The sequence below is a fragment of the Gilliamella sp. B3892 genome, assembly GCF_026536305.1.
Classification (GTDB): domain Bacteria; phylum Pseudomonadota; class Gammaproteobacteria; order Enterobacterales; family Orbaceae; genus Gilliamella.
This window is the reverse complement of sequence record NZ_JAFNOK010000001.1, coordinates 230,687-461,372: the sequence shown is the minus strand read 5'-3', so window position 1 is coordinate 461,372 and position 230,686 is coordinate 230,687. Positions and strand designations below refer to the sequence as shown.

Sequence of the window (230,686 nt, the reverse complement as noted above, 5' to 3'; positions counted from 1 at the left end):
TATCAATTGAATAAACAAGAAAATGAGTGGATCTTAGCCAGCACGGGCAAAAAAGATGATAAAAACATAAATCAAAAACCGCAAATTAGCTCAAGTGCTGATGCGAGTGCAAATTTTCTTAATGCAAATTATTTAATGAGTTATGTAGAAAACCAAACCTTACTTAAACGTTTAGGGGATATGCGTAATAGTGGCGAATTTGGTGATGTGTGGTTAAGAGCTTTTTCAGGTAAATTAGACTCTTTCGCTGGTGGTAATTTAAGTAAATTTGATATGAATTATCATGGATTCCAATTTGGTATTGATAAACAATTATCTGAACAATCTCCTTTTGTAATTGGTGCTTTTGTTGGTCAGACTTACGGCGATCCAGATTATCGTAAAGGCGATGGCTCTTTAAGATCGTTTAACACCGGTTTGTATGCAACTTATTTAGATAATAACGGCTGGTATATTGATGGTATTGCAAAATATGCTCGTCAAAAGAATCATTTTAAAGTAAAAGATACTGCCAATGATGTGATACAAGGTTCAGGTCGTACCAATGGATTAAGTGCATCGATTGAGTTTGGTAAGAAATTTAGATTCAACAATTTTTATATTGAACCACAGTCACAACTATCATATAGTCATCAAAATGGTAAATTAATTCATGCATCAAATGGACTTAATGTTAAGTTGGGCAACTATAACTCTTTAATGGGCAGAGCATCGGCACTTTTTGGTTATGAAATTAATACTGATAATAGTAAAATCAATCTCTATGCCAAAACAGGCATAATCCGTGAATTCGATGGTGATACTTACTATAAACTTAACACAAGTAGACAGAGCCACTCTTTTAAAGGAAACTGGTGGAATAATAGTGTCGGTATGAGTGCGCAACTCAATCAACAACACACTATTTATTTTGATTTAGAAAGTTCAAAAGGAAATCGGTTCGATCTTTTACAAATTAACGGTGGATATCGTTACTCTTTCTAAATAAAACCACTGTTATAATCATCAATCACATTCCCATTTATCGGGAATGTGATTAAATAAATCAAAGCATTATCTATCATTAAAATAGACATAACTATCTCTCTTTTTTTAAAACATTAATTTATAATAAGTAACAGAAGTAATTTATTAAGCGCTTCACACATTTAGTCAAAATAAATTGACTTTTATATCTTAAATGATAATAATTCTCATTAGCATTTAAAGCAATTGCTTTAACTTTTTAAAATAGTTATGTTGGAGTAGTAATGAAAAGGATTTCACTTTACCTATTCCTTCAATTCAATTACTGTTTTTTTGTATCTTGATTAACCTCAAGAATATATTATACAAAAGGAGTCGCTAATGAAATTCAATTTTCTAAGAAGCCGTGCATCTTTATTAAAGATGCTACTTAGCTCTTTAATCATCCTTACAGGGTTCACTGGTTCAGCCACCGCAGAAGAAAGAAAGTTTAAAGTTGTTACCACATTTACCGTTATTCAAGATATTGCACAAAACGTGGCTGGCGATGCGGCGGATGTCGAATCAATTACCAAAGTCGGCGCTGAAATTCATGAATACGATCCAACACCTCAAGATATTACTAAGGTGCTTTCTGCTGACCTCGTTTTATGGAACGGGCTTAATTTAGAACTTTGGTTTAAACGATTTTATGTCGATATCAAAGATGTTCCTTCGGTTGTTGTAACTGAAGGTATCGAGCCAATGCCGATCCAAGAAGGTAGCTATAAAGGCAATCCCAACCCACATGCATGGATGTCGCCAACTTTAGCGCTAACTTATATCGAAAATATTCGTGCAGCTTTGGTTAAATATGATCCAAAAAATGCCGAAACTTACAATAAAAATGCCGCAGAATATATTGCAAAAATAAAAGCTCTTGATGCGCCACTGCGTGAACGTTTAGCCAAAATTCCGGAATCACAACGTTGGTTAGTCACCAGTGAAGGGGCATTTAGTTATTTGGCAAGGGATTATAATCTTAAAGAAGCCTATTTATGGCCAATCAATGCAGAACAACAAGGCACACCAAAACAAGTAAAAAAATTAATTGATCTCGTTAGAGCAAATCAGATTCCGGTTGTATTTAGTGAAAGCACTATCTCAGATAAACCTGCCAAACAAGTTAGTAAAGAAACCGGTGCCAAATATGGTGGCGTATTATATGTTGATTCGCTTTCAACTCAAGACGGTCCGGTACCCACATATATCGATTTACTGAAAGTTACAGTTGAAACTATTGCTAAGGGGTTTGAAAACTAATGACGCCAATCAGCCTAAACGTTCAAGACATAACTGTGACATATAACAATGGTCACACAGCGATTCATGATGCTAGTTTTAGCTTAACTGGCGGTACCATATGCGCTTTAGTGGGCGTCAATGGTAGCGGAAAATCAACACTGTTTAAAAGCATCATGGGAATGATACGACCAACTAAAGGAAAAGTAACATTTAATGATATCCCGGTCAAACAGGCTTTAAAACAAAATATTATTGCTTACGTGCCGCAAACAGAAGAAGTTGATTGGGATTTTCCGGTATTAGTTTCCGATGTGGTTATGATGGGACGCTATGGGCACATGTCTTTTTTACGCATCGCCAGTCAAGAAGACAAAAAACAGGTCGATCTTGCCCTTGATCGTGTCAATATGCTGGATTTTAAGCATCGCCAAATTGGCGAGCTTTCCGGCGGGCAAAAAAAGCGAGTATTTTTAGCCAGAGCATTAGCCCAACAAGGAAAAGTCTTATTATTAGATGAGCCGTTTACCGGTGTAGATGTGAAAACTGAAAACGCAATTATCGACCTACTAAAAGATCTTCGCAACGATGGGCATTTAATATTAGTTTCAACGCACAATTTAGGCAGTGTGCCGGAATTTTGTGATCAAGTGGTATTGATCAACCAAACTGTACTTGCATTTGGATCAACAGAATCAACTTTCACGCCACAAAATTTAATGACAACCTTTGGTGGTGCCTTACGTTATTTAAGTTTATCAGGGGATAAATTACATGATGATCAAGACCCGCGCAAGGTATCAATATTAACAGATGATGAACGAGCTGCAATCTTCTATGGTGAAGGAAAAAATGATTCACCTCATCAAGATTTACTTATCGAACATCACGGTCATGAACCTAAAGGACAACAATAAATGGAACTACTCCTTGAACCATTCACCTATGGTTTTATGTTGAAAGCCATTTGGGTTAGTAGTATTGTTGGTGGTGCTTGTGCATTTCTATCGGCCTTTTTAATGTTAAAAGGTTGGTCACTTATGGGGGATGCACTTTCACACTCGGTAGTGCCTGGGGTTGCCGGGGCTTATGCACTAGGTTTACCCTACTCTGTTGGTGCATTTTTTACCGGCTTACTGGCAGCATTATCCATAACCATTGTAAGAGCAATTACCCGATTAAAAGAAGATGCCATTATTGGTTTTATCTTTTCGACGTTTTTTGCAATCGGTTTATTAATTATTTCGTTAAATCCTACTTCAGTGAATGCTCAAACCATTATCTTTGGTAATATTTTAGGTATTGATGATAACGATATGTGGCAAGTTCAGATTATTATTCTTGTATCATTTACCTTGCTTCTATTTTGCTGGAAAGACTTATTAGTCGTTTTTTTTGATGAAACACATGCCAGATCTATCGGCCTCAAACCATTGCCACTTAAAATCCTTTTTTTCACTATTTTAAGTGCTTGTACTGTAGCGGCTTTACAAACTGTAGGAGCCATTTTAGTTATTGCAATGGTTGTCACTCCCGGCGCAACCGCATATCTACTAACTAATCGATTTTCACATTTATTGATAATTGCGGTTGTTATTGGAACATTAACCAGTGCAATTGGTGCTTATATCAGTTACTTTTTAGACGGTGAAACAGGTGGGGTAATTGTTACTCTACAAACATTAATCTTTATCACCGCATTTTTATTCGCACCGCAACAAGGATTAATTTCAAACCGTCGAAAAATCAGACAGAGTAAACTAAATAGTGGGGTGAAAATATGACAGATCTATTATGGCAATTTTTTTGTCACCCTTTAACTATTCCGCTTATTCAACGAGCAATCTTAGCTGCTATGGCTACCGGCATTGTTTGTGCACTACTGTCTTGCTTTTTAGTTTTGAAAGGTTGGTCATTAATGGGCGATGCAATTTCACATGCGGTTTTACCCGGTATTGTTCTTGCATTTTTGGCTGGTATTCCGATTATTATTGGAGCATTTTTGTCGGGTCTTTTTTGTTCAGTTGCAACCGGTTATATTAAACAAAACAGTCGAATCAAAGAAGATACTGTAATGGGAATAGTGTTTTCCGGTATGTTTGCATTTGGCTTAGTCCTATTTTCTAAAGTCGATACCTCACAACACTTAAACCACATTCTATTTGGTAGTGTACTAGGTACAAGTTATGATGAGCTTAAGCAAATTATTTTAATTTCTGCAATTGTTTCAATAATCATTATTGTCAAGCGCCGTGATCTTATGCTCTACTGCTTCGATCCGGTGCAAGCCAGAGTCGTTGGCTTACCGGTGAGGCTTTTACATTATGGGCTTTTGAGTATTTTAGCCTTAACCATTGTCGGATCGCTAAAAGCGGCTGGGGTTATCTTGGTTATTGCTATGCTGATTGCACCGGGTATTACGGCATTTTTGATAACTAAACGTTTTGAAAAAATGTTAATTATCGCATTGTTGGTTTCCGTTTTTTCAACGGTTGTCGGGACATTAATTAGTTATCATTTAGATGCTTCAACCAGTGCTTGTATCGTCATTTTACAAGCGGCAATTTTTGTCATTGCTCAGTGCTACTCGTTAATAGTTAACCGCAAATCCAAATCATAAAAAAATTGCGTAAAGGTAAAAGGTTATCTTATTTTTACCTTTACGCAGCACGTATTAAGTTAGTATTAAAAATTATTCATCATCCATATATTTACTGGAGTCAGCATAATTATCAAAACGTGAAAATTGCCCTTGGAATTTCAAGCGAACTTTACCTATCGGACCATTACGCTGTTTTCCTAAAATAATTTCGGCAATGCCTTTATGTTCGGAAGCTTCATTATAAACTTCATCACGATAGATAAACATAATAACATCGGCATCTTGCTCTATAGAGCCTGATTCACGTAAATCAGAGTTAACCGGCCTTTTATCTGCGCGCTGTTCAAGGCTACGATTAAGCTGAGAAAGTGCAACGACAGGAATTTGTAACTCTTTAGCTAATGCTTTTAATGAACGTGATATTTCAGCAATTTCTAACGTTCGATTTTCTGACATGTTCGGTACTCGCATTAACTGCAAATAATCGACCATAATCATACTCAAACCTTTATGCTCACGATAAATACGTCTTGCCCGGGAACGTAACTCCATTGGCGTTAATCCGGATGAATCATCGATATAGATATTTTTTTTCTCAAGCAGTAGTCCCATCGTACTTGAAATTCTAGCCCAATCATCATCTTGCAATTGACCGGTACGGATGCGGGTTTGATCAACGCGAGAAAGCGAAGCCAACATACGCATCATAATTTGTTCTGAAGGCATCTCTAAACTAAATATTAATACCGGCTTTTCTTGCATCATTGCAGCATTTTCGCATAAATTCATCGCAAAGGTTGTTTTCCCCATTGACGGTCTTGCGGCAATAATAATTAAGTCAGAACGTTGTAAACCAGCCGTTTTTTTATCCAAATCTAAGAAACCGGTTGAAACCCCTGTCACACCGTCATGAGGACGTTGAAACAGCTCTTCAATTTTGGCAACGGTGGCCTCTAGCACTTCTGTAATACTTTTAGGGCCTTCGCCTTGTTTAGTTCGACTTTCCGCTATTTGGAATATCTTACTTTCAGCCAAATCTAAAATTTCAGTACTATCACGCCCTTCAGTTGCATAACAGTTGTCAGCAATATCATTTGAGGCGCTTATTAATTCCCGTAAAATAGCTTGCTGACGAATAATGTCACTATAAGCAATGACATTAATTGCACTCGGTGTATTTTTCGAAAGTTCAGCTAAATAAGCAAAACCACCCACATCAGCCAGTAAATCTTTACTTTCCAAACTTTCAGAAAGGGTAATTAAATCAATCGGTGTACCTTTACCGACTAAAGTATGCATTTCGGAAAAAATTAACTGGTGATGACGAGAATAAAAATCCCGTTCAGTAATCATTTCAGCAACTAAATCCCAACGCTGGTTATCGAGCATTAAGCTACCAAGCACAGCTTGTTCTGCCTCAATAGAATGAGGCGGTAATTTTATATTATGTAGCTTAGATTTCTTTGCTTCTTGATTTTTCGAATCTTTACTGGAAATTGTTTCATCAGTATTCATTGCATTCATCTTTTTGTTTAAATTTAATTCGTATTAAGCCAGTAAGCTTACTGTAAAAATAACGGTCCTAAATCACATTTCGGTATTTGATATTCTAATGGATAGTCCACTTGTACTAAATACAACCCTTCGGGTTTAGCCGTAGCAGCAGCTTGCGTTCGATCTTTCGCTTTTAATAAATCATCAATCCATTGTGGAGGTTGATTACCCGCCCCTACTTCTAACAAACTACCAACAATATTTCGCACCATATGATGAACAAAAGCATTAGCTTTAATGTCGACAATTACATATTCGCCTTGTCGACTAACTTCGATATGATGAATATTACGCCAAGGTGTTAAAGATTGACACTGAGCAGCTCTAAACGATGAAAAATCATTTTCACCCAGTAAATATTGAGCCGCCTGATGCATTAAATTTTCATTCAACGGTAAATGGTAATGTGATATACCTTTAGCCAAAATCGCTGGTCGGTAACGATGATTATAAATCACGTACCGATAACGTCGGGCTGTCGCACTAAAACGCGCATGAAAACTTGCTTCAACCGGCAGTGCCCAACGTACTGCAATATTGGCGGGTAAATGAGAATTTACCCCCATTGTCCAAGCACTATCTGAACGCTGCGCTTGTGTTTCAAAGTGAATAACTTGCCCGGTAGCATGAACACCGGCATCAGTTCGTCCAGCACAAAAAACCGAGATAGGTTCATTAGCGACAACAGATAAAGCCGACTCCAATCTTGCTTGAACTGAATCTACAGACTGCTGGCGTTGCCAACCAAAATAGTGACTTCCGTCGTACTGTATACCAAGTGCAATTTTAGAGATAGTCATTAATCAGTATCTCAAGCGTCTCAATTAGCATTAATGCACCTAAATAACGTACATTATCGGCCACAGACCAAAATTGAATTTGTTCATAATGACCGTAGCTATGCCTTAAGTTTGCAATTTTAATCGCCAAATGATCTTCAGATTCCGGACTGACCTCAGTTACTGGCGTAGGTAAATTATCTTCTTGCACTTCTACGCCAAACTCATTAAAACGAGCGACATCTAACTCAATAGGTAAACTGCTTGAAACGTTAATCGCTTGTGCTAATCCATAAAACACTGGCACGATAACTGACTCAATCGAAACAGGTAAATCATAGTTACTCAGTACTTTACGAATTTGATCAACTTGTGTTTTCTCACCTAACATTAAATCCTGATGCTCATGCGATACAGGCAATAAATTGAAAGCGAGTTGCTTGTCAAATAACTCATTATCAACTGGCATACCATTTAACAAACGAGCACTTTGTCCGGCAAGTTCATCGACACCTGGTTTACCATAAAGCGAAGCAGGAATAAAACTGGTCGCATGCAGATTGGTCAATAATTCAATCTCAGTTAACGATGCTACGCAGCGTAAAAGTTGGCATACTGTTGCACTGGCAACAGCAACAATATTTTCATTACGGTATTCAGTTAACACACTATTATTAACTTTAGGTACCACTAATGGAATATGATCTTGCTGAGCAAAATAACCACTGGCATCAATAACTATACAGCCTGACTCTGCTGCAATTTGTGCATATTTTTCACTGGTTTTACTACCAGCCACAAAAAAGGCAAAATGGCATTGGCTAAAGTCCATTTGCGCACTATCAATAACCGTTAGATTTTTACCCGCAAAACGGATAATTTCGCCAGCGCTATTATCGCTACCGACGACATAAAGATTTTCAATTTCAAAACTATTGTTTTGGCTACTACGTTGTTGTAGTAACGCTATTAGCGCAGAACCAACTTGTCCTGTCGCCCCAACAATGGCAATGTTCCATGCAGACATAATCAAACCTAAATTAAAAAAAATTTGTGGTAATTATACCACTATATTACTAAAGATAATGGAAAAAAGATGTGCCAATATTTTGGAACAAAGATCGAAAAAATAATTTTCCAAACATTACAAAAAAACAAATCATTATTAAAGTAATAGGTATAAAAAACAATCTAAACAATCTATCATGTCCAAAGTCACTTTATCGGCTATTGCTAAAAAAGCAAGTCTATCGATTGCTTCTGTTTCTCGAGTTTTAAGAACGCCGAGCATCACATCAGCTCAGACACAATCACGAGTTTACCAAGCAATAGCAGAGTTAAATATTGATGCATCTAACCGCATTACCGCTCAAACAACTGAGATTAAAAGTAATAAAATACTCATACTTGATAACCAGCTTATCAGTAAAAGTTTAATAAATTTTGGCTTAGAAAGCCTATTACAAAAAGAAAATTACCAACTTGAGTATTTAAGATTTTCTTATTATGGTAAGGCAGATATTTATCACTTAGTACAATATATAACTCAACACGCGTTTGCCGGGATTATTATTATTAATGATGCACCCTATTTAGAAAATTTATATCCATTTAAAAAAGCGTTACCACCTATCATTTTCATTAACCACTTTGTCCGTGATTTTTCATGTGTTTACTTTGATCATTTAATGATAGGTTATCAGCTCACCCAATATTTGATTAATCATTATCATAAAAAAATCGCTATTTTGGTTAATGATAAAAACAAATTTAATACGAGTTTACTTTTGCAAGGCTATCAACAGGCTTTATATCGGGGTAATATCTCATTTGATCCTAATTATCTGATTCAAGACTGTTTTACTTATGAACACGGCCGATTAGCGATAAAATCGTTGCTTAACAGTACCAATCCGCCTACTGCTATTATTTGTGATGATATGCTCAGTCTGAACTATCTGGATAAAAAATATATTCATAACCAAAATTATCTATCAAATTATCGTGCCGTTTTTGGCGCATTACATCAAGCAAAGGAGAGCCAATCTCAATTGGCAAAACCTTTGGCTATAACTTATATAAGTCATTTTAAAGAGTTGCAATATAATGAATTAGATACATTAAGTAGAATCAATAAACCATTATTGAAAATGGGCGAAAAAGCTGCGTTGCTAATGTGTGAAACGATCAAAAAAAATATAGCATCACCGCAGCAATGCCATATTATTGATACCGAAAAAATATTTATACACTAAATAAATATGCAAATAGCAAGATAATAAACAGCTTAAGAAACTAAGATGTCGATATTAACCGTTTTGGAGACAATTTATTGAACTGCCAAATACCGGCACCAATAAAATGATTGTCTTGATAAATCCTCACCAATGTTTCAACTGACGTATTATTATCTATAATAATAGTTCGACCGAGTAATATATCACTCCCTTGCGCAGCGTTTAATGTAATCTTAGGGCGATCTTGCAATGGGCTATCAACTGGCAAGAGTAATTGATCTTTGTCGACTATATTTTCCAGTGCCTCGAGTGTCACCATTTTATCAAGAGGATAATTAGAAACTTGTAATCGTCTTAAATAAATCACATGTGCACCACAGCCGAGTAATTCACCTAAATCATCAATAATCGTTCGAATATAAGTCCCTTTAGAGCAATGTATTTCTAACGTTAACTGGTTAGTCGTTGCGTCAAATTCAATAAATTGATTTTCATAAACCGTAATAGGCCTTGCTTCACGTTCAATCACAATGCCTTGGCGAGCATATTCATAAAGCGGTTTACCTTGATACTTCAAGGCCGAAAACATCGTCGGAACTTGTAAAATATCACCACGAAAATGAGTCAGCGCCTGTTCGATTTGTGCTTGATCGATTAACACCGGTTTAGTACAAATAATCTGCCCGTCAGCATCAGATGTATCAGTTCGTTCACCTAATTTAGCAATGACTTTATAACGTTTATCTGAATCTAATAGATATTGAGAAAATTTAGTTGCTTCACCAAAACAGATCGGCAACATGCCAGTTGCTAAAGGATCGAGTGCACCAGTATGCCCGGCTTTTTTAGCATTCAACAGTCGTTTCACTTTTTGCAAAGCATCGTTCGATGTCATACCTTGCGATTTGTCTAACAATAAAACGCCGTGAAGATCACGGCGAGTGTTTTTTATATTTTTCATGTTATTTTTATACTGAAACGTATAGTAAATCTGAAATCTTTTGACAAAATTCAGATTCTATACTTTAACGGTTAATCTTTATGACGTTCATTGTCTTGTTTGATCACATCAGATACCAAATTCGACATCTGCATACCTTTAACAAGTGATTCATCATAAAAAAACTTAATCTCAGGAATAATTCGTAAACGCATTGCTTTGCCAATTAATGACCGAATGTATCCTTTAGCATCATTTAGAACCTTTAAACCTTGCTCAATAACCTGAGGATCGTCATCATTCAAAAAAGTCACAAAAATCTTAGCATAGGAGAGATCACGAGAGATATCTACGCCAGATACAGTTACCATACCTAAACGAGGATCTTTGATTTCTCGTTGAAGAATAATTGCAATCTCTTTTTGCAATTCATGTCCTACCCGAGATGAGCGATTAAAAGTTTTTGCCATATCTATATTCCTTAAAATATGAATAAGCAAGGCGTAAACCTTGCTTATAACATGATAGCGTAATGATTAAATCGTACGCTTGATTTCGATAGTTTCAAATACTTCGATAGTATCGCCAACACGAACATCGTTATAGTTACGTACCCCAATACCACATTCCATACCATTACGGACTTCATTGACATCATCTTTAAAGCGACGTAGTGACTCAAGTTCGCCTTCATAGATAACCACGTTGTCACGTAATACACGAATAGGGTTATGACGTTTAACGACACCTTCAGTTACCATACAACCAGCAATCGCACCAAATTTAGGTGATTTAAACACATCACGCACTTCAGCAAGACCAATAATTTCTTGTTTGTATTCTGGCGCAAGCATACCGCTCATTGCTTGTTTCACTTCGTCAATCAAATCATAAATAACAGAGTAATAACGAAGATCCAAGTTTTCAGATTCAACAACTTTACGTGCTGATGCATCGGCACGAACGTTAAATCCTAAAATAATGGCGTTTGATGCAGCAGCAAGTGATGCGTCGGTTTCGGTGATCCCACCTACGCCTGAACCAATAATTTTAACTTTAACTTCATCGGTTGAAAGTTTAAGTAATGAATCAGAAATCGCTTCAACTGAGCCTTGAACGTCGGCTTTAAGTACGATGTTAAGCTCAGAAACGTCACCTTCGGTCATGTTAGTAAACATGTTTTCCAGTTTCGCTTTTTGTTGGCGAGCTAATTTAACATCACGGAATTTACCTTGACGATAAAGGGCAACTTCACGCGCTTTTTTCTCATCACGAACAACAGTTGCTTCATCACCGGCAGACGGTACACCAGATAGACCTAGTATTTCAACAGGAATAGATGGTCCAGCTTCGGTAACTTCTTTACCTAGTTCATTACGCATTGCACGAATACGTCCATATTCAAATCCACAAAGAACAATATCACCTTTGCGTAACGTACCGGATTGAACAAGCACCGTTGCCACAGAACCACGACCTTTATCAAGGAAAGATTCGATTACAACACCACTTGCCATACCTGATTCATATGCAGTTAGCTCAAGAACTTCGGCTTGCAATAAGATTGCTTCAAGTAACTGGTCAATACCTGTTCCAGCTTTAGCCGAAACATGGACAAATTGCGTATCGCCGCCCCAATCTTCTGACATAACGCCATATTGAGCAAGTTCGCCTTTTACTCTTTCCGGATCAGCTTCAGGCTTATCAATTTTGTTTACGGCAACAACGATAGGTACATTGGCAGCTTTCGCATGTTGAATAGCCTCAATAGTTTGTGGCATCACACCATCGTCAGCAGCGACAACTAATACCACAATATCAGTTGCTTTTGCACCACGAGCACGCATTGAAGTAAATGCGGCATGGCCTGGTGTATCTAAAAAGGTAATTTCGCCATTGGCTGTTTTAACATGATAAGCACCAATGTGCTGGGTAATACCACCAGCTTCGCCAGATGCCACTTTAGCTTTTCGGATATAGTCAAGCAATGAGGTCTTACCATGGTCAACGTGACCCATAATTGTCACAACCGGCGCACGAGATACTTTTTCAGCACCTGTATCACGATCGCTCATCAATGATTCTTCAAGCTCATTTTCACGACGCAGAACCACTTTATGTCCCATTTCTTCCGCAACTAATTGTGCGGTTTCTTGATCAATAACTTGATTGATAGTTGCCATAGCACCCATTTTCATCATAGTTTTGATCACTTCGGAACCTTTTACGGCCATTTTGTTAGCAAGTTCAGCAACGGTAATGGTTTCACCAATAATGACATCACGATTGACAGCTTGAACGGGTTTATTAAAGCCTTGTTGTAAAGTGCTTTTCCCTTTCTTTTTATTATTACCACGAGTAACCGCACGAGCTTCTTCACGCTCAGCTTTGCCTTCAGATAATTTACTGCCTTTTTTCTGTTTAGTTTGCTTGGTATTGCGACCACGGCCACGAGCACTTTCAACTTCGCGATCGGTATCATCTTCTGCCGCACGTGCATATTTAGAAGTGGTGACATGATAATCTTCTTCATCACCATTATCACTTTCCTCAACATCACTATATTGCTCAGCTAATTTACGTGCTTCTTCAGCCATACGTTTAGCTTCTTCTTCGAGCTTACGACGATTTTCTTCCTCGGCTTTACGTTTGATTTCGTTCGCTTCGGCTTCTAAACGTGCTTTTTCTTCTTGTGCTTTTTTCACTTTCGGATCAATTGGCTGTTCTTGTGCTACTTTCGCTTTTTGTTCCTGACTGCGTTTTTTAGCTTCTGCTTCTTCACGCTTTTTCGCCTCTTGTGCGGCTAGCTTTTCTTTTTCTTCAGCTTCTTTGCGTGCTTTTAATTCCGCTTCTTGTTTTGCTTTTTGTTCAGCTTCAAGGCGAGCCTTTTCTTGCTCGGCAGCAAGTTCAGCAGGGTCACGTTTAACAAAAGTGCGTTTTTTACGTACTTCTACTTTAATTTCTTTACTCTTTCCACCGCCACTTGACACATTCAAAGTGGAATGCGTTTTACGTTGCAACGTTAATTTAGTTGGGCCTTGCTGAGGATTTAAGTGCGCAAGCAAAGCCTCTTTTTCCTTTTGAGTAACAGTATCAGATGCAGTTTTTTTCATCCCTGCATCGGCAAACTGTTGCAAAAGTGTTTGCACTGGAGTATTTATTTCTTGAGCCAGTGTTTCGATTGATACTTTGGTCATGTATTACTTTCCCTCAATTATTCATTTGCAAACCAACAAATATTACGTGCAGCCATAATAAAATCGCCAGCTTGTTTGCTTGTTAAACCTTCAATATCAGCAAGATCATCTGTACCTTGTTCAGCTAAATCTTCCAACGTAATAACATCATGTTGGGCTAATTGATAGGCTAATTCTTGTGTCATACCTGGTAGATCTAATAAATCTTGAGCAGGTCTTTTATCACCACTATGAGCAAGCGCAATAGTTGTTAGTGCATCTTTTGCTCGGTTTCTTAATGCTTCAACCAGCTCTTCATCAAGTTCTTCAATTTCAAGTAACTCATCAACTGGCACATAAGCAAGTTCTTCTAACGAGGTAAAGCCTTCTTCTACTAAAAGTTGGGCTAAACCTTCGTCAATATCTAAATGTTTCATTAAATTACTGATAGCGGCAAACGATTCTGCATGATGTTTTTCTTGCAAATCTTCAGTGCTCATCACATTTAATGTCCAACCGGTAAGTTGTGAAGCTAAACGAATGTTTTGACCATTACGACCAATGGCTTGTGGCAATGTATCAGCATTGACTGCAACATCCATGGTATGTTTATCTTCATCAACAACGATAGACACAACATCAGCAGGTGCCATAGCATTAATGACATACTGTGCCGGGTTATCATCCCATAAAACGATATCGATACGCTCACCACCAAACTCATTTGATACCGCTTGAACACGTGCACCACGCATCCCAACACAAGCACCAACCGGATCGATACGGCGATCATTGCTGCTAACAGCGATTTTAGCGCGCGAACCAGGATCACGTGCCACACCTTTAATATCGATCATCTCTTCGCCAATTTCTGGCACTTCGATGCGGAAAAGTTCTTCCATCATTTGAGGATTAGAACGGCTCACACAAAGTTGGGCTGGCTTATTATCTTGTTCAACAAGATATAAAATACCTCGAACACGGTCACCAATTCGGAAATTTTCACGTGGTAACATATCATGACGTGACATCATAGCATCAGCATTGTTACCTAAATCAAGAATAACGCTATCGCGATTTGTCTTTTTAACTATACCTGTAACAATATCACCAATTCGATTTCTGAACATGTCAATTACCATTGCACGTTCAGCTTCACGGACTTTTTGTACGATGACTTGTTTAGCCGTTTGCGTTGTTATACGGTCAAATGCTACAGACTCAATTTGTTCCTGCACATAGTCACCAACTTGCACTGTTGGGTCTTCATACTGCGCAGCTTCGAGTGTCATTTCTTTAGTCGGTTGTGTGACTTCATTAACCACTTGCCAACGGCGAAACGTGTCATAATCACCTGTTTTGTGATCAATTTTAACAACAACATCAATATCTACCGCATGTTTCTTTTTGGTTGCTGTCGCTAATGCTGTCTCTAGCGCTTCAAAAATTTTGTCTCGCGTTAGTGCTTTTTCATTTGATACCGCTTCAACAACAGCTAAAATTTCTTTATTCATCCTTTACACCCGTACTCTATTTAAGGTTAAAATTCGGTACAATATTTGCTTTTTGAATATTACTAAAAGCAAATACTTCATCACTACCATCCACGGTCAATGTAATCATTTCATTTTCGATAGACTTAATTCGTCCTTTCCACTTACGACGATTTGCAACTGCAATACGCAAACTAACCGTGATTTCTTCGCCGATAAAACGTTGATAATGTTCAATTGTAAACAGTGGTCTATCCATACCCGGCGATGACACTTCAAGATTGTAGGCATCTTTGATAGGATCTTCGACATCAAGTACTGCGCTAATTTGTCGACTAACATCAGCACAATCATCAACAGTAATACCATTTTCACTATCAATATAAACTCGTAACACTGGGTAACGGCCACGAATGTATTCAATACCGACCAGTTCAAAACCAAGTGCATTGACTGGTTCTTGAATGATATCGGTCAATTGCTGTTCTATATTAGCCAAACAAACCTCCACTGCAGAAAATAAAAAAGGGCATAAAGCCCAACATTCCTTTTAAACTTACGCTTAAATTATTACATACAAAAAAGCCTCGACAAGCGAGGCTACATTCAAAACAAACTATAATGAAGCCACTTGATATGAACTTTCAGACAATAATAGGATAGTTAATATATGAATGAAAATTTAAAGTGGTTGCGGGGGCTGGATTTGAACCAACGACCTTCGGGTTATGAGCCCGACGAGCTACCAAGCTGCTCCACCCCGCGATAGATGGCTGAAGATTATACTGTATTTTCCAAAAAATGCAACCCAAAATCACAGTGATTTTGGTAATTACGCTTAAACTAAGTGAAAAATATCACCCCAAATTTTGTTGCTATTTTAACCATAACTGAACAATATCTGAATCTCATTATGGGTGCTATTTTCCACTTTTCAAGTCAGCAGGCATAGCTGACCAATTCGCTAAAAAACTACTGAGCGGTTGCCATTTTCATACTTTTAACAAAGTGGGCTAACTCATCAAGCATTTTTTCAGGATTATCTAAGTTTTTCTCAATTAGTTTTACAGTAGCTGAGCCGGCAATGGCGCCTGCTGCACCGGATTGAATCGCTTCGCTTACTTGACTAGGATCGGAGATACCAAATCCTTGTATAGCCGGCGGTGCATTAAATTCAACCAATTTTTTTAATAAATGGGTGAGCGGTTTATTGGCTCTGTTTTCTGTTCCGGTCACACCAGCACGAGATACTAAATAAGTATAACCCTTACCTTGTTGGGCAATTTTTTTCATGACTTCATCATCAGCATTCGGTGGACAGATAAATATTGGGGCAATGCCATGTTTTTCTGCATACTGAGTGAATTCTGAAGCATATTCCACCGGTAAATCAGCAATTAAAACTGAGTCGACACCTGCTTGGGCGCATTTGGCATAGAAGTTATCAATGCCTTGTTTGAAAACTAAATTTGCATAAATCAATAGCCCGATAGGAATATCGGCATTATCTTTTCTGATTTGAGTTAATATAGCAAAACATTTATCCACAGTGATTCCACCATGAAAAGCCCGAATATTGGAATTTTGAATGGTTGGTCCATCGGCCATAGGATCAGAAAATGGTATTCCTAGCTCCAACGCATCCGCGCCGGCATCGATTAGAGTCTGTATAATTTTTAATGAAAGCTCAGGATTAGGATCGCCAACTGGCACAAAAGGAACAAATGCACCTCTTTTATCTTGTTTTAATTTATCAAATAGTTTTTGATAACGGTTCATTCGACTTCTCCTTTTGCTTTTAAAATATCATAAACAGTAAAGATATCTTTATCCCCTCGACCAGAGAGATTGACAATCAATAATTGCTCTTTATTTGGATTTTCTTTGATCATCTTAAGTGCATAAGCTAATGCATGAGACGATTCTAACGCCGGAATAATACCTTCACTACGTGATAATGCTTTGAACGCATCTAAAGCTTCATCATCAGTAATCGACACATAATCTGCTCGGCCAATACTATCTAAATAAGCATGCTGTGGCCCGACAGACGGAAAATCCAAACCGGCTGAAATCGAGTATGATTCTTCAATTTGCCCTTCATCTGTTTGCATCATTGGGGATTTCATTCCAAAGTAGATACCCAGTTTTCCATGTTTTAACGATGCACCATGTTCGCCACTTTCAATACCATGACCACCCGGCTCTACACCAATTAATCTAACCGATTTATCTTCGATAAAATTCGCAAACATGCCTATAGCATTCGAGCCACCGCCAACACAAGCAATAACCGCATCAGGTAACCGCCCTTCTTTTTCAAGGATTTGCTGTTTTGCTTCACGGCTAATCATTTGCTGAAATTCACGTACAATAGTTGGGAAAGGGTGTGGGCCTGCGGCAGTACCTAACATATAGTGTGCTTTTTCGTAGCTGCCAGACCAGTCACGCAAAGCCTCATTACAGGCATCTTTTAACGTCGCAGAGCCAGTTTCAACCGGAATCACTGTCGCCCCCATTAATCGCATTCTAAACACATTAGGCGCTTGACGTTTTACATCTTTTGCACCCATGTAAATTCGACACTTTAAGCCCAGTAAAGCACAAGCCAAAGCTGAAGCCACGCCATGTTGTCCTGCGCCCGTTTCGGCAATAATTTCCGTTTTTCCCATTCTTTTAGCCAGTAACGCCTGCCCTAAAACTTGATTTGTTTTATGCGCCCCACCATGCACCAGATCTTCTCGCTTTAAATAAAGTTTAGTTTTACTGCCGGCAGTTAAATTTTTACATAAGGTCAGTGCAGTAGGCCGACCGGCATAATTTACTAAAAGATCATTAAACTCTTTTTGGAAACCGGGATCATTAATTGCTGATATAAAGGCATCCTCAAGTTGCTCAAGCACTGGCATTAATATTTGGGGAACATATTGCCCACCAAATTCACCAAAGTAAGGATTTAATTTAGACATAACAATTCCTTTTTTAATTTAATTTAATTTGTTCAAATACGGCTGTAATTTTTTGTTTGTCTTTAATGCCGGGTGACGCTTCTACACCAGAGTTAAGATCAACACCAATGACATTTGTTGCTAAGGCAGATTTTATATTTTGAGGATTAATGCCACCTGCTAAAATCACATTATCTAAATTGTGACCATTTAACAAAGACCAATCAAAACACTCACCTGTTCCACCCGCACCATTATCAAAAATATAGCGACTCACCAAAGGATTATGATGCTGAGGAATCACGCTACTAATGCTTATTGCCTGCCAAATTTGGCACGATTGAGGCAGTTGTTGGCGTAAAGCTTGTAGATAGTTATCATCTTCACCACCATGCAACTGAACAGCATAAAGCGATAACTGCTGGGATATTTGGCTAACTTGACTAACGCTCTCGTTTTTAAAGACCCCAACCCAATTAAGTGGTGCTGCTGCGATGACAGAACGAGCTTTTATTGGTGAAATATAGCGTGGTGATGTAGGTGCAAAAATTAAACCACCATATACCGCACCCGACTGATAAGCAGCGACAGCATCTTCAGCTCGGGTTAAACCGCATACTTTATTTTCACCAAACATTACTTTTCTAATCGCTAATGTTAAATTTGATTCAGACATTAAGGCACTACCAATCAAAAAACCATGGGCATAGGCACTTAATTCCTTGACTTGATTATGCGTGTAAATACCCGATTCGCTGATAATAATACGATCATCAGGAATAGTTTTAGCGAGAGTTTTTACCCGATTTAGATCAACACTCAAATCACGCAAATTCCGATTATTGATTCCAATCACCTTAGCACCAAGCGCAATTGCCCGTTCGACCTCTTGTTCGCAACTTGCCTCAGTTAATATCCCCATATTGAGTTGATGCGCAATTTCACTTAAATAACGATACTCATCATCAGATAAAACAGACAACATTAATAAAATTGCATCGGCTTGATAATGACGGGCTAAATAGATTTGGTATTCATCGATAATAAAGTCTTTACAAAGAACGGGTTGAGTTACTTCATTGCGGACTATTGGCAAAAACTCAAAACTACCCTGAAAATATTTTTCATCTGTTAGCACCGAAATAGCCGAAGCATAATCTTTATAAACTTTAGCAATATTAGCGGGATCAAAATCATCACGAATCAATCCTTTAGACGGCGACGCTTTTTTGCACTCTAAAATAAACACAGTTTTAGGCTGACTTAATGCTTGATAAAAATCACGATCGCTCGGTTTTATAGCCGATTTAAATGTTTCTAACGGCTTTATTGCTTGTTGCTCGGTTAACCATACCTGTTTATCATCGATGATCTTTTTTAATACCGTCGCCATTTCAACATTTTTGGTCAATGCTGCAATTGCCATAACACTCTCCCTTCCTATCTCGCCGCTAATTGTTGTAAAAGCGAATAAGCTTTGCCACTACGCATCATATCAATGGCCTGTTTAGCGTTTTGTTTTAAATCTGTTTGACCAAACAAACTCATTAACATTGCGACATTAGCTGCAATAGCCGCTTCGTGAGCTGGTTTGCCGTGCCCTTGTAAAATTGCGATTAACATATCACGATTCATCTCTGGAGTGCCACCTTCAATATCTTTTAAGGCATACGTATTGAGTCCAAAATCTTGTGGCGTCAACGTAAAATAACGGATTTCACCATTTTTAACTTCGGCAACTTGAGTATCACCATGAATAGCAACCTCGTCCATACCTGCGCCATGAACCACATAAGCATGAGTATAACCTAGCATTTTTAACGTTTCGGCAATCGGTTTAATCAAATCCGGATGGTAAACACCTAATAAAATACGTTTTGGTCTGGACGGATTAATCAACGGTCCCAATACATTAAAGATTGTTCTTGTTTTTAACTGTTGGCGAACTGGGGCTGCATGGCGAAAACCGGTGTGATATTGTTGCGCAAATAAGAAACAGACACCAAGCTCATCTAACGCCTTGCGTGACGCTTCGGCTGGCATATTTAATTTAATCCCTAAAGCCGATAAGACATCTGATGAACCGGATTTACTCGATACCCCACGATTACCATGTTTTGCCACTTTATAGCCTAAGGCAGCGGCAACAAAAGCGCTGGCTGTTGAAATATTAATACTATTAGTTCCGTCACCGCCAGTTCCCACTATATCGGTAAAATCATAATCCGGAATATCGAAACTATCAGCATTTTCAAGTAATGCTTGAGCCGCTCCCGCTATCTCATCAGGTTTTTCACCACGAACTTTCATACTAATCACTGCGGTGGCAAGTACTGTAGGCTCAATTTTTCCTTGAATAATCAGATTAAACAGCATTTTACTCTCTTCTTGAGTTAATACTTGTCCTAAATACAATTTATTAAGGATTGGTTGAATATTGTATTCTTGTTTATCAACTATCGCTTCTTGTTTTGGTTGTACTTGAGGTTGTGGCGGATTAAGTGCCCATTCAATCGTCTGTTCTAATAGTTTTACACCTTGAATAGTTAAAATTGATTCGGGATGAAACTGAAAACCGCAAACTCGGTCTTGGTCGTTACGTACAGCCATAACAATATTATTGCAAAGGGCATTAATCGTTAATGTTTTAGGAATATTTTCCCCTTTTAATGAATGATAACGAGCAACCGGTAATGGATTAGGTAACCCTTTAAACATTGCTTGTTCATCGTGTTCTATCAGTGAAGCTTTACCATGCAAAATATCACCAGCAGGCACGATAGTACCACCGTAAGACTCAACAATGGCTTGATGACCTAGACAAATACCAATGATTGGTAACTGCCCTTTTAAACGTTTAAGCAGTTCTGGCATACAGCCTGCTTCGCTGGGCGCACCAGGTCCAGGGGATAACATTAAAATAGGGTTATGCATTTGAGATAATTTTTCGATAATGACATCGGCAGGTATCGTATTACGATAAATCGTCACACAATGTTTGCTATTACGTAATTGATCGACTAAGTTATAAGTGAATGAATCCACATTATCAATAAATAAAATATTAGCCATTAAAATACTCCTTCTACATTATGTGCTGCCATAATTGCTCGCACGACTGCACGTGCTTTGTTACGGGACTCATCGGACTCTAATTGAGGTTCAGAATCTAAAACCACACCAACCCCAGCTTGAACGGTTGCAATTCCGTTTTCAACATAGGCACTTCGAATAACAATACAAGTATCAAGATCGCCATTAGCGGTAAAATAACCTACAGCACCGGCATAACTCCCTCGTTTAACTTTCTCCAATTCAGCTATCAACTGCATTGCCCGAACTTTTGGAGCACCGGTCAAAGTTCCCATATTCATCGTAGCTCTATAAGCATGTAAGGCATCTAAATCATGACGCAGTTGACCCACAACTCTTGACACTAAGTGCATAACAAAAGAGTAACGGTCTACTTTTAATAGTTCCTTGGTGTAACGCGTGCCGGGCTGGCAAATTCTCGCTAAATCGTTCCGTGCTAAATCAACTAACATTAAATGTTCAGCCAGTTCTTTTTTATCTGTTCGCATCTCAAGCTCTAATCGACTATCAAGATCATGATCGACTTCGCCGTTCTGTTTTAAGCCTCGAGGGCGAGTACCGGCAGTTGGATAGATTTCAACTTGATTAGTCGCCTTAGTATATTTAAGTGCACTTTCAGGAGATGCACCAAATAACACAAAATCCTTATCTTGCATATAGAACATATAAGGACTTGGGTTACTGGCTTTTAAAACTTGATAAGCCGATAATGGTGCCGGACAAGGTAATGAAAAACGTCTGGATGGTACAGCCTGAAAGATTTCACCTTGCTCAATCGCATCCTGCATTTTTTTAACTGCTGTATTGAAATCGTCATCACTTTTATTACACATTACTTTAACATTTGCCAGTGATTGGGTCTTAATCGGTTTAACGGGTTGTTTCAACATTGACTGTAATTCAGAAAATCTACCAGTTAATCGTGAAATTTCTTTGTCGTCAGAAGTAAAAGCGGTAGCTTTGAAAATTGATACATGGGATTGGTGATTAATTTCTAATAGGGTTTCTGCTAAGTAAAAGCAGAAATCTTCACAATGTTGTTCCGTTGGTAAAATCGGTAAGTTTTCAAAACCTGCAACTAAGTCATAACTAAATAGGCCACCAACAAAAACGGCATCGGCATGGCTGTGTTGTGGAATGTTAACCAGATTTAGCAAAGCCCGTAATGCATCAAAAATGGATTGTGATTTTAAGCGAGAATCCTCATCTTGCAGATCATCTACAGCAGGAAAAACCAACGTTAATTTTTGGGGAGTAACAAGCTTTTGTTCGACACTATCTGAAAAAGTATTTTGCAATAAAGGCAACAGTTTTTCACCATTGGTTGTCAATGCCTCAAAAGTCACTTCGTTATTTAACGCCGATATGCGCATCGCACTATCGACAATCATCACACTTTTAATACCTTGCTTGTTATCAATTTCCGCTGATTCTAACAACAATGTTGCTGGTCGATTATCACATAATTGATTAAACACTTGAGTCGGATCTTTTAGATAATCAATAGTCTTGGTTATCTGGGTTAACGTTGGCTTATTCATTGTTGACTCTCCTATTATGCAAATTTTTATTTAGAATTTATTTTTTAACTTATCAGAAACTAAAAAACCCGCAGTTAGCGGGTTTAAGAAAAAACAATAATTCATCACATCACCCGCAAAAAAGTAATGCGCCACCAATCAAAGCTAGTGAACATACGGGTAGTTAAGCGTAAATATTGTGTTTTCATTTTAGTTATCAGTTTTAAATAAATTTTGTACTATTAAACTAGTTCATTAGTTTATTGTCAAGAGGATATTTTGTGTGCAGCATAAAAATTAACTTTAATCGATTTAACTAACCAAATGATATAATCAAAGACACTCGTTAAAAGTCGTGCTTTGCTAATAAAAATTATCTTGTTTCAACAAGGCTTAAGGAGGTCTAACGTTAGTTAGGCTCAATGGTATAACCTTTGACAGATATTTCAATCGATTACACGATAAAGCCGCTTTAACTTTATTGGTTTATTTTTATTAGTAGATGAATAATTTTATGCCAATCAAACGTTAATTTAACAGATTATTAAAAATATACTTACATTGTTAATTAAAACTAGTCAAATAGGGTAAGAACGATTAGAATGACTCACTTACTAAACCAACCATAAATTTTGAGAGATTTAGATATATGCCAATGTTTTATATTCTTATCGGTATCATTGTTTTACTTGCAGTTGTAACAGTACTAAAAGCCATTACTATCGTTCCACAAGGTTTTCAATATACTATTGAACGTTTTGGAAAATATACGCACACTCTAGAACCTGGTTTAAATATTATTATTCCATTTATGGATGGTGTGGGTCGTAAAATTAATATGATGGAACAAGTACTTGATATTCCGTCGCAAGAAGTTATCTCTAAAGATAATGCCAACGTACAAATTGATGCAGTGTGCTTTATACAAGTTCAAGAAGCAGCCAGAGCAGCTTATCAAGTTAACCAATTAGAGCGCGCAGTAATAAACTTAATGATGACTAACATTCGTACCGTTCTTGGTAGTATGGAGCTGGATGAAATGTTATCACAACGTGATCATATTAACTCAAAATTATTGAGTATTGTTGATGACGCAACAAGCCCTTGGGGAATTAAAATTACTCGTATTGAGATTCGAGATGTTCGCCCGCCAGCTGAGCTAATCGCTGCCATGAATGCGCAGATGAAAGCTGAACGTAATAAACGTGCGGAAATTCTTGAAGCAGAAGGTGTTCGTCAAGCAGCAATTTTACGTTCTGAAGGTGAAAAACAATCAGAAATATTAAAAGCTGAAGGTGAAAGACAAGCTGCATTTTTACAAGCTGAAGCCCGTGAACGTGCTGCTGAAGCTGAAGCGAAAGCAACTCAAATGGTTTCTGAAGCGATTGCCGCAGGTAATATCAATGCAATTAATTACTTTGTTGCACAAAAATATACCGAAGCGCTACAAAATATCGGCTCATCAGATAATAGTAAAGTTATCATGATGCCACTCGATGCAGCAAGCTTAATGGGTAGCATTGGCGGCATTGCTGAACTTATCAAAAATACTAAATAATTATCGTAAGATTTAGAAAATCTATCTCCTTGACATCATTGACTTGATGTAAGGAGATAATTATTAGTTTTTAATCAAATAAGTCTTGTAGGAAATCGATCATGACAGATTTTGCACTAATTATCTATAATTCACCTCATTGGGTATTTTTTATTTTAGGCGGTATTTTGTTGATCGCTGAATTACTTTGCTCTGGCGGATATTTACTTTGGAGCGGTATTGCAGCCATTATCGTTGGTTTAATCGCATGGTGTTTACCACTTTCTTGGCCTATCCTTTGGATTTTATTCTCTATTTTTACTTTAGTTTCAGCTTATATTTGGTGGGGTTGGCTCAAAAAGAAGGGGCAGGATAAATCGAGTAAAGGTGAGATTAATCAACCACAACAAGACTTAATTGGTACTAAAACCGTTGTTACAAAAGCCATTGTTAATGGTTCTGGTCGAGTTAAAATAAAAGACGGTACATGGTCAGCTACCTGTGATAAAGATTTACCAGTAGGACAAGTCGTGATTGTGACTTCTGTGGATGGAATAACATTAAATGTTGAACCTATCCTTTAAAAGGTTTCAATATTTAATCATGCAGGAAAATAAAGAATGATGAAAAAATTTACACCAATTTTAGCGCTGTTAATTTCCGTTAATATTCACGCGGATCCAAAAGATGATTATAAAGAGGCTTATGTCACACCTGTATTTAAAGATATAGCGGGTTTTCCGTTTCCTGATATTACGCTTAAAGAATGGAATATTGAAAACAATATCTTTCTTTTAAAATACAAAGAAGAAGATATTGATAAAGTAGTCGATATTTGTAAAAAAGAGGAGATCCCTGATTATAGTGAAAATGGTGATCAGACATTATTGGTGAAAACCAAAATATGCAACAAAGCAAAAATAATGAGTAAACTTTATCATATATCTCAAGATGAAACTTCTACTACACCTGATCCAGCCTATAGTGAAGCATGGATCACGCCAGTGTTTAAAGATATACCCGATTTTCCACTTCCCAATATCACAGCCGATGAATGGCAATATACGCCTCTATCTGTATTGAAAAACAAATATGAGAAAACCGACATTGAGAAAATGATTAAAATTTGTAAAGAAAATAAAATCCCTTTTTGGACTGATGATACTAAAAATGCACCAAAATTTATGCAATCGTTATTGTGTAACAAAGCAGAATCATTGATTAGATACTACTAACTTTTACATTAATTTATTTTATTAGCCAATATTAATTATTGGCTGATTTTTTAATGAATAAACTGCAAATATTTACCTATCAGTAAAAATAAATTATTCACATTCTTTTTACCTATCCATGCTACTTGCTATCAATCTATAAATGACAAATAGATAGTTAAAGCGGCATCGCTAAATTAGCTGATTTGACACTCGTTATTTTCAATAGTTGAAGCACTTTTTTAAAGCCAAAATAAAAAAGCCCAACAATGATCGATTGTTAGGCTTTAGCTAAAATAATTTGAGTTTACTGTTGAGATGCAATATCGCTACTACATCCTAATTAGCTCAAACTAATGTGACATTGATGTTTTTACACCACCTTTAGGAATTGGTATATACATTCTTTCTTTATCTGTTCTTTGTTTATTTTTGAAGGCTTTGATTGCCGTTTTAATACCAAAAAAGATAATACCATAAACAACAACTAAGAACAGGATACTTAATCCCGCATTGGTGTAGTTGTTTATTACAATGTGGTGCATATTATCGATTTGTTGTGGTGTTAAATCGCTACCTTCGGCAATACGACGATTATATTCATTCGCTAAATAGAAGAATCCTTCAAGTTGTGGATTGTTGCTAAATAGTTTCAATCCTAATGCCCATGTTGTACAAATTAATAACCATATAGCAGGAATAATCGTTACCCAAACATATTGAGCACGTTTCATCTTAATTAACACAACTGTTGCTAAAACTAAGGCTACTGCGGCTAACATTTGATTAGAAATACCAAACAATGGCCACAAACTCTTAACACCGCCTAATGGATCGACAACACCTTGATATAACAGATAACCCCATAAGCCAACACAACCTAGCGTACCAATGAAACCGGCAACTAACGAATCAGTTTTTTTCAAGAATGGCACAAAATTGCCTAACAAATCTTGAAGCATAAAGCGACCTGAGCGGGTACCTGCATCTAAGGCTGTTAAAATAAATAAAGCCTCAAATAAAATACCAAAGTGATACCAAAAGCCCATATCAGCACCAGGAATAATCTGATGAAATACATGTGCAATCCCCACAGCTAAAGTTGGCGCACCGCCTGCACGATTTAAGACTGAAGGCTCACCAATATCTTTTGCGGTCTGTAGTATCTCTTCAGGTGAGATCACAAATCCCCAAGAACTGACCGTTGCAGCGGCATGAACGGTTACCTCTTTCAATTGTTCAATAATCATCGGAGCTTGATCGGTACCTAATTTATGAAGATCGGGCATAGTAATACCTAAAGCTGCCGGAGGCGTATTCATGGCAAAATAAAGTCCCGGCTCAATGATCGATGCCGCAACTAAAGCCATCATAGCGACAAATGATTCCATTAGCATTGCACCGTAACCAATAAAACGGGCATCGTTTTCATTTGCCAGTAATTTTGGCGTAGTACCCGATGCAATTAATGCATGGAATCCGGAAACCGCACCACAAGCAATAGTAATAAATAAGAATGGAAATAATGCACCTTTCCACACCGGACCAGTTCCGTCGACATATTGTGTGATATCAGGCATTTTAAGATCAGGATTTAAAATAACAATACCAATGGCTAGCCCAACAATAACACCAATTTTTAAGAAAGTAGCAAGATAATCACGAGGCGCTAAAATTAACCATACAGGTAACATGGCAGAAACTAATGCATAACCAACTAGTGCATAAGTAATCGTGGTTGCTTTAAAAGTTAAAGCGGGTCCCCAATATGCATCATGAGCAATTACACCACCAAACCAAATTGAGAGAATTAATAAAACAATCCCTATAACCGAGACCTCGAGAACACGACCTGGTCTGATAAATCGCATATATATTCCCATAAATAAGGCAATAGGTACGGTTGAACAAACCGTAAATACACCCCACGGGCTTTCAGCTAAGGCTTTAACTACAATCAATGCTAATACCGCAAGGATAATAAGCATAATCAGGAAACAGCCAAATAATGCGATAGTGCCGGGAATAGATCCCATCTCTTCTTTAATCATTTCACCTAATGAAGAACCATTACGGCGAGAAGACAAAAATAACACCATAAAGTCTTGTACAGCACCCGCCAACACAACCCCAGCAAGTAGCCAAAGGGTACCAGGCAAATAACCAACTTGAGCAGCTAAAACAGGGCCAACAAGCGGTCCGGCTCCGGCAATAGCAGCAAAATGGTGACCAAATAAGACATATTTATTAGTTGGTACATAATTCAAACCGTCATTATTTATGACAGCAGGCGTTGCTCGAGTAGGATCTAATTGCATCACCTTCTTTGCAATATACATACTGTAATAACGGTATGCGACAAGATAGATTGAAACAGCAGCGGCAACTATCCATAGTGCACTGACATGTTCTCCACGTCGTAATGCAACTACCGCCAGACAGCATGCACCGACAAAAGCTAGGATCAACCATGGAATATGTTTGAAAACTTTATTATTCATAATGATTCTCTTTGTGGGTTTATATTAATTAGTAAGAAACTTAGCCACCCTTAACCAGTTAAAAATTGGTTAAAAATCAAAAGTACATCATAAAAGATAACTTTTAACAGTTAGCGACCTAAGCGCTTACTAAAGGTTCCTTTATATCCAAGCGTATAGTAATTTTTTATTGATTTGAAAGAAATTAGTATTTTAGTTATAGGCTAAATCAAGCTGATAAGTGGTTAAATTTAGCCAATGAACGGTCGAATTATTTCAATTGTTATAATCCAATAGTCTCTTTGAAAGGTTTAAGATACCGACGACTGACCGGTACTGAAATATCGTTTATTAGAATGATATCAACACCGCCAGCATCATTAAAACGAATCTCTTTTAATTTTTTAGGATTGATCAGATATTGTCTGTGGCAACGAATCAAAGGGGTTTTGTCCTCTAATGTTTTTAATGTTAATTCGGTGAAATACGCACTATTTTCATGATTAAAAACATAAATACCACTGACTTTTGAGGCGATATAAAACACATCATCCATATTTAATAAATAAATCCGATTGTGACCAACACAAGGAATATAATTAAATTCTTGCTCAATTGACGCTAATTGTTCAATATTTGACGGGCATTGCTGATGAAGCCGGGTTAATGTCTTATTTAATCGCCCTTGCTCAACAGGTTTTAACAGATAATCAAAAGCTTGTTCTTCAAATGCTTTAACAGCAAATTCACTATAAGCCGTTAAAAAAACAATATGCGGCATCGTATCAGGATCTAGCATTGAAAGCATTTCAATACCGTTTATTTTCGGCATTTGTATATCTAAAAACACCACGTCAGGTTGTAGACGATGAATTTCTCGAATCGCTTCCATGGCATTTTGACACTCAGCAACAATGGTAATTTCCGGATCGTTTTGCAGTAAACACCGTAAATTTTCACGTGCAGGTAGCTCATCATCAACAATAATTACATTTAGCATTGAACAGTCACATCCTCTTGCAACGGTATGGTCAGTCGAACTTTAGTACAACTGTCGGGTATACAATCAATTGTTATCCCATACTTCTCCCCATAGCGAATATTAATCCGTTTATCAACTAAATTCAAACCAAGACCATTAATATCTTTTCTATTTTCCCGATAATTACCCGCATTATCAATGACTTCTAATATTAGCGTTTGAGCTTGCTGGTAGGCTTTGATAATTACCTTTCCTTTGCCAATTAATTGAGAAGTCCCATGTTTTATCGCATTTTCAACTATAGGTTGCAATGAAAAAGCCGGAAGTTGAACATATTCTAATTCACTCGGAATATCGATTTCGACGGTTAACTGTTCCATAAATCGCATTTTTTCGATTTGTAAGTAAGCATTGACATGCTCTATCTCGTCTTTTAGCGATACCATTTCTTCGGTTCGTTTAAGATTTTTGCGGAAAAAAGTTGAGAGATTTTGAACTAATTGCGAAGCTTGAGTTTGATCCCGACGAATAACAGCAAGTAAAGTATTTAATGCATTAAATAAGAAGTGAGGATTAACTTGCGCATGTAAAAGTTTAATTTCGGTTTTCGATAATAGTTGCTTATAGCGCTCATTTTGACCGGCAAGAATTTGGGCTGATAATAAACTGGCTATCCCTTCGCCCAAAGTACAATTTATCGAACTAAATAAGGTATTTTTGGCTTCATAGAGTTTAATGGTACCCACTACAGTATTATTTTCACCGCGTAAGGGAATAACGAGCGTCGAGCCTAAACGGCAATTTTTATTAATTGAGCACTGATAAGGCTGATGTACGCCGTCAAGATATTTCACATCATTTTCTTCAATTGCTTTTAAGGTAATATCTGACGTAATCGGCGTGCCGGGCAAGTGATGATCATCACCAATACCAATAAAAGCTAATATTTTTTCTCTGTCTGTGATAGAAACAGCGCCAATATCGAGTTCTTGATAGATAATTTCGGCAACTTTTGTACTATTGATCTGATTAAACCCTTCACGCAATAAACCTTCAGTACTAACCGCAATTTTTAACGCTTTAGCCGAAAAAGCCGATGTATAACGTTCAAAAATAGCTCGTCTATCTAACAAGATTCGCATAAACATTGCCGCCCCAATGCTGTTAGCCACAATCATCGGTGCAGCTATGCTACCAACTGCATGTAAAACCACATCAAACGGTCGAGAGATTAATAACACCATAATCATTTCAATCGATTCAACAATTAAGCCTAATATCCCAACTAATAACGGGTTGTAGATAAGATCAACTCGCCCTTTTTTCATTAAAATATAGTGAAGTAATCCACTGATTAATCCGGTTAAAATGGTTGAGAGCATGCAACTTTCAGCGGTGATCCCCCCTAAAGTGTAACGATGCACACCACCGGTTATCCCCACTAACAGACCAACCATGGGTCCACCGAGTAACCCCCCTAAAATAGCGCCAATTGCTCGAGTATTAGCAATAGTGTCTTCAATGTGTAAGCCAAAATAGCTACCCATAATACAAAATAGTGAAAAAATTAAATAACAGATTAATTTGTGAGGTAAGTGAACGGTAACTTGCATCAGCGGAATGACAATGGGTGTTTTACTTAGCAAATAAGCAATGACTAAATAAATACACATTTGTTGTAAAAGCTGTAATACAAGATCAAATTCGAACATGATGCTGACCATAGATGCAAACCGTCGATGACTATCGACGGTTGATTGTTAACTTATTTATCAAGCAAAGTGAACGTTTGCTTATTTTTTGTAGTTGAGTCATCACCAACATACACATTAAACTTTCCGGGTTCGGCAACATATTGCATTTTATCGTTCCAAAATTTTAACATGTCATATTTGATAACAAACTTAACTTGACCTTTTTCATGTGGCTTTAAAGTAATATTTTCAAAGCCGATTAACTGTTTGACAGGTCTGCTTACTGACGCGGTTACATCTTGAAGATAAAACTGTACAGTTTGCATACCGGTTTTATCACCAATATTTTCCACATTGGCAGTCACCACAATTTCACCGCCGGGCAACATCTGATCACTTGATAAAGCAAAATCAATGGTAAAATCGGTGTAACTTAAACCAAAACCAAAGGGGAATAAAGGTTCATTTGGGCTATCAAAATATGAAGTGGTATATTTACCCATGTTCTGGGTACCACGTGGGCGTCCGGTATTTAAATGACTATAATAGACAGGTATTTGCCCTACATTCATAGGGAAAGACATTGGCAATTTACCTGAAGGGTTATAATCACCGAACAAGACATCTGCAATGGCATTTCCACCTTCTGTACCTAAAAACCACGTTTCGAGCATTGCATCGGCTTGGTCATACTCTTCTGGCAATGTCAGAGGGCGTCCATTCATTAATGTAATCACAACCGGTTTCCCCGTTGCCTTCAATGCTTTAATCAACCGTTTCTGACTGTCTTGCAACGCAAGATCTGTACGGCTTGAAGACTCATGCGCCATACCTTGTGCTTCACCCACAAAAACCACAACAACATCAGATTCTTTAGCGGCAGCAACCGCTTGTGCTAACATCTCATCCGCCGGTCTTTCATCAAATTTGCTACTCATTCCGTATAAATTTAAAAATTTAAATAAGTTCGGATCATCAGATAGATTTGCACCAAAAGCATAACTAATCTGTTTAGGATCTTTTACGGCATCTTTAATACCTTCTAGTGGTGTGACGGCTAAATTAGCTCGCCCTGCCCCAGACCAACTACCTAAAATATCTCGTTTAGAATCCGCTAAAGGCCCAATGACTGCAATTTTCATATCTTTTGTCAGTGGTAAAAGATGATCGTTATTTTTTAACAATACAATACTACGGCGAGCAACATCTCTAGCTTCTTGTCTATGTAAGCGATTATCAGCAAACATTGTGTCGATATCTAAATTCGGATCTAAATTACGATAAGGATTTTTAAATAATCCCATATCATATTTTAATTCTAAAACTCGACGACAAGCCCGATCTATTTCATTTTCAGAAATCACCCCTTGATCAACAAGTTCCGGTAAAAATTGTAAAAAATACTCATCGTTCATACTAATATCAATACCGGCTTTGATCGCAACACGCACCGCATCTTTAGGATCGCTGGCTACACCATGATTAATTAATTCCCGAATTGCACCATGATCACTGACAACAACACCGTCAAAATGCCATTTGTCACGTAATACTTCTGTTAATAACCAGTGATTAGCACTTGCCGGAATACCATTGACACTGACCAAAGATACCATTACCGCACGGCTGCCGGCATCAATGGCCGCTTTATAAGGAACCAGATACTCTTGAAACATCTTGCGTTCACTCATATCGGTACTATTATATTCACGCCCACCCTCAACGGCGCCATATAAAGCAAAATGCTTCACCGTGGTCACTAAAGATTTTTTATCTTGTAAAGACTGTTTTTGCATTTTTTCAACAAAAATACGACCGGCTTCTGATACCAGATAAGGATCTTCACCAAATCCTTCTGATACCCTACCCCAACGTGGATCTCGAGTAATATCAACCATTGGCGCCCAAGTCATGTTTAAACCGTCACTGGTTGCTTCATCAGCAGATACTTCGGCAACTTTACCTATTGCTGAACGATCCCATGTCGATGCTATAGCTAAATTGATTGGAAATATCGTGCGATGACCATGAATAATATCAAAACCAAAATAAAGTGGAATTTGGTTGCGAGATTTCAAAGCACGTTCTTGCATCTGAGATAAATCAGGTTCAACAACGGTGTTAAAAATACCACCAATTTCACCTGCTTCAATTTGATCGAGAACTTTACTTAAAGTTAATTCACCACCAACACTGATCAATCGTAATTGACCGACTTTTTCCTTAATCGTCATTTTCGATAAAAGGTTATCAATAAAAACTTTCTTTTCTTCATCAGGAGTTTGCGCAATCAACGATCCGGAAAATATAAATAAGACTAAAAAAAGAACGATTTTTTTCATCATAATAAGTCGTACAATCATTAAGCAGTTAGACAGATCAATAGCATAACGTATCCACTACAAAAAATCTTGTTTTTTACGAAGTTTATTAGAGGAAAGGAGGAAAGGCAGCATTTACTATCGAAAATTTTTATACTTAAACGTATAGTAAATCTGAAATCTTTTGACAAAAAAATACCCATATAAATGGGTAATAAGCAACTTTGCCGAATAATATCGGCAAAGATAAATAATTAATCTCTAAAGTTAGTAAATTGGAACGGTTGGCCTAATTCACCATTTTTCACTAATGCCATGGTCGCTTGTAAATCGTCCCGAGATTTACCCGTTACACGCACTTGTTCACCCTGAACTTGGGCTTGCACTTTAAGTTTGCTATCTTTTATCAACTTGACAATTTTTTTAGCTAATTCTTTATCAATCCCCTGTTTTAACTTAACGGTAATACTATAGAATTTACCACTATGTTCCAGCTCTTCGGGAATGTCTAAAGCACCGCCGTCAATGCCTCGTTTAGCTAGCTTATCACGCAAAATATCCAGTAATTGTTGTACTTGAAAGTCTGATTGACTTGTTGCTTTGATAGTTTGATTTTTTTCATTGAGCTCAAATGAAGCTTCAACATTTTTAAAATCCCAACGAGTAGTTAATTCACGCGTTGCGTTTTCAACGCCATTTTTAACTTCTGGCATTTGGATTTCTGACACAATATCAAAAGAAGGCATAAGTTTTCCTCTTCTAATGGTTATAAATGATATTAATATAAAAGATGAATGATGTAGTTAAAAGCCGCCAAACGACTTTGACGGCAAATTAAGAAGTGATTAGTAAAAATTAATCAATGGTACGAAGTAATTCGTTAATACCTACTTTACCTAACGTTTTAGCATCAACTTTTTTAACGATAACAGCACAATAAAGACTATATTTACCGTCTTTTGTTGGTAAATTACCTGAAACCACCACAGAACCAGCCGGTACACGACCATAGTGCACTTCACCGGTTGCACGATCATAAATTTTAGTACTTTGACCGATAAATACACCCATTGAAATAACACTGCCTTCTTCGACAATAACACCTTCAACAATCTCACTACGTGCACCGATAAAACAGTTATCTTCTATGATAGTCGGATTAGCTTGTAATGGTTCTAAAACGCCACCAATACCAACACCACCGGATAAATGCACATTTTTACCAATTTGCGCACACGATCCGACAGTTACCCAAGTATCAACCATGGTACCTTCATCGACATATGCGCCAATGTTGACATAAGACGGCATTAATACAGTATTACGAGCGATATAGGCTCCTTGACGAGCAATCGCAGAAGGAACAACACGGAAGCCTTCTTGTTGGAATCGAGCTTCATCATATTGGGCAAATTTTAATGGCACTTTGTCATAATAATTAGTCGCCCCACCATCGATAAGTTGGTTTTCATTAATACGGAAAGAGAGTAATACAGCTTTTTTTAACCATTGGTGAGTCACCCAGTCCCCATTGATTTTTTCTGCGACACGCATCTTACCGCTGTCGAGTAAATGAATACATTGATTAATGGCATCACGTGTTACCGTATCAACATTTGATGGGGTGATTTCCGCACGACGTTCAAATGCGGCTTCAATAATAGTTTGTAGTTGTTGCATCTCTCGTTTCCTTTAACTTTTAGTCCGTTAGCAAATTCAAATAGGCAAACAGTATAATATAATATGTCGTGATTTTTAAGTGGTTTGTCATATCATTAACTTTTTCAAGTAAAAATAAAAAATGATTTGTGGCATCTGTTCCAAAATAACAACAAATATCTGCCCTCATCTTCCTTTCAGTTAACATAGCGCCACCTTATGATAATCATATTCAGCTATGCAAAATTTAGGATTTTCTTTAATTGAATTACTCATTGTTGTTTGTATTAGTGCCATATTAGCTAGTGTGGGTATTAACCATTGGCAAGCCCAAAAGTTGCGTAATGAATTAGAGATAACCACCAAACAATTAGCTTCTTTTTTGAGCGAAGTTCAAGTAAAAGCTTACACGAATAATGATAATTACTATCTTTATCTTTTTGTTTCACCTTGGTGCTTAAGTATTACTCAAGGTGAAAAACCTCAATCTTGTCATCAAGGTTTATTGCAATTTATCAAGCCCGACAATTCAGTCGTTATTAGCGGATTGAATGATAACCAAAGCGCCACATTTTGGGGGCCCCGTAATATGGCCAAAAATATCTCTTTCGAATTAAGTAATCGTATCGGTACCAGCAAAATCTTTGTTTCATCGCAAGGGCGTATCCGGTTTTGTCGAAAAAGTAGCTACCTCACGGGGCTGCCGCCATGTTAAATCAGTCAGGATTTTCATTATTAGAAGCGCTAATCAGTATAACATTATCGACGATAATGGTGCTCGGCATAAGCTCTTTTTACACACAATTGCAAACCAATATTTATCATCATTATCAAAAAAAACATTTACAGACAATTGTTGAGCAAGGACTAGTAGGCTTATCAAAGGATATCAGACGAGCTGGATTTATTGCTAACGATCCAACAAAAATGACAGCAAAACCGATCGATATTACCTCAAATCCTTACTGTATAACGCTACGTTATGATAGCGAAATACGTAATGATTGGATCTATAACCCCAATTTCACCCGATATTCAGACATATTTAGCTATCGTTATAATCAAAAAAACATCGAGTACAAAACAGGCGAGCTTAACTGTCGAAGTTCGCAATGGGAAAAATTGTTCGATCCTGCTGAAGTGAAAATCACGCAATTTTCAATTAAACAGCAAAAAAATGGTTTGGAAATTACCCTTGCGGCAGAATTAAAACAAAACAAAAAAATTAATTATCAAATAACTAAATTTATAAAAAATGAAAACCCACTATCCCCCTAATTCGCTGTCAGGTTTCAGTACGATATCAATGGTCATTATATTAACCATTATTGGATTGCTATTATTAACAGGATTTCATTCGTTAATCATTTCCGAACAAAAAACAATTATTAGTCAGACGCAATATTATCAACGATTTAATCAAGCGAGCTCAGCTTTACAATGGGCTATAACGCAAAATTGGCCGACACCAACGGATCAATGGCAATGCTTAATTGAAGCAAGATTTCAACTAAAAGCTTGCATTAAAAAATCACTATTAAAAATTGATGACTATATTCTAGTTCGAGGTGAAGCGGAGCATTTTTATCTTTATCAATTGACCCATTATGACAATCATAAACTTATCAGCCAACCAGGTCACTGGCTTGATTATTGCCCGGAAAAAAGGAGTATCGATTGTGAATAAGCCGTACCAAACAGGCTTTAGCCTTATCGAAGTTATGATAGCTAGCTTATTAATGTCAATCATCATGATAAGTTTCGTTGGCTATCAGAAAGTGTTGTTTCACCAACAACACGACTTATCCAACTTTAAACAAGCACAACACATCGCCTTTCAATTACTTGATAGTTATCCCGAAGTTGCCAGTCATATTGTTCGGGATAATTGGCAATTTCACATTCATACTGAATCCTACCTTGCGTCCTGTAAAATGGTTAGCATCACAATAATGCCACCCAACCAAAAACAAGTTAAACAACAACGCCTTTTTTGCAACAATTAGCTTTTTATGACTATAACTATAATCAGTTAATTTATTAGCCAACTATGAAGAATTTGCAAAACTTGTGCTGTTTTTTCGGCGTGGACATTATGCCCGGCACCTTCAACAAGTTCAATTTTTGCATTGGGAAACTGTGCAAATATCGCCGAATAATCTTGATCGGTAATATAGGGTGAATCACCACCACGAATAAATAGAGTTGGTTTTGTCCACGCAGTAGCAAGAGGCTGCCAATCACAAAGTTGTTGATACTGTTCAATAATGACTTTGGCATTAAATAGCCACTGTCCATTTTTGAATGATTTCAATAAAAACTGAATTGTCATATCCGATAAGCCTTGTTGCTGCATCATCTCAATAATCTGTTTTTTATCATTTAGTTGCATCATAAGGCATTGTGCTAATGCCTTCAAAACTAAAGCATTAGAAGAAGTGGGATACTTAACAGGTGCGATATCAATTGCGACCAATTTTTCAATGTTATCAGACATAATTTGAGTTAGCTCAAAAGCCACCTTGCCACCCAAAGAGTGTCCGACAATAATTAATTTATCTAAATGCAACTGCTGAGAAAGTTCAGCCACATCCTCCGCCATATCCTTAAAATTCATTGAATCTGACCAAGGAGATAAGCCGTGATTTCTAAGGTCAATTTGAATTGTTGTATAGTCAGAACAAAAATCCCGAGCTAGCATATTTAAATTATCCAAACTGCCAAATACACCGTGTATGAACAATATCGGTTGTCCACTCCCTTGTAATTTATAATTTAATTTCATCGGTTAACTCTGTTCATTATGTTGATAAATCGCATTAGATGTTAATTTTAGCAAGTGACAGATGATTAATTCAATAACCCCAAAGCACATAAATGTGATAGAATTTACGCCTTATTTTTTTATAGCGTTAAGTACTATGTTCCAAAATAATCCCCTACTTGCAAAGTTAAAACAAGAACTGCATCAACAAACTCCCCGTGTGGAAGGAATCGTTAGAGCCAATGAAAAAGGATTTGGTTTCTTAGATGTTGATAATAAAACCAGCTATTTTATCACTGTAGCAAAAATGAAAACCGTTTGTAACGGTGATAAGGTATCCGGTACGATCATCAGTTATGACGATAAAGAATCTTTTGAACCTGAAACGTTAATCGAAAGTTCACTACAAAGATTTATTGGTAAAATTGGGTTTCAAGACAAGGTTATGGTCATTTATCCTGAAAATATGCCTGCCAATTTCGCCATACGCTGTAAAATTAATAAAAAAGTGAGTGAAAGTCTAACCGAAGGGGATTGGGTTGTTGCTACACTGACTTCACATCCATTAGAGGAAGATAAGCGCTACTTTTTTGCTGAGGTCACTCAATTTATTGCTAGCAGCACCTCTAAATATCTATTGTGGTTGAAAACGTTAGCCCGTTATGCTTTAGAAGCACAAGCACCACAAGAAGACAATTTATCGATCACCGATAGTGAGTTGGAAAATCGACAAGATTTAACTGACATCGACTTTTTCACCATTGATAGTGAAGATACCCAAGATATGGATGATGCCATTGCCGTTGAAACAGATGAAAATGGCAATTATCAACTCTATGTCGCTATCGCCGATCCGACTGCCTATATTTTACCTGACAGTCATATCGATAATATTGCCAAAGAGCGAAACTTTACCACTTATTTGCCCGATTTTAATATTCCGATGCTGCCTAAAGCGTTGGCCGATGATCTGTGCTCTTTAAAAGCAAATCAAAAACGCCCTGCAATGGTATGCAAAATAACTATCGATCAGCATGGTGATATTGCGCCAAATAAAGTGATGTTTATACCAGCATGGATTGAATCAAAAGCCAAACTTTCTTATCACAATGTTTCTGACTTTTTAGAAAACGCTAACCAACTGGCAACTGATAATCAAAATATTGTCGATCAACTTAAATTATTATCCAATCTGGCTTCAATCCGAATAAATTGGCGTCAGCAAAATGCACTGGTGTTTAAAGACAGCAACGATTATCGATTTGTGCTTGATGAGGAACGGCAAGTTAAAGCAATTATTAAAGAGCCTCGCCGTACAGCTAATCATCTTGTTGAAGAGATGATGATTTTGGCTAATCAAGCGTTAACGATGCAACTAAAAGACAAAGTCGGTTTTGGTATTTTTAATATCCACCTTGGGTTTGACAATAAATTTATTGAACAAATTTTAAAAGTATTGAACGACAATGGCATTACTGAATTTGACAAAGAGTCGTTACTCTCTTTTGAAGGTTATGTAAAACTGCGTCGCATGACTGAAGATAATAATTTCCTTGCCACACGGTTACGTAAGTTCCAAACCCCTGCTGATTTTTCAATTACCCCTCAACCGCATTATGGTTTAGGATTCGAAGCTTACGCAACATGGACTTCACCTATACGTAAATATGGCGATATGATTAACCACCGGTTGATTAAAGCTTATTTGCTTTCACAACCGCTTAACAAACCGGATAATGATCAATTAAAACTCATGAGTGATCGCCGTAAAATGCTTCGCTACGCTGAGCGTGATATCGCCGATAATCTTTATGCTCAATATCTATCGGACAAAATTGGACAGACTTTTGAAGCTGAAATAATTGACATTAATCGTGGCGGTATAAGAGTACGAATGAGTGATATTGGTGCTTTTGCCTTCGTGCCTATTTCGATGATTCACCCGGTGCGTGAAGAGATAGTTTCAATACCGGAAGATGGTATCATCAAAATTAACGATCAAGTTTGTTATAAACTTGCTGATTCGGTGCAAATTGTTATTCATCAAATAAAAGGCGAAAACCAATCAATTATTGCCAAATTAGTTAAATAAAAAAACATAAGATAGTTAATCGGAATTAATGGATTAATTATCTTTATTTTTTTCTAACATAAGTGAGTAAACTATAAATAAAAATTGATGATATTTTTAATCATTAACCCTTTTTTTTATTAATAATATCTGATATCTTTCATGCTTAATTTGACTAGCTACTGTGAGGAACAATATGATGTCAATTCACGGACATGAAGTTTTACAAATGATGAACGGTAATGATTATACCGAATCTTCTTTATTAAAAGCGATTGTTGAAAAATTTGGCGCTGATGCTAAATTTCATACCTGCTCAGAAACTGACATGAACGCACAGCAACTTATCGAATTTCTAAAACAGAAAGGCAAATTTAAACCTGCCAACATTCAACAAACTGCATTCACAGTCAATACTGATAAAATATGCCGACATTAATAATTTAAATACCCAATTATAATTAATCTGTTTTTTATATATAAATTTAATTTAATCATTTAGTGTATTTAAGAAGAATATGAGTATATAATTTTCCGCTGCTATGATACAAGTCAATGTGGCAAGGTGAAATACCTTGAAATTACAACTCAAGAATATGTTCATGGAATTTGATATATGAAAATAAGTAATATCCTTACATGCGCCATTGTTTCTATTCTTGTCGCAGGTTGTGCTAACAATAATCTCTCGCCAACCAATACCGTTAAAGGGAAAACCTCAGCAACAGAACAATTGCTTTTACTCAGGCATCAAACTGAATCTAATAATGACTACGTTGTAACTGCGAAAAACCAATTACATCAAATGTTGGGTAATAAATATTTTAATAATTATGTGATTAAGCATGGTTTATTAAACTGTGCCAGTGATACCAACCAATCGTCTTGTGTGTTGAGCTTTTATCTTAACCATTATTATAAATTAAAATATGACGCCCAACTCAAGAAAGTCATTGAAGAGAGTCAAGCTCAACAAAATATTGAACTAAGCAAAATTAAAGCCAGCCCGACCAATATTAACAATTATTGCCAAAGATCAGCTGATTTTACCTTAGCAATTTATGCCAAAGATAAATCAAAAATAGCAAATTATTATCAACCATTGTTCAAAATGACTGAACAAGACGTCTCAACATTGCAAAATAAAATTCTTAAAGATAACTATTCACAATTTTTAATCAGTGAAAATCCAACCATTCTTCAAGAAATAAAGGCTGACTATGTTGAAAAATGCTTAAGTGATCCTGAAAGTAACATTATTAACTATTTTAATATTTTTAGATAATACTAATGCGAGTCTTTTATGTACAATTTATTTTCAATTAGTCAATATAGTAAAAAATTAACTTGCAAACTCCTATTTGTGGCTTCTGTGACTTGCGTGAGTTTTTCTGCGTTAGCTTTTTCGTTCGATGACGTCGCTGAAAAAGCAGAGAATTTATCAAAAAAAGATTACGTCCAACCTTCAAAAAATATACCGAGTGAATTAGCCTCTTTACAATTTGCCGATTATCAGAAAATATTATTCAACCATGATAAAGCTTATTGGAACGACCATAAAAGCCGGTTTAAATTAGAGTTCTACCATGAAGGTATGTACTTTGACGTACCTGTTAAAATCAATGAAATAGTTAATAATGAAGTACATGAAATCCAGTATGATCCTAGCTACTTTGATTTAAGCCAACTCAAATTAGATAAGATTGAAAACAAACATCTTGGTTTTGCCGGATTTAAAGTTCACTACCCAATTAATTCACCAACTAAAACCGATGACGAAATTTTTACAGCGCTTGGCGGTTCGTATTTCCGTGCGGTCGGTAAAGATCAACGCTATGGACTTTCGGCGCGTGGTTTAGCCATTGACACGGGTGAAATGTCTGGCGAAGAGTTTCCTCGCTTTAAAGAGTATTGGATCGAAAGACCCGAAGCCAATCAAAAGCATCTGGTAATTTATGCCCTTCTTGATTCACCTCGAGTGACAGGCGCATATAAAATCGTACTCGTCCCGAGTATTGATACAACGGTGACGGTTGAAGCAAAAATATTTTTCCGTGATTCGGTAAAAAAATTGGGTATCGCACCACTTACCAGCATGTTCTTATTTGGACCAAACCAACCATCGCCACTCTTAAATTATCGTCCTGCAATGCATGATTCGAATGGTTTATCGATTTTGGCGAATAATAATGAATGGATTTGGCGACCATTAAATAACCCGAAACGATTATCTTTTTCATCATACAGTTTAGAAAATCCTAAAGCATTTGGTTTAATTCAACGTGATAAAGGTTTTGAAGACTATCAAGATCTTGATGATCACTACGAAAAACGCCCTAGTGTCTGGGTTGAAACGCTTAACAATTGGGAAAAAGGCCGGGTAGAATTGGTCGAAATTCCAACTGCTGATGAGACTAACGACAATATTGTCGCTTTTTGGGTACCTCAAAAAGAGTATAAATCGGGAGATAGCTTATCGTTTAAATATCGTTTACATTATACGTTAAATGAGCTCAAGCGTTATCCTGATAATGTCGCAAGAGCAACCAGCACACGCTTATCACTTGGGGATATTAAACAAGCTAATTTAATTCGTAAACTCGACGGATCTAATGCCTATGTTATTGATTTTGAGGGGCCTGAGTTATCCGATAAAGTGCCAGTTAAAGTGATTTCAAGCATTAACAACGGCTCAATTGTAAGCAGTGATGTCCAATATAATTCGGTTACCAAAGGATGGCGTGTAATTGTGCGGTTTAATGTTGATGACAGTAAAAAAGCAACCGATATTCGTATTCAATTAGCATCACAAGCAACAAATGAGGTCTTATCTGAAACTTGGAGCGGGCAATACCCTGCACAATAATTATAATAATTTAAAAAAATATGAAAAAAGATTACTTTAAGAATCTACCTGACGCCGACAATTGGCGTCAGACATCTGAAAACAATATTCCACCAACTGACGATGTTGAATTTATTAAGTACCGTCTGGATCAAGTTGGTGACACTTCAACTTTTATCGATGAAAGAAAGCAGCAGCCTAGTTACCCTAAAGTTGAGCGAGTTTCAGTCCAACCTCAAAAATGGAATGAGCGTTTTAAAGCCAAATCAAAACTTGGCATTAATATTATGGCGTTAATCCGTCGCTTTATCATGTTTGCCCTTATTGTGACACAAACTTACTATGGCACGGTTTACTTATCTTCATTACTACCTTATCAAAGCTGGCAAAAAATTAATTTTATGGCTAACTGGGATATCAACCCGGAGCTTGCCATTTACAGCATTATACCTTACATCATTCAAGGATTTATCATTGGCCTGTTTGCCATTTTATTTTGCTGGATATCTATCGGGTTTTGGACTAGCATAATGGGCTTAATCCTAGCTGTGATAAGAAAAGATCGTTATACCATTCCAATTCCCCAAAACCCAGCCGAGCACATTAATCCTAATCATCGTACCGCATTGGTGATGCCGATTTGTAATGAAGATGTTGCTCGAGTTTTTGCTGGTCTACAAGCTACTTATCAATCGCTAGCCGAAACCGGACATGCGAGCTGTTGTGACTTTTATATTTTAAGTGATACTAACGATCCGGATCTCTATGTCAACGAGTTAAAAGCATGGACGCAGTTCAATGCGCAAAAGCAAGATGACGGGTGTAACATCTACTATCGTCACCGTAAACGTCGTGTGAAACGCAAAAGTGGCAATATCGATGATTTTTGCCGTCGCTGGGGACATCTTTATGAATATATGATGATCCTCGATGCAGACAGCATAATGACCGGTGATTGTATTTTAAAAATGATCGCCATGATGGAGATAACACCAAAAGCCGGGATTTTACAATCACCACCAAAATCGGTCAGAATGACAACGCTTTATGGTCGTATTCAGCAATTTGCTAACCAGATCTACAGCGACATTTTCTGTTCTGGTACACACTTTTGGCAATTAAGTGAAGCGCAGTATTGGGGTCATAATGCGATGATCCGCTTAAAACCTTTTATTGAGCACTGCATTTTATCACCAATCCAAAAACGCAAAGGCCCAATACACATATTGTCACATGATCTGGTTGAAGCAACCTTAATGCGACGTGCCGGCTATGGTGTTTGGATCGCTTACAATATTAACGGTAGTTATGAAGAACTACCCGGCAATATGATAGAAGATCTCAAACGTGATAATCGCTGGTGTATGGGAAACTTAATTAACCTAAGATTAATTTTTAAAAGTGGTATCAAACTGACGCATCGAGTGATGTTTATAACCAGTGGCATGGCTTATATCTCGTCACTACTGTGGTTAGTGTTTTTAATATTTTCTACCCTTTTATTACTGGTATTTAATATTTCTGAACCCCAGTATTTTTTCCAATCGAATCAGTTTTATCCTACTTGGCCTCGGTGGAATGAACAATTAGCGATACAGCTTTTATCGACAACAATGGTATTACTGTTTGCACCTAAATTTTTTAGTTACGGCATTATTATCGCCAGAACAGGGGCAAAAGATGTCGGTGGCATTTTCAAATTAACCTTATCAATACTGATCGAAATGCTTTGGTCGATGATTCTTGCGCCTATTCGCATGATTTTCCATAGTAAATTTGTATTAAAAGCATGGCTTGGCAGCAAAATACAGTGGAAATCGCCTTCACGAAATGATGATGCGTTAACATGGGGTGAATCATTCTATTTCTGCTGGCCACTATCACTATTAGGCATCGTTTGGCTTGCAATTATTATTTGGTTAAATCCGCAATTTACTTATTGGTATATCGCCATACTTATACCACTAACTATTTCGCCGTTAGTCATTCGAGTATCGGGATTATCAAGTTTAGGAATGAAAGCCAAAAAGGCAGGACTATTTTTAACACCGGAAGAAACTCATCCGGCAAAAGCAGTGCGTTTAACTGGCGAATATTTAGTCCAAACCCGAGCTGCTTTTGTGGAGCATGGTTTTGTTATGGCGCTTGTCGATCCTGTTTATAATGCGCTTGCTTGCGCATTGTCGACATCAAGGCACTTACCTAATAGCAAAAATCAACAAAAACGCGCCGAACTTATCGAGCACTATCAACAAGTTGATTTAGAAAAAATAAGTCAAGAACAGCAATTAATGATTTTAGAAGATCCTATTATACTTTCTGCACTACATCGCCATATTTGGCTACAACAAGAAAAATACGACAATTTGTTCACATTGTGGCAAAATGAACGCCAACAATAAGAGATAGGGTGAGTAACACCCTATTTCTCTTCTTTTTTAGTAACTGATCAATTCCATGGATATTTTTTATGACTTGGCAACCTACTGCATCTATAAATAATTTACTTAAGCGAGCTAAAATTGTTTCTCAAATAAGACAATTTTTTACCGATCGCTGTATATTAGAAGTTGAAACACCGATTTTAAGTCAATATGCAGTAACAGATGTTCATTTAAGTTCTTTTCATACACAATATTTAAAACCCGGGGAAGATGAAGGGCAACAAGGGCGTAAGATGTCATTAATTACTAGCCCTGAGTACCATATGAAGCGCCTACTGGCTGCTGGTAGTGGACCGATTTATCAGCTGGTTAAATGTTTTCGTAACCATGAAGAAATTAGCCGAATTCATAATCCGGAATTCACTATGCTTGAATGGTATCGAATTCAGTTTGATATGATGCAAATGATCAATGAAGTTGATGATCTGCTACAAACAGTTTTAGATTGTGAACCGGCTGAACGAATTAGCTACCAAAAAGTTTTTCAACGTCATCTTAACATCGATCCGTTAGAAGCTGACCATGCAACTTTAGTTAATGCGCTGACTCAACTCAATGTTGAAATTGATGCTAATAATTTTGACAGAGATACACTACTACAATGCTTGTTCTCCTTCGGGATTGAACCTCACATTGGTCAAGATAAGCCTGTTGCAGTGTTTAATTTCCCTGCATCACAAGCGGCACTTGCCGCCATTAGTTCAGAAGATCATCGTGTAGCCAGCCGTTTTGAGTTTTACTACAAAGGAGTCGAACTTGCTAACGGCTTTAAAGAGCTGACAAATCCACAAGAACAAAGAATGCGTTTTGAGCAAAACAACATTGATCGTGCTAATCAAAACTTACCACCTCAAAATATTGATATTGAATTACTGGCAGCCATGGAATCAGGTCTACCTGATTGTGCCGGGGTTGCGGTCGGTTTAGATCGATTAATCATGTTAGCACTCAACGCTGATAGTTTAGATGATGTCATGTCATTTACTTTTGAAAGGGCTTAATTATGCTAGAAACGTTAAGCTCAATTGACTGGATTTTAATAACAATCAGTGCAGTAGCACTGATTTTATTGATTCTGGTTATTAAACTTAAATTATCTTTAAATAATTTAGATCAAATATTTGAGCTGCAATTCACGCAAAAGAATCAAGAAAATCAAACATTACTTTTACAAGTTAAACAGCTTGATGCGCAATTGAATCAGTATCGTGAACAACATATTGCCCAAAATATCAAAATAAGTGAGCTAAAAACCCGGTTAGAAGAGACGTTAAGTTCTGCCCATGAAAAGCAAATCCTGCTTGAACAAAGTGAACAGCGTTTAACCACCCAATTTGAAAATCTGGCTAATCGTATTTTTGAAAGCAGTGGTAAAAAAATTGAGCAACAAAATAAGCAAAGTTTGGATTTTCTGCTTTCACCACTAAAAGAGCAATTAGAAGGGTTTAAAAAGCAAGTTCAAGATAGTTTTGGACAAGAAGCCAAAGAGCGCCATACCTTAACCCACGAAATTCGTAACTTGCAACAACTTAATGAGCAGATGACCAAAGAGGCAACTAATCTTACCAATGCTCTAAAAGGTAATAATAAAACGCAAGGTAATTGGGGTGAGTTTATTCTAAGCCAAATTTTGGATAATTCCGGATTGCGAATGGGGTATGAATATGAAACTCAAGTCAATTTAACCAATGAAAATAAGCAACGTCTACAACCGGATGTGATTGTTCACCTTCCTCAAGGAGGTGATGTGGTTATCGACTCTAAAGTAACGCTGGTTGCTTATGAGCGCTTTTTTAACAGTGACGATGAGGTAGCTCGCGCTAAAGCCATGAGCGAACATTTAACCGCAGTTCGAAATCATTTAAAACAGTTAAGTCAAAAAGATTATCATAAATTAATTGGTATCAATTCGCTTGATTACATTTTAATGTTTATTCCGGTTGAGCCTGCGTTTTTATCCGCAATTGATAACGATCCGGCATTAATCAACGATGCACTAAAAAATAACATAATGATAGTTAGCCCAACAACGCTGTTAGTCGCACTACGGACTATCCATAATTTATGGCGATACGAATATCAAAATCGAAATGCCGAACTGATTGCCGATAAAGCAAGTAAATTATATGACAAAATGCGAGGCTTTATTGAGGATATGGAAGGATTAGGCAATTGCTTAGATAAAGCACAACAGACCTATCAAAGCTCAATGAACAAATTAGCAAAAGGTCGTGGCAATGTTATTGGTCAAATCGAACGCTTTCGAGAGTTAGGCATCGAAGTAAAAAAACCAATAAACCCAGATATAGCACTATTATCGATAGATGAACTGGAGCAAGAAAACGAAAATTAACTATTTTTGTCAAGAAGTTTCAGAAAATACCTACGTTTCAGTATAAAATATCGTAATTCACCATGATTAAAAATACGTGTATACTCATTTAGCAAAGCAAAAAGAAGGAGTACATTATGGCAAAAAAACAGGATAAAGAACCGAGTTTTGAAGAAACAATCAAACAACTCGAAACTATCGTGACGCAACTGGAAAATGGTGATTTACCATTAGATGAGGCGTTAAACGAATTCGAGAAAGGCATAAAACTGGCTAGAGCCGGGCAAAAACAGCTCAGCCAAGCTGAACAACGTATTCAAATTTTACTGTCTGAAAATAGTGAAGCACAATTATCAGAATTTGAACTTGATGATAATGAATAATCTTAAGCCTTTGCAGCAACGAATCAATTCCTTCTTAACCGATTATATATCGCAGTGTGAACACTCAAACCTACAACAAGCAATGAGTTACAGCCTGCTAGCCGGCGGTAAGCGCATTCGACCTGTTTTAGTCTATTTAACCGGTCAGATGTTTAACTGCCCGCTGACTAAACTTGATTCAGCTGCGGCGGCAATTGAAGCAATTCACACTTACTCATTAATACATGATGATTTACCGGCAATGGATAATGATGATCTGCGGCGAGGAAAGCCAACTTGCCATATCCAGTTTGGTCAAGCCCAAGCTATACTTGCCGGCGATGCATTACAATCGTTGGCCTTTAGTTTAATATCAGAGTGTGAAAATATTAATGATCAAATCAAAGTCAATATGATAGCAGAGCTTGCTCGTGCAAGCGATTTATCGGGGATGTGCTTAGGTCAGTCACTGGATCTGCAAGCAGAGCACCAAACTATTTCACTTGAACATTTACAGCAAATTCATCGATTTAAAACCGGTGCCCTTATCAAAGCTGCTGTACGCTTAGGTGCTTTTGCCAGTGGTGATATTGCCCTACCGTATTATTCGATGCTGGATAACTATGCTCAAGCGATTGGATTAGCTTTTCAAATTCAAGATGATATTTTAGATGTCATCGGCGATCAATCAATTATGGGAAAACCTCAAGGATCGGATATTGCACTTAAAAAGAGTACTTACCCGGCACTTGTTGGTTTACAAACTGCGACTAACATGACTAAAGCGCTACATACTCAAGCTATCGATAGTCTGAAGAAAATACCTTATAATAGTCAACCACTGCAAGATCTTGCTGATTATATTATTAATCGAAATAGTTAACCAATAACTTAATGGCAAAAATGAATTTAGACAATTACCCGTTATTAAAACACATTAACTCGCCTGAGGATCTCAGACGATATCCGCTATCGCAACTAGCGGCTATCTGCCATGAGTTAAGACAATACTTGCTTGCCAGTGTCAGCCAGTCTAGTGGTCATTTAGCATCGGGACTTGGAGTCGTTGAGCTAACTACCGCTTTACATTATGTCTATCACACACCATTTGATAAAATTATATGGGATGTAGGGCACCAAGCTTATCCACATAAGATCTTAACCGGACGCCGTGATCAGATGTTAACCATACGTCAAAAAGACGGTTTACGTCCCTTTCCACATCGTGATGAAAGTGAGTATGATGTCCTTACAACCGGCCACTCCTCCACCTCAATTAGTGCGGCTTTAGGCATTGCCATTAGTGAACAAAAAAAACAGTCTGGACAAAAAGTTGCTGCCATTATAGGTGACGGCGCATTAACTGCCGGTATGGCTTTTGAAGCGATGAATCACGCAGGACATATTAAGCCCGATATGCTGGTTATTGTTAATGACAATGATATGTCGATATCTGAAAACACTGGCGCACTGAATCAACATTTAACTCAAATTTTAGCCAGCAGAACCTACGCATCTTTTCGTGAGAGCGGAAAACGCGTGCTTGAAAATATTCCGCCATTAAAAGAACTTTTTAAAAAGACCGAGGAGCATTTAAAAGGTTTAGTCACACCGGCAATACTTTTTGAAGAGCTAGGATTTAACTATATTGGACCAATTGATGGCCACGATATTGAAAATTTAGTCAGCACGTTACAAAAAGTTAAGCAGTTAAAAGGCCCACAGCTACTTCATGTGATCACTCAAAAAGGCAAAGGCTATGCGCCGGCTGAAAAAAATCCCACTTTGTGGCACGGTGTACCTAAATTTAATCCTATTGACGGTGTATTACCAGCCACCGATAAAATTACTCCAACCTATAGTCAAATCTTTGGCGATTGGTTGTGCGAAGTGGCAAAAACGGATAAACGCTTAATGGCAATCACACCGGCTATGAGTGAAGGTTCAGGCATGACTGAATTTGCCCGCCTTTATCCCGAACAATTTTTCGATGTTGCCATTGCTGAGCAACATGCCGTCACACTCGCAGCAGGCTTTGCTATTAGTGATTTAAAGCCTGTTGTGGCAATTTATTCAACCTTCTTACAGCGGGCTTATGATCAGCTTATACATGATGTTGCCATTCAAAACTTACCGGTACTATTTGCGATCGATCGAGCCGGTATTGTTGGTGCCGACGGTGAAACACATCAAGGTGCTTTTGACTTAAGTTATTTGCGCTGTATCCCAAATATGGTCATAATGACACCGAGTGATGAAAACGAATGTCGGCAAATGCTAAATACCGGTTATTTGCATAATGGACCTTCTGCTGTGCGTTATCCTCGAGGAGAAGGAACAGGCGCTAGTTTGACACCACTTACAACAATTCCAATAGGTGAGTCGAGATTATGCCGAACAGGTGAAAACATTGCTTTACTCAACTTTGGCACATTATTGCCTGAAATTTTACAAGCCGCTGAGCAAATTAATGCTACAGTCATTGATATGCGTTTTGTCAAACCATTGGATGAAAAAGTCCTTTTGCACATTAGCCAAAGCCATAATATACTTGTTACTGTTGAAGAAAACAGTATTAAAGGTGGCGCCGGAAGTGGCGTCAATGAATTTTTATTATCGAAAAAAATAAAATGTGATATTTTAAACATCGGTTTACCTGATGAGTTTATCCCACAAGGCTCACAAAATGAGATCCGTTCAGAAATGGGATTGAACTGTGAACATATAATCGAAAAAATTAATGAATTTAAAAAACGATAGGTTAAATATGGAAACTCAAGCTGTCACGATTCAAATTTTTGGACGAACTTTAAAGTTTAACTGTCCGGTAGATGAAGTTGACGCATTAAAAAGTGCCGCTCAAAATCTTGAAATCCGATTAACAAATTTACGAGAAAAATCGCCCCAGATTGGTAGCGATCAACTTATCATGACTGCAGCACTCAATATTTCTTATGAATTGACTAAAGAAAAAGAAAAAAGCAATGAATTTAGTAATCGTTTAAAAATGTTACAACAATTGCTTGATTCAGCTCTTAATACCAACATCTAACCAAATAATTTGTAAATTTAACACAAATACTATTGTATGATTTTCTAAATTTTGTATTATGTTAGCCATCTCTGAGATGTTCGCGAGAAGGGTTAGTCCCCTGAGCCGATATTCTTTATTTTAGAACGGTGTGATTTTTAATTGGTGTGTATGCCTTATTTATAAGGAAACCTAAAAATTAAAACATATTGTTCACCTTGAACCTTGGGTTCAAGGGTTACAACCTTAACGACATCTTGGAGTGTTTTACCCCTTACGTTGCTGAAGATTAATCATGAATATTCGTCAGTTCATCCGTCAAAAAAGACGCCAATTGTCTAACCATGAACGCCAACTTGCTCAGCAAGCGATTTATCAGAAAATTGCTAATCATGATGTAATTAAAACAGCTCGAAATATCGGTATCTTTCTGTCGTTTGATGGCGAAGTTGACACCAAACCGATTATTGAATATTTATGGCAACAAAATAAATCGGTCTACTTGCCAGTAATTCACCCTTTTGTGCCTTACCATTTATTATTTTTGAAGTTTACGCCCGATACGCCACTTAGCCAAAATCAATATGGCATTTTACAACCTGCCTTAAATGTATCAAACGTTTTACCCTCCCCACAGCTTGATGTTATTTTTACACCACTGGTAGCATTTGACGACCGAGGATTTCGTATCGGTATGGGGGGTGGCTATTATGATCGTTTGCTGGAAAACTACCAACAACAGCAAATTTATCCTATCGGGTTGGCATTTGCCTGCCAAAAAATTGATCATGTTGATAATCAGCATTGGGATGTTCAATTACCGGAAATCATTTATGCTTAATCTAGTTAATGAGTCATTCTCATATTCATTACCGCTCATAGCGAGATTAAAAATTATTAATTTGTTTTTTCTACAATTAAAAGCCAATTTAGTTATATAATAAATCGAGCAATATCTTTTTTTACACGCATCACCGTCTTTATCTTATTCCTTAATAAATTAATTTTTCAATAAAATCAGTCACAACTCTTTAACTATAAAGGTACGATCTAATAACCAGAAGGAGTGTTGCAATGTCAGAAAAAAAAGAACTCACCACCAATAATGGTGCCCCTATTGCCGACAATCAAAACTCTCGCACTGCAGGCCCTCGTGGACCAGTATTGATTGACGACTATCAATTGATCGAAAAACTCGCTCAGTTTAACCGTGAAAATATTCCGGAAAGACGAGTGCATGCCAAAGGCTCTGGTGCACACGGAACATTCACCGTTACTAATGACATTACTCAATATACCTACGCCAGTATTTTTGCCAAAGTAGGCAAACAAACTCCCGTTTTTGCTCGATTTTCAACTGTTGGCGGTGAACGTGGTTCATCTGACACGGCACGTGATCCACGTGGATTTTCAGTAAAATTTTACACAGATCAAGGTAACTGGGATATCGTCGGTAATAACACGCCAGTATTTTTTATTCGTGATGCACTCAAATTCCCGGACTTTATTCATACGCAAAAACGCGATCCTAAGACCAACTTAAAAGATCCGCAAATGATGTGGGACTTTTTTTCTTTATCGCCAGAATCACTTCATCAAGTAACGATTCTATTTTCTGACCGAGGCATTCCGGACGGGTTTCGACATATGCATGGTTTTGGTAGCCATACTTATAGTTTAATCAACAAAGACAATGTACGAACTTGGGTAAAATGGCATTTTAGAACAGAACAAGGCATTAAAAATATTCATCCTAAAAAAGCCGCAGAACTCGACGGTAGCAATCCTGATTCAGCGCAGGAAGATCTCTTTAATGCCATTGAACAAGGTGACTATCCTAAATGGCGACTTTATATACAAGTGATGAGTGAAGAGCAAGCGAATAACCACCCGGAAAACCCATTTGATGTCACTAAAGTTTGGTCGCAAAAACAGTTTCCACTTATTGAAGTCGGTGTTATGGAGCTTAATCGTAATCCGGAAAACTATTTTGCTGAAGTAGAACAAGCCGCATTTGAACCAAGTAATCTCGTACCCGGTACCGGCTTATCACCGGATAAAATGTTACAAGGACGGGTTTTTGCTTATGCCGATGCGCACCGTTATCGTATTGGTACAAACTACCAACAATTACCAATCAATGCACCTAAATGTCCGGTACACAATTATCAACGTGACGGTGCTATGCGCTTTTATACGCCGGATAATGCACCAAACTATGAACCAAATAGTGTTGATAGCGCACCTAAACAACAACCGCAGTATGCTGAGCTACCGATGCATGTCCCTGCCGGTACAATGGATAGACACGATCATCGTGTTGACGGTGATTACTACTCCCACCCACGTGCATTATTTAATTTGATGCGTCCGGATCAAAAACAACTGCTTATTGATAATATTGTCACTTCAATGAAAAATGTCGATCGTGATATTCAAATTAGACAGCTTAAACATTTCTATAAAGTCCATCCCGATTATGGTTCAGGTGTGGCAAAAGGGTTAGGTGTTGAAGTTGATCTAATCAAAAGCTAAAAAGCCAAATAATAGTGCCGACACCATTGTGTCGGCATTGGCCTTTGTCTTGATAGAGATAAATGTGAATAGCTTTACTGTCTCTCCTCACATGTTTCATAGACTTTGTCAAACTTATCGGGCTGATTAGTCATTACAAGAGAAAATGAATGGTATAAATACCAAATTAAAGTATTTTCAGCCTTAACTTCATAACTTATGCTATCAGAGTATCTACATTTTGGTTCTAAATCGATAAAATATTTGCCGTCTTTAAAGTAGCTCGATTTTATCTCACATGAAATCATTTCTTGCCCGGTATAATCATCCAGTTTACCTTTTTGATAATTGATAAACCGATTACCGGAATAACAAGGCTCATCAATCACATTTTTATTATTTAATTCGGTCAACATCACCCACTTGCCATAATTTTCATGATCCAAATGAGGCTTAGCATTTACCACAAACATAAAAACGATAAAAATAAATAGCAGTCTTTTCATGGTTTAGCTCATTGAACTTGATTGATTAGAAATGGCTTATCAAAATCTTTAATTGCTATATTGAAAGAATTTTTTGTATTTAAAATGTTATTGAGAAGATATACGAAAAATAAAACTAAGCTATTTCACTATTGATCCATAACTGCCTATTCCTACAATCAAATCTGATCCATTTGCTTTATCACCCTAAATATAATGCCGATTAACGTTAATCGGCATTGATTATCTGATGAAGCTATTGTTTAATGATTTGTTTCAGTTTTGCCAATAAACCCGAATAATCAACTTGATTAAAATGGGTAACATCCACTTCGATCAACTGCCCCAAAGCAAACTCGTCGTACTGTCTAGTTTGACAGATTTGATAAAATTGCGATTTAGTGACTAAATCGTCGGCCAAACTACGATCTTCAAGTTTATCGCCATAGTGATAGTGCTGCATAATATGGCTCAAATGCCGTTCCGGCGAGCGGTCTCGTTGATAGCGACGTTGCCATAACACATCAAAATCAGCAATTAGGCGGATTGTGATGACTTGATAATGATACTTTTTCGCCAACTCACTTAGTCGCTTTTTTTGCTTATCACTAAAGGGGTATTCAGAAATAATAATGCGTTTACCGGCATCCATATACAGTTGTAAAACACCATAATAAAAATGCCAAACTTTGTGCTCAAGTGCCTGCTTTTCAGCTTTCGAATTAAAACCAACTGAGTCAGCATATAAAACTTTCGCTTCATCGGGTGTTATCACGAAACTATCTTTAAATTGTTGTTGCAATTTATTAACCAGATAAGTCTTTCCTGTACAAGGGCAGCCAGCGAGTAAAATTAAATATTTACGCATACTCACGCTCACTTAGTTTACACAATTATTGGTATTGAGAAATAAACGCATTTTATGCTTCACTATCTCTTTAACCGCCTCATTAGCTGGAATAATATTATGGCGTAATGATTGATTAATTTCAGTCTGGGAAAATTTATCTTTTGCAACTTGTGTCCAGTTAACTAATAACTCTGTGCCAACATTAAATTTACGTATACCGTTATTAATCAGTTCCGGATAATCCTCCTCTTTGACCCCTGTTCCGCCGTGAATGACTAAAGGAATATCAACCTTAGCATGAATTTCTTTCAATAACGGGATATTTACCTCAGTTTTTGACTTAAATTGCCCATGATTGGTACCTATAGCAATGGCTAAAGCATCAATCCCCGTTGCTTTTACAAATGCCAGTGCATCTTCAGGTTTGGTATAAACTTTATCGTTAGCATCAACATGAACGCCTTCCTCTGTTCCGCCGATTGTCCCTAATTCTCCTTCAACTGATACGCCATGAGCATGCGCATATTCCACCACCGCGCGGGTTTTTAAAATGTTTTCTTTAAATGGTAGCGAAGATCCGTCAAACATGACAGAAGTAAATCCGCTATCAATCGCCTGCTTTATATCATCAAAATTTTTAGCATGATCGAGGTGTAATACTGCATCGACTATCTCTTCATCGGCAATAGCTTTTACGGCATTGACTAAAACTTTAAAGCCAATATACCTTGCGGTATCAACGCTTGTTTGGATGATAATTGGTGCGCCAACCTCTTTTGCCGCCCGTAACATCGCAGGTAACATTTCTAAATTATGCGTATTAAACGCACCAACAGTGAAATTTAATTTTTGGGCTAATAAAGTTACATCTTTAAGTGTGGTGTACATAATTATTTCCTTTAATCTCGTTGAATAGTCATCTGTTTAGCAATATTGCGCATAGCATCCATTTTATTCATCCAAATATCGATATCAGCCAATGAGCCATACTGAGCGGCATAAGCTCGCTTAGCGTTATACAAATTCATTAATGTTTTATAACCCTCGCCAATTGATTTCTTATGCTGTTGGCTCTTTTCTAAATACTCAATAGCCAAATCAATATGATTTAATTGATGATAAAGCAAGCCGATTTGTTCACATGATGAGGCTAATATCAGCAAATCATCGGTCTTTTCGATCTGCGCCAATAATGGGTTAATCTCTAGCTCAATCTGTTCAATTTGCTGTGCTGTCAGACTGCTTTTAACCTCTAAATCGGGAGCGAGATTTGTTTTAGGTGCCTTTTTTTTAAAAAAGTTAAACATGTCAAACTCCTAAACTAAAAGTGCTTCAATATCGGGCTTAATATCCATGCATAAAGCAGTGCCACGGTGACGGTATCGACATCGGTTGCCGTTGCATTGATAAACCCCATTTGATTAAAGATAGTAACAAGCATAGCAGGCAGCAAAGTAATAAATATCCCATGCGCAATACCGCCGATAAGCGCACCACGGCGACCACCAATTGCATTACCAAAGATCCCTGCTGTACCGCCGGCAAAAAAGTTGGTTAACATTCCCGGTAAAATCATCGCCAGACCAAAGGCAGGTAGCGTTAACATGGCAATTACGGTACCTATAGATGTGGTAATAAAACCTAAAATCACCGCATTTGGGCTATAAGGGAAAAATACCGGGCAATCAAGCGCCGGAATTGCATTCGGTACAACTTTCATTGCGATACCTCTAAATGCCGGCACAATTTCACCGAGTAATAACCTCACGCCAGCAAGTAACACATAGATTCCAACGACAAATATTATCGCTTGGGTAAAGGCGTAAATGACGTAATTTTGACTACCGGATAAGGTTGAAGCATACGCTTCACCAGCGAAAAGAGCGGTAATAATATAAAGCGGGATCATAACCACCATGACGGATAAATAAGTATCTTGCAAAAATTCAAATGATTTAGGCAACTTCATATCTTCAATAGAACGCTTGTTTTCACCTCGCTCCCCTACCAGATAAGCTACGCCAGCCTCGAATAAATAGCCAATTGTACAAAAGTGCCCTAATGCAATGTCATTGGATCCGGTCACTTTACGAATAATGGGTTGGGCAATGGCAGGCATAAATACAGCAAAAAGTGCACCAATAAACCCGCCAACCAAAATTAGTGTTATTCCGGACAGTCCGGCAAAACTACCAAATACCGTTGTCATTGTTGCCATCCATAAAATGGCCTGCCCAGTTAAAAAAATGTATTTCCAACGGGTAAAACGAGCAATAAGAATATTGAAGATAAAGATCATCAAAAACGTTAGAGCAATATCACGACCTAATCCTAACTGATTCATTGCTTGCCCGTTAATTGCTTCAATCGAGGGAATGATGCCTTGCATATCAAAGCCAGCGGTAAAGATATGCCCAAAATAGGTCAAGCTTCCCACAATGATACTGGATCCGGCATTGAGTACTTGAAAACCCAATAAGGTTTTCAGTGAGCCGGAAATAATTTGTCCAATGGATTTACGTTGTAAAATCAATCCAAACATAGCAATTAAGCTAATGGTTATCGAAGCTTGAGTTAAAATATTGTCGATAATAAAGTTAATCACATTCATGGTAGTCTCCTTTTTGTGGATTTAAAGCAATCCCTTTTGTTGCAATACTGGACTTAACTTCTCATCAATTTCCGCTTTTGATACTATATTTTTAAGATAGACCACTGCGGTTTGTTCACTGATATTGAATTTAGCAAACTGAGGGCGGAAATTTTCAGCTGTGATGATAATATCGGCCTTGGTTGAGGCCGCAGATGAAATATCGGTGTGATCTAACTTGGCTTCGATACCTTTTGCTTTTAATACATCTTCGGTTGCCATTTGTGCAGCAAAACTACTGCCTAACCCTGCACCACATACAAATAAAATGGTTAAATTACTCATGTTCTATTCTCCTTCGGATTTAACTATTCAATCCGATTTTGCTTCATTAAATAAAATTGACTTAAATTGCGTTATGCTTTGACATTTGGTTAAGTGCTCCAGTTTTTGTTCATCATTAATTAATTCAATCAAACTGCGCATAATGTTGAGATGAGAAAACGAATCGATAGCGGCTAAACAAAATATAATTTTCACTGGTCCCATATCATCATTACCAAAATCAACCGGTTGACGCATCGTCACTACGCTCAGACCTAATTGGTTTACCCCGTCTTCAGGGCGAGCATGCGCTAGGGCTAAATTTTTACCAATCACAATATAAGGGCCATATTGTTCAACCGATGTGATCATGGCATCGACGTAAGAAGGTAAAATAAACTGTTTGTTTAATAGTGGTTCAGCAGCGATTTGGATAGCCTTTCGCCAATCATGGCAGTCTTGATGTAATAAAATGTCATCATCAGTAAGAATATCTTTCAACATAGGCTGGATTTTCCTTTTATTGATTTTAAGATTATTAAGCGCTAAACACTTTTCAAGTTGGTTATAGATAGGCTCGGACACAATACCGCCACTTTCTTTAATTAAATTAACAAGTGAATAGAACAGATCCGTTGCATCTGTTAGGTGATTGATACGCCGATTAGCACGATGTTTAGTTAAAAAGTCTTTAATGATTGGATGATTTTTTTCTTTTAATATGGGTTCTAACACTAAAACCGGATGAGCAAAATGCTGCAAAGGGAAAGTAGAAAATATTAAATCAAAATCAAGCTGATCCAATAAATTTAAATCATTGCGACCCAAAATCGCTAAAACATCTATACTAAAAAACTCTTTGAGTGTCTGTGCAAGTAGATTAGAAGTTGCTATACCATGACAACACAACACCACAGCTTTAAAATAGTAACTGCGATCTTGATTAATGGCGCTGGCAAAGGTTGAAAAATGAATTGTCAAAAAAGCGATTTCATCATCAGAAATCTTATGGCTAAGTTTTGTTTCAAGCTCATGCATAAAAGTGGTAATAGCTGCATGAATTTCACCGTAATTTTGTTTAATACTATCGAGCAATGGATTAATAATATGAATATTATTACTCACTCTGGCAATCAACCCGGCTAAGTGCTTGCAAAGGTTTTCATATAACTGTTCTTGTTTGGTCGAAAATGGGATTTGCGTTTTTTCTTCAACATAATTAACCAATTTAATCGCTAATAACTGTGCATTGAGCCATTCGACATAGTTATTAATATCCTTAGTATTAAATGCCTCCAGCATGTAAATGATATATTGGCGCTCTTGCCAATTTACCTGCAATGCGAAATGCTTGCACACCAAATGAATAAAGTTAGCTATTTGTCCCTGTTCGTTATTATTAAAATCAGATCTGACCATTGTCAGATGATGTTGATGCTGATTACGAACAATCCAAATAGCGGTAAAAATAACAATTTGTTGAACATAAATTTCATCATGTATCTGACTGATAGTTCGGTGTGCTAACTGCAATAAGTTATCAATCAATAATTGAGGAATATAATTAAACAAATGTTGTTGTATCGAACTAAGTTCATGTAGAGGCTTATCTAGCTCTAAATTTGCGGCAAATTGGTTAATAGCTTCATACATCATTAAGCGAATCGAGCGCTCTAATCCGACAAATTGCATCCCTTGTTTAGGTTGGCTAATTAATTCAATATCATATTTTTTTAATCGTGCTCTGATTTTACGAATATCTTCATCTAACACACTTTTTGAAACAAAATAGACTGCTTCTTTATGGCTTAAAATAACGGGCGTTTTCGCAAAAGCAATTGACAATAACAAATCAAATTGGCGCTCATCTTTGCTCAAAACGGCTGATGTGGGCAAGCCAAGTAATGCATGTTGGATAAGGTGTTTTTGATCTTGATCGGCATGGATAATAAATCCTTTATTACGCACAGTGGTGATTAAAGTGAAATGTCTTTGGGATAAGAACTCATTAATTTCTTGAATTTCATTACGAATAGTTCGAGCGCTAATTTGAAACTCTTCTGTAAGCATTTCAATGGTTAATGGGTAGTCGACTGAAATGAATTTTTTAAATAATTCAATGGTTCTACTTCGCATAAACTTCTCACCTATTTACTTCTTAATTTAAGTATAAGTGAGATGAATTTGCTTACCTAGTTGGTATTTTTGCAAAGATAAATTGCAAAATTGTTGGTAATAAATAATGTTATTTCGGGAGGGAGTAAATTACGCTAACGAAATTGATTAAGTGCATCGATCTTGTGGCTTCAACCTAATCAACCTTTAACGTTAGCGCTTTTTGCGACGCTTAATAGCAACCAATAATGAACGATGACACTTATAAATCATATCCGGTGGCAGCATAATTAATTTAGCTAACGGCTCTGTCCAATTTGGAATGATAGTATTTTCATGATTATTTTCATCAATAGGGTTATCAATTGAGTATCGCTCAGGGCAGGCAAATAGCGCCTGTTTTTTGGCAACATCTTTATCATCTTCATCACTTAGCATATTGCAGCAATTAAGAACTTCTTGGGCAAAAAGGTCTGGCCAGTTATCAGGAACGTTTCTAATTTTTACAAATTCAGCAAGATAGCGAAGCATATCACGGAATAGTAACAGATAAACCATTTGTAAATTTCGCCCGGACAGTTGTGCTAATTGTTCATCAGATAATTTATCGTTAATTACACTCGGTATCCATTTAAAAAACAGGGTATCTTTATACATATCAATAACGGGCTTAATTGATTTAAATTTCGGTTTAACTAACTTATCAATCTCACGAGAAATCTGCATAGTAGGATAACCTACATTATTACGCCCGTTAAGATCACGCCCGGTTAAGGGCTGAACTTTTTTCCGTATGAATAATTTTTTAAGCAATCCTAGCATATAACCTTCCTTGTTAGCGGTTTTTCTGGCGAACAATCTCAAATAAGCAAACACCTGTTGCAACTGACACATTAAGCGATGACACTATGCCAGCCATTGGAATACTCACTAACTCATCACAATGCTCTTTAGTTAAGCGACGCATACCTTCACCTTCTGCCCCCATAACTAAAGCCAGTGAAGTTGCATTTTTAAAAAAGTCTGTTTGATATAGCGTGCTTTGCGCTTCACCGGCCGTTCCAACTATCCATACTTGATATTCATCTTGTAACATACGCATAGTGCGGGCTAAGTTGGTGACTCGTACCACCGGAACACTTTCCGCAGCGCCACAGGCAACTTTTTGAGCGGTAGAATTCAGTGGTGCAGAACGATCTTTCGGTACAATAATAAAATCAACACCAGCAGCATCAGCTGTACGAATACAAGCACCTAGATTATGTGGATCAGTTACGCCATCTAAAATTAGAATCACCGCATTAGGCTGCTTATCCATAAGTAAAGGAATATCATTTTCTTGATAACGGCGGCTTGGTTTAACCATTGCCAAAATTCCTTGATGCACACCATTGTTCGATTTTTCATCTAACCATTGGCGATTGGCGATTTTAATGGTCAAACCGAGCTGTTCCAACTCGTGTACCAACCCATTTAAGCGTTTATCATCACGCCCTTTAGTAATATATACTTCAATAATTCTTTCTGGTGCTCGTGTTAATAATGCTTCAATGGCATGGATACCATATACTGTTTCACTCATCTATTTTTTACTCTTTTGTTTTTTGATACTCGATTTTGACTTAGTCCGTTTTTTATTTTTAGCTTTACTATTGGTTTTCTTTGCTTCGCCGGCACTATTTTTGGTACTCGTTTTTTTAGTACTCGCTTTTCTACTTTTGCGTTTTACCGGTAAATCAATGTCCTTGCTTTTGTCAGTTTGTTTGGATTTATCTTTAGCCGTTTTGCCTTGGCGTTTTGGCTTATTATTACTGCCAACCAAAGAAAAATCAATTTTGCGCTCTTCAGGATTCACATTATCGACTTTGACTTGTACCTTATCGCCTAAACGATAACTAAAACGGGTATTTTCGCCGATTAACCGATTTCGGGCTGCATCATAAAAATAGTAATCATTTTCTAAGGAAGAAACATGCACAAGCCCGTCAATGAATAAATCATCAAGACGAACAAAGAAACCAAAATTCACCACACTGGAAATGGTGCCGTTAAATACCTCACCAACATGATCTTGCATATAATCACATTTTAACCAATCAACTACATCTCGAACGGCTTCATCTGCTCGGCGCTCAGTCATCGAACAGTGTTCACCAAAATAGAGCATTTCACTGGTAGTGTAACAATGCCCACCAGTTTTACTGGTTTTGTGTTTTTCATTTGCCAAAATCCATTTGATTGTACGATGTAATAATAAATCAGGATAGCGACGAATTGGTGAAGTAAAATGGGCATACTCTTGTAGCGCTAAGCCAAAATGTCCACGATTTTCAGGATCATAAATTGCTTGTTTCATTGACCGTAAAATGACCGTTTGTAACATTTCGTGATCCGGCCTTGCTTCGACAGCAACCATTAACTGAGCAATATCTTTCGGTGTTGGTGTTGCGCCACCATTAAGGCTTAGACCCAGCTCACTTAAAATACTGCGTAAGTTGTTTATTCGGTCTTCATCTGGTCGGTCATGAACACGAAACAGAGCCGGAACTTGAGCACTAATCACAAATTTTGCAGCCGCGACATTCGCTAAAATCATACACTCTTCAATGATCTTATGCGCATCATTGCGCTCAGCAAATTCAATACTCTCGATTCTTTTATCTGCATTAAATATAAATTTTGGTTCCTGTGATTCAAAACCGATTGCTCCACGTGCAATTCTTGCCTTATCTAATACCTTATATAAGCCATTTAGATTTTCCAGATGAGGGACTAAATCTTGGTAATGTTGGCGTAACTCAGTATCGCCTTCTAATATTTTAGCTACTTTTGTGTAAGTTAATCGTGCATGTGAATTCATCACCGCTTCATAAAATTGGTAGCTCGTCAAACGCCCTCTATTTGATACCGTCATTTCACAAACTAAACATAACCGATCAACTTGAGGATTTAATGAACAAAGTCCATTAGATAACTCCTCCGGCAACATAGGGACAACACGAGAAGGAAAATAAACAGATGTACCACGCAAACACGCTTCTTTATCGATAGCTTTGCCTGGTCTGACGTAATAACTCACATCAGCTATCGCCACCCACAAGCGATACCCGCCACCACGATTTTTTTGACAATATACTGCATCATCAAAATCACGAGCGTCCTCGCCGTCTATGGTAACTAAAGGTAAATTTCTCAGATCCTGCCGACCTTTTTTGGCACTTTCCGGCACCTGATCCTTAAATTTATTGACCTCCTTTACTACCGCTTTAGGTAATTCATAAGGGATTTCATGATTTCGCAATGCAATATCGATTGCTAAATTTGTTCCCATGATTTCACCCAGTACTTCTTTTATTATTCCGACAGCTTTTTTACCACGTTCCGGACGTTGTTGTAACTCGACAACAACCACTGCCCCCATACGAACGGTGCGATCGGGTTTGCCTGCAATTAAAATATCAAAATTTAAACGGCTGTCATCGGGCACCACAAACCCAACGCCTTGTTCAATAAAATAACGTCCAACTATCTGATTGGTTCGTGGTTCAAGTATCCGAACGACTCGTGCTTCTGTTTTCCCTCGATATTGATTACCCAGAGGCTGAGCTAAAATCACATCGCCTTGTAAGACTTTTTTCATCTGTTCAGGCGATAAAAAATAATCTTCGGGTTTTCCTTCAACACGTAAAAAACCAAAACCATCACGGTGTGCAATCACCTTACCTTTGACCATATCTAATTTTTCGGGAAGTGCATAACATTTACGGCGCGTAAATACAACTTGACCGTCTCGTTCCATTGCACGCAAGCGTCGATGTAGCGCTTCTTTTTGTTCTTGATTTTTAATAGAGACTGCTTGGGCAATTTTTTCTAAATTAGCAGGCTTGGCTTCTTTGGTTAGGTAATCTAATATTAATTCGCGGCTAGCTATTGGAGAGTCATACTTTTTCGCTTCTCGTTCATAAAATGGATCGTTTATCATATGCAATATCCAGTGATCATATATAGTCGGTAGCATAACATAGAGTCATGTAACTTAAAATAAACATTGCTTTTGACGACGAATCTTTATCGATATAATTTACCTTGCTAAACAAAATTGAATGATTAATTATATTTTTTAATATTCTTGAAATTGATTATTTTTTGTCAACGATTCTTAGCAGCTTTATATGTTTCATCCACTGCCCCTTTTTCTTAGCGCTTTATCGTATAGGAGTACATTGATAAGGAAATGTTATCCGCTTTCATACAGAAAGCTTTGTGACCCGTTGGGTTAAACTCATCATAAGTGAATTGGACGATTTTTTGATAAGACGGTTTTTCACAAGCTATTATTAGTAAACTGCCTAATGTTATTAATCATAATTTTTCATTGTACAACCGTAATTCATGTTGGTTGAGTCATATCAAAAAATATGAATGATTAAAAACATAAACGAATATAATTCGGCACTTTTAAGCCGGTAAAAAACCGATATAAATCAAGTTCTTGTTTACATATCTATTTAGTGTTATTTTCTCGCTCAATGGCTCGATAACCTATATCATGACGATAAAAACAGCCATGCCAATGGATTTTATCAACTTGTTGATAAGCACATTGTTGAGCTTCCAATACTGTATTTCCTAAAGCGGTAACACAAAGCACACGACCACCGTTGGTTAACACATGCCCTTTTTCAAAACTGGTACCCGCATGGAACACTTTACAATCAGGTGTCGATTCGTTAGGTAAACCAATGATTGTATCTTGGGTGTTATATTCACCCGGGTAACCACCGGCAGCCATAACCACGCCTAATGCAGGTCTTCGATCCCAATTGGATTTAACTGTATTTAATTTACCATTTATCGCCGCCAAACAGAGTTCAATCAAGTCTGACTGCATGCGCATCATAATGGGTTGGGTTTCGGGATCACCAAAGCGACAATTAAATTCAATCACTTTTGGATTACCCTGTTTATCAATCATTAAGCCTGCATACAAAAAGCCAACATAAACATTGCCTTCTTGAGCCATGCCATTTACAGTTGGATAGATAATTTGTTCCATGACTTTAGTAAATACTTCATCTGTCACAACAGGCGCTGGAGAGTAAGCGCCCATACCACCAGTATTTAGACCCGTATCACCGTCACCGACTCGCTTATGATCTTGGCTTGTTGCCATTGGCTCGACATGCTTGCCGTCAACCATGACAATAAAACTGGCTTCTTCACCCTCTAAAAACTCTTCAATCACTACTCGATGACCGGCATCACCAAATGCATTACCCGCTAGCATGTCAAGTACGGCATCTTCCGCTTCTTCAAGGGTCATGGCAACAATAACCCCTTTACCAGCCGCCAACCCGTCGGCTTTAATCACAATTGGGGCGCCTTTGTCACGGATATAGGCAAGAGCAGGATCAATTTCAGTAAAATTTTGATATTCAGCAGTTGGTATGTGATGACGAGCTAAAAAATCTTTCGTAAAAGCTTTAGAGCCTTCAAGCTGAGCTGCCGATTTAGTTGGTCCAAAAATTTTTAATCCGGCTTTTTGAAAACTATCAACCACGCCAAGAACCAATGGGACTTCTGGCCCTACTATGGTTAGATCAATTTGCTGTTGCTGGGCAAAATTAAGTAATCCACTAATATCATTTGCTTTAATATTAATATTTTCTAAATTAGGCTCAAGTGCTGTACCTGCATTACCCGGTGCGACAAAAACTTTTGTTACCAAGGGTGACTGTGCCGCTTTCCATGCTAAAGCATGCTCACGACCACCATTACCAATAATTAATACTTTCATACCCAATCCTTTAACATGTTCTCAAATAACTCTTAATACAAAAATCAATGGCGAAAATGACGCATATTGGTAAATATCATCGCAATATTATGCTCATTTGCGGCTTGAATGACCTCTTCATCACGAATAGAGCCACCTGGTTGAATGACACAAGTTACCCCAACTTTAGCAGCGGCATCTATACCATCTCTGAATGGAAAAAATGCATCAGATGCTACCACACAACCTGCAACTTCAAGATTTTCATCTTGCGCCTTTATCCCAGCAATTTTAGCGGAATAAACACGACTCATTTGACCAGCGCCTATGCCAATGGTCATATTATCTTTGGCATAAACAATCGCATTCGATTTCACAAATTTCGCCACTTTCCAACAAAATAACGCATCAGCTAGCTCTTTATCCGTCGGCTTACGTTTGGTTACTACCGTTAAATTATCTTCAGTAACCATCCCAAAATCACGCTCCTGAACTAAAAGCCCACCATTCACACGTTTAAAATCCAAACTCGTGTCAAAAGAGTGTGACCACTCACCACTTTCAAGCACACGTACATTTTTTTTAGTTTCAGTAATGGCCAGTGCATCTTGATCAATTGAAGGGGCGATGATGACTTCAACAAATTGATTATCTATAATGGTTTTTGCAGTTTTGGCATCTAACGGGCGGTTAAAGGCAATAATGCCACCAAAAGCAGAAGTCGGGTCGGTTTTAAAAGCATTTAAGTAAGCATCTAAAATATTATCACGGACTGCAACACCGCAAGGGTTTGCATGTTTGACAATAACGCAGGCAGGGTCTTGAAATGATTTTACACATTCAAGGGCTGCGTCTGTGTCGGCGATATTGTTATAAGATAAGGCTTTACCTTGCAACTGCTTAGCCTTCGCAATTGACGCTGGAGCGGCATTTTCTTCAATATAAAAGGCTGCTTGCTGATGGGCATTCTCACCGTAACGCATATCTTGTTTTTTAATAAATTGAAGATTTAACGTGCGTGGAAATTCGCCAGACGGCTTATCGGTTTGTCCATAATAAGGTGGCACTAATTGCCCAAAATAGTTAGCAATCATTCCATCATATTTGGCAGTATGCTCAAAGGCCTTAATCGCCAAATTAAATCGGTATTGAAAGGGAAGTGCATTTTGCTGCTCATCCATGATATTAATGATATCTGCATAATCATGGTAATCGACCACTATTGCGACATCTTTATGATTTTTCGCAGCAGAACGAACCATAGTTGGTCCACCTATATCGATATTTTCAACAGCTTCTTCCAATGTGCAGTTTGGCTTGGCAACCGTTTGGGCAAATGGATATAAATTAACAACAACCATATCAATAGGCTCAATATGGTGTTTAGCCATTATCTCATCATCAATGCCACGCCGTCCTAAAATTCCACCATGAATTTTGGGATGTAAGGTTTTTACACGCCCATCCATCATTTCAGCAAATCCCGTATAATCCGAAACTTCAGTGACAGGGATATGATGTTCAATTAATAATTTAGCGGTACCGCCAGTTGAGAGAAGTTCGACATTTCGTTCTGATAGTGCTTTGGCAAATTCGATGATGCCAGTTTTATCAGACACGCTTAATAAAGCTCGACGGATAGGACGAAACTGCTGCATGAGAAAGCTCCGAGTTGATATTCTACATCCAATTTAATGAGTGGCTATTATATATAAAACAGGGATAGATGTTTAGTACAAACTTACCAAAAAAAATCCTAAAAAAACATTAGTTCGGTAATATTTGACTTGGATCACAAAATTCATATTTTCATATAAAGTGTGACTTGCGTCTCTTTCTTTTTTGAATTTTTCAGCATAATGTTATGCGTAACTGTTACGCATAACATTATTTTATTTAAAAAGGAGAAAACAATGCAGTCATTATTCGAACTCAAAGGTAAACGTGCTTTAATCACTGGTTCAGCACAAGGTATTGGTAATTTGTTAGCTAAGGGGTTGGGGCAATATGGTGCCAGTATCATTATTAACGATATAACACAAGAAAGAGCAGAACAAGCCGCCAATCATTTAAACAAGCAAGGTATTGATGCTATCGGTATAGGATTTGATGTAACCAATTTAAATTCAGTCACCCAAGCTATCGAGCATATTGAAAAAGAGATCGGCCCAATTGATATCTTAATCAATAATGCCGGCATCCAACGTCGACACCCTTTCACAGAATTTCCGGAAGCTGATTGGGATGCGGTAATTAATGTAAACCAAAAAGCAGTCTTTTTAGTATCGCAACAAGTGGCTAAGTATATGGTAAGTCGCAAACAAGGCAAAATCATTCATATATGCTCGATGCAAAGTGAGCTAGGTCGAGACACGATAACCCCTTATGCCGCGTCTAAAGGCGCAGTAAAAATGTTAGTGAAAGGAATGTGCGTCGAACTTGCTCGCTATAACATACAAGTCAATGGTATCGGTCCTGGTTATTTCGACACTGAAATGTGTAAAGCACTTGTTGAAGATAAAGCATTTACCAAATGGTTGTGTCAACGAACTCCTGCCGCGCGTTGGGGTAAACCTGAAGAGTTGATCGGTGCGACGGTATTTTTATCTTCGGCTGCATCAAATTTTGTCAATGGACATATTCTTTACGTCGATGGCGGTATGTTAGCTGCAGTTTGACGATGTTTGACGGTAATGTCATTTGATTCATCGTTAAAACGGTTAAATGGCTAAATACATTACCTCTTTAATATTTACTAAAATTTCGTAATGAGAATACATATGAATACCACAAATAAACTTGCGCCTTCTCGTTGGTGGCGTTTGATCCCGATCATTTTTATCACTTATAGTTTAGCCTATTTGGATCGGGCAAATTATGGCTTTGCAGCCGCGGCTGGGATCAATGATGATCTGGGAATAACAAAAGGGACTTCATCATTAATTGGAGCTTTATTCTTTTTAGGCTACTTTTTTTTTCAAGTCCCCGGATCGATTTATGCAGTAAAGAAAAGTGTAAGAAAACTTATTTTTGTTTGTTTAATTTTATGGGGACTGTGCGCCGCTTTAACCGGAATGGTAAGCAATATTGCCTCACTCATGATTATTCGGTTTGTTTTGGGTGTTGTAGAAGCTGCTGTGATGCCATCGATGCTTATTTATATTAGTACATGGTTTACCAAAGCAGAACGTTCTAAAGCCAACACCTTTTTAGTTTTAGGTAATCCGGTCACCGTGTTATGGATGTCCATTGTCTCAGCTCACCTGATCGACCTTTATGGTTGGCGTGAGATGTTTATTATCGAGGGTTTGCCTGCCGTATTATGGGCTTTTATCTGGTGGGTTTTAGTAAGAGATAATCCTTCAGAAGTAACTTGGCTTACCGCGAAAGAAAAAGCCGACTTCAAAGCCGTGATGGATAAAGAACAACAAAATATTAAACCTATGCGCAATTATGGCGAGGCTTTTCGTTCAGCCAATGTTATCAAACTTTGTGCAGTACATGCCTTGTGGAGTATAGGTGTTTATGGTTTTATGATGTGGATGCCTTCAATTATAAAATCGGCAGGTAATGTTGATATTGTTTCAGTAGGTTGGTTTGCCGCTATTCCTTACTTTGTTGCGATAGCAATGATGATAATTGTCTCTTTTTTCTCAGATAAACTTCAAAACCGCAAATTATTTGTTTGGCCATTATTATTGATTGCCACAATTGCCTTTTTTACTTCCTATGTACTTGGCTCAGAACATTTTTGGATCTGCTTTATCTTATTATCTCTTGCCGCAGGTTGTATGTATGCCCCATACGGACCATTTTTCGCATTAATTCCGGAGCTTTTGCCTGCTAATGTCTCCGGCGTTTCAATCGGTTTGATAAACAGTTTTGGTGCACTAGGGGCATTTATTGGAGCTTGGTTAGTGGGTGTAATCAATGCAGTTACCGGTAGTGCGGGAGCTTCTTATATTTTTATGGGTATGGCTTTAGTGTTATCTGTAATACTCATGGCTAGCGTAAAAGCGCCTAAAAACGAATAGCGACTATTTTGACATAAGAAGGTAAAGGTTATTGTTTTTACTTTTAGATAAAAGTTAAAGCCGGCTGGGCAGATGATGAGTGAGCTTTACCAAGTTTAGGTTATAGTGATGACGAATCACAAACACTATCTAACTTACTATCAGGCATAAATAATGCCTGATTATTTTATAAATTAGCCTACCAAATCAACATTTTTCAATCTGACTTAAAACAACTAATGTTATTGATTTTCTTCTTTTACTGGTAAAATGCTTCAATTCTAACTAAATTCTTTTCTTACATTACATCATAAAGTATGAAAGATAAACGCATTAGTTTACAAGATATCGCTGATTTAACGGGCGTAACTAAAATGACGGTGAGCCGCTATTTTAGAAATCCAGATCAGGTTTCCGATAAAAATAAGCAAAAAATTGCCCAAGTTTTAAAAGATATTCATTATATTCCAAATCTAGCACCACAAATTATGTTAGGCTCTCGTAGTCATTGCATAGGCATTGTTATTCCTTCTTTTAAAAATCAAATCTTTTTAGAGGTACTGGCTGGTATAGAATCAATTGCCTCAGCCAATAATTATCAAACTATTATTACCAACTATAATTATGATAAACAGCTTGAAGAAGAAAAGATCATCAATTTACTATCTTATAATATTGATGCCTTAGTACTAATGGAAAAAGCGCATACCGATACGACATTCGAATATTTAAAAGCAGCCAATATACCGGTAATTGAACTAATGGATATCAGCAAAGATTACTTTGATATTCAAGTGGGTTTTGATAATGAGCAAGCTGCATTTGATATGACAAGGGAGATGATTGCATCGGGTAAAAAAAATATTATCTATTTCAATTCGGTTGACAATGCTCGTGATACGCAACGTTATCAAGGTTATCAACGAGCAATGAAACAGTCAGGATTAAAACCTCACCAAATTGTGCCGGATCAAATCTCATCGATTGATTTAGGTAAAAGCTTATTTTATCAAGCGGTACAACTCTACCCTGATATGGACGGTGTTTTATGTACTAATGATGATATCGCTGTAGGGGTGCTGTTAGAGTGCCAAAATTATAGCATTCCTGTTCCGGCACAAATCGCCATTGCCGGGTTTCATGGTTTAGAGGTTGGACGAGCTAATAGTCAAAAAGTCGCCACGGTTATCACACCACGTTTTGAAATGGGTAAAGTAGCCATAGAGCTGTTACTTCAAAAATTAGATGGAAAGCAAGTTAAAACCAGTGTTAATTTAGGCTATAAAATCGATAAAGGGCAAACAATTTAATATTAAATCAAGTCAGGGATGTTGATTTGGCGGGCTAATTTATAAAATAATCGGGCATTATTGATGCCCGATTATAAGTTGAAAAGGATTTGTGATTAGTCATCACTATAACCTAAACTTCGTAAAGCTCGCTCATCATCTGCCCAGCCGGCTTTAACTTTTACCCAAAGCTCTAAATGAACTTTGTTATCAAAAAATGATTGCATATCTTTACGCGCTTCAATGCCGATTTTTTTAATTTTTTCACCTTTGTTGCCGATAACCATTTTCTTTTGGCCGTCTCGTTCAACTAAAATTAATCCATTGATGCGATACATTCCATTACGCTCATCAACTTTGAATTGTTCAATTTCAACAGTCACTGAATAAGGTAGCTCATCGCCTAAAAAGCGCATGAGTTTTTCACGAATGATTTCTGATGCCATAAAACGTTGTGAGCGATCAGTAATATAATCTTCCGGGAAATGGTGCTCCCCTTCCGGTAAATGTTTTTTGACAATATCTTTAATAATGTCAACACCTTCACCTTTTTCGGCGCTAATAGGTATCACATCAAGAAAGTTAACTTTCTGGCTGATTGCTTCAATATGCGGTAAAAGCTGAGTTTTATCGGCGACATTATCGATTTTATTAATGACCAATAATACCGGAGCTTTACAACCTTTAAGCTTATTGGCAACCATTTCATCATCGTCAGTCCAGTGTGTACCTTCAACAACAAAGATAACTAATTCAACATCACCAATCGAGCTACTAGCAGCACGATTCATTAAGCGGTTAATTGCTCTTTTTTCCTCGATATGTAAACCGGGAGTATCAATATAGATGATTTGATCATCGCCTTGAGTATCAATACCAACGATGCGATGACGTGTGGTTTGGGCTTTGCGTGATGTAATTGAGACTTTTTGGCCAAGTAATTGGTTTAAAAGTGTTGATTTGCCTACATTTGGTCGGCCAACAATGGCAACAAATCCACAATGTTGTATTGTATTTGTCATTTTATACCTAATTGATCTAATGCTTCTTGAGCTGCGGCCTGCTCCGCCTTACGACGGCTTAAGCCACGCCCTAAATATTGATGATCATCGTTTTCAATTTTACATTGTATTAAAAACTCTTGTTCATGATTATCGCCTGTCACTTCGAGAATTAAGTAACAAGGTCTCTCATGGCGAATCCCCTGTAAATGCTCTTGTAAACGTGTTTTAGCATCTTTTTGTCTGATACCGGGTTTAATTTCGTTTAAGCGAGATTGATACCAGGATAAAATTAACTGGCGGATAGTTTCAATATCACTATCTAAGTAGATAGCGCCAATAATTGCCTCTACCGCATCGGAAATGATCGATTCACGGCGGTATCCACCACTTTTCAGTTCACCTTGACCTAAAATGAGATAATCGCCTAATTTAAAATCTTTGCCGATTTCAGCTAACGTTTGGCCACAAACTAAACTTGCTCGCATTTGACTTAAATCACCTTCATCTTGTTGTATAAAGCGGTGATAAAGTTCGTCGGCAATGACAAAACTAAGGATAGAATCCCCTAGGAATTCTAAACGCTCATTATGTAACTTATTAGCACTTCGATGAGTAAGTGCTAATTCAAGATAGGATAAGTTTTTAAATTGATAACCAATTGATTGTTGTATTTGACTTAATTTTTTCATAACTATGATAATTAATGTATTCCACCAATACGGCTGAATCGAATACCTGTCGGCCATTCATCTGGTTGTTTTTCAAAACTGACCCAAATTGCAGTTGCCCGCCCTACAAAGTTTCCTTCCGGAACAAAACCGAAATAACGGCTATCACCGCTATTATCACGATTATCACCCATCATAAAATAGTGTCCTTTAGGAACAACCCAAGTCGCTTCAGGCTGACCATTTTGATGATAAAAATAGCGAGGATCTTCTTCAATACCTTGAGTAGTTAAAATATCGTGAGGCTTATCACCCAAAGTCTCTTGCTGTATATTAACATCAAGTACCATTGTCGTTGTCGAATCAACAATACCCTTATTGGCAAACTGTTCTAATGTGTAAAAAATAGGGCTTGATATACCTTTTTGATGCACTTCTTTCCAGTTACTTGGTTTTAGCTCAGTATAGTGCAGATTAAGTGGTTCAGCTTGATGCCCGACACAATGAGTATCACTGGTTTGACAGGCCGGATAAATCAAGATTTTCTTCTCTTTAATCAGATAAACAATTTTATCGCCCGGCATACCAACAACTCGTTTAATAAGATCCATTTGTGGAATACTAGGATGTTTAAATACCGCAACATCACCACGTTTTGGATGACCTGTTGGTATGATTACTGTATTGGTGATTGGATCTTTTAAACCATATGAGTATTTTTGCACTGCAATAAAATCACCTACTAATAGTGTTTGCATCATTGATCCAGACGGAATTTGAAAAGGTTCAAATAAAAATGAACGAATTACAAATACCACAAATAAAACCGGGAAAAACGATGCCAAGCTTTCTATCCAGCCTTTTGGTTTACCTACTTCAGCAAGAATTTTTCCGTCAATATCGCCGTTGTGCTGTTGGCGAACTTCTTCAACTTTACGTTGTCTTGCTGGTTTCCATTTAAATTTTTCCAGAAACCAAAAGATGCCGGTAATTAATGTCGCTAATGTCAATATGATGGCAAATGATCCAGCCATTTTGTTTCCTCTTTAACTGATTAATCTTTTCCTACATGCAAAATAGCTAAAAAGGCCTCTTGTGGTAACTCAACATTACCGACTTGTTTCATGCGCTTTTTACCTTCTTTTTGCTTCTGTAAAAGTTTCTTCTTACGACTAACGTCACCACCATAACATTTGGCTAACACGTTTTTGCGTAGTTGTTTTACGGTTGAACGTGCAATTATATGATTTCCAATAGCCGCCTGAATTGCGATGTCAAATTGTTGACGTGGAATAAGATCTTTCATTTTTTCAACAAGTTCACGTCCACGATAAGGTGCATTATCTTTATGCGTAATTAAAGCTAGTGCATCAACACGCTCACCATTAATGAGAACATCTAATCTGACCATGTCAGCATCCTGGAAGCGCTTAAAGCTATAATCTAATGAGGCATAACCTCTTGAAGTTGATTTTAACTTATCAAAGAAATCCAGCACAACTTCAGTCATTGGAATTTCATAGGTTAAGGCAACTTGATTACCATGATAAACCATATTGGTCTGAACACCGCGTTTTTCAACACATAAAGTAATCACGTTACCCAAATAAGTTTGGGGAACTAAAATATTACACTCTGCAATCGGTTCACGCAATTCTTGAATATTATTTACCGCAGGAAGTTTTGCCGGACTGTCGACATAAATAACTTCGTTCGAGGTTGTTAACACTTCATAAACAACCGTAGGCGCAGTTGTAATAAGGTCAAGATTATATTCACGTTCTAAACGTTCTTGAATGATTTCCATGTGTAATAATCCAAGAAAACCACAACGGAAACCAAATCCTAATGCCCCTGAGTTTTCTGGTTCATAAAACAATGAGGCATCATTTAAACTCAATTTACCTAAGGCATCACGGAAAGCTTCATAATCATCAGAACTGGTTGGGAATAAACCCGCGTAAACTTGTGGTTTAACCTTTTTAAAACCCGGTAATGGTTTTTCCGCAGGCGCTTTTGCAGAGGTTAATGTATCACCGACTGGTGCACCTAAAATATCTTTAATCGCACACACTACCCAGCCAACTTCGCCACAATGTAAACATGTTTTATCAACTTGTTTCGGCGTGAAAATACCTAACCTGTCGACATTATAAGTCATGCCGGTACTCATCACTTTGATCTTATCGCCTTTATGTAATTCGCCATTTTTAATACGAATTAAAGACACAACACCTAAATAGTTATCGAACCATGAATCAATAATTAACGCTTGTAATGGCGCATTTGAATCACCTTCAGGCGCTGGTATGTCATTAACAAGTTGCTCTAGCACATCAACAACCCCAACCCCTGTTTTAGCAGAACATCTTACCGCATTACTTGCATCAATGCCGACAATGTCTTCGATCTCTTCGGCAACACGCTCTGGCTCCGCAGCTGGCAAGTCAATTTTGTTAAGAACTGGGACAACTTCAAGATCCATATCTAACGCAGTGTAACAATTGGCTAGCGTTTGCGCTTCGACACCTTGTCCGGCATCAACAACCAATAAAGCACCTTCACAAGCAGCTAGCGAACGAGATACCTCGTAAGAAAAGTCAACATGTCCTGGTGTATCGATAAAATTAAGCTGATATGTTTCACCATTTTTAGCATGGTAATCTAATGTAACACTCTGTGCTTTAATTGTGATACCACGTTCACGTTCGAGATCCATTGAGTCAAGAACTTGTGCTTCCATTTCACGATCTGAAAGCCCGCCACAAATTTGGATAATTCGATCAGAAAGTGTAGATTTGCCATGGTCAATATGAGCAATAATTGAAAAATTGCGGATATTTTTATTCATATCAATAAGTTATAATTTGTGTTTTAGTTATATACTGTTAACCATCTGAAATGTTAATGCTTAAAATAACAATTTAGATAATCACGAAAATAGAAAATGGACATTTTACACTTTAATAGTCACTAAGCATAGTGTTATCGAGATGTTTCCTTTGGTTTCTCAACAATATTTTGTGCAATTCGTTCAACTGTATTTTGGGGAAGATTGCCGATAATAATAATGTTTTTATTACCTACATTGGTTGAAAAAATAGTCCGTCCACCTTGTTGGATAAGTTGATTAAGTTGGCTGGCTTGTTCTGACGAGACATTGACAGTAAAGGAAAACACACCATCAGAAAACAACTTAGTGGCGATATCGGAATTATAAAAATTAACACTGTAAGCTGCAACTTCTTTAAATCCTTTTGGCAACCAAGCTAAACGCCATGCATCAAGTACGTGATTCTGTGTTTCAATCGATAATAAAATTGGATAAGTATGACCTTCAATATATTTTTTAAAGGCTTTTTGATCAAAGTTTTCATCCCAATCAATTACCTTAAATTGATTAATAATTTCACTATCAAGATCAAGCAGATCAATTCGAATAGGTAAAAAGTTTTCGTCATCGATCCAAATAACATAGCTGTAACGATCTTTATCTTTGGCGATCATTTTCACCAATTGAGCACTTCTGTTTGCCGTTCGGGTTTTTCCTAATAAGATAAAATCATAAGTGCTTACTAGTTCATCAAAATTATTATAAATGACATCAGGAAAAGCTTCAGTTATGCGAGGGCTATTGATTGAAAACGAAGCGCTATCAGGTTGAAAATAACTTGTGATATTGTTGTGTAATATGATCTCTTTTGCAGGGCCTTCAAGATAGAGCAAATGAGCGTTAACATCCTCTTTTTTTGATGCACCTAAATGGGTGTATTGGAAGGTATTAACATAATCATCTCTATCTTGCGAAAGGAAATGAATTTGATAGCTACGGGTTTGAACCGCATCACTCATTTTATTTAATAGTTTTAAAGCTTGCTCAGTTTGGGTGGCAAATGATGAAAACGAGCACAACATAAAAAACAGAGTAATAATACAATTTTTACTCTGTTTAGAGATTGAATTTATGATATCAATTATCAGTTTCATTATAATTTATTGGGCATTTAACCTTTTTTGTAATTCATAATCTTGAACTAATAACCTAATTTTATCATATTGCCTTTTATCAAGTAACTGTTGATCATTTTGCTGTTTAATGCCACCTACTGGCGCAACATTTACTCCCATAGGCACAGTATTTAATAGAGGAATGCCATTAGTATCATCTGATTTACCCTGATGATACTGAACACCAGCAATAATTGCTAATGTGACACAAGCAGCTAAAGCTACTTGGCTTACTTTTCCCAGCAAATCTTTGGTACGAATCCAAAATAGATTTTCAGGTTTTGGTAATGACACTTCATGTTGATCAGGTTGCTCAGCTAAAGGCGTATATAAATCTTCATTCGCAATAGCTTGGGCAATTTGATCGGAAAGATCTAAAGTTAATGTACTACTGTGCAGTTCTCCACGCATTGCTTCTCTTACAATGTGATAGCGGTGCCAGCAAGATTGCAAACTTTCATCATTTGATACTGCATCAATGACACGATCATCTGAAAACTCACCATCCATGAGTGATGAAAGTTGCTGTTTCTGTTCTATTTGCATAGTAGATACCTTAAATTTATGACTACTTATAACGATTTTAGGTTAACCACTAATAAGTGGCTTTATTTTTTCATCAATAGCATCACGCGCTCTAAAAATACGTGATCTTACTGTTCCAACAGGTGTATCCATGATTTCGGCTATTTCCTCGTAACTTAATCCATCGATCTCACGTAGTGTGATAGCGGTTCTTAAATCATCAGGTAATGCCTCAATAGCTTCAAATACAACTTTTTCAACTTCTTTCGAAAGCACTAAACTTTCCGGATTATCAAAATCTCTTAACGAGTCTGCACCTTCATAAGTTTCTGCTTCACTTGCGTCAATGTCCGAAGATGGTGGTCTTCGACCTTGAGAAACTAAATAATTTTTAGCTGTATTTACGGCTATACGATACAACCAAGTATAAAAAATACTTTCACCTTTAAATAGACTTAACGAACGATAAGCCTTAATAAAAGTTTCTTGCACAACATCGGGAACTTCCGAAGGTAAAACATAACGAGAGACCAAATGAGCTAGCTTGTTTTGATAACGAACGACAAGCAAATTAAACGCATTTTTATCTCCGTTCAAAACACGATCAACTAAAACTTGGTCTGTTAATTGCTCCCCCATTTAAGGCCATTCCTCATTATGTTAATAACTAATTAGTTGGCCCAAAATTGTGCTCACTAACTGTTAGATTCTTAAAATTGAAAAAAGTTCCCATTATTTTAATAGAAATTTTATTTTTTTTACCAGAAAAACAGAATCTCCACTATTTTTATACTGAAACGTAGTATATTTCTGAAACTTCTTAACATGATCTTTTTAAAGATCTTTTAATTTAATAAAAGGATCTCTCGACAACCGTCATCATTATATATGATCTGATAAAATTGAGGTAAATTGAAATTTACCGAACTGCTAGTGGTAAAAGTAAAACGATCATCAGATAAAACGTAAAAATCATTAATCGCTTTTACCATGTTTTCTTTGGTACCATTACAATTACGATATATTTCAACTTGATTATGTTCATTGAGAATATAAAGGTCAAATCCTGTATCAGTATCTTCAAAAAAGAACTGAATAATCCCTACATATGCGACAGTATCTATCTCTTTTGGCAATTCATTAGTTTCATCGAGCATATTTAAAGGTCGTCCCTGAACTTTATTATTGGATACTGCACCATAAAAATCAATAGCGTTTTCAAATTGATGAAACGAAACCCCAAGCCGTTCAAAAAATAGATACCAAGATTGACCATCGATTCTAAGCGGTTTAACTTGCGTTAGGTTATTTTGAGTTGTTGTCAAACGCAAATCAATACACTCATCCATTAATTTTTTTACCTGCGTTTTAATTTCATCACTTAAAAATTTGCTATAACAAAAGATTTCGATTGAATCAGGTAAATCAGCATCTTTATGCATGCGATTAAGTAGCGCTTTAATTGCTTCAAGTACACACAGTGCACCATTAAAATGTAGTACCCGTATTTCATTCCATGAATTTCGATATAATAAATCAATCGAACCAATCAAACTTAATTCTTCGGTGCCATAATTTAACACATTTGTGCCGATCTCATTTTCAAATGCAAGATTTGAAGTTGGATCATTTTCAAGATTTAACATAATGGCTAAATGGCGGATTTCACAAGGCCCGTAAAGCTGCTCTTCGGTTGCTGCCGGCACATCAATTGGAAAATAAGCTTTTAGATCTGCAATCAATTGGGTAATTTTTCCATTATCTCGCTCATCACCGTCGTAATAATAAAACTCAGTCGAGTCAGAGATTAAACCATTGAAATAGCACCAACCGACAAGCTTAACTAAATACTTGCTATACTCTAAATATTGATGCCCAATAATCGATTCTAAAACAGGCTGTTGCTTAAAAATATACCAACCCGCTCGATTTATTCTATCTTCTTTAACATGAATAAAGGTTAAAACATTTTCTTGCAAATTATCAGAAATATTGAGTTTTAACGCTGTAATTTTACCCGGCAATACCTCAAATGATGCATACAGTTTGCGAGTAAGTATGGCCAAATCTTGCGGGCTTATGCGTGAATCTAAATTATTTCGACGACCAAAATTGAGTAAGTTACGATACCCTGTCATCATTGTGTGTAAAAGCACTTCATGAACTTCACGCACTTGCTCGATTTTCCACGATTGATAAGCATCTAATTTAGCAATAAGCGGTTTTCCCCAGCCCCATTGTTTGACTAAATCATCGAGCACTTTTCGCCGCCAAGATGCCGTTTGCGTTGGAACGGATAAACTTTCATTCACTTTTAAATAAAAGCACTGCCTTACTAGTTCCAATCGTTCGAAATCTTTCAATTCAATCAAATAATCAGAGATCCTTTCTAACAGCAATAAGTAAGAATCTAAGTAATTCCCTTTATGGGTTTGAGACTGTTGTATACACTCTCGCATTTGAAAGGCAATAGGTCTATTTTCGGGATAAATCCAAGAATAGGCTTCAAGTAATAACGTTTTCAACACCGCTTTGAACGGCGAATCAATACTTTTATAAAGTTGCCATAAGCTAGCACCAAAATACTCTTCGGCTGATAATCCGGTTAATGGTCCAAAATCAATCCACTCTTCACGTTGAATAATTTTAGAATCAATTAAGCCTTGCACGCAGGCTTCATACGTTGGATATTTTGTATCATTGATTGTGAAATTTGCAGGAACAGCAAACCATAATAAAAATTTACCCGCAAGCAAATTGGCAGAGCGGTAAAACTCTTCAAGCAGTAATATATGTTGTGCTGATCCACAATTTTCACCCATTAAACATTCATGATGCTTATTAATAAAACGATCAACATCAACCACAAAGAGTGTCAATTTCACATCAAGTTCTTGAGCCCATTGCTCTATCAAACGACATTTTTGGATTAAAACTTGCTTTCTTTTTTCAGATAAATTATTTTCTACACAAACCCAAATATCGAGATCAGATGTAATTGATTGACCTATTGAGCAAGTACTGCCCATTGAATATAAAGCCGATATGTCAGAACGTGGATTTATTTCTGTTGCAGTAAAATTGAAATCAACTTCAAGTTGCTCAGCCGTTTTATCAGGAATTTGATAGTAAGTAATGCCGGACGGTACTTCTTGATTAATGTAGCCGGGTAAATTTGGATGATGATAATGAAAAAGAGCCGGTAGTAAAGAAAATACTCGTTGGAATTCCACCGACATACCACTTCGTGCTCGTTCGTGTTTCAGTAAAGCAAGATCTTTAAGTTCTTTTTTTATGTTTTTAATATAGTATTGCATAGCATTATTCAGGTGAAACACATTTACTACTAACGAACAACTTCAATCTAATATTTGCCTATTATAACGTAAAAACAATGTAAAATTAAAAATAAAACAAAATAAATATTATGATCTCAATCGAAAAAATAGCTCACATTTTAAAAAACACCAATTTTCAAAAAGAAATCAATCATAAAGCAGCAATATTGATTCCAATTGTTGAGATCGATGATCAATTACAATTGCTGTTTCAAATTCGATCCAAAACGCTAAAATGGCAGCCGGGCGATATCTGTTTTCCGGGTGGAAAAGTGGAAAAAAACGACTTAACCCCCCAAGATACCGCAATTAGAGAAACCAATGAAGAGCTCGGTATTAATACCAATCAGATCACAATTTTAGGTCAATTACCAAAATTTATAGCCAGTTTAGGAATGGTTATCTATCCCTTTGTTGGTAAAATCGATTCTATAAATAATTTACAGCTCAATACAGATGAAGTTGAAGATATTTTCACTGTACCTATTCAATGGTTTATCAATAATTCCCCGAAACAAGCAACCATGTTAGTCGGTCATAAGCCGGCTAATGATTTTCCTTTTGATTTATTACCTAATCGATCAACTGATTGGCAAAAAAGATCTGAACATCGAGTCTATTTTTATCAATTCCATAATCACGTTATTTGGGGATTAACTGCTCAGATCATCCAAAATTTTATTCAAACAATTAACACTAATCGATAAAATTTGGTTGATTATTAGACAGTATTTTTCCTTGAAAATCACTTAAATTATCTGTAATTTTTTTGCAATTTATGCGAAAAAACATTTTTTTAATATAAATATCTTGATTTTTAGCCTAATAATCATATATATATAATATAAGTTGTTTAACAATTCCCTCATGGACAACTTATTGTCTAACGCTTTTTATAAGTAGACAAAGACAAAATCCGAGAGTACTTAAAGTAAATCTCTCTCATTTCTATGCCGTAATATCTGCCATTAAGTAAGCGTTAAAGATTGATTATAATTTTAACCTAAATATGAAGGATACTAACATGAAGCATCTTAATAAATCATCTATCGCTCTAGCCTTATTATTATCTTTACCTGTTGCAAATCTTTATGCAGCGGAGCCTTTAACTGAGCAACAAAGTGAAAACTTAATTCCATTAAAAGAAATTTCAGTGACAGGTTCTTATTTACAAGCACAAAACGCAGCTGATGACATTTCTAGAGCAGCTGATGAAGCAGGCGCAAAATATTATCATATCAAAGCGATTGAAAGCGCATCTGCTGGCGATTCATCTGATCGAGCCATTGTGTATGCCGACATCTATTTACAAAATGCCCCTATTGCCGTTAGTAAAGAGCCAATTACACATAATAATGTCGTAGTTTATTCTCGCTCTAAAGCCCTTTATTACCTTCCATTTGAAGTTGTCAAATTCAAAGGCAATTACAACAATACATCTGAAATTATGGATGAAGCAAGTAAGCTTGCAACTGAAAAAGGTGCTTACGCATTTTATGTAGATTCAATTTCAGCGGCGGATACCAAAAACCGTGCACAAGATGTTGATGTATTACTTTATAAAAAAGATGCACCAGTAAGAAACTTCATCGTAACTAAAGCAATTGCAGGTCAAGATGCTTACGAAATTAGCAGTGATGCATTTAAAACAATGCAACCTTATGAAACCATTACTTTCCATGGTGTCTTTAATAACACCAGTGAAATAAGCGCTGCTGCTCAAAAACATGCTATTGCTAACGGTGCCCATTTCTATTATGTCAAAGAAGTTTCAGCCAACCGCGCAGGAACTGCACAAACAGTATATTTAAATTTATATAAATAAGTTTAAATAAACAAACTCCACAAGCGACATCAATAAATATTGCTTGTGGACTTTTTTAACGCAATTTAGGTTTATCTATCAAATCCGCTCGTATATTCCTACTCACAAAGCTTCTTCATTAATTAACTTTCATCTGTCAGCCTATAAACTCAGCCCGATCATGCATCAAATCCAGATAAGTAATAATGAACTTATTCGATACCTAAGTTATTTGAACTATGCTTAGTTTGCCTAAAATTAGCGATATCCTATTCGGACCAATACAGAAATATAAAAAGAAGGTTGAGTAATAATTGTATATTGAGAGATTCAAAGCAGATTAGAAAATATTTGCATGTGGTAAAAATGGCTGGGGTACCAGGATTCGAACCTGGGCATGGCGGGATCAAAACCCGCTGCCTTACCGCTTGGCTATACCCCAATTATAATGGAGAAGAGATATCTGGTACGGGTAGTGAGATTTGAACTCGCACACCTTTCGGAACTAGAATCTGAATCTAGCGCGTCTACCAATTCCGCCATACCCGTAAAGGAATAACCAAGAATGTATAAAGCAAAGACAAAACAGATTAGCTAATAGATATCAAAATATGCAGATTGGAATGGCTGGGGTACCAGGATTCGAACCTGGGCGTGGCGGGATCAAAACCCGCTGCCTTACCGCTTGGCTATACCCCAATAAGGATAAACATTAAGATTAAAATGGTGCGGGTGAAGGGACTTGAACCCCCACGCCTCGCGGCGCCAGAACCTAAATCTGGTGCGTCTACCAATTTCGCCACACCCGCATTATATACTTTTAATAAAGTAAACTTAATCTTAATGGTGGCTACGACGGGATTCGAACCTGTGACCCCATCATTATGAGTGATGTGCTCTAACCAACTGAGCTACGTAGCCATTTCATTCGCAACGTCATAACCAACACTGCGAGGCGCATTATGCTTGTGTTAAGCCAAATCGTCAACCCTTTTTTTTAGATATTTTAAAAAAAAGTCGCAACTGATTAAGATGCAATCAAATCCAGTTTAATAACGCTTCAATTCGTCTTTTTTGTAACTCAACTTGAATAAACTTTCCTGCAAAGCCTTCTGCAATAATATCTTGCACATTGACACTACTCGCGATTTTATAAGCGTCTTTAAGATATCGAGCTTGAGTAAACTCCTTGCTGGTTGCATAAGCTTGGCCAGCAGCAATCAGTTGATTAAGATGCGCCGGATTTCGCCAAACATCAATACTATTGAATAAATCATTAAGTTGTTGCGCTGTCAGTTTGTCAGCACAAACGGCACGATTAATGTTTTGTTGCACCATAATAGCTGTCTTAGAAAAGTTATTTGGCGCTTTAATGTGTGAACATAATGCCTCAACAGATTGACGTGTTGGCATCTTGGCACATAACACAGCAAAACGCACCACAAGTTCGTCAGTAATTAAAGCTGATTGTTTCAATGCCGCTAAATTCGCTTCAGAGAGTGTTAAAGGTGTAAACAAGATTGATAGCGCCCCACACTGTTTTAGAACTTCAAAATAGATTTGTGGATTTTGGGTCGCTAAAGCCTTTTCGGTCTCTTTCCAAACCCGTTCGGGTGTGAGGGAATTAACCTCGCCCCCCTGCACCATCTCAACCATTAAATCTTTAGTCTCTTGAGCAATGGTAAAACCTAAATGAGCATAACGAGCAGCAAAACGAGCAACACGTAAGATACGCAAAGGGTCTTCTCGAAAAGCGGGGGAAACATGGCGTAATAATTTATGATTGAGATCTTCAACACCATGGTAAGGATCAACTATATTGCCGTTTTCGTCCATTGCAATAGCATTAATGGTCAAATCCCGACGAATAAGATCTTGTTCTAGGGTAATTGTTTTATTGAAATCACAGATAAATCCGGTATAACCTTTACCGGATTTTCTTTCGGTGCGAGCTAAAGCATACTCTTCTTTTGTGACAGGGTGTAAAAAGACAGGAAAGTCTTTACCCACTTGCTGGTAACCTAATGATAAAAGTTCATCGGGTGTTGCACCTACAACCACCCAATCACGATCCGTCACCGGTAGATTTAACAATCTATCCCGTACAGAGCCACCAACAAGATAGATTTTACTCATTTAGCGCATCCACCGATCTTTATTGCGTCGACGAGGAATAATATGAGGTAAAATAAGCCCCAAAATTAAACCGCCACCGGCAACAAGTCCACCATAAGTGAACCATGTGACAATCAGATCACGGCGCTTGTCATCAACTTGATTTAACATTGATTCAAGTTGAGTTTCAAGCTGTTTTGATTTTGCTTCAAGTTCTTTATTTTTATTTTGCAATGTCTCAACTAATTCATCAGAAACTTGCAGTTTTTCAACATAGCTTTTAACCATATCTTGTTGATGTTTCTCTGCATTTTCGACTTTATCTTGATATTCAGCAAGTTGGGCTTCTAATTCAGGAAAACGCTCTTTATAACTAGGATTTTCGCTCAATTTTGCTGACTCGATCCAAGCAGAACCACCATTACGAGTCTGAATTCGTGTATATTTACCGTCAGCACTTTTTTCTAATTCAACAACTTTATCGCCAGCTTTAACCGAACCTGAGAAAGCATAATTAGAGCTCGGTCCTCGACGTAAATACACATCCACATTGTCAGATACATATTTATCGACAGCATTGGCACTAAAGACTAATGTTAAAAGCGAAACAAAAGTAATAATATTCTGTTTTTTCATGATATTTCTGCTATTTATTCATAATTGTTACATAATAACATAAAAAATAGGCTTTTCGCATAACCATTTAGAATAATTATGAATAAATAGATAATAAGTTTTCAGTTAAAAAATGAAAACGATTACATTTTATGAGATCTTAATCACAAAATTAACAATTAATAATACTATTTTAGTTCAATTTTCATTATCTTATACCCGTGATGTGATTAACTTTGGGAGAAGACATGAACTATCATCTTAGAAATAATAATATCGATATTATCTTACGCACTAAACCTTATGCAGAACTTTGTTATTTTGGTAAACGGTTACATGACAAATCACCGGATGCGATAGATATGTTTATACCTGCGGTGCCTAATGCGCGTATTGATGTTGACGTACCTTTTACGCTTAGCCCAGAAGAAGGCTTAGGTAATTTTAGTACCCCCGGGCTTGAAGGGCATCGAAATGGTCAAGATTGGTCACCTGTTTTTGTCACCAAAGAAGTTAAAACATCCGGTAATGACATCACCATAATCAGTGAGGATAATATTGCAAAACTCCGGTTAACTAGCAGATTAATTTTGGATGATAGCGGCGTTTTGCAGTGTCAAAATAGTCTGACTAATTTAGCAGATGAACCCTATCAAGTTAGCCGTCTATCAGTAACACTACCTATCCCGGAACGAGCGCAGGAGCTAATGGCATTTAGTGGGCGGTGGATTAAAGAGTTTTTCCCACACCGAACAAAAATAGAACATTGTGGATATTTACAGGAAAACCGCCGTGGGCGCACATCGCACGAATATTTTCCGGGAATGGTTGTAGGCGCAGAAGGATTTAAAGAACAGACTGGCGAAGTTTGGGGAATTCATTTGGGTTGGAGTGGTAATCACCGAATTCAAGTCGCCGTAAAAAGTAATGGTAAACGTTTTATTCAAGCAGAAGCTCTCTACTATTCAGGTGAGATATCTTTAGCTAAAGGAGAAACACTCAGCACGCCTTGGCTATATGCGACTTATAGCGATGAAGGCTTAAATAAAATGAGCCAAAATTTTCATCAATTTTTACGCCAAAATATCATTAAATTTGTACAAAATAAACCACGTCCGGTACATCTTAATACTTGGGAAGGGATCTTTTTTGACCATAACCCGGATTATATTATGCAAATGGCAACCAAAGCAGCTCAAATGGGCGTGGAACGCTTTATTATTGACGACGGTTGGTTTGGTAAACGAGACGATGACTATCAAGCATTAGGTGATTGGTATTTAGATGAACGAAAATACCCAAATGGTTTAGAGCCTGTAATCAAACATGTGAAAGATCTCGGTATGGAATTTGGTATCTGGGTCGAACCAGAGATGATCAACAAAAATTCTGATCTTTATCGGGCTCATCCGGATTGGTTACTCGAGTTACGAGGTTACAATCAACCAGAAGGGCGACATCAATATTTACTCGATTTACAAAACCCAGCCGTTTTTGATTACCTATTGGAAAGATTGACTTGGTTGCTCAGTAGTTATGATATTGATTACATTAAATGGGATATGAATCGTGAAATCGTTCAAGCTGGTCATGAAGGCTACCCGGCAATTGTCGGACAAACAAAAGCACTTTATCGATTGATTGATATCTTACAACAAAAATTCCCTCATGTTGAAATTGAATCGTGTTCATCAGGTGGTGGGCGTATTGATTATGAGATTTTAAAACGAACTCAACGTTTCTGGACTTCAGACTCTAACGATGCCTTAGATCGACAAATCATTCAACGTGGTATGAGTTATTTCTTCCCTCCAGAGGTAATGGGGGCGCATATTGGTGGTGCATTATGCCATACAACTTTCCGTCAATTACACATGAATTTACGGGGCTTAACGGCGTTATTCGGACATATGGGCGTTGAGCTAGACCCGGTTAAAGAGTCAGAAGCTGAGCAACAAGGTTTTGCGCACTATATCAAATTACATAAACAACTTCGGCCATTACTGCATAATGGTAACAGCGTTCGTTTAGATGTGGACGATGCGCTAGCTATGCAAAGTTATGGGGTTGTCAGCCAAGACCAAAAACAAGCCGCTTTCATTGTCGCACAATTAGCACTACCAACTTATGCATTAAGTGGTAATTTACGTTTAACAGGTTTATTACCGGATAAACAATATCACATTGAAGTGTTAGATATGCCGGATAATATTGATCCAAAAATTAGTGGTCATGCAATGAAAGTATTACCAAAATGGATGGAGCAACAAACCATATTATCTGGAGATTGGTTAATGAATATCGGATTACCATTGCCAGTTCTAGATCCTGCTACGGCAATGCTGATAAAAGTAACAGCTAAATAATATGACTTAAAATCCATAACTTAGCATTTATGAAAAAAAGGGGAAATGGTGAAAATATCCACGTCCCCTTTAATAACTTATTTTTACTGAAACGATTCAGGATTAGATAGGGTTTGGCAAACTTAACGTTTTGCCTTATCATGCATAGTGAAGTCACATATTTGGAGTAATATGTTTTACAAACAGAATCAACTTTAGGATGCAAGTAAAATGATTCAAGTGCAGGTTCCCCTTCCGCTTTACTAGCCCTTTTTGTTTTTAATCGTTGGTAGTCTACAAGCTCTATATTGACAAATAATATACATAAAAACATAATTTTATAAGAAGTAATTAAATAAAGGGTCTTTTTTATGGCGACAATAAAAGATGTTGCACAATTAGCTAAAGTATCTGTTGCAACAGTATCAAGAGTGATCAATAACGCAGACAATGTCAGTGATAAAACACGTGAAATTGTGAAAAAAGCCATGGAAAAATTAGACTATTATCCAGATGCTAATGCACGTGCATTATCCCAGCAAAATTCAAATACAATCGGTATTGTCGTTGCGGATGTCTCTGATCCTTTTTTTGGCGCTATGGTCACAACAATTGAGAAAGTGGCCAAACGAACAGGAAACTTTTTATTAATTGGTAATGGATATCATCAAGAAGAACAAGAATACAATGCTATCACACAGCTCATTGAACACCGATGCTCATCACTGGTTGTCCATGCTAAAGTTTTGCCAGATTCTAGATTAATAAAGTTAATGCAACAAGTGCCGGGCATGGTTTTAATTAACCGAATAGTAAAAGGTTTTGAAAAGCGTTGTATCGCTCTTGATGATCGCTATGGGTCATATTTAGCGGTTAAACATTTGATCCAAAATGGTCATCGTCAAATTGGTTATTTATGTTCTAATCATGAAATATCTGACTCATCAGATCGATTACAAGGTTATAAAGACGCATTAGCTGAACATAATATAAAAGTTGATGAAAATTTAATTACTTTTGCATCACCAAATGAAGTCGGTGGCGAGCAAGCAATGATGTCATTACTTGAACGCAATCGTCAGATTACCGCTATTGCTTGCTACAATGACTCCATGGCAGCAGGTGCAATGTCGGTTTTGTATGACAACGATATTAAAATTCCTAACGAAGTTTCGATTATTGGTTTTGATGATTTATTACTAGCACGGTACTTACATCCAAAATTAACCACTGTTCGCTATCCGTTACAAACTATGGCTGAGCAAGCTGCTGAACTTGCCTTGTTATTAGCTAAAGGCGAAGAGCCTCCGACTAATCTAGTTAATGTATTTGTACCTACATTAACCAAACGCTATTCAGTTAATTTTATTCAAGAATAAGTTTAAATTTTCCTATTTCCTAAAATATAAATATCATCTGAACAATTTGAGCAAAGCAAATTAACCTTGTCATTGTTCAGATGAAATTTTTTTGATTTTAGCCGTAATGACTAAAACCAAACTTCAGTTTGAACACCAAAACTCAATTGATGATCTTTACCGTTAAAATCAAACTTACTTATATCATTTTGCAACGATTCAATATAAGAGACATAAAAACGGATATCCGGTCTGGAAGATAAAATACTTTTTCCAACTTTAAAAGAGTGATAAAGCGTTGTTTTATATCCTTCCTCTCGATAAGTTTTGTTACCCGCTTTATTCTTCTGTTTGAAATAACCAATCTCTACACCACTTTGGTTATAATTATCCCAGATATAAGCAGGTCGAATTGCTGATTTGAAGCTGCTAAAATCGGTGTGCGGTAAATTAAGATCATAAGAATAAACATCATTACCTGTGGTTAATGCTAATGCATGAGCAACAATAACATCATCACTTAAATAAGCCTCGCCTTCAGAGACTAAACGGTACGCTTTACCGCCAGTATGTGTGCCAATATAGTCATTATCGGCATTAGCTGCAAACTCAGGGTTATTCGTATTAATATTAGCAAAATGTGAAGCAACCGAATTGGTAGCCGTTTGTAAGGTAAACTGATTAAACCCGCCAAAGAATTGATTTTGGCGTAAAACTAAACTTGCTAACCAAGCATTTTTGACAGACACACTATCTTGAATTTTCGATTTATTCGGCGCTGAATAACGTGCATTAACACCGAGCGTTGCATCATTCCACAGCGGGATATCACGGTAACGAATCTCTATTTCATTCAAATCAACTTCTTCTTTTTTATATTGGGTTAATTCATTCCCCTCACTATCAGTTCCAATTACTTCTTTTTTGCCATTTCTAACATTCACATCCGCTCGAACTAATGCTAAATCAAGTGCGCCGACACCCACTTTGAGATTTTCGATACCGATACCACCACCGGCAGGGGTTTTTTGTGTTTTCCAGTCTAACATCTGGATTTCGTTATAAGGTAGAGAGTGTTTACCCACCCAAAGTTTTGCTTCAGGAAAGAAAGGGACAAATCCTGTAGTTTCCAAATAAATATCAGAAAACTGCATAATATTATCATCTTGAGTATTAAATAGCCCTGCTGCTTTATTCGTTGCCACATTTCCGTCAATCATAACAATGGCATCAACTCGCCTTGAATCTTGATCATATACTTTTTGCTTAAAGATAAGATCATACCAACCACCATACTCATTACCAAATCGACCTAATGCCCCTTCAGCATAGTTTTTAGGTTTTCCGTTTCTGGAAGTTGACCATCCACCACGAAAATAGCCGTTATAAGAAAAACCAATTTCTTCTTTAATATAATCTTTAAATTCGTCTAAAGTGAAAGCCGTTTTCACTGGTTGATCTACTTGTTGTGTAGCTTCGCCATTGTTACTCACAATAATAACTTGATTATTAGCATTAACCTGTTGCGGTGGAATGACTGGCGTTTGTTGTTTAACAATCGCTGTTGATTGACTATCTTTAAGGGCTTTTTTCTGATTGTTTATTACTACTTGTTGTTTTTGTAGATCGCTATTTAATTTTGCAATTTGTTTATTTGATGCTATTACTTGTTTTTTTAAATCATTAGACTCTTCACTAAGTGCTAATAATTTCTGCTCTAATACAGCAAGCCTTGCTTCTAACTCATCTTGAGTAGCAGCCATAGCATTTGGCAAATAACACAAACTAAGCAAAGTCACTAAAACGATTCGTTTAAGTTTTACTTTACATACTGTTTTTGTTGAATTTTTCATTTTTCCCTACTCATTTATTTTGCTGAACAATTAAAAGCCCCGTAAATTTGGGACAAAAAAAAACCTAAAGAACAGTTTTCGCTGTTCTTTAGGTTTTGCCCGATAATATATGCTCGGTAACAATCCAAATCCATTTATGGACGCTTTTTAATATAACGAATAAAAATGGTTATTCAAAAACTTATTGCCAATATTGTGAACTATATCACAGTAATAATTTTTTTGTTGTTAGCAAAAACTGGATGTGTAATCGTATATTAATTTTGAAGATAAAAAACAACAAATAATCTTATTTAATAAAAGTGTATGCGATTACATAAATGTTAAGTTGATCACTGTTTTTGATCGTTGGTTATTTATAATTAAAGAGATTTAAAAACGTATATGAATTAACCCCAAAATTGATAGCTTAAGAATAAGTGGAGAATATATGAATCCGTCTTTTAATGAAATTATAAACCGACATGATTGGAATAATTTATCCGTTTTGAGTATTAACAAACTTGATACGCACCCCTTATTCCATAGCTGGCGAGACAAACAAAGTGCGAAAAACAATAGCCATAGTGATGCAATAATATCGTTAAATGGCGATTGGTTTTTTAGCTACTTTACTAGTCCAAAACTTGTCCCCGAATCGTGGTTAAAAAAAGAGCTCGATACCACAACCATACCTGTACCCTCTAATTGGCAATTACAGGGTTATGATTCACCGGTTTACACTAACATTCGTTACCCTTTTGCATATAATCCTCCCTTTGTGCCCGAGGAAAACCCAACAGGCTGCTATTCAACCTATGTTGATATAACAAAACAGTGGCTAGGTGAAGGGGAAACAAGAATCATTTTTGACGGTGTCAGCTCAGCTTTTCACCTTTGGTGTAATGGTCATTGGGTTGGTTATTCACAAGATAGTCGAATTGCTGCTGAATTTGATTTAACACCATTTTTAAAAGCAGGTAAAAACCGCATTGCGGTATTAGTTTTAAAATGGTGTGACGGTAGTTATCTTGAAGATCAAGATATGTGGCGATTAAGTGGTATCTTTCGTGGCGTTTCATTACTTAATAAACCAAAATCGCATCTTCGAAATATTGAAATTCAAACTCAATTTGATGATTGTTATCAAAATGCTAATTTATCACTACAAATTGATGTTAAACATCACGGTGATAGCGAGTTATTAAAGGTCGATATTGAATTATGGCAAAAAAATACTTTAATTGCCGAACATCAGCAATCAATCGGTACACCGTCGATCGATGAAAAAGGCGGATATAATGATCGTTTATATTGCCGCATCCCCGTTACCAAACCGCAGATATGGAGTGCTGAAACGCCCAATCTTTACCGTGTGGTTGTCAGCTTATATCACAAAAAGAACGGATTAATCGAATCAGAAGCTTATAATGTTGGTTTTCGCACTATTGAAATTAAGCATGGGCAACTTTGTATAAATGGTAAACCATTACTGATAAAAGGAACTAATCGACACGAATTCTATCCGGATATGGGTTATGCACTCACCGAAGAAGCCATGTTGCAAGATATTAAACTCATTAAACAGCACAATTTTAACGCTGTTCGCTGTAGCCATTATCCCAACGATCCTCGCTGGTATGAACTTTGTGATCAATATGGCCTGTATTTAGTAGACGAAGCCAACATTGAAACGCATGGTATGTTTCCAATGTCCCGCTTATCTGATGACCCAAGGTGGCTTGCCGCTTACAGTGAAAGAGTCACTCGCATGGTACAGCGAGATCGCAATCATCCATCTATAATCATTTGGTCGTTAGGTAATGAATCGGGACATGGAGCCAATCACGATGCGCTTTATGCTTGGATAAAAAGTCATGATCCCACTCGTCCGGTTCAGTACGAAGGCGGTGGTGCGAATACAGCTGCTACCGATATTATTTGCCCGATGTATGCAAGAGTCGATCAAGATCAACCACACCCTTACGTCCCTAAATGGGCGATAAAAAAATGGATTTCAATGCCTGATGAAAAACGCCCTTTGATACTCTGTGAATATGCCCATGCTATGGGTAATAGCTTAGGCGGATTTTTTAAATATTGGCAAGCATTCAGACAATATCCTCGATTACAAGGTGGTTTTATTTGGGAATGGGCTGATCATGGCATTCGTTGTCATACTCAATCTGGTGACAGCTATTGGGCTTATGGCGGTGATTTTGGCGAAGCATACCATGACAGACAATTTTGCTTAGACGGTTTAGTTTTTCCCGATCGCAAATTACACCCAAGTGTCATCGAGGCAAAAAAAATACAACAACCTTTTCAATTTAAATTAATTAATCAAGAACCACTAATAATTGAAATTACCAGCGAATACCTATTCCAACACAGCAATAATGAAGTTTTGCACTGGGAATTATCGCTAAATGGCAAGAAAAAACTAAGTAACAAAATTAAACTCGATATTAAACCAACTGCCAGCGTATCGATCACTTTATTAGATAAATTACCTCATGATCTTAATGATGAAGACTTACATTTAACCGTACAGGTGATACAAAGCAAAGCGACATCTTGGTCACCCGCTAAACATATTGTTGCATGGGAGCAGTGGAAATTAAAGAATAACTACATTGCACCGATCGCATTTGTACCGAATAAAAATCAACTCAAATTGAGCGAAAATCAAGATCAGTATGTGATCAATTTTCAAAATCAAGTTTGGCAATTTGATAAACAAACCGGGCAATTAAGTCAATGGTTAAAAGCCAATAAACCATTATTAGCCTCCCCTTTTGCTGACCAATTTATACGAGCTCCGATTGATAATGATATTGGTATTAGTGGTGATTTTGACAGTAACAATAACCCGTTTGCTTGGGTTGAGCAATGGAAAGCTTCGGGTTACTACAATCTTTCCCACCAATGCTTAGGTATTGATGTTACTCAATCAATTGATAAAATTGTTATTGAAGCTTTGCACGGCTACTATGTCAAAAACCAGCGAGTCATCCAAAGTAGGTGGTTACATCAATTTGATTCACAAGGTAACTTAACAATATCGGTGCATGTTGATATAAACAATGATATGCCGGCACCTGCCCGTATCGGTCTGACCTATCAATTAAGACAGATACCAAAACAGGTGAAATGGCTAGGTTTAGGACCTCATGAAAATTACCCTGACCGTAAAAGTTCGGCTATTTTTGCCCAGTGGTCATTACCATTTTCAGCACTCTACACCCCATATATTTATCCATGCGAAAACGGTTTACGTTGCGATGTGAAGAAATTGCAACTTAATGACATGATTATCACCGGTCAAAAGTTCAAATTTAATATTAACCAATACGGTACCAAACAACTAATGGAAACATCACATCGCCACTTACTCGAACCGCAAACCACCGCTTATGTGAGTATCGATGCTTATCATATGGGTATTGGCGGAGATGACTCGTGGACACCTAATGTTCATCAAGAATATTTACTCACGGATAAACATTATAGTTATCAACTGGTATTTAGATGTTGAGATAAGCCGATTTTGACCAAATAAAAAGGCACAATTTTTGTGCCTTCTAACTACCTTTTACAAATCTACCACTTGATCATAACGCCGAGTAAATCATGAAAGATAATGGGAAAAATAAAAGGATATTGGTTATGTCAGCACTAAAATAATAAGTGAAAATTAGTGCATACACTCAGTTTTTTTAACAATGCGAATCTTGACCGTCAAATAGCTCATCGAGCTTTTCAATAAACTGTTGATGAGGTAAATGGAAGAAAACACCTTGTTCAGGCATTCCACGCAAAAAGAGATAATAAACACCACCAAAATGGTCTTGATAGCGATAATTCGGTAAACGGCTTTTTAAAAAACGGTGTAGCGCTAAACAGTAAAGTTGGTATTGCAAATCATAGCGATGTTCACACATCACTTGTTTGATAGCATTTTGATCATAAGCTTGTTCGTTTTCACCCAACCAATTTGATTTATAATCGATGATATAGTATTTCCCTTCGAACTCAAACACTAAATCAATAAAACCTTTTAGCATGCCTTTAATGGTTTCAAAATCAAGTTCGGGGCACTGCAATGATAACTCATCATACTGTTTACATAAGTTATCAAATTGCTGGCTGGTCACCGCTTGACGTATCGGCAAATAGAACTGTAATTCATTGATGCATTTACCATTTAATAGATTCATTAAAGTAGCACCTTTTTGATGAAGTTCAGTGGTTAACATTCGTTCAATCCAAGTCGTTATGACCGGCAACCAGTTGTCTTCTAAATTAAGTTTTTTGAGCATATCACCGCACAATTGGTTGATATTAGTGGGTGAAATATTTTCCATGATTTTATGTAACAAAGTACCAACATAGGCACCCTTAGGAAAATGGTGAATATCCAACTGCGTCTCTGCGTAAGTAAGATTGTCGATTGATTGTTCTTGATCTAAATCCCAATTACTAATCACATCTGAATTATATGGTAAAACCGTATAGTGTTTTTGCAACTCACTATAGCTAGTCACTCGCCAGTTAGTTGTAAATTTACGCTCAAAAACATTTGCGGATAATGATTCATTCAATGGTTGAGTTGAAATATATTGCTCAGTTGAAATTGGCAGTTCAACATTAACCAAATGAGCAAAATTACCGACTGCATTTAAGTCATCTTTCAATAGATAATTGATTGCAGATTGGCTTTTTTTCAAAGGGGCTAAACCAATACTACAATGATAAACCGATCTTGTCATAGCAACATATAACAGTCGTAAATCTTCAGCTAAGCGCTCATCTTCTATCTGCTGTTTAATTTCATCGGTCAACTGCCAGGCATAGGTTGCTCGATAGTCGTTAGATTTATCATGATAAAAGCGACTGTCAGAGACTCGAAATTGCGCAATAAACGGTAACCATACAAGCGGAAATTCTAAACCTTTAGACTTATGAATGGTAATAATTTTGACCAGATTTTCATCACTTTCCAAACGCTGTTCATGATTTTCGATATTAAAATCCGGATTAACAATTTGTTTAGTCAGCCAACGTACCAAGGCGTAAGGGCTGTCTAATTCATCTGCGGCTTCTTGCAATAATTCGCCCAAATGCATAAAGTTAGTTAATATTCGTTCACCACCTTCACTTGCCAAAATATTTTCAGCCAAATGGCGTTTTTTCATCATACGGCGTAACATAACTAAGACGCCATAATAGTGCCAAATAATTTGGTATTGCTTAAACTCCTCAATTAAGCTTTCCCATTTATCTTGATCATCGCTGATTTGCTCAAGTTCTGCCATGGATTGCCCGAGTAATTTGGTCATTAATGCTAAGCGTAACGCTGATTCATTTTCAGGCATGAGCACTGCTTGTAATAAGCATAGAACTTGTTGCGCTTCATCGGATAGAAAAACGCTAGTGCGATTTGATAAATAGACACTTTTGACACCACTTTGATGCAACTTTTGTTGAATAATTTCAGCTTCTCGCCCGGTACGAACTAAAATAGCAATATCAGCTGTCGATACTCTACGTGGCGCAGTTCCATCATGAATTGATATCGATTGATCAGTTAACCACGCCACAATTTGCTTTGCACAGCACGATGCCATATATTCCTGATATTCGGTTTTCGTTGTCACTTGTTCAGGCAATAAATAGGCAGTTAACGCATTGGTTGGTTGACTATCGATAAGTAGCGCTTTTTGCCTATTACGCTCAGCACTATCCATGTTTAAAAATGGAATATTTTCAAAAATAAATGGATTATCATGATTGGCAAACAGCTGATTTACCGCTTCAACCATTGATGCTGATGAGCGATGATTGATGTGCATTGTAAAATGATTTTCACCAGTGGATTGCTTCGCTTTGAGATAGGTAAAAATATCAGCCCCCCTAAAGCTATAAATCGCTTGTTTAGGATCGCCAATAAACAGTAAACCAGTATCTAAACTATGTTTAGGATAGATATAATCAAAAATTTTGTATTGCAACGGATCGGTATCTTGAAACTCATCAATCAAGGCAACACAATATTTGCTAGCAATACTTAATGCTAATCGCTTACCATTTTTAGCGCGTAAAGCTCGATGAAGTTGCCATAGCAGATCATCAAAACTCATTTCTCCACGTTTAATCTTTTGGTAATAGATCCCTTTTTGAACAATTTTTACTATGTCCATTAAGATTAAGCTACGTAAATTAAGCACACTATTGCACAGTGCTTCAATCTGTTCAAAAATTGGATGGGTCGGTGCTGTTTGGCCTTTATTAGTTTTTTCTAACAAAACAGATTGGCAAAATTTTGAAAGCTCTGTTGGTAAGCCAAAGGTTTGTGTAGCTGTTTGTGCCCAAGATGTGATCTTATTCAACCAATTAGGTAAATATCGACTACTGTAAGATTTCTTATTTACGCCGGATTGGGTAATAATATCCGACAATTGGTTAACCGAAGTAAGCCACGCTTTTTTAATGGCATCAATTTTTGCAAAATTTTGCTGATAAAACGCTTTGATCTTCTCAATTAGTTCCAGTTCTTCATCATTTGAATCATCAAACTCAACATTTAAATAAGGCGTTAAATCGGCTAATAGTGCCGTTGGTTCTTGCCAAGTTTCAAGCACTAAATAAGCTAGCGATTTATCTAGTGGTATAAAATATTGGCGCCAAAAATCTTGAATTACATTTAATTTTAGTTCGTATTCATCGGCAATCAAAGATTGTTCAAAAAGAACACCCGATTCAAAAGCATGGCTGGTTAATATACGTTGACAGAAGCTATGAATTGTATAAATAGCCGCATCATCCATCGATTGTTGCGCTTGCGTCAACTTTTCGATAGCAATATTTTTATTTTCAATAAGATCGATTAATTGTTGATAAATCGGATCTTGATGCTTGCCTTCAATTATGGCTAATTTTAATTCCTGAATATTTTGTCTGATACGTGAGCGTAGTTCTTGTGTTGCCGCTTTGGTAAAAGTCACCACTAATATTTGACTAACATCGAGCGGTTTAGGATAACTGTTTTCACCAATACCAAGCAACAATCGTAAATAGATGATTGCAAGCGAATAAGTTTTACCCGTACCAGCCGACGCTTCGATCAGCGTTCGACCAGTTAAAGGTAAATCAAATAGATTGAGTTTTTTTATTCCGGTTGATGAAACCATTCAAGTTTCCCTGCCGCATTTGAAGATAAATCAACGCAAGCAATAGCTGCTGTCGGGAACATCGGAGGCGATACTTCTGGACACAGTTCATTAACCAAATAGCCCACTAATGGCAAATGCGATACAACCATAACATTTTGGCATTGAGTCGATGCAAGAGCAGTTAATAAATCAGCGATATATGACGGATTACCTCCCGGCACTAAATTCTTTTCAGTTTCATTTTTTGCCACAAAAACTTGAGAAGACAATTGTGCAAAGGTCTGCTGAGCACGTAAATACGGGCTAACTAGTCCAAGATCAAAACTAAAGTCCTGCTGTTTAAGCCAAAGACCAGCTTGCTTTGCTTGCTTTTGACCAAACTCGGTAAGTGCACGGCTAGCATCTGATGAAGCAGAAAAACCTGCTTCACCATGTCTGATAATACAAACTTTCATTTATATCTGATTAGCGTAATTTTAATTGAAAAATTAAACACTCAGCGCCACAACAAAAGGTGAACTTAGCTGTTAATTTAAAACCATTTTCAACTTTATCAATGCTGCTATTGATTTCGCATGGTTCTGAGGCAACATCATTAGCAGCTTGAGTTAATGATGCCAATTTAGCTTCAGCTTCTGATTGTGTTGCAAAAACATGCTCGTACTCTGCGCTACAATCTTCATTATCAATGATTGTACCCACATCAACACAACAACACGCTGGCGTGTCGTTGGCTTTACATTTATTTAAAGAATCTGTCATGCTATACCTCTGTTATACCGATTAATTTGCTAGTAGTATACTCTCAATCAAATCTAAGGGCAAAATTCTCAAGTATTTTACCCTATCAATTTGTTTGCTTATTAGCATGGAAGATTGCCAAAAATTGGCTTAATCGTGCCAACCCAAAAATAGTCCAACTAAGCGCAATTAAGTATCCTATCGTGTATAAAGAAATTAAAAATCTCGTTCTTATTACTCAAATTTTTTGTACTATATATTGATAGTTATTTTTTATTAGTGAACATATGCAGCAAAATAATCATGTCCGAAAAATGGCGATTTTAGTCGCAGCAACATTTTTTATGGAAAACTTAGATGCCACCGTCATCACAACGGCTATACCGGATATGGCTAAATCTTTTTATGTTAACCCGCAAGCGCTTTCAATAGGCATTAGTGCTTACATGCTTGCCTTAGCTATTGGCCTACCCGCCAGTGGTTGGCTGGCAAATCGTTTTACCGCGCATCGGGTATTTTCCATTTCGATTGTTTTATTTATGTTAGCTTCATTATTTTGTGCCCTTTCAACTAACCTGACAATGTTCACCATAGCAAGGTTATTGCAGGGATTAGGCGGATCATTAATGGTACCGGTTGGGCGAACAGTTGTTTTAAGCCGCACCGAAAAAGACCAACTGGTTAATACTATTTCTATTTTAGTTTGGCCAGGTCTCATTGCGCCTGTTATGGGACCTTTGATTGGCGGATTTTTTGCCCAATATCTCACATGGCATTGGATTTTTATTCTTAATATTCCGCTAGGGGTTATCGCATTATTTTTTGCAAGGAAATTAATTCCTAAAGAGCGACCACAAAAGCGGGCGTTTGACGGAATCGGTTTTATATTGTGCGGCTTAGGTTTACTGCTTTTTGTTTACGGGCTGGAGATGATTTCACACACCGAAAACAGTATCTGGCTGTGCTTATCGATTGTTTTTTCCGGCAGTATGATATTGACCATAGCTTGTTATCATTTAACCCACTCAAATAATCCATTAATAAGCTTGCATGCATTTTCAAAACGAACTTTTCGAACCAATTTTTTGGGTGGATCATTAATCCGCATTGCCTTAAGCAGTGCACCTTTTCTGTTACCACTTATGTTTCAAGTTGCATTTGGCTGGTCACCATTATTGGCCGGATCGCTATTATTGGTTTTATTTGCTGGTAACATCACACTTAAATTAGTCAATACAAGTTTGATCCGTCGCTATAGCTTTCGTCATATCTTAATTATAAACGGCCTATTGTTATCACTCAGTTTTGTCTTATGCGCCTTTTTTACGGCACAAACGCCAATGATATGGATGATAGCCGTATTGTTCCTATCCGGAGGGGCAAGATCAATTCAATTTACAACGCTAAATACTTTAGGCTTTTCGCAAATTGATAAAAGTGAAGTACAAAGCGCTAATATACTTTCAACTATTGCGCAACAAATCAACAATGTTTTGGGGGTAGTATTAGGGGCATTATTCTTATTTATCGCAGCTTGTTTTCATGGACATAATAATACCAATTTAACAGTTGAAGATTTTCGTTTGGCATTATTAATGGTTGCTGGGTTAACTCTTGTCGCTATGATTGATTTTATGACACTTCCTAAAAGTGCCGGTGAAAATATTCGAGGTAATCATTGATAAAAAAAACCTCTGCCATTAAGCAGAGGTTTTGACAATTAAAACTTAGGTGCCGGCGCACGACCACGTTTTTTTGTAAAGCCTTTCTCTTTCGATTCAACTTTACTACTACCACGACGACCACGCTTAGCATCAGAAGATGCGCCATTGACTAAACTCATCTTCATTGGTTGATTAAGGACTCTCACTTTTTCAAAGTGTTTTAAGATATCCTTAGGCATCCCTTTTGGTAATTCAACGGTTGAATAAGTATCATAAAGTTTGATATTACCAATATAACGGCTACTAATATCCGCTTCATTGGCAATCGCTCCCACAATGTGGCGAACTTCAATACCGTTTTCTTTACCAACTTCGATACGATACATATCCATTTCACCAACATCACGACGTTCACGGCGTTTCGGTGCTTCTCGATTATCGCCACGTAAACGACGCTCGCCATTACGTCCATCACGATCACGCATATCGCGAGAAGGTTTGAACACCGGATCAGGTGGTAAAATTAATGGGCGTTCACCTTGAGCTAATTTAAGTATAGCCGTCGAAATAGTTTGAAGATCAGCGCCACATTCTGTTTGAATCTGGTTTAATAGTGCTTGATACTGATCCAAATCACTACTTTCAAGCTGTGCTTGTACTTGTTGAGTAAACTTAGCTAAACGACGTTTTTCTAACAACTCTTTTGACGGTAAACCCACTTCCGGAATTGGTTTTTTAATCGTTTGTTCTATATTTTTAAGTAATCGACGTTCACGGCTATCAACAAATAAAATTGCACGACCGGCACGCCCTGCTCGACCAGTACGACCAATACGATGAACATAAGATTCAGAATCTAAAGTAATATCATAGTTAATCACTAAGCTAATACGTTCAACATCAAGACCTCGTGCCGCAACATCCGTTGCAATAAGGATATCTAATCGACCATTACGCAAACGATCAAGTGTTTGTTCACGTAACTGTTGCGTCATATCCCCATTTAATGCTGCACAACTATAACCGTGTTTTTCAAGGACTTCAGCAACATCTAAAGTTGCAGTTTTAGTACGAACAAAAATAATGGCAGCATCAAAATCTTCTGCCTCTAAGAAACGAATAATCGCTTCATTTTTACGCATACCACGAACTAACCAGTAACTTTGATCAATATCAGGAGCGGTTTGATTCGTACCCTTGATTTGTACCTCTTTAGGGTTATGCATAAAACGCTTAGTGATACGACGAATTGGCGCTGGCATCGTCGCTGAAAATAGTGCTGTTTGATGATCTTCCGGAATGGTTGCCATAATACTTTCAACATCATCGATAAAGCCCATTCTTAACATTTCATCGGCTTCATCGAGTACTAATCCTTTAAGATTTGAAAGATCAAGCGTTTTACGATTTAAATGATCAAGTAAACGACCTGGTGTACCAACGACAATTTGAGGTCCTTGTTTTAAAGCACGTAATTGCACATCATAACGTTGACCACCGTACAGTGGTAATACTTTAACGCCTTTCATATATTTAGCGTACTCTGCGCAAGCATCGGCAACTTGAATAGCTAATTCACGAGTTGGCGCTAAAACTAAAAGTTGTGGTGCCTTTAAATTGACATCAATATTCATCAAAAAAGGAATTGAGAAAGCGGCGGTTTTACCACTACCTGTTTGTGCCATCCCTAAAACATCATTTCCAGCTAATAAAAGTGGAATACATTCAGATTGAATAGGTGATGGTTTAGTAAAACCTAGATCATTTAATGCATTAAGTATATCTTCGGATAAACCAAGATCAGTAAAAGAAACTTCTGTTGTCATGTAAACTCGCTTTGAAAATTTGAAAACCAAAACTGACTTTTTATGCAATAACAATTCCGATGATTATCAATAACGATAACCCTCAGTCAGGTTTTTTAATGATGTATTGCTTTTAAAAAAGAAAGTTTAATCAATTTATGCCAGCTCACTAAATGGAAAATTTACAACTCACCCCAATAACTAACTGCCGATACGCTTTAAGGCTATTCGAATTGTGCAACATAGTTATATCGGTACAATCTTTATGAAAGATAAAACGGATTAACAGCATCATCAAATAGTTGTGTATATAATTGGCAAATCAGAACTACGCTATAACAATATTTTCACTTTTAAACTGGCATGACCCTTGTTACTTTTCATCAAGTAACTTTAATTCGTAAAGTGCCTGTTGATGTTCAACAAAGTTATAAATATTATTGGCTAAAGCATATTTAAATAACATTTTGGCACGCTCGTTGTCACCTTTACTCTGATAATATTTACCTAAGTAAAAGTATGTTTCACAAAGGCGCTCAGCTAACTGCCGATTATTTTCAACGCCTTGTTGAAGATTTTGCATTAATTTAGATTGACTAATTTTACCTAAATAAAATGCAACGATATCGCTACTATAAACAGTTTTATCACTAATTTGATCGTAACGTTTTTGTAGCATTTTTTGTGCGGCTTGTTTATCTGCCTCTTTTTCAATCAGATATAGCCACAAAATTCGGATTGGTTCATTCACATCATATTGATGGAATTTTATTGCATCTCGTTGAGCTGTTTGATAATGTCCGGTACGATACAACGCAATAGCACGATTGAAATAAGCAAAAGCATAAGCAGGATCGAGCTCTAAAGTCGTATTAAACAACATTATCGCAGTATCAAATTCCCCATCTCTTAAGGCATAAGTACCTAAAAAGTTATAGAGATCTGCAACATCAGAGTTCATACTTAATAAATGATTAAAATCACTTTGTGCAAACGCTTTAAAACCTAATGAATCGTAAACAATACCCCGTTCAAAAATAAGCTGCATTCGTGTCACAGGGTCAATATCTTTTCGTGATAACTGTTGGCTGAGCTGAGCAATTTTCAATTCGTCATCATAAGAAATTTGCTCCGGAACAGCCAATACAGTAAAAGAACTACTACAACCTGATAAAATAGCAACTGCCAATAAACAGGCTATAATTTTCAGGTTGAATAGTCTCATATTGAACTCCTGATGAATAATCTTTTATTCTGCTGTCGTCGGAGCAACGTCTGGTGTTGATTCGACGGCGTCTTTCATACTTAAACGAATGCGCCCTTGGCGATCTATTTCAAGAACTTTTACATTCACTTCCTGCCCAACTTTCAAATAATCTGCCACTTTTTCAACTCGGTGGTCAGCAATTTGTGAGACATGAACAAGACCTTCTTTGCCACCAATAACAGAAACAAACGCACCAAAATCAACAATACGTGTCACTTTACCGGTGTAGATTTTGCCAATTTCGACATCAGCAACCAGATTATTAATGCGAGCCATAGCATCTTTGGCTTTATTGCCGTCAGAAGCTGCAATTTTCACTGTACCGTCGTCCGATATCTCAATTGTTGTACCTGTTTCTTCGGTTAATGCACGAATAGTTGCGCCACCTTTACCAATGATGTCACGGATCTTATCAGGATTGACATTCATAGTGTAAATACGTGGTGCAAATTCAGAAATCTCTTGACGAGGTTTGTTAATCGCTTGCTCCATTACGCTTAAGATGTGTAAACGAGCACCTTTTGCTTGGTTTAGCGCAACTTGCATAATCTCTTTAGTGATGCCTTCAATTTTGATATCCATTTGTAAAGCACTCACACCTTCACGGGTACCAGCTACTTTAAAGTCCATATCACCAAGATGATCTTCATCACCTAAAATATCAGAAAGCACAACAAAGTTATCACCTTCTTTCACTAATCCCATTGCAATACCGGCAACAGAAGATTTGATTGGCACACCTGCATCCATAAGCGCTAATGAAGCACCACAAACAGAAGCCATTGAAGATGATCCATTTGATTCAGTAATCTCAGAAACCACACGAACAGTATATGGGAACTCTTCTTTACTTGGCATTACAGCAGCAACACCACGTTTAGCTAAACGACCATGACCAATTTCACGACGTTTCGGCGAACCAACCATACCAGTTTCACCTACTGAGTAAGGCGGGAAGTTATAGTGTAATAAGAATCGTTCAGTATACTCACCGGTTAACTCATCAATAATTTGAGCGTCACGTTCAGTCCCCAATGTTGCTGTCACGAGTGCTTGAGTTTCACCACGTGTAAATAAAGCACTACCATGCGTTCTTGGTAATACATTGGTACGAATATCCAGCGCTCGAATCATATCTTTTTCACGACCGTCGATACGTGGTTCACCGGCAATAACACGTTGGCGAACAATTTGGCTTTCTAAATCAACAATAATATTGAAAACTTCGTTTTCATCAAGCTCTTCATCTTGAGCCTGTAAAGTTGCTAAAACCTCTTCTTTAATCAGATCGATTTGTGCATAACGTGCTTGTTTTTCAGTAATACGATAAGCTTCACCTAAACGGGCTTTAGCCAATTGTGAAACGGCGTCATATAAAGCTTCGTTTTTAGCTGGTGCAACCCAATCCCATTTTTCACGATTTGCTTTAGCAACAAATTCGTTAATATTATCAATTACAACTTGTTGTTGCTCATGACCAAATACCACTGCCGCCAACATTTGATCTTCAGTTAAAATATCCGCTTCTGATTCAACCATGAGAACAGCGCTTTTAGTTCCTGCTACCACTAAATCTAAACGACTGCTGGCAAGCTCTTTTACTGAAGGGTTTAAGACAAATTCATCGTTGATAAATCCAACTCGTGCAGCACCAATTGGACCATGAAATGGTACGCCAGATAGACAAAGCGCAGCAGATGCACCAATCATAGCAACTAAATCAGGGCTTACTTCAGGATTAACTGAAACAACGGTTGCAATAATTTGAATTTCGTTAACAAATCCTTCCGGAAATAACGGGCGTAATGGACGGTCAATTAAGCGTGCAATTAAGGTTTCACCTTCACTTGGGCGTCCTTCCCGTTTAAAAAATCCACCCGGAATACGACCAGCGGCATAAGTACGCTCTTGGTAGTTAACCGTTAACGGGAAAAAGTCTTGGCCTTCTTTAACTTTTTTATTCGCAACAACGGTTACAAATACAGCAGTATCATCCATATTAACCATAACGGCGGCTGTTGCTTGACGTGCCATAATTCCTGTTTCTAAAGTAACAGTATGGCGACCATATTGGAATTTTTGATATGTCGGATTAAACAAAATAATGTCCTCTTGTTATATATGCTGAAGTTTGATATCTCGACAGGAAGCAGCATCAAGCTGAACTTAGGGATATTCACTTCAACAATGTGGGGGTATTCAACAAAAGATTATTTCACTGTCACGACTAATGACAAATCTATAAATTATAGAGCTCTCATTAGTCGCGCGAAACATGGAGACAATCTTTTACCTTATTGATTTACTCTTAAAAAAATTAACTTAATTTTTTGCGCTCAGTATTATATCAGAGCCCAAACTTTTCACAACGAAAAAGAGGCCTAAGCCTCTTTTCAAGTAGATTAGTAATTAGCGACGTAAACCTAGTCTTTGAATTAATTGGTTATAACGATCGAAATCTTTACGACGTAAATAATCTAATAATTTACGACGGCTAGAAACCATACGTAATAAACCACGACGGCTGTGGTGATCTTTTTTATGCTCAGAAAAATGACCTTGTAAATCATTGATACGTGCAGTTAAAAGAGCAACTTGAACTTCAGTTGATCCAGTGTCGTTAGTTCCACGACCATATTCAGCAACGATTTTCGCTTTAGCTTCTACAGTTAGAGACATAATAAACCTCTTAAAATTAAAATAAAAAATGGAATGACCGATCTCTAATTCAGACACTCCTCGGCATTCATATAATCAATATATGAATTGTGCGCAATTATACTTGAAATTATTGAAATAGCAATGCGATTTATTCCTTTAATAGCAAGCTTATTTAAGTTTAAAACCGTACTCTTCTTGAATCAATTTTTTAAGTGCTTGTATATAATTTTGCGCCGACTGACTTAATTGCGCTTTTTGAGAGGTTATCCAACCTATTAATATCTTTTCTTCAACATCAAGCGGAATCGATAAAATATCAGAACCATTTAAATCAGTACTTAAAACACCGGTACTAATTGTATAACCATTTAACCCATGCAATAGGTTAAACAACGTCGCTCGATCACTGACATGAATGCTTTTTTTATGATAGATGGTACTTAAAATCTCTTCTGAAAAATAGAAAGAGTTATATTCACCTTGCTCAAAAGAGAGATAAGGATAATCTTCCAAATCATTAAGCGTAAGCAATTTCATTGCAGCTAAAGGATGATGAGTACTAATGAAGACATGAGGATCAGCTTCAAAAAGCGGATTAAAAGTTAAACGATGCTCTTTAAGCAAACGTAAAATCACTTTTTGGTTAAAATCGGTTAAATATAAAATGCCTACTTCGCTACGCAAATTAGCGACGTCGGTAATAATATCATAAGTTCGGGTTTCTCTAAGGGTAAATTCATATTCATCGGTATGATTTTTTTTGATGAGATTAACAAATGCATTAACCGCAAAAGCATAATGTTGTGTCGATATACTGCAAAGCTGTTTAGACGGCTCTTTTTTTGCATAGTGCTGTTCTAATAATTCAGCCTGATCCAAAACCTGTTTGGCATAACCTAAAAACTCAACACCGTCGGTTGATAGCGAAACGCCTTTTGAAGTTCGCACAAAAATCTCAATGCCAAATTCAGCCTCCAACTCCTTGACCGCAGTAGATAAACTGGGTTGGGTAATATACAAATTTTTAGCCGCTTCATTAATCGAGCCTGAGCGGGCTATTTCTAAAATGTAACGTAATTGTTGAAGTTTCATAATATTACAAGCGACCGAAACTAATCTTAATTCAAAATATAAGCTACTATAAACATTGTAATAATAATTGTACAGAAAAAGCAAAATAGCATTTTTGTGCTATCGAGCACAGGGATTTTAGAGCTTTAAAAAACTTATAACTCAACTTTTTGGGCTTTACAGCCCTAAGGTTACTTCACTAACTTGCTGTGCTACAGCGATGTTTTTAAACGGCTTGTGCAGCTGTAAAGTCAGCTGTTAAATTGTAGCTTGTACCAAGCTCTTTCTAAACAGCTTATGCAGCTGTAAAGATCTTCGACGTTAGCACCTTACAACGCTTGTATTTCTAAACAGCCTATGCGGCTGCAAAGTTCAGCATGCATTCGTTGCGACGATGAAATCTTTTCTAAACAGCCTATGCGGCTGCAAAGAGCAACAAGCGGAAATGTTGAAAAAGCTAAAGTTTCTAAACAGCCTATGCGGCTGCAAAGCAATAACTGCAATAGTTCATTCTCATCCTCACTTTCTAAACAGCCTATGCGGCTGCAAAGTAAATTCATCAACAAGCGCACATGAGGTTAATTTTCTAAACAGCCTATGCGGCTGCAAAGTTTAAACCCCGATTTAGTAAAGGAGTTTTAATTTTCTAAACAGCCTATGCGGCTGCAAAGAAAAGTCTGATAATTGCGGTAGTTCTAATTCTTTTCTAAACAGCCTATGCGGCTGCAAAGTAGAATCTTACATACTATAAACATCGTTTATAAAAACACAAAGGGCAATTTTAGGTTTAAAAACCCTTTTTTTTAACGCTTGCACAATGTATTGATTTTTAATGGTTTTATTTTTAGCTAAAAAAAAGGGTTTAAAAAGTTTGTATTTTAAACTCCCCTATTATTTCTAAACGGCTTACCATTACCTTCCACAAAAGCAAACAAATGCACCAGACCGCACCTTCACAAAGTGCCGACAACTGAGTGAGGTTAGCACGCCAAACAGGGATATTTGGCGAGGCGCTGCTTTGTCCGGAACAAATCAGCGCCGGTGCGTTAAGACCGAACGAAGGCGGAGGGCAGTCGAAGACCGCGTTGGGCGGTGCTGCGAGGGGGTATAGGGGGATTTCGCATAAAATCCCCCTATTCGGACGCATAGACCGAAATGAATATATCGACAAATTAACAGCGTCCGAAACCTAGAAACCAAAAACCCGCAACTTTCAAAGAAAGTAAAAAACCTTGTCAAAAAGTTTCAGAAAATATAGGTGTTTAAGCAAAAAAACAAAGCATTGACAAGAACTTTCAGAAAATACCCACATTTTAGTATAAAAATAAAAGTGTAAGATATTTCCAAAATATCCTAACTCCCTTATGCAACTGCAAAGGAAAAGGTTATAAGCCCGATTTTATGAGCGCATTTCTAAACAGCCTATGCGGCTGCAAAGGGTATGAATCACGATTAGCCACGCTGCAAAACTTTCTAAACAGCCTATGCGGCTGCAAAGTAGAATCTTACATACTATAAACATCGTTTATAAAAACATAAAGGACAATTTTAGGTTTAAAAACCCTTTTTAACAATTTCACAATATATTGATTTTTAATCATTTTATTTTTAGCTAAAAAAGAGTTATTAAAGTTTGTATTTTGAACTCCACAAAATCCCATTCCTCAACTTTTTTGCTGTGAAACAGCCCAAAAAACTGCTTAGTTTAAAATAAATTTACGGCAACATACCAAGGTATTTTTTGGATTCGAAAAAAGCTTTCTTCAAAAATATTGAAGCTTATCTTACTGAGCATGATAAAAAGCGTTAAGGGCATTATGATAATGCCCTTAATACTTAATTAAAAATCAGGGATGGTTGCTATTTTGCTTAGTCCATAACTGTTAAATTCACCCTGCACAGGTGTTATACATTTTTCTTGTCTTAACCACATGATAAAGTTTTGACCAGTGCTTTTGCTGGTGAAATGAAGATGTGGATAATTCAGTTGAACGCTACTCCATTTTTCAATCATTTTATTTTTTACTTCATCTGACCATTTACCTTGTGCAGTTAAACGTTTTTCAGCTCGTCTTAAAGCGCTTTGCCCTTTAGGATTGACGCGAATTAAACGTAGGTAACCTTTAATATTAGTTGGTACCGGGGTTATTGGTAAGGCGATAGTATAATCACTAACCACCGTCTGCAAGGCAGTTTTAAATTGTTGTAACTGAGCTTCATCACCAAATAATCGAATAATTCCGCCTAATGTTCGATGAACATTATAACAAGGGAAACTAACCGCAATATTACCTTGATAATTAACCAAAACTTGATGAAGTGATTGCATCACTTGGTTAATCACTTCTGTTTCAGTTATCTCAAGTTGTGGGATTGCTCTTAGTTCAAAATAGTGAGTGAGCATAATAATTACTCCTTACCACTTGCACCAAATACACCACCGCGAATCAATACCGCTATGACATAATGTTGTTGTTCAAGTGATGGCTTTTCCCCTTTTAGTACCCAGTTATCAAATAGCGTGTAAAAGTCATGTTTTTGTTTAGGTTGACGGAAAGCATGCCCCATAGTTGTGACGGCACCATAAGGTTCGATAGCAATCGGAAACTCTGCTTTTTCATCATACCAGGTATCAATGGTTCGAATAGCATTGCTGATTTTTTGCGAGTGCATAGCTGCACATTCGTTTTTCTCATAAAGTACTTTACTTTTTGTTTTTCCAGTATCTAAGATTAACTCTTGTGAAGGATACACTTCTTGACCTAAGCCCATTTTTAATTTGGCTACTATGTCGAAGATAATAAATTCTTTGTTAGATAGTCCAGCTTCGATAAGTTTAGCAAGATCTTCTATTGCTTTATCTTCGTAATCAAATGAGTTAAGTTGATATTGTTTAACATCATTTACATGAATAACAGGTTTATTATTGTGAATGATCGAAATAGTGATTTGTTCAGCTGCCATGCGATTACGCCATAACCAACGACCATTAAGTATATTAATGGCATAACGTTTAGCAAGCGTTTTCATACCGTTAGATTTTATATAATCGTTGGTCACTTTTGTTAATTCTTCTTGATACTCGATATTATTACATACTGATGGTTTGCCTAAAAATGGCAGAACTTTACAACTCCATTTAACCACTAATGTATCTTTATCGGTATCTAACGCAGCGGTATCAACCGTTTGTAAATTAGCCTTTTGAATTTCGGCATCTAATTTTGCGGGATCATTAGTAACAGCATTTTTAAGGCGATTAGAAATTGTCCCTCGAACGGATTTTTCTGATATAAAAACAGGATATAAATTGTTATCGTCTGTATCAACTTGTTGTAAAAAAACGGCATCCGAAATATCAAAACTGCGTTCGAATGCTAAAACTGAAGCGGTTGCGAATTTATCTTTACTCATAATTTCATCCTTTTTAGTAATGCTAAATTTTTAATTAGTTTTTTGATTAATCATATAAATGTCTGCGTTATTCGATTGCAATTTACTACACTGATAACGCCAAAAAGCTTGGGATAAATGTCCCTTTAATCGCAAAGGAAATACCCATTTACCTAATCCATAGATACATTCAACAAATTGTGTTGCATATTCATTGCTACGTGCATTTTCAACCATTCCAGCTTTAAATAGTGGTGAAATAGCTTGATATCCGAGTGGGATAGGCACTAGCCAACCTCGCCCTTCCTTTATTGAAGTAGTTTGCCAATGATCTTTTTCTTGCGGTTGATGATGAAGCATTGCAGTTTCAACTAAAGCATCGAGTTGCGTGGCATTAGGATTCTTTTGTTGTAATTCAGCAGTGATATCTTCTAACTCTTGTTGTGCTTCAACTAAAACAAATGCAGGCAGCAACAAATTAGCTAATGTTATATCTGATTCATCAGAAGAAATTAATTTTACATTTTCAATTGAGACTATGTGCCCACCCGCTATACGTTGTTGATAAAGTTTTTGCTTCATCTGCGTAACAAATGCTTGTTGTTGTTCTTCATCATCGAGCGTATCGATATTTTCGATTTTCACTTCTACTAATAAACTCACATCAAGATGAACTTTACCTTCCTCGATGATTGAGCGAGTATCACCATTTTTTGCTAATGGGTTGCGAGTTAACCGAAAAATATAATCTGAATAATCATTAGGGCGATAAACTTGTACATCACACTCATGACAAGCAATTAATACCCCGTCAAGATAAATTGGTTCTTTGGATTCAATTTTTCGATTTAAAGCGTGAATAGCACCTAAAAATCCAGAAATAGCCGGAAAACCATAAGTCAATGGGCTTGATATAGCATTAGCATTGTGAATTTTAACATGGTCAAAAAGTAGATAATAATTTAACGAAGCCATTAGAAAATCCCCTCTTTTTTACGTTGACTCGCTTTTACCGCAGCGCTAAATTCGCTACACCATTCATTAAATTCAGGATCTGAAAATTGCTCACTGATATCATTAAATTTATTTTTCAACACGCATTGAATCCAAAAAGCAAAATCTTGTTTAATACCAACTAGCCAATCACCTTTATCATAGTATTGTTTGAAATCTTCTTCATCTTCTAACTCTGCTCGCTTAGGGTCTAGCCAAAGCTTTTGGTTTAAGTCTAGAGAGTATTCCCTACTCCATCCAGCAGGCATGGTTTGCTGGATATGCTTAGCAAACTTAAGGACATAAGATAAAATAATATCTAAAGCATCTTTACGATTATCCCTTTCTTCAACGACATTATTAGGCGCCTGAACCATATCAAAGAGTAATCTAAAACCAAACCGACAAAAATATTGCATTGAATTATCAAAAATATTTTGTTTGTGAACGGTAATCGACGGAAATTTGGAAGTTTTAAATTCGGGTGGTATTGAAGGTAATAAGAAATTTCGACCACCTTGATTGCTTGTTAATTGACTCACACCTTGAGGATTACTGCCACCCAACTTAACTACAGCTAAATTTTGAAAAGAAAAATAGGGTTCATGTACTGCATCTTTTATCCTTCTTTGTTCACGGGCTTTTTTGTTCTGTTCGGAAAACCTTTCTTGCACTTTCTGATAAACTACATGACATAACGAACTAGGATGTAATGGAACTAATAACCGATAATTATTTTCTAGATGAGCTAAATAGCTTTCTTGGCTATTTGGCCAATAAAATTGTTTATTGAGTTCTGAAGCTTTAGGATGTTCAAATTCATTAAATATAGCTTTTTTTAAATTGACTAAATAAAGCGATGCTTTTTGTTTATCGTCAGATAAAGCATCCAAAACGGCAGGATGATCTTCTATAATCAATTGCAATAGTGTTGTTTCACCCGTTACAACTTGATTTAATAATGAAAATATATCTAAAGCTGCAGCATTGCCTGAACAATCAAGTGGTAACGTAGTTAGTGTAGCGGAAGATATAACTGTCTGATTAATTGGCTTAGTCTGCGTTAGATAATTATTATTATCACCAAGACTTGAAGAATGGATCCCTTTGCTAATATGAGAAGCTATAGATATCCAGAATATCCTTCTGGTTGCCGCATCTTCCATCCAAGTTTCAAAATCATAACGCTTTAATAAATCATTAATTTTTTGTTGTGATTCAGTAATTGCTAATGAATCATTGTTTTCTCTAGCTTTAGCTAATTTTACAAGCTCACTTTTGTAGCTACTATTATTAGCAAGCCGTTGCGTTAGAAAGTTTATGATTACCTTTCTAATATCTTGCCAAGAAATACTATTCATTGGCCCTCCTATTTTCAATAATAAATATAATTAAAACATTAACTTTTTAAATACTGCCTATATAAAAAATCGTCAAATTCCTTTTTTATTCCTTATAAAATCCAAAACAAGGATTAAAGCACCAGCGTGTTCCACTTGCTAAACTAACTGTGCAAAATTCGTTTGCCAGCCGATATAGGTTTTTATTTGGCAAATGTTCGGCTAGTTTTTCCATGGCTTGTTGTACGGTATTTGATAGCCATATTTGTACTTTTGGGTTATCTAACTGCCAATTTTGATATTGGATAGCGTAATTTTCTGTTTCAGGGCATTGTTCATCTGGTTTTTGCCATGCATTTTCAGCATAACTAAAATTGTGATTACCATCTTCATCTAACTGACAGACGTAATCATCTTCTTTTTGACTTTTCATTCTAAATGGCGAGATCTTTTGCAAATGCACACAATGATGATGTGCCAAATTAGGTTGCCAATAACAAGTAACATAGTTGCTTGTTTTTGCATTAACGGCAAATAAGTCCGCCATGACATTATGCTCTAATTCAGCAAGCGTTAAACCATCTTCTGGTGATGAAACTATGCGTGGAATAGCATTAATATTTTCGAGTTGTTTGCTTGGTATAATTTCTTCGCTTTTATGTGATTTTAATAAAAAATCAGGCTCTTGTTCAAAACCCGGTCTGGCAAAACAGGCTTCCACTGAACCATAGTTGTTTCCTTTTTTTATCGATTCGATGTTACTGCCTAAGATTGCTACATTTGGGCTATGCGTAGATTTATCAGGGCGGTGTCGCCAAACGCGTCCGACTAATTGAATAATGGAACGCATAGATGAGGGCTCGACAATCGCCCAATCATAATCATGATCACGCCCTACTTCAGTAACAGGTGTGCCAATGACGATAAAAATGTGATTCTGTATTTTGCTGTGTTTTATTGCTTCAATAATTTCCGGTTGGTTGAATAATGCTTTCGGATCGCTACGGTTTAAAATTCTATCTAGTTTTTCTTCCAATTGGCTACGTAGCAATAAAAGTTGTCTGGCATGGTAAACTACAATATGAAATACAGTATCGTCAGGTAATGTGTGTTGCTGATATATCTGTTTAGTAATTGCGATGACATCTTCAGTATGGGCAAATCGGATTAAACCAATACTGACCTGTTTTTTTGATGTCTCGTCAGTCTGATGATATAGCTCGTGAAATAGGCTTGCTTGTTCCAGAATTTGCTTTGCTAAAATATGGTAATTGAGTTTTTCATTCGCTTTTTTATTTTTCTGATAATCCAGTAATTTTAGAATATGTCCTTGACGACGAATCGCTTCTTTTTCTAGCTGCATTATGCGTGAGTGAACAAAATGTTGATGCTCATTTTTGAAATGATTAAGATCATCAATTGGCATGACTGACTGATGATATTCGTCAAACCAACCGCAGATAATACGATTACTGCTTTGACTACTATTATTTTGATTCCATATTTTCCTTCCGGCTTGGTAGGCGTCAAATAAACCAGCTATCAGATCGGGGGTTAAAGTAGCAGAAGAAAGCAATACTTTACTACCATAAAGTCCTGCTAAATGAACTAATCTAGCTAAAGCAGGAAGATCGTGTTGATCAAAATCATCGGGTTCATCTAATATGAGATCAGAAGTAAGCAATCTTAATGTTGGTGCAATATATTTACCGCCTTGAGTGCCTTCACTAGCTTGAATAATATGATCAATAGTACAGGTGACAATTGGGGTATAAAGTAATTGACGAGCTTTACTGTTTTCAATAATAGTACCCAATTCGGTATCAGCAATGCCTGTTTCAGCGACATCAATGTATTCATCCATTAAAGATTCGATAGATTCGCTACCGTAACTTTCAGGATTATGATTCTGTGAATTTTGATCGTTATAGGTGTTATGTTCTCGTCTCTTTTGTTCTGATTTTGCATCATTTTCTAACTCAAATAAGGTTTTTGACGCACTTCCACCAACTAAGGTTGCCACATGCTCATCTGTCAGTTGTAGTCTGTCTCTAAGTGCTTTACCTGTCTGCAATGTTAATACTCGTAAACCTAACGCAATGGTAAAACGCACACCACGTTTAGGATTAGCTAATGCATAAATAATTCGGCCGTTCGCTAACGTTTTACCGCAACCTGTTGATGCCATATTTATCCCAAAAAAACCGTTTTCATCACTCGTTTGCTGATAACTTTTAGCCAAATCAAATGCATGATTTTGCCATTGAAAACGTTTGATTGTCGTACGTTGTGTAAATGCTTTATGGTGGTTAATTGCCGGTAATTCCATTGCCATTTTGGGTAGCAATCGAACAAATCGAGCTGATAAGTTAGCAACACCAATTAAATGATCATCTAAGCGCTGTTTCGGTTTTTTTTGATAATTGGTATTGGCAATCAAGATTTCTTTGTTTTTACCTGCTTCATCATTTACCAAAGATAAACTTGAAAAATTGTGATCAGCAACCATTAAACTCAAACGAGATATATGTAATAAAAATTCATCAATTGCAGTTAGCTGCATTAAAGGCGGGTGATTAAGTGCTTTACTTGCATAACGACAGAGTTTTTTTAACCATGCATTACTTAACGTTATATCATCTTTAAGCTGCCAAAAAGAGTTTGGATTAGCATGTTGGCTATTTTTATTTTTAACCCAACCTTCAACGGCTTTTAGTGTTTTATAAAAATTGTCTTGTTTGAAGTTAGCAAGTAATAGTTCTTTCTTCTGCTTTTTTTTCTTATCGCCACCCATTGATTCTGATAAAAAAGGCATTCGATGATGTGAAACAATTAACCAAGCAATCCATTGAGCTAATAAGGGTATTTGAGTTAAATCACCTTTTTCGGTGCATGTTAAATCTTGATGCCAGTTTGGATTTTGCTCTTGATATTCTGAAAAATTGGCTAGCCGTTCCAATACGGCTTGATTATTAGTACAATTTTTAATCATTAATAAAAATATTTGTAATGAAATCCACTCATGCCGATAAGGATCACCTGCTATTGCTGTTTCCGCTCGTAATTTATTTTGAAATCCGATAGTCGCTTTACCTAGATCATGTAATAAAGCAGCAATGGTGGTAATAAGTTGAATTGATGTTGTATATTGCCAAGTCTCTTCGCTGTTATTACGTAAAATATTTCGTTTTGTACGATTAGTCGGCACTCGTCCTTGCTGGTTAAATTGGCTTTTATCGCCGACAATCCAAAGGAGATCAGTTTGATTTTTTCCATGTGTCCAGTAGCAAGCAACAGCAGTATTTTTTCGAGCGGTTTTTCGTAATAATTTATAAAGCGTTTGTAAACCGGCAGAAGTCATCGGCGTTTGCCAAGTTCGTTCACCACAACGCTCAGCAAATTGATCGATGATTCGACGGGTTTCTGTTAATGCTCTTTTTTTGCATTGGCTCACAAGTAAAATATTCATGTTTTATCCGCAATTTGTTTTAACGTATCAATAATCATATCGAGCGCGCCTAATTGCGCGAATTGTGAAATACAAGATTGACGAAATGTTTTCTCATCATCACCTTGCATAGCAGATATAAAAGCTTGAGGTAAAACCATTCCATCTTTAATAATATCAGCAGCATCAAAAACTAAGCCGCCACGTCGAGTTTTGCCATGTAAAATAGCTAAACCATGTGGCAAACCCAATACCCAACAAGCCGTAGCACCTAAACCATAAGCTAAATAATTACCATGATCTAAAAATTGATTAGCAGGATCATGGCTTTTATTTCGAGTGGCATGCTCTCTTTTAAATTTGTCATCTTGCAACGTTAATTGATTTGCCATTGCATACAATCTTTTGCTAAATCGTCCTTCTGCTGTTAACAGAGATTGACTATTTTTAGCTGTATCAAACTGTTCTCTGGCATCGTTGATAATGTTAGTTAATTGATTTTGATCTACTGCCCAATCAAATTCTAACCAACTCGATTGAATGATGTTAAGTCGATGCTGTTGTAACATTTTAGCGGCTTGTAATCGGCGCTGATCATCAAACCAAAATTGGCACCAACTTTGTAAGTATTCAGTTGCACGATACTCACTTTGAGGTGAAAAAAATTGACAAGCAAACTCTGATTCGGTCGAAGCAAATAGTGGTGTTCCGCCGCCACCACAAAATCCAATCATTACCCCGGCTCTTGAAAGTTCACGGACAGCAGCTTGCGTTAATGAAGTACCGGTACCAAGCAAAATGCAGGTGGTGTTAGCTATCGGAATGTTCCAATACAAGGATTGCTGCCCTTGATCGGTGACATACTCAACTCGACCACCATTGACTAAAACCCGGCAGTGTTCTAAATAATAAATATTAGCACGCTTGGAATGTAAAATGGTTTTAAGATCAGAAGAGTGAATCAAATCCATGATTATAAGAAAATAAATTCAATTTTTACATAATGACAAATTAACACTGTTTTATGTAAAAAACGAGCTTTTTTAAATAACAATTTTTATAAAAGCTAATTCAATAAATCGCTTTACTAATTATAAGATGATAAATTATTAACCGGTTTAAGATGATCGTTGTTTAAATAAAATACAATGACAATTCCAGCCATTAAAATCAGAGCATTTTAAAACGCAAAAACCCCGCTCCTCAAAAAATTTTCAGGAGCGGGGTTTTGTGATTAATCGTAAGTATCTTTTTATTCTCTAAGAGAAGAAGTTTTCATAGATGAGTTTGATACTCATAATAGTGGAAACGGTAATAAGCATTGGTCTTATCAATTTTCGCCCTTTAGCGATAACCATTTTGGCCCCTAATCTTGCGCCAATAAATTGACCAACAAGCATAACAAGACCAATTGACCATACCACTTCTCCACCAACAATAAAAAAGATTAAGCCCGCTAAGTTAGAGGTAAAATTGAGTACTTTGGTATGTGCAGTGGCTTTGGTTAAATTAAAACCGGCAAGGGTGATATAGGCTACTGCGTAAAATGAGCCAGCTCCGGGCCCAAAAAAACCGTCATAAAATCCGATAGCTAATGCTGGTAATAAGGCGAATTGGATTATGGTTAGGCGACTTTTACGATCATTTTCCCCAATGGTCGGGGAGAGTAAAAAATAGAGCCCAACACTTATAGTTAAGATCGGTAAGAGTAATTTTAAAAAGTCAGCTTGTATATGCATGACGGATAATGTGCCAAGCGCCGAGCCAATAAAGGCACAGGTAATTGCGAATTTTTGCTGTTTTAAATCAACCATGCGTTCACGAATAAAGTAAAGGCTGGCAGAGAAAGATCCCCCAGTACTTTGTAATTTATTGGTGGCTAAAGCGCTGGCTGGCGGTAAGCCTACCGCCAAAAGTGCTGGTACCGTTAATAGCCCACCGCCACCAGCAATAGAATCAATAAAACCAGCCAACATGGCAATAAAAAAAAGTAAAGCCAGTAATTCGTAACTCATGATTATTTTACATCACTACATTGTGCAAGGTGTCGAAGATAATGATCCATTAAAACAATTGCAACCATTGCTTCAGCAATTGGTACTGCACGGATCCCCACACAAGGATCATGTCGACCATGCGTCGATACTTTAACGCTATCACCATAAACATTAATCGACTGCCCGGCAATTTCAATACTTGGCGTAGGTTTTAAAGCAATACTTGTCAAAATGGTTTGCCCGGAGCTAATACCGCCTAAAATACCGCCAGCATGATTAGATAAAAAGCCTTCAGGGGTAATTTCATCACGATTTTCACTGCCTCGCTTATTAATTACCGCAAAGCCGTCACCTATTTCAACGCCTTTAACCGCATTAATGCTCATTAAAGCATGGGCAAGTTCTGCATCTAATTTGTCGAACACAGGTTCACCCAGCCCAACAGGAACATTTTGTGCAACCACACACACTTTTGCGCCGATTGAATCACCCTCTTTTTTAAGCTTTCTCAGTAAACTATCAAGCGCTTCAAGTTTGCTTTCATCAGCACAAAAAAACGGATTTTGTTCAACTTGTTGCCAGTCTTTAAGCTCACACTCAATATCACCCATTTGCGCTAAATAGCCTCGAATTTGTATACCAAGTTTTTCGTATAGGTACTTTTTAGCAATAGCACCAGCAGCAACTCGCATAGCAGTTTCACGAGCAGAAGCACGACCGCCGCCACGGTAATCACGGATACCATATTTTTTTTGGTAGGTGAAATCAGCATGACTTGGTCTAAAAATATCTTTTATTTGACTATAATCTTGTGAACGCTGATCGGTATTTTCAATTAATAAACCAATACTGGTACCGGTTGTGATGCCTTGAAAAACACCAGACAAAATTTTCACCTGATCAGGCTCGCGTCGCTGAGTAGTGTAACGGGAGGTGCCCGGCCGGCGACGATCAAGATCGTGTTGCATATCCGCTTCGGTTAAGCTAAGACCAGGAGGCACGCCGTCAACTATGCAGCCTAATGCAGTACCATGCGACTCACCAAAAGTCGTCACTTTAAATAATTTTCCGATTGAGTTTCCTGACATAATATTTTTATTCCGATTAGAGAAAAACTTATTTAAAAATAGTGATGATATTTAATCAGCTCTTCACGTGTTATGGAAAAAACACCCAGTCCTCCACGTTCAAATTCAATCCAATTAAACGGTACATCGGGATATTGTTGTTGTAAACTGACCCAACTATTACCAACTTCACAAACTAACACGCCGTTTGGTGCTAAATAATTAACAGCATCACGTAATATTCTTTTTGCTAAATCCAAACCATCATCACCAGCTTCAAGCGCGAGTTTAGGCTCATACTCAAACTCTTCCGGCAGATCATTCATATCTTCATCATCCACATAAGGTGGGTTTGACACAATAAGATCGTATTGTTTAGTTGGAATATCGTTAAACAGATCGGACAAAATAGGCGTGACTTGAAACATCATTTGATGCAAATCAATATTGGTTTGGGCAACATCGAGTGCCTCTAAAGAGATATCTGTTATATCAACATGTGCTTGTGGAAAAGCATACGCACAAGCAATACCGATACAACCACTTCCGGTGCATAAGTCTAAAATATTTTGTGGCTGAGTTGTTAATAGGGTTTCAAATCGATTATCGATTAACTCGCCAATTGGCGATCTGGGTATTAATACTCGCTCATCGATATAAAAACTATGTCCGCAAAACCAAGCTTGATTGATCAAATAAGGCGTAGGTACCCGATCATTAATTCGTTTATTGACTAAATCAATGAGCTGAAGTTTTTCGTCATTAGTGAGATTAGCTGCGTAAAATTCAGGAGGAATAAATAATGATAAGCCTAAAGTAGATAAAATAAGTTGCTTCGCTTCATCAATAGGGTTATCTGTTCCATGCCCTAAATAGATATCTGACAGGCTAAATTGCGAAGTAGTCCAGCGAATAAAATCCTGAACAGTACGTAAGTTTTCCATATTGGCTCCGAATGATCAAGGAGAGGAAGGGTTTACTGGTTACTCGAGCTTATTTACCACAGAGGCTTTACCAAAGAAACGTCGAAAGTTCCAACTGGTAATTAAGTTTAAACCAGTGGTGCGCATCCTTCTGTGATTAAATCAATATAATGGCGGTGAGGAAGGGATTCGAACCCTTGATACGTTGCCGTATACACACTTTCCAGGCGTGCTCCTTCAACCACTCGGACACCTCACCTTAATTTAAGAGCCTGCATTTTGTAGCAGGCTGCATACTATAATGATCTCAGCACAATTAATCAAGTATTTTAATTCATACAAACAATCACGCCAAATGCGGCAATAATTGATAGAATAAGTACTGTCGCAATTAAACCGTATTTTAAATCTGTATTCATATTCTCTCTCCAATTAATTTCTTAATTCTAATTTATTCACTTTCAATTGGTCCATCAAGTGGCAGAAAACCCCTTAATGACTTATTTTCCTCTATTTCAGGATAGTTAGGCGCCAAATCAAGAAGCATTTCTACAGCTTCATCTAAAAAAGGATCGGGCTTTTTATAATCCTTAGGTAAATCACTTAATTTAGCAATCGGCTTGAGACCTTCACGACTTAATCGCTCATTCATGCGTTTCAAATCACGATCTTCATCTCTTTTTTGCTCGGTTTCCCGTTCTTTTCTATTTAAGGAAACGATATATTGACGATCTTTTTTATCATTCAATCGTTTAATGTCTTCCTCGATATAGATAAACTCAGGATTCTTTTTAATGCGAGCAATATGCTTCGATTTTAATTCCGGCAACAATGGTTTAATATTGGCAACCGTTAAATAATCTGCTGACGCAATTTTATCCCATGGCAATGCATTATCTAAATAACGCTCACCTGTTTCATCAATATATTTTGATTGAGTCATTTCAATATCGGGATCAACCCCTTTTAGTTGGGTACTTCCGCCATTGATACGATAGAATTTTTGTACTGTGTACTGAGCGCCACCTAACTCTGGCCAATCCGGATGTAATCGAGCATCAGCCGGATAGGAGATATTACGAGAAGTCTGTACTGTACCTTTTCCGTAAGTGGTTTCACCAACGATTAAGGCTCGCCCATAATCTTGCATTGCTGCTGAAAAGATCTCAGAAGCCGATGCACTATAACGGTTGATCATCACAACAATTGGTTTACTAAAGCCAATGCCTCGATTTTTGTCATCATAGGTCGTCACTTTTTGCAAATTGTCGCGAACTTGAACAACTGGCCCGGTGTCGATAAATAGACCGGTTAATTCAATAACTTCGGCTAATGAACCGCCACCGTCATCACGTAAATCAATCACTAGTCCTTGAAGATTTTCTTGATTGGCAGTGATGAGTAATGATTCAACCTTTTTGGTTAAACCAATGTAGAAACTTGGTATTTCAAGCACACCAACTTTACCGCGTTCATTATTAATGATCTTTAATTTAGCTTCACGATCTTCAAAATGAATTTTATCACGAGTGATCTCAACAACTTTAGGTTTACCATTATTGTCTGCCGGTAAAATTTCTAATTTAACCACAGTGCCCTTAGGACCACGAATTTTATCTACAATGTCATCTAAACGCCAACCAACGACATCTTCGATAGGCGAATTACTTTGACCAACGCCAATAATTTTATCACCGACAGCGAGTGATTTGCTTTTTTCAGCTGGACCACCGGATACAAATGACATAATCTCAGTATAATCATCTTTTTGACCCAATGTCGCCCCTATTCCTTCAAGAGATAAGCTCATATCAGAGTCAAAATCACGCTTTTTACGTGGCGCTAAATAACTGGTGTGGGGATCAATTTCTCGAGCAAAGGCATTCATAAAGACTTGAAAGCCATCTTCATTATTCGATTGGATGATTGTTTTTATAACACGATTATATCGTTTGGTTAATGCTTCACGGATTTGCTCTTCATTTTTTCCGGTCAACGCCAAATTAAGCTCATCGTATTTGACACGTTTGTTCCAATATTCATCAAGCTCGCTTTCGGTTTTCGGCCAGGCTAAATCTTCACGTTTAAAGTTGATTTCATCTTTAGCAGAAAAGTCCATAGGACGTTTTAATACATCAAGCGCATACTTATAGCGGTTGTAGCGTTTTTGTAATGAAAGATTATAAATATCATAAGCTGTTTTTAGATCGCCATTGATTAGCTCTTCACCTAACAACTCTTGTCTGCTTCGAAAACTATCAATATCACTTTGTAAAAATATCGCTTTATTGCTATCTAATAGCTTAAAATAGCGATCAAAGATTTGTGCTGAAAAAGCACCATTGAGTGCAAAATCACGATAATGTGATTGTGTAAAAAAGTTCGTCACACGTTTTGCGACAATTTGATGTATATCATCTTGTTTTAAAACCGGAACTTTTTCATAAACTGGCGATGTTGCCTGAACATTTGGACTTACAACAGATAAAATAAAGCTTAGACTAATAATACCTTTCAATAACTTATTCATTCAAATTCTCTACTTAGTAATGATATGTTCTGGTTTAACAGTTAACTCCATACCAGACCCAACTTTAACTTTGATATGTTCTTTCTCTAACTTAATAATCTGCCCTTTTACAGGTTTGTTACCCAAAGATAATTTAACAAAATCACCGATTTTTAGAGTTCTCGGTTTTTTGACAGGTGCTTTAGATGACTTACGTTTCTCTTTAGCTCGAGCTTTCGCTTTATCTTTGCTCTCTTTTAACTGTTGCTGCGCATGTTCCATCTGTTCTTTGGTGATAATGTCATTATTGTTTCCGTCCAAATCAACACGATATTCACCTTCTTTAATACAGTATAAATAACGCCAGCTCATGGTATAAGCACGCAAAGCTACACGTAATTTGGTTTTGCTTAAAAGTTCATTGCTATCAATTTGAGAAAGGATATCTTGGAAAATTCCAATCTTTAATGGTTTGGCTTCCCCTTCAATTGTAAAACAATTTGGAAACTGTTGGGCTAAATAAGCAATAATCTCTTTACTATTTGTTAATTGAAACTGATTTTCCATTAGTAATTCCATAGCATCTAAATTTCAGTGACGTTAAAGTATATATCAGCTTATACAATAACACTAACTATCTTTTTTGTGTTTGTTAATAAATGACATAAAATCTTTAATACCATTGCGCATTAACCACGCAGTAACAATTGCTTGCTCATCAGTAGATAATTGTTCAAAAGCCGTGATCCAAAGTTGTAAGGGTTCAATCGGTGAAACTAAATATGAGGCACTTACCTCTTCAATAGATAACGCTTTTTTAACCTCAACAGAAAAACTACTAATATGGTATTCCAGTGCTTTACCACGTACTCCAGCTCGTTTACGGGCAGTCCACTTTTCAGCTCTTGCTTTTCGATTGATACCTTGTATCGTTGACGGCATCCCTGCAATGCTTAATAGCTCTTTCGATGAGAACCACTCTTTCATTTTAATAATCCTACATTTAAGAAACAAGAAAAAAGTTATAGAAATTAAATAAACTTTGATACAATATTAAGAAACAAATTTTTACTGTAACTAAAGTTAAATTATAAACTTACTGGTTTTAATAACAGGAAAGAATAACATAGATATTAAAGGTTATAAACTAAGAAGGAATAAAAAAATGGAAATTAACTCGAAGGACTGGCATAAAGCAGATATTATCGCTGCATTGAAAAAGAATGGCACAACACTTGCAGCACTATCACGCCAATCAGGATTAAGCTCATCGACATTAAGTAATACGTTAGTTAGGCCATGGACAAAAGGTGAAAAAATTATAGCGGATGCTTTGAATGTTAAACCTTCAGAAATTTGGCCAAGTCGTTATATTAATCCATCTACCCAAAAACCGATCAAGCGTGTATTAAGAAAAAAAAATAATTTAAAAAAGATTCACAACTAAAATAACAAACAGATTTATCAACTCAATATCAACATATGGAAACATAGAGAAATTAATATCAATGTTTCCATATTTCGCCAATTCACCTTCACTGTCCCAAATCGATCTTATTTTAGAACGATACTTTTAACGCTATCTTGAACGATATCAAACATATGCTATTATCATTGGCTTCAATCAAGACTAATTTATTATGTAAGGGCTGTAACACAATGAAAAAAGTATCCAAAATTCTTATCGTTTTATGTTCACTTGTTGCATTATCTGCTTGTACTCAGAAAAATTTTTCTGAGCAAGGAACGCCATTGAGCCAACAAAAAGTCAATAAAATTATTGAGGGCTCGACTACTGAAATTCAATTATTGTCGCTTTTTGGTGAGCCAACAACCAAAGTAGCGCTTAAAAACAATGAAACCCAGTATACCTATGTGTATAGCAAAAAAAGTTCAACCAGTCACCCTATTATTGGCGAAACACAGTACGATATTTTAGAAGGAAAACTTGATGTTATCACCTCAAATGGTATGGTAATTTGGTTTAATTATAATGAGAATATTAAACAGAAAAAATGGTAATCGGCTTTTAACCTCAATTTGCTAGCACATAACTAAATTGTGCTGGCAACATATCTGACCCAATTCATTTAGCTCATAACGTTTTCAAACGCCTATACTTTATCCGTCTATCGTTTAAACAATCAGACAACACTGGACAAAATTACACTTTCAGTTATACTCGTTTGCGAAATTAACCAGACAATCGCTGCTTTGTTGTTGTCCTTTGTAAAAGGGAGACAAACAGAGGGGAGGAAAGTCCGGGCTCCATAGGGCAGAGTGCCAGGTAACGCCTGGGGGGTGTTGGCGAGAGCGAACATTCACGACTAGTGCAACAGAGAGTATACCGCCGATGGCTTATTATATAAGATCAGGTAAGGGTGAAAGGGTGTGGTAAGAGCACACCGCGCAACTGGTAACAGTTGTGGCACGGTAAACTCCACTCGGAGCAAGGTCAAATAGGGATTCATTGGCGCGGCCCGCGTTGAATCCGGGTAGACTGCTTGAGCTAATGCGTGAGTATTAGCCTAGAGGAATGATTGTCCACGACAGAACCCGGCTTATCGGTTAATTTCACCTTTTACTTTTTGCTCGCCTCGTTTGCTATACTCTTAGCTTTCTTTTTGTTATTTAACCAGCGCTTAACTGCCAGTGCGATAGAGAAGATAAGGCCAATAACTAATAAAAACACCGGTATTAACATCAGTAAAGACATAATTTGTTTTTCATAGGCTTTAAATACTGGCGATAGACCAAATAAATAACCTAAGGTAACAATCAAAAATATCCATAAAGTTGCACTAATCCAATTATAGATATGGAACTTTTTGCTATGTAAACCCGATAGACCCGCCATCATAGGTAAGATTGTACGAACAAAAGCGATAAAGCGACCAATAAATAGCGCTTGTAAACCATATTTATGGAATAGTACTTCTGATTTTTTGTGGTATTTTTCCGGTATATGTGCCATCCAATTTTGTACAACTTTAGTATTACCTAGCCACAAACCTTGAATATAACCCAGCCAGGTACCTAATGCCGCTCCGGCAATCAAAATCAAGTTAATTAATCCAAAGTGAAAGACATTTTGACTAATTAATACACCGGTCAAGAATAATAAACTGTCACCCGGTAAAAACGCAGCCGGTAATACCCCATTTTCTAATAAAATGATGATAAATAGCATGCCATATAATATCCATAACACATTTGGATTTGAAAGCGTTGCTATATCCATGTTAACAAATGCTTGATAAAGAGTAATGATTGTATCCATCTATTTTAAATTCTCATTATGTTAAGTTATTAGCGGTTAACAGTACCACCGACGGTTAAATTATCGACTTTTAAAGTGGGTTGCCCAACACCAACCGGTACGCTTTGCCCGGCTTTACCACAAACACCGACACCTGAATCTAATTGCAAATCATTGCCGACCATTGAAATTTGTTGCATGGTTTCAATTCCGGAACCAATCAGCGTTGCCCCTTTTACCGGAGTGGTTATTTTTCCTTTTTCAATCAAATAGGCTTCGGAAGTTGAAAAGACAAACTTACCAGATGTAATATCCACTTGTCCACCAGCAAAATTAGGCGCATAAAGCCCGTAATCAACACTACTGATGATTTCATCAAAAGTCGAATCGCCCGGCAGCATATAAGTATTAGTCATTCTTGGCATAGGTAAACAAGCATAACTTTCCCGGCGTCCATTACCTGTTGAATGTGCATTCATTAATTTGGCATTGAGTTTATCAAATAAGTAACCTTTTAAAATGCCGTTTTCAATTAACACTGTTTTTTGGCTTTGTGTGCCTTCGTCATCTATCGAAAGCGAACCACGACGATGATCAATCGTCCCATCATCAACAATGGTGCAGAGTGTTGAAGTGACTTGTTCACCAATTTTGCCGGAAAATACTGACGTATTTTTTCGGTTAAAGTCCCCTTCCAGTCCATGCCCTACTGCTTCGTGTAACAATACGCCTGGCCAGCCTGCACCTAACACAACAGGCATAGCGCCAGCCGGCGCATCTTTAGCTGACAAAGCCACTAACGCTTGGCGAACAGCTTCGCGGGTATAACTATCGACATAGCTATCACCTGTCTGAGGGTTTTTCGTCAGAAAATAGTCATAACCAAAGCGCCCACCGCCACCACTTGAGCCATGCTCACGTTTACCAGCTTGCTCAACAATTACAGAAACAGATAATCGCACTAATGGTCTGATATCAGCACACAATGTACCGTCGGTTGCGGCAATTAAGATATCTTCATAACTACCGGTCAAACTAGCCGAAACTTCAATAACTCTAGGATCAATTGAGCGTGCTAGTTGATCAACTTGTCTCAATATTGCTACTTTCTGTTCTTGAGAAAACGAGTTGATCGGGTTAATGGATTGATACTTTGCGACAATGTCAGCAGATTTAAATGGCGTAACAGCAACAGGGGTTTGTTGTTTAGTTATTGAGTTTGCCGCTGAGACACTTTGTTCTAAACGATCTAAAGTGAGCTGATCGGTATAAGCAAATCCTGTTTTTTCACCAACAATAGCGCGAACACCCACACCTTGATCCCGATGAAAAGAAGCACTTTTAATAATACGATCTTCGAGCGACCAACTTTCGTAATAGCCGGATAAAAAGTATAAATCACCAAAATCAATTTGCCTTGCACTTAACATATCAAGTAAATGCATAAGATCTTTCTGGCTTAGGTTATTAGGATTGAGTAACCTTTCACTCACTTGGTTGACTATCATAAATTCCTTAATTTCTATATTGCCTACAATTTATACTGTTATCCGAAGATTTCGTACATTTTTTACTAAAACGTATAGTATTTCTGAAACTTCTTGTCAAAAAATTACATCAACACTACATCATATTGCTCTTGAATATAGAGCGGCTCAACTTTAACTTCGACACGTTTGCCAACGAAAACTTCAACCTCAGCAAGCGCATGCGACTCATCATTGGTTAATGCGTTAGCCACTGCTGCTGATGCATAGACCAAAAAGTATTCGGAGCGGTGCGCTTTGTATATACGAACTATTTCACGTAAAATTTCGTTACAAATAGTTTCAACCGATTTCACAATCCCGCGCCCTTTACACGCCGGACACTGTTCACACAGAATATGCCCAATGCTCTCTCGGGTACGTTTTCGGGTCATTTCAACCAATCCTAATGCTGAAAACGAGTTAACCGTTGTTCTGGCACGGTCTTTAGCTAAAAAGTCTTGTAAAGATTGCAATACTCGTTCTCGGTGGATGGCTTCTTGCATATCAATAAAATCGATAATGATAATACCACCTAAGTTACGTAAACGTAACTGTCTGGCAATGGCAATCGTTGCTTCAATGTTGGTATTGAAGATCGTTTCTTCTAAATTTCGATGACCAACAAATGCACCGGTATTAATATCAATTGTTGTCATCGCTTCGGTTTGATCAATAATCAAATAACCGCCCGATTTCAATTTAACTTTACGATCAAGGGCTCGCTGAATCTCGTTTTCCGTGTCATAAAGATCGAAAATTGGAATATTGCCGCGATAGTGCGAGAGTTTATCAGTAACTTCGGGCATAAATTCTTGGGTGAATTCAAGTAATAGATCATAAGTTTGCTTTGAATCCACTAAAATTCGTTCAATCGGATCACCAACAAAATCACGCAATACCCGCTGGGACAGGGCTAATTCGCCATAAACTAGGTTTTTACTGGTTGGGCGAGCCATGCGTTCTTGAATTTTTTTCCATAAGCGTTTTAAAAAGTTGGCGTCTTGTTCAAGCTCATGAGCATGTGCACCTTCAGCAGCCGTTCTGACAATGAATCCACCGTCATCTGTCACATACTGCTCAACGATTTTTTTAAGCCTCTCTCGCTCTTCTTCACTTTCAATACGTTGCGAAGTTGCTACATGGGCAGAATTTGGTCCCGGCATAAGAACTAAATAGCGGGAAGGCAAGGTAATATCGGTTGTCAACCTTGCGCCTTTGGTACCTAATGGATCTTTGACTACTTGTACCATTAAGTCTTGACCTTGACGCACCAGCTCTGAAATATCTTTCACCTGAAACTGTTCTTGTTCAGTATCTGATACACATTCAGTATGCGGCATGATATCTGAGGCATGTAAAAAAGCCGCTTTTTCTAAGCCAATATCAACAAATGCAGCTTGCATTCCCGGTAAAATACGAATCACTTTACCTTTGTAAATATTACCGACGATCCCTCGTCTTGATTCACGATCAACGTGGATCTCTTGTAATACGCCATCTTCGATGTAAGCAACACGAGTCTCCGACGGCGTGACATTCATCAATAGTTCAACAGACATAAAGATTCCTTTTAATTGATATTAAAGCTCCGTTCTATGAGTCGTAACATTAAATAAACAAATATCCATAATGCTCCATCAACACAACTAGAGAGTAAAATCAAAGGCGAAATCGTTATAGTGTGATAAATGACAACTTGGAATAAAAATATCAATAAATTATAACATAGCGATACGCCAAATATCACAATCGACTGTTGCCATAGTGCTAAATTGCGTATCAATTGAAACCTAAACATTAATAAATAAGCGATAATTGAAAAAATAAAAGCATGCACACCCAGTATTGAGCCGGAACAAAGATCCATAATGGCACCCAAAACAAAAGCCGTCCCCATACCAATTCGATGCGTAACCATAATGAGCCAATAAGCTAATACAAGTATCAATAAATGTGGTTTAAACATGTCATAAGCTGGTGGCCATGGGATGATTTGCAGACACAAACCAATAAATAACGTTATCCAAATTATGACTATTTTATTATGACCCCTCATGTGTTGCTCCTTGATCTCCCCATAATAATAGTAGATAACGTAAACGTTTTATATCAGCTGTAGGCGTTGCAGAGATAATGGGGGTTGAATCACTAATATCAAGCTTAACTGAACTGACCACCGCCACCGGATAACCTTCTGGGAAGCGCCCATCTAAACCGGAAGTCACTAAAACATCTCCCACCTTAATATCGACATTGTTAGGTAAAAAATCGAGGGTTAAATCATTACTACACCCATTTCCTACTGCAACCATTGAAATATCATTTCTTAATACCTGTACTGGTATTGCGTGTTGATAGTCACAAACTAAAATAGCCCGACTGGTGTTTTGTGCAGTCTCATAGATTTGACCCACAATGCCCTTTTCATCAACTACCGGTTGCCCAACATAAACACCGTTATCTTTACCTTTATTGATAACGACTTGATACACGTAAGGATCGGTATCAGTCAATAATACTTGTGCCGCCATTTTATGTTCATCATGGCGTAACGGGGAATCAAGCAAGCCTCTTAACCGATCATTTTCATGTTTCAAATGCTCCAATAATAGGAGTTCGCTTTTTTGTTGCATTAATGTTTGGTGCAATTTTTCGTTTTCATTAACCAATGTGTCACGTGTTTTGGACATTTCATATAGCAGATCAAACGATGATTTAGGCGCATTTGAAATATAATAAAGTGGTGAAATTAACGTATCTAAATAATAACGAATCTGTTTGAAAGGTCGATAATTTGAATCTACTACAATTAGCGTTAAGGCTAACGCAAGTGAAATAAATAACTGTACACTAAGAGGTGAACGTTTAGAAAAAAGTAATTTCATTGTCCGGTATTTACCTGTTATATACTCAAGATCTAATTATTTTAAGATATGACTCCGCCGACAAAGTCGGCGGAAAATAAATGAGATGTCTAAACTTCTAATCATATTGATCAACAAACAGATTAACAATAAATTATCAGTTAATCTTCACTAAACAGATCGCCACCATGCATATCAACCATATCTAAGGCTTTACCACCACCTCGAGCTACGCATGTTAGTGGATCTTCAGCAACAACAACATGAATACCTGTCTCTGCTGATAATAATTTATCAATATTACGTAATAGCGCACCACCACCAGTTAACACCATTCCGTGTTCAGAAATATCTGATGCAAGCTCTGGTGGACATTGTTCTAAAGCAACTTTAACTGCGCTTACAATGCCACTTAATGGCTCTTGTAGTGCTTCTAAAATCTCGTTAGAGTTTAAGGTAAAGCTGCGTGGTACACCTTCGGCAAGGTTACGTCCACGAACTTCAATCTCAAGGACTTCATCACCAGGATAAGCACTACCAATAAAATGTTTGATTTTTTCAGCAGTTGCTTCACCAATAAGTGCACCATAATTACGGCGAACATAATTGATAATCGCCTCATCAAAACGGTCACCACCAATACGAGCAGAGGCAGAATAAACCACACCGTTTAATGAAATAACCGCAACTTCAGTCGTACCACCACCGATATCAACCACCATTGAACCGGTAGGCGCAGAAACCGGTAAATCCGCACCAATAGCGGCAGCCATTGGCTCTTCAATCAAATACACTTCACGCGCACCGGCACCTAATGCCGATTCACGAATCGCACGGCGTTCAACTTGGGTAGCACCAACAGGTACACAAACAAGCACTCGTGGGCTTGGTCTTAAAAAACTGTGACTATGGACTTGACGAATAAAATATTGCAACATTCTTTCGGTCACTGAAAAGTCTGCAATCACACCATCTTTCATCGGTCTAATTGCAGCAATATTCCCCGGAGTACGACCTAGCATCTGTTTCGCAGCATGTCCAACAGCAGCGACACTTTTTGGCGTCCCAGTACGATCCTGACGAATAGCAACAACTGAGGGTTCGTTTAGTACAATACCTTGCCCTTTAACATAAATAAGGGTATTTGCTGTACCTAAATCGATCGATAAATCATTTGAAAACAAGCCGCGAACTTTTTTGAACATAATAAAAACTCTTCCTAGAATTAATCTTGTTAAAGTGTATGTATTAGAATATTGAGAAGGAAACCATAAAATGAAAATAAAATAATCGCCATTTCATGTCGCTAAATAATAGCTTATTTAGCACGTTAAGACCATAGTCCGCCTCAACAATTATTAAGTGTGACTATTGTATATCAAATATAAAATAATACCTAGAAAATAGTATATCAAGTGATCGTAAAAGAGATATATAATGACAAAAGTTCTTTTACAGTGTATCCTTCCGCGTTAATGTTGAGTTACTGCCTTATTATCATTAAAAGACTTCTTTTAAGATTCTAAGGATGCATTAAAATAATTGTTACTTATTATCAAATAAATACGGTGTAATTCATGGATATACGCAAAATCAAAAAATTAATTGAACTTGTTGAACAGTCAGGTATTTCTGAACTTGAAATTTCTGAAGGTGAAGAATCAGTTCGAATTAGTCGTTCTGTGCCTACTACAAGCTATTCTGCGCCAGTACAAAATATTCAAATTCCACAACCTGCGCCAGTTGTTGTTACTCCAACAGTTCAAGCCGAAGTGGTAAGCGACACAAATAGTGTTGAAATCAGCGGCACAACAATTAAATCGCCAATGGTTGGAACGTTTTATCGTACACCAAGCCCAGAATCAAAGGCTTTTGTAGAAGTTGGTCAGACAGTAAATGTTGGTGATGTGCTTTGCATTGTAGAGGCAATGAAAATGATGAACCAAATTGAATCAGAAAAAGCAGGCACAATTAAAGCTATTTTAGTCGAAAATGGTCAACCAGTTGAATTTGATCAACCGCTATTCATCATTGAATAATCTGAATTTATTTATTAACTTATACGATTAAGAGATTGAATATGCTTGATAAAATTCTTATTGCTAACCGCGGAGAAATCGCTCTTCGCATTTTAAGAGCATGTAAAGAACTTGGAATTAAAACTGTCGCTGTTCACTCTTCGGCAGATAAAGACTTAAAACATGTGTTACTTGCAGACGAAACAGTCTGTATTGGTCCTGCCGCTTCAGCCAAAAGCTATCTTAATATCCCGGCGTTAATTTCTGCTGCCGAAGTAACAGGTGCAGCAGCTATTCATCCGGGATATGGTTTTTTATCAGAAAATGCTGATTTTGCTGAACAAGTTGAACGTTCAGGCTTTATTTTTATTGGACCAAAACCGGATACTATCCGCCTAATGGGCGATAAAGTATCGGCTATTGAAGCGATGAAAAAAGCAGGTGTACCTTGCGTACCCGGCTCGGATGGTCCATTAAGCAGCAACATCGAAACCAATAAAGAGATCGCCAAAAAAATTGGCTACCCGGTGATTATCAAAGCATCCGGTGGCGGTGGCGGTCGTGGCATGCGTATTGTTCGGGAAGAGAAAGATCTTGAGCAATCAATTAAAATGACTAAGCTTGAAGCAAAAACCGCTTTCAATAATGACATGGTTTATATGGAAAAGTTCCTTGAAAACCCTCGTCATATTGAAATTCAAGTGTTATCAGACGGTCAAGGCAATGCTGTTTATTTAGGTGAGCGTGATTGTTCAATGCAAAGACGCCATCAAAAAGTCGTTGAAGAAGCACCAGCCGTTGGTATTACGCCAAAAATGCGTAAATTTATCGGTGAACGTTGCGTCAATGCTTGTATTGAAATTGGTTATCGTGGAGCAGGTACATTTGAGTTTCTATTTGAAAATGGTGAGTTCTATTTTATCGAAATGAATACCCGTATTCAGGTTGAACATCCTGTTACTGAAATGGTTACCGGTGTTGATCTTATTCGTGAACAAATTCTTATTGCGGCAGGTCAACCACTTTCAATTAAGCAAAGTGATATTCACATTCATGGTCATGCTATTGAGTGCCGAATTAATGCCGAAGATCCAAAAACATTTATGCCTTCACCGGGTAAAATCACCCGTTTCCATGCGCCGGGAGGGTTTGGTATTCGTTGGGAATCGCATATTTATGCTGGCTACACTGTGCCACCTTATTATGACTCAATGATTGGTAAACTCATTGCTTATGGTGAAACTCGTGAAGTAGCCATAGCAAGAATGAAAAACGCTCTGGCCGAATTAGTTATCGATGGCATAAAAACAAATATTGAACTTCACATTGAAATTATGAATGATGAAGGCTTCCAAAAAGGGGGCACCAATATTCATTATTTAGAGAAGAAATTAGGTATTTACGAGTAGCAAAATAATCCCCATTTATTGGGGATTATTGTTTTATTGAAGTATTAAATTAGTATAGGTAAAACGGATGAAAAATTGGAAAACAAGCGCTGAAGAAATTTTAACAATGGGTCCTGTTGTCCCGGTCATCGTTATTGAGCGTTTAGAAGATGCTGTACCACTAGCTAAAGCATTGATAGCAGGTGGCGTGAAAGTATTGGAAGTCACTTTAAGAACAGCATGTGCACTTGATGCAATTAAAAAAATTATTGAAGAAGTACCTGAAGCGGTCGTTGGTGCCGGTACCGTAACAACAGTTGAACAATTAAAACAAGTTACTCAAGCTGGCGTTAAATTTGTCATTACGCCGGGTATTACTGATTCTATCTTAAAAGAAGCGGTTGTCGGAACTGTGCCAGTTATTCCGGGTATAGCAACCATTTCTGAACTATTAACAGCGCAAGAATATGGGTTAACCGCATTAAAATTCTTCCCTGCCGAAATTAATGGCGGCGTTGCAGCACTAAAAGCTTTTGCTGGCCCATGTGGTTATATGAAATTTTGCCCTACTGGTGGGGTGAATCCAAAAAATTACCGTGACTATTTAGCACTTGATAATGTGCTTTGTGTTGGTGGGACTTGGTTTATTCCAACTGATGCTATTGCTCAAGGTGATTTTGCCAAAATTACGCAACTGGCGAAAGAAGCCGTCGCTGGCGCTAAATAATCATCAATCCGCCGATGACTCATCGGCGGTTTTCCACTTTTAATTGAGTGACTAACTTCTTAACCCTTTACCCTTTTCAATCAGCCGCCAAACCATGGCATATAGCACAATGACAAAAAGAAAAAGCATTGAAAAAGTAATCAATAACGATACATCGCTAACGCCCAAAAAACCGTAGCGAAAGCCATTAATCATATAAACAATTGGGTTAAGTTTAGAGACCCATTGCCAAAAAGTTGGTAGCATCGTAATTGAGTAAAAAACGCCACCGAGATAAGTTAACGGCGTTAAAACGAAAGTCGGAATAATACTAATATCATCAAAAGTCTTAGCATACACGGCATTTAATAAGCCAGCCAGTGAAAATAATATCGAAGTAAGCAACAAGGTAAAAATAACAAAAAGCCATGAATAGACTTGATAACTAACAAAAAAGAGTGAAACGATTGTCACTAAAACGCCAGTTAAAATACCTCGCATTACTCCCCCACCCACATAGCCACAAATAATGATATGAGTCGGTACGGGCGCAACCAGTAATTCTTCAATATTACGCTGAAATTTAGCACTAAAAAAGGATGAACAAACATTGGTGTAAGAGTTAGTAATAACAGACATCATTATCAACCCCGGCACGATAAACGCCATATAACTAAAGCCGCCCATGTCACCAACACGAGAACCAATTAAGTTACCAAAAATAATAAAATACAGTGACATGGTGATAACTGGTGGAATCAATGTTTGGATCCAGATCCGCAAAAATCGCGTTACTTCTTTACGCCAAATACTTTTTAAGGCGATCCAATATAAACTATTCATCCATGTCTCCTTTTTGTTTATTATCATTATGTAATAGATCAACAAATAGCTCTTCTAAACGGTTAGCTTTATTACGCACACTGATCACTTTAATATTTTGTTGATTCAATTGTTCAAATAATTGATTTAATCCATGTTGCTTATCAACTTTCACCTCTAACATACCGGATTCGACATCATGATAACTATAACCTTGTAACTGGATTGGGTTAGAAGTTGGCACATAATCAATGATAATCGTCTCTGATTGGCTTTTGGCTAACAGATCACGCATTGAAGAGTTAGCAATTAATTGACCATGTTGAATAATACCAATATGCCGACATAACATTTCGGCCTCTTCTAAATAGTGAGTGGTTAAGATTATCGTGATTCCCTGACGATTAATTTCTCGCAAAAAATCCCACATAGAACGTCTTAACTCAATGTCTACCCCAGCAGTCGGCTCATCAAGAATTAACAATTTAGGTTCATGCACCAACGCTCGTGCAATCATTAATCGTCTTTTCATACCACCGGATAACATACAAGCCCGGCTATGGCGTTTATCCCATAAATCCAAAATTCGCAAATATTTTTCCGCTCGCTCTAACGCTAGTTTACGGGGTAAGCCATAATATCCACCTTGATTTGTCACAATTTGTAACACTTCTTCAAACTGATTAAAATTGAACTCTTGCGGAACAAGCCCTAATTGTCTTTTAGCATTAACAACATCGGTATCTAAGTCATAACCAAAGATTTTAACTTGCCCCGATGTTTTGGTCACTAACGAGCTGATAATACCGATTGTTGTTGATTTACCGGCACCATTTGGCCCAAGTAACGCATAAAAATCCCCAGCCTCAACGGTCAAATTAATACCTTTTAACGCTTCTACACCCGTTTTATAGATTTTTTTGAGTGCAATTAACTCAAGTGCAGGAATTGATGACATGAAATATCCTAAGTAAATAAATGACTGATTAAGTGATATGATATCATGTTTAGCCAATCGACAATATTGGTAATATAATGAGCGGTTGTAAAGATAACTTTTAATACCAGTGGAATGTAAATTAGATCCTTCGCTATTATAGCCTTTATCGGGTTTAACTTTATGGGGTTAAAATAGTTTAGGTGTTTTTATTAAGGAATAACTATTATGATTAAAATTGGGTTAGTTTCGGTATCTGATAGAGCATCAAATGGCATTTATCAAGACGAAGGTATTCCATCTTTAATATCATGGTTACAATTGGCATTAAAAACGCCTTTTGCAACCGAAAGCCGAGTTATTCCGGACGAACAACCAATTATTGAGCAAACACTATGTGAACTGGTCGATAATTTGCATTGTGATCTCATTTTTACAACTGGTGGTACCGGCCCTGCTTTACGTGATCTCACGCCGGATGCAACTTTAGCAATTGCTGATCGGGTCATGCCAGGATTTGGTGAACAGATGCGACAAATCAGTTTGCACTTTGTGCCTACCGCTATTTTATCAAGACAAGTTGGGGTTATCCGTAAAAAATGCCTAATTTTAAATCTACCCGGTAGACCAAAATCAATCCAAGAAACCTTAGAAGGGGTAAAAGATAGTGAAGGAAATACGCTTGTTCATGGAATCTTTGCCAGTGTGCCCTATTGTATTGATCTGTTAGAAGGCCCCTATATAGAAACCCATGAACATATTGTTAAAGCATTTCGTCCGAAACATGCAATAAAGTCTAACCTTTAATCTTATGCAAATTTCATGCATAATTATCACCATTACTTAGCAGTTTGAATTGCATCATATCGATATTAGGTATTTTAAATTGCATAAAAAATGCATAAAATTCTAAAGGCAAGCTTAGCTTTAAAGAAAATATATGCTTTTATTTGGTATTCACACAGGGTGAAAAAATAAATATCAAGGAACAGTATGAAACAAAAAGATCTGACTAAAGCCTTTAAAGAGATGCTTTTACAAGAAAAATTCAGTTCACAAATTGAAATTGTACAAGCATTACAAGAACTGGGATTTGAAAATATTAATCAATCTAAAGTATCCCGAATGTTAAGCAAATTTGGGGCGGTGAGAACACGTAATGCAAAAGCGGAAATGGTTTACTGTTTGCCGGCTGAAATGAGTGTACCAACCACCAGTAGCCCGTTAAAAAATTTAGTGATTGATATTGATTACAACAGTTCAATGGTGGTGATTCGAACCAGCCCGGGGGCTGCGCAACTTATTGCCCGACTGCTGGACTCAATTGGTAAATCAGAAGGGATTTTAGGTTCGATTGCCGGCGATGATACCATTTTTAGTACCCCTACCAAAGAATGCAGCGTAAAAAAACTGTATCAAACTATTATCGAACTGTTTGAACGAACGTTATAACGCAATCAATCTAAAAGGGTTAAAATTAGATAATTTTTAATGTTTAACCTATTGACACATTTGATTAAATCGTTAATTCTATATAACACTGATTTTGTAACCTATGTTACAAAAACGAAGAGGCGCATTACTCAGGTAGATCATTTTAGGGACTGGAACTGCTAACAAATGATTAAGGGGATGTAATGCCGAGGTTTGGTAACGTTCCAGAAAGTTATCAAATCGACTGCAAGGGCTGAATCCCTTGGGTTGTCACCTTAACAGGTGGAGCGCTTCGCGGTGTGTATTTGTTTAACGGTAAATAGAACATACCCCGCTCTATCTCTGTTAAAAATAATAAAATTTTTAATATGAGGAATCCATGGAAACATCATTTGTAATAGCTAAATTCGGTGGAACAAGTGTTGCAAACTATAGCGCAATGGTAAATAGCGCAAATATTGTTATCGCCAATCCCAGTGTTAGGGTTGTTGTATTATCGGCATCAGCAGGTATCACAAATTTACTGGTCGCACTCTCTGAAGGTCGTGATGCAGAAGTTAGAGCGCAACATATCGCAAAAATCCAATCTATTCAGTACGAAATTTTAGAACAACTACCGGAAAATCCTTCATTACGAGCTGAAATAGATCAAATTATCACAAATATTGCTTCATTATCTGAAGCAGCCAGTTTAGCCACTTCGCCGGCATTAACTGATGAGCTAGTCAGTCATGGCGAAATAATGTCATCTAAACTATTTGTCGAAATATTAAAACAAAAACAAAAAAATGCCTTATGGTTTGATGTACGTAAAGTGATGCGTACCGATGACAAGTTTGGTAAAGCCGTACCAAAAATTGAAGAGATTAAACAGCTATGCTGTGCGCATTTAAAATCATTAAATAGTAACAATGTTATTGTAACACAGGGCTTTATCGGTAGTGAAAGCACAGGTAAAACCACAACTTTAGGTCGAGGCGGTAGCGATTATACCGCGGCATTACTTGGCGAAGCATTAAATGCGACACAAATTGATATTTGGACAGATGTAGCGGGAATTTATACAACTGATCCACGGATCACTGACGGCGCTAAACGGATTGACGAAATCTCATTTGCTGAAGCGGCCGAAATGGCAACCTTTGGTGCAAAAGTTTTACACCCAGCCACATTAGTTCCGGCCGTTAGAAGTAATATTCCGGTATTTGTCGGATCGAGCAAAGCGCCACAAGACGGTGGCACCATTGTGTATAATACCCATAGCATCAAATCCGAGCTGCCGTCTTTTAGAGCGTTAGCGCTTCGCCGTAGGCAGACATTGCTTACATTAACTAGCTTAAATATGTTACATGCTCAAGGCTTTTTAGCTAATGTATTTACAATTTTGGCCAAACATAATATTTCAGTGGATTTAGTCACAACTTCTGAAGTGAGCATTGCCTTAACTATCGATACGACCGGCACCAATACCAATGGCAATAGTTTATTAACCAAAGCACTGTTTGATGAACTCTCAACCCTGTGTCATGTCGATGTTGAAGAAGATTTAGCTTTAATTGCCATTATTGGTAACAATTTAACAACAACCAAAGGCATCGCAAAAGAGGTATTTGGTGCTTTAGATGATTTTGTTATCAGACTATGCTGTTATGGTGCAAGTACGCATAATCTATGTTTGTTAGCTAAAAGCCATGATGCAGAAAACATTGTAAAAATTCTTCATAAAACAATTTTTGAATAATCACACAGAGGCGAATGCCTCTTGTGCGCATTTAAACACTTTTAAACGCTAGCGCTAAATAAATTGCCTTATAAAAAATCTGGCATCTTGTCAAAAATAAAGGTAGACTTAGCGCTATATGCAGCTATGCATATTGTTGTATGTCTAACTTAAAATGATTGTTAGTTTAATCATTCGATAAAATCATTATCTTCTTATTTGTTATTTTTCAAATGTCATAAATAGTTTATAGCTAAGTATTTTACGTTTTAGTAAATCGGTTACATCTATTACAGTCAATACTATCACTATCATCTGTTAATTTTTTAAAAACTTTGCAAGTAAAATAAATTTAAACTTAATCAAACAAAGGAAATCATTATGGGTATTTTGAGTTGGATTATTTTAGGATTAATCGCCGGTTGGATTGCCAAGTTTTTTATGCCATTAGGTCGTGTAGGTGTAATTAAAACCATGTTACTTGGTATTGCTGGTGCGTTAGTAGGTGGTTACATCAGTACTTTTTTCCATTGGGGAAGTGGTGTAACCGGGTTTAACTTTCCAAGTCTGTTAGTTTCTGTATTAGGCGCTATTTTACTTATCTATCTTTATCGCCTTATTAAGTAACTTTCCAAAAGGTGGGCAAGTGCTCACCTTTTTTAACTTCTCTCCTAACCTCACCACTTTTAAAATCAGCCCTAAGCTTTATCGATCTTGATGAATGCCTAGGTTAAAATCTTTAAGCTTAAAGGTTATAATAAATCATTCCGCCCTATCTTAATTTTTGCTATATTAACAGGCAAAGTTTAATTGAAAATACTGTAGAACATAATGCTAAAAATATTCAATACATTAACCAGAGAAAAAGAACCCTTTCAATCAATCACGCCAAATAAAATTGGTCTTTATGTTTGTGGTGTCACCATTTATGACCTATGTCACATTGGTCACGGTCGCACTTTTGTGGCGTTTGATGTTGTCACCCGTTACTTACGCTTTTTAGGTTATGATTTAACTTATGTTCGTAATATTACCGATGTTGACGATAAAATCATCAAAAGAGCACTTGAAAACGGTGAAACTTGTGAAGAGTTAACCGAACGAATGTTACAAGAGATGTATGCAGATTTTGATGCACTGAATATTAAACGCCCGGACGTTGAGCCTAGAGCCACCCGCCACATGCCGCAAATTATTGCGCTGGTAGAAGAGTTAATTAAAAAAGACCATGCTTATATCGCCGATAATGGCGATGTGATGTTTTCGGTCGATAGCGATCCGAATTACGGTATTTTATCTCGCCAAAATTTAGAACAACTTCAAGCCGGAGCCCGTGTTGATGTGGTCGATGTGAAACGCAATCCAATGGACTTTGTACTATGGAAAATGTCAAAACCGAATGAGCCAAGTTGGGATTCACCATGGGGCAAAGGTCGACCGGGCTGGCATATTGAGTGTTCGGCAATGAATAGCTATCAATTAGGTCACCATTTTGATATTCATGGTGGTGGGTCGGATCTTATGTTCCCACATCACGAAAACGAAATTGCCCAATCAACTTGCGCCCATAATGGACAATATGTCAATTATTGGATGCATTCGGGTATGGTGATGATTGATCAGGAGAAAATGTCTAAATCACTGAATAATTTTTTCACTATTCGTGATGTATTAAAACATTATGATGCTGAAACAGTGCGTTACTTTTTACTTTCGGGTCACTATCGTAGTCAACTCAATTATAGTGAAGAAAACCTAAAACAGGCTAGAGTAGCGCTTGAGCGTTTATATACAGCACTGCGTGACACTGATCCTAATCATCCGCACACTACGCCTGACAGCAATTATTATCGCCAATTCTGTCAAGCAATGAATGATGATTTTAATACGCCGGAAGCCTATTCCACACTCTTTGATCTGGCGCGAGAAATCAATAAAGCAAAAGCAGAAAATGATATGGCACAAGCCAATGAGTTAGCTGCCGAATTGCGTTATTTATCGTCAGTGCTAGGGCTATTAGAGCAAGATCCGGTTAAATTTTTACAGGGCGAACACCAAGATGACGTTGACAGTGAATTAATTGAATCTTTAATTAAACAACGTAATGAAGCAAGAGCAAGTAAAAACTGGGCGCTAGCTGACCAAGCTCGTGATCAACTGAGTGCAATGAATATTGTGCTTGAAGATAGCGCCAATGGCACCACGTGGCGTAAAAAGAGCTAAATAAATCGTTAATCATCAAAAAAGGCATCGCTACAACGATGCCTTTTTTAGTCTTTATCCCAATTTTTTATCTATTGAGGTTAAAATACCGCGTAAAATATTCAACTCTTGTTGCTCGATACGTGCACGGGTAAATAACCGACGTAATCTTCCCATAATTTGACCGGGATGATTGGAATTAATAAAGCCAGTTTTAAGTAACGTTTGCTCTAGATGCTGATAAAAACGTTCAATATCTTCATCTTTTGGGAAGGTGATAGCATCATCATTTTCAACTGGATTAGATAAATCCGTTGGCAAATTTAACAGCGACATTCGAATCTCATAACACAGCACCTGCACCGACATTGCCAAATTTAACGAACTATAATCAGGATTAGCTGGGATACCGACATGATAATGACATTTTTGCAGTTCATCATTGGTTAGCCCGACCCGTTCACGCCCAAAAACTAACGCAACTTTCGCCGTTGCGGCTTCCTGGATAATTTTATCACCGCACTCTTTAGGGGTTAAGTTTGGCCACTGTAAACTGCGTGGTCTTGCACTGGTGCCAATAACCAAATGACAATCGGCGATCGCCTGTTCCAGCGAGGATAAAATCTGTGCATTTTTAATAATATCACTCGCCCCTGCGGCTAATGAAATCGATTGCGAATCGGGTTTGATAACTGGGTTAACTAAACAAAGATTCGTTAATCCCATAGTTTTCATTGCTCTAGCCACTGACCCCATATTCCCGGTATGGGACGTTTCAACCAAAACAATTTTTATATTATCTAAATAACTCACAGCTTCCTCATTAAACTTTTGTGTTACATTTATCTTATAACTTAATGATAAACAGTATATCGTAAAAATGTATCTAAATGCAGTTTCAATGTCAGTTAGCCAACAAATACAGACATCAGATTATTTTAGACAAAGCGCACAAAAATTAAGCTCATTACAAATAAATTATTGACGAAACAAAAATAATTTGCCAATGTATTTATGGAAACACTCAATTGTGTTAGCTTTTTTTGTTAGTAAACATAATGGAGGTCATATATGACTTTAAGCATTACCAGTAAACAAATGGATATTACACCAGCCATCCGTAGCTATCTTGAAGATAAGTTTTCGAAATTAGACAAATGGAGAGCTCTGCTGATTAATCCACATTTTATTTTATCTAAAGAGCCTGACGGATTTATTGTTGATGCCACCATTGCCACCAAAGGAAGCCCATTAGTTGCCTCAGCTAAACACATTGATATGTATGCCGCAATCAATGATCTTGTGGCAAAACTGGAAAGACAGCTCAACAAAATACAACATAAAGGCGAGTCAAGACGAGCGTTTGACAGTATTAAAGGGACAGTAACTGAAGAAATTTAATAATTAATTTACGTTATTCATCTAATAAAAAAGGCACATTAATGGTGCCTTTATTTTTTTGCTTGCTATAATATTGTTCAAATTTTTTAAAAAAATATAATTGAAATGACTGTAAATCCTTTGTTGCCCTTACGTAATAAAATTAACCAACTAGATAGTAAAATACTAGAAATCCTCGCTGAGCGACGTGAAGTTTCAACTCAAATCATTGAAGCTAAAATAGAAGCTAACATACCTGTGCGTGATTTGGAGCGAGAGCGTTCACTAATAAAATCATTAATTGAGCAAGGTAAAAGTTATCATCTTGACGATATTTTTATTAAGCGGTTATATCAAATAATTTTTGAAGACTCAGTACTTTTACAACAAAAAATTCTGCAAGAAAAACTTAATTTGGGCACGATTACAACGGCTAAAGTAGCATTTTTAGGTCCGATAGGCTCATACTCGCATTCTGCAGCAAGACGCTATGCAAGCGCTCACCTTGAAAAAATGATCGAATCGAGCTGTAAAACATTCAAAGATGTTTTTGAACAGATCGAAAAAGAGGTTGTCGACTACGGTATTTTACCAATAGAGAACTCAAGTTCAGGCTCGATTAATGAAGTTTACGATCTATTGCAAAAAACCAATTTACACATTATAGGTGAGCTGTCACTACCGATTGATCACTGTGTGCTTGCCATTGCAGACGCCAAACTAGACCAAATCGATACGATCTATAGTCACCCGCAACCATTCCAGCAGTGCAGTAATTTTTTAGAGCGCTACCCTCATTGGAAGATTGTTTACTGTGATAGCACTTCATCAGCGATCGAAACCGTGGCTAAACTCAATAAGCCAAATATTGCCGCAATGGGCAACAAAGATGGCGGCGAACTTTATGGGCTACAAGTACTGGATCATGATTTTGCCAATCAAAAACAGAACATTACTCGCTTCATAGTCTTGTCTCGAAAACCGATTGATGTTTCATATCAAATCCCGGCTAAAACCACGATATTAATGAAAACAGGTCAACAAGCAGGTGCATTAGTTGATGCTTTATCGGTGCTACGTAACCATAATATAGTGATGACAAAACTCGAATCTCGACCAATACACGGCACCCCGTGGGAAGAGATGTTTTACATTGATTTGCAAGGTAATATCCATTCAGATGAAATGCAAACTGCGCTTAAAGAATTAGCGTCTATTACTTTGTATAGTAAAGTATTAGGTTGTTATCCAAGTGATTCCATTACAGCAGTAATGTAAATTTATCAATATGCAAAAATTTTCAACTGCCGTACTTAATTGGTATGAACAGTACGGCAGAAAAACACTACCATGGCAGATCGAAAAAAGCCCTTATCACGTTTGGTTGTCCGAAGTTATGTTACAGCAAACACAAGTGGCAACAGTTATTCCCTATTTTAAACGTTTTATCGAGCATTTTCCTCAGATCACAGATTTAGCGCACGCCCCTATCGATGATGTATTACATCTTTGGACTGGCCTGGGCTACTATGCCCGTGCACGCAATTTACACAAAGCTGCGCAAGTAGTCAGTGAGAAATTCCATGGACAGTTTCCCACTCAATTTGATGATGTGGTTGCCTTACCGGGCGTTGGTCGATCGACAGCTGGAGCTATCTTGTCACTGTCACAAAATCAACACTATGCCATTTTAGACGGAAATGTTAAACGAGTATTAACCCGTTATTTTGCGATCGAAGGTTGGCCCGGCAATAAAGCGGTAGAAAACAAGCTATGGCAACTGAGTGAGCAAGTCACACCCAAACAAGATGTGGCAAAGTTCAATCAAGCCATGATGGATATTGGTGCAATGGTGTGTACTCGCTCAAAACCTAAATGCAGTTTATGCCCATTACACCGTGATTGTATCGCTTACCAAACCGATAGTTGGCAACAATATCCAACTAAAAAACCCAAAACAACCATACCTGAAAAATCAGCCTATTTTTTAATGCTTGAAAATAATCATGCCATTTGGCTGGAAAAAAGACCGCCTTCGGGAATTTGGGGAGGGCTGTACTGTTTACCCCAATTTGCAACAGAACAAGCATTAGTCGATTGGCTTGTGGCACGAGGTATCACAACCACCCCGTTAAAACAGTTGGTGGCATTTCGGCACACCTTTAGCCATTTTCATCTCGACATTATCCCTATTTACGGCAAGATAACCAATATAACCTCATGTTTTGATGACGGCGCCGGCTATTGGTACAATCTTAAGGCTGAAAATAGTAAAATAGGTTTAGCAACGCCGATTTATAATTTATTACAACAAGCAAGGTAATAAAAACCGGTATATATCGATTATTTATTTTCTATAACATTGCTCATCATTTTAGATATTTAGATTTATGAACAGCACACATTCTCAAGGCTTATCTTTCTGGCTAGTTTTTCTAATGGCTTTTGCAATTGGCGTGACTATCGCCAGTAACTATTATGCGCAACCCTTATTACACTCAATCACCCATGATCTGCATATCGCTGTTGAACACGCCGGCTCAATTATTATGACCGCACAACTCAGTTATGCTGTTGGTTTACTGTTTATTACGCCGCTAGGCGATATGATAGAGCGTAAGCGGTTAATCCTAATTTTAATGCTGCTATCCACCTGCGGATTAGTCATCAGCGCCTCATCGCAAAATTTATGGATGCTTATTGTCGGAACGGCTATGACCGGACTATTTTCGACCGTTGCACAAGTATTGATTCCCTTTGCCGCCACCTTAGCCAAACCTGAGCACCGTGGCAAAATTGTTGGCACATTAATGAGTGGTATGCTACTTGGCATTTTATTAGGTCGAACTTTTGCCGGTGCCATTTCAACCATTGCTGATTGGCACTATGTTTATTGGATTGCAACCGGCATTATGCTTATTGTTACTTTCCTGCTTTGGTTATCTCTGCCTCGCTATTGTAATCATATCAGTATCAATTATCTGCAACTGCTATTATCAATTGGTGCGCTATACAGACAAGAGCCAGTGTTAAAAATACGCTCTTTACTTGCCATAACCTCATTTGCACTATTTTCACTACTATGGACACCGCTAGCCTTTTTATTAACCGATGCGCCTTACCACTATTCAGATTTTATTATTGGGTTATTTGGATTAGCCGGTGCAGCAGGTGCTTTAGGCTCACCCATAGTCGGTAAATTATCTGATAAAGGAAAAGGCAAAACCGCAACCACTATCGGATTAGCGCTTTTGTTAGCTTCATGGCTACCACTCTCATTGGCACAATATTCGATTATTGCTTTGATATTAGGTGTCATTTTATTAGACTTTGCGGTACAAGTGACGCACGTATCAAATATGAGCGCAATCTACCAAATCAGACCCGAAGCCAGAAGTCGAATCAATACCGGATATATGGTGAGTTACTTTACCGGAGGCATGCTGGGATCGGTTGGCTCAACTTATCTTTTTAGTCATTATGGTTGGATCGCCATTGTTATAGCCGGCACTATTTTAGGCATTTTAGGACTCATTATTTGGTATTTTTATACTAAAACATATACAATTTCTGAAACTTCTTGACAAGGATTAACCAATGCGGGCTGATTGATTTCTCTTTTGCCGATCAAAATATAGGCGTTTAGCTGTTTAAAATAGCAAAACTCAGTGTACTATATCGATAGCAAGATTAAATAAGTTTTAGACAAAAAGATTAGAGAAGGAGTCAAAAATGGCTAAAATATCGTATCTTAATACTCCATTTACTATCAAAAATATATCATTAAAAAACCGCATTGTCATGCCACCAATGTGCCAATATCAAGCAACCGACGGCCTACCTAATGATTGGCACTACGTCCACTACGTCTCCCGAGCTGTTGGCGGTGTAGGATTAATCATTGTTGAAATGACCAATGTTGCGCCTAATGGGCGAATCTCGCCTTACTGCCTCGGTTTATGGAATGATGAGCAGCGTGATCAATTTAAACGGATTGTCGATGCGGTGCATGCACAAAATGGTAAAATTGCGATACAAATTGCCCATGCAGGTCGTAAAGCGCTGGGGACTGATGATGTTGTTTCATGCTCAGCGGTGCGCTATGACGGCGCCAACGAAGCGCATAAACAGTGGGAATATCAAATGCCAAGAGAGCTTTCAAAGGATGAAATTATCGACATTATCGAAAAATTCAAACAGTCAACCAAACGCGCAGTTGAAGCTGGCTTTGATGCAATCGAAATCCACGGCGCTCACGGTTATTTGATTCATCAATTTAGCTCACCAAAAACCAACTTAAGAACCGATGAATATGGTCAAGACAAATTATTATTTGGTGAGCAAGTCATCAAAGCGGCCAAATCGGTGATGCCAAAAGATATGCCATTAATTATTCGCTTCTCGGCGCAGGAATATGGAAAAAATGGCTATGGTGTAGATTATGGATGCCAGATCGCCAAACGATTTTCGGAAGCCGGCGCTGATGTGCTCGATGTCAGTGGTGGTGGCGACGGACAGCTTGATCCGGCAAATACGCCAGATTTTCATGCCGGTTATCAAGTCTATTTAGCTCACGCAGTTCGACAAATCACAAATTTACCGATTATCTGCGTAGGAATGCTTGAAGATCCTTACTTAGCTGATTACGTATTAAGCACCGGCGATGCAGATCTGGTGGCAATTGGCCGGGGATTACTACGTGATCCTTATTGGCCATTACGAATCCCCGCATCACCATTTATTCCGTCATCTTATCAGGTGGCTTTTAAATAGTTTGATTTACGCCTGTAGCTTGCTAACTCTGCGGCTTAGTATTATTTAGTTATAGACTACTAAGCTTAATAGCTGGCTACAGGATGCTAATTTAGAAACGATATTAAATATGCATCGCGTATTTAATTAACTGTTTTTTCAGCGGTAAGCAGTTATCAATAGCATTCATTCCGACTGTTCTTAAAGCCTTTTTCAATAAATTATCGCCATTAAACATATCTTGAATGGTGCGCATTGCAGTTAACATAATTAACGTATCTTTACGGCGCTTGAACTGGAAAGCATTTAAATTAGCGACTAAGCCAATATCTTGCTGGGCATCTTGCAATTGTTTAATGGTGGAAACTAATAACGCAGAATCTTGAAAACCTAAATTAACGCCCTGCCCGGCTAAAGGATGAATAGTATGCGCAGCATCACCAATTAACACTAATCGATGTTTAATAAATTGCTTAGCAAACCTTGCTCTTAATGGGAAAATCATTCTTGGATTAACCAACTGACATCTTCCAACCTTATCACCGGTTAAGCGAAACAGTTCATCAGCAAACGCCGATTCTTGCATTGATTTCAATATTTCGGCATTTTCAGGTTTTGTTGACCAAACTAAACAACTTTTATTAGATTGCCACAATGGTAAAAAAGCAACAATGCCATTAGGGTAGAAAATTTGCCTTGCACACAATTGGTGTGGATATTCGGTTTCAACGGTGGTAATCAAAGCATGATGAAGATAATCCCGTTCAATTAATGAAATCTTCTCTTGTTTTCGAATCCATGAGTGCGCTCCGTCAGCTCCCACTATAAGTTTAGCTTGTATAACGCTATTATCAGCTAATGTTAATAACGCATTATCCTGCTCAAAAACGCTGGCAACAGCTTCATGGGTATAAATTGCAATATTCGGGCAAGCTTTAGCATATTGATAAAGATAGTGACACATAACATGATTTTCGATGATGTAACCCAAATTAGGATAACCATAATCACTCGCATGCGCAGATAAGTGAGCTTGACCGTTTTTTTCCCATACGCCAATTTCAATAAATTCTTGAACACGATTACTGGCATACAACTGATCCCATATACCAATTTGAGCAAAATAGCGTTGGCTTGCACCATTAATAGCTGAAGCTCGAACACCCAAATTATCGGCAACCAGATTTTGGTATTGCTCAATTTTGCTATCAACGATAGCAATAGTTAAATCATAGTGGCTAAGGGCGCAAGCGGTGGCTAAACCAACCAAACCGCCGCCAACAATAGCGATATCAAATTGTCTGTTCATAAACGGCAATATCGTTATTTATTATCAAGTTTATCATTATTACTGTTTACTTCGGTTTCATCATCATTTAATGCCTTTTTAAAGCCTTTTAATGCCGAACCTAAGTCAGTTCCTAAATTACGTAATTTTTTGGTACCAAAGATTAATACCACTACAGCAAGGAACACTAAAAGATGTGGGATACTAAATGACATAACAAAAACCTCTTATAAAGATATATCACTATTTTGCTTAAATTTAGATTAGAAAAATAGATCTTCAATGAAGTGAATGATTATACTCTTTTTAGGGCAGGATTTCAGGAATAGTTAACACAGAATAAAAAAAAGACCTGTATAAAACTATACAGGCCAACATGAAATATAAGGAATATAAGGAAAGAAAACAATGAAAAATCCTTACCCTGCTTATTATCCATTTTTTTTCGCTTAAGTCAACGTTTTTTCTTTGATGTTTGTTATATTTAATAAAAACAGCCAAAATTCAAAATAAATTATTTAAAAACATATAGTTGTAAATATTTGATTTGATGATTTATTCACCCAACATTATTTGATCAATGTCAAATAAATAGCAAAAATAGAATAAAAACCAATACGGTAACTAAAAAAGCACAGAAAAACACAATTTTATAAACGGAAAAAAATAATTCGATTTTTTTCTAAAAATACTCGGTACTTTTTATTTTTAAACGAAAAGAACACCAAAACTCACAATATAAAACGAATTAATCACAGAAATTTAAGAAAAAACAGCGTATCTTTTAATTATTAATATAATCAAATATGTAAAAGTTCTAAAATTTGCACTATAATTAACGAACGGATGAGAAAAGAAAAACGAGATAGAAGTGAGTATGATTAAAAATAACAATGTCAAAACATTTAAAGATAGATTACACAGCTCAATGCAAGGTTTATCCGTTTCTGCCTTCGCAAAAAAATGTGATATGTCAGAAACTGTCATACGTGATTATTTATCTGGTAAAACCTACCCTTCGCTTACCCGTTTAGAGGTGATTGCTGAAAAATGCAATGTATCTTTTAACTGGCTTGCAACTGGCTATAAATTTGATTTATTAGATCCTAAACATGATGAAGATGTTCACAACGAAAATATCTATCGCATTCCAGTTTATAAAAAACAGTTACCCACCAAAGAAGAGGCTCAAAGTCAGCGCTATGTGCGTGAAACACCACCAGTTATGAATTATCCGGTTCTTGAAGGTTGGGCTTCTCACCGTGGCTTAGATATTAAAAAATTAATTATCTATTGGGCTAAAGGTGATTTAATGGCACCGGATATTGAAAACAACAATGGCTTGATTATTAATACTGAACTGACCGAAATTATTGACGGCGCCATTTATTTAATCGAGTATGAAAATTTTACTCTATTAAGAAAAATACGTTTAACCCTCGGAAAGTGGATTTTAATTTGTAATAACGATCAATATCCAACAATTGAAGTACCTAAAGCGCTTTTTGAAAAATATCATATCGTTGGTCGTGTGGTACAAATAATTAAAGACGTATATTAATAGAATAATTAGCAATCTATCGCCTTTGAATATATAATCAATTAAAGAGGAAAAATTAAACATTTTTCCTCGCTTAGCCATTAATTTTTCTTAATTTCAGTAATGATAGGTGTGTACTCAATTGATTTTTTTATTTAATTCATAATATTCATTAGTGCAAAAGTAAATTAGAAAAATATCTGCACTTTTCTCACGTTTTTATTTTATTGATGCTCTCATCAATATCTAACCTTTTTACTCATTAGGTCTTATATGTATCGATTTTTTGAAAAATTGGTGTCACCTTATCCAAAAGATGAACCGCAACCGACAGCTAACAGCTTTTTTAGTTTTATTTGGCAATCGACTAAAGGTATACGCTTTTTTATGCTGCTATTAATTATACTTAGCGGTTTAAGTGGCGCATTTGAAGCCTTTTTATTTGCCGTTCTGGGTAAAGTTGTTGACTGGTTATCTGAAATTGATCCAAGCCAATTTTGGCAACAAGAAAAAGCAACCTTGATATTAATTAGCTTAATCATTTTAGCCAGTACCGTCATAGTTGCATTACAAACCATTATTAAACATCAATCTTTAGCCGGTAACTTTCCGATGAGAATGCGCTGGAAGTTACACCGCTTAGTCCTTAACCAAAGTATGCGCTTTTTTCAGGATGAATTTGCCGGACGAATATCGGCAAAAGTGATGCAAACAGCGCTTGCAGTTAGGGATACCTGCTTTTTAGTTGCAGATATATTTGTCTACGTGCTGATCTCATTTATCACCATGGCCGCTATCATCGGTCAATTAGATCCGTGGCTATTGCTACCATTTTTAGTTTGGTGTGTGCTTTATGGTATTTCGATGTATTACTTTATTCCACGCTTAAGCAAAGTTGCCAGTATGCAAGCTGATGCACGCTCAACGATGACCGGGCGAGTAACTGATGCTTATACTAACATTATGACAGTAAAATTATTTTCTCACGCCGGCAATGAAGCCAAATACGCTCAAGAGTCAATGGATGAATTTCTCGTCACTGTCAATAAACAGATGCGACTGGTTAGCAGTTTTGAAATCGTCAACCATTTACTCTCAGTATTATTAATACTTGGCACAACAGGCGTGGCGCTTTGGCTTTGGACAAATCAAATTGTCGGCATTGGCGCAATCGCCATTACCACAGCCGTTGCACTGCGATTAAATGGCTTTTCACACTGGATCATGTGGGAAATGGCTTCACTATTTGAAAATATTGGCGTAGTGAAAGACGGCATTAACACCTTTTCAGCAGCGAAAACAGTGGTGGATGAGCCTAATGCCAAAGCACTTAAAGTCACTGAAGGTAAAATTGAATTTAAAGATATCTACTTTGCGTATGATAGCAAAGTTCAAAACTCCATTATTGATGATCTTAATTTGACAATCAGGTCCGGTGAAAAAATTGGCTTAGTCGGTCGTTCAGGTGCCGGTAAATCAACACTGATTAACTTATTGTTGCGTTTTTACGATCTACAAAAGGGACAAATTACCATTGACGGGCAAGATATCGCTTCGGTCACTCAAGAGAGCTTACGCTCACAAATTGGTATGGTTACCCAAGATACGTCATTGCTGCACCGCTCAGTGAGAGAAAATTTGCTATATGGCAATAATCAAGCCAGCGAAGAAGAGATGATCATCGCCGCTAAAAAAGCCCATGCCGATGACTTTATTCAAACCTTAGTCGATGCGAATGGCAGAACCGGTTATGATGCCTTTGTTGGAGAACGGGGGATCAAATTATCCGGTGGACAACGACAACGAATTGCCATAGCTCGGGTGATCTTAAAAAATGCGCCGATCTTACTGCTTGATGAAGCAACCAGTGCATTAGATTCAGAAATTGAACAAGCCATTCAAGAATCTCTATACACATTAATGGAAGGTAAAACCGTGATTGCCATTGCTCATCGATTATCGACAATTGCGGCAATGGATAGATTGGTTGTACTTGATCAAGGTAAGATTATTGAACAAGGTACACATCAACAATTGCTCGATAAAAACGGACTTTATGCGCAACTTTGGAAACATCAAAGTGGTGGATTTTTAGCAGACAACATTTAATCATCTGCTTGACAAGAAGTTTCAGAAAACATATACGTTTTAGTAAAAAACAACTATGTTTTCTGAGTTTTTCGATAAGATTACTTGATAAAGTTTTTATAAAAATCTGATTCAAACTTCATAATCGCACCATTTTTTGGCTCACCTTTAGTATCAGCTTGATAGCCGGTTAGCAGTTGCACAAAAGCGACATATTTACCGTCTGATTTTTTAATAAATCCAGCTAAATTATAGCTCCCTTGTATATAACCGGTTTTAGCCATAATCGCCTCTTTGAAAGGTGACTGGTTAAAACTTTTACGATTTTGCAATGTGCCGTCAACGCCGGCAATCGGTAGTTTTTCAATCAAACCTAAGCTACTATTTTTCGCTAAAGTATATTGCAACACTTCCATTAATTTATCAGCGCTTACCAAATTGAGGCGTGATAAGCCTGAACCGTCGGCAAGAACCAGATTTTCCAGATCAATACCCGCTTTTTTGTGTAAGATTTGTTTCACCGCATCACCACCATTACGCCAAGTACCCGGCACATTATAGTAATGAGCGCCTAATGTTCTAAAAATAGTATCAGCATATAAGTTATTAGACTTTTTAAGCATCACGGTTAACAGTTCAGATAGCGGCGCTGATTGGCTTGAAGCTAATAAGGTAAGTTTTGCATTACTCTTTTGGTTTCTTTCAATGATTTGCCCGCTGTAGCTTATTTTTTGCTTTTGAAGCTCGCTTTTTAAAACAGCGCTAAAGTAATCAACTGGATCGATGACAGCAAACTTTAACGCGGTTTTATCAGAGCTTGAAGCAATACATCCTTTTAAATGATAGCGATTTTTATCAGCATATTTTACGTCAAGCTCACAATATTTATCTTGTAAATCTTTACTTTTTGCCGCAATGGTTTTAACTTCACTTGTCACAATAACCGGAATACCTGACGATACCGAAACCGAAGCTGTCGCACCGACTTTATTTGGCGTGACAGTTGCATAAAAACAGTTATCATCGATTATCGCCGCTGAAGGCGGTGCATTAAAGCAAGCGGTTAAATTGTTCCACGACCAACCTTCTGCTTTATCGTGACTGGTAAAGATTGATGTGTCTAAAATCACTTTCCCTGAAATTTTTTCAATTCCCTTTTGACGTAATTGCCCAATCATTGCTTTCAATCTTTCTCGGTTAAACGTTGGATCACCACTTAATTGCACAATCAGATCGCCGTTAAGTTGCTTATTGCTAATACTGCCGCTCGTTTGCATTTTAGTCACAAAACGATAATCGTTGCCTAATTCAAGTACAGCAGCTAAAGCGGTTATCACTTTTTGGGTGCTTGCCGGTTGCTTAAATTGGTCGCTTTTATATTTTGCCAATGTTTTAGGTTTGCTATCCACTGTTTGCACTAAGATTGACAGATCACTTCCCTTAGGTAATGTGGAAATATACGGCTCGACTGATTGAGCCAGGCAGAGATTAGAAAAGAATAAAACCAGGAATAAAATAAAGACTTTGAAATTTGTCATTACAATATGCTCGAATAGTTTATTAAATGAAACAATGGAATAGGGACAATAAATATATCTTTTTTTGATATGCCTATCAATATATACTCAACCACTTTTAAAATTATATTTAATTAAATATTATCCGTTACCTTAACGTGCTAAATTATTACAAAAAAGAATTCAAAATTAGGTGATAAAACTATGATTCAACACTCATTAGGGTTTCCAATAGAAACGGTTGTTATATTTATTGTGCTTGCCTTAACTGCCATCATTATTGATTTATATGCTCACCATAAAGACAAACCGATCAGCTTAAGCAATGCGATTTTATGGTCACTATTTTGGGTAGCGGTTGCTTTCGTGTTTGCGCTTTATTTATATCTTCATCATGGCGGTGAAGTGGCAAGTCTATTTATCACAGGCTATGTACTTGAAAAAGCCCTTTCGGTGGATAATCTTTTTGTTATCATGGCGCTTTTTTCATGGTTTACTGTGCCAAATAATTATCGCCACCGTTTGCTTTACTGGGGGGTGATTGGTGCAATTATCTTCCGTGCTATTTTGGTTATAATCGGTACCGGTTTATTATCATTAGGGCCATGGATGGAAATTGTGTTTTCTGTCATTGTCGCTTTCACGGGCTTTATGATGCTGAAAAATCAAGGCAATGATGAACAGATAAAAGATTACTCCAACCATTTTGCTTATCGCATTGCCAAACGCCTGTTCCCTGCTTTTCCTAAAATTGTTGGGCATCACTTTTTTTTAACACGCGAGCAAGTCAAGGTTGAACTGGCAAAACCTGAAAATAGTCAATTAAAAGATAAACTGCCGAAAAGCCGTTTTTATGCAACGCCTCTATTTCTCTGTATTGTGGTTATCGAACTGAGCGATGTCATGTTTGCCTTTGATTCGGTACCTGCCGTTATAGCCGTTAGCCAAGAACCTTTAATTGTGTACAGTGCCATGATATTTGCTATTTTAGGGCTTAGAACGATGTATTTTGTTCTCGAAGCAATGCAGCAATATTTAGTGCATTTGGGTAAAGCGGTTGTCTGTCTACTGTTTTTTATTGCAATTAAATTAGCGCTAAATGCCAGCAATCATCTTTTCGGATATGGTATAGATATTAGCCCAACTGTCAGCCTTTATGTTGTATTGGCAATATTAGCCATGGGTATTGTTGCAAGCTTTATCTTTCCACAAAAAACACATAAAAAACAGATAAATGATAATTGATAACTTATTGAAGGCTATCGGCAGCTAAGCTGCCGATACAAAAGATGCTTATTGACGTTTCAATGAACGAATAAAGTAACTTACCCCAAGAATAACAAACCAAATAGGGGTTGCAATTAGCGCATGGCGAGTATCAGCTTCTAACGTCAGTAACACAATAACAAATGCAAAAAATGCCAGACAGATAAGACACATCAAAATCCCACCGGGCATCTTAAACGATGACTGTTGATGCAAATCGGCTTTTTTGCGGCGATAAGCAATATAAGAAATAAGAATCATCGACCAAATAAACATAAACAATATAGCTGAAATAGTGGTCACAATAGTGAACGCTTCCATTACATTCGGTACCAGATAGATAAGTACGACGCCACCTAATAAGCACATGCACGAGAATAGCAATCCATTTGCCGGTACTGAACGACGTGATAACTTACCAAAAGGCTCAGGCGCATCTTGTTTTTTAGCCAATCCAAACAGCATCCGACTAGTTGAATAAATACCACTATTTGCTGAGGAGGCGGCTGATGTGAGCACAACAAAATTGATAATACTTGCCGCAGCAGGTAGACCGATCAACGTAAATAGCTCAACAAATGGGCTTTTATTTGGTGAAATAAATGTCCACGGCGTTACGCTCATAATAATAATTAATGCAAAAACATAGAAAAAGATGATACGTGCCGGAACAGAATTGATAGCACGAGGAAGATTCTTGTTAGGATCTACGGTTTCAGCAGCAGTTGTACCAACCAATTCAATTCCAACAAATGCAAAAATGGCTATTTGGAAGCCGGCAAAAAAGCCCATAGTGCCGTGAGGAAAAAATCCACCATAATCCCAAAGATTAGAAAACGCCGCTGTCGTATTGGTCTGTTCTGAATGATAAGCGGTAATAATTAAAACCAAACCAATTGCAATCAAAGCTAAGATCGCCACAATTTTAATCATCGAGAACCAAAATTCGGTTTCGCCAAACATTTTTACTGTTAATAAATTCAAGGTTAATAATAAAATAACCGTTAACAGCATCGGGATCCAAGATTGTAATTGCGGGAACCAATGTTGAGCATAGCCAGCGATGGCAACCACATCGGCAATGCCGGTAATCACCCAGCAAAACCAGTAAGTCCAACCGGTAAAAAATCCAGCCCATGGCCCTAATAGATCATTGGCAAAATCACTGAATGATTTATATTTTAAGTTGGATAGAAGAATCTCTCCCATTGCCCGCATAACAAAAAATAGAATAAAGCCGATAATCATATAGACAAAAATAATCGATGGCCCCGCTAAGCTAATGGTCTTACCAGAACCCATAAACAAGCCGGTACCAATTGCACCACTAATTGCGATCAGCTGAATATGCCGATTAGAGAGATTACGCTTAAGATCATTGTTTGTGGATGTGATACTCATTGCTTTGATTACCTTTCGTTTTACAATTTTCGAATTTTTGGGAGTATAGGACTATAAAGTCTATGGCGCCAGATCGCAAGCTGAAATGTTATGAAAACTTTTTATGGATCAATGATAATTATTGGTAGTTTCTTATAATGGAATTGTGTAGCATAGCTAACTATGATTAATAACTGACTAAAAATAATGGCTAAGATGAAAGAAAACAACCACTATTACCGTATTTATACCGTATGTCTTTTACTTGTATTATCACTTCTGACCGGTTGCCAAAGCGGTTCAGGTAAACAAACAAAGCAGTATCAAGACGGTCAATTACCGTTAGCTTTGAACATTAGTCACCCCAAATTAGATACGCCAGTTAATATTTCCGATTATATTATTCAAGTTGAAAAAATAAAGTTAACCTCGCCTTCTTTATACCGAAAAAATGAACATATTTATAAAGCGGTTGATGCATGGATTAACCGATCATTAGGTGCACATGAATTTGATAAAATTGGGCTAAACAGTTACGAAATGGGCGGACAAGACGGCTATGGGAATGTTCATTTAACCGGCTATTACACACCGGTTATCAAAGCCCGGCACAAACCTACAGGCAGATTTAAATACCCAATCTATAAAATGCCAGCCAGCAATAGTTTTAAAGGACAATTACCTAGCCGTGAGCAGATCTATAATGGTGCTTTAAATGGCAAAGGATTAGAAATTGCCTACAGCGACTCGCTAATGGATAACTTTATTATGGAAGTGCAAGGCAGTGCTTATATTGATTTTGAAGATGGCACCCCTTTAGTATTTTTCTGTTTTGGTGGCAAAAATGGGCATGGCTACTCAAGTATTGGGCGATTACTGGTTGAACAAGGCGAAATTGATAAAGATAAGATGTCAATTCAAGCAATTAAAAATTGGGCAAAAACCAAAAATGAAAAACAGCTTAAGGCGCTATTAATTCAAAACCGATCTTTTGTGTTCTTTAAACCACAATACAACGCCGAAGTTAAAGGGGCTGCTGCTGTGCCTTTAATTGCTAATGCGTCAGTTGCATCAGATAAATCATTAATTCCAACTGGATCAGTGGTGTTAGTCGATGTACCGTTACTCGATAGCGACGGGCAATATCGTGGAAGACGTGAAGTGCGTTTAATGGTGGCATTGGATGTCGGCGGAGCGATTAAAGGACACCATTTTGATCTCTATCTAGGAATTGGCGACAAAGCAGGCAAACTTGCAGGATTTTATAACCATTATGGTCGTGCATGGGTAATAAAACCTTAAACTATCGGCATCGACGCCAATTAAAGAACCTGCTAAAATAGACCAAAAAGTAGATTTAAGGATAATTCATGAGATTATGCGATCGAGATATCGAAGCGTATTTACAAAGTGGTAAATTAAAAATTACGCCACAACCAGCTGCAAGCTGTATAAATGGTGCAACGGTTGATGTCCGCTTAGGCAATCAATTTCGTACTTTTAGGGAACATACCACCCCTTTTATCGATTTAAGTGGTCCAAAGGAGGAAGTATCCGCCGTACTAGAACGTGTAATGAGCGAAGAAGTGATATTACCGGAAGGTGATGCCTTTTATCTTCACCCCGGTGAACTTGCATTAGCGGTAACTTTAGAATCGGTGACGATCCCCGATGATTTAGTCGGTTGGCTCGACGGTCGTTCATCATTGGCAAGATTAGGATTAATGGTGCACGTCACGGCTCATCGGATCGATCCCGGTTGGCAAGGACAAATCGTATTAGAGTTTTACAATTCAGGAAAATTACCATTAGCGCTAAGACCCGGCATGACCATTGGCGCATTAAGTTTTGAAACATTAACAGGCCCCTCAGCAAGACCATACAATCGTAGAGAAGATGCAAAATATAAAGACCAACATGGCGCAGTCGCCAGTCGTATTGATAAAGACTAATACAGTTTATAACCTTACTATAGGAACATTAATATGATCAAAAAGATATTGGTTATTTTATTAATTTTAATTCTGGTTGTTGTAATCAGTATTGCTTCACTGATAGTTTTTGTTAATCCTAACAATTTCCGTGGGTTTATTTCAAACACAATAAAAGATAAAACAGGTTATGAGTTAACTATTGAAGGCGATCTGCGTTGGCATATCTGGCCTCAAGTAAGTATATTAACCGATTCGGTAAAATTGTCTGATCATGGTGCACAAAAACCTATTTTAACTGCGGATAATATGCGGTTAGATGTTGAACTCATGCCGCTTTTTTCTAAGAAATTAGAAATTAAAAACGTTTTTATTAAATCAGCAATGATCAACATTACCGATGAAAGTAAAGGCGATATGGCCAAAAATCGTGAGCAAAGCACATCGAATAATTCAACCGATCAATCATCAACAACTAATAACGAAAAAAGTGCGTCAAACTGGAAATTTGCCTTTAATAAATTTGAAGTTGCAGATAGTACAATCGCGCTCCAACGCAATGATGATTTGATAAACTTTAGAAATATCAATCTTACAGTTGAGCAATCCAACGATAAGAATATTTCAATAGATTTAACCGGGAACGTTGATAAAAATCAACAAGATTTATATTATTCCATTAACGCTAACGTGGAGATGAGCCAATTTCCACAAAAGGCAACGATTAAATTAAATCGATTTGATTACACCTATAAAGGCGTAACCAGCTCAGACCAAGTGTTTAAAGGTAATTTGAATGCAGTTATCAATTATCAAAAAGAGCCTATGCAACTGAGCAGTCAAAATATTGCTTTTTCTGTTAATGACAACCATTTTGCCGGAGCACTAATCGCAAAATTAGAGAGTAAACCTTATATCGATTTACAACTCAATTCTAACAAGCTCGATGTCGCTTCCTTTTCACAGCAAAAACAAAAATCGAAGGATAATGTAGCCGTCCAACAAACCCCTCCGGTTGTATCGCAAGTTACAAAATCCAGTAATGAGTTAGACTTTCTTAATAGTTTTAATGCCAAAGCACAACTTAATATTAAGCAACTTATCGCTGATAAGATTACACTTAATAATCTTAAAGTTGATATGGTAAATAACGACGGGATTGCAACTATTAAAGATATCGATTTCGACTTTGCCAAAGGTCATGTTTCGGCAAATGGTGTTGCTAACGGTAAACAGAAAAATACGTTGATCAAACTCAACACTAAAGCGACTAATATTGATCTCAATACCTTTTTTAATCAAATTCAAACCGCTTATGATCTTGAAGGTTCAGTCAACGCTAATGGGGTATTAGAAGCCAGCACGCTTTCAAGCGCAAAATTACTCAGCTCTTTAGCAGGTAATATTGATATTAGTGTTAACAATGCTCGGCTTAATAATCTTAATATCCAAAGCATTATCGAAAATGCCGCAGCGGCATATAATAAAGATGCAATCACGCCAGAAAATCAGAAAAAATATACTGAGTTTCATAACATTTCAACCAGCGCATCGATAAGCAATGGTAATATTCAACTAAATACCGTCAATGCAAATTCTGAAACACTTGATATCGTTAATGGATCGGGTCGAATTGGCATTATGGCAAAAGATTTAGATGTGAATTTAAATATCAAAATGTTAGGTGGCTGGAACAGTAAAAGCGATACGATAGCCAAGCTACAAAAAATAACAATACCATTACGCATTTATGGTCAATTTGCTAATTTACGTTATCAACTCGATATCGCCAAAGTGCTTACTGAGGTATTTAGCGATAAATTACAAGATCGTTTAGAAAAACTACGCAATAAAATTGAGAATGGTGGATCTAAAGATAAATCAAATACAAAATCAAAAGCGCTTGATATTTTAGGTGGTTTACTTAAAAAGTAACGTTTTGATAACCAAGTAAACGTTGAAGGTAATATTAAATAGACGTTTATCAGATATAAAAAAAGGTGAGTTTAACTCACCTTTTTTATGACTGACAAATCAGGTTTTATAGAATAAATTTGCTTAGATCTTCATCCGCAACAAGTTTATCTAAGTGATCACTGACGTATTTAGCATCAATGGTAATTGTTTGCCCACCAAGTTCACTGGCATCAAAAGAGACCTCTTCCATTAAACGCTCTAATACAGTATGTAATCGACGTGCCCCAATGTTTTCATTTTGTTCATTAACCTGCCATGCTGATTCAGCGATTTTCGCAATACCATCTGCAGTAAACTCAATATTAACACCTTCAGTGGCTAACAATGCTTTGTATTGCGCAGTAAGTGAGGCATTTGGCTCAGTTAAAATTCGCTCAAAGTCTTTACTGGTTAATGCTTGCAATTCTACCCGAATCGGTAAACGACCTTGCAACTCAGGAATCAGATCCGACGGGCTGGCAGTTTGGAAAGCACCGGAAGCAATAAATAAAATATGATCAGTTTTTACCGAACCATGTTTAGTTGAAACAGTACAACCCTCAACTAAAGGCAGTAAATCACGTTGTACACCTTCACGTGATACATCCGGCCCAGATGAGTTGCCACGTTTACAAACTTTGTCGATCTCATCAATAAACACAATCCCATTTTGCTCAACCGCTTCAATCGCTTCATGTTTAAGATCGTCAGGATTAACCAATTTAGCAGCTTCTTCTTCAATCAATTGCTTAAATGCATCTTTAATTTTCATTTTACGTGGTTTAGTTTTTTGTCCACCTAAATTTTGAAACATTGATTGTAATTGGTTAGTCATCTCTTCCATTCCCGGAGGCGCCATAATTTCTACGCCAATATTCACGCCGGCAACTTCAATTTCAATCTCTTTATCATCAAGCGCACCCTCACGTAATTTTTTACGGAACGCTTGTCTTGCAGTTGAATCGTTATTGTTTTCAACTTGTCCCCAACCATCTTTAGCCGGTGGCACTAAGACATCTAAAATACGATCTTCAGCTAATTCTTCAGCTCGGTTACGATTTTTTTCAATCGCATCTTGTCGAATCATTTTGACTGCTGAATCAGTTAGATCACGAATAATAGAATCAACTTCCTTACCGACATAGCCAACTTCGGTAAATTTTGTTGCTTCAACTTTTATAAATGGTGCATGGGCTAATTTTGCCAATCTTCTTGCTATTTCAGTTTTACCAACACCTGTTGGACCAATCATTAATATATTCTTTGGTGTCACTTCATGGCGTAATGCTTCATCAAGTTGCATACGGCGCCAACGATTACGCAGTGCAATAGCGACAGAGCGTTTAGCTTTATCTTGTCCAATAATATGTTGGTTTAATTCGCTTACAATTTCGCGAGGAGTCATTTCAGACATAATAGTAGTTCTCTTAAATCAGATTAATTAATAATTGAGTTCTTCAATAGTTTGGAAATTATTAGTATAAACACAAATATCACCAGCTATCGATAATGATTTTTGCACAATATCATGCGCTGAAAGTGAAGTGTTATCCAATAATGCGCGTGCTGCGGCTTGTGCATAAGGACCGCCAGAACCAATTGCGATTAAATCATCTTCCGGTTGAATAACATCACCCGTACCGGTAATAATTAATGATGCAGTTTCATCAGCAACGGCAAGTAAAGCTTCTAATTTGCGTAACATTCTATCTGTTCGCCAATCCTTCGCTAACTCAACGGCGGCTTTAGTTAAGTGCCCTTGGTGCATCTCTAATTTGCGCTCAAATAGTTCAAATAGTGTAAAAGCATCGGCAGTCCCACCAGCAAATCCTGCAATTACTTTGTTATTGTATAAACGACGAACTTTTCTGGCATTACCTTTCATGATAATACGTTCACCTAATGTTACCTGCCCATCGCCACCAATAACTACTTGCCCATTACGACGAACACTGACAATTGTTGTCATATTCTGCTCCTTCTTTTACATAAAAACTTAATTTGGAATGAATAGCGTATATATTGGGATGATTAATCGTTTTTCAACATCTGTTAATCAAGATGTTGAATTTTATTGTTTGACAAGAACTTTCAGAAATACTCTACGTTTAAGTAAAAAATCACAACTATTTAGGTTGGAAATCGATTGTCATTGTTTTTACTTGATTATATAGCGCACTGGTTGGTTTGGGGATCACGGCTAATTTTGTTGCTGTCAATGCTTCCCGACAAAGGGCATCATCTCCACCTTTAGCATTGACATTAAGAAGTAAGCCGTCAGGGGCAATTTGAATTTCTAAAATACAATTTTTACCGCTATAGAGCCCATTAGGATTATTAAAATTATTACGGATAGCAGTTTGTACTAACGATATATACTTACCTAATTCCCCGTTCGAAACCCCTCTACGATTAGGCGTTCCACTGGACGAGTTTGAAGATCCCGAAGTTAGGCCGCCTAAAAGTTGATTAAGCTCCTTATCTCTTTTAGCTTGTTCAGCTCTTGCTCTGGCCGCTTTTTCTTTGGCGGCCTTTTCTGCTGCCTCTTTAGCGGCCTTTTCTTTCGCTTCTTTTTCGGCCCTTTCTTTCGCTTCTTTTTCGGCCCTTTCTTTTGCTTCTTTTTCAGCCCTTTCTTTCGCTTCTTTTTCTGCCCTTTCTTTTGCTTCTTTTTCGGCCCTTTCTTTCGCTTCTTTTTCGGCCTTTTCTTTTGCTTCTTGAGCGATTCTTTCTGCTTCTCTGGCAGCCCTTTCTTTTGCTTCTTGAACTGCTTTTTCTGCTTCTTTGATGGCTCTTTCCGCTTCTTTGGCGGCCTCATTGGCAGCGATTTGTTCTAGCCTTTGTTTCTCAGCAAGCTCTTGACGCTCTTTTTCTAACTGTTTCAGCTGCTCTTGCTGTTCGAATTGTTTTTGCAAAAATTCGTCAGTCTGACTATTAATTTGTTCTTGTCGTTGATTATGAGCGCTTTGCTGATTAATCTGTGATTGTAATTGCCTTTGATATTGCTCATTTAAGACCGAAGGATCGACCATAATTGCATCAATAGAATTTCCATTAATGCTACCAAAGTTAGCATCGCTGTCTTGCATAAAACGGTAACCTAAAATAACAATGATAATTCCATGCAAAATAATCGATATTAAAACCGGCACACTTAATTTTGAGTTTAACTTATTAGACATCGCTGACACTTTTTATATGTTTGTGTTTATTTAAATTGGGTTAGTCATCAATCCAACAGATTTGACACCAGCAGATTGCAATAGATTCAACGCTTTGATGATCTCTTCATAAGGAACATTTTTAGCCCCGCCAACTAAAAAAACAGCTTTGTCATTAAGCGACATTTGTTGTTTAACTTCAGCAACAATCTGTTCTTCCGGTAGGTTTGATAGCCGATCTTGATCAATGATTAATGTGTAAATCCCAACACCTGACACTTCGATAATAATCGGTTTATTCTCAGTAGGTGAAACGGTTTTAGATTCAGATGCTTCCGGTAGATCAACTTCAACACTTTGGCTGATAATTGGGGCAGTTGCCATAAAAATAAGTACTAAAACTAATAATACATCCAATAGCGGAACGATATTAATTTCAGACTTAGTTGTATAACGTGAACGTCTACTCATAATTATTTCCTAACTGCCACTGCTTGGCGTTGCAAAATTGCTGAAAACTCATCGATAAAGTTAAGATAATTTTGTTCCATTCGACTAACGCTAAGTGATAATCGATTATAAGCTAAAACAGCAGGAATTGCGGCAAATAAACCGATAGCGGTGGCAATTAGCGCCTCAGCAATACCTGGTGCAACCATTTGTAACGTTGCTTGTTTTACTGCACCAAGAGAGATAAACGCATGCATAATCCCCCAAACGGTACCAAATAAACCGATATATGGGCTGATAGAACCAACAGTTCCTAAGAAAGGAATATGTAACTCTAAATTATCCAATTCTCTGTTCATTGCTAAACGCATTGAACGTGATGCGCCATCTAAAGCGGCTTCCGGCATATTAGGATTAATTTGATATAAACGAGAAAACTCTTTAAAGCCTGAATAAAAGATATGTTCTGTACCACAAATATCTTCTTTGTTTAATTTTGCTCTGTCAAATAAAACATTTAGATCATCAGCAGACCAAAAGCTATTATCAAATTGCTCTACTTGTTTTTTTGCTTTGTTTAATATTTTACTTCGCTGAAAAATAATAGCCCAAGACATTACCGAGAACAGAAGCAACAGTAACATTACACATTGTACTAATAAACCTGCTTGTAAAAATAGATCAATAATATTAAGATTTTCCACTTATATAAACTCCAAAACTAATGACTTAGGAAGCGCACATGGCTTCATTTTTGTCATGTCGACACAAGCAATAACCACATCAGCGGTGCTGATAGCCTGCTTATTTTGATTAAAAATAGTCTGCTTAAAAATAATAGACGCCTTGCGAATTAGCTCAACTTTACTGCTGATAGTTAGCATGTCATCTAAACGAGCTGGAAAGTCGTAGCTAATATCCAACTTTTTAACCACAAAAGCAATACCTTCTTGTAATAACTTTTGCTGACTGATACCGATCGCTCTTAACATTTCTGTTCTGGCGCGTTCAAAAAAAGCGAGATATCGAGCATGATAAACTACGCCCCCCGCATCAGTATCTTCATAATAGACTCTTGCATTCCAGTCGAACTGTTTCATATTTAATATTTGAACCCGTAAAATTTAGCGCTCATTATATATGAATATAAAATTTGCTGCACTATGATATAAAAATAGTTAAATGAAAACAATTATCATTTATAACTTATTCTCATCTTACCTCAGTTAAAAATTAAAAAGGTGACAAAATGCCACCTTTCAACTGATTAATGAATGTTTATTTATCGTCAGCTTCTTTTTCATTACTATTGCGTTCAACCCACAGGCCGGTTACAACAGCAAGCATACAAGCAGCAATAAGACCTACAAACCATAATACATAATACATAATTGCTCCTTAATAAAGTGAATGCTTGTTATTTTCAATATGATTTTTATCAAGTCGTCCAAACATCTTGATATAACACCAAGTGGTATAGAGCAAAATTATTGGTAAAAATATTAAAACAACAACTAACATAATATTAAGTGTTAACTGACTTGATGAAGCATCCCAAATCGTTAAACTAGCATTTGGCATGATGCTCGATGGCATGATAAACGGAAACGTTGCAATACCATAAGTAAATAACACACAAGCGATAGTTAATGCTGATAATAAAAACACTAAACCATTTTTATTTAATCCGGAGCATAAAATCGTTAATAATGGTAAAACAATACCTAAAATAGGCACGATCCATAAGATCGGATAATTCATATAGTTGGTTAACCATGAACCATCGGTCGATACGGTTTTACTTAAAGGATGAGAAGTGCCATTGTAATCAATCACACTGGTAATTTCATAACCATTGATACCAAATATTACCCATACTCCAGCTAATATAAATGCCACTATCATAATAAGGCTGGCAATTTGTGTAGCTTTACGTGCTCTTAAATAGAGCTCACCGGATGTTTTCATTTGTAACCATGCACCACCATGAGCAACAAATAGCATTAAGCTGACAATACCGGTCAAGATAGCAAATGGATTAAGTAAACCGAAGAAATTACCGTCATAAAATACTCGATAAGAGTTATCAAATCTAAACGGCACACCTTCTAATAAATTACCAAAAGCCACACCAAAAACTAATGCCGGTACAAAGCTACCAAGAAAAATAGCAATGTCCCACATGTTTCGCCACTTCGAATTTTCTAATTTACTGCGATAATCAAAACCAATTGGTCTGAAAAATAACGCACAAAGCACTAATATCATCGCAATATAAAAACCAGAAAACGAAGCCGCATATGCCATTGGCCAAGCGGCAAAAATGCCGGCACCAGCGGTGATCAACCACACTTGGTTACCGTCCCAATGGGGAGCAATAGCATTTATCATAATTCGGCGTTCAGTATCCGTTTTGCCGATAAAAGGTAATAAGATACCCACGCCCATATCAAATCCATCTGTGATAACAAAACCGATTAAAACAACACTAATCAGCACCCACCAGATGACGCGTACAATTTCGTAATCAATCATTGTGTATACTCCTATGTCCTATTCTGTTACTGATTGTGTTTTTTCATAATGATAGTTACCCGTTCCTAAAGAGCTAGGCCCTAAACGAGCAAACTTAAACATTAAGAACATTTCAGCAACTAAAAATAGCGTGTAAAGTCCACAAATAAGTACCATAGTAAATAACACTTCACCCGGTGTTAAGGATGAATTTGCCACCCCAGTTGGTAAAATATCTTGAATTGCCCATGGTTGACGACCGTATTCAGCCACAAACCAACCGCATTCACAAGCTAACCATGGTAATGGTAAAAATAGTACTAACATACGAGATAACCAACGTTTTTCGCCAATCTTGTTTTTATACGTTGTCCATAATGCCAGACCTGTTCCTAAAATCATCAGCAAGCCAAAGCCAACCATTCCTCTAAATGCCCAGAATAAAGGCCAAACAGTCGGAATTGAGTCTTCAGTAGCCGCTTTAATATGCGCTTCGGTTGCTTGCGGAATGGTTAAGTTATCACGATCGGTAAATCGCTTGACTAAGTAACCATAACCTAAGTCAGCTTTATAAGTTTCAAATGCTTTTAAAACCTCAGGATCTTGGCTACCTTGTTGGATTTTCTCCAGATTGGTATAAGCTAAAATACCATTACGAATTCTTGTTTCATTACTTGCTAAGATATCTTTTAAACCAATAACTTGCGTATCTACTGAACGCGTCGTCATTAAGCCCATTACATATGGGATCTCAATAGCAAATAAATTTTCTTTATTTTTTTGTGAAGGAAAAGCAATCACATTAAATGATGCTGGTGCGGGTTGAGTTTCCCATTCAGCTTCAATTGCAGCTAGTTTTGCTGGCTGAACGGTCGTCATTTCGTGACCGGCTTCATCGCCCATAACAGCAACAACAATTGAGGTGATAAAACCAAATGTGGCGGCCACAGCAAACGAACGCTTAGCAAATCCAACATCCCGTTTTTTCAATAAATAATAGGCGCTAATACTTAATACAAAAATAGCCCCAGTTAAGTAACCGGCTGCCACAGTATGAACGAATTTATATTGCGCAACTGAATTGGTAATGAGCTCATAAAAGTTCGCCATTTCCATACGAGAGTTGATCGGGTTGAAATCTGAACCGATTGGAAATTGCATCCAACCATTTGCAACCAAAATCCAAAGTGCAGATAAATTTGAGCCAAATGCCACACACCAAGTGACCATAAGATGTTTACCACGGCTTAATCTGTCCCAACCAAAAAAGAACAAACCAACCATAGTTGACTCTAGGAAAAATGCCATTAAACCTTCGATAGCTAATGGTGCGCCAAAAATATCCCCAACGTAGTGTGAATAATAAGACCAATTGGTACCAAACTGAAATTCCATGGTTAAACCGGTTGCCACACCAACAGCAAAGTTGATAGCAAAAAGTTTACCCCAGAATTTAGTCATATCTTTCCAGACTTGCTTACCACTAACAACGTAGACGGTTTCCATAATTGCAAGCATAAACGCTAGACCTAGCGTCAATGGTACAAAAATAAAATGATACATTGCTGTGAGTGCAAACTGAAGGCGTGATAGTTCTACGATATCTAACATAGGTGCTCCCTAATCCTTTAAATGCCCACAAAATTTATAACGTTATTTACGCTTATTGTACAACAATATTTAGAGAATAAAAATTGATAAATATCAAAAATTGATCATTTAATACGTTTTTTTACTGCTTCACCAATATCTGCTAGACTACTAACAACCGTGATACCTGCTGCTTGTAATGCTTTCGTTTTTTCTTCTGCCGTGCCTTTGTTACCCGATATAATAGCGCCTGCATGTCCCATACGTTTACCGGCAGGTGCCGATACGCCAGCAATGTATGCAACAACAGGTTTAGTAACATTGTGTTTGATATATTGCGCCGCTTCTTCTTCAGCGCTACCTCCAATCTCACCAATCATGACAATTGCTTGAGTTTTAGGGTCTTGTTCAAGTAATTTTAAAATAGAAATAAAATCACTTCCCGGGATTGGGTCTCCACCGATGCCAACGCAAACCGATTGCCCTAATCCAATATCTGTTGTTTGTTTAACTGCTTCATACGTTAACGTTCCGGAGCGAGAAACAATGCCAACTTTACCGGCTAAATGAATATGTCCCGGCATGATGCCAATTTTACACTCATCCGGAACAATAATGCCCGGGCAGTTTGGACCAATCATTGTGACATTTTTTTGAATGAGTTTTTCTTTTACCACTAGCATATCTAAAGTAGGAATGCCTTCGGTAATACAGACTATCAACTCAATACCGGCATCAATTGCTTCTAAAATAGAATCTTTACCAAATGCCGCAGGAACATAAATAACACTAGCAGTTGCGCCGGTCGCTAAAACGGCTTCTTTAACGGTATTAAACACTGGCAAACCTAAATGCGTGGTTCCACCTTTACCCGGTGTAACACCACCAACTAATTTTGTTCCATAAGCTAACGCTTGCTCTGAATGAAAAGTGCCTTGACTGCCGGTAAAACCCTGACAAATAACTTTGGTATCTTTATTGATTAAAATTGACATAATTATTGTTCTCCACTCTTCCTTTATTGTGCAACCGTCACGATTTTTTGTGCCGCATCGGTTAAGCTTTCTGCGGTAATAACATTTAATTTGCTATCAGCTAAAATCTCTCTGGCAAGCTGCGCATTATTACCCTCAAGCCGAACAACAACAGGAACAGTCAGACCAATTTCTTTAATTGCACTGATAATACCGTCAGCAATTAAATCACAACGAACAATACCACCAAAAATATTGACTAAAATAGCCTTCACATTTTGGTCAGATAAAATCAGTTTAAAGGCTTCAGCAACACGCTCTTTAGTGGTGCCGCCACCAACATCAAGAAAATTAGCCGGTGCACCGCCATACAGTTTGATCATGTCCATAGTCGCCATTGCCAAACCCGCACCGTTCACCATACAGCCAATATTGCCGTCAAGTGATACATAGCTAATGCCTTGCTTTGCCGCAATCGATTCACGTTCATCTTCTTGAGTCGTATCACGTAAAATGCTTAAATCGGGGTGTCTGTACATAGCATTATCATCTAAGACCACTTTAGCATCTAAACAGATTAACTGCTCACAACCAGTAATCACCAGCGGATTAACTTCGGCCAGTGAAACATCATTTTCTAAAAATAGATTAGCAAAATTGACAAAAAGTTTAGCAAATTGGTTAATAAGTTTACCGCTTAAGCCCAATTTAAAAGCCAACTCACGACCTTGAAAAGCGTTTGCGCCAGTGAGTGGATCGAGGGAGACTTTATGAATTAAATGAGGAGATTTTTCAGCAACACTTTCAATATCAACCCCGCCTTCAGTTGATGCCATAATCACAACTCGTTTGGTACTACGATCAATAACGGCACCTAAATAGAGTTCTTTCACAATTTCAGACGCTTTTTCAATTAAGATTTTATTTACCGGTTGCCCTTTTGCGGTTGTTTGATAAGTTACCAGATGTTGGCCTAACCATTTTTCAGCAAAAATTCTGATTTGGTTAAAATCTTCGGTACATATTACGCCACCGGATTTACCTCTTCCCCCGGCATGAACCTGACATTTAGCCACCCAAGCACCTTTCTGCGTTTGTGATGACAATTCAGCTAATGTATCTTGAATTTCATCAATTGAGTTACAAACGTACCCTTCAGGTACAGGTAAATTGTATTGTTTAAAAAGATGTTTGGATTGATACTCATGCAAGTTCATAAATAAATTCCGCAACTTAGATTGATATAAAATTGTAATAATTCTAATCCAAGATGAATAAATTGTGTAGTAAATAATAACTCTTGTTTATTGTAATTGAGAATTATTGCTGATAAGAAGTGACAATGATATACTCAAAAGCATATTTTCATAGCGTAATAAAAGTAAAGGTAAAAATATGGCAAAAGTTGGTATTTTTTTTGGTAGTGATACTGGCAATACAGAAAAGGTAGCTCAGCGAATTCAAGAAATATTAGGTAGTGATAACGCAGATCTTTTCGATATTGCAAAAACCACTAAAGAACATATTGAAAAATACGATTATCTATTTTTTGGCATCCCGACTTGGTACTATGGTGAGTCACAAGCTGATTGGGATGATTTTTTTCCGAGTTTAGAACAAATTGATTTTAAGGGTAAAACTGTTGCTATCTTTGGTTGTGGTGATCAAGAAGATTACGCCGAATATTTCTGTGATGCAATGGGTACTATCCGTGATGTTATTGAACCGAAAGAAGCTAAAATTGTCGGTCACTGGCCTACTGAAGGCTACAGTTTTGAAGCGTCTAAAAGTCTTGTTGATGATAACCACTTTATAGGGTTAGCTATCGATGAAGATCGTCAACCAGAATTAACTCAAGACCGTATTAATAATTGGGTAAATCAAGTTAAAACTGAAATGAATATTTAATCTATTGCAATGATTTCTTTTATTTCCTGTACATATACTTATAATGTGTCCCTTTAATTAACAAAACTGGAATGTAATATGACAAATCATGATAATGATAATAATGCTGCGTTAAAAAGCGCAGGTTTAAAGGTTACGTTACCGCGATTAAAAATTTTAGAATTATTACGTGATCCTTCATGCCAACATATCACGGTTGAAGATCTTTATAAAAAGTTACTGGATATGGGTGAAGAAATCGGGCTTGCGACCGTTTACCGTGTATTAAATCAGTTTGATGATGCCGGGATCGTAACTCGCCATAACTTCGAAGGCGGAAGAGCAGTTTTTGAGCTTGCAACACAACAACATCATGATCATTTAATTTGTCTCGATTGTGGTGAAGTATTTGAATTTCGTGATGAGATTATCAATAAAAGACAAAAAGAGATAGCTGAACAATATGGTGTTAAATTAACTTTCCACAGTTTATATCTTTATGGTCACTGTCAATCTGGTAATTGTAAAGCACACCCTGAACTTCATCAAAAAAAATAAGCCTATTTTAATAGGCTTTTTATTTATATAAATATCGTGATTTCTCTGTTAGGTTAATTAACATAATGAAACAACTTCTCAATTTTATACCGCTAGTTATCTTTTTTATTTTTTTATCGATATATGATATTTTCGTCGGCGTTCAAGCTTTGATGATCGCTTCAACGGTAAGTTTTCTTACCATACTGATGATGTATAGAAAAATTGATAAAATTGAACTTATCTCTTATTTAATGGTTATGGTTTTTGGTGGTTTTACGCTCTTTACCCGAGAGCCAAATATCATTAAGTGGAAAGTGACAATCATCAACTTTTTATTCGCATCAGCACTACTAGTTAGCCAATATTTTTTCAAAAAAAATCTATTGCAAAAAATGTTAGGTAAAGAGTTACAACTCGATAACCATATTTGGAATAGACTAAATTTATTATGGATAAGCTTTTTTGTAGTTTTCGGTATCATAAGCTTAGTAGCAACTTACTATGCGACAGATTATGTCTTCTGGATTTTTAAAGTATTTGTCTTACCCGGCGCATCATTACTCTTATCCTTAATTTCAGGTATTTACATTTATAAAAATATGAATAAAAATGCAGATAGTGAGTAAAAGTTATTAGCAGGAGTACGTACAAATGAAACAAGACGCAACCAAACCTAATGGACAACTAGTTCTAAGAACCCTTGCAATGCCTGCTGATACAAACCCTCATGGTCATATTTTCGGGGGGTGGATAATGTCGCAAATGGATCTTGCTGGCGGTATTTTAGCCAAAGAGATAGCCAAAAGAAGAGTTGTTACAGTTAATGCTAGTAGTATCACTTTTCATAAACCCGCTATGGTTGGGGATGTGGTTTGCTGTTATGCTCGTTGCCTTAAAACGGGGAAAACGTCAATTACCATCGCAATTGAAGTTTGGATAAAAAAACTGACCGATTCTGATGATGCAACGCAGCGATTTTGTATTACTGATGCAACATTCACTTATGTGTCAGTAGATAAACACAACAACCCAAAACCATTGCCTGAAATATTTCAGCATTATGACTGTAACAAAGATCCGATTAGCAAATTAAACTTGAGTCACAGTTAACAACTATGCAATTTACTTCATTTCATGCATTAATTAGCACAATGATCTTACTTGGTTATTGGTTGATAATTGTTGCGACAACATTACGTATCGTCTTTAAACGTAGACCGACGACGTATGTCGTTGCATGGATGTTAGTTATCTATATCTTACCTATTCTGGGCGTCATTCTCTATTTTGCGCTCGGTGAAGCGCATCTAGGGCAGCAACGGGTCAAACGAGCGCAAAAAATGCGCCCAACCATTGCTAACTTTATTAATAAGATTAGTGAATTGCAAGGCATTTTCACTGGCAATGTCAGTCAAGTCAGTAAACCAATTTTTCAACTTTGCAAACATCAAACCGGACTTGAAGGAATTAATGGCAATCATATAGAACTATTGAGCGATACCGATGCCATTTTTGATCGCCTTATCGAAGATATTAATCAAGCTACCTCTAATATTGAAATGGTCTTTTATATCTGGAATGAAGGTGGAAGAGCCGATGATGTTGAAGCGGCATTAATTCAAGCAACCAAACGTGGGGTAGTATGCCGTTTGATGCTCGATTCAGCCGGTAGCCGACACTTTTTTAGGACAGATGCCAGCAAAAGGATGCGTGAAGCTGGCATTATTATTGTTGAAGCTCTGAAAGTAAACCTACTAAGATTCATGTTCAGACGACTTGATTTACGTCAACACCGAAAAGTCGCCATCATTGATAATTACATCTCTTATACCGGCAGTATGAATATTGTCGATCCAAGATTCTTCAAACAAAATAAGCATGTTGGGGAATGGGTTGATGTTATGGTAAGAATGCGAGGACCTGTCACAACCTTAATGGGCGCTATTTATGCCAGTGATTGGGAACTTGAAACCGGCGATTACCTTGCTTTACCAAAAATTACCGATTTTGCCGAACCACCGGAAGAGAAAAAGCACATTATGCAGCTTATTGCTTCTGGTCCGGGTTATATGGAAAATATGATCCACCAAGTACTACTTACCGCTATCTATTCTGCACAAGAACAGATAATTTTCACAACGCCTTACTTAGTCCCAAGTGATGATATCTTGCATGCAGTGTGTACTGCTGCACAGCGTGGCGTGGAAGTGATTATTATCATTCCGAAGAAAAATGATTCACTAATGGTAAAATGGGCCAGCCGGGCTTTCTTTTCTGAATTATTAGACGGCGGTGTTAAACTTTATCAATTCAATGATAATTTGCTACACACGAAAAGCGTTTTAATCGACAACCAATTGAGTTTAGTCGGTACCGTAAACTTAGATATGCGGAGTTTATGGCTTAACTTTGAAATTACAACGGTTATTGACGATGCTGAATTTGCTAAGTCCTTATCGTTGCTATTACAACAATATTTATCTCAATCAGAAGAAGTTAATGTTGAAGAATGGAAAAAACGCCCATTTTGGCAACATGTATTTGAACGGCTATTTTACTTCTTCGCCCCGTTGTTATAAAACAACGCAATCAAAATCACTTATTATCTAAAATAGGTAAAAGATGATATTTCATCGATAACAGCTAGGATTAATAGCCATTTTGTGACAAATCGGGGGCAAATGGATTATTGGCTAATCGATAAACTTCGGTTGTGAGACTACCGTCAAGGTGTAACGTTATTTCTCGCCAGCCAGGCGCATCGTCATTCGATAATTGAAAATCATAACAAGCCGGTTTAAATTGAAAACAGGTCGACGGCGTTGAAAACGCTAAACAGTGGTGCCAACGATGATCTTGCTGTTGATGAATATGTCCCCAACCTACTGCCTTTATCTGAGTATGGCGCTGAATAATTTTCTCCAGCGCTTCACTATTTTTTAAAGTATGTTGATCGAGCCAATGACAACCGGACTGAATCGGATGATGATGCAAAAAGACCAAGGCATGTCTGTCAGCGTGCTGCAACAAAGCATGTTGTAAAAATGTCAGTTCTGACTCAGGTAAAAAACCATGAGCATGACCCACAACTTGACTATTTAATAAAACAATAAGCCACTTGTCGCCAAACAAAACAATTTTGTTATCGGCAAGCTGATAATGGGCAAACACATCTTGCATAAAAGTATAATTATCATGATTTCCGGCTAACCAAACACATGGAGTATTAAACTTAATTATTTGCTCAGCAAAACGAGCGTAAGCTTTTTGGGAGCCATCTTGTACAAAATCACCAGTAGCCACAATCAAATCAAACTTTTTCTTACTTTTTTTAATTTCGTCGATGACCGATAAAAAACTTTTGTTTGAGTTTATGCCAAGTAGGCAACCCTCCTCATCCGAAAAAAGATGAGTATCGGTAATATGCAAAATTTTTCCGTAATTTTTTCTACTTACTTGAAGCTTCAAATGTGACTCCAAAATTTACCTCAATAATTTATAAGTCTATAATTATGCTCAATAATGTTGGCAGATGAAATATCATTGTAACTATTGCTGCAATTTTTATTTTAAATCATAGCGTTATATTAAATTGTAAAGTAGATCACATTTTTATGAAAGAAATAAAATAGTAATGTTCGTGAAAATAAACTATTTCCATTCATTCTCTAACTTTATATGATTTAATTGTAACCACTGAAGAGCAATAATCGATGCGGCATTATTAATTATACCCTTCTCCACCCAATCATACGCTTGTTCACGGCTAACCACATGAACCTTAATATCTTCGTTCTCGTCCGCTAGTCCATGCACGCCTTTTGCGGTCGATGCATCGACTTCACCGACTAGAATATGCAGTTGCTCGGTTAATCCGCCCGGTGAAGCTAAATAACTGATAATGGGTTTACATCGACCGATACTTATTCCGGCTTCTTCCATAGCCTCACGCCGCGCGACTTGTTCAAAAGACTCATTTTCGTGATCCATCATACCTGCAATCAACTCAAGTATCCATGGGCTATCTTGCGTTTCAATGGCTGCAATTCGAATCTGTTCAATAAGTACCACTTCATCACGTTTTGCATCAAAAGCCAATAATACCACCGCATGCCCACGCTCCAAAATTTCACGCGTTACCTCTTGGCTAATTGAACCGTCAAATTTTCGATATTTAAAACGATATTCAAGTAACGAAAAAAAACCTTTATACAACACTTTTTTGGTTAAATTAAAGACATCTTTTTTACCAAACTCTACTGGCGTGTTTTTAAATTTCATATCAAATCCCAATTTTAAGCTAAATTTTAATAAAAAGTGCGAATAACAAACTTGAATACTTACTATATGCTAATTATCTGTTAAAATTATGCAATTGAAAATAATATTATATTTTAATGCTTTTAAAGAGAAGATTGATGAAAAAAACTTTAACCTTTTTAATCGGCTTAGCATTAAGCCAATCTGTCTTTGCTGAAAATTTAATTCAAGTTTATGAACAAGCAAAACAAACCAATCCGGATCTACGGAGCTCTCTTGCTGAAAGAGATAAAGCATATTCAGCAATTTCTGGCTCTCGCGCAAGTTTATTACCACAAATTGGTTTAAATGCTTCTTACGGTGTGACCCATGGTCGCAGAGATACTAGCGGTGTAAAACAAAAAAGTGGTAACTTATACCAAGTTTCACTATCACAAAGTATTTTTAATTTCTCCAATTGGAAAGCTTTAGATATTACTAAAAAACAAGCGACTATTGCTGATATTGCTTATCAATATCAAGGTCAAACCTTAATTTTAAATACATCGGTTGCTTATTTTAATGTGCTTAAATCACTTGATGCACTAAGTTTTATTGAAGCGCAGAAAAAGGCTATTGGTCGTCAATTAGAACAAACTCGTCAACAAGTTAACGCGGGTATAAAAGCGCCTGTTGATATTGAAAATGCAAAAGCTAACTACGACTCAACTGTCGCTCAAGAAGTTAGCGCTTTAAATGATTTAAATAATGCTATTGAAAATTTACGTCAGGTCAGTGGACGTTTTTACTCTAATTTAGCTAGCATTGATACTAAAAATTTCAAAACTGAAATGCCAGCTCAAGTGAATCTTTTAGTAAAACAATCTGAGCAATCAAATCTCAATTTGTTAACAATGAAATTAAACCAAGAAATCGCCCGTGATCAGATTAAACTATCACAAGCCGGACATTTACCAACTGCAAGTTTAGATGCTTCAACCAATCTTAATAAAACCGATAGATATGGTAATAATTATGCGGCAAACGGCGGTCATGGCAAAACTTATTCAGGTAGTAATTATGTTGGGGTAAGTGTTAACCTCCCTATCTTCTCCGGTGGTGCGACTCAATCTAAAGTCAATCAGGCACAACATAACTATGTCAGCTTTAGCGAAAAATTAGAGAGCACTAATCGCAGCGTGAATAATCAAGTTCGTTCATCGTACAATAATATTTCATCATCAATCAGCGCAATCAAAGCTTATCAACAAGCAGTTGTATCAGCTCAAACTTCGTTAGAAGCAACAACTACAGGCTATGATGTAGGTATGCGAACTGTTGTGGACGTATTAAATGCCACCACTCAGCTTTACAGCTCTAAACGCAATTTATCGGATGCTAAATATAACTACTTAATCAGTTTATTACAGTTAAAATACGCTGTTGGTACCTTAACGGCTGATGATTTAGTTTACCTTAACAATATGTTAGGTAAAGAAGTGAGCACATTAGCCACAATAAAATAATAGATGATATAACGATATCCATATAAAAAGGCGATTTTATTATCGCCTTATTTATTTAAAAATAGCCTACCCAGTCATTTCTCAGTTACATCACCAATAAACTTTGATTTTCACATCGTTATCAAATTAAGACATCGCATTAACCACAAATTCAATAAACATCTTCATTTTAGGTAACCGCTGCCTATCGGCAGTATAAAGCATATGCACCGGTCTAGCCGGTGGTAAAAAGTTTTGTAATATCGGTAATAGCTTATTTTGTTTGATAGACTCCGCTAACATCGATTGCGGTAACATTGTTATCCCTACCCCCTCAACAGCAGCAACCGCTAAAGCAGCAGTATCATTGGTTTGTAAGGAGCCGGATATCGAGATATTAATAACCTTGCCATTTACCGTAAATGGCCAAACGTAATCGTTTTTACTTCGATTAACATACTGATAGATCAAACACTGGTGATGTTTTATCTCTTCCGGTACCGCAGGAATACCATTTTGCGCCAAATAAGCGGGGGAAGCGGCAAAAATAAGTTGATAGTCATTGAGTTTTCGCCCTATCAAACCAGAATCATTTAACTGTCCAATACGAAACACCATATCAAAATCTTCTTTTACCATATCAACATAACGATCATTTAATTGAAGATCGATATTAATTTTAGGATAGCGTTTCATAAAACGGCTAATTACCGGAATCAAATTATAGTGTCCAAAGCTAACCGGAGCACTTATCCTTAATCGCCCGTTTGGTTCGTCAATAAACTGTTGGGCTAATATTTTAGTCTCATTTATTTCAGATAGAATTAACAAGCAGCGTTGATAATACTGTTTGCCAAACTCAGTAAGATGTTGTGAACGTGTTGTTCGATTAAGAAGTTTTAAGCCTAAATGCTTCTCTAAAAAAGCGATATATTTGGTCACCATTTGTGGAGAGGTATTTAATGAAACCGACGTAGCCACAAAAGATCCGGTCTTCACAGCCAAGACAAATGCTTCCATACATTTTAGCAGATCCAAATAATCAACCCTCAGTTGTTAATCAATTAATTTTTATACCATTTATTATCCTTTATTTTATAAAGATAATAAAACGAATTTATTAAGTAAGGAAATAGTCATATGAAAAAGATAGGGATTATCGGCACAGGATTTATTGGTCAAGCTTGTGCTAAATTATTTTTACAAGCTGGATATCAAGTGATGATAAGCAATTCAAGGGATAAAAAAACACTCTATAGTGTGGCAAGCCAATTAGGTTGCCAAATCGGCAATCAGCAAGAAGCTATCGCTTTTAGTGATATGATATTAGTCGCTATTCCACTGGCTAATTACCAACAGTTACCAGTAGACCTATTAGGTGGCAAAATAATTATCGACACAATGAATTACTACCCGGATAGGGACGGAAATTTTCAGCAATTAGACAATCATCAAATCACCACCAGTGAACTTATCGCACAGCACCTTAATCAATCTAAAATAGTAAAAGCGTTTAATGCTATTTTAGCCAAAGATATCGTAAAAGATGCCAAACCGCATGACAAAACTAATCGACGAGCGCTTCCGGTCGCAGGTAATGACATGGCAAGCAAACAGCAAATTTTCAACTTACTTAAGCACATTGGATATGATTATGTTGATGTTGGCAATTTAGCTCAAAGCTGGCGATTTGAGCGAGCTAAGCCCGCTTATTGCGTCTATCTGAATCGAAGCCAGTTAATTGACGCATTAACCAACACATCAATAGACCAACAATTACCCCATAACTCATGGAAAAACTAACCTAATAATCATCGTGTAAAAAAATAAAAGGAGCTAAAATGGATAATCATGATAAAAAATACACAGCGATAACCGGCGCCAGCTCAGGTATTGGTTATGCAACCGCAATTGAATTTGCTAAGCGCAATAAAAACCTTATCTTAATTGCCAGAAGAGAAGCGCAATTGCAATCATTAAAACAAAAAATTGCCGCATTAAATCCCAATCTTGATATTGTTATCAAAGTGTGTGATTTATCCCAAGCAGCAGGTGTATATACGCTTTTTGCCGAGCTTGAGAGCTATAATATAGAAACATGGATAAACAATGCCGGTTTTGGTCATTACGGTAGTGTACAGGATCAGGATTTAACCAAAATACAAACCATGCTTCATTTAAATATTGAAGCATTAACCATTTTATCAACGCTTTATGTTCAGAAATATCAAAACCAATCTGGCGCACAACTTATAAATATTTCTTCAAGAGGTGGATATACCATTGTGCCTAATGCGGTAACCTATTGCGCAACTAAATTTTATGTAAGCGCTTTTACCGAAGGATTAGCGCAGGAATTAAAACAGGCTAATGCCAAATTAACCGCAAAAGTATTGGCACCCGCGGCAACGCAAACGGAGTTTGGGCAAAAAGCCAATAATGTCACCGAATATGACTATGATAAAAGTTTCAACCAATACCATAGCGCAACTCAAATGGCCGAATTTTTAATTGCACTATATGAAAGTGACAAAATCATAGGTGAAATAAGCACTAAAGATTTTTCATTTACACTAAAAGATAATATTTTGCCTTATTCCGCTAATCCTGCAGAAAACCAAAAGAGGTGAATGAATAACATCTTATATCACTCTATAATCGTTGAGGTTTTTTGCTCAAAAGCAATCCACTAAAGCACAAGTAAGCAAAGATAAAGCATTAGCAATAACGCTCAGCTTTCTTGACTGATGCTCCGGATTGACTAAAAAACGATAAGAATAATTGGATAGATACCCATGATGAAGAGATTATCGTTGAGGGAAAAAAGTGAGTTTAACCGGTGTGAAAGTAAAATACCGTGATCTAAACACCGTTCTTTACTTCTGGACAATTATTGCCCCCGATGAGACTATCATGGTGTTTGAATGAGATGTTGAACGGGGCTTTATTCGTGCTGGACGTCAAACGCAAAAGTGGTTGCATGATAGCGGGTTAAGTCAACATCTCTAATGAAACTGACCAAATTAGCTAAACACGAAAGCCAGTTTTATATTCAAATATCATCTTAAATACATCTTAACAAGTGTTTAACTTGTTAAGATGTCAATAATTTAGAGGAAAACCGATTACGAAATTCGCATGCCCGGTTTTGCCCCGCTATCTGGCGATAATAGGTAAACACCTTCACTATCATCTTTACCGCTTGCACAAAGTACCATACCTTCTGAAATACCAAAGCGCATTTTACGAGGCGCTAAGTTAGCGATCATAATAGTTAATTTACCCACTAAAACTGCAGGATCAGGATAGAACTGTTTGATACCGGAAAATACGTTGCGAGTCTCATCACCAATATCCAGTGTTAACTGCAATAACTTGTCCGATCCTTCAACCACCGTTGCATTTTTGATTAACGCAACTCGCATATCAACTTTGGCAAAGTCATCAAAATTGATAGTGTCAGCAATTGGCTCTGCAACTTTTTCTTTGGCAGGGGTTGTTAAAGCGGCTTGTTGTTTAGTTTCTTCAATCATAGCAGTAATTTTATCCATATCAATACGGTTAAGCAGGGCTTTAAATTGGTTAATCGTGTGCCCGGGTAATGGTTTATCAATCGTGTCCCAGGTTAATTGGCTGTTTAAAAACGCCTCACTGCGCTGCGCTAATGACGGCACGACAGGTTTTAAATAGGTCATTAAAATGCGGAAAAGATGAATGCCCATAGAACAAATATCTTGTAATGCTTGATCTTGTCCCTCTTGTTTAGCCACAACCCATGGCGCTTTTTCATCGATATAGCGATTCGCTTCATCAGCCAACGCCATAATTTCACGAATCGCTTTACCCGATTCACGTTGTTCAAAATAATCAGCAATTATTTTTGATTTTTCAACAAATAAAGCATAAAGTTCCGGCTCTGCAAGATTGTCGGATAATTTACCGCCAAAACGTTTACTGATAAAGCCAGCCGAACGGGAAGCAATATTCACTACTTTATTAACTAAATCACTATTCACCCGTTGAACAAAATCTTCTAAATTTAAATCGATATCATCGATATGTGGCGAGAGTTTGGCTGCATAATAGTAACGCAAACAATCCGGATCTAAATGTTTCAAATAGGTACTTGCTTGAATAAAGGTGCCACGTGATTTTGACATCTTCGCCCCGTCGACAGTGACATAACCATGCACAAAAATATTAGAAGGTTTACGATGTTCGCTACCGTCTAACATTGCCGGCCAAAACAGGCTATGGAAGTAGACAATATCTTTACCAATAAAATGATAAAGTTCAGTGGTTGAATCTTTATTCCAAAATTGATCAAAAATCGGTTTATTGTGTTTATTACAGTAATTAAGGAAAGACCCCATATAACCGATTGGCGCATCTAACCAAACATAAAAATATTTGCCCGGTGCATCGGGAATTTCAAAACCAAAATATGGCGCATCACGGCTAATATCCCATGGTTGTAAGCCTGCTTCGAACCACTCCTGCATTTTATTGGCAACTTGATCTTGCAATGTTCCTGATCGGATCCACGCTTGTAACATATCGGAAAACGCAGGCAAGTCAAAAAAGAAGTGCTCTGAATCTTTCATGATCGGCGTTGCACCCGATACCACCGATTGCGGATTAATTAAATCAATCGGATTATAAGTTGCACCACAAACTTCACAGTTATCGCCATATTGGTCTGGTGATTTACAACGAGGGCAAGTCCCTTTAACAAAACGATCCGGTAAAAACATCTTTTTTTCGGGATCAAATAGCTGTGATATCACTTTGGTTTTAATATAGCCATTAGCCTTTAATCGTTTGTAGATCTTTTCAGATATTTCACGATTTTCGGGGCTATGGGTTGAGTGGTAATTATCATAACTAATATTGAAACCGGCAAAATCACGTTGATGCTCAATTTTAACTTCATCTATCATCTGTTCCGGGGTGATGCCTAATTGCTGCGCTTTGAGCATAATTGGCGTACCATGAGCATCATCAGCGCAAATAAAATAGATCTCATTGCCACGCATACGTTGATAGCGTACCCATACATCTGCTTGAATATGTTCGAGCATATGACCTAAGTGAATTGCACCATTTGCATAAGGAAGCGCACAAGTTACCAATATTTTGCGTTGAGTTGTCATATCGAATTAATACCTTTTATTACATAATGGCGGAAATAGTACATCAATCGTGGGATTATCGCCAGATTTATGCCATAATTTGATAAAAATTCTTTATAGACTTTGAGCGATATTGTGCACAGAATCGTTATCATTTTATCAGAGAGAAGAATCACTCTGACCAATAACAACCTAACACAATATCGATAATCATATCTATTTGATGCACTATGAGTATAAAACTCGTTAATAAAAGTTAAGGCTAATAACCATGGAAGCAAAAAAAATTCTAGAGAATTTTACTCATCCTACTTTATCTAAAAATTTGATTGAACTTGGCGCCATAAAACGTTGTGAAATTGATAATCAGGTTTTATTGATTCATTTAACTTTACCGTTTGCCTGGCAAACGGCTTTTGACGCACTAAAACACCAAACAACGCCAATGCTCCTAAAACTTGATGGTGTTAACGAGGTTAAATGGCAGATTGACTATAATATCGCCACCTTAAAACGAGCAAACAACCAACATGCGATCAAAAATATTAAAAACATCATTGCCATTAGTTCCGGTAAAGGCGGCGTGGGTAAATCCTCAACCGCAATTAATCTAGCACTGGCTTTACAAACGCAGGGAGCAAAAGTGGGGATTTTAGATGCTGATATTTATGGTCCGTCTATCCCGACCATGTTAGGCACTCAAAACGCACAGCCCTTGACGCCGGATAATAAGCATATGTCGCCAATTATGGCACATGGGCTTGCCAGCAACTCGATCGGCTATCTGGTTGAAGCCGACGGCGCTATGGTTTGGCGAGGACCTATGGCTAGTAAAGCGCTGTTGCAAATACTACAAGATACCCTTTGGCCGGAACTTGATTATTTAGTGATTGATATGCCACCGGGAACCGGCGATATTCAGCTAACGTTGGCGCAAAGTATCCCGGTAACCGCCGCGGTGATTGTCACCACCCCACAAGATATCGCCTTAATTGATGCTAAAAAAGGGATCGCTATGTTTAATAAAGTCAATGTGCCAACACTGGGTATTGTTGAAAATATGAGTTACCACATCTGCGAGAACTGCGGGCATCACGAAGCTATTTTTGGTGAAGGGGGAGCTAAGCAGTTAGCGCAGCAATATCACACTAAATTGTTAGGGCAAATACCACTACATAAAATGCTACGTCAGGATCTCGATACCGGTCAACCAACGGTTATCAGTCATCCCGACAGCGAATTTAGCCAGCTTTACCAACAAATAGCCGGACAGATTGCCAGCGAACTCTACTGGCAAAGCGAGGTGATTTTACCCGATATTTCATTCAAAGCGTTATAATAAGCAACATCAATATTGGCTGTTATAAACAGCCAATATGGTTAAATAATAATTCACGCATTTACGCTAATAACAGCAATACAAATTACATTTTTATCGGCAATAACAAGCTATTTTAACTGACTAAATTCAACTTTAGCTTTGGCTAATTGCGCCGTAAATTGAGCATTAGTGTGTAATTTGGCAACCACCGCAGCAGCCATGACTTTTGCTGCATCAACATCACTTTGCCAATGATAACCACAAATTACCCGACTTTCGCCAATATCATAACCTCGTTTTAAGATCTCATTTTGTCGTTCGGGGTTGATTTCTGCCAAAACCAGTGCGATCGCAAAGCCGATTGTGGTGTGACCGGAAGGATAAGAACCATTGGTGGATAACTCTTTTTCATCTTCTGGTCGGCAAGTTGATTCATTGAAAAAAGAAAATGGTCTAACTCGATTATAGTATTTTTTAGCTGAACGGGTTGCCAGATCGCCGGCATCTTCTTTCATGGTTGTGATAAGTTTATAAATTTCTGGTGTGCTGGTTGCTGAAATATCATGACCAAACGACGGTGAAAATTGCTTAGTGACATTATCCTTACTTGAATCAGCATCCAAATAAGCTTGATGTCCCCGTTCGGTTGAACGCATCGATTTACCCCAATCATACATTGCTTTGTCTCGCAAAAAATCGACGCTGGTAAAGTCGGGCGGTGCCGGTAATAGTTGTAAACTATTCGGCGCTTCGCTCTCTTTAAGGTAAAAACTTGTCGGATCTGTTGTCACATCTAGCACATCACTGGCATAAGCTTGAGCACAAAATAGACTACAAATAATAATACGCTTAACAAAATGTATAGGCATAATAACCTCCTTAAGAAAAGTAAATGAGTGAGCGCTTATTGGGTTTACGGTACTAAAACCGATAGCGTGAAAAATTTTCTAAGGAATCGTGGTGTTATTATAGGTTTATCTAGATCAATTTTTCATTTTTGCTGCAATAATACAATGATAATCATAAAGGATATAGCGCAATAAACAAACAATATATTGATTTAGCTGTGACTAGCGTCACATTAAAATTAAAGAATAAAGATTTACAATAAGATTTAAAAATAAGGTTTATAAATATAGCTTATCACAGAAAATATTCACAATTTGATTAATCGGTAAAATCATTGACATCACGGTCCATTGTGCATTGCGGTATAATAAAACTCAGTCTATAGTAAAAAAACCTATTAACCGTAGCACAAGATTTATTTTACCTTAACTATTGCTAGCGATATTTGGGAGGGTCATATGCAAAAAATTACCAACCAAGTCACCATGCGAGGCGTACCGGTTACACTATTGGGCACGCATATTAAAGTGGGTGATAAGGCGCCAGATTTTACTGTTCAAGATTCAGCCATGAAGCCGGTTAAATTATCCGATTTTAAAGGTAAAGTGAGAATAATTAATTCCGTTCCCTCAATCGATACCTCGGTCTGTAGTGCCCAAGTTCATCGATTTAATACCCAAGCGGCGAAATTAAAAGATGTGGTGATATTTTCAGTCAGTGTCGATCTGCCTTTTGCGCTTAATCGCTACTGTGCAGCAGAAGGTATTGATGCGGTTAAAGTAACGTCAGACCATAAAGACCTCGATTTCGGTTTAAAATATGGGGTGGTGATAGAACAGTTGCGCTTACTTACGCGCGCCGTTTTTGTGGTGGATAAAAATGATAACATTGTTTATGTCCAATACGTTAAAGAGACATCCGAAGAGCCTGATTATGATAAAGTGTTAGCGGTGATAAACACCTTAAAATAAATCAGTCAAATCAATGCCGACTTTACGGTTTAAGTTGGCATTTTAACTCTCGCTTATAGTTGCAAACCATTTAACAACCCGAAATATTCAGTTATAATTATTCAATCATTTATCCCCACTTAATATAAATCATGAATACTGCCAATAAACGTTCCCGGATCTGGTCATCGATTCTTTGTCTGGCTTTTGCCGGATTTATTTTTAATACGACCGAATTTGTGCCAGTTGGATTACTTCCCAATATTGCCGAGAGCTTTTCAATGGATGTGGCACACACCGGATTGCTATTAACTATCTACGCCTGGGCGGTTTCGTTATTGTCACTTCCATTAACGGTTTTAACATCGAAAATGGAACGGCGAAAATTACTGATTTTTCTGTTCTGTCTATTTATTTCCAGCCATATTTTAGCTGGCTTTGCGTGGGATTTTTACAGTTTGATGACCGCCCGCATTGGTATTGCTTGTGCTCACGCCGTGTTTTGGGCCATTACCACGCCATTAGCGGTACGATTAGCCCCCAACGGTAAACGAGCGAAAGCCATGGGCTTTATTGTTGTCGGCACGTCAATGGCGACAGTATTAGGCATTCCAATTGGCACCATGATAGGACAATTAGTTGGCTGGCGAATCACCTTTTTATGTATTGCGGTACTGGCGTTTTGTATTATGGTTTTACTGCTCTATTTACTACCGAGCGTGCCAAGCATGAACACAATTTCCCTTAAAGATATTCCAAAGGTGTTAAAGCGCCCGGTTTTAATTAATATCTATCTGTTAACGGCGATTATTATCACGGGTCATTTCACCGCCTACACCTATATCACCCCTTTTATGCTTAAAGTGGGCGGTTTTAGCCAACATATGGTGGTTATCTTATTACTGGCTGTCGGCTTTTCGGGCATGATTGGTAGTGTTATCTTTGCCAAATATGCTGAAAAACACCCGACTGCCATTTTAGTCATCCCAATGATACTTTTAATGCTGTGCTTATTATCGCTTTATGTTTGTGCGCTAAGCTTTTATACCGCAATTATTCAAGGCATGGTGTGGGGACTGGCAATCACGATTATTGGTATGGTGATGCAAAGCAAAGTGATTGATGTTGCGCCGGATGCGGCAGATATTGCCACATCGGTCTATTCAGGAATCTATAATATTGGAATAGGAGGCGGCGCCTTTGTGGGTAGTCAAGTTTTAGTGGTATTATCAACTCACTATATTGGCTTTATTGGCGCAATCTTTGTTGTCATCGCCCTACTGCTGTTTTTCGTTTTGACCAGAAAATCCTGGATAAAGCCATTATAAGCGCTGCTTAGCAAGCGCTTATTTGCTTAACGATTCAAGTTGTTCCCAACGTTCGAATACCGCTTCTAATTCGGCTTCCTTGTCAGTTAACGCTTGTAAAATGGGTCCGGTTACTTCGTGCGGTTGATTAAAAAAGTCACTTTGGCCAATTTGCGTTTGCAACTGATCAATCGCCGTTTCAAGCGCTTCGATCTTTTCCGGTAATTGCGCCAGCTCTCGTTGCTCATTATAACTAAGCTTCACTTTCTTTTTCGCAACCGATTCGCTGGCCGATGCCCCGCCGTTGGATGCCACTTTTTTAGCAGCATCACTATTATTTGCTGGTGTTGGTGCTGGAGCATTAACCGGTTTTGCCTGTTGCTGTTGTTGCAAAGCATCGCTATAACCGCCAGCATAAATACCAATTTTGCCGTTATCTTCAAAAAACCAACATTGGGTAACGACGTTATCGACAAATTGCCGATCGTGACTAACCAGCAATACCGTACCTTGATAATCATTAACCAGCTCTTCTAACAGTTCTAGCGTTTCAATATCAAGATCATTGGTTGGCTCATCGAGCACTAATAAATTACTTGGCTTTAAAAATAGTTTAGCTAATAAAAGACGATTTCGTTCACCACCGGAGAGCGCTCTTACCGGCGTTCTTGCCCGTTTAGGCGGAAATAGAAAGTCTTGCAAATAACCCAGTACATGCCGAGACCTGCCATTGACCATGACTTCTTGCTTACCTTCCGCCAAATTATCCATGACTGTTTTTTCCGGATCGAGCTCTAAACGGTACTGATCAAAATAGGCGACTTCCAATTTGGTACCACAGTGAACGGTGCCCGAAGTTGGCGTTAAATTGCCTAGCATCAATTTTAATAACGTGGTTTTACCAATTCCGTTCGGCCCAATTAAAGCGATTTTATCGCCACGTAACACTTGCACGGAAAATTGATTAACCAGTAATTTATCTTCAATTTGATATGTCACATTATCGAGTTCAAAGACAATTTTTCCTGAACGTAGCGCCTCTTCAATTTGCATTTTAGCGCTTCCCATGACTTGACGACGCTGTGAATACTCTTGCCTCATCGCTTTTAGCGCTCGAACTCGCCCTTCATTTCGTGTTCGGCGGGCTTTAATGCCTTGACGGATCCAAACTTCTTCTTGTGCTAATTTTTTATCAAATTCAGCGTTTTGTAGCTCTTCGACCCGTAATGCTTCTTCTTTACCAAGCAAATAACTATCATAATCACCACCCCACGAAGCGACTTTGCCTCGATCGAGATCGATAATCCGTGTCGCCATTTGACGAATGAACGAACGGTCATGCGAAATAAATACAATACTGCCGTTAAAGCTTTTTAAAAACTCTTCTAACCATTTAATCGTCTGGATATCCAAATGGTTGGTCGGTTCATCAAGTAATAGCACTGTAGGTTGGCAAACGAGAGCTTTCGCTAAAGCCGCTTTACGTAACCAGCCGCCTGACAGCGATGATAATAAATCATCGCCGTTTAAAGAAAGGGATGAAATGACATTTCGCACTCGATTATCGAGTTGCCAACCATTTTGCTGATCAAGCTGTTCTTGCATTTTAGCCAATTTGGCTAAGTTACTCTCACTCGGATCACGCTCAACTTGATGTGATAGCTCATAATAATCTTTTAATAACTGAGCTTGCTGTTGTAAACCTTCTGCAACAAAATCAAACACAGTGCCTTTAATATCTCGAGGTGGATCTTGTTGCAGGCGAGAAACGACAACATTATTTTCATAAATAATTTGCCCTTCGTCTAAAGGCACTTCTTTATTTAATACTTTCAATAAGGTCGATTTACCGGCACCATTACGCCCAACAAGACAGACTCGCTCATTAGCTTCAATCGACATATCGATATGGTCAAGCAGTGGGGCATCACTAAATGATAGATAAGCGTTAGTAAGATTAATTAATGACATATTTGTGGTTTTTATTTGGATATTCAATCATAAGGCGTTATTCTATCACAAAGTTGTCGTAAGCAACTAAGATCAATTATCAAAGATACACTTTAAGTCCTCACAGAAGTGAGAATCCATTTTCTCTTCTTTTTAATAAAAAACATATACAGCTATATTGATTAATCTTTGAAAATATTAATAATATTTGGGTATGGAGGTTATTATGAGTCATATGTGGACATTTCAACGTGTCGGCGGATTAGATCAAGTTGTATTTAAAAATGCCGACGATATTATCAATTTACCTAATTTAGATCCCAAATTATGGGTAGCATTAAGTTGCCCAACAACCGGACTGGATTTTGATGAAAGAACGTTGGCACTATTGGATAGTGATAAGGACGGTCGGATCCGAATTCCCGATATATTAGATGCGATAAGTTGGACACAACAACGCATCGTCTCATTTAAAAGTATTTTAGCATCATCGCAAACCTTACCGATATCGCAAATCGATACATCGAGTGAACAAGGTAAAAAGCTATCGGTTACCGCACACAGTATTTTAGCCAGTTTAGGCAAAAGCCAATCTGACTATTTAACGCAAGAAGATGTGCAACAATCGATCAAGATCAATGCTGGTAAACTGTATAATGGTGATTTAATTTTCCCCCCTTCTGCCGAGTTGTCATCAGAGATGCAAACGTTTATCCAAACAGCGATAAACACCACCGGTGCCAAAAAAGATATGAGCGGGCAAGACGGCATTGATTTGGACATCGCTAAAACGTTTGTTGAAAATTTAAAAACATGGCAAAAGTGGCAAACCGATATTAGTCACACGCAAACGCCATTTGGGGAAAATCAAGCTGAAATTTGGAAATTAGTCCAAACCTTAAAACCAAAAATCGATGACTATTTTCTTCGTGTAGCGTTGGCACAATACGCACCACAAGCACAAGGCGCTTTAAACGTGGATGAAAAATATATTGTCCCAACCGAAAACGGCTTATTATCTGATGAAGCCCTTGCTGAGTTACCTTTATCGAAGATTGATACCGTCAGCGCCCTCGATTTAGTGAACGGGCTTAATCCACTTTGGAAAGCAAAAATTAGCCGATTTAAAACGCTTGTTGCATCTGAGTTAGCAAATCCCGATCAGCTTACCCAACAAGAGTGGTTAAATATTCAAAACAGCCTTGAAGCTTACACCAGCTTAATTACCGCTAAACCGGAAATGGCGCAAGCGGATGTTACAACCAAACCAACTTCAAGTTTAGAAGATATCCCAAATCAGTTAATTAACTCTTTGGCATCAAGCGATTTATTAACTGCTTTTGAGCAAATGGTTGAACAAGATAATAAAACCCCTATTTCAGCATCCGATGTGCTTGTTTTAGAAAAGTTAGTGCTTTTTCACAAACACCTTTATCGCTTGCTGGTTAACTTTGCCTCTTTTGCTGATTTCTTTTCGTTAGAAAAAAGAGCGGCTTTCCAACTAGGAAAACTTTATATCGACGGACGCTGTGCAACGCTTTGCGTAGCAGTTGATAATATTGCTAAACATTCCAATATGGCAAATTATTCAGAACTTTGCTTACTCTATTGTGAATGTACCCGACACGATCAAAAACAGCTCATTGCAGCTGCGATGACTGCCGGTCAAGGCGATTTATTAATTGAAGGACGTAATGGCGTATTTATCGATAATAACGGCAATGACTGGGATGCCAATGTTGTGAAGATGATCACTAAACCTATTAGTATTCAACAAGCTATTTGGGCACCTTATCAGCGTATTGGTCGTTTAATTACCGAACAAATTAATAAATGGGCAACCAGTAAAGATGCGGATATCGAAAAATCCAGTGCACAGGTTCTACAATCGCCTGAAAATAAATTTGATATTGGTAAAAGCGTGGGTATTTTTGCGGCTATCGGCTTAGCCATTGGGGCAATTGGTACCGCCTTAGCAACACTGTTTCAAGCGATATTTTCCTTGTCATGGTGGCAATTCCCACTGGTCTTTATCGGGTTATTTCTGATTATTTCGGGGCCTTCGGTTATTTTGGCATGGTTGAAATTAAGACGAAGAACACTTGGTCCACTGCTTGAAGCTTCGGGCTGGGCGATTAACGGACAAGTTAAAATCAACTTCTTACTCGGTAAACTACTGACCAGTAAAGCTGAGCTACCGAAAAATGCTAAACGGAATTTACGTGATCCGTTAAAAAGCCAGAATAAAAAATCGATGATGATACTTTTATGTGCAATCGTATTTGGGATTGGCATTACTGCCGGTTGGTTATGGTATCAAGGTGATTTTCAGCGCTACTTTGAACAGCCACAAGCACAATCAACCCAAAATGGCCAGCAGGAAGAAAATAATCAATATCGATAATGGCTTATACCTCACTTTCGCCGACCTTGCCGGCGAAAGTGATTAACATCAATGTTGATAAACCGGAAAACGATGACAAATCGCTAACACCTTTTGTTTAACTGATTGAATCGCTTGTTCATCATCAATGTTATCTAATACATCACAAATCCAATTAGCCACTTCACGTGCCTGCTCTTCTTTAAATCCTCGGCGAGTGATAGCCGGTGTACCGATACGCACGCCGGATGTGACGAACGGGCTTTGTGGATCTTTAGGCACACTATTTTTATTAACCGTAATATTGGCACTGCCTAAAGCGGCGTCGGCCTCTTTACCGGTAATTTTTTTATCCACTAAATCAATTAAAAATAGATGATTATGTGTCTCGCCGGAAACCACTTTATAACCACGTTTTAAAATCACATCAACCATGGCTTGAGCATTTTTAACCACTTGCTGTTGATAAGCTTGATAAGCCGGCTCCATTGCTTCTTTTAATGCGACCGCTTTGGCTGCAATCACATGCATTAACGGCCCACCTTGAGCGCCCGGGAAGACCGCTGAATTTAATTTCTTATAAAGCTCATCACTGCCACCTTTCGCCAAAATCAGACCACCTCGTGGACCACCAAGCGTTTTATGCGTTGTGGTTGTTACCACATGTGCATGTGGAACAGGGTTAGGATAAACGCCCGCAGCCACTAAACCGGCAACATGCGCCATATCAACAAAAAAATAGGCGCCGACACTATCGGCAATTTCACGCATTCGTTTCCAATCGACGATGCCCGAATAAGCCGAAAATCCACCAATAATCATTTTGGGTTTTGACTCAGCCGCAATTTTCGCTAATTGGTCATAATCAATATGTCCTGTGTCATCCACGCCATAAGCGACAATATTATAAAACTTGCCGGAAAAACTAACCGGAGCACCATGAGTCAAATGCCCGCCTTCGGATAAATTCATTCCAAGTACGGTATCACCAATGTTTAATAATGCACTATAGACAGCAAAATTAGCCTGCGATCCGGAATGGGGTTGCACATTCGCATAATCGGCGCCAAATAGCGCTTTGGCTCGTTCAATAGCAAGTTGCTCAACAATATCAACATATTCACAACCACCGTAATAGCGCTTACCTGGATAGCCTTCAGCATATTTGTTAGTTAATTGAGTACCCTGTGCCTGCATCACTCTTGGACTGGTATAGTTTTCGGAGGCAATTAATTCGAGATGATCTTCTTGACGTTGCTCTTCACCCTTAATGGCGTCCCATAATTCCTTATCATAATCGGCAATAGTCATTTCTTTACTAAACATATTGACTCCTTGTTTTTGGATTACATTGACTTTTTGACTTAATTATTGTTTTCAAGTATGGAAAACAGCATAACGAATATCCTTACTTAATCAGCCAACGATTTCAATCCTTTTTTTGAATTATAAAAAATATTTATAGTAAAGCATAAGATCGCAATTATTGTTTTTTAGCCAGTTAATAAAAAATCAAACAACTTGTAAAAGTATCAGGACTAGACAAAAAAACGCTTTTTTTTTAATTAAATTTATTGAATAATATTGAAAATTTGTCTTACCGAGTCTATTAACGCTATGAAAACGATTTGCCGCATAATAAGTTTTATTATTTGTATTTTATTCAGTCAGATAGCTACTGCCTCTTTCCAAAATCTCTGTTTGCTAACCGGGACATTATTAGAAGATCCACAACACGGTATTTTTTCTATTGGCAAAGGCGAACAGGAACATGAAATAAGTGTATTTGATATCAAGGTGTTAATTACCAAATCGGAAAAGAGGGGGCGCGCAGATCATGGTTGTTTTTTACCCAATGATAAACCTTACGAGTTAGAAGTAAGATTAGAAAAAGCCTTTCAATTACAAAATTATAAAAAAGGTGATCAGGTCGAATTAATACAATATGAAAGAGATATCGAAGATTGGAAAGATGATAGTAAGGTAGAAACTGAAACATCTTATTTTCTAGCTACAGAAAAATAAAAAGATTAGATTACTCGTATAATTTTCTCAGTATTAAGCTTTGAAAATATTGCGATTCTAAAAATCATCAATAAAACTTATTACGGCATAATATGTTACACCACAGTGTTCGTTTCAAAACATCTTAAAGAAAAGCCGACTAAAGTTACGTCAATTGTATATAAAAATTTATCATCGGTTGAATTTAACTCATTCGCTTCGTAAAATAGGCAAAATTTTATTTTTGGCTGATTATGCAACTTCATTTAGTGGTCAATACGTTTGGTGCTGACCTGCAACGCCGTTATGGCGAAAAAATCTATAAACTCACCTTACATGGCGGTTTTAGCTGTCCTAATCGGGACGGCACTATCGGTGTAGGTGGTTGCACCTTTTGTAATGTCGCATCGATTATTGATGAGTCCATTCAAGTCAAAACCATTACACAGCAACTTGCCCAACAAGCCAACCAGATGAAAAAATCCAAACGCTATCTTGCTTATTTTCAAGCCTATACCAGCACTTATGCCGAGGTTGAAATACTTAAAAATATGTATGAAGAAGCGCTCAATAGCGCCGATATTGTCGGGCTTTGTGTGGGTACTCGCCCTGATTGTGTGCCGGATGAAGCGCTGGATTTACTTGCCAGTTATCATGCCAAAGGCTTCGAAGTTTGGCTTGAGCTTGGCTTACAAACCGCTCACGATAAAACGTTACACGATATTAATCGTGGACATACGTTTGCTGCCTATCATCAAACTGTGCAAAAAGCGCGTAGGCTAGGCATAAAAGTTTGTACTCACTTAATTCTAGGCCTGCCTAAAGAAACCAAACAGGATAATTTAATTACGCTTGATAGCGTATTAAACAGCGGAGTAGATGGTTTAAAACTGCACCCGTTACATATCGTAGAAGGCAGCATCATGGCGAAGGCATGGCGTGCAGGCCGACTTGATATACTTTCTTTAGAGCAGTATGTCGATATCGCTGGCGATATAATCAGACAAACACCCGCCAATATTTTATACCACCGCATCTCCGCCAATGCCCGCAAACCCACCCTACTTGCCCCTGATTGGTGCGAAAACCATTGGCAATCAATGAATGCGGTCGATCACAATTTAAGACAATTTGGTGCGCAAGGTAGTGCAATCAATGATACTTATCACTTCCAATTATAATAACGTATTGAAATAGCTAAACTTAGCTATCAATCATTTATTAACAACTCGCTATCATCATTTAAAATAATGTAGATAATTAACAATCAAGATACCACCATTTTGTAGTGTATAAGCATTGACGTTGATAATTGATAAAACAATGCAAAGTCAATCGATTTGCTAAATCAAAAAATCAGTTACAACTTACCTTTTGTTAAAGTAACGATTTATTGATTATCTCTATTTTTATCGCTCTTTACCCACTTTTTAAAAACATTGACAGGTAATTTTGTTATAGCAAAACCACACAACATAATGATTGTACAAATAATGAAATTAGTTGAAATGATTTTATGCTCATAAATCGATGAAATAAAAATAGCGACAACTGGGAAAATAATGAAAATAAATGACAATACTACCGGACTCATTCGTTTTAATAAAAAGAAATAAGCAATAAAGCCAAATACTGAGGCAAAAATACCGAGATAAATTAATGCTAACCAGCTATTTAACGAGATAGTTTGAAAATTATTCTCTTCAAAAGAAAAACTCAACAAACAAAGTGCGATACCCGCAACGCCTATTGGCAGTGTGTTGAAGGTAAAGACATTTATACCTTCGCCAGCTTTTTTGGAGTAAACATATAAAAAACCATGCATCAATGCCGCTAAAAGTATTGATATTACGCCCCAAAAATCGCTATAGGAAAGAATAAAACCTTCAGAGATTAAAATGTACATCAAACATAAAAATCCCACTATAATACCTATAACCTGATTTATATATATTTTATCTTTTAAGATTATCTTAGCGAAAATAATTGAAAAAATCGGCATTGTGCTAAATAACAATGACGTTAAACCTGACGATACATATTGTTCACCAAAACTAATCAAATAATAAGGAATGGTAAAATAAAATAACGTTAAAAGTAGAAAAAAATGGAATGATTTTCGAGGAAACAATATTGGTGATTTAGCAACAATTGTAATTAATACTAAAAAAGGAAATGCAATAACAAAACGCAAACCAGCAGCTAAAAGTGGATTAACCGTTTCAACAGCAATTTTTATCCCAATCCATGTTGTTCCCCATGTAAAACACACAATCAGAAAGAGAAATAAAATAACATATTTGTTATTAAAAAAAATTTCCTTATTCATACTAATCTTCACTTATCCATTAATAAACACTAAGCTCGATAATATAATATAAAATAGATGTTTATGTCAGCTTATAAACATATTGAATAGTTGAATTATATCCGTAATGATAATCTCAGCGATGAATTAAGTTTGTAGTAAAACGCTTTGTAAGGTACTGCGTGGGGGGAGTATAGGAAGATTTCGCTCAATATACACCTAACTCGGACTCTGACATCGTAATAAAAAAACCACCAAACCCACAGCGCTCGAAATCTGCGGGCTAAAAACCTACAACTTTCAATTAAGGTATAAAACCTTGTCAAGAAGTTTCAGAAAATATAGATGTTTAAGCAAAAAATAAAGTTTTGCCAAAAACTTTCAGAAAACACCTACGTTTTAGTATAAAAACAAAAGTTTTGGATATTTTAAAAATATCCTAACCCCTTATGTAGCCGTAAATATGCTAGATAAAGCTTTTGGTAAGGATTCTGATTTCTAAACGGCTTATGCAGCCATGAAGACGAGCCACAGTTCAGCATGTAATAATCATTTTTTCTAAACGGCTTATGCAGCCGTGAAGATCGGATTGTTAATATAAATATGGTTAAGCTATTTCTAAACGGCTTATGCAGCCGTGAAGTCGGCGGTTCAGGCGTAACTGCAGGCTGTGCATTTCTAAACGGCTTATGCAGCCGTGAAGGATCATCTGCTTGTTTACCACAACAAACACAATTTCTAAACGGCTTATGCAGCCGTGAAGATCGGCACAAACTCGAACTTTGTTCAATTTGTTTTCTAAACGGCTTATGCAGCCGTGAAGTAACCAGCGTTATAAAATGCTGGGTAACGGTTTTTCTAAACGGCTTATGCAGCCGTGAAGATGAATTAGCCAAATACCCGTTTGCAGACAGTTTTCTAAACGGCTTATGCAGCCGTGAAGCCGAAAATGGCGAGCAAACGGTCGAAGCTGTTTTTCTAAACGGCTTATGCAGCCGTGAAGTAGAATCTTACATACTATAAACATCGTTTATAAAAACACAAAGGGCAATTTTAGGTTTAAAAACCCTTTTTTTTAACGCTTTTGCAATATATTGATTTTTAATGGTTTTATTTTTAGCTTAAAAAAAGGGTTAAAAAGTTTGTATTTTAAACTCCATTGCTATTTCTAAACGACTTACCATTAACTTTCTCAAAAACAAACAAGTGCACCAGATTGCGCCTTCACAAAGCGCCGACAACTGAGCGAGGTTAGCACGCCAAACAGGGATGTTTGGCGAGGCGCTGCTTTGTCCGGAACAAATCAGCGCCGGTGCGTTAAAACCGAACGAAGGCGGAGGGCAGTCGAAGACCGCTTTGGGTGGTGCTGCAAGGGGGTTATTAGGGGGATTTCGCATAAAATCCCCCTATTCGGACGCTGACATCGTAATGAAAATATCAACCAATTACCAGCGTCCGAAACCTACGAACTAAAAACCCGCAACTTTCAATTAAAGTATAAAACCTTGTCAAGAACTTTCAGAAAACACCTACGTTTCAGTATAAAAACAAAAGTTTTAGATATTTCAAAAAGATCCTAAACCCCTTATGCAGTTGTAAGGGAGTTGCTCCAGCGTGAGAGAAGGTGTGGGCATTTCTAAAACGGCTTATGCAGCCGTGAAGCATCAGTGATGCATTTTCAAGCACTGTGGAATTTTCTAAACGGCTTATGCAGCCGTGAAGGATTTGCTCGATAGCGAAGTTGCTGCTGAGCATTTCTAAACGGCTTATGCAGCCGTGAAGCTTAAAGATGTTTGCATTACGTTAGAAGCAAATTTCTAAACGGCTTATGCAGCCGTGAAGTGAACATTGCTCCGACAATTGAAATACGCCCATTTCTAAACGGCTTATGCAGCCGTGAAGTCGATAAAGTTAACAATTTCATCATGGGGCAATTTCTAAACGGCTTATGCAGCCGTGAAGTTGCGGTTGCCGTTGGCAGCAACTGAGCGCGGTTTCTAAACGGCTTATGCAGCCGTGAAGTAGAATCTTACATACTATAAACATCGTTTAGAAAAACACAAAGGGCAATTTTAGGTTTAAAAACCCTTTTTTCTAACGCTCCCGCAATATATTGATTTTTAATGTTTTTATTTTTAGCTAAAAAAAAGGGTTTATAAAATTTGTATTTTGAACTCCACTACTATTTTTAAACGACTTACTATTACCTTTCCCAAAAACAAACAAATGCACCAACCCGCACCTTCACAAAGCGCCGACAACTGAGTGAGGTTAGCACGCCAAACAGGGATGTTTGGCGAGGCGCTGCTTTGTCCGGAACAAATCAGCGCCGGTGCGTCAAGACCGAACGAAGGCGGAGGGCAGTCGAAGACCGCTTTGGGTGGTGCTGCGAGGGGGTTATTAGGGGGATTTCGCACCAAATCCCCCTAATTCGGACGCTAACACCGTATTGAAAATATCGACTAATTAACAGCGTCCGAAACCTGCGGATTAAAAACCCGCAACTTGCAAAGAAAGTAAAAACCTTGTCAAAAACTTTCAGAAAATATAGGTGTTTAAGCAAAAAACACAAACTATTGTCAAAAAGTTTCAGAAAACACCCATGTTTTAGTATAAAAACAATAGTTTTAGATATTTCAAAAATATCCTAAACCACTTATGTAGCCGTAAATATGCTAGATAAAGCTTTTGGTAAGGGTTCTGATTTTTAAACGGCTTATGCAGCTTTAAAGGTTTCGTCGTTGGAGGATTGATTGTCGTTGGTTTTCTAAACAGCTTATGCAGCTTTAAAGAAACTGATGTCAATGACGGCGATATAAAAGCCTTTCTAAACAGCTTATGCAGCTTTAAAGTAGAATCTCACATACTATAAACATCGTTTATAAAAACACAAAGAGCAATTTTAGGTTTAAAAACCCTTTTTTCTAACGCTCCCGCAATATATTGATTTTTAATGTTTTTATTTTTAGCTAAAAAAAGGGTTTAAAAAGTTTGTATTTTAAACTCCACGACTATTTCTAAACGACTTACCATTAACTTTCTCAAAAACAAACAAGTGCGCCAACCCGCACCTTCACAAAGCGCCGACAACTGAGAGAGGTCAGCACGCCAAACAGGGATGTTTGGCGAGGCGCTGCTTTGTCCGGAACAAATCAGCGCCGGTGCGTCAAGACCGAACGAAGGCGGAGGGCAGTCGAAGACCGCTTTGGGTGGTGCTGCGAGGGGGTTATTAGGGGGATTACGCACAAAATCCCCCTAATTCGGACGCTAACACCGAAAAGAAAATATCGACCAATTAACAGCGTCCGAAACCTGCGGATTAAAAACCCGCAATTTACAAAGAAAGTAAAAACCTTGTCAAGAACTTTCAGAAAATACAGGTGTTTAAGCAAAAAACACAAACCCTTGTCAAAAAGTTTCAGAAAATCCCCATGTTTCAGTATAAAAACAAAAATTTAAGATATTTTTAAAATATCCAAATCTCCCTAATTCAGATGCAGACACCAAAATGAAAATATCAACCAATTAACAGTGTCCGAAACCTACAAACCAAAAACCTACAACTTCCAATAAAAGATCAAATCTATTTTTTGTACCTTGCGCAGCAACAAGTATATAATACTCCTTTCACACTTGAGGCAATGTGCATGCAACTAGCTTTTTGTATCTATAAATATTTTCCTTACGGCGGTTTGCAACGTGATTTCTTGCAAATTGCCCGAGCTTGTCACGCTAAAGGGCATAAAGTTCGTGTTTATGTTATGCAGTGGCAAGGCGATAAACCGACTGAGTTTGACATTATTTTAGTCCCGAAAAAGGGGCTATCAAATCATAGCCGTAATCTAGCTTATTACCATTGGGTCAAAGATCATCTACAGACACATTCGGTTGATTGTGTCGTTGGCTTTAATAAAATGCCGGGGTTAGATGTCTATTTTGCCGGCGATACGTGTTTTGCCGAGAAAGTCTCCCACAAAGGCTTTTTTTATAGATTGTCTAAACGCTGTAAACACTATTTGGCATTTGAAGATGCGGTATTTAATCCGCAGCATGACACCAAAATTATGGTGCTAACAAAGCAACAAATTACCGATTTTGAAAAATATTACCATACTCAAGCATCAAGATTTGTTTTACTGCCACCCGGTATTGCAAAAGATCGGCAATATCATATTGATTCACCCATTAAACGCCAGCAATTTAGGCAAGCCAATCACATTGCTCAAGATGCTTTTGTGATTGTACAAATTGGTTCTGACTTTAAACGAAAAGGCGTTGATCGCACATTAATTGCGATTGCCGCTTTGCCCGAAGCGTTAAAAAAACAGGTGTGCTATTTGGTTGTCGGGCAAGATAAACCCGATAATTACCAAAAAATGGCGAAACAGTTGGGTATTTTTAATCAAGTCCGTTTTTTCTCAGGGCGGGATGATATCCCCGATTTTCTCTTTAGCGCAGATCTACTACTGCACCCAGCTCGACAAGAAGCCGCTGGTATGGTTTTAATCGAGGCTCTAGCTGCTGGTGTGCCGGTGATTGTAACCGGGATAGCCGGTTATGCTTATCATATTACAGATGCAAATGCAGGTGTGGTACTTAGTGAGCCTTTTGATCAATCAGAATTAAATAGCACACTGGAAAATGCTATCACTAATCAAGCACAGCGAGCTGCATGGCATCATAATGCGATTGAATATGGGCAAAACGCCGATTTATATCACCTTGATGAGCGTGCTGCCGATATTATATTAGGTTGTCATCATTATGAATGAAATTATACTCAAATCGCCTTTTGAGAATTTATGGAAAGGCAAAGATCCGTTTAGCGAAGTTGAGCAGATTTCCGGTGAAGTTTATCGGGCGGTTAAACAGCGTAAAACGTTAAATTTTAAACTTGATGATGAATCTTACTTTATTAAAATTCACCGTGGCATAACGGTAAAAGAGATCGTCAAAAATTTATTGTCCTTGAGATTACCGGTGTTAGACGCCAAACAAGAATGGACAGCCATTCACCGTTTAGCGCAAGCGGGAGTAAATACCATGGACGGGCGTGCTTTTGGTCGTAAGGGGTTAAACCCACTAACACGGCACTCGTTTATTATTACCAAAGATCTTAACCCGACAGTGAGTTTAGAGGATTTTACTCGCTCTTGGTTAACCACGCCACCTAGCTATCATCTAAAACGTTCTTTAATCATCTATCTGGCAAAAATGACCGCCAAAATGCATGCCGCTGGGGTCAATCACCGTGATTGTTATTTATGCCATTTTTTATTGGATTTACCGTTATTTGAACATCATCAGCAAATTAAATTATCCGTCATTGATCTGCATCGGGCGCAAACCCGAAAACAAGTGCCAACCCGTTGGCGTGATAAAGATTTGATTGGGCTGTATTTTTCATCGACCAAAATCGGGTTAACTAAACGTGATATTTGGCTATTTTTAAAAACTTATTTCAATAAACCATTAAAAACGATTTTGCATGATGAACATAAACTGTTAACAACCGCGGAAAAAAAATCAGCGCGGATTGCAAAACGAACTGAAAAATATCAGCTTTAATAATAAGGAAATCCTATGTTTATTGAACAAATTGAGATTACCGGATTTAGAGGGATTAGTCAGTTATCTTTAACATTTAATCCGGAATCAAGTGTGCTTATTGGTGAAAACCGTTGGGGAAGATCGAGCTTAATTAGCGCTTTAAAGTTGTTATCACTCGATAACAAATTTTATCAATTTGTCGATAGCGATTTTTATCATGATAGAGATGAAAACTATGGCGATAAGATCAGTATTGTCGTCACTTATTGCGAATCATATTCAACTGAGCTCGACAGTGAAGTGTATGCCCGCTTACGCCCAATGGCTTCGCCAAACGAATCGGATCATTTATACCGCCTTTGTTACCAAATTAGCGCTGACAAACAAGATAATGGTATTTTCACTCAGCATCGATTAATCGACCCACACGGCAAGGCATTATCAACAGAACAATCGCAACCATTAATTGCGATTTTAATTAGCCTTAATCCGGTCATGGCGCTGAAAAACTCGATAAATACGGATAATTTACCGATCAACAATCAACCTTTGTCACAATACTATATCGAGCAACTGTCCAATCAGTTAAAAACCCATAGTGCGCAATTGAGTCAAGATGAATTAAGTCGTGGGCTTAATGCTGCTCGGGCGTTATTAGAGTACTATTTTGCCGATTATCAGCATCGTTATCATTACAAACAAGCCAATAAACAAGCCAGTCCACGTATTGAGGACTGGAACTCGCTTGAGCGGATCAACAATATTTTAGATGATCTTGATAACAGCTATTTGCGCAGTGCGTTATTAGGCATATTTGGCTCGATTATTGATGCCAAAGGCAATAATCCTTTGTCACAAAGTGCCGTGCCGATTTTGATACTGGAAGAGCCGGAAAGCCAACTTCATCCTATTATTTTAGCAGTCGGGTTTCGTTTACTTAAAAACTTACCGACGCAAAAGATTATTACCTCTAATTCAAGTGATTTAGTCGCATTATTCCCACTAGAAAATATTTATCGATTGATTCGTATGCCCGATCAAATCGTGACAAAATATATTCCACCTAAATCATTGAGTGTTGATGATAGCCGACGAATTATGTTCCATATTTTTTATCGTCGAGCCAGTGCTATATTTGCCCGTAGTTGGTTATTAGTTGAAGGTGAAACCGAAGTTTGGTTGTTGCGAGAATTAGCCGAGCAAAGTGGCTATCACTTAAGCTCTGAAGGGGTACAATTTATTGAGTTTGCTCAGTGTGGCTTAAAACCGCTGATTAAATATGCCAATAAAATGGGCATCCATTGGTATGTCATCACCGACGGCGATATGGCGGGTAAAAAGTATGCCGATATTGTTAAATCACTGGCACCGCCTGATAAAGATCCGAGTGATTACCTAACAGTCTTACCGGCGCGGGATATTGAGAATTTTCTATTTAAACATGGCTTTAGTCATGTTTATAAACTCGCTGCTTACAATACTGTGCAACATATTGATATGTCAGTACCAAAAATCATTCAAAAAGCAATTCATCGACGTTCAAAACCCGATTTAGCCATAGCGGTTTGTGATGATGCTAAGTCACGGGGAGTGGGTGCCATTCCTCGTTTATTGATTGATACTTTTGCTAAAATTGTAAAATCTTCAATGGAATTAGTGTCAAAATAAGGCAGGATTAATCGGAAATTTAACCTTAATCGGTTAGGTTTGAATTGAGTTTATAAGTTATCTTAACTCAATGTAAAATAGCTTGAACATGCAGGAGTTCCCGCCGTCTGTCACGGCGGGAATTATTATCATCAGCGCTATTTTGTGATTCTTTTGTATTTGGCACGCTTCGGCTCTACTGCTTCTGCGCCTAAAGTGCGTTTTTTCCACTCTTCATATTCGGTAAAGTTACCTTCAAAGAACTCAACATGCCCTTCGTCTTGGTAATCGAGAATATGGGTTGCAATGCGGTCTAAGAACCAACGGTCATGCGAAATAACTAATGCACAGCCCGGAAACTCTAATAACGCATTTTCCAGCGCACGTAAAGTTTCGACATCAAGGTCATTGGTCGGTTCATCGAGTAATAGTACATTACCACCAACTTGAAGTAATTTAGCTAAATGCACCCGACCACGTTCACCACCGGATAGCTCACCAACTCTTTTTTGTTGATCGACGCCTTTAAAATTAAAGCGACCAACATAGGCACGGCTTGGGATTTCAAAATTACCAATACGCATAATATCTTGTCCGTTGGATATTTCGTCCCACACGGTCTTTTTATCATCCATACTGTCACGGAACTGATCGACCGATGCCAATTGCACGGTATCTCCTAACGTAATTGTACCGCTATCGGGTTGCTCTTTGCCTGATAGCATTCTAAATAGTGTTGATTTACCGGCACCATTTGGACCAATAATCCCGACAATTGCGCCTTTAGGAATACTAAATGAGAGATTATCGATCAATACCCGATCACCATATGACTTAGTTAAGTTATTCACTTCGATCACTTTATCGCCTAAACGTGGTCCAGGTGGAATAAATAGTTCATTGGTTTCATTACGTTTTTGGTAATCGTTGCTATTAAGCTCTTCAAAGCGAGCTAAACGGGCTTTGCTTTTTGCTTGACGCCCTTTCGGATTTTGACGTACCCATTCAAGCTCTTTTTCAATCGACTTACGGCGAGCGGATTCGGTTGCCGCTTCTTGCGCTAATCGCTGATCTTTCTGTTCAAGCCAAGAAGAGTAATTACCTTCCCATGGAATACCTTCACCACGGTCTAGCTCTAAAATCCAACCAGCAACATTGTCTAAGAAGTAACGGTCATGGGTTACAGCGACCACCGTGCCTTCATAGTCATGTAAAAAGCGTTCTAACCATGCGACAGATTCAGCATCTAAATGGTTAGTTGGTTCGTCAATTAATAACATGTCCGGTTTTTCCAGCAATAACTGACAAATAGCAACACGACGGCGTTCACCACCGGATAAATTTTCGATTTTTGCATCCCAATCCGGTAGACGCAAGGCGTCAGCTGCTCGCTCTAGTTGGTTATCTAAATTATGCGCATCTTGCGATTGTATGATTGCTTCAAGTTCAGCTTGTTCTTTGGCTAATTTGTCAAAATCAGCATCTGGATCAGCATAAGCCGCATACACTTCATCTAAACGAGCCAAAGCTTTTTTGGCATCACCAACGGCTTGCTCAATAGCTTCACGTACAGTTTGCTTAGGATCAAGTTTAGGTTCTTGCGGTAAATAACCTATTTTTATGTCCGGCTGTGGACGAGCTTCACCTTCAATTTCGGTATCCACTCCAGCCATAATTCGTAGTAATGTCGATTTACCTGCCCCATTTAAGCCAAGAACACCAATTTTGGCACCGGGGAAAAAACTTAATGAGATATCTTTTAAAATATAACGTTTAGGAGGAACAATCTTCCCAACACGATTCATGGTATAAACATATTGCGCCATAAAACATCATCCGTTTGTTAAATTAATCATAGCTAAGTTAATTTTACTTGCTATAAAAGTCATGCCGTATATTGTAACGTTTCTGTCAATGGGGTCTAGGGTTATTTGTCGAATTGATTAGATTTATTCACTGTCGGTTTTGTTTTTTACATGCAATTTAATCGGTTTCATATATAATCAATAACCTATTAAATTGACAGTATGAGTGATAAAGACCATTTTAGGAGCAAGTATGAGTAACATCACCGTTCATTGCCATATTGATCGACAATATTTAGTCGATACTTATTACGCGCTGCAAGGTTGTTTGGATGATAATTTTACACAAAAATTAGATGATTCAATTGCTGATAATATGCGTAATTTTACCTTCACCTTCGATAATGAAAAAATAGTACGGCTAAATAACGATAAGAACGAAGTCAGTACTTTCTATTACTCAGATCTGTATCAAATACATGAAGCTAAAACTGGGTTATTTTTTTTTAGTAATAAGATTATTTTTGAATTTGTTCGTTATGATCTGTTTCAACCGGATGAGTTAGCGCGCCTAAAAGATTATCTGGCGCCTTATTTGAGCAAAAACCAAGAATCCAAAATAGCAATGATTAATTATCAATTTGACTGTCAACGTGTATATGCGTTTATTTGTCATCAATTTCGAAATTCAAGAAAAAGGATGTTTATTTTATCTACTATCCTTTTATTTTTGAGTTTGTTGCTATTTCCAAAAAATCCTACTTTATCAGTACTAATTTTCATACTGCCTATTTTATTACTTACCTTATTTTTGGCTAATTTTAAAAAACAATCAAAAAAGCAGGTTTTAACATTGAATGAACGCTTTGGCAGTATGACCTGTATTTTTTATGATGATCATCTAACATTCAATTACAAAAAAACAGTTGGATCTTTTAATATTAACTATGCTGAATTTCATAAAATAGATAAAACATCAAAAGGTTATGTGTTTTTCATACAAGAGAGTTCGGGGTATTACTTTTTTTATAACGAGTTTAGTTTAGAACAACAACAAGCGCTGGAAGAGAAACTGAAACACTATAGCAATTATTCACAGAAGTAATACCATACCCTTATTACTCATCCCACCTAATACGAGGTGGGATGTTAATCAGATTATAAAAAGGTGAAGATTTGATCTTTCGGCAGACGTGATTTTGGACGATGCGCATTACCATCATCTTGAGCACGGTAACCTAATGTTGCAACCACAATGCTTTTCAATCCTTTGCTTTTAAGATCTAAGATTTCATCCATTTTAGCAGAATCGTAACCCTCTATTGCGGTAGAATCAACACCAATTGCCGCAGCGGCAAAAAGCAATTGCCCCAATGCAATATAGGCTTGTTTACCTTCCCAGCACTGTTGTGATTCAGGTGTTTTGCTATTTAGATTTACAAAATAACGTCGTCCCTGATCTTGAGACGCCTTTAATTCCGCCGAAGGCAAACGGCCATCTTTCTCTTCTTGATTAAGGAGATTAACTAAATGGGCTTCATCCAATGGGGTTTTAATACAAAAAACAATAGTATGTGATGAGCCGGTGACACGTGGTTGATTAAAATCAGCTATTGCCGGCAAAATTTTATTTTTGGCTGCTTCATTATCAATGACATAAAAATGCCACGGTTGAGAGTTAACCGATGATGGACTGTTTCTTAGTACGGTTAACAGTTGTTCTATCACATCTGCCGGGATTTTTTTAGTTGGATCATAATGTTTAGTTGTATAGCGTTTTTGCGAAATATCAACAATATTCATCGTTATGCCCTCGTTAGCATTGATAAGTTATCGATTAATTATAGTAAGAATATACCTTAGCTCAACTTATTAATCTAATAGATTTACTATTACTCATAATAGTCAATTGAAAAAGCAGTTCTACACTAATGACATCTCTTTTTTATTATTCATGATTTTAACAAAATAGCGACAACATGAGTAAATAATCGTTGACATAACAAACATCATTTGGTAAAAATATCAACAATTAAATCTGTAGTGTTAACTGGAATTAGAGTTTTTATGTTTACTAAATTTTTATCTCTCGACCTCAGCCTCCTCCTCGCATCAATTTGCGCGGATAGCTTGTGTGTGGAGTAAATAAGTAATTTAGTAAACAACTCGACAAAATAAACAAGAACCCGCGCAAAAGTGCGGGTTTTTTGTTTTCATAACTTGAAATACCGAGATAGCGCCAAAATATTAATAAGGAATAAACAATGAGCGATCAAGTCATTATTTTTGATACCACATTACGTGATGGTGAACAAGCTTTACAAGCAAGTTTAAGTGTCAAAGAAAAACTACAAATAGCGCTAGCTTTAGAAAGAATGCGTGTGGATGTAATGGAAGTTGGTTTTCCAATCTCATCACCGGGCGATTTCGAATCAGTCCAAACGATTGCTAAAACGATTAAAGATAGCCGGGTTTGTGCGTTATCTCGCTGTATAAATAAAGATATTGATGTTGCAGCTGAAGCGTTAAAGGTTGCTGACCAATTTCGTATTCATACTTTTATGGCAACATCAACCTTACATGTACAAGATAAATTAAAAATGACATTTGATGATGTCGTTGATAGGGCTGTGCACTGTATTAAACGTGCACGTAATTATACTAATGATGTGGAGTTTTCTTGTGAAGATGCAGGCCGTACCCCAATTGATAACCTATGTCGAATTGTTGAAGCAGCGATTAAAGCCGGGGCAAGTACGATCAATATCCCGGATACTGTCGGTTATACTGTTCCTTATCAATTTGGTGGCATTATTCATACCTTATTTGAACGTGTCCCGAACATTGATAAAGCGATTATCTCTGTTCATTGTCATGATGACTTGGGCATGTCGGTGGCTAACTCGATTAGCGCGATTCAAGAAGGTGCTCGTCAAATTGAAGGGGCGATGAATGGATTAGGTGAACGTGCAGGAAATACCGCTTTAGAAGAAGTGATTATGGCGATCAAAGTGCGCCAAAATATCTTAAATGTTCACACCAATATCAATCATCAGGAAATTTATCGTACCAGTCAAATTGTCAGCCAAATTACCAATATGCCAATACCGGCGAATAAAGCCGTTATTGGCAGTAATGCATTTGCCCACTCCTCTGGGATCCATCAAGATGGCATCCTAAAAAATCGTGAAACTTATGAAATTATGACGCCCGAGTCGATCGGTTTAAATCAGATCCAATTAAACCTAACTTCCCGCTCCGGTCGAGCAGCGGTAAAACATCGCTTAGAGGAGTTAGGTTATCAGGATAATGATTATAACTTAGATCAAGTCTATGAAGCGTTTTTAGCGCTGGCAGACAAAAAAGGACAAGTGTTTGATTACGATCTAGAAGCCTTAATTTTTATTAATCAAATAAAAGATGAAAAAGAGCATTATGTTTTAGACTATTTTAATGTTCAATCCGGCTCGACGGTCGTTTCAACCGCATCGGTCAGTTTAATCATCGGCGATCAAAAATTTTCAGATGCAGCTACCGGTAATGGTCCGGTTGATGCAGTGTATCAAGCCATTAACCGCATCACTGGCGAGCCAATTTCAATTATTAAATATCAATTAGCTTCAAAAGGTCAAGGCGAGAACGCTTTAGGTCAAGTTGATATTGTGGCTGATTATAAAGGCCGTAAATTTCATGGTGTAGGGCTGGCAACCGATATTGTTCATTCATCAGCTTTAGCATTAATAAATGTATTAAATAATGTCTATAGAGCAAATCAAGTTGCGCAAGAAAAACAAAAACTACATCATGATTAATAACCGAATATTGTTTTGTTCATCGGGAACAAAATAGCAAAATTAAATTAGATTGTTAAGGAATAAGAATATGTCACAAAACTACCATATTGCAGTTTTACCGGGTGATGGGATTGGACCAGAAGTGATGAAACAAGCCTATAAAGTGCTTGAAGTGATTCGCCAAAAATATCAGCTTGCTATCACCACCAGTGAGTATGATGTCGGCGGTGCAGCTATCGATGTTCATGGTTGCCCGTTACCTAAAGAGACGCTCGAAGGTTGTGAAAAGGCTGATGCGATTCTATTTGGCTCTGTCGGTGGTCCGAAATGGAGCCACTTAGCACCCGATGCGCAACCGGAACGAGGCGCACTATTACCACTTCGCAAACACTTTAAATTATTCGCCAACTTGCGCCCTGCTCGCTTATATCAAGGTTTAGAAGAGCTTTGCCCATTGCGTGCAGATATTGCCTCGCGTGGTTTTGATATCTTATGTATGCGTGAATTAACCGGCGGTATCTATTTTGGCTTGCCAAAAGGTCGAGAAGGCAGCGGTGCACAAGAGCGAGCATTTGACACTGAAGTGTATCACCGTTTTGAAATCGAACGTATTGCCAAAATGGGCTTTGAAGCCGCTCGTTTGCGTCGCAAAAAAGTGACCTCAGTTGATAAAGCTAATGTGTTGCAAACCTCAATTTTATGGCGTGAAGTAGTTAGTCAAGTCGCAAAAGATTATCCGGATGTAGCGCTTGAACATATGTATATTGATAATGCCACTATGCAACTGGTTAAAGATCCTTCCCAATTTGATGTCATTTTATGTTCAAATTTATTCGGCGATATTTTATCTGATGAATGCGCCATGATCACCGGTTCAATGGGAATGTTACCTTCGGCAAGCCTTAACGAACAAGGCTTTGGTCTTTATGAGCCGGCTGGTGGCAGTGCACCGGATATCGCCGGTAAAAATATCGCAAATCCAGCAGCGCAAATTTTATCTTTGGCGTTATTAGTTCGTTATAGCTTAAAACGAGACGATATTGCTAACGCTATTGAAACAGCAGTAAATCAGGCATTAGAAAAAGGTTATCGTACAGCAGATCTTGCCCGTAATGTGCAACCTATATCGACTGATGAAATGGGCGATATTATCTGTAAATTTATTTCGTAAACCGTTTTATGTGACCAAGTTGTGTAATTTTGATAGTTGGCAATCGGCCTTAAATACGCAATGTTGGTCACCTTAATCTAAGTAAATTAATACGATAAAACTATGTTTTAAGTACCGGTAGTGACAATAACAAGGAATATGCAATGTCGAAAACACTGTATCAAAAAATATATGATGCACACGTCGTTTACCAAGCGCCGAACGAAACACCGATTTTATATATCGATCGTCATTTAGTGCATGAAGTGACGTCCCCACAAGCTTTTGACGGTTTACGTGCCATGAATCGTAAAGTACGTCAGCCTCACAAAACGTTTGCCACCATGGATCATAACACTTCAACCAAAAGTAATGATTTAGATGCTTGTAGTGAAATGGCTCGCATTCAGTTAACCGAATTGGCAAAAAATGCCGAAGAGTTTGGCGTCTCCCTATATGGATTACAAAGCCCATTACGTGGTATTGTGCACGTGGTAGGACCAGAACAAGGTATGACTCTACCCGGTATGACAATTGTTTGTGGCGATTCACATACTGCAACTCATGGCGCATTTGGCGCACTTGCTTTTGGTATCGGCACATCGGAAGTGGAACATGTATTAGCTACCCAAACGTTAAAACAGGGGCGAGCTAAAACCATGAAAATTGAAGTTAAAGGTCAGGTTGCCGACGGCATTACCGCTAAAGATATCATTTTAGCGATTATTGGTAAAACAACCAGTGCTGGCGGTACCGGACATGTGGTTGAGTTTTGCGGTGAAGCCATTAAATCTTTATCAATGGAAGGCCGAATGACATTATGTAATATGGCAATTGAAATGGGCGCTAAAGCCGGTTTGATTGCACCAGATGAAGTCACATTTGAATACTTAAAAGGTCGCCAATTCTCACCAAAAGGGGAGGATTTTGATAAAGCGGTGGCTTATTGGAAAACCTTAAAAACTGATGAAGGGGCGCATTTTGACAGTGTTGTTACCCTTGAAGGCAAAGACATTGCCCCACAAGTGACATGGGGAACAAATCCCGGTCAAGTTACATCGATTGATGCAACGGTACCAAATCCTGATGATTTTGCTGACCCAATTGAAAAACATTCGGCGCAGCGTGCTTTAACCTATATGGGATTATCTGCCGGTACTAAGATGAGTGATATTAAGATCAATAAAGTCTTTATTGGATCATGTACCAATTCACGTATAGAAGATTTGCGTGCAGCAGCCAAAATTGCTAAGGGGCGTAAAGTCGCCGAAGGCGTACAAGCACTAGTCGTTCCGGGTTCCGGCCCAGTAAAACAACAAGCGGAAGCGGAAGGGTTAGATAAAATTTTTATTGATGCCGGTTTTGAATGGCGATTACCGGGCTGCTCAATGTGTCTGGCGATGAATGATGACAAATTAGCACCGGGCGATCGCTGTGCCTCTACCAGTAATCGTAATTTTGAAGGACGACAAGGTCGTGATGCTCGCACCCATTTAGTCAGTCCGGCCATGGCTGCCGCTGCTGCCATTACCGGGCATTTTACTGATATTCGCAAACCATTTTAAGGAGACTGGTCATGGCTAAATTTACAAAACATACAGGACTGGTCGTTCCTTTAGATGCGGCTAATGTTGATACCGATGCCATTATCCCAAAACAATTTTTACAAAAAGTGACTCGCACCGGCTTTGGTAAACACGCTTTTCATGAATGGCGTTTTTTAGATGACTTAGGCGAACAACCTAACCCCGATTTCGTTTTAAATAAGCCCCGTTATAAAGGCGCCAGTATTTTATTAGCACGTGAAAATTTTGGTTGCGGTTCATCTCGTGAGCATGCACCATGGGCGTTAGCAGATTATGGGTTTAAAACGATTATAGGATCGAGTTTTGCCGATATTTTTTATAACAACTCGTTTAACAATCAATTATTGTTAGTCAATCTTTCAGAGGAAGACATTGATGAACTTTTTAAAATTGTTGAAGCCAATGAAGGGATCGAATTTACAATCGATCTGGTTAACGAAGTTGTGATTGCAGGCGATAAACAATATCCATTTAAAATTGATGCGTTTAAACGCCATTGTTTGTTAAATGGATTAGATAATATTGGTTTAACGCTACAACATGAAGATGCCATTAGTGCATTTGAACATAACATCCCCTCTTTTTTAGCATAAGTGCTTAATTAAGATATCATCGCTTACTATTATTTAAGCGATGATATCTCACCTTTTTCCACATCAGTTCTTCAGTTTTACTTCTATCTGATAACCACTTCAAGATATACTACCACCACTGACTTTTAGATCAGAAAAATACCAATATTAACTGTTTATAAGGAATAAGGAACATGCTACAAACTTTACAATTTCTATGGAATGATATCCAATACATATCAATTCCTATTGTTCTTCTGTTTCTCATTATTTTCATTATCTATTTGATACAGCGAAAAGGAAAAGTGGAATACAAAACGCAACTTGTTGAAATTCCGTCGTTAAACCAAAAAGTCATTATTGCCCAATCAAAATTCTTTCAGAAACAAACGAATAAACAAGATTCAATTTTTAAAAAACATTTTTATATCGGTAAAACGCTTAATATTGAAGGCGAAATGCTGACAATCAGTAGAGTAAACAAGATTGCTCAGTTGCAAGAAAACAAGATAGTGTATAAATACATTGTCTACTTTAAAAGATATGAGAATATTGAGTGTCAAAATACAATTCACATTCAACGTCATCCAATCATTAGTAAAGTTGTTATTGACAATCAAACAATTCAACTAATGAAGCATGATCAGAGCATTGAAAATCTTACTTTGTGTAATATTGAATATAATCATACTTATAACAGCATTTGCTTAATACAAAAAACAATCAATCAAGAATCAGATCGCTATAAATTAACCAAAGAGTGTTTTGATCATTTAGCTGATTATCAATATATTGAAGCAATGTTAGATAAGTATGCCAGACGGAATGAATCTGTCGATTTAGAACCAAAGAAAAAAGGGTGGGCAGATTTAGATGACAATGGCGGTCTTTATTTTATGAGGAATTGGCCAGCCTGGATAAGATGGTTATGTGTTTTACCTGGTTTTATAATTGGCTGTGTAATCGGTTTTTTGAGCGCTTCAATATTCTTTTATATTATTGCTAACCTAACACATACGCAAAGTAACCCAATAACAATATCTTTAAAAGCCATTTTAGGCTTAATGTTATCCTGTGGATTAGCTGTTTCAGTAGCGTCTTGTGTCGCTCCTGGTTATCGTTATTTAACCAGTATCCTATTCTCTTATTTGATAATGATATTACTGCTAATCTCAATCTATATACTTATTAATTTATTTGAAGCGGAATATGATATAGGTTTGATAATAGTTGGGGTTATATCGGCGATATTTGCTCTACTAATAGTAATAAATAATTACAAAAAATATAACAATAAAATATCACGATGACTGAATTTGATTAAACAATCTAGCGATCATTTTAAATGGTTTATAGGTTGTACTTATCACTTGCAAGTATAGCTATCACTCATAAAGTGATAGCTAAAAATAAATGATATCATTAAAGTTGTTTACGTTGACTGGACGGTGGAATGGATAATGCTTCACGATATTTGGCAACAGTTCGGCGTGCAATAATAATACCCTGCTCTTGAAGAATCGAGACCAGTTTACTATCGCTCAATGGTTTTTTACTATCTTCTGCCGAAATGTATTTTTTTATTAAAGCCCGAATTGCCGTTGATGAGGCTTCCCCACCTGATTGAGTATTAACATGGCTGGAAAAAAAGAATTTAAGTTCAAATATTCCGCTTGGACATTGCAAATATTTTTGCGTAGTAACACGGGAAATTGTCGATTCATGCATATCAATTGCCAACGCCACATCCGATAAAATCATCGGTTTCATATATTCCTGTCCATATTCAAAAAAAGCTTGTTGATGCTCAACAATAAATTGGCTGACTTTTAATAAAGTTTCATTACGATTTTCAATACTTTTTATAAACCAATTAGCATCTTGCAAATGTGACCGTATATATTGACTATCACTTTCACTGCTTACTTTTTCCATTGCGGCATATTGCTGGTTTATGCGTAAAGACGGTACGGTTTCGTTGTTTAAATCAACAACCCATTTACCTTCGCTTTTTTTCACTATCACATCCGGTATAACATAATCTGGCGGCGTCGTGTTGACCGAATCACCGGGGTAAGGGTGTAAGTGTTGAATAAAATTCACCGCTTCTTTTAATTGCTCATCACTGGCATTTAACACCTTTTTAAGGGTTCGATAATCCCGTGTGGCCAACAAGTCCAAATAGTTATCAATGATTTGTTTTACTAATGGTGGGGTCGCTAAATGCTGAATTTGAATGGCTAAGCATTCTTGTAAAGTTCTGGCGCCAACACCAATAGGATCGAAATTCCAGATCCGCTTTAGCACAGCCTCAACCTCATCAAGTTCAATCTCGTCGTTGCCTTGCTCTTCTAAAATTTCTTCAGCGGAAACCGTTAAATATCCTCGGTCATCAATCGCTTCAATAATCGAGGTTGCAATAGCTCTATCTGTGTCACTAAATGGGGTTAAATCAAGTTGCCAATTTAAATAGTCATGTAATGTTTCGTGAGTTTCACCTTGGTATATCGGTAATTCATCGCTACGATAATCCGAGTTAGTGCCGGAGGGCGTTCCGGCAGTATAAATATCCTCGTAGGAAGCATCAAGCGGAATATCTTCCGGGATCTGTTCACTATCTAAAGCTTCTCTGGTATCGATATTTTCGTTTAACTCTGCTGACTCTACGTTAATTTCATCATATTGATCATCAACTTCAAGTAATGGATTATTTTCAAGTGCAGTTTGAATCTCTTGCCTTAATTCTAAAGTTGACAACTGTAACATCCGAATTGCTAATTGCAACTGTGGGGTCATCGATAATTGTTGAGAGACTTTCAGTTGTAAACCAGTTTTCATCATAATCTAAATTCATGCCCTAAGTATACGCGTTTGACATACTCGTTACTTAAAATACTATCTGGCGTACCTTCAGCAATCAAATGTCCTTTATTGACAATATAAGCTCGTTCACAAACATCAAGTGTTTCACGTACGTTATGATCAGTAATTAACACTCCTAAGCCGCGATCACGCAAATGCTTAATAATATTTTTAATATCGATAACTGAAATCGGATCAACGCCGGCAAAAGGCTCGTCAAGCAAGATAAATTTTGGGTTAGCTGCTAACGCTCGAGCAATTTCAACCCGGCGACGTTCACCACCGGATAAGGATTGTCCGATACTGTCTCGAATGTGGGTGATATGAAACTCTTCAAGTAACTCTTCTGCCCGATCGATTTTTTCATTTTTATCGATATCATTGCGGGTTTCCAAAATGGCCATGATATTATCTATAACTGAGAGTTTTCTAAATATGGAGGCTTCTTGAGGCAAGTAGCCAATTCCTTTTTTAGCTCGTTCATGCAAAGGTAAAATACTAATATCATGGTCATCAAGATAAATTTTACCTGCATTTAACGTCACAATCCCCACTACCATGTAAAAAGTGGTGGTTTTACCGGCACCATTTGGCCCTAATAAGCCAACAATTTCACCTGAATTAACTGTCAGACTCACATCTTCGACAACACGTCGTTTTTTATAAACTTTTGCTAGATTAACCGCTCTTAATATTGACATATTATTTATTCATCCCTTTTACTTGGCTTGGGATTATAGTAGTTTTTACTCTATTATTTTTACCGGGCTCAGCTACTATCACTTGTTTGTTAACATCATAGGAAATAATAGAACTTTTTATATGATTGTCTTGCTGAATAATTTCGGCATCACCTTGTAAAACAACACTATTTTCTTTTACATTATAGATAATTTGATTAGAATGCCCGGTAACAATTCGGTTATTTTTCGGTAATATTTGTTTAAAGTTAACCGGATTACCGTAACCGGTAATTTTTTGTTTTGAGGTATCTTGCATATCAGTAATGGTGACTCTGTCAGCATTTATGGTTAAACCGTCTTGAACAATGCGAACATTACCACTAAATGTCAGAATATTTTTTTCAATATCAATTTGCTGATTATCAGCATCAATCGTAATAGGCTTGTTGGCAACAAATACTTTTTGATCATCTTTATTAACAGACGTTTGATTTTCGGATTCAACAGCCATAGATCCAAAAGAAACAAATAAAATTAAAAATAGTGAAGAAATAATCTGTTTTTGCGATCTCATGTTTTATTCGGCCTCAGTATGGTAATAGGTTTTGACATTCTCAAGTATTTTAGCTGTTTTTGCCTGCAAATCACCAGCCAACCCTAGCCCGGTTGAATAATATCCAACCCCTTTGATCGTTATTGGGTCTTTTGAGGTGACAAGTTGAGTTGTTAAATCAATAACAGCATTATCAGTTAGTACTTTCTGTAATTGCGCATCAGGTGTTAAGTTAGTTAATTGAACATCGCGATACAGATAGATTTTTTTATCATTAGTTAATGCTGCTCTTTGAGCAGTAATATGCCATGTAGCAGAATTTTCTTGATCATAAAGCGTAACATTGGGCAAATCAAATTCTGTCACTTCAGATGAGTCAAAGTGTTTAACCTTACCCGATTCTATTTTATAGACAATTTCACCCTCTAAATTGTAAACATTGGTTACCATGTTATCACTCTGATAAATTGGCGTGTCAGATAAATTTGCAGTAGATTGCAAAACTTTAGTTTCATCACCTTTCTGGTAATTATAATAAACTCCGATAACCACAATCAGAAGCAATAAACAGATTATATTTTTTTTATTCATGGCATAAGTTAATCACACAAAGAAGATAAATCAGTTTTCGAAACATCTACAATTGGCTTATTTTACTTTATTTTTCACTAAATTAATATCGGACATTAAAAGAAGTTAAATCATTGAGTGATATTAATTCATCTATATTTATATTCCCTATCCGTGCAGAACGTGGTCCGCCACAGTTAAGCCATTGTATTAACTTTGCTATCTGGGTGGTATCCCCTTGCGCAATAATTTCGACATCACCATTATCTAGATTTTTAACATAACCAACTAAACCAAGTTTTTTGGCTTGTTGATAGGTACAGAATCGAAATCCGACGCCTTGAACTCTACCGCTTACTTGTAATTTAATTTGTTTTATCATGATATCGCCACTGCATCTACGTTTAATAAAAAAGTTAACCACTGTTAAGTAGATTGTAAAACTAAAATCAATCTCAATCTAATAAAATAGTGCTAGTGTTTGAAGGTGAAATTATTGAAAAGTTAGTTTCGCTAAATGGATAAAAAAGATCCTAGTTTATTGCATTATGGTTCATGCAAACAGACTAGGATCTTACGATTATTTAATTAAAATTACTAAATAAAAATTTATTAAAATTAATTGGTTGGATTAGATAAATAAACAATATTACCTTTTATGTCACCTTTATTTGTAAACTTCGCCACGTTGAGTGTAACAGTCTCAGTGTCAACTTTACCTGGCTCTCGGTTAAAAAAACTGTCACCAGTTACCCTTAAATGTTTAACAGATTTTAACAAGCCATCATTAATAATATCATGAGCTTTCATATTGATTGCATGACCGGTTTGAATTAAACCATCATTTTGGATGATACCACCTGAAAAATCAGCTTGCCAACCTGCCGTAATTATACCTCGCTTCGCATTTTTGAATTTATTTGACTTAACAGTTAATAGGTAGTCAGAATTAAGTTTACCAATATTTACTGCGTTTGTTTCGTCAATTAGTAGCTCATTTTTAGCATTAGCTGAGCCATAATTCATGAATTTATTACCTGTAAGTTTGATATCAAAACCTTCTAGGGTACCAAACCAGTTATTAATAAAGTAATCGCTCTTCACTAGAATTCTATCAGTACCAGTCATTTGACCGTCATTACTTGCTCTATCAGTTTCAATATCAATCACTTTACTCTTCATAACACCATCAACCATACCTTCTCGACCTCTGTTATAGAATTCTTTGCGAGCTTTGATTTCAATCAAATTAGGCGCTTTCATTATTCCAAAATTATCGACAATATCTGCATCAATTTTAAGCGTACCAAGGCTTTCGATTGATGAACCATATCCATTTGATAAGTTGATGCCTTTTAGATTGAAGGCACTATTGGTGAACAGATTCTTCCAATTGACAACCTGTTTAATATTAACTGTCAAATTGTGATCCGAAAATATAGCGCCTTCGTTATGCAGACTTTCTCCGGTCAAAGTGGCATATGTATCTGCGAATATACTTCCATCAGCGCCATTTTCAACACTATAAACGTCAGATTCGAAGTAACCTCGTGATTTAATCTTACCGTAATTAATCAAATTAATACCTTTGATAGTTTCACCTTTTACAGCGTTATGCGAACCCACATTTTTTGATTCAGAAACATCAATATTAATATAATCTGCTATCAAACCAGCTTCTATTTCATTATTAAAGATATCACCAGTCAGATTCATCGTATTATCAGCAGATATAGATTTAATATTAGTCAATTTTTTAAATTTCATATTTAAACTATCATTTGCATGAATGAACAAATAATTCTCAAAATTATCTGCTAAAATATCCATATCTTTGGCTATCATTTGTCCATTTTCCCAACGATTAATAAATTGATATGATTTGATTGACATTTTATTGCCACTCGAAAGTATGCTAAGATTTAACACATCCTTAATATCAATATTTAAATTATTTTTCGCTGAGATTGTACCCTGATTATTAAACACGTTACCCAGCAAGTCGATATCATTAGCCTCTACAGTACCTCTACCACCATCAATATTTTCAAAATTATCAGAAACAATATTTACTTTATTGTCTGCTTTGATTTTAGCATAGTTCTTAAACGTAGCAGATTTAATATCGATATCTTTTGCAACTATATTACCATTTTCCCAACGATTAACTAAATCCTTAGCAATTATTGATATTTTATTGCCAGCAAATAACTGTCTATAATTTTCGGTATTTTCTGCCTCAATAGTCAATAGATTTTTAGCATTAACACTACCTTCATTTCGGAATTTTATACCTTTTAAATAAACATTTTCACTTTCGACTAAAGCAGGTTCAAAACTATTAAAAAACTCTTTGGCTAAAATAGAGACTTGTTTGCCGGCAATCATTTTACCTTGGTTTGATAATTTTTGAACATCAAATTTAATCTCATTATCAGCATACAACTCACCGGTATTTCTTGACGAATATGTTTTAACTTGAATATTTTTGGCTTTAGCTGTACCACCCAAACCGTTAGTAAAATTGTTACCTTGTGATGAAATTGTTTGCCCCGCTTCAATTAAACCATCGTTGCCTGTCCAGTCACCTGAGTTAAAATTAATATCCTCTCTTGTTTTAATAATTCCACTCTTATTATTTTTAATCTCATTTTTACTAGCAAAAGAAGCGCTGCCTTTTCGGCTACTGATATAATTTTGGTTTTCAACACCACTACTTACACTTTTTATAACTATATCGCCAGCTGCGTCAATTGAGCCTTGATTAAGTATTTGTCCTTCTGCAGAAATATTGACTTCACCAGCATTAGTCCAAATTTTTCCATTATTACGCACACCAACACCAAGCTCAGTACCTACCATTTTGATTTTATTGGCATACATTCCACCTAGCGCTGAGACATCAACGCCGAATTCTGGCTTACCGGAAACCGAATCAGCACCTTGTTTTTCGATTTTGCTTAAATCAGCACTGACTTTATTTTTACCAGTGACAACATTTAATTGATTATCAGTCCATAACTCAGCATTAATCGATACACTACGAGAGATAAGATCGGTGTAATCTTGACCAGATGCTCGGTAACCTTTACCATTGATTTCAATTTTACCACCTTGAACATCATAACCTTTCAGACTACCATTTTCGATTATTGGTTTACCAGTAGTTAACGTAGCACGGTCAGCGTTGATGAAACCACAACCATTACAGGTGATACCTGCTGTATTTGCGATAACAACTTGTGCTTTTTGACCGGCAACTTCAACATAGCCTTGTAATTGAGACGGATTTTTAGAGTTAACTTCATTAAGAATAATTTTTGCACTATTGGTTAATGATTGGTTACCATTTATTGCTCCACCTAATTGAGTATTTGAACCATTACGAGAGTTATTAAGGATTACCCCTTCTTTTGAAACATCAAATTGGTTAAATTTGTTATGCGATACACCACCACTAGTTGGTGAGGCAATATCAATTTGTGTAGCACCATTACCTAATTGATGAACGTTTGGACGTTGATTTTGGCTTGCATTTTTATCCACCACAATATTTGACGCATAGCTTGTTCCGGCTACACTCACCAGACCTAAAGCAACATACGATAAGAATACTAATGGCTTTAATGCACTAGTTTTATTCTTACCAGCTAAGTCATTTTGTGAACTGATTGATTTCGTTTTTTTAACACTTCCCGAAACCGCTTGGTGTGATTTGACAATTTCAGACACCACCACAAACAAGCCACGAGCTTGATTAAAAACAATTCGATATAAATTTTTATTCATAGTATTTTCACCTTTCATCTATTTTATATTGCTCAAATTATGAATTAAAAGAGCAATTTGTTTTAGTAAAACCATTTCCAAACACAAATGACTTAACTGAGTAACTAAAATCAGTTACATCATTTATTCAACGCAATAAAAAACACTATAACTAATTGATATAACAACTAATTATCGTATAAGTACAATTAATCAAATGAATTTTATTCTATTAACTGCCAACTCAATAACTGAATAAGTATCAATGCATTATTGTTGCCATTTAATCCAAATTTATTAGTGAAGTTAACAACGTTAACTATGAAGTAAATTAGAGCATAATTAATTGTTAACTATTCTCTTTAATTCGCTGCTTAAAAAAGGTATTAAAGCCCTACGGACTTATCATTAAAAACTGATTTGTTACTAATTTATGATGTTATAAATTGATATAAAACATATTCACTTTTTAATACTGTTTTACCAAAATCAAACTACTTGTATTTATTCTTATATTTTTAACCATACTGCACTAATAAATCATCAAACCTTTTACATCAATTTGATAGCCATTCTCATATAATAATCTTTATATGAATAACGGGTCAAAAGGTTTTATGTAAAGTTTCTTTTGCATGTTTTGCATGCTAATATCCATTGATTAAAAATAACAATCTTTGTCAAAAAAATGATAACTCATTATTTTATATAGTGTTATTTTTAAGTTTAATTATTTCCTTTTAAAAACACTTACTAACTAATTAATAAGTCCAATTCAAGTAAAACCCTAAAGTTAAATGGTTGGTTTTGAATTTATTCGGTTTGTAAAGTGGTACACCAACAAACAGATCATAATAGATATCAAACTGACGTCCTCTTACACCAACCACTGAGCCAACCAATCGTTTTCCAACCAAATCTTCAGAATTCGCTCCGGACACTTGGCCTGCGTCGAGTCCAAAATAGAGTTGCTGATTGGTAGGCATTTGCCAATCTAACTCATTACGGATATATATCCCATTATCCGCTGTTAACATACGCTCGCCGTCAAACCCACGAACAGTCCAGCGACTACCAATTGAAAAACGGTCTGGCGGCGTGAGTTTATTGCGCCTAGTCATTTGCCCACGAGTTTCAAAAATATAAGCAAAATTTTGATTGCCTAAGCTAAAGGGCTTATATAAAGACAAATCGAATTTAAAAATATCGGTCAAAGCACTGGCAATACCCACTTCTTCTTCATGCGCTTTTTGCGCACCAAACCAGCGCACCCCTTTTTGGTACCAAAGCCCCAAATCCAATGTCATATTATCGATATAATGACGATGTTGTAGCCCGATTTTCCAATTGGTTGTTTTTCGGCGTTGAATCTCTAGCTCCAAATCTTCCATATAGTTATGTGACTCTCGTAAATTGATGCCATAACTTAATGTTGTTTTTTGGGTTGAGTTACGATGAATGATCCGGCTAATTTGGAAGTTATAGTTTTTACTTCTTCCTTTATATTGATAATCGACAATCCCGGGGATATTTTGATGATAGGTGTTGCCATATATAGTGGCATCAAACATCCAATAACCATATGGAACAGAATAAGAAAATAGATAATCACGTGTTCCATATTTGTGTTTATTTTCCAGATCATGATCACCAGACACATAAAAAGTGTCACTGAGTCCTAACGGATTATCCAGATAAAGAGTTAAACCACCCAAATAACGCCCGGTATCTTTAGTACCTGAGTTATCTAAAGAAACACCTAATCGCCAATACTTATCTTGGGTACGTTTAATAACAATATCGGTTTGCCCCTGTTCTTTACTAGGGATTAATTCAATATTGGCAATCGATGTAGGGACGCGTTGTAAATTTTCTAATCCTTGCTCTAATGCACGCAAATTGAGCAAATCCCCGGTTTTTAAAGGAATACTGGTATATAAGCTTGAATGGCTATCACTATCTGAAGTGTAGCTAATATTGCCAACCGTACCTTTTAAGATTAATAGGGTGAATGTACCACTGGTGATATCTTGTTGAGGCGCCACCACGCGAGTTGTTATATAACCATAACTTATAAGCTGATTTTGCAGTTCGGTCATCAATAAATTAAGACCATTGCTACCTAAACAACGTCCTTCGGCTTGCTGAGCTAAACGATTAAGAGGAATATAAAAAGGTAAGGCATCACGTTCTAATAACTTAACATGATCAATACGAAAACACACCTTTTCTTCTGGAAAGTCAATGCTTTGAACTTTCTTCATGGGAGATTGTAAATTGATATCCGGTGTTTTGGTGGATAAAGCTTCTTCCGTTGCTTTTTGCCTCTCTTGTTGGTAAATGAGTTGTTGATCGCTGACTTTTTGGTTTTGTGCCGTTGGTTGAGATACAGCTACCGCATTAAATGACGCAAAAAAACCTGCTAAAATAAGTGATAACTTCCTGATATCTACCATTTTATTTACCATTATTAATATATTGTACTTTTGAGCGTGCCTATGTTAATTCGATTAAATCATTTAGTCTATAAAAAAAAAGTAAAGAATCGAAATCCTCATTAATAGTACGAAAAAGTATAACGTTAATATATGTATTAATAAAAATATGTTATATCGATAAGTTAAATACTTATATTTATGATTTTATTTATATCAACTAATCGACAAACCATTCATTTTTTTGCTGCGAGATAATTTTAATTGTCTGTAATATTGCCGATAAATGTTCATGTTGGGCTTGCGCTGCAAGCTCCGGATCATGATTTTTTAACGCAACTAAAATTTTCTCATGCTGTTTAACCAGATCTTCCGGCTGGGAAATATCACCTAAAGTTAAAAATCTTGCTCTATCCATCATCGCTTTGATATTTTCAACCGTTTCCCATGCCATTTGGCAATCAATGACATTCATTAAAATTTGATGAAATTCATCATCTTTTTCCAAGAAAAAACGAATATCCTTACGTGCATTCGCCTCTTTTTGCTCATCAAGATTTTTCTGTAACAAAGCGATATCTAAATCGCTAATTTCCTGTGCCACTCGTTTAATAATGGCACATTCCACCGCTTCACGAATAAATTGCCCGTCAACCACTTTTTTAATCGATATCTTTGTTACATACGTGCCTCTTTGAGGCAAGATCTGCACTAAACCCGCTTCAGCCAATTTTATAAAAGCTTCACGAACTGGTTGCCGTGAAACATTAAATTGCCCCGAAATCTCTTTTTCTGATAATAAAACGCCGGGTAATACCTGACAAGTGATAATAGCTCTTCTTAACGTGCGATAAATTTGTTGATTAACAGGTTCAGAAATATTTAAGTCAATAGATTTAAACATATACCATTCTTATATAAGCGATTAGATAACCGAGAATAGTAGGGGATTTTTAAATATAAGAAAAGTTTTTTTAAACAATAGCGTTAAATATTGGAAGATGAATCATGATCCATTTACATCGAAATAAAAAGTGTAATGTCTTGCGAGCATTACACTGTCATTATTTGAAATGAAATTAGGCGCTAGGAGAAATTTTGTGCTAATTTTTCAACCGTTTGTTTAGCGCCAATATTACGTAAAGAAATGTAAGCTTCTGTCACTTGATCAATGAATTTTGAGTTATTAGTTAAATCCTCACCAAACACATGAGTTAATGAAAGCAGTGCCTTAACCCGTTCTTGATTATCAGCGCTATTGGCAACTAATGCTTTGATTTTATCAACTGAAGGGTCACATACTTCAATTAAATGACCTGCATCGTCTATGCCACTGACGTAACGCATCCAAGCTGCCACACCCAAAGCTAAGCAATCAAAAGCGGTATTATGCGCCAGATGATAGCGGATCGAATCAAGCATACGTTGAGGTAACTTCAATGTACCATCCATTGCAATTTGCCAAGTACGATGTTTCAATCCGGTATTGCGATAACGGTCAAGCAAGGAATCAGCATATGCCTGTAAATCGACATCTATAACTTTTAATGTCGGTGCTTGCTCTTGCAACATAAGATGACGAGCGGCTTTGACATAATTTGCATCTTGCATACATTCATCGATATGTCGATATCCACCCAAATAGCCAAGGTAAGCCAAAAAGGAGTGGCTACCATTTAACATACGTAGTTTCATCTCTTCATAAGGTAAAACGTCATTGACCAGCTCAGCCCCTGCTTTTTGCCATTGAGGACGACCGGCGACAAAATTATCTTCAATAACCCATTGTTTAAATGGTTCGCCCGCAATACCGGCAGGATCGTCAATGCCGCCAAGTTGCTGTTGGATTTTTTCCATAGTTTGACTGGTCGCAGCCGGCACAATGCGATCAACCATAGTGGATGGGAAACTGACATTTTCTTCAATCCATTGTGCCAATTTTGCATCATGCATTTTGGCTAATGCTAACACCACATTTCGTGTGACATGCCCGTTTTCAGGCATATTGTCACAAGACATGACCGTAAAAGCAGGCAAGCCTTTTTCTTGACGTAAACGTAGCGCCTCGACAATCACGCCTGGCACGGTTTTCGGTTTGGTAGGATTGGCTATGTCATACTTGATAAGTTCGTTATGCGTATCGATTGATGCAGTAGTCGGTAAGTAACAGTAGCCTTTCTCAGTAACGGTTATGGAGACAATGGCGATCTCTGGGCGCGTCATCACCTCTAAAACTTTACTGATACCGTCGACATCGGCATGTAGCGCTTGTTTAACCACGCCAACCACCCGTGTTGACCAATCATCATAGGACATCTCGCACACGCTAAATAGATAATCTTGCTGTTTTAGATCTTCAATCTGCTTTTCACCACCAATCAGATTGACTTCACAATACCCCCAGTCACTACCCTGCTCACTTGCAAGGATATCAGCGTAAACAGCTTGATGAGCCCGATGAAAAGCGCCAAAGCCGAGATGAACAATTTTTGTTTTCAGCTTGTTTCTGTCATAGTTAGGTACCACAACTTGTTGTGGCAGTTGTGATAATGTTTGATTTGATAATCTCATTGTTCTTTTCCACCAAAATTGACTTTATTACGCTGCATCATTTAAGTCAGCTAGATTACGATCTTTTACTTCCGGCATACAGATAGCCGAGATAAGACCAATACACGAGTAAACAATAATCATGACAACAATTGGCCACCAGTCTTGAACTATATTGCAAAAAATACCGGCTAAAATTGGACCAAATCCCACCGCAATAAGACCACCGGCTTCTTTGGAAATCGCCATTTGCGTAAATCGATTTCTGGCGCCAAAAATTTCAGCCATGGTAATGTTTTCTAAAGCAAATAACCCTAATACTGCAATATTATGAATAAGAATCAAACATAGCGTAATTGTATTAACTGAATTATCTTTATCAACAATTATCGATAACATCGGATAAGCAAGCAATATCGCTGACAGCGTCATAATAATATAGGGAATACGGCGACCAATTTTATCGGATAACCAACCTAATAAAGGAATGGTAAAAAAGCCAACAATCGAGCTTATCATCAACGCATCTGTCGGGATGCTTTTATTAAATAATAGTGCTTGCACTAAATAACCGGCTAAAAAAGTTTGAATCAATCCGGAATTGCCGGCTTGACCAAAACGCAGTCCGGTGGCCAACCAGAACGATTTGCTTTTAAACATTTCAAGCAAAGAAATAGGTTTAACTGGTTGTTTATCGACTTGTTGATGGCTCTGTTTATCATTTACTTCATCAAATACCGGGCTTTCTTTTAAATTCAAGCGTAACCAAATGGCAAAAATCATCACCACAACACTGGCAATAAACGGCACTCGCCAGCCCCAAGCCACTAACTGATCTTTGTCTAATAAAAAGAACATCAACGCCCATATTGCGGTTGCACTTAATGTACCGCAGTTAGTTCCCATTGCCACCAATGAAGAGACGATTCCTCTTTTCCCCTTTGGCGCATATTCAGCTAACATGGTGCCGGCGCCGGAAATTTCAGCCCCAGCCCCTAAGCCCTGAACAATACGTAAAATAACCAGCATCAACGGGGCAAAAATACCGACTTGCGCATAGGTTGGTAAAACCCCAATTAACGTTGTGCACACGCCCATCATGGTAATAGTAATAAACAGAACTTTTTTTCGACCAATGGCATCCCCCATTCGACCGAACACAAAAGCCCCAATAATTCTAGCCACATAACCGGCACCATAAGTGCCCATTGCCAAAATCAACGCCATGATTGCTGAATGTTCAGGGAAGAATATTTCATGAAAAACCAGCGCTGCCCCTAAAGAGTACAACTGAAAGTCCATAAACTCTAATGCCGTACCAAGCCAACCAGAAACCGCTGCTTTAACCAGATCCGAAGTGTTTCTTTCACTTTTATTATTTCCTATATTACTCATATTCTACTCACTTATAATTTATCTATATAACAAAGTCACGCTTTAGGCTTTGTTTAAAATCACTCAAAAGGTTAATAACACCTTGCAACACGATTTTTGATCTTTCTCGAAAGTCTCTATAGCTTCTGCCACGTTGGTATAATCAAATTGATGCGTGATTAATTTTTGTGGATCGATCAATTTCTTCTTCAACCAATCAATCACAATCGGGAATTTATTGGCATTTAAGCGAGAAGAAAAAACAGATAGCTCTTTACTGGTGATCCCTTGTTGAGTGATTTGGCAAGGATCACTTGAAAAGCCCATAATTAAAATTCTTGCTGCTGGCGAAGCAATGGTGATAGCTTCTTGTAAAATTGATGGATGACAAGCGGCATCAATAATCAGTGTTGGTTTGATATTGCATTTATCGAGTTCATCTTTTAATGCTAAATTGCTGTTATTGATTATGCGATCAGCGCCAGATAATTGCGCCATGTCTAAACGCTCATCGATGCGATCAACAACAATCACTTGTTTAACCTTGTATACGCCTTTAAGTGCTTGCAATGAAGTTAACCCCATTGGACCTGCACCATAAATTAATGCCACATCGTGTTCGGTGGGATGCAACTGTCCGGTTGCATTAGCCGCAATAGTAAACGGTTCAATCATGACCGCAAATTCATCACTTATTTCATCAGGAATTGTGTAGGCGTTAGCACTAGGTACCGTTGCATACTGACTAAATCCTCCGTCACGATGAACACCCAGTACTGTTAAGCTTGTGCAAACATTAGGACGACCGACCGAGCACGGATAACAATGTCCACAACTGATAACCGGATCGACCGAAACTCGCTCACCAATTCGGCTACTATCAACATCTTCACCGACCGCATCGATCACACCAAAAAATTCATGCCCAATTACTCTTGGATATTTAGCAAAAGGGTTATGACCACGATAGATATGGCTATCAGAACCGCATATCCCGGCTAATTTGATTTTTACTCTCACCTCACCTTTCGCCGGTTTTGGCAGCTCTCGCTCTTCAATCACCAACTCGTTAGGTTGTTTAATCACTACGCTTTTCATATTTGCTCCTGTTAACTTACCAATTCCATAAAGTGCCGTCTTCTAAACGAGCAATCGGTAAATAAGCGGGGTTATACGGATATTTAGCGGCAAGTTTTTCATCGAAATCGATACCCAATCCCGGTTTGTCACTTGGATGCATATAACCGTCGTTAAACGTCCAATTTGGCGAGAACACCTCGAGCATCTGCTCGGAATATCCCATAAATTCTTGTACGCCAAAGTTCGGTACCCACATATCAAAATGTAGCGCCGCAGCATGACAAATAGGCGATAAATCTGACGGTCCATGTGATCCAGTTCTGACTTGATAAAGTGCAGCAAAATCAGCAATGCGTCGCATATGTGTGATACCGCCGGCATGAGTTATGGTGGTTCGGATATAGTCAATCAGTTGCTCTTCAATCAACTGTTTGCAGTCCCAAATACTGTTGAATACTTCACCAACAGCGATTGGCGTAACAGTATGTTGACGAATCAAGCGAAAACATTCTTGATTTTCTGCCGGTGTTGGATCTTCCATCCAAAATAGTCGGTAATCTTCAACACTTTTACCGAAACGAGCGGCTTCAATCGGCGTTAAGCGGTGGTGCATGTCATGTAATAAATGCTCGTTAAAGCCAAATTTATTGCGAACGGCTTCAAACAATTTAGGGGTAAAATCAAGATATTTATCCGTTGCCCAGAACTGCTCTTCCGGATAATTGCCACGTGTTGCCGGTTCATAGGCCAAATTTTTACCTTTACTTTGACCATAAGTTGTTTTCATACCCGGTATACCGCACTGCACCCGAATAGCTTTAAAGCCCATTTCTTTGTGTTTGGCATAATCGTCGAGCGCTTCATCAATACTGGCGCCAGTTGTGTGGCAATAAACCATAACGCCCGTGCGTGAAGCACCGCCCAATAATTGATAGAGTGGCATATTGGCAAGTTTGCCCTTAATATCCCACAGCGCCATATCAATGGCAGATATTGCCGACATCGTAACCGGTCCACGGCGCCAGTAAGCCCCTTTATAAAAGTACTGAAAAATATCCTCAATTTGCTGCGGGTCACGCCCTATGAGTTGCGGACATAGGTGGTCTTTAAGATAAGATGCAACCGATAGCTCACGCCCGTTAAGCGTAGCATCACCAACACCATACACACCTTCATCGGTGGTGATTTTTAGGGTGACAAAGTTCCTTCCCGGACTACATACAAAAACTTCTGCTTTAACTATTTTCATTTCAAACCTCTTTTTTTTGGATTTCTGTGCGATAAAAATAAACACATAAATACTACCATACAAGTAGAGTTGTATGTTTTTGTGAGAGGCATCACAAAAAACAAGTAAATCTTGTCAAGAAGTTTCAGAAAATACACGTGTTTAAGTAAAAAAATAGAGAAATATGTCAATAATGGATCTTTTTAATAAAAAATTTCATCCACAAGCTAATTAAATTAGTCGTTATTTTTGGGTCTTCTGCAAGGAGCATACTCGAATAGCGCTATGTTTAAGCGAAATATATCGCAATAAATAGATTGCCGCTAAAGCAAACTTGATTGTTTTGATTGCGTAAAACACATTTCAAACAACAAGCAAATCTTGTCAAGAAGTTTCAGAAAATATAGACGTTTAAGTAAAAAACAGAGGAATGCGCTGATAATGGATCTTTTTAATAAAAATTTTATCAATAAATTAATTAAATTGTTCGATAGTTTAGGTTTCCAGTAAATAGCGTATCGGTATAGCGGTACGCTTAAGCAAGATATGTCACAATTAATAGGTTGGGCGCTAGAGCAAGCTTGATTGTTTTGATTGCGTAAAACACTTTTCAAACAACAAGCGAAGCTTGTCAAGAAGTTTCAGAAAATATAGACGTTTAAGTAAAAAACAGAGGAATGCGCTGATAATGGATCTTTTTAATAAAAATTTTATCAATAAATTAATTAAATTGTTCGATAGTTTAGGTTTCCAGTAAATAGCGTATCGGTATAGCGATACGCTTAAACAAGATATATCGCTATAAATAGGTTGAGCACTAAAGCAAGTTTGATTGTTTTGATTGCGTAAAACACACTTTAAACAACAAGCAAATCTTGTCAAGAAGTTTCAGAAAATATATACGTTTAAGTAAAAAACTGAGGAATGTGCTGATAATAGATTTTTCTAATAAAAAAATTTCATCAATAAGTTAATTAAATTGTTCGATAGTTTAGGTTTTCAGTAAATAGCGTATCGGTATAGCGATACGCTAAAGCAAGTTTAATAAGTTAATGGTTAAAACTTTCTTGCACTATTTAACAGCTCGCCAAACATTTTCATATTCGTGACCGGTCAGATCTTCAACCACTTTTCGGGTTTCTTCAGTCACTTCCTGCTTTGCACCACCGTTTTTTAGTCTGTCGATCTCATGCACTAATATGGTATGAGTCTGTTTATTGAGTCTGAAGGTAAGGGCAAAGATTAGGGCGATCAATAATAATCCGCCTGTTCCACCTAAAAACAGTAAACCAATGGTGGTGATAGCTTGATCACTTTGTACAGCACTACCTTGAACAAATCCGCCATGCTGTAAAATCAGCCCGACAATAAAGGTTGCAATCGCCACGGTGGTTTTTCGACCGAATGTCATCACAGCGGCATATAATCCTTCCCGTCGTTGTCGGGTTAATATTTCATCGACATCCGGAATAAATGGAAACACGTTCCAAGGGGTAAACTCAAGAACGGCTCGGCCTGCTTGATAACAAACCGCAAACACATAAAGCAGTAATATTTTTGAGTCCGGGTTAAAGATATAAACCCCATAAAAACCGATGAGACAAATAATCATTGTCGAGTAAGAGAATGTATATAATTTACCCGGACCATATTTTACCATGGCAAAACCGGCAATTAAGGTAATGGGTAAGCCGATAATACTGAGCGAAAGCAGACTGGCGGCTAAAGATGAAGGGACTGCTAAACAATATACACAAAAAAATACGAAGACGGTATTAAACACATCTTTTGCTGTAAATGAACAAAGATAAATCGCTAAATGACGACGAAATGCTTTGATATTTAACGTTGAAAAGTATTGAGAAAATAGTTTTTTTAACAAATCCAATCTTTCTGCCCAGCTTTTTTTGACGGGAGCTTTATTCAATTGTGCTAACATTTCGGCGGTTGGCTCTCTTTCCCATGTCACTTTATATGAGATAAAGACGCATACGGCAAAAATAACCGCAAATAATAATCCATTGATAAAATAGGCATAGGCATTATTTTCACCCAAATAGTGAATCAATACCCCCGGAACAAATGTAGCTAAAAACGTACCGCAGGCAGATAAAAACATTCTGCCGGTAGATAATTTTGTTCGGTCATTATAATCTTTGGTCATCTCTGAAGGGAGTGTTTCCCACGGGATAAGTACAATTGCTGCTACAATTTCAAACACGAGATAGGCAGTAAGATAAAACCAAAAGTTCATGCCCACTATCCAAAGTAATGCATAAAGTAACATCAATGGCGAGCCAATTAATAAGAAAAACCGCCGACGTCCAAACTTTTGCCCCAATTTATATTGATAAAAGTGATCGGTAAAACTCCCCATAAATAAGCTAATTATTGCATCAACAATCCTTGCTATTGCCACAATCGATGCCGCTTGAAGTGGCGTTAATCCAACGAAGGTTGTGTAGAAAAACAGTAGCCATGCACCAATAATGGT

Annotated in this window: 194 protein-coding genes, 7 tRNA genes, 2 other RNA genes, 1 pseudogene, 3 CRISPR repeat arrays and 1 riboswitch (2 of these 208 cut by a window edge); of the genes and pseudogenes, 85 read left to right on the top strand and 119 right to left on the bottom strand. The window is 37.3% G+C overall.

Annotated elements, in window-relative coordinates; genetic code table 11:
- From J3U74_RS02035 to J3U74_RS02015, 5 genes are all read left to right on the top strand, one after another.
- Window positions 1-984, top strand: partial view of an autotransporter outer membrane beta-barrel domain-containing protein gene (locus J3U74_RS02035; protein WP_267329800.1) — the 3' portion only. The gene continues 1,143 nt to the left of window position 1, outside the view; only the last 984 of its 2,127 coding nucleotides appear in the window; the start codon falls outside the window, past its left edge; it ends in the stop codon at window positions 982-984.
- A gap of 405 nt (window positions 985-1,389) precedes the next feature.
- Window positions 1,390-2,268, top strand: coding sequence for a metal ABC transporter substrate-binding protein (locus J3U74_RS02030; protein WP_267329849.1), 879 nt, complete (start codon window positions 1,390-1,392; stop codon window positions 2,266-2,268).
- Complete coding sequence (locus tag J3U74_RS02025) at window positions 2,268-3,164, top strand: manganese/iron ABC transporter ATP-binding protein (protein ID WP_267329799.1); 897 nt, start codon at window positions 2,268-2,270, stop codon at window positions 3,162-3,164. Before J3U74_RS02030 ends, J3U74_RS02025 begins: the two co-directional genes overlap by 1 nt.
- A complete protein-coding gene (locus tag J3U74_RS02020) occupies window positions 3,165-4,031 on the top strand; it encodes a metal ABC transporter permease (RefSeq protein WP_220217789.1) in 867 nt (288 codons plus the stop codon).
- Window positions 4,028-4,867 carry a metal ABC transporter permease gene (locus tag J3U74_RS02015; RefSeq protein ID WP_267329798.1) on the top strand — a complete coding sequence of 280 codons (840 nt, stop codon included), beginning with the start codon at window positions 4,028-4,030 and terminating at the stop codon, window positions 4,865-4,867. The genes J3U74_RS02020 and J3U74_RS02015 overlap by 4 nt, the downstream gene beginning before the upstream one ends.
- Window positions 4,868-4,939: 72 nt before the next feature.
- On the opposite strand, the gene dnaB is transcribed toward J3U74_RS02015, so the two are convergent.
- Genes dnaB through J3U74_RS02000 form a run of 3 tightly spaced genes read right to left on the bottom strand, consistent with a single transcriptional unit; the run spans window position 4,940 to window position 8,209 of the window.
- The gene (gene dnaB / locus J3U74_RS02010) at window positions 4,940-6,364 is read right to left on the bottom strand and encodes a replicative DNA helicase (RefSeq protein ID WP_267329797.1); all 1,425 of its coding nucleotides are present in this window, start codon (window positions 6,362-6,364) and stop codon (window positions 4,940-4,942) included.
- 47 nt (window positions 6,365-6,411) lie between these two features.
- The gene (gene truA / locus J3U74_RS02005) at window positions 6,412-7,203 is read right to left on the bottom strand and encodes a tRNA pseudouridine(38-40) synthase TruA (RefSeq protein WP_267329796.1); all 792 of its coding nucleotides are present in this window, start codon (window positions 7,201-7,203) and stop codon (window positions 6,412-6,414) included.
- Window positions 7,190-8,209 carry an aspartate-semialdehyde dehydrogenase gene (locus tag J3U74_RS02000; protein ID WP_220217793.1) on the bottom strand — a complete coding sequence of 340 codons (1,020 nt, stop codon included), beginning with the start codon at window positions 8,207-8,209 and terminating at the stop codon, window positions 7,190-7,192. Before J3U74_RS02000 ends, truA begins: the two co-directional genes overlap by 14 nt.
- A gap of 178 nt (window positions 8,210-8,387) precedes the next feature.
- Between J3U74_RS02000 and J3U74_RS01995 the strand changes: the two genes are divergently transcribed.
- The gene (locus tag J3U74_RS01995) at window positions 8,388-9,437 is read left to right on the top strand and encodes a LacI family DNA-binding transcriptional regulator (RefSeq protein ID WP_267329795.1); all 1,050 of its coding nucleotides are present in this window, start codon (window positions 8,388-8,390) and stop codon (window positions 9,435-9,437) included.
- A gap of 40 nt (window positions 9,438-9,477) precedes the next feature.
- Here the strand turns inward: J3U74_RS01995 and truB are convergent, their stop codons facing one another.
- The 11 genes from truB to J3U74_RS01940 all read right to left on the bottom strand — a co-directional run bounded on the left by truB (window position 9,478) and on the right by J3U74_RS01940 (window position 22,610).
- Complete coding sequence (truB, locus tag J3U74_RS01990) at window positions 9,478-10,380, bottom strand: tRNA pseudouridine(55) synthase TruB (RefSeq protein ID WP_267329794.1); 903 nt, start codon at window positions 10,378-10,380, stop codon at window positions 9,478-9,480.
- 71 nt (window positions 10,381-10,451) lie between these two features.
- Window positions 10,452-10,829 (bottom strand): 30S ribosome-binding factor RbfA, encoded by a 378-nt coding sequence (rbfA, locus tag J3U74_RS01985; RefSeq protein ID WP_220217796.1) that lies wholly within the window; start codon window positions 10,827-10,829, stop codon window positions 10,452-10,454.
- Window positions 10,830-10,895: 66 nt separating this feature from the next.
- Entirely contained in the window at window positions 10,896-13,556 is a 2,661-nt protein-coding gene (infB, locus tag J3U74_RS01980; RefSeq protein WP_220217797.1) for a translation initiation factor IF-2, read from the bottom strand.
- A 17-nt stretch (window positions 13,557-13,573) separates the two neighbouring features.
- Window positions 13,574-15,049, bottom strand: a complete 1,476-nt coding sequence (gene nusA / locus J3U74_RS01975) for a transcription termination factor NusA (RefSeq protein WP_267329793.1) — start codon at window positions 15,047-15,049, stop codon at window positions 13,574-13,576.
- 16 nt (window positions 15,050-15,065) lie between these two features.
- Window positions 15,066-15,527 carry a ribosome maturation factor RimP gene (gene rimP / locus J3U74_RS01970; protein ID WP_220217799.1) on the bottom strand — a complete coding sequence of 154 codons (462 nt, stop codon included), beginning with the start codon at window positions 15,525-15,527 and terminating at the stop codon, window positions 15,066-15,068.
- Between the two features lie 189 nt (window positions 15,528-15,716).
- A tRNA-Met gene (locus J3U74_RS01965) sits at window positions 15,717-15,793 on the bottom strand.
- Between the two features lie 207 nt (window positions 15,794-16,000).
- Window positions 16,001-16,807, bottom strand: a complete 807-nt coding sequence (trpA, locus tag J3U74_RS01960; RefSeq protein ID WP_267329792.1) for a tryptophan synthase subunit alpha — start codon at window positions 16,805-16,807, stop codon at window positions 16,001-16,003.
- Complete coding sequence (gene trpB / locus J3U74_RS01955) at window positions 16,804-17,997, bottom strand: tryptophan synthase subunit beta (RefSeq protein ID WP_255556117.1); 1,194 nt, start codon at window positions 17,995-17,997, stop codon at window positions 16,804-16,806. Before trpB ends, trpA begins: the two co-directional genes overlap by 4 nt.
- 13 nt (window positions 17,998-18,010) lie before the next feature.
- Complete coding sequence (gene trpCF / locus J3U74_RS01950; RefSeq protein WP_324099769.1) at window positions 18,011-19,402, bottom strand: bifunctional indole-3-glycerol-phosphate synthase TrpC/phosphoribosylanthranilate isomerase TrpF; 1,392 nt, start codon at window positions 19,400-19,402, stop codon at window positions 18,011-18,013.
- 14 nt (window positions 19,403-19,416) lie between these two features.
- Window positions 19,417-21,048, bottom strand: coding sequence for a bifunctional anthranilate synthase glutamate amidotransferase component TrpG/anthranilate phosphoribosyltransferase TrpD (gene trpD / locus J3U74_RS01945; protein WP_267329791.1), 1,632 nt, complete (start codon window positions 21,046-21,048; stop codon window positions 19,417-19,419).
- Window positions 21,048-22,610, bottom strand: coding sequence for an anthranilate synthase component 1 (locus J3U74_RS01940; RefSeq protein WP_267329790.1), 1,563 nt, complete (start codon window positions 22,608-22,610; stop codon window positions 21,048-21,050). Before J3U74_RS01940 ends, trpD begins: the two co-directional genes overlap by 1 nt.
- A 634-nt stretch (window positions 22,611-23,244) precedes the next feature.
- Between J3U74_RS01940 and J3U74_RS01935 the strand changes: the two genes are divergently transcribed.
- From J3U74_RS01935 to J3U74_RS01925, 3 genes are all read left to right on the top strand, one after another.
- Window positions 23,245-24,147 (top strand): SPFH domain-containing protein, encoded by a 903-nt coding sequence (locus J3U74_RS01935; protein WP_294832873.1) that lies wholly within the window; start codon window positions 23,245-23,247, stop codon window positions 24,145-24,147.
- A 101-nt stretch (window positions 24,148-24,248) separates the two neighbouring features.
- A complete protein-coding gene (locus J3U74_RS01930) occupies window positions 24,249-24,710 on the top strand; it encodes an NfeD family protein (protein WP_220217806.1) in 462 nt (153 codons plus the stop codon).
- Between the two features lie 36 nt (window positions 24,711-24,746).
- Window positions 24,747-25,361 carry a hypothetical protein gene (locus J3U74_RS01925; protein ID WP_267329789.1) on the top strand — a complete coding sequence of 205 codons (615 nt, stop codon included), beginning with the start codon at window positions 24,747-24,749 and terminating at the stop codon, window positions 25,359-25,361.
- A 332-nt stretch (window positions 25,362-25,693) separates the two neighbouring features.
- Here the strand turns inward: J3U74_RS01925 and J3U74_RS01920 are convergent, their stop codons facing one another.
- The 6 genes from J3U74_RS01920 to dapD all read right to left on the bottom strand — a co-directional run bounded on the left by J3U74_RS01920 (window position 25,694) and on the right by dapD (window position 34,497).
- Window positions 25,694-27,841 (bottom strand): carbon starvation CstA family protein, encoded by a 2,148-nt coding sequence (locus J3U74_RS01920; protein ID WP_370633969.1) that lies wholly within the window; start codon window positions 27,839-27,841, stop codon window positions 25,694-25,696.
- A 262-nt stretch (window positions 27,842-28,103) separates the two neighbouring features.
- The gene (btsR, locus tag J3U74_RS01915) at window positions 28,104-28,820 is read right to left on the bottom strand and encodes a two-component system response regulator BtsR (RefSeq protein ID WP_220217808.1); all 717 of its coding nucleotides are present in this window, start codon (window positions 28,818-28,820) and stop codon (window positions 28,104-28,106) included.
- Window positions 28,814-30,514, bottom strand: a complete 1,701-nt coding sequence (locus J3U74_RS01910) for a sensor histidine kinase (RefSeq protein WP_267329788.1) — start codon at window positions 30,512-30,514, stop codon at window positions 28,814-28,816. Before J3U74_RS01910 ends, btsR begins: the two co-directional genes overlap by 7 nt.
- A 53-nt stretch (window positions 30,515-30,567) precedes the next feature.
- On the bottom strand, window positions 30,568-32,841 hold the full coding sequence (gene bglX, locus J3U74_RS01905) for a beta-glucosidase BglX (protein ID WP_267329787.1): 2,274 nt from the start codon (window positions 32,839-32,841) through the stop codon (window positions 30,568-30,570).
- Window positions 32,842-33,071: 230 nt separating this feature from the next.
- Window positions 33,072-33,563, bottom strand: coding sequence for a YajQ family cyclic di-GMP-binding protein (locus J3U74_RS01900; RefSeq protein WP_220217811.1), 492 nt, complete (start codon window positions 33,561-33,563; stop codon window positions 33,072-33,074).
- Between the two features lie 109 nt (window positions 33,564-33,672).
- Window positions 33,673-34,497, bottom strand: a complete 825-nt coding sequence (dapD, locus tag J3U74_RS01895) for a 2,3,4,5-tetrahydropyridine-2,6-dicarboxylate N-succinyltransferase (protein ID WP_220217812.1) — start codon at window positions 34,495-34,497, stop codon at window positions 33,673-33,675.
- 217 nt (window positions 34,498-34,714) lie between these two features.
- On the opposite strand from dapD, the gene J3U74_RS01890 reads away from it, so the two are divergent.
- From J3U74_RS01890 to J3U74_RS01875, 4 genes are read left to right on the top strand one after another with little or no spacing between them, the layout of a single operon-like run.
- Window positions 34,715-35,191 (top strand): prepilin-type N-terminal cleavage/methylation domain-containing protein, encoded by a 477-nt coding sequence (locus J3U74_RS01890; protein WP_267329786.1) that lies wholly within the window; start codon window positions 34,715-34,717, stop codon window positions 35,189-35,191.
- Window positions 35,185-35,754, top strand: a complete 570-nt coding sequence (locus J3U74_RS01885) for a prepilin peptidase-dependent protein (RefSeq protein WP_220217814.1) — start codon at window positions 35,185-35,187, stop codon at window positions 35,752-35,754. Before J3U74_RS01890 ends, J3U74_RS01885 begins: the two co-directional genes overlap by 7 nt.
- A gap of 28 nt (window positions 35,755-35,782) precedes the next feature.
- A complete protein-coding gene (locus J3U74_RS01880) occupies window positions 35,783-36,163 on the top strand; it encodes a DUF2509 family protein (protein WP_267329785.1) in 381 nt (126 codons plus the stop codon).
- Window positions 36,156-36,482, top strand: coding sequence for a type IV pilus modification PilV family protein (locus tag J3U74_RS01875; RefSeq protein ID WP_267329784.1), 327 nt, complete (start codon window positions 36,156-36,158; stop codon window positions 36,480-36,482). The genes J3U74_RS01880 and J3U74_RS01875 overlap by 8 nt, the downstream gene beginning before the upstream one ends.
- Window positions 36,483-36,508: 26 nt before the next feature.
- On the opposite strand, the gene J3U74_RS01870 is transcribed toward J3U74_RS01875, so the two are convergent.
- Entirely contained in the window at window positions 36,509-37,261 is a 753-nt protein-coding gene (locus tag J3U74_RS01870; protein ID WP_267329783.1) for an alpha/beta fold hydrolase, read from the bottom strand.
- A 61-nt stretch (window positions 37,262-37,322) separates the two neighbouring features.
- Here J3U74_RS01870 and J3U74_RS01865 point away from each other — a divergent pair, with 61 nt between their 5' ends.
- The 14 genes from J3U74_RS01865 (at window position 37,323) to J3U74_RS01800 (ending at window position 52,860) form a co-directional block, all read left to right on the top strand.
- Window positions 37,323-39,332, top strand: a complete 2,010-nt coding sequence (locus J3U74_RS01865) for an exoribonuclease II (protein ID WP_267329782.1) — start codon at window positions 37,323-37,325, stop codon at window positions 39,330-39,332.
- 175 nt (window positions 39,333-39,507) lie between these two features.
- The gene (locus J3U74_RS01860; protein ID WP_220217819.1) at window positions 39,508-39,750 is read left to right on the top strand and encodes a YecH family metal-binding protein; all 243 of its coding nucleotides are present in this window, start codon (window positions 39,508-39,510) and stop codon (window positions 39,748-39,750) included.
- 177 nt (window positions 39,751-39,927) lie between these two features.
- A complete protein-coding gene (locus tag J3U74_RS01855) occupies window positions 39,928-40,596 on the top strand; it encodes a hypothetical protein (RefSeq protein WP_220217820.1) in 669 nt (222 codons plus the stop codon).
- Between the two features lie 18 nt (window positions 40,597-40,614).
- Window positions 40,615-42,177 (top strand): glucan biosynthesis protein G, encoded by a 1,563-nt coding sequence (locus tag J3U74_RS01850; protein WP_220217821.1) that lies wholly within the window; start codon window positions 40,615-40,617, stop codon window positions 42,175-42,177.
- 20 nt (window positions 42,178-42,197) lie between these two features.
- Window positions 42,198-44,558, top strand: coding sequence for a glucans biosynthesis glucosyltransferase MdoH (gene mdoH / locus J3U74_RS01845; RefSeq protein ID WP_267329780.1), 2,361 nt, complete (start codon window positions 42,198-42,200; stop codon window positions 44,556-44,558).
- 68 nt (window positions 44,559-44,626) lie between these two features.
- Complete coding sequence (epmA, locus tag J3U74_RS01840; RefSeq protein WP_220217823.1) at window positions 44,627-45,601, top strand: elongation factor P--(R)-beta-lysine ligase; 975 nt, start codon at window positions 44,627-44,629, stop codon at window positions 45,599-45,601.
- A gap of 2 nt (window positions 45,602-45,603) precedes the next feature.
- Window positions 45,604-46,953, top strand: coding sequence for a DNA recombination protein RmuC (gene rmuC, locus J3U74_RS01835; RefSeq protein ID WP_267329779.1), 1,350 nt, complete (start codon window positions 45,604-45,606; stop codon window positions 46,951-46,953).
- Between the two features lie 116 nt (window positions 46,954-47,069).
- Window positions 47,070-47,315 (top strand): exodeoxyribonuclease VII small subunit, encoded by a 246-nt coding sequence (xseB, locus tag J3U74_RS01830; RefSeq protein ID WP_220217825.1) that lies wholly within the window; start codon window positions 47,070-47,072, stop codon window positions 47,313-47,315.
- A complete protein-coding gene (gene ispA / locus J3U74_RS01825) occupies window positions 47,302-48,177 on the top strand; it encodes a (2E,6E)-farnesyl diphosphate synthase (protein ID WP_416379809.1) in 876 nt (291 codons plus the stop codon). Before xseB ends, ispA begins: the two co-directional genes overlap by 14 nt.
- 20 nt (window positions 48,178-48,197) lie before the next feature.
- Window positions 48,198-50,054: a 1-deoxy-D-xylulose-5-phosphate synthase gene (dxs, locus tag J3U74_RS01820; protein WP_267329847.1), complete on the top strand. Its 1,857-nt coding sequence runs from the start codon at window positions 48,198-48,200 to the stop codon at window positions 50,052-50,054.
- 7 nt (window positions 50,055-50,061) lie between these two features.
- Window positions 50,062-50,346, top strand: coding sequence for a cell division protein ZapA (zapA, locus tag J3U74_RS01815; RefSeq protein ID WP_267329778.1), 285 nt, complete (start codon window positions 50,062-50,064; stop codon window positions 50,344-50,346).
- 65 nt (window positions 50,347-50,411) lie between these two features.
- Window positions 50,412-50,592, top strand: a non-coding RNA gene (ssrS, locus tag J3U74_RS01810) — 6S RNA.
- Between the two features lie 28 nt (window positions 50,593-50,620).
- Window positions 50,621-51,166, top strand: a complete 546-nt coding sequence (locus J3U74_RS01805) for a 5-formyltetrahydrofolate cyclo-ligase (RefSeq protein ID WP_267329777.1) — start codon at window positions 50,621-50,623, stop codon at window positions 51,164-51,166.
- A gap of 233 nt (window positions 51,167-51,399) precedes the next feature.
- Entirely contained in the window at window positions 51,400-52,860 is a 1,461-nt protein-coding gene (locus tag J3U74_RS01800; protein WP_267329776.1) for a catalase, read from the top strand.
- 74 nt (window positions 52,861-52,934) lie between these two features.
- On the opposite strand, the gene J3U74_RS01795 is transcribed toward J3U74_RS01800, so the two are convergent.
- From J3U74_RS01795 to purH, 12 genes are all read right to left on the bottom strand, one after another.
- Window positions 52,935-53,345 (bottom strand): hypothetical protein, encoded by a 411-nt coding sequence (locus J3U74_RS01795; RefSeq protein WP_267329775.1) that lies wholly within the window; start codon window positions 53,343-53,345, stop codon window positions 52,935-52,937.
- Between the two features lie 235 nt (window positions 53,346-53,580).
- Entirely contained in the window at window positions 53,581-54,192 is a 612-nt protein-coding gene (locus J3U74_RS01790) for an AAA family ATPase (RefSeq protein WP_267329774.1), read from the bottom strand.
- A gap of 12 nt (window positions 54,193-54,204) precedes the next feature.
- Entirely contained in the window at window positions 54,205-55,062 is an 858-nt protein-coding gene (locus J3U74_RS01785) for a class II fructose-bisphosphate aldolase (RefSeq protein ID WP_220217833.1), read from the bottom strand.
- An 11-nt stretch (window positions 55,063-55,073) separates the two neighbouring features.
- Window positions 55,074-55,481: a hypothetical protein gene (locus tag J3U74_RS01780; protein WP_267329773.1), complete on the bottom strand. Its 408-nt coding sequence runs from the start codon at window positions 55,479-55,481 to the stop codon at window positions 55,074-55,076.
- Window positions 55,482-55,495: 14 nt separating this feature from the next.
- On the bottom strand, window positions 55,496-56,785 hold the full coding sequence (locus J3U74_RS01775; protein ID WP_267329772.1) for a PTS sugar transporter subunit IIC: 1,290 nt from the start codon (window positions 56,783-56,785) through the stop codon (window positions 55,496-55,498).
- A 21-nt stretch (window positions 56,786-56,806) separates the two neighbouring features.
- Window positions 56,807-57,109 (bottom strand): PTS sugar transporter subunit IIB, encoded by a 303-nt coding sequence (locus J3U74_RS01770; protein ID WP_220217836.1) that lies wholly within the window; start codon window positions 57,107-57,109, stop codon window positions 56,807-56,809.
- A 27-nt stretch (window positions 57,110-57,136) separates the two neighbouring features.
- A complete protein-coding gene (locus J3U74_RS01765) occupies window positions 57,137-59,224 on the bottom strand; it encodes a BglG family transcription antiterminator (RefSeq protein WP_267329771.1) in 2,088 nt (695 codons plus the stop codon).
- A 192-nt stretch (window positions 59,225-59,416) separates the two neighbouring features.
- Window positions 59,417-60,025: a hypothetical protein gene (locus J3U74_RS01760; protein ID WP_267329770.1), complete on the bottom strand. Its 609-nt coding sequence runs from the start codon at window positions 60,023-60,025 to the stop codon at window positions 59,417-59,419.
- A gap of 13 nt (window positions 60,026-60,038) precedes the next feature.
- The gene (gene rlmB / locus J3U74_RS01755; RefSeq protein ID WP_220217839.1) at window positions 60,039-60,785 is read right to left on the bottom strand and encodes a 23S rRNA (guanosine(2251)-2'-O)-methyltransferase RlmB; all 747 of its coding nucleotides are present in this window, start codon (window positions 60,783-60,785) and stop codon (window positions 60,039-60,041) included.
- Window positions 60,786-63,185 carry a ribonuclease R gene (gene rnr / locus J3U74_RS01750; RefSeq protein ID WP_267329769.1) on the bottom strand — a complete coding sequence of 800 codons (2,400 nt, stop codon included), beginning with the start codon at window positions 63,183-63,185 and terminating at the stop codon, window positions 60,786-60,788.
- 522 nt (window positions 63,186-63,707) lie between these two features.
- Complete coding sequence (gene purD, locus J3U74_RS01745; RefSeq protein WP_267329768.1) at window positions 63,708-65,000, bottom strand: phosphoribosylamine--glycine ligase; 1,293 nt, start codon at window positions 64,998-65,000, stop codon at window positions 63,708-63,710.
- Between the two features lie 44 nt (window positions 65,001-65,044).
- Window positions 65,045-66,637, bottom strand: coding sequence for a bifunctional phosphoribosylaminoimidazolecarboxamide formyltransferase/IMP cyclohydrolase (gene purH / locus J3U74_RS01740; protein ID WP_267329767.1), 1,593 nt, complete (start codon window positions 66,635-66,637; stop codon window positions 65,045-65,047).
- Between the two features lie 255 nt (window positions 66,638-66,892).
- On the opposite strand from purH, the gene idnO reads away from it, so the two are divergent.
- The 3 genes from idnO to idnR all read left to right on the top strand — a co-directional run bounded on the left by idnO (window position 66,893) and on the right by idnR (window position 70,302).
- On the top strand, window positions 66,893-67,657 hold the full coding sequence (gene idnO / locus J3U74_RS01735; protein ID WP_267329766.1) for a gluconate 5-dehydrogenase: 765 nt from the start codon (window positions 66,893-66,895) through the stop codon (window positions 67,655-67,657).
- Window positions 67,658-67,759: 102 nt separating this feature from the next.
- Window positions 67,760-69,013 (top strand): MFS transporter, encoded by a 1,254-nt coding sequence (locus J3U74_RS01730; RefSeq protein ID WP_267329765.1) that lies wholly within the window; start codon window positions 67,760-67,762, stop codon window positions 69,011-69,013.
- Window positions 69,014-69,309: 296 nt separating this feature from the next.
- Window positions 69,310-70,302, top strand: coding sequence for a DNA-binding transcriptional regulator IdnR (gene idnR / locus J3U74_RS01725; protein ID WP_220217845.1), 993 nt, complete (start codon window positions 69,310-69,312; stop codon window positions 70,300-70,302).
- A gap of 95 nt (window positions 70,303-70,397) precedes the next feature.
- Here idnR and era read toward each other — a convergent pair whose 3' ends face one another.
- The 8 genes from era to J3U74_RS01685 form a co-directional block, all read right to left on the bottom strand.
- Window positions 70,398-71,303: a GTPase Era gene (gene era / locus J3U74_RS01720; RefSeq protein WP_220217846.1), complete on the bottom strand. Its 906-nt coding sequence runs from the start codon at window positions 71,301-71,303 to the stop codon at window positions 70,398-70,400.
- Window positions 71,300-71,974, bottom strand: a complete 675-nt coding sequence (rnc, locus tag J3U74_RS01715; RefSeq protein WP_220217847.1) for a ribonuclease III — start codon at window positions 71,972-71,974, stop codon at window positions 71,300-71,302. The genes era and rnc overlap by 4 nt, the downstream gene beginning before the upstream one ends.
- Window positions 71,975-71,985: 11 nt before the next feature.
- Window positions 71,986-72,987: a signal peptidase I gene (gene lepB / locus J3U74_RS01710; protein ID WP_267329764.1), complete on the bottom strand. Its 1,002-nt coding sequence runs from the start codon at window positions 72,985-72,987 to the stop codon at window positions 71,986-71,988.
- Between the two features lie 20 nt (window positions 72,988-73,007).
- On the bottom strand, window positions 73,008-74,804 hold the full coding sequence (gene lepA, locus J3U74_RS01705; RefSeq protein WP_220217849.1) for a translation elongation factor 4: 1,797 nt from the start codon (window positions 74,802-74,804) through the stop codon (window positions 73,008-73,010).
- Between the two features lie 134 nt (window positions 74,805-74,938).
- On the bottom strand, window positions 74,939-75,940 hold the full coding sequence (locus tag J3U74_RS01700; protein ID WP_267329763.1) for a MucB/RseB C-terminal domain-containing protein: 1,002 nt from the start codon (window positions 75,938-75,940) through the stop codon (window positions 74,939-74,941).
- Between the two features lie 6 nt (window positions 75,941-75,946).
- On the bottom strand, window positions 75,947-76,507 hold the full coding sequence (locus tag J3U74_RS01695) for an RseA family anti-sigma factor (RefSeq protein ID WP_220217851.1): 561 nt from the start codon (window positions 76,505-76,507) through the stop codon (window positions 75,947-75,949).
- A 42-nt stretch (window positions 76,508-76,549) separates the two neighbouring features.
- Window positions 76,550-77,125 (bottom strand): RNA polymerase sigma factor RpoE, encoded by a 576-nt coding sequence (gene rpoE / locus J3U74_RS01690; protein ID WP_220217852.1) that lies wholly within the window; start codon window positions 77,123-77,125, stop codon window positions 76,550-76,552.
- A gap of 206 nt (window positions 77,126-77,331) precedes the next feature.
- Window positions 77,332-79,803 carry a class I adenylate cyclase gene (locus tag J3U74_RS01685; protein WP_267329762.1) on the bottom strand — a complete coding sequence of 824 codons (2,472 nt, stop codon included), beginning with the start codon at window positions 79,801-79,803 and terminating at the stop codon, window positions 77,332-77,334.
- A 110-nt stretch (window positions 79,804-79,913) separates the two neighbouring features.
- Here J3U74_RS01685 and J3U74_RS01680 point away from each other — a divergent pair, with 110 nt between their 5' ends.
- Both J3U74_RS01680 and J3U74_RS01675 read left to right on the top strand, forming a co-directional pair.
- Entirely contained in the window at window positions 79,914-80,531 is a 618-nt protein-coding gene (locus J3U74_RS01680) for an NUDIX hydrolase (RefSeq protein ID WP_267329761.1), read from the top strand.
- 317 nt (window positions 80,532-80,848) lie between these two features.
- Window positions 80,849-81,649 carry a YdgH/BhsA/McbA-like domain containing protein gene (locus tag J3U74_RS01675; protein ID WP_267329760.1) on the top strand — a complete coding sequence of 267 codons (801 nt, stop codon included), beginning with the start codon at window positions 80,849-80,851 and terminating at the stop codon, window positions 81,647-81,649.
- Window positions 81,650-81,995: 346 nt separating this feature from the next.
- Here the strand turns inward: J3U74_RS01675 and J3U74_RS01670 are convergent.
- From J3U74_RS01670 to J3U74_RS01640, 7 genes are all read right to left on the bottom strand, one after another.
- Window positions 81,996-82,070: transfer RNA gene (locus J3U74_RS01670), tRNA-Gln, on the bottom strand.
- Window positions 82,071-82,092: 22 nt separating this feature from the next.
- A tRNA-Leu gene (locus tag J3U74_RS01665) sits at window positions 82,093-82,177 on the bottom strand.
- Between the two features lie 75 nt (window positions 82,178-82,252).
- A tRNA-Gln gene (locus tag J3U74_RS01660) sits at window positions 82,253-82,327 on the bottom strand.
- A 25-nt stretch (window positions 82,328-82,352) separates the two neighbouring features.
- A tRNA-Leu gene (locus J3U74_RS01655) sits at window positions 82,353-82,437 on the bottom strand.
- A gap of 35 nt (window positions 82,438-82,472) precedes the next feature.
- Window positions 82,473-82,549 (bottom strand) — tRNA-Met (locus tag J3U74_RS01650).
- A gap of 117 nt (window positions 82,550-82,666) precedes the next feature.
- Window positions 82,667-83,764, bottom strand: a complete 1,098-nt coding sequence (locus J3U74_RS01645; protein ID WP_267329759.1) for a hypothetical protein — start codon at window positions 83,762-83,764, stop codon at window positions 82,667-82,669.
- Window positions 83,765-84,379 (bottom strand): TIGR04211 family SH3 domain-containing protein, encoded by a 615-nt coding sequence (locus J3U74_RS01640; protein WP_267329758.1) that lies wholly within the window; start codon window positions 84,377-84,379, stop codon window positions 83,765-83,767.
- A gap of 227 nt (window positions 84,380-84,606) precedes the next feature.
- On the opposite strand from J3U74_RS01640, the gene J3U74_RS01635 reads away from it, so the two are divergent.
- Both J3U74_RS01635 and galR read left to right on the top strand, forming a co-directional pair.
- Window positions 84,607-86,724, top strand: a complete 2,118-nt coding sequence (locus tag J3U74_RS01635) for an alpha-galactosidase (protein WP_267329757.1) — start codon at window positions 84,607-84,609, stop codon at window positions 86,722-86,724.
- Window positions 86,725-87,074: 350 nt separating this feature from the next.
- Window positions 87,075-88,082: an HTH-type transcriptional regulator GalR gene (gene galR / locus J3U74_RS01630; RefSeq protein WP_267329756.1), complete on the top strand. Its 1,008-nt coding sequence runs from the start codon at window positions 87,075-87,077 to the stop codon at window positions 88,080-88,082.
- A gap of 110 nt (window positions 88,083-88,192) precedes the next feature.
- On the opposite strand, the gene J3U74_RS01625 is transcribed toward galR, so the two are convergent.
- A complete protein-coding gene (locus J3U74_RS01625) occupies window positions 88,193-89,914 on the bottom strand; it encodes a carbohydrate porin (RefSeq protein WP_267329755.1) in 1,722 nt (573 codons plus the stop codon).
- A 430-nt stretch (window positions 89,915-90,344) separates the two neighbouring features.
- Here J3U74_RS01625 and J3U74_RS01620 point away from each other — a divergent pair, with 430 nt between their 5' ends.
- Window positions 90,345-93,431 (top strand): beta-galactosidase, encoded by a 3,087-nt coding sequence (locus J3U74_RS01620; RefSeq protein ID WP_267329754.1) that lies wholly within the window; start codon window positions 90,345-90,347, stop codon window positions 93,429-93,431.
- Window positions 93,432-93,612: 181 nt separating this feature from the next.
- Here J3U74_RS01620 and recB read toward each other — a convergent pair whose 3' ends face one another.
- The 3 genes from recB to J3U74_RS01605 are packed head-to-tail and all read right to left on the bottom strand — an operon-like array spanning window position 93,613 to window position 97,830.
- Complete coding sequence (gene recB, locus J3U74_RS01615; protein WP_267329753.1) at window positions 93,613-97,086, bottom strand: exodeoxyribonuclease V subunit beta; 3,474 nt, start codon at window positions 97,084-97,086, stop codon at window positions 93,613-93,615.
- On the bottom strand, window positions 97,065-97,523 hold the full coding sequence (gene sixA / locus J3U74_RS01610; protein ID WP_220217863.1) for a phosphohistidine phosphatase SixA: 459 nt from the start codon (window positions 97,521-97,523) through the stop codon (window positions 97,065-97,067). The genes recB and sixA overlap by 22 nt, the downstream gene beginning before the upstream one ends.
- Before the next feature lie 10 nt (window positions 97,524-97,533).
- Complete coding sequence (locus J3U74_RS01605) at window positions 97,534-97,830, bottom strand: YfcZ/YiiS family protein (protein ID WP_220217864.1); 297 nt, start codon at window positions 97,828-97,830, stop codon at window positions 97,534-97,536.
- Window positions 97,831-98,096: 266 nt separating this feature from the next.
- Between J3U74_RS01605 and J3U74_RS01600 the strand changes: the two genes are divergently transcribed.
- The gene (locus J3U74_RS01600) at window positions 98,097-99,491 is read left to right on the top strand and encodes an MFS transporter (protein ID WP_267329752.1); all 1,395 of its coding nucleotides are present in this window, start codon (window positions 98,097-98,099) and stop codon (window positions 99,489-99,491) included.
- Between the two features lie 38 nt (window positions 99,492-99,529).
- Here J3U74_RS01600 and J3U74_RS01595 read toward each other — a convergent pair whose 3' ends face one another.
- The 5 genes from J3U74_RS01595 to J3U74_RS01575 form a co-directional block, all read right to left on the bottom strand.
- Window positions 99,530-101,299 (bottom strand): DEAD/DEAH family ATP-dependent RNA helicase, encoded by a 1,770-nt coding sequence (locus J3U74_RS01595; RefSeq protein ID WP_267329751.1) that lies wholly within the window; start codon window positions 101,297-101,299, stop codon window positions 99,530-99,532.
- A 352-nt stretch (window positions 101,300-101,651) separates the two neighbouring features.
- The gene (gene nlpI / locus J3U74_RS01590) at window positions 101,652-102,503 is read right to left on the bottom strand and encodes a lipoprotein NlpI (protein WP_220217867.1); all 852 of its coding nucleotides are present in this window, start codon (window positions 102,501-102,503) and stop codon (window positions 101,652-101,654) included.
- 24 nt (window positions 102,504-102,527) lie between these two features.
- Complete coding sequence (pnp, locus tag J3U74_RS01585; protein WP_366518721.1) at window positions 102,528-104,645, bottom strand: polyribonucleotide nucleotidyltransferase; 2,118 nt, start codon at window positions 104,643-104,645, stop codon at window positions 102,528-102,530.
- A 309-nt stretch (window positions 104,646-104,954) separates the two neighbouring features.
- Window positions 104,955-105,224, bottom strand: a complete 270-nt coding sequence (gene rpsO / locus J3U74_RS01580; protein ID WP_220217868.1) for a 30S ribosomal protein S15 — start codon at window positions 105,222-105,224, stop codon at window positions 104,955-104,957.
- A gap of 150 nt (window positions 105,225-105,374) precedes the next feature.
- Window positions 105,375-106,298 carry a LysR family transcriptional regulator gene (locus J3U74_RS01575; protein ID WP_267329750.1) on the bottom strand — a complete coding sequence of 308 codons (924 nt, stop codon included), beginning with the start codon at window positions 106,296-106,298 and terminating at the stop codon, window positions 105,375-105,377.
- A gap of 262 nt (window positions 106,299-106,560) precedes the next feature.
- A CRISPR array of direct repeats spans window positions 106,561-107,008; the repeat unit is 28 nt; unit sequence TTTCTAAACAGCCTATGCGGCTGCAAAG.
- A 243-nt stretch (window positions 107,009-107,251) separates the two neighbouring features.
- Here J3U74_RS01575 and J3U74_RS01570 point away from each other — a divergent pair.
- Window positions 107,252-107,470 carry a hypothetical protein gene (locus tag J3U74_RS01570; protein WP_267346891.1) on the top strand — a complete coding sequence of 73 codons (219 nt, stop codon included), beginning with the start codon at window positions 107,252-107,254 and terminating at the stop codon, window positions 107,468-107,470.
- 647 nt (window positions 107,471-108,117) lie between these two features.
- Here the strand turns inward: J3U74_RS01570 and cas6f are convergent.
- The 14 genes from cas6f to J3U74_RS01500 all read right to left on the bottom strand — a co-directional run bounded on the left by cas6f (window position 108,118) and on the right by J3U74_RS01500 (window position 122,934).
- Window positions 108,118-108,681, bottom strand: coding sequence for a type I-F CRISPR-associated endoribonuclease Cas6/Csy4 (gene cas6f, locus J3U74_RS01565; RefSeq protein ID WP_267329550.1), 564 nt, complete (start codon window positions 108,679-108,681; stop codon window positions 108,118-108,120).
- 5 nt (window positions 108,682-108,686) lie between these two features.
- The gene (csy3, locus tag J3U74_RS01560; RefSeq protein WP_267329551.1) at window positions 108,687-109,691 is read right to left on the bottom strand and encodes a type I-F CRISPR-associated protein Csy3; all 1,005 of its coding nucleotides are present in this window, start codon (window positions 109,689-109,691) and stop codon (window positions 108,687-108,689) included.
- Window positions 109,692-109,721: 30 nt separating this feature from the next.
- Window positions 109,722-110,645 (bottom strand): type I-F CRISPR-associated protein Csy2, encoded by a 924-nt coding sequence (gene csy2, locus J3U74_RS01555; protein ID WP_267329552.1) that lies wholly within the window; start codon window positions 110,643-110,645, stop codon window positions 109,722-109,724.
- Complete coding sequence (gene csy1, locus J3U74_RS01550) at window positions 110,645-112,024, bottom strand: type I-F CRISPR-associated protein Csy1 (protein WP_267329553.1); 1,380 nt, start codon at window positions 112,022-112,024, stop codon at window positions 110,645-110,647. Before csy1 ends, csy2 begins: the two co-directional genes overlap by 1 nt.
- Window positions 112,025-112,109: 85 nt before the next feature.
- A complete protein-coding gene (gene cas3f / locus J3U74_RS01545) occupies window positions 112,110-115,472 on the bottom strand; it encodes a type I-F CRISPR-associated helicase Cas3f (protein ID WP_267329554.1) in 3,363 nt (1,120 codons plus the stop codon).
- Entirely contained in the window at window positions 115,469-116,422 is a 954-nt protein-coding gene (gene cas1f, locus J3U74_RS01540; protein ID WP_267375543.1) for a type I-F CRISPR-associated endonuclease Cas1f, read from the bottom strand. The genes cas3f and cas1f overlap by 4 nt, the downstream gene beginning before the upstream one ends.
- A 288-nt stretch (window positions 116,423-116,710) precedes the next feature.
- Window positions 116,711-117,466 (bottom strand): TSUP family transporter, encoded by a 756-nt coding sequence (locus J3U74_RS01535; protein WP_267329556.1) that lies wholly within the window; start codon window positions 117,464-117,466, stop codon window positions 116,711-116,713.
- Between the two features lie 2 nt (window positions 117,467-117,468).
- Window positions 117,469-118,536: a chorismate synthase gene (gene aroC, locus J3U74_RS01530; protein ID WP_267329557.1), complete on the bottom strand. Its 1,068-nt coding sequence runs from the start codon at window positions 118,534-118,536 to the stop codon at window positions 117,469-117,471.
- A 32-nt stretch (window positions 118,537-118,568) separates the two neighbouring features.
- A complete protein-coding gene (gene prmB, locus J3U74_RS01525; RefSeq protein ID WP_220217880.1) occupies window positions 118,569-119,459 on the bottom strand; it encodes a 50S ribosomal protein L3 N(5)-glutamine methyltransferase in 891 nt (296 codons plus the stop codon).
- A gap of 150 nt (window positions 119,460-119,609) precedes the next feature.
- Window positions 119,610-119,697, bottom strand: a tRNA-Ser gene (locus J3U74_RS01520).
- A gap of 70 nt (window positions 119,698-119,767) precedes the next feature.
- Complete coding sequence (locus J3U74_RS01515; RefSeq protein ID WP_220217881.1) at window positions 119,768-119,857, bottom strand: YnhF family membrane protein; 90 nt, start codon at window positions 119,855-119,857, stop codon at window positions 119,768-119,770.
- A gap of 32 nt (window positions 119,858-119,889) precedes the next feature.
- Window positions 119,890-121,968, bottom strand: a complete 2,079-nt coding sequence (gene prc / locus J3U74_RS01510; protein ID WP_267329558.1) for a carboxy terminal-processing peptidase — start codon at window positions 121,966-121,968, stop codon at window positions 119,890-119,892.
- Between the two features lie 9 nt (window positions 121,969-121,977).
- The gene (proQ, locus tag J3U74_RS01505; RefSeq protein WP_220217883.1) at window positions 121,978-122,514 is read right to left on the bottom strand and encodes an RNA chaperone ProQ; all 537 of its coding nucleotides are present in this window, start codon (window positions 122,512-122,514) and stop codon (window positions 121,978-121,980) included.
- Window positions 122,515-122,577: 63 nt separating this feature from the next.
- Complete coding sequence (locus J3U74_RS01500; RefSeq protein WP_267337929.1) at window positions 122,578-122,934, bottom strand: DNA-binding protein; 357 nt, start codon at window positions 122,932-122,934, stop codon at window positions 122,578-122,580.
- 178 nt (window positions 122,935-123,112) lie between these two features.
- Between J3U74_RS01500 and J3U74_RS01495 the strand changes: the two genes are divergently transcribed.
- The 3 genes from J3U74_RS01495 (at window position 123,113) to rnpB (ending at window position 124,527) form a co-directional block, all read left to right on the top strand.
- Entirely contained in the window at window positions 123,113-123,394 is a 282-nt protein-coding gene (locus J3U74_RS01495) for a helix-turn-helix domain-containing protein (protein ID WP_294834198.1), read from the top strand.
- A 212-nt stretch (window positions 123,395-123,606) separates the two neighbouring features.
- Window positions 123,607-123,969, top strand: a complete 363-nt coding sequence (gene bamE / locus J3U74_RS01490) for an outer membrane protein assembly factor BamE domain-containing protein (RefSeq protein WP_220217886.1) — start codon at window positions 123,607-123,609, stop codon at window positions 123,967-123,969.
- A 168-nt stretch (window positions 123,970-124,137) separates the two neighbouring features.
- Window positions 124,138-124,527, top strand: an RNA gene (gene rnpB, locus J3U74_RS01485) — RNase P RNA component class A.
- 1 nt (window position 124,528) lies between these two features.
- Here the strand turns inward: rnpB and J3U74_RS01480 are convergent.
- The 6 genes from J3U74_RS01480 to J3U74_RS01455 form a co-directional block, all read right to left on the bottom strand.
- Window positions 124,529-125,227: a DedA family protein gene (locus tag J3U74_RS01480; RefSeq protein ID WP_220217887.1), complete on the bottom strand. Its 699-nt coding sequence runs from the start codon at window positions 125,225-125,227 to the stop codon at window positions 124,529-124,531.
- 29 nt (window positions 125,228-125,256) lie between these two features.
- Window positions 125,257-126,714 carry a metalloprotease TldD gene (gene tldD / locus J3U74_RS01475; RefSeq protein ID WP_267329560.1) on the bottom strand — a complete coding sequence of 486 codons (1,458 nt, stop codon included), beginning with the start codon at window positions 126,712-126,714 and terminating at the stop codon, window positions 125,257-125,259.
- A gap of 104 nt (window positions 126,715-126,818) precedes the next feature.
- Window positions 126,819-128,294, bottom strand: coding sequence for a ribonuclease G (rng, locus tag J3U74_RS01470; protein ID WP_220217889.1), 1,476 nt, complete (start codon window positions 128,292-128,294; stop codon window positions 126,819-126,821).
- Between the two features lie 11 nt (window positions 128,295-128,305).
- Window positions 128,306-128,791: a rod shape-determining protein MreD gene (mreD, locus tag J3U74_RS01465; RefSeq protein ID WP_220217890.1), complete on the bottom strand. Its 486-nt coding sequence runs from the start codon at window positions 128,789-128,791 to the stop codon at window positions 128,306-128,308.
- Window positions 128,778-129,620 carry a rod shape-determining protein MreC gene (gene mreC, locus J3U74_RS01460; RefSeq protein WP_220217891.1) on the bottom strand — a complete coding sequence of 281 codons (843 nt, stop codon included), beginning with the start codon at window positions 129,618-129,620 and terminating at the stop codon, window positions 128,778-128,780. The genes mreD and mreC overlap by 14 nt, the downstream gene beginning before the upstream one ends.
- A gap of 140 nt (window positions 129,621-129,760) precedes the next feature.
- On the bottom strand, window positions 129,761-130,804 hold the full coding sequence (locus tag J3U74_RS01455; RefSeq protein WP_220217892.1) for a rod shape-determining protein: 1,044 nt from the start codon (window positions 130,802-130,804) through the stop codon (window positions 129,761-129,763).
- 372 nt (window positions 130,805-131,176) lie between these two features.
- Here J3U74_RS01455 and accB point away from each other — a divergent pair, with 372 nt between their 5' ends.
- The 3 genes from accB (at window position 131,177) to J3U74_RS01440 (ending at window position 133,732) form a co-directional block, all read left to right on the top strand.
- Window positions 131,177-131,638 carry an acetyl-CoA carboxylase biotin carboxyl carrier protein gene (accB, locus tag J3U74_RS01450; protein WP_220217893.1) on the top strand — a complete coding sequence of 154 codons (462 nt, stop codon included), beginning with the start codon at window positions 131,177-131,179 and terminating at the stop codon, window positions 131,636-131,638.
- 41 nt (window positions 131,639-131,679) lie between these two features.
- On the top strand, window positions 131,680-133,026 hold the full coding sequence (accC, locus tag J3U74_RS01445) for an acetyl-CoA carboxylase biotin carboxylase subunit (protein WP_220217894.1): 1,347 nt from the start codon (window positions 131,680-131,682) through the stop codon (window positions 133,024-133,026).
- A 67-nt stretch (window positions 133,027-133,093) separates the two neighbouring features.
- On the top strand, window positions 133,094-133,732 hold the full coding sequence (locus tag J3U74_RS01440; RefSeq protein ID WP_267329561.1) for a bifunctional 4-hydroxy-2-oxoglutarate aldolase/2-dehydro-3-deoxy-phosphogluconate aldolase: 639 nt from the start codon (window positions 133,094-133,096) through the stop codon (window positions 133,730-133,732).
- Window positions 133,733-133,783: 51 nt separating this feature from the next.
- Here J3U74_RS01440 and J3U74_RS01435 read toward each other — a convergent pair whose 3' ends face one another.
- Both J3U74_RS01435 and J3U74_RS01430 read right to left on the bottom strand, forming a co-directional pair.
- Complete coding sequence (locus J3U74_RS01435) at window positions 133,784-134,554, bottom strand: ABC transporter permease (protein WP_267329562.1); 771 nt, start codon at window positions 134,552-134,554, stop codon at window positions 133,784-133,786.
- Window positions 134,547-135,491, bottom strand: a complete 945-nt coding sequence (locus tag J3U74_RS01430; RefSeq protein WP_220217897.1) for an ABC transporter ATP-binding protein — start codon at window positions 135,489-135,491, stop codon at window positions 134,547-134,549. The genes J3U74_RS01435 and J3U74_RS01430 overlap by 8 nt, the downstream gene beginning before the upstream one ends.
- Window positions 135,492-135,698: 207 nt before the next feature.
- On the opposite strand from J3U74_RS01430, the gene mog reads away from it, so the two are divergent.
- The 5 genes from mog (at window position 135,699) to cysS (ending at window position 140,847) form a co-directional block, all read left to right on the top strand.
- Window positions 135,699-136,277, top strand: a complete 579-nt coding sequence (gene mog, locus J3U74_RS01425) for a molybdopterin adenylyltransferase (protein WP_267329563.1) — start codon at window positions 135,699-135,701, stop codon at window positions 136,275-136,277.
- Window positions 136,278-136,463: 186 nt separating this feature from the next.
- Complete coding sequence (gene argR, locus J3U74_RS01420; RefSeq protein WP_220217898.1) at window positions 136,464-136,922, top strand: transcriptional regulator ArgR; 459 nt, start codon at window positions 136,464-136,466, stop codon at window positions 136,920-136,922.
- A 109-nt stretch (window positions 136,923-137,031) separates the two neighbouring features.
- Window positions 137,032-137,205: riboswitch (Lysine riboswitch) on the top strand.
- Between the two features lie 78 nt (window positions 137,206-137,283).
- Window positions 137,284-138,645 carry a lysine-sensitive aspartokinase 3 gene (gene lysC / locus J3U74_RS01415; protein ID WP_267329564.1) on the top strand — a complete coding sequence of 454 codons (1,362 nt, stop codon included), beginning with the start codon at window positions 137,284-137,286 and terminating at the stop codon, window positions 138,643-138,645.
- Between the two features lie 360 nt (window positions 138,646-139,005).
- Window positions 139,006-139,251, top strand: coding sequence for a GlsB/YeaQ/YmgE family stress response membrane protein (locus tag J3U74_RS01410; protein ID WP_220217900.1), 246 nt, complete (start codon window positions 139,006-139,008; stop codon window positions 139,249-139,251).
- Between the two features lie 204 nt (window positions 139,252-139,455).
- The gene (gene cysS / locus J3U74_RS01405; RefSeq protein WP_267329565.1) at window positions 139,456-140,847 is read left to right on the top strand and encodes a cysteine--tRNA ligase; all 1,392 of its coding nucleotides are present in this window, start codon (window positions 139,456-139,458) and stop codon (window positions 140,845-140,847) included.
- Window positions 140,848-140,901: 54 nt separating this feature from the next.
- On the opposite strand, the gene trmJ is transcribed toward cysS, so the two are convergent.
- Window positions 140,902-141,582 (bottom strand): tRNA (cytosine(32)/uridine(32)-2'-O)-methyltransferase TrmJ, encoded by a 681-nt coding sequence (gene trmJ / locus J3U74_RS01400; protein ID WP_416379785.1) that lies wholly within the window; start codon window positions 141,580-141,582, stop codon window positions 140,902-140,904.
- Between the two features lie 315 nt (window positions 141,583-141,897).
- Between trmJ and raiA the strand changes: the two genes are divergently transcribed.
- The 5 genes from raiA to J3U74_RS01375 all read left to right on the top strand — a co-directional run bounded on the left by raiA (window position 141,898) and on the right by J3U74_RS01375 (window position 146,979).
- Window positions 141,898-142,227, top strand: coding sequence for a ribosome-associated translation inhibitor RaiA (gene raiA, locus J3U74_RS01395; RefSeq protein ID WP_220217903.1), 330 nt, complete (start codon window positions 141,898-141,900; stop codon window positions 142,225-142,227).
- A 105-nt stretch (window positions 142,228-142,332) separates the two neighbouring features.
- On the top strand, window positions 142,333-143,484 hold the full coding sequence (pheA, locus tag J3U74_RS01390; protein ID WP_220217904.1) for a bifunctional chorismate mutase/prephenate dehydratase: 1,152 nt from the start codon (window positions 142,333-142,335) through the stop codon (window positions 143,482-143,484).
- 4 nt (window positions 143,485-143,488) lie between these two features.
- Complete coding sequence (gene mutY, locus J3U74_RS01385; RefSeq protein WP_416379786.1) at window positions 143,489-144,529, top strand: A/G-specific adenine glycosylase; 1,041 nt, start codon at window positions 143,489-143,491, stop codon at window positions 144,527-144,529.
- Window positions 144,530-144,596: 67 nt separating this feature from the next.
- Window positions 144,597-145,790, top strand: coding sequence for an MFS transporter (locus J3U74_RS01380; RefSeq protein WP_267329568.1), 1,194 nt, complete (start codon window positions 144,597-144,599; stop codon window positions 145,788-145,790).
- Window positions 145,791-145,938: 148 nt separating this feature from the next.
- Window positions 145,939-146,979 (top strand): NADH:flavin oxidoreductase/NADH oxidase, encoded by a 1,041-nt coding sequence (locus tag J3U74_RS01375; protein ID WP_267329569.1) that lies wholly within the window; start codon window positions 145,939-145,941, stop codon window positions 146,977-146,979.
- Between the two features lie 103 nt (window positions 146,980-147,082).
- Here J3U74_RS01375 and J3U74_RS01370 read toward each other — a convergent pair whose 3' ends face one another.
- On the bottom strand, window positions 147,083-148,267 hold the full coding sequence (locus tag J3U74_RS01370; protein WP_267329570.1) for an FAD-dependent monooxygenase: 1,185 nt from the start codon (window positions 148,265-148,267) through the stop codon (window positions 147,083-147,085).
- Window positions 148,268-148,281: 14 nt separating this feature from the next.
- Window positions 148,282-148,461, bottom strand: a complete 180-nt coding sequence (gene tatA / locus J3U74_RS01365) for a Sec-independent protein translocase subunit TatA (protein ID WP_267329571.1) — start codon at window positions 148,459-148,461, stop codon at window positions 148,282-148,284.
- Window positions 148,462-149,123: 662 nt separating this feature from the next.
- On the opposite strand from tatA, the gene J3U74_RS01360 reads away from it, so the two are divergent.
- Window positions 149,124-149,807, top strand: coding sequence for a LexA family transcriptional regulator (locus tag J3U74_RS01360; RefSeq protein WP_220217909.1), 684 nt, complete (start codon window positions 149,124-149,126; stop codon window positions 149,805-149,807).
- Window positions 149,808-150,059: 252 nt separating this feature from the next.
- Window positions 150,060-151,895, top strand: a complete 1,836-nt coding sequence (locus tag J3U74_RS01355; RefSeq protein ID WP_267329572.1) for an ABC transporter ATP-binding protein — start codon at window positions 150,060-150,062, stop codon at window positions 151,893-151,895.
- Between the two features lie 80 nt (window positions 151,896-151,975).
- Here the strand turns inward: J3U74_RS01355 and dacB are convergent, their stop codons facing one another.
- Window positions 151,976-153,412: a serine-type D-Ala-D-Ala carboxypeptidase gene (gene dacB, locus J3U74_RS01350; protein ID WP_267329573.1), complete on the bottom strand. Its 1,437-nt coding sequence runs from the start codon at window positions 153,410-153,412 to the stop codon at window positions 151,976-151,978.
- Window positions 153,413-153,595: 183 nt separating this feature from the next.
- Between dacB and J3U74_RS01345 the strand changes: the two genes are divergently transcribed.
- Window positions 153,596-154,636, top strand: coding sequence for a TerC/Alx family metal homeostasis membrane protein (locus tag J3U74_RS01345; RefSeq protein WP_267329574.1), 1,041 nt, complete (start codon window positions 153,596-153,598; stop codon window positions 154,634-154,636).
- Window positions 154,637-154,684: 48 nt separating this feature from the next.
- On the opposite strand, the gene cycA is transcribed toward J3U74_RS01345, so the two are convergent.
- A complete protein-coding gene (gene cycA / locus J3U74_RS01340) occupies window positions 154,685-156,085 on the bottom strand; it encodes a D-serine/D-alanine/glycine transporter (protein WP_324099764.1) in 1,401 nt (466 codons plus the stop codon).
- Window positions 156,086-156,244: 159 nt separating this feature from the next.
- On the opposite strand from cycA, the gene mltA reads away from it, so the two are divergent.
- The 3 genes from mltA (at window position 156,245) to asmA (ending at window position 159,903) form a co-directional block, all read left to right on the top strand.
- Window positions 156,245-157,339 carry a murein transglycosylase A gene (gene mltA, locus J3U74_RS01335; protein WP_255556121.1) on the top strand — a complete coding sequence of 365 codons (1,095 nt, stop codon included), beginning with the start codon at window positions 156,245-156,247 and terminating at the stop codon, window positions 157,337-157,339.
- A 68-nt stretch (window positions 157,340-157,407) separates the two neighbouring features.
- Window positions 157,408-157,989: a dCTP deaminase gene (gene dcd, locus J3U74_RS01330; protein ID WP_267329575.1), complete on the top strand. Its 582-nt coding sequence runs from the start codon at window positions 157,408-157,410 to the stop codon at window positions 157,987-157,989.
- 33 nt (window positions 157,990-158,022) lie between these two features.
- Window positions 158,023-159,903: an outer membrane assembly protein AsmA gene (gene asmA, locus J3U74_RS01325; protein ID WP_267329576.1), complete on the top strand. Its 1,881-nt coding sequence runs from the start codon at window positions 158,023-158,025 to the stop codon at window positions 159,901-159,903.
- A gap of 106 nt (window positions 159,904-160,009) precedes the next feature.
- Here the strand turns inward: asmA and hslU are convergent, their stop codons facing one another.
- The 11 genes from hslU to sucC form a co-directional block, all read right to left on the bottom strand.
- Window positions 160,010-161,338: an HslU--HslV peptidase ATPase subunit gene (hslU, locus tag J3U74_RS01320; RefSeq protein WP_255556123.1), complete on the bottom strand. Its 1,329-nt coding sequence runs from the start codon at window positions 161,336-161,338 to the stop codon at window positions 160,010-160,012.
- 27 nt (window positions 161,339-161,365) lie between these two features.
- Complete coding sequence (gene hslV / locus J3U74_RS01315; RefSeq protein WP_220217916.1) at window positions 161,366-161,893, bottom strand: ATP-dependent protease subunit HslV; 528 nt, start codon at window positions 161,891-161,893, stop codon at window positions 161,366-161,368.
- A 157-nt stretch (window positions 161,894-162,050) separates the two neighbouring features.
- Entirely contained in the window at window positions 162,051-163,103 is a 1,053-nt protein-coding gene (gene tolA, locus J3U74_RS01310) for a cell envelope integrity protein TolA (RefSeq protein WP_267329577.1), read from the bottom strand.
- A 30-nt stretch (window positions 163,104-163,133) separates the two neighbouring features.
- Window positions 163,134-163,553 (bottom strand): colicin uptake protein TolR, encoded by a 420-nt coding sequence (gene tolR / locus J3U74_RS01305; RefSeq protein WP_220217918.1) that lies wholly within the window; start codon window positions 163,551-163,553, stop codon window positions 163,134-163,136.
- A gap of 2 nt (window positions 163,554-163,555) precedes the next feature.
- Complete coding sequence (gene tolQ / locus J3U74_RS01300; protein ID WP_255556124.1) at window positions 163,556-164,236, bottom strand: protein TolQ; 681 nt, start codon at window positions 164,234-164,236, stop codon at window positions 163,556-163,558.
- Complete coding sequence (gene ybgC, locus J3U74_RS01295) at window positions 164,237-164,632, bottom strand: tol-pal system-associated acyl-CoA thioesterase (protein ID WP_220217919.1); 396 nt, start codon at window positions 164,630-164,632, stop codon at window positions 164,237-164,239. It abuts the gene before it with no gap.
- Between the two features lie 178 nt (window positions 164,633-164,810).
- Complete coding sequence (locus tag J3U74_RS01290; RefSeq protein WP_220217920.1) at window positions 164,811-164,921, bottom strand: cytochrome bd oxidase small subunit, CydX/CbdX family; 111 nt, start codon at window positions 164,919-164,921, stop codon at window positions 164,811-164,813.
- Between the two features lie 9 nt (window positions 164,922-164,930).
- A complete protein-coding gene (gene cydB / locus J3U74_RS01285) occupies window positions 164,931-166,067 on the bottom strand; it encodes a cytochrome d ubiquinol oxidase subunit II (RefSeq protein WP_220217921.1) in 1,137 nt (378 codons plus the stop codon).
- Between the two features lie 18 nt (window positions 166,068-166,085).
- Entirely contained in the window at window positions 166,086-167,657 is a 1,572-nt protein-coding gene (locus J3U74_RS01280; RefSeq protein ID WP_267329578.1) for a cytochrome ubiquinol oxidase subunit I, read from the bottom strand.
- A gap of 104 nt (window positions 167,658-167,761) precedes the next feature.
- Window positions 167,762-168,631 carry a succinate--CoA ligase subunit alpha gene (gene sucD, locus J3U74_RS01275; RefSeq protein ID WP_220217923.1) on the bottom strand — a complete coding sequence of 290 codons (870 nt, stop codon included), beginning with the start codon at window positions 168,629-168,631 and terminating at the stop codon, window positions 167,762-167,764.
- A 23-nt stretch (window positions 168,632-168,654) separates the two neighbouring features.
- A complete protein-coding gene (gene sucC, locus J3U74_RS01270) occupies window positions 168,655-169,827 on the bottom strand; it encodes an ADP-forming succinate--CoA ligase subunit beta (protein ID WP_267329579.1) in 1,173 nt (390 codons plus the stop codon).
- Between the two features lie 178 nt (window positions 169,828-170,005).
- Here sucC and fldA point away from each other — a divergent pair, with 178 nt between their 5' ends.
- The 5 genes from fldA to cls all read left to right on the top strand — a co-directional run bounded on the left by fldA (window position 170,006) and on the right by cls (window position 173,616).
- On the top strand, window positions 170,006-170,518 hold the full coding sequence (gene fldA, locus J3U74_RS01265) for a flavodoxin FldA (RefSeq protein ID WP_220217925.1): 513 nt from the start codon (window positions 170,006-170,008) through the stop codon (window positions 170,516-170,518).
- A 78-nt stretch (window positions 170,519-170,596) separates the two neighbouring features.
- Window positions 170,597-171,055, top strand: coding sequence for a ferric iron uptake transcriptional regulator (fur, locus tag J3U74_RS01260; RefSeq protein WP_220217926.1), 459 nt, complete (start codon window positions 170,597-170,599; stop codon window positions 171,053-171,055).
- Between the two features lie 65 nt (window positions 171,056-171,120).
- Window positions 171,121-171,663: an inner membrane-spanning protein YciB gene (locus tag J3U74_RS01255; RefSeq protein ID WP_267329580.1), complete on the top strand. Its 543-nt coding sequence runs from the start codon at window positions 171,121-171,123 to the stop codon at window positions 171,661-171,663.
- Between the two features lie 25 nt (window positions 171,664-171,688).
- Entirely contained in the window at window positions 171,689-172,147 is a 459-nt protein-coding gene (gene yciA / locus J3U74_RS01250; RefSeq protein ID WP_267329581.1) for an acyl-CoA thioester hydrolase YciA, read from the top strand.
- A gap of 5 nt (window positions 172,148-172,152) precedes the next feature.
- The gene (cls, locus tag J3U74_RS01245) at window positions 172,153-173,616 is read left to right on the top strand and encodes a cardiolipin synthase (RefSeq protein ID WP_267329582.1); all 1,464 of its coding nucleotides are present in this window, start codon (window positions 172,153-172,155) and stop codon (window positions 173,614-173,616) included.
- A gap of 70 nt (window positions 173,617-173,686) precedes the next feature.
- Here cls and cpdA read toward each other — a convergent pair whose 3' ends face one another.
- Window positions 173,687-174,505, bottom strand: coding sequence for a 3',5'-cyclic-AMP phosphodiesterase (gene cpdA / locus J3U74_RS01240; RefSeq protein ID WP_267329583.1), 819 nt, complete (start codon window positions 174,503-174,505; stop codon window positions 173,687-173,689).
- A 183-nt stretch (window positions 174,506-174,688) separates the two neighbouring features.
- On the bottom strand, window positions 174,689-175,318 hold the full coding sequence (gene nudF, locus J3U74_RS01235) for an ADP-ribose diphosphatase (protein ID WP_267329584.1): 630 nt from the start codon (window positions 175,316-175,318) through the stop codon (window positions 174,689-174,691).
- A gap of 137 nt (window positions 175,319-175,455) precedes the next feature.
- Between nudF and tolC the strand changes: the two genes are divergently transcribed.
- Window positions 175,456-176,802, top strand: coding sequence for an outer membrane channel protein TolC (gene tolC, locus J3U74_RS01230; RefSeq protein ID WP_220217932.1), 1,347 nt, complete (start codon window positions 175,456-175,458; stop codon window positions 176,800-176,802).
- Window positions 176,803-176,928: 126 nt separating this feature from the next.
- On the opposite strand, the gene J3U74_RS01225 is transcribed toward tolC, so the two are convergent.
- Entirely contained in the window at window positions 176,929-177,801 is an 873-nt protein-coding gene (locus tag J3U74_RS01225) for a LysR substrate-binding domain-containing protein (protein ID WP_220217933.1), read from the bottom strand.
- A gap of 120 nt (window positions 177,802-177,921) precedes the next feature.
- On the opposite strand from J3U74_RS01225, the gene J3U74_RS01220 reads away from it, so the two are divergent.
- Both J3U74_RS01220 and J3U74_RS01215 read left to right on the top strand, forming a co-directional pair.
- Window positions 177,922-178,584 carry an NADPH-dependent F420 reductase gene (locus tag J3U74_RS01220; RefSeq protein ID WP_267329585.1) on the top strand — a complete coding sequence of 221 codons (663 nt, stop codon included), beginning with the start codon at window positions 177,922-177,924 and terminating at the stop codon, window positions 178,582-178,584.
- Between the two features lie 38 nt (window positions 178,585-178,622).
- Window positions 178,623-179,411: an SDR family NAD(P)-dependent oxidoreductase gene (locus J3U74_RS01215; protein ID WP_267329586.1), complete on the top strand. Its 789-nt coding sequence runs from the start codon at window positions 178,623-178,625 to the stop codon at window positions 179,409-179,411.
- 495 nt (window positions 179,412-179,906) lie between these two features.
- On the opposite strand, the gene metG is transcribed toward J3U74_RS01215, so the two are convergent.
- On the bottom strand, window positions 179,907-181,934 hold the full coding sequence (metG, locus tag J3U74_RS01210; RefSeq protein ID WP_267329587.1) for a methionine--tRNA ligase: 2,028 nt from the start codon (window positions 181,932-181,934) through the stop codon (window positions 179,907-179,909).
- 250 nt (window positions 181,935-182,184) lie between these two features.
- On the opposite strand from metG, the gene apbC reads away from it, so the two are divergent.
- Window positions 182,185-183,252 (top strand): iron-sulfur cluster carrier protein ApbC, encoded by a 1,068-nt coding sequence (apbC, locus tag J3U74_RS01205; protein ID WP_267329588.1) that lies wholly within the window; start codon window positions 182,185-182,187, stop codon window positions 183,250-183,252.
- A gap of 110 nt (window positions 183,253-183,362) precedes the next feature.
- On the opposite strand, the gene J3U74_RS01200 is transcribed toward apbC, so the two are convergent.
- Window positions 183,363-184,103: an acid phosphatase gene (locus J3U74_RS01200; RefSeq protein WP_267329589.1), complete on the bottom strand. Its 741-nt coding sequence runs from the start codon at window positions 184,101-184,103 to the stop codon at window positions 183,363-183,365.
- 438 nt (window positions 184,104-184,541) lie between these two features.
- Between J3U74_RS01200 and tpx the strand changes: the two genes are divergently transcribed.
- Window positions 184,542-185,054, top strand: a complete 513-nt coding sequence (gene tpx, locus J3U74_RS01195; protein WP_267329590.1) for a thiol peroxidase — start codon at window positions 184,542-184,544, stop codon at window positions 185,052-185,054.
- A 131-nt stretch (window positions 185,055-185,185) separates the two neighbouring features.
- Window positions 185,186-186,361 carry a sugar transporter gene (locus J3U74_RS01190; RefSeq protein WP_220217940.1) on the top strand — a complete coding sequence of 392 codons (1,176 nt, stop codon included), beginning with the start codon at window positions 185,186-185,188 and terminating at the stop codon, window positions 186,359-186,361.
- A gap of 18 nt (window positions 186,362-186,379) precedes the next feature.
- Here J3U74_RS01190 and J3U74_RS01185 read toward each other — a convergent pair whose 3' ends face one another.
- Entirely contained in the window at window positions 186,380-188,311 is a 1,932-nt protein-coding gene (locus J3U74_RS01185; protein WP_267329591.1) for an ABC transporter ATP-binding protein, read from the bottom strand.
- A 205-nt stretch (window positions 188,312-188,516) separates the two neighbouring features.
- On the opposite strand from J3U74_RS01185, the gene J3U74_RS01180 reads away from it, so the two are divergent.
- On the top strand, window positions 188,517-190,694 hold the full coding sequence (locus J3U74_RS01180) for a phage holin family protein (protein WP_267329592.1): 2,178 nt from the start codon (window positions 188,517-188,519) through the stop codon (window positions 190,692-190,694).
- Window positions 190,695-190,742: 48 nt separating this feature from the next.
- Here J3U74_RS01180 and glyA read toward each other — a convergent pair whose 3' ends face one another.
- Window positions 190,743-191,999 carry a serine hydroxymethyltransferase gene (glyA, locus tag J3U74_RS01175; protein WP_267329593.1) on the bottom strand — a complete coding sequence of 419 codons (1,257 nt, stop codon included), beginning with the start codon at window positions 191,997-191,999 and terminating at the stop codon, window positions 190,743-190,745.
- 291 nt (window positions 192,000-192,290) lie between these two features.
- On the opposite strand from glyA, the gene J3U74_RS01170 reads away from it, so the two are divergent.
- Both J3U74_RS01170 and J3U74_RS01165 read left to right on the top strand, forming a co-directional pair.
- The gene (locus J3U74_RS01170; protein WP_267329594.1) at window positions 192,291-192,698 is read left to right on the top strand and encodes a hypothetical protein; all 408 of its coding nucleotides are present in this window, start codon (window positions 192,291-192,293) and stop codon (window positions 192,696-192,698) included.
- Window positions 192,699-192,931: 233 nt separating this feature from the next.
- Window positions 192,932-193,858: a TIGR01212 family radical SAM protein gene (locus J3U74_RS01165; RefSeq protein ID WP_220217945.1), complete on the top strand. Its 927-nt coding sequence runs from the start codon at window positions 192,932-192,934 to the stop codon at window positions 193,856-193,858.
- A 209-nt stretch (window positions 193,859-194,067) separates the two neighbouring features.
- On the opposite strand, the gene J3U74_RS01160 is transcribed toward J3U74_RS01165, so the two are convergent.
- The gene (locus J3U74_RS01160; RefSeq protein ID WP_267329595.1) at window positions 194,068-195,006 is read right to left on the bottom strand and encodes a DMT family transporter; all 939 of its coding nucleotides are present in this window, start codon (window positions 195,004-195,006) and stop codon (window positions 194,068-194,070) included.
- A gap of 474 nt (window positions 195,007-195,480) precedes the next feature.
- Window positions 195,481-195,988: direct repeats of the CRISPR family, unit length 28 nt; unit sequence TTTCTAAACGGCTTATGCAGCCGTGAAG.
- 266 nt (window positions 195,989-196,254) lie between these two features.
- On the opposite strand from J3U74_RS01160, the gene J3U74_RS01155 reads away from it, so the two are divergent.
- The 6 genes from J3U74_RS01155 to J3U74_RS01130 all read left to right on the top strand — a co-directional run bounded on the left by J3U74_RS01155 (window position 196,255) and on the right by J3U74_RS01130 (window position 202,203).
- Window positions 196,255-196,458 (top strand): hypothetical protein, encoded by a 204-nt coding sequence (locus J3U74_RS01155; RefSeq protein ID WP_267395932.1) that lies wholly within the window; start codon window positions 196,255-196,257, stop codon window positions 196,456-196,458.
- A gap of 160 nt (window positions 196,459-196,618) precedes the next feature.
- A CRISPR array of direct repeats spans window positions 196,619-197,007; the repeat unit is 28 nt; unit sequence TTTCTAAACGGCTTATGCAGCCGTGAAG.
- Window positions 197,008-197,274: 267 nt separating this feature from the next.
- Window positions 197,275-197,415 carry a hypothetical protein gene (locus J3U74_RS01150; RefSeq protein ID WP_267395931.1) on the top strand — a complete coding sequence of 47 codons (141 nt, stop codon included), beginning with the start codon at window positions 197,275-197,277 and terminating at the stop codon, window positions 197,413-197,415.
- Between the two features lie 688 nt (window positions 197,416-198,103).
- Window positions 198,104-198,244: a hypothetical protein gene (locus J3U74_RS01145; protein ID WP_267346887.1), complete on the top strand. Its 141-nt coding sequence runs from the start codon at window positions 198,104-198,106 to the stop codon at window positions 198,242-198,244.
- Between the two features lie 388 nt (window positions 198,245-198,632).
- On the top strand, window positions 198,633-199,757 hold the full coding sequence (locus J3U74_RS01140) for a glycosyltransferase family 4 protein (protein ID WP_267329975.1): 1,125 nt from the start codon (window positions 198,633-198,635) through the stop codon (window positions 199,755-199,757).
- Complete coding sequence (rfaP, locus tag J3U74_RS01135) at window positions 199,750-200,553, top strand: lipopolysaccharide core heptose(I) kinase RfaP (RefSeq protein ID WP_267329974.1); 804 nt, start codon at window positions 199,750-199,752, stop codon at window positions 200,551-200,553. Before J3U74_RS01140 ends, rfaP begins: the two co-directional genes overlap by 8 nt.
- 15 nt (window positions 200,554-200,568) lie before the next feature.
- Window positions 200,569-202,203 carry a DUF2813 domain-containing protein gene (locus J3U74_RS01130; RefSeq protein WP_267329973.1) on the top strand — a complete coding sequence of 545 codons (1,635 nt, stop codon included), beginning with the start codon at window positions 200,569-200,571 and terminating at the stop codon, window positions 202,201-202,203.
- Window positions 202,204-202,340: 137 nt separating this feature from the next.
- Here J3U74_RS01130 and ettA read toward each other — a convergent pair whose 3' ends face one another.
- Window positions 202,341-204,008 (bottom strand): energy-dependent translational throttle protein EttA, encoded by a 1,668-nt coding sequence (gene ettA / locus J3U74_RS01125; protein ID WP_267329972.1) that lies wholly within the window; start codon window positions 204,006-204,008, stop codon window positions 202,341-202,343.
- A gap of 232 nt (window positions 204,009-204,240) precedes the next feature.
- Here ettA and J3U74_RS01120 point away from each other — a divergent pair, with 232 nt between their 5' ends.
- Complete coding sequence (locus J3U74_RS01120; RefSeq protein ID WP_267329971.1) at window positions 204,241-205,092, top strand: hypothetical protein; 852 nt, start codon at window positions 204,241-204,243, stop codon at window positions 205,090-205,092.
- 53 nt (window positions 205,093-205,145) lie between these two features.
- Here the strand turns inward: J3U74_RS01120 and nfsB are convergent, their stop codons facing one another.
- A complete protein-coding gene (nfsB, locus tag J3U74_RS01115; protein ID WP_220217952.1) occupies window positions 205,146-205,790 on the bottom strand; it encodes an oxygen-insensitive NAD(P)H nitroreductase in 645 nt (214 codons plus the stop codon).
- A gap of 461 nt (window positions 205,791-206,251) precedes the next feature.
- Here nfsB and leuA point away from each other — a divergent pair, with 461 nt between their 5' ends.
- The 5 genes from leuA (at window position 206,252) to J3U74_RS01090 (ending at window position 212,399) form a co-directional block, all read left to right on the top strand.
- Window positions 206,252-207,799 (top strand): 2-isopropylmalate synthase, encoded by a 1,548-nt coding sequence (gene leuA, locus J3U74_RS01110; protein WP_267329970.1) that lies wholly within the window; start codon window positions 206,252-206,254, stop codon window positions 207,797-207,799.
- 70 nt (window positions 207,800-207,869) lie between these two features.
- On the top strand, window positions 207,870-208,952 hold the full coding sequence (leuB, locus tag J3U74_RS01105) for a 3-isopropylmalate dehydrogenase (protein WP_267329969.1): 1,083 nt from the start codon (window positions 207,870-207,872) through the stop codon (window positions 208,950-208,952).
- Between the two features lie 143 nt (window positions 208,953-209,095).
- Window positions 209,096-210,496: a 3-isopropylmalate dehydratase large subunit gene (leuC, locus tag J3U74_RS01100; protein WP_267329968.1), complete on the top strand. Its 1,401-nt coding sequence runs from the start codon at window positions 209,096-209,098 to the stop codon at window positions 210,494-210,496.
- A gap of 11 nt (window positions 210,497-210,507) precedes the next feature.
- Window positions 210,508-211,110, top strand: coding sequence for a 3-isopropylmalate dehydratase small subunit (leuD, locus tag J3U74_RS01095; protein ID WP_220217956.1), 603 nt, complete (start codon window positions 210,508-210,510; stop codon window positions 211,108-211,110).
- A gap of 173 nt (window positions 211,111-211,283) precedes the next feature.
- Entirely contained in the window at window positions 211,284-212,399 is a 1,116-nt protein-coding gene (locus tag J3U74_RS01090; protein ID WP_267329967.1) for a hypothetical protein, read from the top strand.
- 112 nt (window positions 212,400-212,511) lie between these two features.
- On the opposite strand, the gene J3U74_RS01085 is transcribed toward J3U74_RS01090, so the two are convergent.
- The 14 genes and pseudogenes from J3U74_RS01085 to J3U74_RS01025 form a co-directional block, all read right to left on the bottom strand.
- Window positions 212,512-213,927, bottom strand: a complete 1,416-nt coding sequence (locus J3U74_RS01085; protein ID WP_416379795.1) for an RNA polymerase factor sigma-54 — start codon at window positions 213,925-213,927, stop codon at window positions 212,512-212,514.
- On the bottom strand, window positions 213,927-214,652 hold the full coding sequence (gene lptB, locus J3U74_RS01080; protein WP_220217959.1) for an LPS export ABC transporter ATP-binding protein: 726 nt from the start codon (window positions 214,650-214,652) through the stop codon (window positions 213,927-213,929). The genes J3U74_RS01085 and lptB overlap by 1 nt, the downstream gene beginning before the upstream one ends.
- Before the next feature lies 1 nt (window position 214,653).
- Window positions 214,654-215,208: a lipopolysaccharide transport periplasmic protein LptA gene (lptA, locus tag J3U74_RS01075; protein WP_267329965.1), complete on the bottom strand. Its 555-nt coding sequence runs from the start codon at window positions 215,206-215,208 to the stop codon at window positions 214,654-214,656.
- 3 nt (window positions 215,209-215,211) lie between these two features.
- Window positions 215,212-215,778 carry an LPS export ABC transporter periplasmic protein LptC gene (gene lptC / locus J3U74_RS01070; protein WP_220217961.1) on the bottom strand — a complete coding sequence of 189 codons (567 nt, stop codon included), beginning with the start codon at window positions 215,776-215,778 and terminating at the stop codon, window positions 215,212-215,214.
- An 82-nt stretch (window positions 215,779-215,860) separates the two neighbouring features.
- Entirely contained in the window at window positions 215,861-216,139 is a 279-nt protein-coding gene (yccX, locus tag J3U74_RS01065; protein WP_220217962.1) for an acylphosphatase, read from the bottom strand.
- A 236-nt stretch (window positions 216,140-216,375) separates the two neighbouring features.
- A complete protein-coding gene (locus tag J3U74_RS01060; RefSeq protein WP_267329964.1) occupies window positions 216,376-219,306 on the bottom strand; it encodes a filamentous hemagglutinin N-terminal domain-containing protein in 2,931 nt (976 codons plus the stop codon).
- Window positions 219,307-219,447: 141 nt separating this feature from the next.
- Window positions 219,448-219,546 (bottom strand): annotated as a pseudogene (locus tag J3U74_RS12490) (ESPR domain-containing protein); the annotation flags it as partial.
- 740 nt (window positions 219,547-220,286) lie between these two features.
- The gene (locus tag J3U74_RS01055) at window positions 220,287-221,981 is read right to left on the bottom strand and encodes a ShlB/FhaC/HecB family hemolysin secretion/activation protein (RefSeq protein WP_267329963.1); all 1,695 of its coding nucleotides are present in this window, start codon (window positions 221,979-221,981) and stop codon (window positions 220,287-220,289) included.
- A 199-nt stretch (window positions 221,982-222,180) separates the two neighbouring features.
- Window positions 222,181-222,864, bottom strand: a complete 684-nt coding sequence (locus tag J3U74_RS01050) for a GntR family transcriptional regulator (protein WP_267329962.1) — start codon at window positions 222,862-222,864, stop codon at window positions 222,181-222,183.
- Between the two features lie 182 nt (window positions 222,865-223,046).
- Entirely contained in the window at window positions 223,047-224,531 is a 1,485-nt protein-coding gene (locus tag J3U74_RS01045; protein ID WP_267329961.1) for a mannitol dehydrogenase family protein, read from the bottom strand.
- Window positions 224,532-224,558: 27 nt separating this feature from the next.
- Window positions 224,559-225,905, bottom strand: a complete 1,347-nt coding sequence (locus J3U74_RS01040; RefSeq protein WP_220217967.1) for an MFS transporter — start codon at window positions 225,903-225,905, stop codon at window positions 224,559-224,561.
- 63 nt (window positions 225,906-225,968) lie between these two features.
- Window positions 225,969-226,982, bottom strand: coding sequence for a Zn-dependent oxidoreductase (locus J3U74_RS01035; RefSeq protein ID WP_267329960.1), 1,014 nt, complete (start codon window positions 226,980-226,982; stop codon window positions 225,969-225,971).
- Between the two features lie 16 nt (window positions 226,983-226,998).
- Window positions 226,999-228,213 (bottom strand): D-mannonate dehydratase ManD, encoded by a 1,215-nt coding sequence (manD, locus tag J3U74_RS01030; protein WP_220217969.1) that lies wholly within the window; start codon window positions 228,211-228,213, stop codon window positions 226,999-227,001.
- A 1,051-nt stretch (window positions 228,214-229,264) separates the two neighbouring features.
- Window positions 229,265-230,686: the 3' portion of an MFS transporter gene (locus J3U74_RS01025; RefSeq protein WP_220217970.1), read on the bottom strand. Its footprint extends 90 nt past the window's final position; only the last 1,422 of its 1,512 coding nucleotides appear in the window; the start codon falls outside the window, past its right edge — the gene reads right to left on this strand; its stop codon occupies window positions 229,265-229,267.

What these genes read in the sequence shown, in the direction of transcription:
- J3U74_RS01930 (WP_220217806.1), top strand. Translation starts at nt 24,249, where the DNA reads ATGACAGATTTTGCACTAATTATCTATAATTCACCTCATTGGGTATTT.
- J3U74_RS02015 (WP_267329798.1), top strand. Translation starts at nt 4,028, where the DNA reads ATGACAGATCTATTATGGCAATTTTTTTGTCACCCTTTAACTATTCCG.
- rpsO (WP_220217868.1), bottom strand. Translation starts at nt 105,224, where the DNA reads ATGTCTCTAACTGTAGAAGCTAAAGCGAAAATCGTTGCTGAATATGGT.
- rfaP (WP_267329974.1), top strand. Translation starts at nt 199,750, where the DNA reads ATGAATGAAATTATACTCAAATCGCCTTTTGAGAATTTATGGAAAGGC.
- tldD (WP_267329560.1), bottom strand. Translation starts at nt 126,714, where the DNA reads ATGATAGTCAACCAAGTGAGTGAAAGGTTACTCAATCCTAATAACCTA.
- dcd (WP_267329575.1), top strand. Translation starts at nt 157,408, where the DNA reads ATGAGATTATGCGATCGAGATATCGAAGCGTATTTACAAAGTGGTAAA.
- J3U74_RS01045 (WP_267329961.1), bottom strand. Translation starts at nt 224,531, where the DNA reads ATGAGATTATCAAATCAAACATTATCACAACTGCCACAACAAGTTGTG.
- J3U74_RS01995 (WP_267329795.1), top strand. Translation starts at nt 8,388, where the DNA reads ATGTCCAAAGTCACTTTATCGGCTATTGCTAAAAAAGCAAGTCTATCG.
- J3U74_RS02030 (WP_267329849.1), top strand. Translation starts at nt 1,390, where the DNA reads ATGCTACTTAGCTCTTTAATCATCCTTACAGGGTTCACTGGTTCAGCC.
- J3U74_RS01925 (WP_267329789.1), top strand. Translation starts at nt 24,747, where the DNA reads ATGATGAAAAAATTTACACCAATTTTAGCGCTGTTAATTTCCGTTAAT.
- yciA (WP_267329581.1), top strand. Translation starts at nt 171,689, where the DNA reads ATGAAACAAGACGCAACCAAACCTAATGGACAACTAGTTCTAAGAACC.
- J3U74_RS01145 (WP_267346887.1), top strand. Translation starts at nt 198,104, where the DNA reads ATGTTTGGCGAGGCGCTGCTTTGTCCGGAACAAATCAGCGCCGGTGCG.
- J3U74_RS01410 (WP_220217900.1), top strand. Translation starts at nt 139,006, where the DNA reads ATGGGTATTTTGAGTTGGATTATTTTAGGATTAATCGCCGGTTGGATT.
- J3U74_RS01440 (WP_267329561.1), top strand. Translation starts at nt 133,094, where the DNA reads ATGAAAAATTGGAAAACAAGCGCTGAAGAAATTTTAACAATGGGTCCT.
- hslV (WP_220217916.1), bottom strand. Translation starts at nt 161,893, where the DNA reads ATGACAACAATTGTCAGTGTTCGTCGTAATGGGCAAGTAGTTATTGGT.
- J3U74_RS01120 (WP_267329971.1), top strand. Translation starts at nt 204,241, where the DNA reads ATGAGTAACATCACCGTTCATTGCCATATTGATCGACAATATTTAGTC.
- J3U74_RS01600 (WP_267329752.1), top strand. Translation starts at nt 98,097, where the DNA reads ATGCAGCAAAATAATCATGTCCGAAAAATGGCGATTTTAGTCGCAGCA.
- J3U74_RS01790 (WP_267329774.1), bottom strand. Translation starts at nt 54,192, where the DNA reads ATGCGTAAATATTTAATTTTACTCGCTGGCTGCCCTTGTACAGGAAAG.
- J3U74_RS01910 (WP_267329788.1), bottom strand. Translation starts at nt 30,514, where the DNA reads ATGTTCGAATTTGATCTTGTATTACAGCTTTTACAACAAATGTGTATT.
- trmJ (WP_416379785.1), bottom strand. Translation starts at nt 141,582, where the DNA reads ATGGGGTCAGTGGCTAGAGCAATGAAAACTATGGGATTAACGAATCTT.
- btsR (WP_220217808.1), bottom strand. Translation starts at nt 28,820, where the DNA reads ATGCTAAATGTAATTATTGTTGATGATGAGCTACCTGCACGTGAAAAT.
- tolC (WP_220217932.1), top strand. Translation starts at nt 175,456, where the DNA reads ATGAAAAAAACTTTAACCTTTTTAATCGGCTTAGCATTAAGCCAATCT.
- J3U74_RS01730 (WP_267329765.1), top strand. Translation starts at nt 67,760, where the DNA reads ATGAATACCACAAATAAACTTGCGCCTTCTCGTTGGTGGCGTTTGATC.
- J3U74_RS01920 (WP_370633969.1), bottom strand. Translation starts at nt 27,841, where the DNA reads ATGAATAATAAAGTTTTCAAACATATTCCATGGTTGATCCTAGCTTTT.
- J3U74_RS01355 (WP_267329572.1), top strand. Translation starts at nt 150,060, where the DNA reads ATGTATCGATTTTTTGAAAAATTGGTGTCACCTTATCCAAAAGATGAA.
- leuC (WP_267329968.1), top strand. Translation starts at nt 209,096, where the DNA reads ATGTCGAAAACACTGTATCAAAAAATATATGATGCACACGTCGTTTAC.
- J3U74_RS01860 (WP_220217819.1), top strand. Translation starts at nt 39,508, where the DNA reads ATGATGTCAATTCACGGACATGAAGTTTTACAAATGATGAACGGTAAT.
- rpoE (WP_220217852.1), bottom strand. Translation starts at nt 77,125, where the DNA reads ATGGGGGAGCAATTAACAGACCAAGTTTTAGTTGATCGTGTTTTGAAC.
- raiA (WP_220217903.1), top strand. Translation starts at nt 141,898, where the DNA reads ATGACTTTAAGCATTACCAGTAAACAAATGGATATTACACCAGCCATC.
- J3U74_RS01495 (WP_294834198.1), top strand. Translation starts at nt 123,113, where the DNA reads ATGGAAATTAACTCGAAGGACTGGCATAAAGCAGATATTATCGCTGCA.
- lepB (WP_267329764.1), bottom strand. Translation starts at nt 72,987, where the DNA reads ATGGCTGGATCATTTGCCATCATATTGACATTAGCGACATTAATTACC.
- dnaB (WP_267329797.1), bottom strand. Translation starts at nt 6,364, where the DNA reads ATGAATACTGATGAAACAATTTCCAGTAAAGATTCGAAAAATCAAGAA.
- infB (WP_220217797.1), bottom strand. Translation starts at nt 13,556, where the DNA reads ATGACCAAAGTATCAATCGAAACACTGGCTCAAGAAATAAATACTCCA.
- J3U74_RS01280 (WP_267329578.1), bottom strand. Translation starts at nt 167,657, where the DNA reads ATGTTAGATATCGTAGAACTATCACGCCTTCAGTTTGCACTCACAGCA.
- accC (WP_220217894.1), top strand. Translation starts at nt 131,680, where the DNA reads ATGCTTGATAAAATTCTTATTGCTAACCGCGGAGAAATCGCTCTTCGC.
- J3U74_RS01500 (WP_267337929.1), bottom strand. Translation starts at nt 122,934, where the DNA reads ATGAAAGAGTGGTTCTCATCGAAAGAGCTATTAAGCATTGCAGGGATG.
- yccX (WP_220217962.1), bottom strand. Translation starts at nt 216,139, where the DNA reads ATGATAAAACAAATTAAATTACAAGTAAGCGGTAGAGTTCAAGGCGTC.
- zapA (WP_267329778.1), top strand. Translation starts at nt 50,062, where the DNA reads ATGGAAACTCAAGCTGTCACGATTCAAATTTTTGGACGAACTTTAAAG.
- nusA (WP_267329793.1), bottom strand. Translation starts at nt 15,049, where the DNA reads ATGAATAAAGAAATTTTAGCTGTTGTTGAAGCGGTATCAAATGAAAAA.
- proQ (WP_220217883.1), bottom strand. Translation starts at nt 122,514, where the DNA reads ATGGAAAATCAGTTTCAATTAACAAATAGTAAAGAGATTATTGCTTAT.
- galR (WP_267329756.1), top strand. Translation starts at nt 87,075, where the DNA reads ATGGCGACAATAAAAGATGTTGCACAATTAGCTAAAGTATCTGTTGCA.
- lptC (WP_220217961.1), bottom strand. Translation starts at nt 215,778, where the DNA reads ATGAATAAAAAAAATATAATCTGTTTATTGCTTCTGATTGTGGTTATC.
- J3U74_RS01940 (WP_267329790.1), bottom strand. Translation starts at nt 22,610, where the DNA reads ATGAATAAGCCAACGTTAACCCAGATAACCAAGACTATTGATTATCTA.
- idnO (WP_267329766.1), top strand. Translation starts at nt 66,893, where the DNA reads ATGCAGTCATTATTCGAACTCAAAGGTAAACGTGCTTTAATCACTGGT.
- J3U74_RS01215 (WP_267329586.1), top strand. Translation starts at nt 178,623, where the DNA reads ATGGATAATCATGATAAAAAATACACAGCGATAACCGGCGCCAGCTCA.
- tolA (WP_267329577.1), bottom strand. Translation starts at nt 163,103, where the DNA reads ATGTCTAATAAGTTAAACTCAAAATTAAGTGTGCCGGTTTTAATATCG.
- J3U74_RS01880 (WP_267329785.1), top strand. Translation starts at nt 35,783, where the DNA reads ATGGTCATTATATTAACCATTATTGGATTGCTATTATTAACAGGATTT.
- J3U74_RS01155 (WP_267395932.1), top strand. Translation starts at nt 196,255, where the DNA reads ATGTTTGGCGAGGCGCTGCTTTGTCCGGAACAAATCAGCGCCGGTGCG.
- prc (WP_267329558.1), bottom strand. Translation starts at nt 121,968, where the DNA reads ATGAATAAGTTATTGAAAGGTATTATTAGTCTAAGCTTTATTTTATCT.
- bglX (WP_267329787.1), bottom strand. Translation starts at nt 32,841, where the DNA reads ATGATGAAAAAAATCGTTCTTTTTTTAGTCTTATTTATATTTTCCGGA.
- J3U74_RS01090 (WP_267329967.1), top strand. Translation starts at nt 211,284, where the DNA reads ATGCTACAAACTTTACAATTTCTATGGAATGATATCCAATACATATCA.
- lptB (WP_220217959.1), bottom strand. Translation starts at nt 214,652, where the DNA reads ATGTCAATATTAAGAGCGGTTAATCTAGCAAAAGTTTATAAAAAACGA.
- J3U74_RS01700 (WP_267329763.1), bottom strand. Translation starts at nt 75,940, where the DNA reads ATGAAACTGATAATTGATATCATAAATTCAATCTCTAAACAGAGTAAA.
- cas3f (WP_267329554.1), bottom strand. Translation starts at nt 115,472, where the DNA reads ATGAATATTTTACTTGTGAGCCAATGCAAAAAAAGAGCATTAACAGAA.
- xseB (WP_220217825.1), top strand. Translation starts at nt 47,070, where the DNA reads ATGGCAAAAAAACAGGATAAAGAACCGAGTTTTGAAGAAACAATCAAA.
- J3U74_RS01160 (WP_267329595.1), bottom strand. Translation starts at nt 195,006, where the DNA reads ATGAATAAGGAAATTTTTTTTAATAACAAATATGTTATTTTATTTCTC.
- nlpI (WP_220217867.1), bottom strand. Translation starts at nt 102,503, where the DNA reads ATGAGACTATTCAACCTGAAAATTATAGCCTGTTTATTGGCAGTTGCT.
- ettA (WP_267329972.1), bottom strand. Translation starts at nt 204,008, where the DNA reads ATGGCGCAATATGTTTATACCATGAATCGTGTTGGGAAGATTGTTCCT.
- era (WP_220217846.1), bottom strand. Translation starts at nt 71,303, where the DNA reads ATGACAAATACAATACAACATTGTGGATTTGTTGCCATTGTTGGCCGA.
- J3U74_RS01680 (WP_267329761.1), top strand. Translation starts at nt 79,914, where the DNA reads ATGATCTCAATCGAAAAAATAGCTCACATTTTAAAAAACACCAATTTT.
- J3U74_RS01935 (WP_294832873.1), top strand. Translation starts at nt 23,245, where the DNA reads ATGTTTTATATTCTTATCGGTATCATTGTTTTACTTGCAGTTGTAACA.
- prmB (WP_220217880.1), bottom strand. Translation starts at nt 119,459, where the DNA reads ATGGAAAACTTACGTACTGTTCAGGATTTTATTCGCTGGACTACTTCG.
- J3U74_RS01685 (WP_267329762.1), bottom strand. Translation starts at nt 79,803, where the DNA reads ATGCAATACTATATTAAAAACATAAAAAAAGAACTTAAAGATCTTGCT.
- J3U74_RS01675 (WP_267329760.1), top strand. Translation starts at nt 80,849, where the DNA reads ATGAAGCATCTTAATAAATCATCTATCGCTCTAGCCTTATTATTATCT.
- J3U74_RS01775 (WP_267329772.1), bottom strand. Translation starts at nt 56,785, where the DNA reads ATGAATGTGATTAACTTTATTATCGACAATATTTTAACTCAAGCTTCG.
- J3U74_RS01180 (WP_267329592.1), top strand. Translation starts at nt 188,517, where the DNA reads ATGAGTCATATGTGGACATTTCAACGTGTCGGCGGATTAGATCAAGTT.
- trpD (WP_267329791.1), bottom strand. Translation starts at nt 21,048, where the DNA reads ATGGCTAATATTTTATTTATTGATAATGTGGATTCATTCACTTATAAC.
- J3U74_RS01805 (WP_267329777.1), top strand. Translation starts at nt 50,621, where the DNA reads ATGAATATTCGTCAGTTCATCCGTCAAAAAAGACGCCAATTGTCTAAC.
- cydB (WP_220217921.1), bottom strand. Translation starts at nt 166,067, where the DNA reads ATGATTGATTACGAAATTGTACGCGTCATCTGGTGGGTGCTGATTAGT.
- purH (WP_267329767.1), bottom strand. Translation starts at nt 66,637, where the DNA reads ATGCAGCAGTTTCGTCCTATCCGTCGAGCTTTATTAAGCGTGTCTGAT.
- recB (WP_267329753.1), bottom strand. Translation starts at nt 97,086, where the DNA reads ATGGTTTCATCAACCGGAATAAAAAAACTCAATCTATTTGATTTACCT.
- cas1f (WP_267375543.1), bottom strand. Translation starts at nt 116,422, where the DNA reads ATGGATTTGATTCACTCTTCTGATCTTAAAACCATTTTACATTCCAAG.
- J3U74_RS01850 (WP_220217821.1), top strand. Translation starts at nt 40,615, where the DNA reads ATGTACAATTTATTTTCAATTAGTCAATATAGTAAAAAATTAACTTGC.
- mdoH (WP_267329780.1), top strand. Translation starts at nt 42,198, where the DNA reads ATGAAAAAAGATTACTTTAAGAATCTACCTGACGCCGACAATTGGCGT.
- J3U74_RS01150 (WP_267395931.1), top strand. Translation starts at nt 197,275, where the DNA reads ATGTTTGGCGAGGCGCTGCTTTGTCCGGAACAAATCAGCGCCGGTGCG.
- J3U74_RS01765 (WP_267329771.1), bottom strand. Translation starts at nt 59,224, where the DNA reads ATGCGAAGTAGAACCATTGAATTATTTAAAAAATTCATTTCAGTCGAC.
- ispA (WP_416379809.1), top strand. Translation starts at nt 47,302, where the DNA reads ATGATAATGAATAATCTTAAGCCTTTGCAGCAACGAATCAATTCCTTC.
- mltA (WP_255556121.1), top strand. Translation starts at nt 156,245, where the DNA reads ATGGCTAAGATGAAAGAAAACAACCACTATTACCGTATTTATACCGTA.
- fur (WP_220217926.1), top strand. Translation starts at nt 170,597, where the DNA reads ATGACAAATCATGATAATGATAATAATGCTGCGTTAAAAAGCGCAGGT.
- tolR (WP_220217918.1), bottom strand. Translation starts at nt 163,553, where the DNA reads ATGAGTAGACGTTCACGTTATACAACTAAGTCTGAAATTAATATCGTT.
- tatA (WP_267329571.1), bottom strand. Translation starts at nt 148,461, where the DNA reads ATGTCATTTAGTATCCCACATCTTTTAGTGTTCCTTGCTGTAGTGGTA.
- J3U74_RS01430 (WP_220217897.1), bottom strand. Translation starts at nt 135,491, where the DNA reads ATGTCATCAATTCCTGCACTTGAGTTAATTGCACTCAAAAAAATCTAT.
- mreC (WP_220217891.1), bottom strand. Translation starts at nt 129,620, where the DNA reads ATGAAATTACTTTTTTCTAAACGTTCACCTCTTAGTGTACAGTTATTT.
- trpCF (WP_324099769.1), bottom strand. Translation starts at nt 19,402, where the DNA reads ATGGCAATTGCAGCATTGACCAAAAATGTTGAAATGGCGACGGTATTA.
- cysS (WP_267329565.1), top strand. Translation starts at nt 139,456, where the DNA reads ATGCTAAAAATATTCAATACATTAACCAGAGAAAAAGAACCCTTTCAA.
- J3U74_RS01290 (WP_220217920.1), bottom strand. Translation starts at nt 164,921, where the DNA reads ATGTATTATGTATTATGGTTTGTAGGTCTTATTGCTGCTTGTATGCTT.
- purD (WP_267329768.1), bottom strand. Translation starts at nt 65,000, where the DNA reads ATGAAAGTATTAATTATTGGTAATGGTGGTCGTGAGCATGCTTTAGCA.
- mog (WP_267329563.1), top strand. Translation starts at nt 135,699, where the DNA reads ATGATTAAAATTGGGTTAGTTTCGGTATCTGATAGAGCATCAAATGGC.
- J3U74_RS01780 (WP_267329773.1), bottom strand. Translation starts at nt 55,481, where the DNA reads ATGTTTAACTTTTTTAAAAAAAAGGCACCTAAAACAAATCTCGCTCCC.
- J3U74_RS01165 (WP_220217945.1), top strand. Translation starts at nt 192,932, where the DNA reads ATGCAACTTCATTTAGTGGTCAATACGTTTGGTGCTGACCTGCAACGC.
- J3U74_RS02020 (WP_220217789.1), top strand. Translation starts at nt 3,165, where the DNA reads ATGGAACTACTCCTTGAACCATTCACCTATGGTTTTATGTTGAAAGCC.
- J3U74_RS01130 (WP_267329973.1), top strand. Translation starts at nt 200,569, where the DNA reads ATGTTTATTGAACAAATTGAGATTACCGGATTTAGAGGGATTAGTCAG.
- bamE (WP_220217886.1), top strand. Translation starts at nt 123,607, where the DNA reads ATGAAAAAAGTATCCAAAATTCTTATCGTTTTATGTTCACTTGTTGCA.
- lysC (WP_267329564.1), top strand. Translation starts at nt 137,284, where the DNA reads ATGGAAACATCATTTGTAATAGCTAAATTCGGTGGAACAAGTGTTGCA.
- J3U74_RS01040 (WP_220217967.1), bottom strand. Translation starts at nt 225,905, where the DNA reads ATGAGTAATATAGGAAATAATAAAAGTGAAAGAAACACTTCGGATCTG.
- idnR (WP_220217845.1), top strand. Translation starts at nt 69,310, where the DNA reads ATGAAAGATAAACGCATTAGTTTACAAGATATCGCTGATTTAACGGGC.
- asmA (WP_267329576.1), top strand. Translation starts at nt 158,023, where the DNA reads ATGATCAAAAAGATATTGGTTATTTTATTAATTTTAATTCTGGTTGTT.
- nfsB (WP_220217952.1), bottom strand. Translation starts at nt 205,790, where the DNA reads ATGAATATTGTTGATATTTCGCAAAAACGCTATACAACTAAACATTAT.
- leuD (WP_220217956.1), top strand. Translation starts at nt 210,508, where the DNA reads ATGGCTAAATTTACAAAACATACAGGACTGGTCGTTCCTTTAGATGCG.
- lptA (WP_267329965.1), bottom strand. Translation starts at nt 215,208, where the DNA reads ATGAGATCGCAAAAACAGATTATTTCTTCACTATTTTTAATTTTATTT.
- J3U74_RS01085 (WP_416379795.1), bottom strand. Translation starts at nt 213,927, where the DNA reads ATGAAAACTGGTTTACAACTGAAAGTCTCTCAACAATTATCGATGACC.
- J3U74_RS01770 (WP_220217836.1), bottom strand. Translation starts at nt 57,109, where the DNA reads ATGAGTAATTTAACCATTTTATTTGTATGTGGTGCAGGGTTAGGCAGT.
- rlmB (WP_220217839.1), bottom strand. Translation starts at nt 60,785, where the DNA reads ATGAGTGAAACAGTATATGGTATCCATGCCATTGAAGCATTATTAACA.
- J3U74_RS01345 (WP_267329574.1), top strand. Translation starts at nt 153,596, where the DNA reads ATGATTCAACACTCATTAGGGTTTCCAATAGAAACGGTTGTTATATTT.
- fldA (WP_220217925.1), top strand. Translation starts at nt 170,006, where the DNA reads ATGGCAAAAGTTGGTATTTTTTTTGGTAGTGATACTGGCAATACAGAA.
- rnr (WP_267329769.1), bottom strand. Translation starts at nt 63,185, where the DNA reads ATGATAAACGATCCATTTTATGAACGAGAAGCGAAAAAGTATGACTCT.
- dacB (WP_267329573.1), bottom strand. Translation starts at nt 153,412, where the DNA reads ATGACAAATTTCAAAGTCTTTATTTTATTCCTGGTTTTATTCTTTTCT.
- J3U74_RS01785 (WP_220217833.1), bottom strand. Translation starts at nt 55,062, where the DNA reads ATGTACACCACACTTAAAGATGTAACTTTATTAGCCCAAAAATTAAAT.
- rbfA (WP_220217796.1), bottom strand. Translation starts at nt 10,829, where the DNA reads ATGGCAAAAACTTTTAATCGCTCATCTCGGGTAGGACATGAATTGCAA.
- sucD (WP_220217923.1), bottom strand. Translation starts at nt 168,631, where the DNA reads ATGTCAATTTTAATCAATAAAGATACCAAAGTTATTTGTCAGGGTTTT.
- apbC (WP_267329588.1), top strand. Translation starts at nt 182,185, where the DNA reads ATGGAAGCAAAAAAAATTCTAGAGAATTTTACTCATCCTACTTTATCT.
- J3U74_RS01190 (WP_220217940.1), top strand. Translation starts at nt 185,186, where the DNA reads ATGAATACTGCCAATAAACGTTCCCGGATCTGGTCATCGATTCTTTGT.
- J3U74_RS01200 (WP_267329589.1), bottom strand. Translation starts at nt 184,103, where the DNA reads ATGCCTATACATTTTGTTAAGCGTATTATTATTTGTAGTCTATTTTGT.
- J3U74_RS01640 (WP_267329758.1), bottom strand. Translation starts at nt 84,379, where the DNA reads ATGAAAAAACAGAATATTATTACTTTTGTTTCGCTTTTAACATTAGTC.
- J3U74_RS01220 (WP_267329585.1), top strand. Translation starts at nt 177,922, where the DNA reads ATGAAAAAGATAGGGATTATCGGCACAGGATTTATTGGTCAAGCTTGT.
- J3U74_RS01370 (WP_267329570.1), bottom strand. Translation starts at nt 148,267, where the DNA reads ATGAACAGACAATTTGATATCGCTATTGTTGGCGGCGGTTTGGTTGGT.
- J3U74_RS02000 (WP_220217793.1), bottom strand. Translation starts at nt 8,209, where the DNA reads ATGTCTGCATGGAACATTGCCATTGTTGGGGCGACAGGACAAGTTGGT.
- leuB (WP_267329969.1), top strand. Translation starts at nt 207,870, where the DNA reads ATGTCACAAAACTACCATATTGCAGTTTTACCGGGTGATGGGATTGGA.
- lepA (WP_220217849.1), bottom strand. Translation starts at nt 74,804, where the DNA reads ATGAATAAAAATATCCGCAATTTTTCAATTATTGCTCATATTGACCAT.
- J3U74_RS01635 (WP_267329757.1), top strand. Translation starts at nt 84,607, where the DNA reads ATGAACTATCATCTTAGAAATAATAATATCGATATTATCTTACGCACT.
- J3U74_RS01900 (WP_220217811.1), bottom strand. Translation starts at nt 33,563, where the DNA reads ATGCCTTCTTTTGATATTGTGTCAGAAATCCAAATGCCAGAAGTTAAA.
- rng (WP_220217889.1), bottom strand. Translation starts at nt 128,294, where the DNA reads ATGTCTGTTGAACTATTGATGAATGTCACGCCGTCGGAGACTCGTGTT.
- J3U74_RS01225 (WP_220217933.1), bottom strand. Translation starts at nt 177,801, where the DNA reads ATGGAAGCATTTGTCTTGGCTGTGAAGACCGGATCTTTTGTGGCTACG.
- J3U74_RS01855 (WP_220217820.1), top strand. Translation starts at nt 39,928, where the DNA reads ATGAAAATAAGTAATATCCTTACATGCGCCATTGTTTCTATTCTTGTC.
- J3U74_RS01605 (WP_220217864.1), bottom strand. Translation starts at nt 97,830, where the DNA reads ATGACAGATTCTTTAAATAAATGTAAAGCCAACGACACGCCAGCGTGT.
- J3U74_RS01890 (WP_267329786.1), top strand. Translation starts at nt 34,715, where the DNA reads ATGCAAAATTTAGGATTTTCTTTAATTGAATTACTCATTGTTGTTTGT.
- J3U74_RS01185 (WP_267329591.1), bottom strand. Translation starts at nt 188,311, where the DNA reads ATGTCATTAATTAATCTTACTAACGCTTATCTATCATTTAGTGATGCC.
- manD (WP_220217969.1), bottom strand. Translation starts at nt 228,213, where the DNA reads ATGAAAATAGTTAAAGCAGAAGTTTTTGTATGTAGTCCGGGAAGGAAC.
- csy2 (WP_267329552.1), bottom strand. Translation starts at nt 110,645, where the DNA reads ATGGCTTCGTTAAATTATTATCTACTTTTTGACCATGTTAAAATTCAC.
- dapD (WP_220217812.1), bottom strand. Translation starts at nt 34,497, where the DNA reads ATGCAACAACTACAAACTATTATTGAAGCCGCATTTGAACGTCGTGCG.
- J3U74_RS01050 (WP_267329962.1), bottom strand. Translation starts at nt 222,864, where the DNA reads ATGTTTAAATCTATTGACTTAAATATTTCTGAACCTGTTAATCAACAA.
- J3U74_RS01435 (WP_267329562.1), bottom strand. Translation starts at nt 134,554, where the DNA reads ATGAATAGTTTATATTGGATCGCCTTAAAAAGTATTTGGCGTAAAGAA.
- sucC (WP_267329579.1), bottom strand. Translation starts at nt 169,827, where the DNA reads ATGAACTTGCATGAGTATCAATCCAAACATCTTTTTAAACAATACAAT.
- J3U74_RS01360 (WP_220217909.1), top strand. Translation starts at nt 149,124, where the DNA reads ATGATTAAAAATAACAATGTCAAAACATTTAAAGATAGATTACACAGC.
- J3U74_RS01625 (WP_267329755.1), bottom strand. Translation starts at nt 89,914, where the DNA reads ATGAAAAATTCAACAAAAACAGTATGTAAAGTAAAACTTAAACGAATC.
- J3U74_RS01575 (WP_267329750.1), bottom strand. Translation starts at nt 106,298, where the DNA reads ATGAAACTTCAACAATTACGTTACATTTTAGAAATAGCCCGCTCAGGC.
- nudF (WP_267329584.1), bottom strand. Translation starts at nt 175,318, where the DNA reads ATGAAATTTAAAAACACGCCAGTAGAGTTTGGTAAAAAAGATGTCTTT.
- J3U74_RS01480 (WP_220217887.1), bottom strand. Translation starts at nt 125,227, where the DNA reads ATGGATACAATCATTACTCTTTATCAAGCATTTGTTAACATGGATATA.
- J3U74_RS01795 (WP_267329775.1), bottom strand. Translation starts at nt 53,345, where the DNA reads ATGAAAAGACTGCTATTTATTTTTATCGTTTTTATGTTTGTGGTAAAT.
- mreD (WP_220217890.1), bottom strand. Translation starts at nt 128,791, where the DNA reads ATGAGGGGTCATAATAAAATAGTCATAATTTGGATAACGTTATTTATT.
- csy1 (WP_267329553.1), bottom strand. Translation starts at nt 112,024, where the DNA reads ATGAATAGTATTTCTTGGCAAGATATTAGAAAGGTAATCATAAACTTT.
- pheA (WP_220217904.1), top strand. Translation starts at nt 142,333, where the DNA reads ATGACTGTAAATCCTTTGTTGCCCTTACGTAATAAAATTAACCAACTA.
- epmA (WP_220217823.1), top strand. Translation starts at nt 44,627, where the DNA reads ATGACTTGGCAACCTACTGCATCTATAAATAATTTACTTAAGCGAGCT.
- J3U74_RS01380 (WP_267329568.1), top strand. Translation starts at nt 144,597, where the DNA reads ATGAACAGCACACATTCTCAAGGCTTATCTTTCTGGCTAGTTTTTCTA.
- csy3 (WP_267329551.1), bottom strand. Translation starts at nt 109,691, where the DNA reads ATGAGTAAAGATAAATTCGCAACCGCTTCAGTTTTAGCATTCGAACGC.
- J3U74_RS01035 (WP_267329960.1), bottom strand. Translation starts at nt 226,982, where the DNA reads ATGAAAAGCGTAGTGATTAAACAACCTAACGAGTTGGTGATTGAAGAG.
- tpx (WP_267329590.1), top strand. Translation starts at nt 184,542, where the DNA reads ATGCAAAAAATTACCAACCAAGTCACCATGCGAGGCGTACCGGTTACA.
- J3U74_RS01515 (WP_220217881.1), bottom strand. Translation starts at nt 119,857, where the DNA reads ATGAATACAGATTTAAAATACGGTTTAATTGCGACAGTACTTATTCTA.
- J3U74_RS01885 (WP_220217814.1), top strand. Translation starts at nt 35,185, where the DNA reads ATGTTAAATCAGTCAGGATTTTCATTATTAGAAGCGCTAATCAGTATA.
- J3U74_RS01055 (WP_267329963.1), bottom strand. Translation starts at nt 221,981, where the DNA reads ATGGTAGATATCAGGAAGTTATCACTTATTTTAGCAGGTTTTTTTGCG.
- J3U74_RS01870 (WP_267329783.1), bottom strand. Translation starts at nt 37,261, where the DNA reads ATGAAATTAAATTATAAATTACAAGGGAGTGGACAACCGATATTGTTC.
- J3U74_RS01375 (WP_267329569.1), top strand. Translation starts at nt 145,939, where the DNA reads ATGGCTAAAATATCGTATCTTAATACTCCATTTACTATCAAAAATATA.
- rnc (WP_220217847.1), bottom strand. Translation starts at nt 71,974, where the DNA reads ATGAAAAAATTAAGTCAAATACAACAATCAATTGGTTATCAATTTAAA.
- J3U74_RS01695 (WP_220217851.1), bottom strand. Translation starts at nt 76,507, where the DNA reads ATGCAAATAGAACAGAAACAGCAACTTTCATCACTCATGGATGGTGAG.
- metG (WP_267329587.1), bottom strand. Translation starts at nt 181,934, where the DNA reads ATGACAACTCAACGCAAAATATTGGTAACTTGTGCGCTTCCTTATGCA.
- truA (WP_267329796.1), bottom strand. Translation starts at nt 7,203, where the DNA reads ATGACTATCTCTAAAATTGCACTTGGTATACAGTACGACGGAAGTCAC.
- J3U74_RS01645 (WP_267329759.1), bottom strand. Translation starts at nt 83,764, where the DNA reads ATGAGTAAAATCTATCTTGTTGGTGGCTCTGTACGGGATAGATTGTTA.
- truB (WP_267329794.1), bottom strand. Translation starts at nt 10,380, where the DNA reads ATGAAAAATATAAAAAACACTCGCCGTGATCTTCACGGCGTTTTATTG.
- cls (WP_267329582.1), top strand. Translation starts at nt 172,153, where the DNA reads ATGCAATTTACTTCATTTCATGCATTAATTAGCACAATGATCTTACTT.
- J3U74_RS01140 (WP_267329975.1), top strand. Translation starts at nt 198,633, where the DNA reads ATGCAACTAGCTTTTTGTATCTATAAATATTTTCCTTACGGCGGTTTG.
- aroC (WP_267329557.1), bottom strand. Translation starts at nt 118,536, where the DNA reads ATGTCAGGAAACTCAATCGGAAAATTATTTAAAGTGACGACTTTTGGT.
- argR (WP_220217898.1), top strand. Translation starts at nt 136,464, where the DNA reads ATGAAACAAAAAGATCTGACTAAAGCCTTTAAAGAGATGCTTTTACAA.
- cas6f (WP_267329550.1), bottom strand. Translation starts at nt 108,681, where the DNA reads ATGCTCACTCACTATTTTGAACTAAGAGCAATCCCACAACTTGAGATA.
- rmuC (WP_267329779.1), top strand. Translation starts at nt 45,604, where the DNA reads ATGCTAGAAACGTTAAGCTCAATTGACTGGATTTTAATAACAATCAGT.
- leuA (WP_267329970.1), top strand. Translation starts at nt 206,252, where the DNA reads ATGAGCGATCAAGTCATTATTTTTGATACCACATTACGTGATGGTGAA.
- sixA (WP_220217863.1), bottom strand. Translation starts at nt 97,523, where the DNA reads ATGAAAGTTTGTATTATCAGACATGGTGAAGCAGGTTTTTCTGCTTCA.
- J3U74_RS01800 (WP_267329776.1), top strand. Translation starts at nt 51,400, where the DNA reads ATGTCAGAAAAAAAAGAACTCACCACCAATAATGGTGCCCCTATTGCC.
- J3U74_RS01170 (WP_267329594.1), top strand. Translation starts at nt 192,291, where the DNA reads ATGAAAACGATTTGCCGCATAATAAGTTTTATTATTTGTATTTTATTC.
- trpA (WP_267329792.1), bottom strand. Translation starts at nt 16,807, where the DNA reads ATGAACCGTTATCAAAAACTATTTGATAAATTAAAACAAGATAAAAGA.
- hslU (WP_255556123.1), bottom strand. Translation starts at nt 161,338, where the DNA reads ATGTCTGAAATGACTCCTCGCGAAATTGTAAGCGAATTAAACCAACAT.
- J3U74_RS01760 (WP_267329770.1), bottom strand. Translation starts at nt 60,025, where the DNA reads ATGCTAGGATTGCTTAAAAAATTATTCATACGGAAAAAAGTTCAGCCC.
- trpB (WP_255556117.1), bottom strand. Translation starts at nt 17,997, where the DNA reads ATGTCTAAATTAAATCCTTACTTTGGTGAATTTGGTGGGCAATATGTT.
- J3U74_RS01535 (WP_267329556.1), bottom strand. Translation starts at nt 117,466, where the DNA reads ATGAGTTACGAATTACTGGCTTTACTTTTTTTTATTGCCATGTTGGCT.
- J3U74_RS01620 (WP_267329754.1), top strand. Translation starts at nt 90,345, where the DNA reads ATGAATCCGTCTTTTAATGAAATTATAAACCGACATGATTGGAATAAT.
- J3U74_RS02025 (WP_267329799.1), top strand. Translation starts at nt 2,268, where the DNA reads ATGACGCCAATCAGCCTAAACGTTCAAGACATAACTGTGACATATAAC.
- J3U74_RS01255 (WP_267329580.1), top strand. Translation starts at nt 171,121, where the DNA reads ATGAAACAACTTCTCAATTTTATACCGCTAGTTATCTTTTTTATTTTT.
- accB (WP_220217893.1), top strand. Translation starts at nt 131,177, where the DNA reads ATGGATATACGCAAAATCAAAAAATTAATTGAACTTGTTGAACAGTCA.
- ybgC (WP_220217919.1), bottom strand. Translation starts at nt 164,632, where the DNA reads ATGAAACAGTTCGACTGGAATGCAAGAGTCTATTATGAAGATACTGAT.
- J3U74_RS01865 (WP_267329782.1), top strand. Translation starts at nt 37,323, where the DNA reads ATGATTAATTCAATAACCCCAAAGCACATAAATGTGATAGAATTTACG.
- J3U74_RS01595 (WP_267329751.1), bottom strand. Translation starts at nt 101,299, where the DNA reads ATGACAACAGAAGTTTCTTTTACTGATCTTGGTTTATCCGAAGATATA.
- dxs (WP_267329847.1), top strand. Translation starts at nt 48,198, where the DNA reads ATGAATTTAGACAATTACCCGTTATTAAAACACATTAACTCGCCTGAG.
- J3U74_RS01455 (WP_220217892.1), bottom strand. Translation starts at nt 130,804, where the DNA reads ATGTTCAAAAAAGTTCGCGGCTTGTTTTCAAATGATTTATCGATCGAT.
- glyA (WP_267329593.1), bottom strand. Translation starts at nt 191,999, where the DNA reads ATGTTTAGTAAAGAAATGACTATTGCCGATTATGATAAGGAATTATGG.